The organism is Rhodococcus sp. PAE-6, assembly GCF_025290685.1.
Classification (GTDB): Bacteria; Actinomycetota; Actinomycetes; order Mycobacteriales; family Mycobacteriaceae; genus Rhodococcus; species Rhodococcus pyridinivorans.
This window is the reverse complement of the sequence record NZ_JAOCLZ010000008.1, coordinates 57,672-256,963: the sequence shown is the minus strand read 5'-3', so window position 1 is coordinate 256,963 and position 199,292 is coordinate 57,672. Positions and strand designations below refer to the sequence as shown.

The 199,292-nt window shown below is 68.5% G+C and carries 193 protein-coding genes, 3 pseudogenes and 10 riboswitches; of the genes and pseudogenes, 86 read left to right on the top strand and 110 right to left on the bottom strand.

Annotated features, from left to right (window positions below):
• Positions 1-76: 76 nt before the first annotated feature.
• From NVV99_RS17455 to atzF, 3 genes are all read left to right on the top strand, one after another.
• Complete coding sequence (locus NVV99_RS17455) at positions 77-763, top strand: GntR family transcriptional regulator (RefSeq protein WP_024101777.1); 687 nt, start codon at positions 77-79, stop codon at positions 761-763.
• A gap of 54 nt (positions 764-817) precedes the next feature.
• Positions 818-1,348, top strand: coding sequence for a carboxymuconolactone decarboxylase family protein (locus NVV99_RS17450; protein ID WP_024101778.1), 531 nt, complete (start codon positions 818-820; stop codon positions 1,346-1,348).
• 110 nt (positions 1,349-1,458) lie between these two features.
• Positions 1,459-3,183 (top strand): allophanate hydrolase, encoded by a 1,725-nt coding sequence (gene atzF, locus NVV99_RS17445; protein WP_051424845.1) that lies wholly within the window; start codon positions 1,459-1,461, stop codon positions 3,181-3,183.
• A gap of 74 nt (positions 3,184-3,257) precedes the next feature.
• On the opposite strand, the gene NVV99_RS17440 is transcribed toward atzF, so the two are convergent.
• From NVV99_RS17440 to NVV99_RS17425, 4 genes are all read right to left on the bottom strand, one after another.
• On the bottom strand, positions 3,258-4,694 hold the full coding sequence (locus NVV99_RS17440; protein WP_024101780.1) for an acyl-CoA desaturase: 1,437 nt from the start codon (positions 4,692-4,694) through the stop codon (positions 3,258-3,260).
• 28 nt (positions 4,695-4,722) lie between these two features.
• Positions 4,723-5,820 carry a ferredoxin reductase gene (locus NVV99_RS17435; RefSeq protein ID WP_024101781.1) on the bottom strand — a complete coding sequence of 366 codons (1,098 nt, stop codon included), beginning with the start codon at positions 5,818-5,820 and terminating at the stop codon, positions 4,723-4,725.
• Positions 5,821-5,888: 68 nt separating this feature from the next.
• Entirely contained in the window at positions 5,889-6,221 is a 333-nt protein-coding gene (locus NVV99_RS17430; protein WP_006553595.1) for a hypothetical protein, read from the bottom strand.
• Positions 6,221-7,033: a methyltransferase domain-containing protein gene (locus NVV99_RS17425; protein ID WP_024101783.1), complete on the bottom strand. Its 813-nt coding sequence runs from the start codon at positions 7,031-7,033 to the stop codon at positions 6,221-6,223. The genes NVV99_RS17430 and NVV99_RS17425 overlap by 1 nt, the downstream gene beginning before the upstream one ends.
• Before the next feature lie 179 nt (positions 7,034-7,212).
• Between NVV99_RS17425 and NVV99_RS17420 the strand changes: the two genes are divergently transcribed.
• Positions 7,213-7,914, top strand: coding sequence for a metalloregulator ArsR/SmtB family transcription factor (locus tag NVV99_RS17420; RefSeq protein WP_242411651.1), 702 nt, complete (start codon positions 7,213-7,215; stop codon positions 7,912-7,914).
• A gap of 74 nt (positions 7,915-7,988) precedes the next feature.
• Here NVV99_RS17420 and lpdA read toward each other — a convergent pair whose 3' ends face one another.
• Positions 7,989-9,392 (bottom strand): dihydrolipoyl dehydrogenase, encoded by a 1,404-nt coding sequence (gene lpdA, locus NVV99_RS17415; RefSeq protein ID WP_006553599.1) that lies wholly within the window; start codon positions 9,390-9,392, stop codon positions 7,989-7,991.
• 40 nt (positions 9,393-9,432) lie between these two features.
• Between lpdA and NVV99_RS17410 the strand changes: the two genes are divergently transcribed.
• Positions 9,433-9,960, top strand: a complete 528-nt coding sequence (locus NVV99_RS17410) for a TetR/AcrR family transcriptional regulator C-terminal domain-containing protein (protein WP_024101785.1) — start codon at positions 9,433-9,435, stop codon at positions 9,958-9,960.
• Positions 9,961-10,108: 148 nt separating this feature from the next.
• On the top strand, positions 10,109-10,768 hold the full coding sequence (locus NVV99_RS17405) for a hemerythrin domain-containing protein (protein WP_041803803.1): 660 nt from the start codon (positions 10,109-10,111) through the stop codon (positions 10,766-10,768).
• 64 nt (positions 10,769-10,832) lie between these two features.
• On the opposite strand, the gene NVV99_RS17400 is transcribed toward NVV99_RS17405, so the two are convergent.
• From NVV99_RS17400 to NVV99_RS17385, 4 genes are read right to left on the bottom strand one after another with little or no spacing between them, the layout of a single operon-like run.
• Positions 10,833-11,471, bottom strand: coding sequence for a response regulator transcription factor (locus tag NVV99_RS17400; RefSeq protein WP_006553604.1), 639 nt, complete (start codon positions 11,469-11,471; stop codon positions 10,833-10,835).
• A complete protein-coding gene (locus tag NVV99_RS17395; protein WP_024101787.1) occupies positions 11,468-12,703 on the bottom strand; it encodes a sensor histidine kinase in 1,236 nt (411 codons plus the stop codon). Before NVV99_RS17395 ends, NVV99_RS17400 begins: the two co-directional genes overlap by 4 nt.
• Positions 12,704-12,729: 26 nt before the next feature.
• Positions 12,730-13,530, bottom strand: a complete 801-nt coding sequence (locus NVV99_RS17390) for an ABC transporter permease (protein WP_024101788.1) — start codon at positions 13,528-13,530, stop codon at positions 12,730-12,732.
• Positions 13,527-14,435, bottom strand: a complete 909-nt coding sequence (locus NVV99_RS17385) for an ABC transporter ATP-binding protein (RefSeq protein WP_041803439.1) — start codon at positions 14,433-14,435, stop codon at positions 13,527-13,529. The genes NVV99_RS17390 and NVV99_RS17385 overlap by 4 nt, the downstream gene beginning before the upstream one ends.
• Before the next feature lie 181 nt (positions 14,436-14,616).
• Between NVV99_RS17385 and NVV99_RS17380 the strand changes: the two genes are divergently transcribed.
• Positions 14,617-14,907 carry a hypothetical protein gene (locus NVV99_RS17380; protein ID WP_024101790.1) on the top strand — a complete coding sequence of 97 codons (291 nt, stop codon included), beginning with the start codon at positions 14,617-14,619 and terminating at the stop codon, positions 14,905-14,907.
• A gap of 37 nt (positions 14,908-14,944) precedes the next feature.
• On the opposite strand, the gene NVV99_RS17375 is transcribed toward NVV99_RS17380, so the two are convergent.
• On the bottom strand, positions 14,945-15,790 hold the full coding sequence (locus NVV99_RS17375) for an SDR family oxidoreductase (protein WP_024101791.1): 846 nt from the start codon (positions 15,788-15,790) through the stop codon (positions 14,945-14,947).
• Between the two features lie 30 nt (positions 15,791-15,820).
• A complete protein-coding gene (locus tag NVV99_RS17370) occupies positions 15,821-17,155 on the bottom strand; it encodes a wax ester/triacylglycerol synthase domain-containing protein (protein WP_080678586.1) in 1,335 nt (444 codons plus the stop codon).
• On the opposite strand from NVV99_RS17370, the gene NVV99_RS17365 reads away from it, so the two are divergent.
• Positions 17,154-19,172, top strand: coding sequence for a prolyl oligopeptidase family protein (locus tag NVV99_RS17365; protein ID WP_024101793.1), 2,019 nt, complete (start codon positions 17,154-17,156; stop codon positions 19,170-19,172). The genes NVV99_RS17370 and NVV99_RS17365 overlap by 2 nt on opposite strands.
• A 52-nt stretch (positions 19,173-19,224) precedes the next feature.
• Here the strand turns inward: NVV99_RS17365 and NVV99_RS17360 are convergent, their stop codons facing one another.
• The gene (locus NVV99_RS17360; protein ID WP_019291129.1) at positions 19,225-20,229 is read right to left on the bottom strand and encodes a LacI family DNA-binding transcriptional regulator; all 1,005 of its coding nucleotides are present in this window, start codon (positions 20,227-20,229) and stop codon (positions 19,225-19,227) included.
• A 103-nt stretch (positions 20,230-20,332) separates the two neighbouring features.
• On the opposite strand from NVV99_RS17360, the gene NVV99_RS17355 reads away from it, so the two are divergent.
• From NVV99_RS17355 to NVV99_RS17340, 4 genes are read left to right on the top strand one after another with little or no spacing between them, the layout of a single operon-like run.
• Positions 20,333-21,691, top strand: a complete 1,359-nt coding sequence (locus NVV99_RS17355; RefSeq protein ID WP_024101794.1) for an MFS transporter — start codon at positions 20,333-20,335, stop codon at positions 21,689-21,691.
• Positions 21,688-22,158: a type II 3-dehydroquinate dehydratase gene (gene aroQ, locus NVV99_RS17350; protein ID WP_024101795.1), complete on the top strand. Its 471-nt coding sequence runs from the start codon at positions 21,688-21,690 to the stop codon at positions 22,156-22,158. The genes NVV99_RS17355 and aroQ overlap by 4 nt, the downstream gene beginning before the upstream one ends.
• Complete coding sequence (locus tag NVV99_RS17345) at positions 22,155-23,021, top strand: shikimate dehydrogenase (RefSeq protein ID WP_019291127.1); 867 nt, start codon at positions 22,155-22,157, stop codon at positions 23,019-23,021. Before aroQ ends, NVV99_RS17345 begins: the two co-directional genes overlap by 4 nt.
• Positions 23,021-24,850 carry a sugar phosphate isomerase/epimerase and 4-hydroxyphenylpyruvate domain-containing protein gene (locus NVV99_RS17340; RefSeq protein WP_024101796.1) on the top strand — a complete coding sequence of 610 codons (1,830 nt, stop codon included), beginning with the start codon at positions 23,021-23,023 and terminating at the stop codon, positions 24,848-24,850. The genes NVV99_RS17345 and NVV99_RS17340 overlap by 1 nt, the downstream gene beginning before the upstream one ends.
• On the opposite strand, the gene NVV99_RS17335 is transcribed toward NVV99_RS17340, so the two are convergent.
• Positions 24,836-25,693: an alpha/beta fold hydrolase gene (locus tag NVV99_RS17335; protein ID WP_024101797.1), complete on the bottom strand. Its 858-nt coding sequence runs from the start codon at positions 25,691-25,693 to the stop codon at positions 24,836-24,838. The two genes, NVV99_RS17340 and NVV99_RS17335, sit on opposite strands and share 15 nt — an antisense overlap.
• Positions 25,694-25,861: 168 nt before the next feature.
• On the opposite strand from NVV99_RS17335, the gene NVV99_RS17330 reads away from it, so the two are divergent.
• The gene (locus tag NVV99_RS17330) at positions 25,862-26,203 is read left to right on the top strand and encodes a hypothetical protein (RefSeq protein ID WP_024101798.1); all 342 of its coding nucleotides are present in this window, start codon (positions 25,862-25,864) and stop codon (positions 26,201-26,203) included.
• Between the two features lie 13 nt (positions 26,204-26,216).
• Here NVV99_RS17330 and NVV99_RS17325 read toward each other — a convergent pair whose 3' ends face one another.
• Positions 26,217-27,065, bottom strand: a complete 849-nt coding sequence (locus NVV99_RS17325) for an NADPH-dependent oxidoreductase (protein ID WP_006553619.1) — start codon at positions 27,063-27,065, stop codon at positions 26,217-26,219.
• Between the two features lie 197 nt (positions 27,066-27,262).
• On the opposite strand from NVV99_RS17325, the gene NVV99_RS17320 reads away from it, so the two are divergent.
• Complete coding sequence (locus tag NVV99_RS17320; RefSeq protein ID WP_006553621.1) at positions 27,263-27,466, top strand: PspC domain-containing protein; 204 nt, start codon at positions 27,263-27,265, stop codon at positions 27,464-27,466.
• A gap of 618 nt (positions 27,467-28,084) precedes the next feature.
• On the opposite strand, the gene NVV99_RS17315 is transcribed toward NVV99_RS17320, so the two are convergent.
• From NVV99_RS17315 to htpG, 5 genes are all read right to left on the bottom strand, one after another.
• Positions 28,085-29,104: an alpha/beta hydrolase family protein gene (locus NVV99_RS17315; RefSeq protein ID WP_006553622.1), complete on the bottom strand. Its 1,020-nt coding sequence runs from the start codon at positions 29,102-29,104 to the stop codon at positions 28,085-28,087.
• Between the two features lie 259 nt (positions 29,105-29,363).
• A complete protein-coding gene (gene groL / locus NVV99_RS17310; protein ID WP_024101799.1) occupies positions 29,364-30,989 on the bottom strand; it encodes a chaperonin GroEL in 1,626 nt (541 codons plus the stop codon).
• A 280-nt stretch (positions 30,990-31,269) separates the two neighbouring features.
• The gene (locus NVV99_RS17305) at positions 31,270-31,794 is read right to left on the bottom strand and encodes a DUF6764 family protein (protein WP_016691625.1); all 525 of its coding nucleotides are present in this window, start codon (positions 31,792-31,794) and stop codon (positions 31,270-31,272) included.
• Between the two features lie 141 nt (positions 31,795-31,935).
• Complete coding sequence (locus NVV99_RS17300; RefSeq protein WP_024101800.1) at positions 31,936-32,712, bottom strand: HAD-IIA family hydrolase; 777 nt, start codon at positions 32,710-32,712, stop codon at positions 31,936-31,938.
• Between the two features lie 44 nt (positions 32,713-32,756).
• Complete coding sequence (gene htpG, locus NVV99_RS17295) at positions 32,757-34,682, bottom strand: molecular chaperone HtpG (RefSeq protein WP_006553626.1); 1,926 nt, start codon at positions 34,680-34,682, stop codon at positions 32,757-32,759.
• Positions 34,683-34,804: 122 nt separating this feature from the next.
• Here htpG and NVV99_RS17290 point away from each other — a divergent pair, with 122 nt between their 5' ends.
• Complete coding sequence (locus NVV99_RS17290; RefSeq protein ID WP_024101801.1) at positions 34,805-36,055, top strand: FAD-binding oxidoreductase; 1,251 nt, start codon at positions 34,805-34,807, stop codon at positions 36,053-36,055.
• On the opposite strand, the gene NVV99_RS17285 is transcribed toward NVV99_RS17290, so the two are convergent.
• Positions 36,030-36,578: a PadR family transcriptional regulator gene (locus tag NVV99_RS17285; RefSeq protein WP_024101802.1), complete on the bottom strand. Its 549-nt coding sequence runs from the start codon at positions 36,576-36,578 to the stop codon at positions 36,030-36,032. The two genes, NVV99_RS17290 and NVV99_RS17285, sit on opposite strands and share 26 nt — an antisense overlap.
• Before the next feature lie 108 nt (positions 36,579-36,686).
• On the opposite strand from NVV99_RS17285, the gene NVV99_RS17280 reads away from it, so the two are divergent.
• From NVV99_RS17280 to mnhG, 13 genes and pseudogenes are all read left to right on the top strand, one after another.
• Complete coding sequence (locus NVV99_RS17280; protein WP_051424847.1) at positions 36,687-37,196, top strand: DUF1707 domain-containing protein; 510 nt, start codon at positions 36,687-36,689, stop codon at positions 37,194-37,196.
• 55 nt (positions 37,197-37,251) lie between these two features.
• Positions 37,252-40,746, top strand: a complete 3,495-nt coding sequence (locus NVV99_RS17275; protein ID WP_024101804.1) for a bifunctional RecB family nuclease/DEAD/DEAH box helicase — start codon at positions 37,252-37,254, stop codon at positions 40,744-40,746.
• Between the two features lie 110 nt (positions 40,747-40,856).
• A complete protein-coding gene (locus NVV99_RS17270) occupies positions 40,857-41,321 on the top strand; it encodes an SRPBCC family protein (protein ID WP_006553630.1) in 465 nt (154 codons plus the stop codon).
• Between the two features lie 116 nt (positions 41,322-41,437).
• Positions 41,438-42,160 (top strand): phosphatidylserine decarboxylase, encoded by a 723-nt coding sequence (locus tag NVV99_RS17265; RefSeq protein WP_024101805.1) that lies wholly within the window; start codon positions 41,438-41,440, stop codon positions 42,158-42,160.
• Positions 42,157-43,074: a phosphatidylcholine/phosphatidylserine synthase gene (locus tag NVV99_RS17260; RefSeq protein ID WP_006553633.1), complete on the top strand. Its 918-nt coding sequence runs from the start codon at positions 42,157-42,159 to the stop codon at positions 43,072-43,074. Before NVV99_RS17265 ends, NVV99_RS17260 begins: the two co-directional genes overlap by 4 nt.
• A 71-nt stretch (positions 43,075-43,145) precedes the next feature.
• A complete protein-coding gene (locus NVV99_RS17255) occupies positions 43,146-45,362 on the top strand; it encodes an AAA family ATPase (RefSeq protein WP_024101806.1) in 2,217 nt (738 codons plus the stop codon).
• A 1-nt stretch (position 45,363) separates the two neighbouring features.
• Positions 45,364-46,557, top strand: coding sequence for a hypothetical protein (locus tag NVV99_RS17250; RefSeq protein ID WP_024101807.1), 1,194 nt, complete (start codon positions 45,364-45,366; stop codon positions 46,555-46,557).
• A gap of 201 nt (positions 46,558-46,758) precedes the next feature.
• A complete protein-coding gene (locus NVV99_RS17245) occupies positions 46,759-49,596 on the top strand; it encodes a Na+/H+ antiporter subunit A (RefSeq protein WP_024101808.1) in 2,838 nt (945 codons plus the stop codon).
• Positions 49,593-50,123: pseudogene (locus NVV99_RS17240) on the top strand (Na(+)/H(+) antiporter subunit C); the annotation flags it as partial. The gene NVV99_RS17245 and the pseudogene NVV99_RS17240, both read left to right, overlap by 4 nt.
• Before the next feature lie 203 nt (positions 50,124-50,326).
• Positions 50,327-51,916 (top strand): Na+/H+ antiporter subunit D, encoded by a 1,590-nt coding sequence (locus NVV99_RS17235; protein ID WP_024101810.1) that lies wholly within the window; start codon positions 50,327-50,329, stop codon positions 51,914-51,916.
• Positions 51,916-52,464: a Na+/H+ antiporter subunit E gene (locus NVV99_RS17230; RefSeq protein WP_006553639.1), complete on the top strand. Its 549-nt coding sequence runs from the start codon at positions 51,916-51,918 to the stop codon at positions 52,462-52,464. The genes NVV99_RS17235 and NVV99_RS17230 overlap by 1 nt, the downstream gene beginning before the upstream one ends.
• A complete protein-coding gene (locus NVV99_RS17225; protein WP_006553640.1) occupies positions 52,461-52,721 on the top strand; it encodes a monovalent cation/H+ antiporter complex subunit F in 261 nt (86 codons plus the stop codon). Before NVV99_RS17230 ends, NVV99_RS17225 begins: the two co-directional genes overlap by 4 nt.
• Complete coding sequence (gene mnhG, locus NVV99_RS17220) at positions 52,718-53,047, top strand: monovalent cation/H(+) antiporter subunit G (protein ID WP_006553641.1); 330 nt, start codon at positions 52,718-52,720, stop codon at positions 53,045-53,047. The genes NVV99_RS17225 and mnhG overlap by 4 nt, the downstream gene beginning before the upstream one ends.
• Before the next feature lie 40 nt (positions 53,048-53,087).
• On the opposite strand, the gene NVV99_RS17215 is transcribed toward mnhG, so the two are convergent.
• The 4 genes from NVV99_RS17215 to NVV99_RS17200 all read right to left on the bottom strand — a co-directional run bounded on the left by NVV99_RS17215 (position 53,088) and on the right by NVV99_RS17200 (position 56,114).
• Entirely contained in the window at positions 53,088-54,209 is a 1,122-nt protein-coding gene (locus tag NVV99_RS17215) for a glutamate--cysteine ligase (protein WP_024101811.1), read from the bottom strand.
• A gap of 99 nt (positions 54,210-54,308) precedes the next feature.
• Entirely contained in the window at positions 54,309-54,950 is a 642-nt protein-coding gene (locus tag NVV99_RS17210; protein ID WP_024101812.1) for a superoxide dismutase family protein, read from the bottom strand.
• A gap of 91 nt (positions 54,951-55,041) precedes the next feature.
• On the bottom strand, positions 55,042-55,686 hold the full coding sequence (locus NVV99_RS17205; protein ID WP_006553644.1) for a LytR C-terminal domain-containing protein: 645 nt from the start codon (positions 55,684-55,686) through the stop codon (positions 55,042-55,044).
• A gap of 77 nt (positions 55,687-55,763) precedes the next feature.
• Entirely contained in the window at positions 55,764-56,114 is a 351-nt protein-coding gene (locus NVV99_RS17200; RefSeq protein WP_006553645.1) for a DUF3263 domain-containing protein, read from the bottom strand.
• A gap of 132 nt (positions 56,115-56,246) precedes the next feature.
• Between NVV99_RS17200 and NVV99_RS17195 the strand changes: the two genes are divergently transcribed.
• The 3 genes from NVV99_RS17195 to NVV99_RS17185 are packed head-to-tail and all read left to right on the top strand — an operon-like array spanning position 56,247 to position 58,653.
• Entirely contained in the window at positions 56,247-56,843 is a 597-nt protein-coding gene (locus tag NVV99_RS17195; protein ID WP_024101813.1) for a peptide deformylase, read from the top strand.
• Between the two features lie 22 nt (positions 56,844-56,865).
• Positions 56,866-57,831, top strand: a complete 966-nt coding sequence (locus NVV99_RS17190; protein WP_024101814.1) for an N-acetyltransferase — start codon at positions 56,866-56,868, stop codon at positions 57,829-57,831.
• Between the two features lie 18 nt (positions 57,832-57,849).
• The gene (locus NVV99_RS17185) at positions 57,850-58,653 is read left to right on the top strand and encodes an exodeoxyribonuclease III (protein ID WP_006553648.1); all 804 of its coding nucleotides are present in this window, start codon (positions 57,850-57,852) and stop codon (positions 58,651-58,653) included.
• 36 nt (positions 58,654-58,689) lie between these two features.
• Here the strand turns inward: NVV99_RS17185 and NVV99_RS17180 are convergent, their stop codons facing one another.
• The gene (locus tag NVV99_RS17180; protein WP_019291107.1) at positions 58,690-59,088 is read right to left on the bottom strand and encodes a GNAT family N-acetyltransferase; all 399 of its coding nucleotides are present in this window, start codon (positions 59,086-59,088) and stop codon (positions 58,690-58,692) included.
• A gap of 158 nt (positions 59,089-59,246) precedes the next feature.
• Between NVV99_RS17180 and thiD the strand changes: the two genes are divergently transcribed.
• Positions 59,247-60,092, top strand: a complete 846-nt coding sequence (gene thiD, locus NVV99_RS17175) for a bifunctional hydroxymethylpyrimidine kinase/phosphomethylpyrimidine kinase (protein WP_006553650.1) — start codon at positions 59,247-59,249, stop codon at positions 60,090-60,092.
• Between the two features lie 12 nt (positions 60,093-60,104).
• Here thiD and NVV99_RS17170 read toward each other — a convergent pair whose 3' ends face one another.
• From NVV99_RS17170 to thiO, 7 genes are all read right to left on the bottom strand, one after another.
• Entirely contained in the window at positions 60,105-61,577 is a 1,473-nt protein-coding gene (locus NVV99_RS17170) for a M20/M25/M40 family metallo-hydrolase (protein WP_242411652.1), read from the bottom strand.
• Positions 61,578-61,669: 92 nt separating this feature from the next.
• Complete coding sequence (locus NVV99_RS17165) at positions 61,670-62,449, bottom strand: ABC transporter permease (protein ID WP_006553652.1); 780 nt, start codon at positions 62,447-62,449, stop codon at positions 61,670-61,672.
• The gene (locus NVV99_RS17160) at positions 62,449-63,378 is read right to left on the bottom strand and encodes an ABC transporter ATP-binding protein (protein WP_024101817.1); all 930 of its coding nucleotides are present in this window, start codon (positions 63,376-63,378) and stop codon (positions 62,449-62,451) included. The genes NVV99_RS17165 and NVV99_RS17160 overlap by 1 nt, the downstream gene beginning before the upstream one ends.
• Positions 63,379-63,446: 68 nt before the next feature.
• The gene (locus NVV99_RS17155) at positions 63,447-63,980 is read right to left on the bottom strand and encodes a hypothetical protein (protein WP_231911920.1); all 534 of its coding nucleotides are present in this window, start codon (positions 63,978-63,980) and stop codon (positions 63,447-63,449) included.
• Positions 63,981-64,070: 90 nt separating this feature from the next.
• The gene (locus tag NVV99_RS17150; protein ID WP_006553655.1) at positions 64,071-64,856 is read right to left on the bottom strand and encodes a thiazole synthase; all 786 of its coding nucleotides are present in this window, start codon (positions 64,854-64,856) and stop codon (positions 64,071-64,073) included.
• Positions 64,849-65,061: a sulfur carrier protein ThiS gene (gene thiS, locus NVV99_RS17145; protein ID WP_006553656.1), complete on the bottom strand. Its 213-nt coding sequence runs from the start codon at positions 65,059-65,061 to the stop codon at positions 64,849-64,851. The genes NVV99_RS17150 and thiS overlap by 8 nt, the downstream gene beginning before the upstream one ends.
• Entirely contained in the window at positions 65,058-66,122 is a 1,065-nt protein-coding gene (gene thiO, locus NVV99_RS17140; RefSeq protein WP_024101819.1) for a glycine oxidase ThiO, read from the bottom strand. The genes thiS and thiO overlap by 4 nt, the downstream gene beginning before the upstream one ends.
• A riboswitch (TPP riboswitch) is annotated at positions 66,119-66,231 on the bottom strand. Its footprint overlaps the gene before it by 4 nt.
• A gap of 26 nt (positions 66,232-66,257) precedes the next feature.
• On the opposite strand from thiO, the gene thiE reads away from it, so the two are divergent.
• Positions 66,258-66,947, top strand: a complete 690-nt coding sequence (thiE, locus tag NVV99_RS17135; RefSeq protein WP_006553658.1) for a thiamine phosphate synthase — start codon at positions 66,258-66,260, stop codon at positions 66,945-66,947.
• A 4-nt stretch (positions 66,948-66,951) separates the two neighbouring features.
• On the opposite strand, the gene NVV99_RS17130 is transcribed toward thiE, so the two are convergent.
• On the bottom strand, positions 66,952-67,803 hold the full coding sequence (locus NVV99_RS17130; protein WP_024101820.1) for an NUDIX hydrolase: 852 nt from the start codon (positions 67,801-67,803) through the stop codon (positions 66,952-66,954).
• Positions 67,804-67,940: 137 nt separating this feature from the next.
• Between NVV99_RS17130 and NVV99_RS17125 the strand changes: the two genes are divergently transcribed.
• From NVV99_RS17125 to NVV99_RS17115, 3 genes are read left to right on the top strand one after another with little or no spacing between them, the layout of a single operon-like run.
• A complete protein-coding gene (locus NVV99_RS17125) occupies positions 67,941-69,293 on the top strand; it encodes a hypothetical protein (RefSeq protein ID WP_024101821.1) in 1,353 nt (450 codons plus the stop codon).
• The gene (locus NVV99_RS17120) at positions 69,290-70,252 is read left to right on the top strand and encodes a glutamate ABC transporter substrate-binding protein (RefSeq protein ID WP_024101822.1); all 963 of its coding nucleotides are present in this window, start codon (positions 69,290-69,292) and stop codon (positions 70,250-70,252) included. Before NVV99_RS17125 ends, NVV99_RS17120 begins: the two co-directional genes overlap by 4 nt.
• Positions 70,249-72,558 (top strand): serine/threonine-protein kinase, encoded by a 2,310-nt coding sequence (locus NVV99_RS17115; RefSeq protein ID WP_024101823.1) that lies wholly within the window; start codon positions 70,249-70,251, stop codon positions 72,556-72,558. The genes NVV99_RS17120 and NVV99_RS17115 overlap by 4 nt, the downstream gene beginning before the upstream one ends.
• Before the next feature lie 7 nt (positions 72,559-72,565).
• Here NVV99_RS17115 and NVV99_RS17110 read toward each other — a convergent pair whose 3' ends face one another.
• From NVV99_RS17110 to NVV99_RS17025, 18 genes are all read right to left on the bottom strand, one after another.
• Positions 72,566-73,780: an acetate/propionate family kinase gene (locus NVV99_RS17110; RefSeq protein WP_006553664.1), complete on the bottom strand. Its 1,215-nt coding sequence runs from the start codon at positions 73,778-73,780 to the stop codon at positions 72,566-72,568.
• On the bottom strand, positions 73,777-75,861 hold the full coding sequence (pta, locus tag NVV99_RS17105) for a phosphate acetyltransferase (protein WP_024101824.1): 2,085 nt from the start codon (positions 75,859-75,861) through the stop codon (positions 73,777-73,779). The genes NVV99_RS17110 and pta overlap by 4 nt, the downstream gene beginning before the upstream one ends.
• Positions 75,862-76,044: 183 nt before the next feature.
• Complete coding sequence (fgd, locus tag NVV99_RS17100) at positions 76,045-77,058, bottom strand: glucose-6-phosphate dehydrogenase (coenzyme-F420) (RefSeq protein WP_024101825.1); 1,014 nt, start codon at positions 77,056-77,058, stop codon at positions 76,045-76,047.
• 125 nt (positions 77,059-77,183) lie between these two features.
• Entirely contained in the window at positions 77,184-78,044 is an 861-nt protein-coding gene (locus tag NVV99_RS17095) for an endonuclease domain-containing protein (RefSeq protein ID WP_024101826.1), read from the bottom strand.
• Between the two features lie 155 nt (positions 78,045-78,199).
• Positions 78,200-79,339 carry an LLM class flavin-dependent oxidoreductase gene (locus NVV99_RS17090; RefSeq protein WP_024101827.1) on the bottom strand — a complete coding sequence of 380 codons (1,140 nt, stop codon included), beginning with the start codon at positions 79,337-79,339 and terminating at the stop codon, positions 78,200-78,202.
• Positions 79,336-80,106 carry a DUF1684 domain-containing protein gene (locus tag NVV99_RS17085; protein ID WP_024101828.1) on the bottom strand — a complete coding sequence of 257 codons (771 nt, stop codon included), beginning with the start codon at positions 80,104-80,106 and terminating at the stop codon, positions 79,336-79,338. The genes NVV99_RS17090 and NVV99_RS17085 overlap by 4 nt, the downstream gene beginning before the upstream one ends.
• On the bottom strand, positions 80,103-81,473 hold the full coding sequence (locus NVV99_RS17080; protein WP_024101829.1) for an NtaA/DmoA family FMN-dependent monooxygenase: 1,371 nt from the start codon (positions 81,471-81,473) through the stop codon (positions 80,103-80,105). The genes NVV99_RS17085 and NVV99_RS17080 overlap by 4 nt, the downstream gene beginning before the upstream one ends.
• Before the next feature lie 13 nt (positions 81,474-81,486).
• Positions 81,487-82,578, bottom strand: a complete 1,092-nt coding sequence (locus NVV99_RS17075) for an LLM class flavin-dependent oxidoreductase (protein ID WP_024101830.1) — start codon at positions 82,576-82,578, stop codon at positions 81,487-81,489.
• A complete protein-coding gene (locus NVV99_RS17070; RefSeq protein WP_024101831.1) occupies positions 82,568-84,163 on the bottom strand; it encodes an ABC transporter ATP-binding protein in 1,596 nt (531 codons plus the stop codon). Before NVV99_RS17070 ends, NVV99_RS17075 begins: the two co-directional genes overlap by 11 nt.
• Positions 84,160-85,053: an ABC transporter permease gene (locus NVV99_RS17065; protein ID WP_024101832.1), complete on the bottom strand. Its 894-nt coding sequence runs from the start codon at positions 85,051-85,053 to the stop codon at positions 84,160-84,162. The genes NVV99_RS17070 and NVV99_RS17065 overlap by 4 nt, the downstream gene beginning before the upstream one ends.
• Positions 85,046-86,056 (bottom strand): ABC transporter permease, encoded by a 1,011-nt coding sequence (locus NVV99_RS17060; protein WP_024101833.1) that lies wholly within the window; start codon positions 86,054-86,056, stop codon positions 85,046-85,048. The genes NVV99_RS17065 and NVV99_RS17060 overlap by 8 nt, the downstream gene beginning before the upstream one ends.
• 3 nt (positions 86,057-86,059) lie before the next feature.
• Complete coding sequence (locus NVV99_RS17055) at positions 86,060-87,688, bottom strand: ABC transporter substrate-binding protein (RefSeq protein WP_024101834.1); 1,629 nt, start codon at positions 87,686-87,688, stop codon at positions 86,060-86,062.
• A gap of 210 nt (positions 87,689-87,898) precedes the next feature.
• Positions 87,899-88,945, bottom strand: coding sequence for an LLM class flavin-dependent oxidoreductase (locus NVV99_RS17050; RefSeq protein ID WP_024101835.1), 1,047 nt, complete (start codon positions 88,943-88,945; stop codon positions 87,899-87,901).
• The gene (locus tag NVV99_RS17045) at positions 88,942-89,448 is read right to left on the bottom strand and encodes a GNAT family N-acetyltransferase (RefSeq protein WP_041803440.1); all 507 of its coding nucleotides are present in this window, start codon (positions 89,446-89,448) and stop codon (positions 88,942-88,944) included. The genes NVV99_RS17050 and NVV99_RS17045 overlap by 4 nt, the downstream gene beginning before the upstream one ends.
• Positions 89,445-90,578, bottom strand: a complete 1,134-nt coding sequence (locus NVV99_RS17040) for an FAD-dependent oxidoreductase (protein WP_024101837.1) — start codon at positions 90,576-90,578, stop codon at positions 89,445-89,447. Before NVV99_RS17040 ends, NVV99_RS17045 begins: the two co-directional genes overlap by 4 nt.
• A 23-nt stretch (positions 90,579-90,601) precedes the next feature.
• Entirely contained in the window at positions 90,602-91,576 is a 975-nt protein-coding gene (locus NVV99_RS17035) for an ABC transporter substrate-binding protein (RefSeq protein ID WP_024101838.1), read from the bottom strand.
• A 35-nt stretch (positions 91,577-91,611) separates the two neighbouring features.
• A complete protein-coding gene (locus NVV99_RS17030) occupies positions 91,612-92,394 on the bottom strand; it encodes an amino acid ABC transporter ATP-binding protein (RefSeq protein WP_024101839.1) in 783 nt (260 codons plus the stop codon).
• The gene (locus NVV99_RS17025) at positions 92,391-93,338 is read right to left on the bottom strand and encodes an amino acid ABC transporter permease (protein ID WP_041803812.1); all 948 of its coding nucleotides are present in this window, start codon (positions 93,336-93,338) and stop codon (positions 92,391-92,393) included. The genes NVV99_RS17030 and NVV99_RS17025 overlap by 4 nt, the downstream gene beginning before the upstream one ends.
• A 368-nt stretch (positions 93,339-93,706) precedes the next feature.
• Positions 93,707-93,799: riboswitch (SAM riboswitch) on the bottom strand.
• Positions 93,800-93,948: 149 nt separating this feature from the next.
• On the opposite strand from NVV99_RS17025, the gene NVV99_RS17020 reads away from it, so the two are divergent.
• Positions 93,949-94,722 carry a sulfite exporter TauE/SafE family protein gene (locus NVV99_RS17020; protein WP_006552923.1) on the top strand — a complete coding sequence of 258 codons (774 nt, stop codon included), beginning with the start codon at positions 93,949-93,951 and terminating at the stop codon, positions 94,720-94,722.
• Positions 94,723-94,785: 63 nt separating this feature from the next.
• Here NVV99_RS17020 and NVV99_RS17015 read toward each other — a convergent pair whose 3' ends face one another.
• From NVV99_RS17015 to NVV99_RS16985, 7 genes are all read right to left on the bottom strand, one after another.
• Complete coding sequence (locus tag NVV99_RS17015; protein WP_024101841.1) at positions 94,786-96,132, bottom strand: bifunctional adenosylcobinamide kinase/adenosylcobinamide-phosphate guanylyltransferase; 1,347 nt, start codon at positions 96,130-96,132, stop codon at positions 94,786-94,788.
• Positions 96,132-96,914 carry an ABC transporter ATP-binding protein gene (locus NVV99_RS17010; RefSeq protein WP_024101842.1) on the bottom strand — a complete coding sequence of 261 codons (783 nt, stop codon included), beginning with the start codon at positions 96,912-96,914 and terminating at the stop codon, positions 96,132-96,134. Before NVV99_RS17010 ends, NVV99_RS17015 begins: the two co-directional genes overlap by 1 nt.
• Positions 96,915-96,940: 26 nt before the next feature.
• Positions 96,941-97,903 carry an iron ABC transporter permease gene (locus NVV99_RS17005; protein ID WP_228045161.1) on the bottom strand — a complete coding sequence of 321 codons (963 nt, stop codon included), beginning with the start codon at positions 97,901-97,903 and terminating at the stop codon, positions 96,941-96,943.
• A 107-nt stretch (positions 97,904-98,010) separates the two neighbouring features.
• Entirely contained in the window at positions 98,011-98,916 is a 906-nt protein-coding gene (locus tag NVV99_RS17000; protein WP_024101844.1) for an ABC transporter substrate-binding protein, read from the bottom strand.
• An 87-nt stretch (positions 98,917-99,003) separates the two neighbouring features.
• A riboswitch (cobalamin riboswitch) is annotated at positions 99,004-99,133 on the bottom strand.
• A gap of 19 nt (positions 99,134-99,152) precedes the next feature.
• The gene (locus NVV99_RS16995; protein WP_006552928.1) at positions 99,153-100,376 is read right to left on the bottom strand and encodes an O-succinylhomoserine sulfhydrylase; all 1,224 of its coding nucleotides are present in this window, start codon (positions 100,374-100,376) and stop codon (positions 99,153-99,155) included.
• Positions 100,373-100,783: a rhodanese-like domain-containing protein gene (locus tag NVV99_RS16990; protein WP_024101845.1), complete on the bottom strand. Its 411-nt coding sequence runs from the start codon at positions 100,781-100,783 to the stop codon at positions 100,373-100,375. Before NVV99_RS16990 ends, NVV99_RS16995 begins: the two co-directional genes overlap by 4 nt.
• 70 nt (positions 100,784-100,853) lie before the next feature.
• The gene (locus NVV99_RS16985; protein WP_006552930.1) at positions 100,854-101,300 is read right to left on the bottom strand and encodes a membrane protein; all 447 of its coding nucleotides are present in this window, start codon (positions 101,298-101,300) and stop codon (positions 100,854-100,856) included.
• 292 nt (positions 101,301-101,592) lie between these two features.
• Here NVV99_RS16985 and NVV99_RS16980 point away from each other — a divergent pair, with 292 nt between their 5' ends.
• Positions 101,593-102,990: an FAD-dependent oxidoreductase gene (locus tag NVV99_RS16980; protein ID WP_006552931.1), complete on the top strand. Its 1,398-nt coding sequence runs from the start codon at positions 101,593-101,595 to the stop codon at positions 102,988-102,990.
• A gap of 90 nt (positions 102,991-103,080) precedes the next feature.
• Here the strand turns inward: NVV99_RS16980 and NVV99_RS16975 are convergent, their stop codons facing one another.
• The gene (locus NVV99_RS16975; RefSeq protein WP_006552932.1) at positions 103,081-103,563 is read right to left on the bottom strand and encodes a DUF456 domain-containing protein; all 483 of its coding nucleotides are present in this window, start codon (positions 103,561-103,563) and stop codon (positions 103,081-103,083) included.
• 107 nt (positions 103,564-103,670) lie between these two features.
• Between NVV99_RS16975 and NVV99_RS16970 the strand changes: the two genes are divergently transcribed.
• On the top strand, positions 103,671-106,454 hold the full coding sequence (locus tag NVV99_RS16970) for a vitamin B12-dependent ribonucleotide reductase (RefSeq protein WP_006552933.1): 2,784 nt from the start codon (positions 103,671-103,673) through the stop codon (positions 106,452-106,454).
• A gap of 23 nt (positions 106,455-106,477) precedes the next feature.
• The gene (locus NVV99_RS16965) at positions 106,478-106,906 is read left to right on the top strand and encodes a hypothetical protein (RefSeq protein ID WP_016933753.1); all 429 of its coding nucleotides are present in this window, start codon (positions 106,478-106,480) and stop codon (positions 106,904-106,906) included.
• Between the two features lie 7 nt (positions 106,907-106,913).
• On the opposite strand, the gene NVV99_RS16960 is transcribed toward NVV99_RS16965, so the two are convergent.
• On the bottom strand, positions 106,914-107,294 hold the full coding sequence (locus NVV99_RS16960) for a VOC family protein (RefSeq protein ID WP_006552935.1): 381 nt from the start codon (positions 107,292-107,294) through the stop codon (positions 106,914-106,916).
• 92 nt (positions 107,295-107,386) lie between these two features.
• On the opposite strand from NVV99_RS16960, the gene NVV99_RS16955 reads away from it, so the two are divergent.
• Both NVV99_RS16955 and NVV99_RS16950 read left to right on the top strand, forming a co-directional pair.
• Positions 107,387-107,764 carry a nuclear transport factor 2 family protein gene (locus NVV99_RS16955; RefSeq protein WP_024101846.1) on the top strand — a complete coding sequence of 126 codons (378 nt, stop codon included), beginning with the start codon at positions 107,387-107,389 and terminating at the stop codon, positions 107,762-107,764.
• Between the two features lie 106 nt (positions 107,765-107,870).
• Positions 107,871-108,968: a CaiB/BaiF CoA-transferase family protein gene (locus NVV99_RS16950; RefSeq protein WP_019291085.1), complete on the top strand. Its 1,098-nt coding sequence runs from the start codon at positions 107,871-107,873 to the stop codon at positions 108,966-108,968.
• 51 nt (positions 108,969-109,019) lie between these two features.
• On the opposite strand, the gene NVV99_RS16945 is transcribed toward NVV99_RS16950, so the two are convergent.
• From NVV99_RS16945 to NVV99_RS16935, 3 genes are all read right to left on the bottom strand, one after another.
• On the bottom strand, positions 109,020-110,501 hold the full coding sequence (locus NVV99_RS16945; RefSeq protein WP_024101847.1) for a PLP-dependent aminotransferase family protein: 1,482 nt from the start codon (positions 110,499-110,501) through the stop codon (positions 109,020-109,022).
• A gap of 33 nt (positions 110,502-110,534) precedes the next feature.
• Positions 110,535-112,073 (bottom strand): alkaline phosphatase, encoded by a 1,539-nt coding sequence (locus NVV99_RS16940; RefSeq protein WP_006552939.1) that lies wholly within the window; start codon positions 112,071-112,073, stop codon positions 110,535-110,537.
• Positions 112,074-112,201: 128 nt separating this feature from the next.
• Positions 112,202-113,491, bottom strand: a complete 1,290-nt coding sequence (locus tag NVV99_RS16935) for an adenylosuccinate synthase (RefSeq protein WP_006552940.1) — start codon at positions 113,489-113,491, stop codon at positions 112,202-112,204.
• 252 nt (positions 113,492-113,743) lie between these two features.
• On the opposite strand from NVV99_RS16935, the gene NVV99_RS16930 reads away from it, so the two are divergent.
• Positions 113,744-114,397 (top strand): hypothetical protein, encoded by a 654-nt coding sequence (locus tag NVV99_RS16930; RefSeq protein WP_024101848.1) that lies wholly within the window; start codon positions 113,744-113,746, stop codon positions 114,395-114,397.
• Between the two features lie 85 nt (positions 114,398-114,482).
• On the opposite strand, the gene NVV99_RS16925 is transcribed toward NVV99_RS16930, so the two are convergent.
• Positions 114,483-115,061: a TerD family protein gene (locus NVV99_RS16925; protein WP_006552942.1), complete on the bottom strand. Its 579-nt coding sequence runs from the start codon at positions 115,059-115,061 to the stop codon at positions 114,483-114,485.
• Positions 115,062-115,250: 189 nt separating this feature from the next.
• On the opposite strand from NVV99_RS16925, the gene NVV99_RS16920 reads away from it, so the two are divergent.
• The 9 genes from NVV99_RS16920 to NVV99_RS16880 all read left to right on the top strand — a co-directional run bounded on the left by NVV99_RS16920 (position 115,251) and on the right by NVV99_RS16880 (position 121,571).
• The gene (locus tag NVV99_RS16920; RefSeq protein ID WP_024101849.1) at positions 115,251-116,321 is read left to right on the top strand and encodes a glycosyltransferase; all 1,071 of its coding nucleotides are present in this window, start codon (positions 115,251-115,253) and stop codon (positions 116,319-116,321) included.
• Complete coding sequence (locus tag NVV99_RS16915) at positions 116,318-117,397, top strand: glycosyltransferase (protein ID WP_024101850.1); 1,080 nt, start codon at positions 116,318-116,320, stop codon at positions 117,395-117,397. Before NVV99_RS16920 ends, NVV99_RS16915 begins: the two co-directional genes overlap by 4 nt.
• The gene (locus NVV99_RS16910; RefSeq protein ID WP_024101851.1) at positions 117,394-118,386 is read left to right on the top strand and encodes a glycosyltransferase; all 993 of its coding nucleotides are present in this window, start codon (positions 117,394-117,396) and stop codon (positions 118,384-118,386) included. Before NVV99_RS16915 ends, NVV99_RS16910 begins: the two co-directional genes overlap by 4 nt.
• On the top strand, positions 118,383-119,210 hold the full coding sequence (locus NVV99_RS16905) for a glycosyltransferase family 2 protein (RefSeq protein WP_024101852.1): 828 nt from the start codon (positions 118,383-118,385) through the stop codon (positions 119,208-119,210). Before NVV99_RS16910 ends, NVV99_RS16905 begins: the two co-directional genes overlap by 4 nt.
• Before the next feature lie 17 nt (positions 119,211-119,227).
• Positions 119,228-119,355, top strand: a riboswitch (cobalamin riboswitch).
• A gap of 35 nt (positions 119,356-119,390) precedes the next feature.
• Positions 119,391-119,858 carry a hypothetical protein gene (locus tag NVV99_RS16900; RefSeq protein WP_024101853.1) on the top strand — a complete coding sequence of 156 codons (468 nt, stop codon included), beginning with the start codon at positions 119,391-119,393 and terminating at the stop codon, positions 119,856-119,858.
• A gap of 1 nt (position 119,859) precedes the next feature.
• Positions 119,860-120,120: a hypothetical protein gene (locus NVV99_RS16895; RefSeq protein ID WP_024101854.1), complete on the top strand. Its 261-nt coding sequence runs from the start codon at positions 119,860-119,862 to the stop codon at positions 120,118-120,120.
• Positions 120,117-120,488, top strand: coding sequence for a hypothetical protein (locus NVV99_RS16890; RefSeq protein WP_024101855.1), 372 nt, complete (start codon positions 120,117-120,119; stop codon positions 120,486-120,488). Before NVV99_RS16895 ends, NVV99_RS16890 begins: the two co-directional genes overlap by 4 nt.
• A 49-nt stretch (positions 120,489-120,537) precedes the next feature.
• On the top strand, positions 120,538-121,128 hold the full coding sequence (locus NVV99_RS16885) for a (2Fe-2S)-binding protein (protein ID WP_242411653.1): 591 nt from the start codon (positions 120,538-120,540) through the stop codon (positions 121,126-121,128).
• On the top strand, positions 121,125-121,571 hold the full coding sequence (locus NVV99_RS16880) for a hypothetical protein (protein WP_197481859.1): 447 nt from the start codon (positions 121,125-121,127) through the stop codon (positions 121,569-121,571). Before NVV99_RS16885 ends, NVV99_RS16880 begins: the two co-directional genes overlap by 4 nt.
• Positions 121,572-121,658: 87 nt before the next feature.
• On the opposite strand, the gene NVV99_RS16875 is transcribed toward NVV99_RS16880, so the two are convergent.
• Genes NVV99_RS16875 through NVV99_RS16860 form a run of 4 tightly spaced genes read right to left on the bottom strand, consistent with a single transcriptional unit; the run spans position 121,659 to position 125,715 of the window.
• Complete coding sequence (locus tag NVV99_RS16875; protein ID WP_041803441.1) at positions 121,659-122,489, bottom strand: ABC transporter ATP-binding protein; 831 nt, start codon at positions 122,487-122,489, stop codon at positions 121,659-121,661.
• Positions 122,486-123,556 (bottom strand): iron chelate uptake ABC transporter family permease subunit, encoded by a 1,071-nt coding sequence (locus NVV99_RS16870; RefSeq protein ID WP_024101858.1) that lies wholly within the window; start codon positions 123,554-123,556, stop codon positions 122,486-122,488. The genes NVV99_RS16875 and NVV99_RS16870 overlap by 4 nt, the downstream gene beginning before the upstream one ends.
• Positions 123,553-124,638, bottom strand: coding sequence for an iron ABC transporter permease (locus NVV99_RS16865; protein ID WP_024101859.1), 1,086 nt, complete (start codon positions 124,636-124,638; stop codon positions 123,553-123,555). Before NVV99_RS16865 ends, NVV99_RS16870 begins: the two co-directional genes overlap by 4 nt.
• Before the next feature lie 3 nt (positions 124,639-124,641).
• Complete coding sequence (locus NVV99_RS16860) at positions 124,642-125,715, bottom strand: ABC transporter substrate-binding protein (protein WP_024101860.1); 1,074 nt, start codon at positions 125,713-125,715, stop codon at positions 124,642-124,644.
• A 247-nt stretch (positions 125,716-125,962) separates the two neighbouring features.
• A riboswitch (cobalamin riboswitch) is annotated at positions 125,963-126,039 on the bottom strand.
• 243 nt (positions 126,040-126,282) lie between these two features.
• Between NVV99_RS16860 and NVV99_RS16855 the strand changes: the two genes are divergently transcribed.
• The 4 genes from NVV99_RS16855 (at position 126,283) to NVV99_RS16835 (ending at position 130,936) form a co-directional block, all read left to right on the top strand.
• A complete protein-coding gene (locus NVV99_RS16855) occupies positions 126,283-126,813 on the top strand; it encodes a hypothetical protein (protein ID WP_024101862.1) in 531 nt (176 codons plus the stop codon).
• Between the two features lie 308 nt (positions 126,814-127,121).
• Positions 127,122-128,627 (top strand): PepSY domain-containing protein, encoded by a 1,506-nt coding sequence (locus NVV99_RS16850; protein WP_024101863.1) that lies wholly within the window; start codon positions 127,122-127,124, stop codon positions 128,625-128,627.
• A gap of 226 nt (positions 128,628-128,853) precedes the next feature.
• Positions 128,854-129,057: riboswitch (cobalamin riboswitch) on the top strand.
• A gap of 143 nt (positions 129,058-129,200) precedes the next feature.
• Complete coding sequence (locus NVV99_RS27110; RefSeq protein ID WP_024101864.1) at positions 129,201-129,689, top strand: hypothetical protein; 489 nt, start codon at positions 129,201-129,203, stop codon at positions 129,687-129,689.
• A 29-nt stretch (positions 129,690-129,718) separates the two neighbouring features.
• Positions 129,719-130,936 (top strand): cobalamin-independent methionine synthase II family protein, encoded by a 1,218-nt coding sequence (locus NVV99_RS16835; protein ID WP_024101865.1) that lies wholly within the window; start codon positions 129,719-129,721, stop codon positions 130,934-130,936.
• A gap of 112 nt (positions 130,937-131,048) precedes the next feature.
• On the opposite strand, the pseudogene NVV99_RS16830 reads toward NVV99_RS16835, so the two are convergent.
• Both NVV99_RS16830 and NVV99_RS16825 read right to left on the bottom strand, forming a co-directional pair.
• Positions 131,049-131,297: pseudogene (locus tag NVV99_RS16830) on the bottom strand (citrate/2-methylcitrate synthase); the annotation flags it as partial.
• 2 nt (positions 131,298-131,299) lie between these two features.
• Positions 131,300-131,613 (bottom strand): annotated as a pseudogene (locus NVV99_RS16825) (ABC transporter substrate-binding protein); the annotation flags it as partial.
• Between the two features lie 88 nt (positions 131,614-131,701).
• Positions 131,702-131,871: riboswitch (cobalamin riboswitch) on the bottom strand.
• A 75-nt stretch (positions 131,872-131,946) separates the two neighbouring features.
• Here NVV99_RS16825 and NVV99_RS16820 point away from each other — a divergent pair.
• A complete protein-coding gene (locus tag NVV99_RS16820) occupies positions 131,947-132,663 on the top strand; it encodes a polysaccharide deacetylase family protein (protein WP_024101867.1) in 717 nt (238 codons plus the stop codon).
• A gap of 70 nt (positions 132,664-132,733) precedes the next feature.
• Here the strand turns inward: NVV99_RS16820 and NVV99_RS16815 are convergent, their stop codons facing one another.
• Positions 132,734-133,636: an SDR family oxidoreductase gene (locus NVV99_RS16815; RefSeq protein WP_024101868.1), complete on the bottom strand. Its 903-nt coding sequence runs from the start codon at positions 133,634-133,636 to the stop codon at positions 132,734-132,736.
• A 177-nt stretch (positions 133,637-133,813) separates the two neighbouring features.
• On the opposite strand from NVV99_RS16815, the gene NVV99_RS16810 reads away from it, so the two are divergent.
• Positions 133,814-134,347 (top strand): hypothetical protein, encoded by a 534-nt coding sequence (locus tag NVV99_RS16810; RefSeq protein WP_006552961.1) that lies wholly within the window; start codon positions 133,814-133,816, stop codon positions 134,345-134,347.
• Position 134,348: 1 nt separating this feature from the next.
• Here NVV99_RS16810 and NVV99_RS16805 read toward each other — a convergent pair whose 3' ends face one another.
• Positions 134,349-135,149 (bottom strand): SDR family oxidoreductase, encoded by an 801-nt coding sequence (locus tag NVV99_RS16805; RefSeq protein ID WP_019291067.1) that lies wholly within the window; start codon positions 135,147-135,149, stop codon positions 134,349-134,351.
• 126 nt (positions 135,150-135,275) lie between these two features.
• Here NVV99_RS16805 and NVV99_RS16800 point away from each other — a divergent pair, with 126 nt between their 5' ends.
• Genes NVV99_RS16800 through NVV99_RS16785 form a run of 4 tightly spaced genes read left to right on the top strand, consistent with a single transcriptional unit; the run spans position 135,276 to position 137,254 of the window.
• Positions 135,276-135,410 (top strand): hypothetical protein, encoded by a 135-nt coding sequence (locus NVV99_RS16800; RefSeq protein ID WP_006552963.1) that lies wholly within the window; start codon positions 135,276-135,278, stop codon positions 135,408-135,410.
• 60 nt (positions 135,411-135,470) lie between these two features.
• Positions 135,471-136,256 (top strand): class I SAM-dependent methyltransferase, encoded by a 786-nt coding sequence (locus NVV99_RS16795; protein ID WP_024101869.1) that lies wholly within the window; start codon positions 135,471-135,473, stop codon positions 136,254-136,256.
• A 45-nt stretch (positions 136,257-136,301) separates the two neighbouring features.
• Entirely contained in the window at positions 136,302-136,871 is a 570-nt protein-coding gene (locus NVV99_RS16790; protein WP_024101870.1) for a DUF6230 family protein, read from the top strand.
• The gene (locus tag NVV99_RS16785; protein ID WP_024101871.1) at positions 136,865-137,254 is read left to right on the top strand and encodes a DUF6114 domain-containing protein; all 390 of its coding nucleotides are present in this window, start codon (positions 136,865-136,867) and stop codon (positions 137,252-137,254) included. Before NVV99_RS16790 ends, NVV99_RS16785 begins: the two co-directional genes overlap by 7 nt.
• Here NVV99_RS16785 and cobF read toward each other — a convergent pair.
• Positions 137,233-137,979, bottom strand: a complete 747-nt coding sequence (gene cobF, locus NVV99_RS16780; protein ID WP_024101872.1) for a precorrin-6A synthase (deacetylating) — start codon at positions 137,977-137,979, stop codon at positions 137,233-137,235. The genes NVV99_RS16785 and cobF overlap by 22 nt on opposite strands.
• Positions 137,976-141,575, bottom strand: coding sequence for a cobaltochelatase subunit CobN (gene cobN, locus NVV99_RS16775; protein ID WP_024101873.1), 3,600 nt, complete (start codon positions 141,573-141,575; stop codon positions 137,976-137,978). The genes cobF and cobN overlap by 4 nt, the downstream gene beginning before the upstream one ends.
• Before the next feature lie 52 nt (positions 141,576-141,627).
• A riboswitch (cobalamin riboswitch) is annotated at positions 141,628-141,821 on the bottom strand.
• A gap of 118 nt (positions 141,822-141,939) precedes the next feature.
• Between cobN and NVV99_RS16770 the strand changes: the two genes are divergently transcribed.
• From NVV99_RS16770 to NVV99_RS16760, 3 genes are read left to right on the top strand one after another with little or no spacing between them, the layout of a single operon-like run.
• Positions 141,940-142,929: a cobalamin biosynthesis protein CobG gene (locus NVV99_RS16770; protein WP_197539097.1), complete on the top strand. Its 990-nt coding sequence runs from the start codon at positions 141,940-141,942 to the stop codon at positions 142,927-142,929.
• A complete protein-coding gene (locus tag NVV99_RS16765; RefSeq protein ID WP_006552968.1) occupies positions 142,926-143,576 on the top strand; it encodes a precorrin-8X methylmutase in 651 nt (216 codons plus the stop codon). The genes NVV99_RS16770 and NVV99_RS16765 overlap by 4 nt, the downstream gene beginning before the upstream one ends.
• Positions 143,573-145,129, top strand: a complete 1,557-nt coding sequence (locus NVV99_RS16760; RefSeq protein ID WP_260782949.1) for a precorrin-2 C(20)-methyltransferase — start codon at positions 143,573-143,575, stop codon at positions 145,127-145,129. The genes NVV99_RS16765 and NVV99_RS16760 overlap by 4 nt, the downstream gene beginning before the upstream one ends.
• Positions 145,130-145,231: 102 nt before the next feature.
• Here the strand turns inward: NVV99_RS16760 and NVV99_RS16755 are convergent, their stop codons facing one another.
• The gene (locus tag NVV99_RS16755) at positions 145,232-145,993 is read right to left on the bottom strand and encodes a cobalt-precorrin-4/precorrin-4 C(11)-methyltransferase (RefSeq protein ID WP_006552970.1); all 762 of its coding nucleotides are present in this window, start codon (positions 145,991-145,993) and stop codon (positions 145,232-145,234) included.
• Positions 145,990-147,210 carry a bifunctional cobalt-precorrin-7 (C(5))-methyltransferase/cobalt-precorrin-6B (C(15))-methyltransferase gene (locus tag NVV99_RS16750; RefSeq protein WP_024101876.1) on the bottom strand — a complete coding sequence of 407 codons (1,221 nt, stop codon included), beginning with the start codon at positions 147,208-147,210 and terminating at the stop codon, positions 145,990-145,992. Before NVV99_RS16750 ends, NVV99_RS16755 begins: the two co-directional genes overlap by 4 nt.
• A gap of 41 nt (positions 147,211-147,251) precedes the next feature.
• Positions 147,252-147,448, top strand: a riboswitch (cobalamin riboswitch).
• 34 nt (positions 147,449-147,482) lie between these two features.
• Between NVV99_RS16750 and NVV99_RS16745 the strand changes: the two genes are divergently transcribed.
• The 4 genes from NVV99_RS16745 to NVV99_RS16730 are packed head-to-tail and all read left to right on the top strand — an operon-like array spanning position 147,483 to position 153,263.
• Positions 147,483-149,363, top strand: a complete 1,881-nt coding sequence (locus tag NVV99_RS16745) for a VWA domain-containing protein (protein WP_242411655.1) — start codon at positions 147,483-147,485, stop codon at positions 149,361-149,363.
• Positions 149,363-149,977 carry a cob(I)yrinic acid a,c-diamide adenosyltransferase gene (gene cobO, locus NVV99_RS16740; protein ID WP_024101878.1) on the top strand — a complete coding sequence of 205 codons (615 nt, stop codon included), beginning with the start codon at positions 149,363-149,365 and terminating at the stop codon, positions 149,975-149,977. The genes NVV99_RS16745 and cobO overlap by 1 nt, the downstream gene beginning before the upstream one ends.
• On the top strand, positions 149,974-152,349 hold the full coding sequence (locus NVV99_RS16735; RefSeq protein ID WP_041803823.1) for a cobyrinate a,c-diamide synthase: 2,376 nt from the start codon (positions 149,974-149,976) through the stop codon (positions 152,347-152,349). The genes cobO and NVV99_RS16735 overlap by 4 nt, the downstream gene beginning before the upstream one ends.
• Positions 152,346-153,263, top strand: a complete 918-nt coding sequence (locus NVV99_RS16730; protein WP_024101880.1) for a cobalamin biosynthesis protein — start codon at positions 152,346-152,348, stop codon at positions 153,261-153,263. The genes NVV99_RS16735 and NVV99_RS16730 overlap by 4 nt, the downstream gene beginning before the upstream one ends.
• A 185-nt stretch (positions 153,264-153,448) precedes the next feature.
• Here the strand turns inward: NVV99_RS16730 and NVV99_RS16725 are convergent, their stop codons facing one another.
• Complete coding sequence (locus NVV99_RS16725) at positions 153,449-154,150, bottom strand: haloacid dehalogenase type II (protein ID WP_019291058.1); 702 nt, start codon at positions 154,148-154,150, stop codon at positions 153,449-153,451.
• Positions 154,151-154,252: 102 nt separating this feature from the next.
• Here NVV99_RS16725 and NVV99_RS16720 point away from each other — a divergent pair, with 102 nt between their 5' ends.
• Together NVV99_RS16720 and NVV99_RS16715 are read left to right on the top strand one after the other, a co-directional pair.
• Positions 154,253-154,774 carry a hypothetical protein gene (locus tag NVV99_RS16720; protein ID WP_019291057.1) on the top strand — a complete coding sequence of 174 codons (522 nt, stop codon included), beginning with the start codon at positions 154,253-154,255 and terminating at the stop codon, positions 154,772-154,774.
• Positions 154,775-154,895: 121 nt separating this feature from the next.
• Positions 154,896-155,444, top strand: coding sequence for a hypothetical protein (locus NVV99_RS16715; protein WP_024101881.1), 549 nt, complete (start codon positions 154,896-154,898; stop codon positions 155,442-155,444).
• Here NVV99_RS16715 and NVV99_RS16710 read toward each other — a convergent pair.
• The 4 genes from NVV99_RS16710 to NVV99_RS16695 are packed head-to-tail and all read right to left on the bottom strand — an operon-like array spanning position 155,347 to position 158,636.
• Complete coding sequence (locus tag NVV99_RS16710; RefSeq protein ID WP_024101882.1) at positions 155,347-156,177, bottom strand: cobalt-precorrin-6A reductase; 831 nt, start codon at positions 156,175-156,177, stop codon at positions 155,347-155,349. The two genes, NVV99_RS16715 and NVV99_RS16710, sit on opposite strands and share 98 nt — an antisense overlap.
• Positions 156,174-157,652 (bottom strand): cobyric acid synthase, encoded by a 1,479-nt coding sequence (locus tag NVV99_RS16705; protein WP_024101883.1) that lies wholly within the window; start codon positions 157,650-157,652, stop codon positions 156,174-156,176. The genes NVV99_RS16710 and NVV99_RS16705 overlap by 4 nt, the downstream gene beginning before the upstream one ends.
• Positions 157,653-157,656: 4 nt before the next feature.
• A complete protein-coding gene (locus NVV99_RS16700; protein ID WP_024101884.1) occupies positions 157,657-158,427 on the bottom strand; it encodes a CbtA family protein in 771 nt (256 codons plus the stop codon).
• A gap of 14 nt (positions 158,428-158,441) precedes the next feature.
• Positions 158,442-158,636, bottom strand: a complete 195-nt coding sequence (locus tag NVV99_RS16695; protein ID WP_006552982.1) for a CbtB domain-containing protein — start codon at positions 158,634-158,636, stop codon at positions 158,442-158,444.
• 54 nt (positions 158,637-158,690) lie between these two features.
• A riboswitch (cobalamin riboswitch) is annotated at positions 158,691-158,760 on the bottom strand.
• 80 nt (positions 158,761-158,840) lie between these two features.
• On the opposite strand from NVV99_RS16695, the gene NVV99_RS16690 reads away from it, so the two are divergent.
• The gene (locus NVV99_RS16690; RefSeq protein ID WP_024101885.1) at positions 158,841-159,389 is read left to right on the top strand and encodes a histidine phosphatase family protein; all 549 of its coding nucleotides are present in this window, start codon (positions 158,841-158,843) and stop codon (positions 159,387-159,389) included.
• 1 nt (position 159,390) lies between these two features.
• On the opposite strand, the gene NVV99_RS16685 is transcribed toward NVV99_RS16690, so the two are convergent.
• The 3 genes from NVV99_RS16685 to NVV99_RS16675 form a co-directional block, all read right to left on the bottom strand.
• Positions 159,391-160,320: a cation diffusion facilitator family transporter gene (locus NVV99_RS16685; RefSeq protein ID WP_006552984.1), complete on the bottom strand. Its 930-nt coding sequence runs from the start codon at positions 160,318-160,320 to the stop codon at positions 159,391-159,393.
• Between the two features lie 85 nt (positions 160,321-160,405).
• Positions 160,406-161,569: an aromatic acid exporter family protein gene (locus tag NVV99_RS16680; RefSeq protein ID WP_197539098.1), complete on the bottom strand. Its 1,164-nt coding sequence runs from the start codon at positions 161,567-161,569 to the stop codon at positions 160,406-160,408.
• A 10-nt stretch (positions 161,570-161,579) separates the two neighbouring features.
• A complete protein-coding gene (locus tag NVV99_RS16675) occupies positions 161,580-161,996 on the bottom strand; it encodes a DUF3151 domain-containing protein (protein ID WP_006552986.1) in 417 nt (138 codons plus the stop codon).
• Positions 161,997-162,270: 274 nt separating this feature from the next.
• On the opposite strand from NVV99_RS16675, the gene NVV99_RS16670 reads away from it, so the two are divergent.
• Positions 162,271-163,122, top strand: a complete 852-nt coding sequence (locus NVV99_RS16670; protein WP_228044652.1) for a hypothetical protein — start codon at positions 162,271-162,273, stop codon at positions 163,120-163,122.
• A gap of 132 nt (positions 163,123-163,254) precedes the next feature.
• Here NVV99_RS16670 and fbaA read toward each other — a convergent pair whose 3' ends face one another.
• Positions 163,255-164,289: a class II fructose-bisphosphate aldolase gene (gene fbaA, locus NVV99_RS16665; protein ID WP_024101888.1), complete on the bottom strand. Its 1,035-nt coding sequence runs from the start codon at positions 164,287-164,289 to the stop codon at positions 163,255-163,257.
• A gap of 165 nt (positions 164,290-164,454) precedes the next feature.
• On the opposite strand from fbaA, the gene NVV99_RS16660 reads away from it, so the two are divergent.
• Positions 164,455-165,192, top strand: a complete 738-nt coding sequence (locus tag NVV99_RS16660) for a VTT domain-containing protein (RefSeq protein ID WP_024101889.1) — start codon at positions 164,455-164,457, stop codon at positions 165,190-165,192.
• Positions 165,193-165,264: 72 nt separating this feature from the next.
• On the opposite strand, the gene NVV99_RS16655 is transcribed toward NVV99_RS16660, so the two are convergent.
• From NVV99_RS16655 to NVV99_RS16640, 4 genes are all read right to left on the bottom strand, one after another.
• Positions 165,265-166,407 carry a glycoside hydrolase family 76 protein gene (locus tag NVV99_RS16655; protein ID WP_041803825.1) on the bottom strand — a complete coding sequence of 381 codons (1,143 nt, stop codon included), beginning with the start codon at positions 166,405-166,407 and terminating at the stop codon, positions 165,265-165,267.
• A 77-nt stretch (positions 166,408-166,484) separates the two neighbouring features.
• Positions 166,485-167,171 carry an RNA methyltransferase gene (locus NVV99_RS16650; RefSeq protein ID WP_024101891.1) on the bottom strand — a complete coding sequence of 229 codons (687 nt, stop codon included), beginning with the start codon at positions 167,169-167,171 and terminating at the stop codon, positions 166,485-166,487.
• A gap of 2 nt (positions 167,172-167,173) precedes the next feature.
• Positions 167,174-167,782, bottom strand: coding sequence for a hypothetical protein (locus NVV99_RS16645; RefSeq protein ID WP_024101892.1), 609 nt, complete (start codon positions 167,780-167,782; stop codon positions 167,174-167,176).
• Positions 167,783-167,841: 59 nt separating this feature from the next.
• Positions 167,842-168,624 (bottom strand): SDR family oxidoreductase, encoded by a 783-nt coding sequence (locus NVV99_RS16640; RefSeq protein WP_024101893.1) that lies wholly within the window; start codon positions 168,622-168,624, stop codon positions 167,842-167,844.
• 67 nt (positions 168,625-168,691) lie between these two features.
• Between NVV99_RS16640 and NVV99_RS16635 the strand changes: the two genes are divergently transcribed.
• Complete coding sequence (locus NVV99_RS16635) at positions 168,692-169,132, top strand: hypothetical protein (RefSeq protein ID WP_019291044.1); 441 nt, start codon at positions 168,692-168,694, stop codon at positions 169,130-169,132.
• Here NVV99_RS16635 and NVV99_RS16630 read toward each other — a convergent pair.
• From NVV99_RS16630 to clpB, 9 genes are all read right to left on the bottom strand, one after another.
• Entirely contained in the window at positions 169,123-169,851 is a 729-nt protein-coding gene (locus NVV99_RS16630) for a lysoplasmalogenase family protein (protein WP_024101894.1), read from the bottom strand. The genes NVV99_RS16635 and NVV99_RS16630 overlap by 10 nt on opposite strands.
• A gap of 40 nt (positions 169,852-169,891) precedes the next feature.
• Positions 169,892-171,013 carry a galactokinase gene (gene galK / locus NVV99_RS16625; protein ID WP_024101895.1) on the bottom strand — a complete coding sequence of 374 codons (1,122 nt, stop codon included), beginning with the start codon at positions 171,011-171,013 and terminating at the stop codon, positions 169,892-169,894.
• Positions 171,010-172,125 carry a galactose-1-phosphate uridylyltransferase gene (gene galT / locus NVV99_RS16620; protein WP_024101896.1) on the bottom strand — a complete coding sequence of 372 codons (1,116 nt, stop codon included), beginning with the start codon at positions 172,123-172,125 and terminating at the stop codon, positions 171,010-171,012. The genes galK and galT overlap by 4 nt, the downstream gene beginning before the upstream one ends.
• A 4-nt stretch (positions 172,126-172,129) precedes the next feature.
• Positions 172,130-172,669, bottom strand: a complete 540-nt coding sequence (gene pyrE, locus NVV99_RS16615; RefSeq protein WP_006552999.1) for an orotate phosphoribosyltransferase — start codon at positions 172,667-172,669, stop codon at positions 172,130-172,132.
• 86 nt (positions 172,670-172,755) lie between these two features.
• The gene (locus NVV99_RS16610; protein ID WP_019291040.1) at positions 172,756-173,343 is read right to left on the bottom strand and encodes a LemA family protein; all 588 of its coding nucleotides are present in this window, start codon (positions 173,341-173,343) and stop codon (positions 172,756-172,758) included.
• A 184-nt stretch (positions 173,344-173,527) separates the two neighbouring features.
• Entirely contained in the window at positions 173,528-174,310 is a 783-nt protein-coding gene (locus tag NVV99_RS16605; RefSeq protein WP_260782947.1) for an SDR family oxidoreductase, read from the bottom strand.
• 131 nt (positions 174,311-174,441) lie between these two features.
• Entirely contained in the window at positions 174,442-175,101 is a 660-nt protein-coding gene (locus NVV99_RS16600) for a hypothetical protein (RefSeq protein ID WP_006553002.1), read from the bottom strand.
• Between the two features lie 29 nt (positions 175,102-175,130).
• The gene (locus NVV99_RS16595; protein ID WP_024101898.1) at positions 175,131-176,078 is read right to left on the bottom strand and encodes a hypothetical protein; all 948 of its coding nucleotides are present in this window, start codon (positions 176,076-176,078) and stop codon (positions 175,131-175,133) included.
• 67 nt (positions 176,079-176,145) lie between these two features.
• The gene (gene clpB / locus NVV99_RS16590) at positions 176,146-178,701 is read right to left on the bottom strand and encodes an ATP-dependent chaperone ClpB (protein WP_024101899.1); all 2,556 of its coding nucleotides are present in this window, start codon (positions 178,699-178,701) and stop codon (positions 176,146-176,148) included.
• Between the two features lie 270 nt (positions 178,702-178,971).
• On the opposite strand from clpB, the gene NVV99_RS16585 reads away from it, so the two are divergent.
• On the top strand, positions 178,972-180,132 hold the full coding sequence (locus NVV99_RS16585) for an FAD-binding oxidoreductase (protein WP_024101900.1): 1,161 nt from the start codon (positions 178,972-178,974) through the stop codon (positions 180,130-180,132).
• Here the strand turns inward: NVV99_RS16585 and NVV99_RS16580 are convergent.
• From NVV99_RS16580 to NVV99_RS16570, 3 genes are all read right to left on the bottom strand, one after another.
• Entirely contained in the window at positions 180,113-180,679 is a 567-nt protein-coding gene (locus tag NVV99_RS16580; protein WP_024101901.1) for an ester cyclase, read from the bottom strand. The genes NVV99_RS16585 and NVV99_RS16580 overlap by 20 nt on opposite strands.
• Before the next feature lie 97 nt (positions 180,680-180,776).
• Positions 180,777-181,343 (bottom strand): hypothetical protein, encoded by a 567-nt coding sequence (locus NVV99_RS16575; RefSeq protein ID WP_024101902.1) that lies wholly within the window; start codon positions 181,341-181,343, stop codon positions 180,777-180,779.
• Between the two features lie 45 nt (positions 181,344-181,388).
• Positions 181,389-181,856 carry a hypothetical protein gene (locus NVV99_RS16570; RefSeq protein WP_228044656.1) on the bottom strand — a complete coding sequence of 156 codons (468 nt, stop codon included), beginning with the start codon at positions 181,854-181,856 and terminating at the stop codon, positions 181,389-181,391.
• 226 nt (positions 181,857-182,082) lie between these two features.
• On the opposite strand from NVV99_RS16570, the gene NVV99_RS16565 reads away from it, so the two are divergent.
• The 4 genes from NVV99_RS16565 to NVV99_RS16550 are packed head-to-tail and all read left to right on the top strand — an operon-like array spanning position 182,083 to position 183,995.
• On the top strand, positions 182,083-182,406 hold the full coding sequence (locus NVV99_RS16565) for a hypothetical protein (RefSeq protein ID WP_228044657.1): 324 nt from the start codon (positions 182,083-182,085) through the stop codon (positions 182,404-182,406).
• On the top strand, positions 182,403-183,104 hold the full coding sequence (locus NVV99_RS16560; RefSeq protein ID WP_024101904.1) for a hypothetical protein: 702 nt from the start codon (positions 182,403-182,405) through the stop codon (positions 183,102-183,104). Before NVV99_RS16565 ends, NVV99_RS16560 begins: the two co-directional genes overlap by 4 nt.
• 32 nt (positions 183,105-183,136) lie before the next feature.
• A complete protein-coding gene (locus NVV99_RS16555) occupies positions 183,137-183,415 on the top strand; it encodes a hypothetical protein (protein ID WP_024101905.1) in 279 nt (92 codons plus the stop codon).
• Positions 183,416-183,470: 55 nt separating this feature from the next.
• A complete protein-coding gene (locus NVV99_RS16550) occupies positions 183,471-183,995 on the top strand; it encodes a hypothetical protein (protein WP_024101906.1) in 525 nt (174 codons plus the stop codon).
• Between the two features lie 99 nt (positions 183,996-184,094).
• Here the strand turns inward: NVV99_RS16550 and NVV99_RS16545 are convergent, their stop codons facing one another.
• Positions 184,095-185,648, bottom strand: a complete 1,554-nt coding sequence (locus NVV99_RS16545; RefSeq protein ID WP_024101907.1) for an AMP-binding protein — start codon at positions 185,646-185,648, stop codon at positions 184,095-184,097.
• A gap of 197 nt (positions 185,649-185,845) precedes the next feature.
• Here NVV99_RS16545 and NVV99_RS16540 point away from each other — a divergent pair, with 197 nt between their 5' ends.
• Positions 185,846-186,637 (top strand): FAD-binding oxidoreductase, encoded by a 792-nt coding sequence (locus NVV99_RS16540; RefSeq protein WP_024101908.1) that lies wholly within the window; start codon positions 185,846-185,848, stop codon positions 186,635-186,637.
• 26 nt (positions 186,638-186,663) lie between these two features.
• On the opposite strand, the gene NVV99_RS16535 is transcribed toward NVV99_RS16540, so the two are convergent.
• From NVV99_RS16535 to NVV99_RS16525, 3 genes are all read right to left on the bottom strand, one after another.
• Complete coding sequence (locus NVV99_RS16535; protein ID WP_024101909.1) at positions 186,664-186,834, bottom strand: hypothetical protein; 171 nt, start codon at positions 186,832-186,834, stop codon at positions 186,664-186,666.
• A gap of 105 nt (positions 186,835-186,939) precedes the next feature.
• A complete protein-coding gene (locus NVV99_RS16530; RefSeq protein ID WP_024101910.1) occupies positions 186,940-188,652 on the bottom strand; it encodes a 3-ketosteroid-delta-1-dehydrogenase in 1,713 nt (570 codons plus the stop codon).
• 47 nt (positions 188,653-188,699) lie between these two features.
• Entirely contained in the window at positions 188,700-189,581 is an 882-nt protein-coding gene (locus NVV99_RS16525) for an alpha/beta hydrolase (RefSeq protein WP_024101911.1), read from the bottom strand.
• A gap of 31 nt (positions 189,582-189,612) precedes the next feature.
• Between NVV99_RS16525 and NVV99_RS16520 the strand changes: the two genes are divergently transcribed.
• From NVV99_RS16520 to NVV99_RS16500, 5 genes are all read left to right on the top strand, one after another.
• Complete coding sequence (locus tag NVV99_RS16520) at positions 189,613-190,515, top strand: LLM class F420-dependent oxidoreductase (RefSeq protein WP_024101912.1); 903 nt, start codon at positions 189,613-189,615, stop codon at positions 190,513-190,515.
• A gap of 105 nt (positions 190,516-190,620) precedes the next feature.
• Positions 190,621-191,010, top strand: coding sequence for a nuclear transport factor 2 family protein (locus NVV99_RS16515; RefSeq protein WP_024101913.1), 390 nt, complete (start codon positions 190,621-190,623; stop codon positions 191,008-191,010).
• A 78-nt stretch (positions 191,011-191,088) separates the two neighbouring features.
• Positions 191,089-191,583 (top strand): flavin reductase family protein, encoded by a 495-nt coding sequence (locus NVV99_RS16510; protein WP_024101914.1) that lies wholly within the window; start codon positions 191,089-191,091, stop codon positions 191,581-191,583.
• 98 nt (positions 191,584-191,681) lie between these two features.
• Complete coding sequence (locus NVV99_RS16505) at positions 191,682-192,671, top strand: LLM class flavin-dependent oxidoreductase (RefSeq protein ID WP_024101915.1); 990 nt, start codon at positions 191,682-191,684, stop codon at positions 192,669-192,671.
• 96 nt (positions 192,672-192,767) lie between these two features.
• Entirely contained in the window at positions 192,768-193,220 is a 453-nt protein-coding gene (locus tag NVV99_RS16500) for a hypothetical protein (protein WP_024101916.1), read from the top strand.
• Positions 193,221-193,300: 80 nt separating this feature from the next.
• On the opposite strand, the gene NVV99_RS16495 is transcribed toward NVV99_RS16500, so the two are convergent.
• From NVV99_RS16495 to dnaK, 5 genes are all read right to left on the bottom strand, one after another.
• Positions 193,301-194,836 carry an FAD-binding protein gene (locus NVV99_RS16495; RefSeq protein ID WP_024101917.1) on the bottom strand — a complete coding sequence of 512 codons (1,536 nt, stop codon included), beginning with the start codon at positions 194,834-194,836 and terminating at the stop codon, positions 193,301-193,303.
• Positions 194,837-195,029: 193 nt separating this feature from the next.
• A complete protein-coding gene (locus NVV99_RS16490; protein WP_024101918.1) occupies positions 195,030-195,434 on the bottom strand; it encodes a heat shock protein transcriptional repressor HspR in 405 nt (134 codons plus the stop codon).
• Positions 195,434-196,606, bottom strand: coding sequence for a molecular chaperone DnaJ (gene dnaJ, locus NVV99_RS16485; RefSeq protein WP_024101919.1), 1,173 nt, complete (start codon positions 196,604-196,606; stop codon positions 195,434-195,436). The genes NVV99_RS16490 and dnaJ overlap by 1 nt, the downstream gene beginning before the upstream one ends.
• A gap of 32 nt (positions 196,607-196,638) precedes the next feature.
• Positions 196,639-197,283, bottom strand: coding sequence for a nucleotide exchange factor GrpE (gene grpE / locus NVV99_RS16480; RefSeq protein ID WP_024101920.1), 645 nt, complete (start codon positions 197,281-197,283; stop codon positions 196,639-196,641).
• A complete protein-coding gene (gene dnaK / locus NVV99_RS16475) occupies positions 197,280-199,121 on the bottom strand; it encodes a molecular chaperone DnaK (RefSeq protein ID WP_024101921.1) in 1,842 nt (613 codons plus the stop codon). Before dnaK ends, grpE begins: the two co-directional genes overlap by 4 nt.
• Positions 199,122-199,292: the final 171 nt, after the last annotated feature.

Below are 199,292 nucleotides of genomic sequence, written 5' to 3'. Positions count from 1 at the left end.
AATCCGGGCGCATCACCTCGACGGGTGACGGTGGTGTCGACGCCGCCTCCACCGTCCGTGCGGCGATGGCAATCTGATGGCCGCCGACACACGGCGCGAGAGGGTCTACAAGGCCCTGCGCGATCGTCTGATGTCCGGGACCCCCTCCCCCGACGAACGACTCAGTGAAGAACGCCTCGCCGAGCAGTACGAGGTGTCGCGCACGCCGGTACGCGAGGCCCTCGCCCGACTGGTCTCCGACGGGCTCGTCGAACGCCGCGACCAGGGGCTGTACCCCTACCGTCCGCGCTTCGACGACCTCGCGGACCTGTACGAACTGCGGACCACCCTGGAGCTGCGCGGGATTCACCGCGCACTCGACGGCGAGTCGGTGCGGCACGATCCCGACGTCCTCGGTCCCGAGCTCGACCGCTGGTATGAGATCCGCGAGGATCCGCCCGAGCCCGACGCCGGCTTCGTCACGCTCGACGAGCGCTTCCACATGACGTTGCTCGCCGCCTCCGGCAACCGTGCCCTGTGCGACGCGCTGGCCTCGGTGAACGCCAAGGTGCGCCCGGTGCGGATGTTCGACTATCTGACCCCCGACCGCATCGTCGCGACCGTCGACGAGCACATCGAGGTCGCCGAGCTGGTTCTCGCCGACAAGCTCGACGACGCCCACGACCTGCTGCTCGCCCACATCGACACCTCGCGATCGGTGGTCGTGCGCCGGGCCGAGGAGGCACGCGCCTTCGCGCGGATGGCCCGGGCCGTCCGAGACTGACACTTCCGGTCGTGTCACGTGACCGGACGGGTCCGGTGCGGCACACTGGCGCTCATGACACCCCGCATCCCGCCCGGACGTTTCAAGGAACTCGGCCCGATCAACTGGGTGACATGGAAGGCCCTGTCCGCCGCCGGCGGCACCTCGGACGCCCACCTGTTCAGCACCCTCGGCCGCACCGGACGGCTGTTCCGCGGGTGGTTGCACTACGCCGGCATGCTCATGCCGTTCGGCCGTCTCGGCCGGTTCGAATCGGAGATGGTCATCCTGCGCGTCGCGCATCTGCGCGAGTGCGGTTACGAATTCGACCACCACACCCGCCTGGGTCGCCGTGCCGGCATCACCGACGAGGTGCGCGAGCGTATCGTCGCCGGACCCGACGCTCCCGGCTGGCAGGCGAGGCACTGCGCTCTTCTCGCCGCCGTCGACGAACTCGTGGCGACGAAGAATCTGTCCGACGAGACGTGGGCGTCGCTCGCGCAGTTCTACGACGACCGCAGGCTCATCGAGTTCTGTCTGCTGGTCACGCAGTACGACGCCCTTGCCACAACCATCGGTGTGCTGCGGATCGAACGCGACTTCTGATCCGTCCGCACCGGCCGGCATCGGTTCGGCGCGATCCCTAACAAGGCTGTTACACAACGTCACAGCAGCGTCATTGCTGGTCCATAGCGTATACAGCCATGTCCACAAAGATGTATACAGCTGCGGCGCCCGTCTCCCCGGTGAGGGTGTCCGCCACCGATCGCGTTCGTGCCGCACTGGGCCGCATCGACGAGGTGGATCGACCCGAGGTGTGGATCACGCTGCGCAGCGCCGACGATCTTCTCGCCGACGCCGCCGAAGTGGACGCACGGGTCGCCGCCGGTGAGTCCCTTCCCTTCGCCGGTCTGGTCGTGGCGGTCAAGGACAACGTGGACGTGGCGGGAATCCCGACCACTGCGGCATGTCCCGAGTTCGCGTACGTCCCGGAGGAAACCGCTTCGGGTGTCGAGCGTCTGGTCGCCGCCGGCGCCGTCGTGCTGGGTAAGACCAACCTCGACCAGTTCGCCACCGGTCTCGTCGGCACCCGCAGCCCGTACGGGGCGGTGCGGTGCGCGTGGGATCCCGAGAAGGTCTCGGGCGGTTCGAGTTCCGGTTCGGCGGCCGCGGTGGCGCTCGGCATCGCCGACATCGGGCTGGGCACCGACACGGCCGGTTCGGGACGGGTACCCGCCGCGCTGCACGGAATCGTCGGCATCAAGGCCACTCTCGGCGTCATCCCGGTGCACGGCCTGGTCCCGGCCTGCGTCGACTACGACTGCCTCACGGTCTTCGCGACGTCGCTCGACCTGGCGGCGACCGCGGTCCGGATCATGGCCGGACCCGAACCCCGCGACCCGCGCAGCAGGACCTGGCCCGCGGATGTACGACTCGCCGCGCCGAACACTCTGCGCGTCGCGGTGCCGCGCGCCGAGGATCTCGAAGCGTTGTGTGAGGAGTACCGCGACGCCTTCGCCCGCACGGTGACCGCGGCACGCGAATCCGGCATCGAGATCGCAGAGGTGGTCATCTCACCGCTGCTCGATGCTGCCCTGCTTCTCTACGACGGTGCCGTGGTGGCCCAGCGCTACGCGGCCGTCGGCGAGTTCCTGTCGACGGCACCGGAGGGTGCCGATCCCACGGTCGCCGCGATCGTCGCCGGCGCGAAGAAGCCTGCCGCCTACGAACTCGTCGAGGATCTCGACACCCTCATCCACGTGAAGGCGTTCGCGCGTGAACTGCTCGCCGGGTTCGACGGGTTGCTGCTCCCGACGACGACGGAACACCCGACGATCGCCGCGGTGCAGGCCGATCCGATCGCCATCAATCGTCGGATGGGCACCTACACCAACTTCTGCAACCTGCTGGACATGACGGCGGTGGCGGTGCCCGGTGCGCCGACACCGGCCGGTGAGCCGTTCGGGGTCATGGTCGTGGTCCCGGCCTTCGGCGACCAGGTGGCCGTGGACGTCGCGGCCGCGCTGAACGGTGTGGACGCACCGCGCGTGGTCGAGTCCGGCGTCGAACTCGCGGTCTTCGGAGCGCACCTGCGCGGTCAACCGCTGCACTTCCAGCTCGAGGAACTCGGGGCGCGCTTCGTCGAGGAGGTGTACACCTCCGACGCGTACCGCCTCGCCGCGTTGAACACGACGCCGCCGAAGCCGGGCCTGGTGCGTCACGCACCGGGCGAGGGCGCCGCCATCGTCGGTGAACTGTTCCGGTTGTCGGAGGCCGGACTGGGTCGGTTCCTCGCCGCGCTGCCCGCCCCGATGACGTTGACGAGTGTCGAACTGGCGGACGGACGGTGGGTCGTCGGCTTCGGCTGCACGCAGGACGCAGCCGCCGACGCGGTGGACATCACCGAGTTCGGCGGCTGGAAGGCATACCGGGCGTCCTGACCCCGGCTCCGGAGTGCAGTTCTCATCGGCGAATTCGCGCATCGTCGACGACAACTGCACACCGGACGACGTGATCAGCGGGGTGGCGGATCGACCTTCACGCCGCCGCCCTCGTGTTCTGGTCCGGCGTCGGGATGGTCGGCGGGCAGACGGTCGCGGAACCGTGCGGCCTCGCTGGGAACGGGACCGCCGGTGGGGTCCTGCGAACGACGATACGGTCCGGGCTTCGGACGGGGCTTGCCGCCCGGGAAGGCGAGCCGGGCGATGGTGCGGTGCACCATGAACCACTGCTTGCCCAATCGCCCCGAGTTGTAGGGCAGTTCGTAACGCTCGCAGATGTCCTTGACCTTCGGCGCGACCTCCGCGTAACGGGTGCTCGGCATGTCGGGGAACAGGTGATGCTCCACCTGGTAGCCGAGATTGCCGCTGAGGATGTGGAACAGCGGGGTGCCTTCGATGTTCGCGGCGCCGACGAGTTGCCGCACGTACCACCCTCCACGCGACTCGTTCTCGACCTCCTTCTTCGAGAAGGTATAGGTCTGGTCCGGGAAGTGCCCGCAGAAGATGATCGCGTGCGCCCACACGTTGCGGATGATGTTGGCCGTGATGTCGGCGAGAACCGTCGCGAGGAAGGTCTTCTCGACACCGGGCAGATACCGGTCGGCGAGATGGGCTGCGGTACGAAACTTTCCGGACCGGCCCTTGCCCATCGGTCCCTTGCTCATCGACCGCAGTCGCCGGCCCAGACGCGAGGTCTTCGGCTGGGGCAACCGGCCCTGCAGCGCGACCTGCGCGAGACCGAACAGCGCGGCGCTCACCAGCGGCCAGCCGACGTAGTCCTTGACGAACTGCGCGCGGGCCTTGCCGAAGATGCCCTTCAGCTCCTCGATCACCTGACCGGTCGACTTCTCGCCGGCCCACAACGCCTCGAGGTCGAGGTCGTGCAGCGCCACACCCCATTCGAAGAGCACGGTGAGCAGCGCGTTGTAGAGAGGTTGCGCCAGGTAGACGGGGTGCCACTTCTGGTGCGGGTCGATCCGCATGATCTCGTAGCCGAGATCCTTGTCGAGGCCGCGGATGTTCGTGAACGTGTGGTGGATGTAGTTGTGCGAGTGCTTCCACGCCTCCGCGGTGGAGGCGGTGTCCCAGTCCCACACCGACGAGTGGATGTCCGGATCGTTCATCCAGTCCCACTGGCCGTGCATGACGTTGTGGCCGATCTCCATGTTCTCGAGGATCTTCGCCACTCCGAGACAGGCTGTCCCGGCCACCCAGGCGGGCTTGTACGACGACGCGAAGAGCAGTAACCGCCCCGCGACGACCAACTGCCGTTGCGCGGCGATGACGTTCTTGATGTACTGCCGGTCCTTGTCGCCGAGACTCGAGTACACCTCGTCGTGGATGGCGTCGAACTCCTTGGCGATCTGCTCGAGATCGTCGTCGCTCAGATGCGCGAGCGGACTGTGTGGTTCCCGCGTCCCGGTGTCGGCCCTGTCGATGCTTCTCGTCACGACGCCCCCTGCTTCGAAGCCGGTTGCTTCACAGTTCTATTTCGATGTCACCCTCCGCGGTGTGGATGCAGGTACGCACCGCAGCCCCGGTGGGCTCGCTCACCTCGTCGGTCCGCAGGTCCCGGAGTTGCCCGGATTTCAGCGTTCCGACGCACGTGTGGCAGATGCCGATACGGCAGCCGTATGGCAACTTCAGGCCGGCGTTCTCGCCTGCGACCAGGATGGGTGTTCCCCCGTCGCACTCCACCTCTTTCTCGCTGTCGAGGAAGTGGATGGTGCCGCCCTCGCCGCTCCCGGCATTCCCACCGATGATCGGCTGGAAACGTTCGAGGTGGAATCTTTCGGGATCACCGTGTTCGTCCCAGTGTTCTTCGAGGGCGTCGAGCAGGTCGCGCGGGCCCGAGCAGAAAGCGTCGCGTTCGCGCCAGTCGGGGCACAGATCGCCGAGGTCGTCGGGGGTGATGCGGCCGCGGTCGCCGCTGAGCCACAGCTCGAGACGCATTCCGGGATGCCGCTCGTCGAGGTCGCGCAGGGTCGAGCCGAAGATCACCTCGTCCTCGGTGTGGGCGGAATGCACGACGACGACGTCGTCGATGCGGTCGCGGTGGTCGAGGCTGCGCAGCATGCTCATGATCGGGGTGATCCCGCTGCCCGCGCTGATGAACAGCATCTTCGCGGGCAGCGGGTCGGGCAGGGTGAACACGCCCTCGACCTCACCGAGGCGGACGATGTCGCCGGGCTCGAGTTTGCGGACCAGGTACGGCGAGACCACGCCGTTCTCGACGAGTTTGGGTGTGACGCTGATGAGCCCGTCGACCGGATCGGGGTCGGAGGTGAGCGAGTACGCGCGCCAGTGGTAGACCCCGTCGATGACCACCCCGAGCCGCACGTACTGGCCCGGCTCGTGACCGCGCCACTCGTAGGCCGGGCGGATGAGCACCGATGCGGCGTCGCCGCCCTCGGGGACGACCCGCTCCACACGACCGCGCAGTTCGCGGGTCGTCCAGAGCGGGTTGATCATCTCGAGATAGTCGTCGGGCCGCAGAGGTGTGAACAGGTGCCGCACCGTGCGCAGCAACCATCTCCGAACCGGGTGCACGTGTGGGCGAGCGCCGCGTTCCGCCATGGCGCAACACTACGCGGGCGCGCACACCTCACGTGCACATTCGTCGCCGATGTGGGATCGGTGACAGCTCAGCGCAGGATCGTCAGCTGCACCACGGAATCGGCGTTCGCGACGAGGCGGTGCACGATGCCGGCGTCGACGTGGACGGCGGTACCCGGTACGAGCGACACGGTCTCGTCGGCGGTGCTGAACGAGATGTCGCCGGTGACGGCCTGCACGAGGATCGGAGCGCCGGCCTTGTGGTCGTCCATCGTCTGCCCGGCGACGAAGGACAGACGTACCACGGTGGCACCGGTGACCGCCGCGAGCTTCTCGATGCGTGGCCCGCTCCCCTCGCCCGCGTTGAGCTCCGCGAGCCCCTCGATACGGGTGAGCTTGCCCTCGACCTGCTGTGTACTCATCACGCTTCCTTCTTCGTGGCGACGATCTCGATCGCGACCAGATGCTTCTTGTACTTCGTGAACGTCGACCGCATCTGGAGCACCCGGCTGCGGGCGTCGGAGTCGCGAAGGACGTTGCGAACGAACTTCAGGGTGCCGGGCAGGCCCTCGTCGGCGAGGATGCGCTTGGGTTCGAGCAGCGCCATGGGAGCGAAGCCGATCTTCTCGACCTCGAATCCGTTCTCCTCGAACAGGGTCCGCCATTCCGCGGCGGTGAGCGGGCGGGCGTTGACCTTGATCGAGCGCGCGAGCGACGTGCGGATCTCGGTCTTGACCTCGTCATCGACCTCGTCGGGTTCGATCGCGAGTTCGTGGATGGCGTACCGGCCGCCCACACGTAGCACCCGGCGGGCCTCCTGCACGATCTCCGCCTTGTGCCTGTCGGTCTGCATGGTCAGCATCGCCTCGCCGACCACGACGTCGGCGACCTCGTCGTCGAGTCCGGTCTTCGACGCCTCGCCGCTGACCACACTGCCTCCGCCGGCGATGGCCTTGCGCGTCAGTTCGGCTGCCGTCTCGTCGGATTCGACTCCGGTGTAGCTGCCGGGCGAGTACGCGAGGATCTCCTGCGCCGTCCGGCCGAGGCCGGGCGCGAACTCGACGACGTCCGCGCCACGCAACCTCGCGTCGGCGAGCACGCGTGCCGTCAGTTCCTTACCGCCGGGCCGCAGCACACGCTTGCCCAGGCGGGCGAGCAGCCAGTGTCCCGGCAGGTGGGCGGTGTCCCTACCCGCAAGGGGGAGAGCGTCTTCCGATGCGTGCTTGTCCGCCATGTTCTGCACTCCTTCTCGCGAGGGCAAGGGTGGCTACGGTTCCGAGGCTCTCCGGACCGGTCGTAACGTGGACGGTGCGTCGGTTGTCGCCTCCATGGCGCCGACTATAGAGGATTTTCCTCCTTTTAATAAGGTGACCCTCACCTGAGAGTCACCGCGGGCGCGACGGGAGAGGGGACTTGGCACGGCGGGTGAAGCAACTCGAGCGGATTCTCGGCCTGTTGCGGGAGTCCTCGGGCCCGGTCGACGCCCATCATCTCGCCGCCACGCTCGACCTGCACGTCACGACCGTCCGCTTCCATCTCGCGGGCCTCGGGGAGGAAGGTCTCGTCCGCACCCGGCAACTTCCGACCGAGCGGGTCGGGCGCCCGCGCCTCGGCTACGTCGCGGTGAAGGAACCGTCCTACACCGATCTCGTCGCGCTGCTCGCCGCGCGGATCGGGGGCACCCCCACCGAGCGCGAGGACAAGGCGTTCGAGGTGGGCTCGGACTGGGCGGGCATGCTCGCCCTCGCCCTCGCCCTCGCCCTCGCCCTCGCACCCGCGCCGACCGTCGACGCCGGCACGCTCGTCATCGACGCCCTGCAACAGTTGGGTTTCGAGACGCAGAGCGCGACGAACGCCTTCGGCACCCACAGCCTCACGTTGTGCACGTGCCCGCTCGCGGAGATCGCCCGCACGAATCCCGAAGTGGTGCACGGCATCCAACGCGGATTGATCCAGCGTGTCCTCGACGACCACGCCGACCTGCTGCGCAGCCGCTACACCGTCGACGTCCGGCCCGACCCGCAGGACGGTAACTGTCTCGTGCAGCTGGTGCTGCGCCCGGAGAAGGGCGGAACGACGTCAGCCCGCGACGACGGTCGAGTCGTCACGGGCTGAGCCGGTACATCCGAGCGGGGATCCGCCCACACGGAAGAAGGGTGAACGCGGGGCCTCGGGTCGGCCCCGCATCCTCAGAAGTTGATCATGTGTCCTGCGAGACCATGGATGGCCTCCTGCAGCGCCTCGCTCAGAGTCGGGTGCGTGTGGACGTTGCGCGCGAGCTCGTTGACCGTGAGGTCCCACTTCTGGGCCAGGGTCAGCTCGGGCAGCAGCTCCGAGACGTCGGGGCCGATGAGGTGGCCGCCGATGAGCTCACCGTGGGTCTTGTCGGCGATGAGCTTGACGAAGCCGTTGGGATCGCCCAGACCGTGCGCCTTGCCGTTGGCGGTGAACGGGAAGGTCGCGACCTTCACGTCGTAGCCCTCGGCCTTCGCCTGCTCCTCGGTGAGACCGAAGGAGGCGACCTGCGGCTGGCAGAAGGTCGCACGCGGCATCATGCGGTAGTCGCCGAGCTCGAGGGTCTCGGCACCGCCGATGGTCTCGGCCGCGACCACGGCCTGCGCCTCCGCGACGTGCGCGAGCTGAAGCTTCGCGGTGACGTCGCCGATGGCGTAGATACCCTTGACGTTGGTGCGCATGCGCTCGTCGATCGCGATGGCACCGCGGTCGGTGAGCTCGACGCCGGTGTTCTCGAGGCCGTAGCCCTCGACGCGCGGCGCGAAGCCGACCGACTGCAGCACCTTGTCGACCGTGACGGTCTCGACGTTGCCGGACTTGTTGTCCTTGATCTCGACGGTCACCTTCGAACCGTCGTCCGAGATCTTCTGCACCGCGGCACCGGTCTTGATGGTGATGCCGAGCTTCTTGTACGCCTTGGCGATCTCCTTGGAGACGTCGGCGTCCTCGTTGGGCAGTGCGCGGTCGAGGAACTCGACGATGGTGACGTCGACCCCGTAGTTCTTCAGGACGTAGCCGAACTCCATGCCGATGGCACCGGCACCGACGATGACGATGGACTCGGGGAGGTCGCGGGTGAGGATCTGCTCCTCGTAGGTGACGACGTTGTCGCTGAGCTCGGTGCCCGGCAGCAGCTTGGTGACGGAGCCGGTGGCGATGATGACGTTGTCGAAGGTCACCTGTTCGGTGCCGCCCTTGGTGAGGGTCACCTCGATGGTCTTGGCGTCGACGAACGAGCCCTTACCGTCGTATTCGGTGATCTTGTTCTTCTTCATGAGGAAGTGCACGCCCTTGGTGCGCCCGTCCGCGACCTTGCGGCTGCGGTCGTAGGCGGCACCGAAGTCGAAGGACACGTCTCCCGAGATGCCGAAGGTCTTGGCCTCTTTGTTGAAGAGATGTGCCAGCTCGGCGTTGCGGAGAAGTGCCTTCGAGGGGATGCAGCCGACGTTCAGGCAGACACCACCCCAGTACTTCTGCTCGATGATGGCGGTGCTCAGTCCCAGCTGTGCCGCGCGGATAGCAGCGACGTACCCACCGGGACCGGCTCCGAGGACAACGACGTCATAGTGTGAGGTCACGGATATACAGGGTAGTCCCGCCCGATTCCGGTGTCTGCCGATGGTCCGGTTACCTGCCGGTAGCTACCGGGCCGGAGCCGAATACCGCTTCGCTCCGCTGACCGGTGACGTGCGCGCCGACGTACTCGACGTCGCCGAACAGTCCCGCGCAATCCACCGCCGGCATCCCTGGCTGAGCCAGGTCACAGCATCGACGCTCGGCCCGAACTCGATGCGGTATCTCGACCACCTCGTCGGCGCCCTCGCCCCCGCCGGACTCGACCCGACCGCGACGATGACCGGAGTCGCCCTCCTGTCGGGGTGGGTCACCAACTTCGCCGCGCAGGAGGCCGCCGGGATGTCTGCAGGGGCGGCCGGCGGCGGAGCCGCGCACATCGCCGCAATGCTCGAGCACGGCGACTACCCGCATCTCACCGCCCTGATGACCGGCGCGTCCGCCGGAGGATCCGCAGGTGATGTCGCAGATGCGGACAGCCGCAGCGGTGCGGACGACGGATCCGATGCGAACGACCGTGCGTTCCGCGCCGGCATCGACGCGCTCCTGTTCGGCATCGCGCCGACCCGCTGACATCAGCTGCCGGCTCCCTGCAAGCGCCGGAGTGATGATCACGGACCGAGCGCGCGGAGACATTCTTGGCGACCACTTGGTGCGCGACGATCTCCGGCGCCCGCTCGGCACCAAGCCGGTTCCAAGTCCGGCCGCGCACGCTACCGACATGACTTCCGCATCCCTCACCCCGCGCCTCACCACCGACGACGACCTGCTCGGAATGCGGCTCGCGCACCGCGTGATCCTCCGCGACGTCACCCGGCTCCGCGAACTGGCGGACCGGATGCTCGCAGATCCGTCGAGCTTCGACAGGGCCCGCTACGCGGCGACCGCCGACTATGTCGGACTGTTCGTCGCGAGTCTCTACCACCATCACAACGTGGAGGACCTCGCACTCTGGCCGCTGATCACCGCGTCGGCCGGACCCCACGTCGACTTCACCGAACTCACCGACGACCACGACGAACTCGACCCGCTCCTCGACGAACTCGGCGAATTCACCCGCGGGCTCCCCGACCCCGCGGCAGTGGCCGGCTTCGCACGCACCCTCCGCACGCTGAGTGAGCACCTCCACGAGCACATCGCGGACGAGGAGCGAACGGTCTTCCCGCTCATCACCGGGCACGTCTCCGCCGACGCGTGGCAGCGGTTCGAGAAGGACGCCCAGCGCGGTGGCCGGGCCGACTTCGACCTCACCCGCTTCTTCGCCGTGATGACCGAGGACGAGACCGAGCGGGTCCGCCGCGAACTGCCCCTTCCGGTGCGACTGATGGTCGCGGTCTTCTCCCGTCGGCAACGACGCCGCGAGCGTGCGGTGTTCGGCTGACCCTGCTGTTCGGCTGACCCTGCTGTTCGGCTGACCCTGCTGTTCGGCTGACCCTGCTGTTCGGCTAACCCAGGATCCCGCGGTCGTAGGCGACTGCGACCGCGGCCGCCCTGTCCTTCACCTCGAGCTTCGCGAAGACGTGGGTCAGGTGGGTCTTCACGGTCGCCTCGCTGATGAACAGCTCCTGGGCGATGGCCCGGTTCGAGGTGCCCTTCGCGACGAGCGCCAGCACCTCACGCTCCCGGGCGCTGAGCGCCTGCGGGGCGGTGGGTGTCCGCATGTGGTTCATCAACCGCGACGCGACCACCGGCGACAAGACGGTCCGTCCCTCTGCCGCGGCCCGCACCCCGGCGAACAGGTCGTCCCGCAGAGCGTCCTTGAGCAGGTAGCCGGTCGCGCCGGCCTCGATCGCAGGCACGGTGTCGGCGTCCGTGTCGTAGGTCGTCAGCACCAGGACGCGACTGCGCGCACCTCGCGCGACGAGTTCGGTGATCGCCTGCACTCCCCCGCCTCCCGGCATCCGCAGGTCCATGAGCACCACGTCGGGGTCGAGTTCGAGCGTGAGGGTCACGGCCTCCGGACCGGAGGCAGCCTCTCCGACCACGTCGAATTCCGGGGATGCGGCGAACATTCCGCGCAGGCCGTCCCGCACGACGGGGTGGTCGTCGACGATCAGCACGGTGATCTCGTCCGCGTCGGTCACGACATCCTCCCGGCCCTGATCAGCGGCACCCGCACCGAGACCGCGGTCCCCACACCCGGTTCGGACTCGACGTCCACGACGCCGGCGATCCGGTCGGCACGGGACTGCATGCCCCGCAACCCGAATCCGTCGCCCGGTGTCGCGCACGGATCGAAACCGCATCCGTCGTCCCGGATGTCCACACTCACTTCGTCGTCCATATAGGACACCGTGACACCGGCACGGTGTGCGGAGGAATGCTTGGCGACGTTCGCGAGGGCCTCCTGGGTGATGCGGAACAACGTCACGCCGATGTCGTCGTGCAACGGTTCGGTGGTGCCCGTGACCGTGAGATCGACCCGGATCCCGTGTTCGGCCGACCATCTCTCCACCTCGTGGGCCAGCGCATCGTCGAGCGTGCGGTGCTCGAGTGCCTCGGGAGCGAGATTGCGCACCGAGCGGCGGGCATCGCCGAGGCTGCGTCGTGCAAGGTCCGTGGCCCTCTCGACGTGGCGCCGCGCCGCCTCCGGATCGGCGGTGTCCTGTGCCGCCTGCAACTGCGTGACGATCCCGGCCAGGCCCTGGGCGAGGGTGTCGTGGATCTCCGCGGCGAGCCGGCGGCGCTCGTCGTCGATCCCCGCTTCCCGGGCATGCACCAGCAGCTGCGCGTGCAGGGCCTGGTTCTCGGACAGCGCGTTCTCGAGTCGGACGTTGGTGCGTTCGAGTTCGGTGATCGCAGCGAGCCGTTCGAGACTTCGCTGCTCGTCGCGTTCGGCGAGCCTCATCATCAGCATGGAAATCGAGGCGTTGAGCACGACGAGGAGCCCGAACGCGATCCACATCGTCGTGTCGTCCGGCGGCAGACCACCCGCCTGCGAACCCGCCACCGTCACGGCGGTGACGATCAGCCCGAACCGGATCCAGCGGTCCGGCAGCATCGCGTGGGCATCGAAGTAGCCGGAGGCCGCGTAGATCGCGAAGAACGGGTTGAGCCAGCTCAGGACGAACGCCAGTGCGGACCGGAGCAGGTAGTAGACCGCGTCGCCCTCCGGCATCGACCGGCGGCGGCGACCGCGCCACAGTTCCAGACCCACCGCCACCGCGGTGAGCACCGCTGCCGTGTACCGCTCGGCGGGACTCATCAACAACGTCGCGGTGCCGACGGACAGGACGGTGCCGGTCGCGAGCATCCCCACCGGCGCCCATCTGTAGGTCCGAAGCCACGGATCGTCGGTGGTCGTCGGTGCCGTCATGGCTTCCAGGATGACGGTCGACGCCGTCACTGCCAACGGAACCACCGGATCGCCACGCCGGTCAGGACGACGGTCCAACCCACCACGACCGCGATGCCACCGAGGTTCGGCAGGCCGCCCGCGGCGGTCTCGTCGAGCAGTTGCGCTGCGGCACCGAAGGGTGTCAGCTCCACGATCCGTCGCAGTAGCTCGGGCATCGCCTGCACCGGAAGCCATACGCCCGCACTGAACATCAACGGGAAGAACACGATCGTGCCCAGCGTCTGGGCGATCCGCACGGACGGTGCCACCGCAGCCAGTGTCCCTCCCGCGCTCAGTGCCGCAGCGAGAGTGACGAGTACCGCGAGTGCGTATCCCCACGGCTGGGCGGGGAAGGCGACTCCGAAGGCCGCCCGACCGACGATCAGTGCGAGGAAGACCGACGCCAGGACCGCGATCGCGTGCACCACGATCTGTGCGGTCAGCAGGTGCGACGGACTCGCCGGGGTCACGGCGAGCCTGCGGAGGATTCCCCGTTCTCGGTACGACGACAACACCGCGGGCATCGTCTGGACACCGGCCACGATCATCGCGAGGAGGATCGCCACGGGGACGTACAGATCGATCACCCGCAGACCACCGAGGTCCGGATCCGGTTCCCGGAAACCGGGAATCAGGCCGAGGATCACGAGCAACAGCGTGGGGAAGACGAGGATCCAGAAGAGCGCCCCGGGTTCCCGCGTGAACAGTCGTGCCTCGGTACGCAGAACGGCGGTCGATGCGGACATCGCCGGGGTGCTCGTCGTCGACGTCTCGACGAGCCTGGTGCGGACGGTCGGGTCGGTCATGACGTGCTCCTGGTGTCGGTGAGATCGAGGTAGGCGTCGTCGAGGGTCGCTTCGGCGATGCGGAGGCGTTCGGCCGTGACGCCGAGGCGTGCCAACAGGCCGAGTACCGCGTGGATCGACTCCTCACTGCCTTCGACGGCCACCCGTTCCCGGGCGGTGTGCACGGAGACGACGCCGGGCTGGGCTTCGAGGAGCGCGGGGTCGAGCGGACCGGACGGGTGGAACGAGACCACGATCGCTGCGGACGACTGCCCGATCAGCTGGGCCGGGGTCCCCAGCGCACGGATGCGCCCGGAATCGAAGATCGCGACACGGTCGCAGAGGCGTTGTGCCTCTTCCATGAAATGTGTGACGAGCAGGACGGTGACGCCGGAATCACGCACCTCCTCGATCAGTTCCCAGGTGTCACGGCGCCCACGCGGGTCGAGTCCGGTGGTGAGTTCGTCGAGGACGACGACGCGCGGTGAACCGATGAGTGCCAGTGCGATGAACAACCGCTGTTTCTGGCCCCCGGACAGTTTCGTGAACGGGGTGTCGAGCATGCGGCCGAGTCCGAGGCGTTCGGCGAGCACATCGCCGTCCGCGGGTCGGGCGTAGAAGGCCGCGTACAACCGGAGGGCCTCGCGCACGGTCAATTTCGGCTGCAGCTCACTCTGCTGCAACTGCGTGCCGAGCAGTTCGGTGACGGCCCGGTGGTCGCGGACCGGGTCGAGGCCGGCGACGCGGACGGTGCCCTCATCGGGTTTTCGCAGACCCGAGATGTGTTCGACGGAGGTCGTCTTCCCGGCCCCGTTCGGACCGAGGATCCCGAAGATCTCACCTTCGTGGATCTCGAAGCTCACGCCGTCCACGACGGCGCGACCTCCGTACGACTTGTGCAGATTGTTCACTTCGACGATCGGCATGCATCGAGCGTCGCGCGGAGCACCGGTCCCGCACATCGTCCGTCCGTCTCGATCGGATGTCCCCCGATCGGATGATGGCGAGGGTCATCCGGTTCGGGCATGATGTCGCCGTGCGTGTTCCCCGTCGAAATCAACCCGCGCGGCGCGAGGCCGCTCGGGTGTTCGACACGGGAGAACCCACATGGAATACAACGCAATGATCGAAATCGACGCCGACCTCGATCTCCTGACCGACGACGAGACCGTCGACCTCATCGAACCGATCGTCCCGCACCACGGGGCGGTGGGCCGCAGCGACAACGGTCGCGCCCAGCTCATCATCACCGTCGACGCCGTCGACGCGATCCACGCCCTGCGGTTCGTGCGCGACCTGATGCAGGACTCGTACTCGTCCTACCGCGTGAACGCGGTGGATGTATTGCCCACCAGCGCGTTCGACGCGATCTACGGTTTCGGCGACTACTCCGCCTGATACGGGAGCGCGGTGAGGGTCCGCGCTGCGCGGACCCTCACTTGCGGCGCCCGAACCTGCGCATGCCGAGCAGGTAGCGCGGGATCGACCGGAACGGGACCCGCACCGGCCAGTCGTCGGGACGGAAGTACGCCTCGGTGCCGCCGTCGACCACCACGACGCTGCCCGTCATGAAGTCCGCCGCCGGGGACAGCATGAATTCGACCCACTGCGCGATCTCGTCGGGCTTCCCGAAGCCCCCGAGTGGAACGGGGAAGCTCTCCACCACCTTCCCGAGGGGGCTCTCGAGTTGCGCGTCGAGCAGCGGGGTGGAGATCGCTCCGGGCGCGAGGATGTTGAGGCGGATGCCGGCACCCGCCCACTCGGGGGTGACCGCGGCGCGTCGCGCCCATCGGGTCACGGCGATCTTCGACGCCGCATAGGTGAACGGCGGGCCCGCCTGCGAGATGCGGGTGGTGTGCGCGACGCCCTTGTCCATGTCGCCGGCGAGGAATGCCTTCACCGCCGAGTTCGGCACGCCGGGAGTCGTGGTCGTCGAATTGGATCCGAACACCACGACCTTGCTGTTCGCGGAGGCGGCCAGAGCTGCTCGCCATCCGACGAGCAGGTCGATCACGCCGCGCACGTTGACCTGCGCGATGATCTTCTCCTTGCCGGGGGTGGGGCCCAGGCCCGCGGCGAGCACGGCACCGTCGAGGCGGCTGCCCGCCAGCTCGAGCGTGGCCCGGACGGCGTGGGAACGGCCCTCCGGAGTGGATAGGTCCGCCGTGACCTCGGTGTCCTTCAGGTCGATGCCGATCACCGTGTGCCCGGCGGCCCGCAGCCGCTCCGCGCTCGCCCGGCCCATTCCCGAGGCGGCACCCGTCACCGCATAAGCCGCCATGTGCCCCTCCATCGTTGGATTCGGGGCACGTTACAGCGAGGCGACCGCCTCGTGCAGCAGGGCGACGTACCGAGCGAGACCTGCCGCGTCGAGGACATCCGGGGAGGTCGTCACCGACAGGGTCACGGTGTCGCCGATCCCGTGCACGCCGTGGGTGAGCGCCTGCACGGGCGACAGGCCCGGGAAGCCCGAGGTGAACCGCACCCGCCCGCCACCGAGTTCCAGGTCGGCCGGACCTCGGTAGACGCTCGACACGACGGTGTTGCCCGTGACGGTGGGTGGGACGACGGACAGGTCGAGTCGGTCGGTACCGAACCGCAGCAACGGTGCGGGGACGTGGTCGTCGGTGCGGACCCGGATCGCCATGGCGGGGTGCCGCGCACGGATCCGCTGCAACGCCAGGTCGGCGGCGATCGCCGCGGCACGTGCGTGCGGGTCGCGGATCGCGCAGTGCAGGTCGACGCCGACGTTGCGGTAGCTGTTGCGGGCCGTGCCCGGCGCCACCGCGACCGGCACCTCGGCGGACAGTTCGTCGACGCCGAGGAACTGCGACAGGGCAGCGCCGATGGCCGTGAGCGCGCCGATGGTGACCGTGCCGACGCTGCGCAGGGCGGCGGAGTCGAACACGAGTGTGCGGACCGTCCGCCGCGGCCCGGGTGCGGTGTTCACAGCGACCAGCGCCCTCCCCGGGGTGGGTGGCGGCACCGAGGGGTCGGCGAGCTGTCGCGCCGCATCCACCGACCGCCGCCCGTCGGCGATCACCCGTGGAATCGAGAACGGCAGCCGCAGGACGGCACGCGTAAGCATCCCGGCGGGCGAGAGGGCGCGCGGCGGTGTCGTGGGTGTCGCGGTGCCCGCCAGCAGATCGCGGGCGAGCGCGGAGGAGCGCACCCCGTCGGCGAAGGCGTGCGACATCTGCAGGACGACCACGAGGGCGGGACCGTTCCCTCGCGGAGCACCCGTGACATGTGGGAAGACGTGCAGTCGCCACGGCGAGACGGTGACGTCGACGCGGGTCGCGACGAGCCCGGACAGCGCGACGAGCATCTGTTCGTAGCTGCCGGATTCGTGGACGACGAACCGGTCTTCTGCTTGGGTGTGCGCTGCCCAGTAGGGATAGTCGAGACCCGCGGGTACCTCGACCATCCGTACCTGCAGCTCCCCCATCACCGCCGCCCGCGACCGCAGTTCGTCGAGCACGTCGGCGACCGGAGTCGCGGGGGCGTCGAAACAGTAGAGGGCGAACAGGTCGCCCGGGATGCGGTCGCCGAGCCATTCCCGGCGCGCGTCCGACGGATGCATCTGCACGAGGTCACAGTCTGCCTGCCGCCGGAGGCACGTGCGGGGCGGGTATGAATGGATCATGAGCGACGACACGACCGATCCGTACCTATGGCTCGAGGACGTCACCGGCGAGGAACAACTCGACTGGGTGCGTGCCCGGAACGACCGAACGGTCGAGGAGTACACCCGCACCGAGAGCTTCACCGACCTCGAATCCCGCATCCGCGAGATCCTCGACACCGACGCCCGCATCCCCTATGCGCGTCGGCGGGGCGAGTACCTCTACAACTACTGGCGGGACGCCGAGCACGTACGCGGCCTGTGGCGTCGCACGACGATGGAGCAGTACCTGCGCGACGAACCCGAATGGGACGTCCTCGTCGACCTCGACGCCGTCGCCGAGGAAGAGGGCGAGAACTGGGTGTGGTCGGGTGCCCAGGTGCTGCGGCCCGATCAGACCCGCGCGCTCATCAGCTTGTCGCGCGGTGGTGCCGACGCGAGTGTGATCCGCGAGTTCGATCTCGTCGAGCGACGATTCGTCTCGGGCCCGGACAGTTTCGAACTACCCGAGGCGAAGACGGACATCGGGTGGATCGACTCCGACACCGTCTATGTGGGAAGCGATTTCGGCGACGGATCGCTCACCGACTCGGGTTATCCGCGACTCGCGAAGCGTTGGCGGCGCGGCACTCCGATCGATGAGGCCGAGACGGTCTTCGAAGGTGAGCGCACCGATGTTGCTGTCTCCGCCTGGTACGACAACACTCCCGGATACGAGCGCAGCTTCGTCGACCGCGCGATCGACTTCTACCGGGCGCAGCGTTTCGAACTCACCGCGGACGGCGAGCTCGTCGAACTGGATGTTCCCGACGACGCGCGGGTGAGCGTGTACCGCGACCACCTGCTCGTGCGCACCCGCTCCGAATGGCTCGGCCATCCCGCCGGCACGCTGCTCGCCGCGAACTATCCGGCCTTCCTCGCCGGCTCGCGTGAGGTGACGGTGCTGTTCGCCCCGGACGAGCACACCTCGCTCGAGCAGTACGCGTGGACGCAGAATCACCTGCTCGTCGTCACACTGCGCGACGTGCAGACCCGCGTGCGGGTGCTCACACCGGGTGAGGACGGTTGGTCGGACGAGGAACTGCCCGACGTCCCCGATGCCACGTCGACTTCGATCATCGACGTCGATCCGCTCAACAGCGACGACTTCTTCCTCAACTCCAGCGGTTTCACGATCCCTGCGACCCTGCTGTCGGGGACGGTCGGCGGCCCGGTGGAGGCGATCAAGCAGGCCCCGTCGTTCTTCGACGCCGAGGGCATCACCGTCGAGCAGTTCTTCGCGACGTCCGACGACGGCACGCAGGTGCCCTACTTCGTGGTCGGCAGCAACACCGGAACCCCGTCGCCCACACTGCTGTACGGGTACGGCGGGTTCGAGAACTCGATGGTGCCGGCCTACAGCGGCGGCGTCGGGCGGGCGTGGCTCGAGAAGGGCTACACCTACGTCATCGCGAACATCCGCGGTGGCGGCGAGTACGGACCCAGCTGGCACACGCAGGCCCTGAAGGAAAACCGGCACAAGGTCTTCGAGGACTTCGCCGCGGTCGCGAAGGATCTCGTCGCGCGCGGGATCACGACGGCCGAGCAGCTCGGCACCCAGGGCGGCAGCAACGGCGGTCTGCTCATGGGCGTGATGCTCACCCGCTATCCCGAACTGTTCGGGGCGATCGTGTGCCAGGTGCCGCTGCTCGACATGAAGCGCTACCACCTGCTGCTCGCCGGTGCGTCGTGGATGGCCGAGTACGGCGACCCCGACAACCCCGCGGAGTGGGAGTTCCTGTCGAAGTACTCGCCGTACCAGAACACCGACCCGGATGCCGACTACCCGCCGATCCTCGTCACCACGTCGACGCGCGACGACCGGGTGCATCCCGGCCATGCGCGGAAGATGGTGGCGCGGCTCGAAGAGCAGGGTCACGAGGTCCGGTACTACGAGAACATCGAGGGCGGCCACGGCGGCGCTGCCGACAACGCCCAGGCGGCGTTCAAGTCGGCGCTGACGTTCACCTTCCTGGCGGACAAGCTCGCGAACCGGTGAACTTCGGGGAGGCTGTGTGCGTTCTCGTCGAGAAAGACGCACACAACCTCCCTCATCTCGCCGGTCCGGTGGACTCGCGGACGACGAGCTGCGTCGGGAGCACGAGTTCGTCGGCCACCGCGACCCGCTCGTAGGCCTGCCGGGCGAGCATCTCGATGGCGCGCGCCCCGGCGTCCTCGGTGCGTTCGGCGAGCGTGGTGAGCGACGGCCGGCACAGGTCGGAGCCGAAGATGTTGTCGAATCCGACCACGCTCACGTGCTCCGGGACGGACACCCCGCGTTCCCGCATCCGGCGCAGCACCCCGATGGCGAGCATGTCGTTGTGGCACACCACCGCGGTGGCACCGGCCGCCACGGCGGCGTCGGCCGCGGCGGCACCGCCACCGAGCGTCGGCGAGTAGGGGCCGAAGCGACGCACCGCGATGCCGTGAGCCTGCGCCGCGGCCTGCAGACCGGCCCAGCGCCGCGCTCCCGACCACGACTCGGGCGGACCGCCGAGGAACAGCAACGAGCGGTGCCCGAGCGACGCGAGGTGGTCGACGATCTGCCGCGTGCCCGTCTCGTAATCGGCGACAACGCAGGAGATTCCGCGGATCGCCCGGTTCACCAGGGTCACGGCGTCGAATTCGGCGACGCGCCGCAGCTCGTCGTCCGGCATACGGGCGGCCGCCAGGACGAAACCGTCGACGGCCGGCCCCAGCCGCCGGATGATGTGCGCTTCGGTGGTCGCGCTCTCCTGGGTGTCGGCGAGGACGAGGGTCCGGCCGGAGGCGACGGCGGCGCGTTCGGCCCCCTTGATCACGCCCGAGAAGAAGGGGTTCGTGATGTCGGGGACCAGCAGCGCCAGGGTGTTGGTGCGTCCCGATTCGAGGGCGCGGGCCGCGGGGTTGGGTGCGTAGCCGAGCCGGTCGGCGACCTCGAGGATGTGGTCGCGAGTGGCGGCGTTGACGCGACCGGGCTTGGTGAACGTGCGCGAGACCGTCGACGCCGCGACCCCTGCCTCGCGGGCCACATCGGTGATGGTGGCGCGTTTCCGTGAACGCGGAGAGGCCGACATACGGACAGTATGGCAAAAAAAATGGCAAACGATTGTCGTGGGCTGCGCCACACCCATAACGTCCGTGTATCCGATACTGAAGACCCACCCCCCGAGGCATCCGATGACTGAAAACACCACGGTGCAGCGCACGCCCCGCAAGGCGGCCCTCGCCGCGTGGAGCGGCAGCGCACTGGAGTACTACGACCTGGCGATCTACGGTACCGCCGCTGCGCTCGTCTTCCCGAAGATCTTCTTCCCCGAGGGCAACCAGGCGGTCGCGACCGTCGCGTCGCTCGCGACCTTCGGCGTCGCCTACGTCGCACGCCCCTTCGGCTCCGTCCTGATGGGCCACATCGGTGACCGCTTCGGCCGCAAGCTGATTCTCGTCGGCACGCTGCTACTGATGGGTGTCTCGACCTTCCTCATCGGCTGCCTGCCGACCTACGGACAGGTCGGCATGATCGCGCCGATCCTGCTGGTCGTGCTGCGGCTGCTCCAGGGGCTGTCCGCCGCGGGTGAGCAGGCCGGCGCGAACTCGATGTCGTTCGAACACGCCCCCGACGACAGACGCGGTTTCTTCACCAGCTGGACACTGAGCGGCACGCAGGGCGGCCAGGTGCTCGCACCTCTGATGTTCCTGCCCGTGATCGCGCTGCTGTCCGAGGAGCAGTTGCAGTCGTGGGGCTGGCGCGTGCCCTTCTGGATCAGCGCCGTGATCGTGCTGGTCGGTTTCCTCATCCGGCGCAGCCTCGACGAGACCCCCGAGTTCCACGCCGAGAAGGCGCACGACGAGGCCCCCAAGGCACCACTGGCCGTGCTCTTCCGCCACCACTGGACCGGCGTCCTGCGCGTCTTCTTCGCGGCCTTCATCGCCATGGTCAACACGGCCTTCCAGGTGTTCGCCCTCAACTTCGCCACAGCCGACGAGTACGGCATCGGCATCAGCGACACCACGATGCTGTGGCTGGCGATCGTCGCCAACATCATCGCCGTGGGCTCCATCCCCATGTGGGCCCTGCTGTCCGACCGCATCGGTCGCAAGCCGGTCTTCGTCTCCGGCCTGATCGGCAGCGCCGTGATGGTGACGGCCTTCCTGTGGTCGATCTCGCGGGGCGACGTGCCGCTCGTGCTCATCACCGGAATCCTGCTCGCCGGCGTGGTCTACAGCATGCCGAACGCGGTGTGGCCCGCCACCTACGCCGAGTACTTTCCCACCAGCGTCCGCCTGTCGGGCATGGCGATCGGCACCCAGTTCGGCTTCGCGCTCGCCGGTTTCACCCCGGCCATTGCCGGCTCGCTCATGGACGGCAACGCCGACAACTGGTACCGCGTGGCCCTGTTCTGCGTCGGCGCCGTCGCCATCTCGCTGATCGCGGTGGCCACCGGACCGTCCGGAACCCACAAGATCCCCACCCGTGAGATCGGCCTGCTCCCCCACGATCGGAACACCGCGCCGGTCCCCGCCGGAGCGGCATCGTGAGTGCTCGTCCGACGATCGCCGTTCTCAACGGGCCCAATCTCAACCTGCTCGGCACGCGCGAACCTCATCTCTACGGCACCGCGACGCTGGCGGACATCGAGAAGTCGTGCCGCCGCACCGCCGACGACCTGGGCTTCGACATCGACTTCCGGCAGAGCAACCACGAGGGCGCACTCATCGACGCCGTCCACGAACTCCGCGAATCGGCAGCCGGTTTCGTCGTCAACGCCGCGGCCTACACGCACACCTCGGTCGCACTGCACGACGCGCTCGTGACCGTCGCGGCACCGATCGTGGAAGTGCATTTGACCAACGTCCACGCCCGCGAGGAGTTCCGGCACCGTTCGTTCGTCGCTCCCGTCGCGAAGGCCGTGATCGCCGGATGCGGCCCCGACGGATACGAGTTCGCCGTCCGTCACCTGGCCGCACTCGCACTCGATACCGAGAAGAAGGAAAGCTCCCGATGACCACCGCAGCGCCCGCACGTACGTCCTTCCTGCTGGGCCTGTTCGGCGCCGGGATCGGCGGTTCGCTCACCCCGGCCATGCAGGAACGGGAGGGCTTCGCCTCGGGACTGAACCTGACCTACCGCCTCGTCGACGCCGAGCGCCTCGGCTACGGCGCCGAGAACCTGGCCGAGATGCTCGACTGGGCACAGCGTTTCGGCTTCGACGGGCTCAACATCACGCACCCCTTCAAGCAGGTCGTCATCCCCCTGCTCGACGAGTTGTCCGACGACGCCCACGATCTCGGCGCGGTCAACACGGTGGTGTTCCGGGACGGTCGCGCACTCGGCCGCAATACCGACTGGTCCGGCTGGGGGCGCGCGTTCCGCCGCCGGCTGCCCGAGGCCGTCTCCGACCGCGCCGTGCTGGTCGGGGCCGGCGGTGCCGGTTCGGCCGTCGGGTACGCGCTGCTCGAACAGGGCTCCGCGCACGTGTCCATCGTCGATGTCGACGTGGAGAAGGCGCAGGCCTGCGCGACCCGCCTGGCCAAACGCTTCGGCGACGACCGGGTCCGCGCGACCACCGATCTCGCCGGCGCTCTGGCCTCGGCGCAGGGTCTGGTCAACGCGACCCCCACAGGCATGACCGGCCACCCCGGCCTGCCCGTCCCCGCCGAGCTCGTCCGCGAGGACCTGTGGGTCTCCGACGTCGTGTACTTCCCGCTCGAGACCGAACTGATCCACCTCGCCCGCTCCCGCGGATGCCGCGTGGTGCCCGGTGGCGGCATGGCCGTCTTCCAGGCCGTGGGTGCCTTCGAGTACTTCACGGGCGTCGAACCCGACGCCGAACGAATGGTCCGACACTTCGAGGAGCTGACCAGCTGATGCGCCGCGGAATCGCCACCGTCTCGCTCTCCGGTGTTCTCGCCGACAAACTCGACGCGATCGCCGCTGCAGGATTCGACGGGATCGAAATCTTCGACAACGACCTCATCGCGTCGCCGCTGTCACCCGCCGAGGTAGCGCGGCGCTGCGCCGATCTCGGTCTGTCGATCGACCTGTTCCAGCCGATCCGCGACATCGAGGGCGTCGACCCGCGGCGGTTCCCCCACGTCCTGCACCGCGTCCGCCGCAAGCTCGAGGTGATGAACGAGCTCGGCGCAACGACCTTCCTGGCGTGCTCGAACGCGCTGCCGACCGCGATCGACGATCCGGAACTGTCCGCCGAACAGCTGCGCGCCGTCGGCGATCTCGCCGCCTCGCACGGGGTCACCTTCGCCTACGAGGCCCTCGCCTGGGGACGCCACGTCAACCGGGTCGGGCAGGCGTGGAATCTCGTCGAACGCGCCGACCACCCGGCCGTGACGCTGGCCGTGGACACCTTCCACATGCTCGCACGCGGCGACGACGGACGCGCCCTGGCCGGCATCCCCGGCGAACGCATCGGCTTCCTGCAGGTCGCCGACGCCCCGGTGCTCGACATGAACGTCCTCGAATGGAGCCGCCACTTCCGGTGCTTCCCGGGGCAGGGCATGCTCGACGTCTCGGGGGTGGTCGCGGCCGTGCTCGACGCCGGTTACGACGGTCCGCTCTCGCTCGAGGTCTTCAGCGACGTGGTGCGCGAAGCGGATCCGCATGTGACCGCGCGCGACGCGATGCGGTCGCTGCTGTTCCTCGAGGACCGGCTCGGTGCGCGGGTCACCGGGCCCGCACGCGAGAAGGTGACGGTCGCACCGCCGCTTCCGGCGCACACCGACGCGGCGTTCGTCGAACTCGCCGACCCCGACCGCACCGACTACCCGGCGCTGCTCACCGGACTCGGATTCCATGTCGCCGGCAGGCACCGCAGCAAGCCCGTCGTGTGGTGGCGCAACGGCGGCGCGAACGTCGTCCTGAACGAGGAGCCCGCGCCGGGTCCCACCGCGACCGCGCTGGGTCTCGTCGCCCCCGACGTCGCCGCGGTGGCCGAACGCGCCGCGAACCTGCTGTGGCCCGCGGTCGACCGCACCCGAGGGGAGGGCGAAGCAGGCCTGCCGGGCATCACCTCGCCCTCCGGTCTGCACGTCTTCGTCAGTGCCGAGCCGGGGCAGACCGACGACTGGCACAACGACTTCGTGTCCGACGACGCGGCAGCCACTCCCCCGGCCGACGAGGGATGGCTCGGTCTCGACCATGTCGACGTGACGGTCGCGGCGGACGACCTGAACCAGGAGCTGTCGTTCTTCCGCACCCTGTTCGGACTGCGGCCGGAAGACCCCGAGGAGTACATCCAGCCGCAGGGCCGCCTGCGCATCCGCGCACTGCGCGCGGAGAAGGGTGACCTGCGGGTCGCGCTGAACGTCTCCGAGACCGGTGCTGCGCCCCAGCTGCACGGTGTGACCCAGCTGGCCTTCGCCACGGCCGACGTCGTCGACTCGGTACGCCACGCACGTGCGCGCGGCGTGGAGTTCCTCCGGCCGCCCGCGAACTACTACGCGGATCTCGACGCGCGGTTCGTGCTCGACCCCGGCCTGCTCGCCGTCCTGCAGGACAACGGCCTGCTCTACGACCGCAACGACGACGGCGGCGAATTCCTGCACGCCTACACGCTCCCGGTGCAGGGCAATTTCCAGGTCGAACTCCTCGAACGGCGCGGCGGATACACCGGATACGGCTCCCCCAACGCGCACGTCCGGCTCGCCGCTGCTGCCCGCGCGGGATCAGCGGTCGCGTAGCCAGGCCACGATCTTCGCTACGGTGTCGTTGTTGTCGCGGATCCAGCCGTTGTGGCCCAGTGCCCGCGGATTGTGCCATCGGGTGATCTCGGTAGAGGGCAGCTTCTCGAGCAGGTGCTGCGCGGACGCGACGGGAGTGAGTTCGTCGCCTTCGATCGTGATCGACAGGACGGGGAGCGTGAGCCGCCCGACCCGTTCCTCGTAGTCGATGTCCGCACCGGTCGGTTCGAATCGGCCGGTGCGGGCCAGTCGCGCCCAGTCGGAGATCAGCGCGCGCGACTGCCGGCCGAACCCGGCGACGTCGATCCGGTCGCCGGGCCAGAATCCGGCGACCGCGGCGGTCAGCGACATCGCCGTCGATCCGAGCCACAGTCCCGGGCCGCGGATGCCCACGTGCTGGCGGTAGTAGGGCGTGCCTGAGGTGACTAGGATCAGTCCGCCGAGCCGGCCACGGATGCGCGCGGCGTAGAGCACCCCGAGTTGGCCGCCCATGGAGTGGCCGAGAAGGTACGGCGTCGAGTCGGGGAAGCGCTCCCGCACCACCTCGAAGACAGCGGGGAAGTGCGTCGCGACGATCTCGTGGTAGCCGTAGGTGCTGTCGGGTCCGGGCCTCGGACGGCTGTCGCCCTGGCCGGCCAGTTCACAGATCGCCGCGTCGAATCCGTGCTCGGTGATCGCCTGCCCGAACGGCTCGTAGTAACCGGCAGGGATGCCGAGCCCCGGCACGATCACCACGACGGCGCGGGAGGCGTCGCGACGTGTCTCGTGCTCGTGGTCGGGTCCCGCGAAGAGGCGCACCGGGGCCGTGGTGCCCCCGGGAAGCTGGATCGGTACGGTCTCCACCGGCCCAGACTAGGCCGATCCGGACGCGGCGGGTGCCGGTTTCCCCAGTGTCCCTGCCACCCCGAGTCCGGAATTCAGGGTCGGGATGGGGGTCGTGCCCGGATGTGCTCGGGCCGGGTCGCGGCGGACGATCGAAATGTCCGGTCCAGCACCCTTTCGGAGGAACCCATGCGTACTCTTGCCACCCGCTCCCGCCTCGCGACCGCCGCCGTCCTGTCGCTCGGCACCGCCGCAGTACTGCTCGGAACAGGAACTGCCACAGCACAACCCGCGCCCGGCGTAGTCGGCTTGAGCGAGCAGGCCGCGGTCGCCGTGCTCGCCGCGGAGGGTGTGCCGTACTCGATCGTCAACCGGTCCGGTTCCGCCGGCGGCGACTGCACCGTGACCGCTCAGCGCGACCGGGGATACCGGACCGAGGTCGAGTACGAATACGACAGTGACGACAACGAGTTCGATCGTGTCGAACGTCAGGTGTGGCGCGGGGTCGGCCTGACGGTCGTGTGCCGCTGACGCCTCCCTGCGGTCAGTCCAGACCGAAACCGCGCTCCCGCAGAGCTTCCCGCATCTGTTCCCTGCTCCCGAGCGCGCCGGGCGACGCGAAGCGCCCGAGTACACGTTCGACCCAGCTCTCCGCCAGACCCTGATCGCGGTAGAAGCCGGAGATCTCCTCCTCATAGGCGGCGAGGCCGGCATCCCGTTCCTCGGTCGAGTACTGCTCGCGATGCAGCACCACGTCCTGACCCAACCGCGGCTTGACCTCCGACTCCACCTCGGGATCGGGACGGCCCACCACCAGCCCGACCACAGCGAAACTGTGGTCGGGCAGAGCCAGTTCTGCGGCCACGTCACGCGGATGGTTGCGGATGGCCCCGATGTAGACGGTGCCGAGGCCGAGCGATTCCGCGGCGAGCACCGCATTCTGTGCGGCGAGCGCGGCATCGACCACCCCGAGCAGCGCGGACTCCACGTAGTCGACGTTGACGAGATCCTTGTCGTGCTGCTCGGCGACCCGCGCCGCCCGGGCGAGGTCGGCCACCCACACGAGCAGCAGTGGAGCGTCACGCACCGCCGGCTGGTTGCCGGCGAGAGTCGCGATCCGGGCGAGCCGGTCGCGGTCGGTGACGGCCACGACGCTCCACAACTGCAGGTTGCTCGAGCTCGCGGCGGACGAAGCCGCGGCCACGATCGCGCGCAGATCGTCCTCGGATACCGCTTCGGGAAGGAACTTTCGCACGGAGCGATGCGCCAGTTGGAGTGCGATGACGTCGTTCCACGCGCCGGAGCCACCGCGTCCGGCCACCTGCTCGGCGGCCCGGGTGCCGTACCTGCGGCGCAGTGCGGCGAGCTGTTCGTCCAGGACGACGTCGGTCATGACGGGAGATCTCCTTCTGATCGGCAGTACCGACGGTCGAGTCTGCCTCCTCGCGCCCCGGTCGCCGAGCATTGTCCTCAGCGTGATTTCTGCGTTGTTCGGGCCGGCTCGTCCGACCGACCCCGAGACGAAGATCAGGGTGAAGATCCGGGCCGTTCCCGGATGTGCCGAGACCGTTACGGCGACAGGATGAATACATGAACTTCGAGAACCAGGCTCCCCGTCCCTTCACCCGCTCCTCGTCCCAGCGCATGCTCGGTGGTGTGTGCGCCGGACTGGCCGAGTACTTCAACGTCGACCTCAACCTCGTGCGTGCAGGCGCAGTCCTCGCAGCCTTCGTCACGGGCGGCACCGCCGTGTTGCTCTACCTCGCCCTGTGGATGCTGATCCCCGAGAACTGATCCGGGTCACGGGGTCGGCCGAGACGACGACACCCCCGGCGGAGATCCGCCGGGGGTGTCGTATTCCGCTGCGAGGCAGCGGCACAGCTGTTCAGCTCAGCAGGAACTACTGGCCGAGGCCGAGAACGGCACTGCCGGTCTCGAGCAGGGTGCCGAGCAGTTCGGTGCCGCCGAGCAGTTCGAGGGCAGAGCCGATGAGTTCGATGACGTCCATGTGAATCTCCTTCGTCCGATCACATACCGGACGGGTCTCGTCCGATTGCTTTTCGCCTACCCGGAATTCCGATCGGAATTCCGTCGGGCTCGCATCAATTCTCAACACACTCGACGTGTATGCGCGACCCGAGAGTGCGCAAATCGGGATGTGATGACATTCACACTCGCAGGGAAGCTGGGACGAGCCCGCATATGACCAGTTCACAGCGTCAAGGAAAGAAAACGGAACGTCCGTACCCATTTATTTCTGTTTGAATTCGATATTTCCGTTCGGCCCGATTCATCCCGTTCACCGACCGATTACGGCGAATCGACCGATTTATCGGTTGAATAACGACCGAAAGAAGATGCCCGATTCGACCGGGATCGAATCGGGCATTTCCGGTGGATTGTGCGGGACCTCTACAGTCCGACCGCCTGCGACAGAAGCGGCCACGAGTTGCGCAGATCGTCCTCCCAGTAGTCCCAGGAGTGCGTACCCGCCGGACGCAGGTCGATCCGGGCGGGGATGTCCAACTCCTCGAGTCGCTGGGCCATCCGCTGGGTGCAGTGGTGGACCGCCGCCTCGATGCTGCCGCCGACGACCACCTGCCCGACGAGCCCGATCGGGTCGTTGTTCACCGACCGCGATCCGAGCCGCTCGTACTGCCCGGGCAGACCCGAACCCGACGAGATGTACAGGTCGATACCGCGGAGCTTCTCGGCCTGGAGGTAGGGATCGTTCTCGATCCAGGCCGGATCACCGACCGGGCCCCACATGTTCTCGGGGTCGCCACCCTTGACGCGTACGACGGCCTGCACGTAGGACTGCCCCAGCGGCGTGCTCGTCTCGGCGCATCCGCTGTACGCCCCGACCGCCTCGTACAGCTCGGGGGCCGTCGTGGCGAGGCCGAGCACCGACGTCCCCGACATCGACACTCCCGCAATGGCGTTGCGTCCCGATGTCCCGAACTCCGTGTCGATGACCGGCGGGAGTTCGTGCGTCAGGAAGGTCGTCCACATGTTGCGGCCGAGTGCGGGATCGTCGTTGCGCCAATCGGTGTAGTAGCTGTAGCCGCCGAGGAGCGGCGTGACGACGTTGATGTTCTTGTCCGAGAAGAAGTCCTCGACGTCGGTCTGCTTCTCCCAAGTGGCGATCCCCTGCCCGCCTCCCGAGCCGTTGATCAGGTAGAGGGTGGGACGCGGTTCGCTCGAGTCGGCGGGCGTCCGGATCCGGAGGGGGATCACCTTGTCCATCGACGGTGAGTAGACGTTCGCGATGACGGTGCGGTCGCTCTCGTGCTCGACAGAGGTCAGCTCTCCCACCGGTCGCTGGTCGTCGGCTTCTACCGACTGCGCGAGAGCGCCTCCGGGAGCCGCGAGGACCATCGACGTTCCCATCGCCACCGTGAGCAGTACCCGCCGTAACCAGGACGACCGCATATTCTCTTCCCCTCGTCGATCCGTCTGGCTGCGCACCTCGGACCGGTTGCGGATCGGCACGAACCTCCGGAACCGGATGAAGTGACACTTTCGTGACATTCATCGTCCGCGGAGCCCCTTTCGTAACGAATATGTGATCGTTCCGTACCGGAGGCCGGAATCGTCGGGGAACAGCACGAGGCCCGACCCCACCGGAGTGGGATCGGGCCTCGTGTGGCTCAGGGGCGGATCAGAAGTCCTCTCCGCCCGCAGGGGCGGATCAGAAGTCCATGCCGCCCATGCCGCCGGTCGGGTCGCCCACGGGAGCGGCGGCCTTCTCCGGCTTGTCGGCGACGACGGCCTCGGTCGTCAGGAACAGAGCCGCGATCGACGCAGCGTTCTGCAGCGCCGAGCGGGTGACCTTGACCGGGTCGTTGATGCCCGCTTCGAGCAGGTCCTCGTAGTCGCCGGTCGCAGCGTTGAGGCCGTGGCCGGCCTCGAGGTTGCGGACCTTCTCGGCGACGACGCCGGGCTCGAGGCCGGCGTTGAAGGCGATCTGCTTCAGCGGCGCCTCGAGAGCGACCTTGACGATGTTGGCACCCGTAGCCTCGTCGCCCTCGAGCTTGAGGTCGTCGAGAACCGGAGCGGCCTGCAGCAGGGCCACGCCACCACCGGCGACGATGCCCTCTTCGACGGCAGCCTTCGCGTTGCGGACGGCGTCCTCGATGCGGTGCTTGCGCTCCTTGAGCTCGACCTCGGTCGCGGCACCGGCCTTGATGACGGCGACGCCGCCGGCCAGCTTCGCGAGGCGCTCCTGCAGCTTCTCACGGTCGTAGTCCGAATCCGACGCCTCGATCTCGGCGCGGATCTGGTTGACGCGACCGGCGATGGCGTCGGGATCGCCCGCGCCCTCGACGATGGTGGTCTCGTCCTTGGTGACGACGACCTTGCGGGCCTGGCCGAGCAGCTCGATGCCGGCGGTCTCGAGGGAGAGGCCGACCTCTTCGCTGACGACCTCGCCACCGGTGAGGATGGCGATGTCGGCGAGCTGGGCCTTGCGACGGTCACCGAAGCCCGGAGCCTTGACGGCGACCGACTTGAAGGTGCCGCGGATCTTGTTGAGGACCAGGGTGGACAGAGCCTCGCCCTCGACGTCCTCGGCGATGATCAGCAGCGGCTTGCCCGACTGGATGACCTTCTCGAGCAGCGGCAGCAGGTCCTTGACCGTGGAGATCTTGGAGCTGACGAGCAGGATGTAGGGATCCTCGAGCACGGCCTCCTGACGCTCTGCGTCGGTGGCGAAGTAGAGGGAGATGTAGCCCTTGTCGAAGCGCATGCCCTCGGTCAGCTCGAGCTGGAGGCCGAAGGTGTTGGACTCCTCGACGGTGATGACGCCTTCCTTGCCCACCTTGTCGATGGCCTCGGCGATGAGCTCACCGATCGCGGGGTCGCCGGCGGAGATGCCTGCGGTGGCGGCGATCTGCTCCTTGGTCTCGACCTCCTTGGCGGTGTCGAGCAGCTTGGCGGTGACGGCCTCGACGGCCTTCTCGATGCCGCGCTTCAGGCCGAGGGGGTTGGCGCCCGCAGCAACGTTGCGCAGACCCTCGCGGACGAGCGCCTGGGCGAGCACGGTAGCGGTGGTGGTGCCGTCACCCGCGACGTCGTCGGTCTTCTTGGCAACTTCCTTGACCAGCTCGGCGCCGATCTTCTCGTACGGATCCTCGAGCTCGATCTCCTTGGCGATGGACACACCATCGTTGGTGATCGTGGGGGCGCCCCACTTCTTCTCGAGAACGACGTTGCGACCCTTGGGGCCCAACGTCACCTTGACTGCGTCGGCGAGGCTGTTGAGGCCCCGCTCGAGGCCGCGACGGGCCTCTTCGTCGAACGCGATGATCTTGGCCATTGCGAAGTGATCCTCCGGGTATGGGGGTGACACCGGAGCGATCGCTCGTCGGATCGCTCCATGTACGCCTTCGGCCGGAAGCAGTGCCCGCGACGGACGACCAGGGGTGTCGAAAACCCGGTCTCACCCTACCGACCTGGCACTCACGTGTTGCGAGTGCTAAGTGCATTTTTAGCACTCGGGGGTGGCGAGTGCAAGACTACCGGCACCTGCCACCCCCGTCACGAAATCCGCGAAAGACCGACTACACGGTCGTCCGGATCATCGGTGCCGCGCTCGCTCAGCGCGGCGTCGAACCGACCCCCACGGCGCACCACTGTCCCGTCGCGGTGTTGACCGCGAACGACTGGGCTCCGACGCACGTGACGCCGGTGGTGTCGGCCGTGGCGCCCGACCCGTAGCCGGCCACCGACAGGGTCGTCGCCGGACCCTGAGCCCACGAGTGGCTCAGTCCGCCGCCGAGCGCGTAGGCGAACGACCGGCCGCCGTCACGGGCTGCACTGAGCGCCGTGCCGAAGCCCGTCGCGTGGGCTTCGGCGGCACCGGCCGACTCGGCGACCGACACCGCGGTGCCGCTGTCGGCCGCATACGCGCGAGCGAAGGCGTCCTCGGCGGTGGCGCCGCAGCTGGCGGTATCGGACACCAAGATGTCGTTGGCAGAAGGAGGCGACACACAGGTCACCGGCGCCGCTGCGGCGGTACCCCCACCGAACAGCGCGGCCGAGGCCACACCGACGGCGACGAGTACACCGGCCCGGAACGAACGGCGCGCGGTGAGAACGGATCGGAAGGAACGAATGGACAAGAACGGGCTCCTCTGCACTGGAGTGCCTCTTCGCGAAAGGCTGCGTCTGCGCGAACTGGGGAACGAGCGCCCCGCGCGAACGGGGGGCCGGCGCCCCGGCGGTAGGGTACCGATCACATGCGTCTCACGCGAGACCGCCTGTCACAGACTGTCGAGGAGCCCCGGGAGAGCGGCGACGGAGTCGATGACGTGGTCGGGACGATCGACCGCCAGGTCCAGGACGGATTGCCGAAACTTTCCGGTACGCACCAGGATTCCCGTCATACCGAGGCGTTGCCCCGGGACGACCTCGCCCGCGATGTCGTCGCCGACGACCACCATCCGATCCGGTTCGACACCCATCCGCTCCGACGCGACGAGGAAGCCGCGCAGCGACGGCTTGCCCACCGCCACCACCGACCGGCCGGTGAGCTCCTCGAGTCCGGCCAGGTAGACCCCGGTGTCGATGCGCAACTCGTCGGCGGCCTGCCACGCGAGCGCCCGGTGCATCGCGACCACCGGAACGTCCTCGAGCATCAGTTCGGCGACGCGACTCATCGCCCGGTGCGTGAAGGCATCCCCCGCGCCACCGAGGATCACCACTTCCGGATCGTCCTCGTCCAGCACGAGACCGTCGAGATCCGCGGCGATGTCGCCCTCGTTGAGGACCCAGCAGCGCAGACCCGGATAGGTCTGCCGGACGTGGTCGACGGTGAGGGACACCGCGGTGACGATCTCGTCCGGCGACACCTCCATCCCGAGATCGGTGAGCCGCTGCGCGATCTCGGCGCACGTCCGGGAGGTGGTGTTGGTGAGGAAGGCGCGGCGGACGCCGTCGGCACGCAGTCGTGCCAGGACATCCGCCGCGCCCGGGACGGGCTGCCACTCGGTGACGAGCACGCCCTCGATATCGAACAACACCCCGTCTACACGCGTCATGCATCGAGCCTATCCGCGTGCGCGCCTACGGCGACAGGCTCGGCTCACACGCTTCCGGCGAGACGCTCGGCGAGCAGGCGGGTGAACCGCGCCGGATCCTCCACCTCGCCACCCTCGGCGATCAGCGCCATGCCGTGGAGCAGCTCGGCGACGTCGGCGAGCGAGGCGTCGTCCGGACGCTGTTCCCGGGCCGTGCGCAGACCCGACACGAGCGGGTGATCGGGGTTGAGTTCCAGGATCCGCTTGACCCGCGGCACCGGCTGACCGGACGCCTTGTACATCCGCTCGAGGGCGGGCGACATGCTGAAGGTGTCGCCGACGATGCACGCCGGGGAGGACGTCAGGCGCGACGAGAGCCGCACGTCCTTGACCTGCTCCTCGAGGGTCTCCTTCATCCACGACAGCAGGTCGCCGAACTCCTTCTCCTTCTCCTCGCGTTCGGCTTCGGCGGCCTTCTTCTCGTCCTCGGTACCGAGGTCGACGTCGCCCTTGGCGATCGACTGGAAGCGCTTGCCCTCGAATTCCGGAACGGAGGTCACCCACATCTCGTCGACGGGGTCGGTCAGGAGCAGCACCTCGATGCCCTTGTCGCGGAACGCCTCCATGTGCGGGGAGCTCTCGAGCAGCTGCCGCGACTCGCCGGTGAGGTAGTAGATCGCGTCCTGGCCGTCCTTCATGCGCTCGACGTAGCCGGCGAGCGTGGTCTGCTCCTCCTCGCTCGCCGTCGAGTCGAACGACGAGATCGCCAGCAGCGTGTCGCGGTTGTCGGTGTCGGAGATCAAACCTTCCTTGACGACCCGGCCGAACTCGCGCCAGAACTTCGTGTACTTCTCGGGTTCCTTCGCGGCCATGTCCTTGACGGTCGCGAGGACCTTCTTCGTCAGGCGGCGGCGGATGGCCCGGATCTGCCGGTCCTGCTGCAGGATCTCACGAGAGACGTTGAGCGACAGGTCCTGCGCGTCGACCACACCCTTGACGAAACGCAGGTACTCGGGGACGAGATCCTCGCAGTCGTCCATGATGAACACGCGCTTGACGTACAGCTGCACGCCGGTGCGCCGTTCGCGGGCGAACAGGTCGAAGGGCGCGTGCTCCGGGATGAACAGCAGCGCCTGGTACTCGAAGGTGCCCTCGGCCTTGAGCGGGATGACCTCGAGCGGCTCGTCCCAGGCATGGGCGATGTGCTTGTAGAAGTCCGTGTACTCCTCCTCGGAGACCTCGTCCTTCGAGCGCGCCCACAACGCCTTCTGCGAGTTGAGGGTCTTGGTCTCGAAGGTCACCTCGTCGGTGCCGTCCTCCGACTTCGTGGTGCGCGAGACCTCCATGCGGATCGGCCACGCGATGAAATCCGAGTACTTCTTGACGATCTCCTCGAGCTTCCACTGCGAGGTGTAGTCGAACAGGTGGTCCTCGGCATCCTCGGGCTTGAGATGCAGGACCACCGAGGTGCCCTGGGGCGCGTCGTCGACCTCGGCGATCGTGTAGGTGGATTCGCCGCTGGACTCCCAGCGCGTACCGGTCTTCTCCCCGGCCTTGCGGGTGACGAGCGTGACCTTGTCGGCGACCATGAACGACGAGTAGAAGCCGATACCGAACTGGCCGATCAACTCCTCGGAAGCGGCGGCGTCCTTGGCCTCGCGCAGCTTCTGCCGGAGTTCGCCCGTGCCGGACTTCGCGAGGGTGCCGATGAGATCGACGACCTCGTCGCGGTTCATGCCGATGCCGTTGTCGCGCACGGTCAGGGTGCGCGCATCCTTGTCCACCTCGAGCTCGACGTGCAGGTCGGAGGTGTCGACGTCGAGATCCTTGTTTCGGAAAGACTCCAGCCGGAGCTTGTCCAGGGCGTCCGACGCGTTGGAGATCAACTCGCGCAGGAAGGTGTCCTTGTTCGAGTAGATCGAGTGGATCATCAGATCCAGCAACTGCCGCGTCTCGGCCTGGAATTCACGCTGTTCGACGTTCGTACTCATTCCGGGTTCCCTTTCCACAAGCAGAACTTCCCCGGAAATAGTAAGCCGTCCGCGAGTCCGGCCCGTTCGCGCTTCCGGGTCCATGATGGAGGTGCAGGCTTCGTCCATCACAGGAGGTTGCGATGACGGTTCGTCGGACAGTGGTCGTCGGTGCGGGCATCGTGGGTCTGTCCACCGCGTGGTTTCTGCAGGATCGAGGCATCGAGGTCACGGTGCTCGATCGGGTCGGCGTGGCGGGTGACGCCTCGTGGGGCAACGCCGGGTGGCTCGCACCGGCACTGACCCTGCCGCTACCCGAGCCGGGGGTGCTGCGTTACGGCTTGCGCTCGATGTTCCGGCCGTCGTCGCCCGTCTACGTGCCGCCCACGACGGATGTGCGGTTGCTGCGCTTCCTCGCCGACTTCGCCCGGCACTGCACGAGACGGCAGTGGACGTCGTCGATGAAGGTCTTCGCGCGCGCCAACCGCCTCGCCCTCGATGCCTACGACGATCTCGCCCGCGGGTCGGGCGACACGATCGTCACCGAACCGACGCGGGTCGCCGATCCGTTCCTCGCGGCGTTCACCTCGGACGACGACCGTCGGCTGCTGGTCGAGGAGTTCGAGCACGCGCGTGCCGCCGGCAGCGAGATCGACTTCGACCTGCTCGACACCGACACGCTGCATTCGCTCGAACCGCTGCTCGGGGACTCGGTGCGGATGGGTCTCCGGATCCGGGGGCAGCGGTTCATCGATCCGCCGCGGTTCGTCGCCTCGCTGGCGCACGCGGTCCGCGCACGGGGTGCGGAGATCGTCACCGACGTCGACGTCGAGGAGGTGCGCGACACCGGTCGCGGGGTGGATGTCGTCGTGGCCGGTGGGCACTCGCGGTCGGCGGATGCGGTGGTACTCGCGAACGGAGCGTGGCTCGGGTCGCTCGCCCGGCCGTTCGGCGTGCGCACGCAGGTCCAGGCCGGTCGCGGCTACAGCTTCAGCGTGCGGCCGCCGAGCCTGCCGAAGAACCCGGTCTACTTCCCGGCCCAGCGGGTGGCGTGCACACCCCTCCAGGACCGTTTCCGGGTCGCGGGAATGATGGAGTTCCGCAGTCCCGACGCCCCGCTCGACCCGCGACGCATCCGGGCGATCGTCGACGCGACCCGTCCGCTGTTGCGTGAGGTCGACTGGGACGGGCGCAGCGAGGAGTGGGTGGGCTCACGGCCGTGCACGGCGGACGGGCTCCCGTTGATCGGCCGCACCCGTTCGGATCGGGTGTACGTCGCCGGCGGGCACGGGATGTGGGGTGTGGCGCTCGGTCCCCTCACCGGACGGCTGCTCGCCGGGTCGATGACCGGCGAGCCGGATCCGTTGCTCAGGTCGTTCGATCCGCTGCGCTGACCGGTCCGGGTTCGAGACGGTCGCGCACGCGGTCGAACCATTCGAGGACGGCCCGTTCGTAGAGGATGCCGAAGTCGAGGGTCGCCGCGGCGTGCGGCGGGAGGATGTCGGCCGCCGCCTGCTGTTCGTAGGCGGCGAGCTGCTCCTCGTGTCTGCGGCGATGCTCGGCGAGCATCGAGGCGAGGCGCTCGGGCGAGAGGTGATCGCCGAAGGCGACGGTCAGCAGCAGCGGATGGCGGATGTTCTCATCGCCCGGTTCGCGGTCGATCCATTCGGCGAAGGCCGTGCGTCCGGCCTCGGTCAGCAGGTAGGGCTTGCGGTCGCGCGGGCCCTTCTCCCCTGCCTCGATCAGTCCCTGCCGTTCCATCGCGGCCAGTTCCCGGTAGACCTGGCTCGTCGTCAGCGACCAGAACTTGCCGATGCGCGCCTGTGCGGTGGACACCAGGTCCCAGCCCGTTTTGGGGCCTTCGTGGAGGAATCCGAGCAGTGACGCGGCGGTGGCGTTGAGCGGTCGTCCGGTCATTGCCGGTTCCTTTCTCGATTCGGGTACGGAAAAGACTTGACATTCCACTGTGACATATCCACCCTGGAATCAGGTGACATTCCATTGTGGAAGATCACGGAGGGCACCATGGAACACATATCCACCACCGGCCCCGGAATCGCGACATCGCCGCTGCGCGTCTCCGATGCCGAGCGCGAAACGATCGTGGAGGAGCTCGGGCGCCATCTCACCGCCGGACGGTTGACGATCGGCGAGTTCGACGAGCGTGTGGCCCGGGTCTACCGCGCCGTGACGCAGGACGACGCCGGCGCCGTTCTCGCCGACCTGCCGTCGACACTCGTTCCCACCCCGTCCCCGCCGGCCGGCAAACCGTTCCCACGTCTGCGCCTGCCGCTCCACCAGCGCATCGAATGGGGAGCATGGGCCACCGTGGGATCGATCAATCTCGTGGTGTGGGCACTGGTCTCGCTCGGAACGGCCTCGTCGATCTACTTCTGGCCGATCTGGGTCGTCGTTCCGTGGGGCATCGTGCTGGCGGTGCGCACCGCGCTCGGGGTCGAGGGCGGGCCCGGCCGCCGCAGTGTGCCCGGTGGGCGCGAGAACAATGGTCCGGCGGGTCCGACCTGTCTGCGATAGTCGGGACCAGCCGTGCCCATCCCGGGCATCCCGCACGCCGGAGACGGAGCTGCCGATGTTTCTTCTCGACGACAGGCTGGTCTTCGGCGCCGGAGATCTCACCCGCGCCGCCTCGTGCGAGTTCGCAGTGCTCCGCAACCTCGACTCGACGCTCGGTCGGCTCCCGCGCCCCGACACCGAACCCGACGCAATGCTCGACCGTGTCGCCGCACTCGGCGGCCGCCACGAGCAGCGCGTCCTCGACCGCTTCCGCGCGCAGGTGGGTGCGGAGAAGGTCGTCGAGATCGCCCGGCCCGAGTACACCGCGCAGGCGCTCACCGAGGCGGCGCAGGCCACCCTCGACGCCGTCCGGACCGGCGCGCCCGTCGTCTATCAGGGCGCTTTCTTCGACACCGGTTCCTCCGACACTGCCCCCGATCCGCTCGGCATGATCGGCTTCTCCGACTTCCTCGTCCTCGAGGACGACGGCTACGCCGTCTACGACAGCAAACTCTCCCGGCACGCGAAGGTCGAGGCCCTGCTCCAGCTCGCCGCTTACGCGGACGCACTCGCGCGCACCGGGACGACGGTGTCCTCGCACGCGCATCTCGTCCTCGGCGACGGCTCGATCGCCTCCTACCCGCTCGCGGAGATCATGCCGGTCTATCGGCACCGACGCGCCTGCCTCGAAACCCTTCTCACGTCGCACCGCGCTGCCCCCGGGCCGGTGCGGTGGGGAGCGGGTGGGCACACCGCCTGCGGTCGCTGCGACGACTGCACCCCGGAACTCGAACGTCACCGCGACCTGCTGCTGGTCGCGGGGATGCGCAGCACCCAGCGGCTGCGGCTGATCGAGGCGGGCGTGTCGACCATCGACGACCTCGCCGCATGCGCGGCACCCGTCGACGGGATGGCGCGCCGCACCTTCGACGCCCTGCGCGCCCAGGCACGGGCGCAGCTCGAGGAGGAGAGGCGGGACAGTCCCTATGCGGAGGTCTACGACGCCACCCCGCTCGGCATCCTGCCCGCGCCCGACGAGGGCGACATCTTCTTCGACTTCGAAGGCGACCCACTGTGGTCCGAGGGCGGCAGTTCCGAGTGGGGACTCGAGTACCTGTTCGGTGTCGTGGAGGGACCGGCCGACGCACCGATCTTCCGGCCCTTCTGGGCACACGACCGCGAGCAGGAGCGGCAGGCACTGCTGGACTTCCTCGACTACGTCACCGACCGCCGGCGTCGCCACCCGAGGATGCACGTCTACCACTACGCCCCGTACGAGAAGACGGCGTTGCTGCGGCTGGCGGGGCGCTACGGCGTCGGCGAGGAGATCGTCGACGACCTGCTGCGCGAAGGTGTGCTCGTCGACCTGTACCCCGTGGTGCGCAACTCGATCCGGGTGGGTGCCCGGACGTACGGACTGAAGAAACTCGAACCGCTCTACACCGAGGAGAGCGAGGCACGCGACGGCGATGTCGCCGACGCGGGCGCCTCGATCGTCGCGTACGCCGACTACTGCGCACTGCGCGACGCCGGGCACCTCGAGGAGGCGGAACGCGAACTCGCGTCGATCGCCTCCTACAACGAGGCCGACTGCATCTCCACCCTGCGTCTGCGCGACTGGCTGCTCACCCACGCCCGCGACCACGGCATCTCCCCCACCGAGACGACCCACGACGAGGCCGCTCCCGACGCGCAGGCGCACCCCGTCGAGACGAAACTCCTCGAATACGTCGGCGGTGCACTGGCGGGCGACCGCACCCCGGAACAGCAGGCGGCCGCACTCGTCGCCGCGGCCATGGGCTACCACCGGCGCGAGCGGAAACCTTTCTGGTGGGGACACTTCGATCGTCTGGCGACGGCTCCCGACGAGTGGGCGGACGCCCGCGACACGCTGGTCGCGGCGACGTGCACACTCGAGACCGACTGGCACAAGGCCACGCCCCGCCGGCGACTGCTCCGGCGTCGGCTGCGCCTCGCGGGCGAGTTCGAGCCGGGCAGCACATTGCGCGCCGGGCAGGACGTCTTCCTGTTGTACGACGCTCCGGGACCGGACGGACTGCCCGACGGCGGCACCGGGACGCGCGCGTGGTCGCGCGGCGTGGTCGTCGAACGCACCACGGGGACGGACCATCCCGACGTGCTCGTCGTGGACGAGTCGCTACGGACGGACGAGGAGTACTCCGTGCTACCGGTGGCCGTCACTCCCGGCGCGCCGATCTCGTCGAAGAACATCGAAGCGGCGATCGCCTCCGCCGCCGAGGCGATGTGCAGCGAGTTGCCGGCTCTGCCGTCGACCGCGGCGGTGGACGTACTGCGCCGCATCCCTCCCCGCCTGCGCTCCGGTGCCGCGCTGCCGCCGCTCGGCGACGACGCGGCCGGCACGATCGTCACGACCGTTCTCAACCTGGAGAATTCGTACCTGGCGGTGCAGGGCCCACCCGGCACCGGCAAGACGTACACCGGGGCCCGGGTGGTGGCGGCGCTCGTGAACGAGCACGGCCGGCGCGTCGGCGTGGTCGCGCAGTCGCATTCGGTGGTGGAGAACATGCTGGCCGGCATCGTCGCCGCGGGAGTGTCGCCGGAACGGGTCGCCAAGGCGAAATGCCAGAGCCCCGATCCGACGTGGACCGCCTTCCCTGACGCGAAGTCTCTTGCGGCGCATATCGGTACATCCGCCACCGGCTATGTGGTGGGCGGAACGGCCTGGGACTTCACGAATCCGAACTGCATCGAGCCCGGCAGCCTCGACCTGCTGGTGGTCGACGAGGCCGGTCAGTTCTGTCTCGCCAACACCATCGCCGTGGCCACGGCGGCGTCGAATCTGCTGCTGCTCGGCGATCCCCGCCAACTGCCGCAGGTCTCGCAGGGCACCCACCCCGAGCCGGTCGACGAGTCCGCCCTCGGATGGCTCGCCGAAGGGCACGGTGCGTTGCCCACCGATCGCGGCTACTTCCTTCCGGTGACCTGGCGGATGCACCCGGATCTGTGCGCGCGGGTGTCCGAGCTGTCCTACGAGGGACGACTGCAGTCGAAGTCCGAGATCACCACGCGCCGCGCGCTCGACGGCGTCCCGCCCGGCGTCCGGCTCGTGGAGGTCGCGCACGAGGGCAATGCGACCTGCTCGCCCGAGGAGAGCGCCGAGATCGTGCGCGCCATCGCAGCCGTGCTCGGCTCGGCGTGGACGGACGACGCCGGCTCCCCGCCGCGACCTCTCGGCGAGGAGGACGTCCTGGTGGTCGCACCGTACAACGCTCAGGTCACCCGCCTACTGCAGGATCTCGCCGCCGCGGGTCTGCACCGGGTCCAGGTGGGCACCGTCGACAAGTTCCAGGGCCGCCAGGCGGCGATGGTGTTCGTGTCGATGACGGCCTCCGCCGTCGAGGACGTGCCGCGGGGCATGTCGTTCCTGTTGTCCCGCAACCGGTCGAACGTGGCCCTCTCACGCGGCAAGTGGTCGGCGGTGATCGTCCGGTCCGGCGCCCTGACCGATCACCTCCCGTCGACACCGGACGGCCTGATCGAACTCGGGGCGTTCATGCGGCTGACCGGAGCCGACCCGACCGGGGCGTGACCGCACTCACATCGTCCGTTAGGATCGACGACGATCCTGTTACCTCCGGTAGCAGATACACGGGACCCGGCTCCCTGAGAAGACCCGGTCCCCCGAGCACAGGAGTACACGTGTCGAAGACCCTCGAGGCCACGATCGAGATCACCGCCTCCCCCGAGCAGGTGTGGCGCGTGGTGTCCGATCTGAAGCGGATGGGCGAGTGGAGCCCGCAGTGCCGTCGGATGATCGTGCGCGGTGGGCCGGTGTCGGCCGGCACCACCACGATCAACATCAACAAGAAGGGGCTGCTGGTGTGGCCCACGACGTCGAAGGTGATCGACTTCGAACCCGGCCGTCGCCTGAGCTTCCGGATCAACGAGAACCGCTCCATCTGGTCGTTCACCCTCGAACCCACCGCCACCGGCACGCGGGTCACCCAGCGGCGCGAGGCGCCCACCGGGACCAGCAAGGTCTCGCAGACCCTGGTCAAGTATGTTCTCGGCGGCACCGAGGCGTTCGACGACGAACTGACGATGGGGATGAACGCGACTCTCGCCCGTCTCAAGAACGAGATCGAGGCGGCCGCGCGGGTCTGACCTTCCCTCCTCGGCTCACGTACGCTGGAGTGCCTGTGGACCGACAGGACCCGCCCGCGAGACGGGCGGGTCCCCTGCGGTCCCGGACCACCGATCGCCAGCGATAAGAGGAGCCCGTGGCACGTAAGCCGACGCCCGCCGGAACACCCCCCACCAGCGGGGTAGCCCACATGGTCGACCTGGTCAGGCATGTCGTACCGCCCATGCATCCGGGCGGCATCCCCTTCGTCGCAGCTCCGCTGGCCGTGGCGACCCTCGGCCGCCGCAAGCCCTGGCTGCGCCGCGCCGGTCTCGCATCGGCACTGGCGTGCGCCACCTTCTTCCGGCACCCGCACCGCGTGCCGCCGAACCGCGCCGGAGTGGTCGTCGCTCCCGCCGACGGTGAGATCGCTCTCGTCGACCATGCCGTGCCGCCCGCCGAACTCGGGCTCGGCAGCGAGGAGCGCCCCCGGGTCAGCATCTTCCTGTCCGTCCTCGACGTGCACGTGCAACGCAGCCCCGTCGGCGGCACCGTCCGCTCGGTGGTCCACACCCCGGGCAAGTTCCTCTCCGCCGATCTCGCCGACGCCAGCGAGGTCAACGAGCGCACCAGCATGCTGATCGAGACGCGCGACGGCGCCGAGGTCGCCGTCGTCCAGATCGCCGGGCTGCTGGCACGGCGCATCGTCAACGACGCGCAGATCGGCGACACCCTGCCGATCGGCGACACCTACGGCCTGATCCGCTTCGGATCCCGGGTCGACACCTACCTGCCGGTCGGGAGCACCCTGCTGGTCGAACGCGGTCAGCGCACCATCGGTGCCGAGACCGTCCTCGCTCAGCTGCCCACGGTGTCGTGAGTCCGCACACGCAGGGTTCGCGTGCGGTCGCGACCGGGCGGTCCCGCAATCGGCCCAACGTCGTCCGCCTGCTGCCGAGCGTCATCACGGTCCTGGCGTTCTCCGCCGGACTGTCGGCGGTGAAGTTCGCGCTCGACGGACAACTCGGCACCGCGCTCGGCATGATCGGCGCCGCGGCCGTCCTCGACTCGCTCGACGGTCGCATCGCCCGCATGCTCGACGCGACCAGCAAGATCGGTGCCGAACTCGACTCGCTGTCGGACGCCGTCGCGTTCGGTGTCGCCCCGGCGCTCGTGCTCTACGTGACGTTGCTCGACGGCAGCCCCTTCGGCTGGATCGTCGCCCTGCTCTACGCAGTGAGCCTCGTGCTGCGACTCGCGCGCTTCAACACCCTGCTCGAGGACGACAGCGTCCCCGCCTACGCACGCGAGTACTTCGTCGGCGTGCCCGCACCGGCGGCCGCCCTCATCGCGCTCGCACCCGTCGCCGCCCACATCCAGTGGGGCGACGGCTGGTGGACCGCCTACGGGCTGGTCGCGGTGTGGATCCTCGGGACGGCCGGGCTCGCGATCAGCCGCATCCCGACCTTCGCGATGAAGTCGGCGTCCGTGCCCGCGCGACTCGCCGTGGTGCTGCTCGTGCTGGTCGCGATGGCGGCGGCCGCGCTGGTCACCTATCCGTTCATCCTCATGCTCGTGCTGGTCGCGGTCTACCTCGCGCACATCCCCTTCGCGGTGCGATCGCGGCGCTGGGTCGCGGCCCGGCCCGAGACCTGGGACATCAAGCCCTCGGAGCGACGCGCACTGCGTGCCCGCAACCGCGCGCAGCGTCCGCGTCGTGTCGCCGCCCGGCGTGTCGCCACGTCGGCGAGATCTCAGGCGCGACTCGGGCTGCGCCGTCCGCGAGGACGATGACATGCACGACCCGCGAGGACGATGACATGCACGACCCGCGAGGACGCTAGTCACGTTCTAGGCTCGGCGGGGTGACGACCCCACAACTCTCACTCACCGTCCGGCTCAACACCTCCGCCGCCGACTCGCGGCGCGGTGTCGTGCGTCTGCACCCCGAGGCGCTGGCCGCGCTGGGCCTGCGGGAATGGGACGCGATCGCGCTGGTGGGAGCGCGTCGCACGGCGGTCGTGGCGGGTCTCGCCCCGGCCGGCACCCCGACCGGCACGATCCTGCTCGATGACGTGGTGCTGTCGAACACAGGCCTGAAGGAGGACGCGACGGTCGTCGTCGCGCCCGTGACGGTCTACGGCGCGCGCACGGTGACGGTCACCGGGTCCACCCTCGCGCGGCAGTCGATCCCGGAGACCACCCTGCGTCAGGCGCTGCTCGGGAAGGTCCTCACCGTCGGCGACGCGGTGTCGCTGCTCCCCCGCGATCTCGGACCGGGCACGAGCAACGCCGAGACGACGCGGGCACTGTCGCGGACGTTCGCGATCGCGTGGACCACCGAACTGCTCACCGTCTCCTCGGTCGATCCGGCCGGACCGGTGAGCGTGCAGCCGAACACCGCCGTCGTGTGGGGCGGTGGCCCGGGTGCCCTGCCGTCCTCCGTGCCGTCCGCTTCCGGATTCGTCTCGTCGGGGTTCGTCGCCTCCTCCCCCGCGACCGACCGTCCCGAATCGGCCCCCGCCACGCCTCCGCCACCGCCGGTCGAGGATCTCGTGGGTGTGCAGGCCCAGGTCGCGAAGCTCTCCGAGTGGCTCACCCTCTCGCTCGACGAACCCGAACTGCTGCGCACCCTCGGCGCGTCGCCGCATCTCGGGGTGCTCGTCACCGGTCCCGCCGGGGTCGGTAAGGCGACCTTCGTGCGCTCGGTGGTCGCCGACCGGCGTCTGGTCGAGGTCGACGGGCCGGGCGTGGGTGCACTCGCCGCCGACGAGCGGCTGCGCCGGATCTCCGCGGCGGCCGAAGCGGTGCGCGGTGGGGGCGTCCTGCTGCTCACCGACGTCGATGCCGTGCTCCCCGCCGACACCGAACCCGTCGCGACGTTGATCCTCGACGAGCTGCGGCGGGTGGTCGACACCGAGGGCGCGGTGCTGATCGCGACCACCGCGCATCCCGACGACGTCGACTCCCGGCTGCGTGCCCCGGAAATCTGCGACCGCGAACTGTCCCTGCCGCTGCCCGACGGCACGACCCGCCGCGCCCTGCTCGACGTGCTGCTGCGCTCGGTGCCGTCCACCGGTCTCGACCTCGCCGCCGTCGCGGGTCGCACCCCCGGTTTCGTCGTCGCCGACCTCGCGGCGTTGTGTCGCGAGGCGGCACTGCGCGCGGCGTCGCGGGCGAACCGCGACGACGACGAACCCTCGCTCGTCCAGGACGACCTGCTCGGCGCGCTCGAGGTGATCCGTCCGCTGTCGCGATCGGGTTCCGAGGAGCTGGCGATCGGCAGCGTGAGCCTCGACGACGTCGGCGACATGGTCGAGACGAAGCAGGCCCTGACCGAAGCCGTCCTGTGGCCGCTGCAGCATCCCGATTCGTTCGAGCGTCTCGGTGTCGATCCGCCGCGCGGTGTGCTGCTGTACGGCCCGCCCGGTTGCGGCAAGACCTATCTCGTCCGCGCTCTCGCCGGCACGGGACGTCTGAGCGTCCACGCCGTCAAGGGCGCCGAACTGATGGACAAGTGGGTCGGTGCGTCGGAGAAGGCGGTGCGCGAGTTGTTCGAGCGTGCCCGCAACTCGGCACCGGCGTTGGTGTTCCTCGACGAGATCGATGCTCTCGCACCGCGCCGCGGGCAGAGCTCCGATTCCGGGGTGTCCGACCGGGTCGTCGCGTCGCTGCTCACCGAACTCGACGGTGTCGAGCCGCTGCGCGACGTCGTGGTGGTGGGAGCGACCAACCGGCCCGACCTCATCGACCCGGCTCTGCTGCGTCCCGGCCGGCTCGAACGTCTCGTGTTCGTGCCGCCGCCGGACGCCGAGGCCCGGGCCGCGATCCTGAAGACCGCGGGCCGATCGGTACCGCTCGACGACGACGTCGACCTCGACGACCTGGCCGCCGGACTCGACGGCTACTCGGCCGCGGACTGCTCGGCGCTGCTGCGCGAGGCCGCGCTCGCGGCGATGCGGCGCAACGTCGACGCCGCCGTGGTCACCGCCGAGGACGTCGCGGTGGCCCGGGAGAAGGTGCGCCCCTCGCTCGATCCCGTGCAGGTCGCTCATCTGCAGGCCTACGCGGAGGGCCGTTGAGATGGCCGTGACCACCGCGGTCCGCGTCGCCGGACCGGCAGCCGTCCTCGCGGCCTTCCTCGCCGCCGGGGTCGCGATCCTCGTCCCGGCCGCGGGCGAATCGGTCCTCCCTGAGGGTGCGCGCAGCGAATGGGCACCCGTGGTCACCGCCGCGCTCGCCGTTCTCTCGGCGGCCGGGCTGCAGCGGACCGGCTCCCGACGTACCGCCTGGATGCTGGCCGCCGCCTCGATCGTGGTCCTCGGGTCGATCCGCTATCTCGTTCCCGCCGGCATCTCGGCCGACAGCCTGACGGTCGTCGGATGGGTGATCGCCGCGATCACCGGTGTGCTGCTCGGGGCGGCGACCGCGGGCTCGTGGGGTTCGGCGACCGGTCAGTGGGCCCTGATCGCCGGTGGGTGGGCGGCCTTCCTCACCGCCGCGGCCGTCGGTTCCGAGGTCCCCGTGGAGGCCATGCGCTGGACGGTTCCCCAGTGGGCGCTGGCCTTCGCACTCGTGGCAACGGTCGCCGCCGCGCTGACGGTGCCTGCCGGGATGCGCGTGCAGCGGGCCGATCCGCGGTTGCTCGCGATCATGGTGACCGCCGCGGTGGTGCTCTCGGTGGGCTACCGACTGCTGGGTGAATTCGTGGGTTCCCGCGCGAGCGACACGGGTGTGCTCCTGTGGCTGGTCGCCGGTGGGGCGCTCGCGGTGGCGGTCGTCGGTGCCGAGATCGTCGCGCGCCTCGTCCCGCCCGGAGACGACCGGTTCGTCCTCGCGGTCACCGGGGCCGTGGCCGCGGCGTACCCCGTCCTCGTCGAGTTGTGGTCGGGTATGCAGTCGGCGACCGTGCCGTGGTGGGTGCTGCTCGTCGCGGTGGCCGCCGTGGTCGCCGGGGTGCGGCTCTCCCCCTCCATGCCGTACGCGCTTCCCGGGCTGATGCTCGCCGCGTCGATCTCGGCGGCGACGGTGTGGTGGCCGGCGGAGATCGGCGAGGGAATCCCTCTTGCGGTGCGGGTGGCGCTCGTCGCGCTGGGCACGGGTCTCGCACTCGGGGCATCGTTGCCGGGCTCGGCGTCCGTCGAGGCTCTCGGCCTGGCGCTGCCGGTGCCGGCGACGGCCGTCGTCGGGGCGGTGTGGATGCTTCCGGCGGATGCGCAGTGGTCGGCGCTCGCACTGTTTGCCGCGGCCGTGATCTGTGCGTGGCAGGTGCGCTAGCGCTCTCACCTCCCCGATTCGCAAGCGTGCGAAGACAACCGTTAGGATGTGCACAATCCGTTTTGCCCGATGACGGCGAGCGGCGTGCATGTCGGGGCGATCCCCGTTTCGGCGGTGTGCCGTCCGCTGTGACGACAGCGAGTCCCACGGCCCGCAGTCAGTTTCACCCCGCCGACAGGCCCGACCCCGACGGAGTGCCTTTTGATCGCCATACTCGTTGCCCATGCGGTCGCTGCCCTTCTGGCGCCGCTTCTGGTCCGAGTCATGGGGAGAAATGCATTCCTGCCGCTCGCGGTGGTGCCCCTCGTGAGTCTCGGCTGGGTCGTCACCAACTGGGGAACCGATCAGAAACTGCAGATCGCGTGGGCCTCGACGCTGTCGATGAATTTCGATCTGCGCTTCGACACGCTCGCGGCGATCATGTGCGTGCTCGTTTTGGGCATCGGCTCGTTGATCCTGCTCTACTGCTCGCGCTATTTCGAGGACGACGAGCCCCGCCTGGGCTTGTTCGCCGCCGAGATGGTCGCCTTCGCCGGCGCCATGTTCGGTCTGGTGGTCAGCGACAACATGTTGCTGCTCTACACCTTCTGGGAACTGACGACCGTCCTGTCGTTCCTGCTCGTCGGGCATTACGCCGAACGCGCCTCGAGTCGCCGTGCCGCCACCCAGGCCCTGCTCGTCACCACGGCCGGTGGTCTGGCGATGCTGGTCGGCATCATCATCCTCGGCGAGATGGTCGGCAGCTACAACCTGTCCGACGTCGTCGCGGCGGCACCTCACGGATGGCTCGCCGGCGTCGCCGTGGTGCTCGTGCTCGTCGGCGCACTGTCGAAGTCCGCCGTGGTCCCGCTGCACTTCTGGCTGCCCGGCGCGATGGCCGCCCCCACCCCGGTGTCCGGATATCTTCACGCCGCGGCGATGGTCAAAGCCGGCATCTACCTCGTGGCCCGGCTCGCACCCGGCTTCGCGGACAGCGCCGCGTGGCGGCCGATCGTCATCGGTCTCGGTCTCGCGTCGATGATCCTCGCCGGCTGGCGAGCGTTCCGCGCCTTCGACCTCAAGCTCATCCTGGCCTTCGGCACCGTCAGCCAGCTCGGCTTTCTCACTGCGCTGGTGGGTACGGGCAGCCGGGAAGCGGCCCTGGCGGGCCTGGCGATGGTGATCGCCCACGCCCTGTTCAAGGCATGCCTGTTCATGGTGGTCGGCATCATCGACCACTCCACCGGCACCCGCGACATCCGCAAACTCGCGCATCTCGGCTCTGCCGCCCCCTACCTGATGGTGATCGCGATACTTGCGGCGGCGAGCATGGCCGGTCTGCCGCCGTTCATCGGTTTCGTCGCGAAGGAAGCCGCGCTCGAGTCGTCGCTGGTGGCCGAGGTGCTCCCCGAATGGGCGCGGATCGCCATGACTGCGGGCATCGTGGTGGGCTCGATCCTCACCCTCGCCTACAGCATCCGGTTCATCTGGGGCGCCTTCGGTCGTAAGCAGCTCAAACGTCCGAGCCCCGCGGTGCAGAACCTGCACGCGCCCGGCCCGCTGCTGCTCACCGCCCCGAGCGTCCTCGCGTTCGCCGGTCTCGCCGCGGGCTTCGCGAGCTCGTGGATCGACCATCTGATCGCCCCCTACGCCGACGAGTTGCCCACCGAACTCGACAAGCCCTACCACCTGGCGTTGTGGCACGGATTCTCCTTGCCGCTGGGTCTGACCGGCGTGGTGATCGTGGGCGGCACGGTCCTGTTCCTCGCGCACCGCACCATCGCGCGTCTGCGCTTCGAGCACCCGCCGCTCGGAAATGCCGACCGGATGTACGACGCGACCCTCCAGGGCATGGACACCCTGTCCCTGCGCCTGACCGCCTTCCTGCAGCGCGGTTCGCTCCCCCTGACCCAGGCGACCATCCTCATCACCCTGGTGGCGCTCCCGACGGTGCTCATGTTCTTCTTCGGGCTGAGCACGATGCCGTCGACGCGCGCGTGGGACTCGATCTGGCAGCTCGGGGTGGGGTTGATCATGATGGCCGCCGCGATCACCGCGACGGCCCTGCGCAACCGTCTCGGCGCAGTGTTGGTCGTGGGCGTGACCGGTTACGGGCTCGGGGTGCTGTTCGCCCTCCAGGGAGCTCCCGACCTCGCGCTCACCCAGTTCCTCGTCGAGACCGTCACCCTCGTGATGTTCGTGCTGGTCCTGCGCAAGCTGCCCGCCGAGACCGACCCGGCCGCGGTGATGGGCAGCAAGTTCGCCCGCGCGATGCTCGGCATCGCCGTGGGCGCGGTGGTCGCCGGGATCGGCGCCTACGCCGTCGCGGCACGCACTACCGATCCGATCTCGCTGCTGCTGCCCGACGCCGCCTACTACGGCGGTGACGGCAAGAACATCGTCAACGTCCTGCTCGTCGACATCCGCGCCTGGGACACGCTGGGCGAGATCTCGGTGCTGCTGGTCGCCGCGACCGGCGTGGCCAGCCTGGTCTTCCGCACCCGCCGCTTCGGCACCGCCCCGCGTGTGGCGGACGCACCCGCGGCGCAGCTCGACGCGGTCTCCGCCAGCAACGAGACGACCTGGCTGCTCGGCGGCGATCTCATCGATCCGCGCTACCGATCGCTGGTCCTCGAGGTCACCACGCGACTGGTCTTCCCCACCATGATGATCCTGTCGGTGTACTTCTTCTTCTCCGGGCACAACGCGCCCGGTGGCGGTTTCGCGGGCGGTCTCGTCGCCGGTCTCGCGCTGGTGTTGAGGTACCTGGCCGGCGGACGCTACGAGCTCGGAGAGGCGGTTCCCATCGACGCCGGCAAGATCCTCGGCATCGGACTCACCTTCGCCGCGGGCACCGCACTGGTGTCGATGTTCCTCGGCGCCCCGGCGCTGTCGTCGGCGACCCTCGAGCTCACGCTGCCTCTGCTCGGCGACATCAAGCTCGTGACCGCACTGTTCTTCGACCTCGGTGTGTACCTCATCGTCGTCGGACTGGTCCTGGACGTGCTGCGCAGCCTAGGTGCTCGCCTCGACGCCGAGACCGTGGGTGAGCGCCGATGACCGCGAACATCACGCTCCTCGCCGTCGTCGGTGTGCTCGTCGCGGCCGGTGTGTACCTGCTGCTCGAACGCAGCATCATCAAGATGCTGCTGGGCCTGCTGCTGGCCGGCAACGGAATCAACCTGCTGCTGCTCACCCTCGGCGGCCCCGCAGGTCATGCACCCATCGTCGGTGTGGAGAGCGACGTCGAGCCGGACATGGCCGATCCCCTCGCGCAGGCGATGATCCTCACCGCGATCGTCATCACGATGGGTGTGGCGGCGTTCGTGCTGGCACTGACCTACCGCTCCTACACCTACCGCGCACGGGACGAGATCGAGAACGACCCCGAGGACACCCTCGTGTCGCAGCGGCGCAGTCTCGCCGATCTACCGTCGCGAGACCGCTCCGACGACCCGCTCACCGGTATCCCGAGCAAGAGCGGCGACGCCTTCGACGCCGCGGGCAACCCGATCCCGCTCGATCAGCTCAAGAACATCGAGGACATCGAGGCGTACGAGGATCTGCACGACGGCGACTTCGACGACCCCACCGACTCGGCCTACACGCAGAGCCAGGGGGGGACGGACGAGTCCGGCTCTGCCGAAGATTCGGGCGGGGCCGGCTCTATCGAGGATGCCGAGGACGCCGACGAGGACGTCCGCGCGGACGATCCCGACCCCGAGGCCCCCGACCCTGCCGAGGGCGAGCGGACCGGAGACGACGAGAAGAACGGGAAGGAGGATCGCCGATGAACCCGAGCGTCGCGAACCTCGTTCCCCTCCCCGTCCTCATCCCCTTGCTCGCCGCAGCCGCAACCCTGATCGTCGGCCGCCGTCCGCGCGTCCAACGGTGGATCACCGTCTTCGCGCTGGTCGCCTCGCTCGTCGTGTGCGTGGCGCTGCTGTACTACGCCGACGCCGACGGCATCGCGGTACTGCAGATCGGTGGGTGGGAGGCGCCGATCGGCATCTCGCTGGTCGTCGACCGATTGTCGGCGTTGATGCTGGTCGTCTCGGCGATCGTGCTGCTGTCGGTGATGCTGTACGCAGTCGGCCAGGGTATCCACGACGGCAACGAGCAGCAGCCCGTCTCGATCTTCCTGCCGACCTATCTCGCGCTCACCGCGGGTGTCAACATCGCCTTCCTCGCGGGCGACCTGTTCAACCTCTTCGTCGGCTTCGAGGTGCTCCTCGCCGCCTCGTTCGTCCTGCTGACCCTGGGTGCGAGCGCCGACCGCGTCCGCGCGGGCGTCTCGTACGTCATGGTCTCGATGGTGTCCTCGCTGGTCTTCCTCGTGGGCATCGCCTTCGCCTACGCAGCCACGGGCACTTTGAACCTCGCCCAGATGGCACTGCGGATGGACGAGATCTCACCGGGCACCCGGGCCGCGATCTTCGGTGTGTTGCTCGTGGCTTTCGGTATCAAGGCCGCGGTCTTCCCGCTGTCGTCGTGGCTGCCCGACTCCTACCCCACCGCGCCCGCACCGGTCACGGCCGTCTTCGCCGGCCTGCTGACCAAGGTCGGTGTGTACGCGATCATCCGGGCGCACACCCTGCTGTTCCCGGGCGGCGAACTCGACGACGTCCTGCTCGTCGCGGGTCTGCTCACGATGATCGTCGGCATCCTCGGCGCGATCGCGCAGAACGACATCAAGCGTCTGCTGTCGTTCACGCTCGTCAGCCATATCGGCTACATGATTTTCGGTGTCGCTCTGTCGTCGCAGACCGGTCTCGCGGGCGCCGTCTACTACGTCGGCCACCACATCCTCGTGCAGACCACCCTGTTCCTCGTGGTGGGTCTCATCGAACGCCAGGCCGGGTCGGCGTCGCTGCGACGCCTCGGCAGCCTCGCGCTCATGTCTCCGCTGCTGGCGGTCCTGTTCCTCATCCCGGCGCTCAACCTGGGCGGTATCCCGCCGTTCTCCGGGTTCATCGGCAAGGTCGCCCTGCTGCAGGCCGGCGCGGAGGACGGTTCGGTCCTGGCCTGGGTCCTCGTCGCCGGTGGTGTCGTGACCAGCCTCCTGACGCTGTACGTCGTCGCGCGTATCTGGACGAAGGCGTTCTGGCGGGCACGCGCCGACGCTCCCGAGGGTGATCTCGCGGACATCGGCCCCTCGGCGCTGATCGACGAATCCGCCACCGACATCTCCTTCGAGGAACGCCCGGACGTCGGCCGGATGCCGGCCGCGATGCTCGTCCCCACGGTCTGGCTCGTCGCGATCGGTGTGTCGTTGACGGTCTTCGCCGGTCCCCTGCTCGACATCAGCAACCGTGCCGCGGAGAACCTGCGCGACCGCACGGTGTACATCGAGGCCGTGCTGGGGGGTGAGCAGGAATGATGAAACGCGCCAACGTCCTGCGCATGTTCGTCGTGGGATGGACGACGCTGGTCTGGGTCCTGCTGTGGGGCACCTTCAGCATCGCCAACATCCTCGGCGGTGTGGTCGTCTCGCTCGTCGTCATGTTCGTGCTGCCGCTGCCGCGTGTACCCGTCGAGGGTCGCGTGCACGTCTGGTCCGCGATGCGGCTCGGCGCGGTGATCTTCGGCGAGACCATCCGCTCGACGATCAACGTGGCATGGCTCGCGATCCGGCCGTCCCCGCCGCCGGTCACCGGCGTGCTGCGCTGCCGGCTCACCATCAAGTCCGACCTGGTGCTGACACTGTGGACGGACATCATGAACAACATCCCGGGCACCATGGTGCTCGAGATCGACCAGGTGCGGCGGATCATGTACGTGCACGTCCTCGACGTGGGTACCGACAAGGCCGTGGCCGACTTCTACCGTTCCGCCCGCCTCATCGAGCGTCTTCTCATCCGGACGTTCGAACGCGAGTCGGAATGGCAGGCCAGCCCCTGGCGCAGCGGAACGGAGGAACTGACGTGACCGTGACACTGGCGATCGCGGGGGCACTGCTGTTCGTCTCCGCAATCCTGATCACCTACCGCGTGATCGCGGGCCCCAACTCCCTCGACCGGCTCGTCGGCGTCGACGCCCTGCTCGCGCTCGGCATCTGCGGCATCGCGATCTGGGCGGTGTACACACGCGACACGTCGGTGCTGCCCGCCACCGTGGCCCTCGCCCTGGTCGGCTTCATCGGGTCGGTGTCCGTGGCTCGATTCCGGGTGCGTGACGAAGGATGACGACGATCATCGACACCTTCGCCCACCTCCTGATCCTCATCGGGGCGGTCATCTCGTTGACCGCTGCGATCGGCGTGGTGCGTTTCCGCGACACCCTGTCGCGCATGCATCCGGCCACCAAGCCGCAGGTGGTGGGTCTGTTGTTCGTGCTGGGTGGCGCGATGATCATCCTGCGCAGTTCCGTCGACATCTGGATGATGGCGCTGGCGGGCATGTTCATGGTCCTCACGGCACCGGTGATCGCGCACCGCGTCGGTCGCGTCGCCTACCGGGAGCAGCTCGGTCGCGACGGCCTGCTCGACGAGGACGCTCCCGGCGGTGCGTGACAGGTGACGAGGAGCTGACGGCCGGGACGTCCTCGGACGATCACTCCTTCAGTTCCTGCACGAGCGAGTCCACCACCGCGACGAGATCGCCGTCCGTCCGTTCCGCGAGCCGGCGCTGACGCTGATAGGACGCTCCCCGCACCGGGATGTCCGCAACTCGCGCGAGTTCGTCGGCGCATCCGAGCCGTACCGCGGTGGGCATGATCTGCTCGAGCAGATCGTTCAGGTCGTCGGTGACGAGCCGTTCGGTACACACCGGGTCGAGGATGACCTCGGCATCGAGTCCGTACCGCGCCGCACGCCACTTGTTCTCCTTGACGTGCCACGGTTGCAGCACAGGAAGTTCCTCACCGCGCTCGAGACGTTCGTCGAAGTAGACGACGAGTGAATGCACGAACGCGACGAGGGCGGCCAGTTCGGCGCGGTTGGTGATGCCGTCGAAGACCCGGACCTCGAGGGTGCCCCATTTCGGCGCGGGCCTGATGTCCCAGTGCATGCCTCCGGGATGGCTGATGACACCGGACTCGAGCTGGTCGGCGATGAATTTCGCGTACTGCGGCCAGTCGGCGAAGTGATAGGGCAGGCCGGCAGTCGGCAGCTGCTGGAACATCAGCGCACGGTTGCTCGCGTAGCCGGTGTCGTAGCCCGCCCAGATCGGCGACGAGGCCGACAACGCGAGCATGTGGGGATATTTCACGAGCATGGCGTTGAGGATCGGGATGATCTTCTCCGCGGAGGAGACTCCCACGTGGACGTGCACTCCCCAGATGAGCATCTGCCGTCCCCACCAGCGGGTGCGGTTGATCATCTCCTCGTAGTCCGGGGAGGGTGTGACGGTCTGGCCGGTCCACTGCGCGAACGGATGGGTGCCGGCACACATCAGGTCCACTCCGAGCGGATCGGCGGCGCGGCGCAGCAACGACAGCGACTCGGACAGATCGTCGACGGCCTCGGCGACGGTGTCGTGTACACCGGTGACGAGTTCGACGGTGTTGCGCAGGAACTCCTTGGTCAGCCGCGGGGTCTCCCCGGCGATCTCCTCCACCCTGTCGAAGACGACCGCCGCGCTGTTCGAGAGATCGCGGGTGGTCTTGTCCACCAGAGCGATCTCCCATTCCACGCCGATCGTGGGACGAGGTGATCCCGGAAACGCGACTGCCACGTCTCGATCCAACCACAGGGCCCCGCCGACGGATGTCCGTCGCGGGGCCCTGTGTCAGGAATTACCCGGGTACCGAGCTTCAGGGGATTCGAACCCTGCTCACCCGATGACGCCGCAGGCGAGGCGGGCGCCGAGGTTGTCCTGGTGCACGACCACAGAGGCGCCGTCCTCACCTTCGAGGTCCTCGAGGCCGAAGGCCGAGGTGGTGACGGTGGCGGTGGCGGTGCCGTCCTCGTGGACGACGAGCGAGACCAGGTCGCCGCTCTCCGGGACGGAGGTGTTGCCACCGGCCTGCAGGTGGGCACCGGCCGACAGGAAGGCGCCGGGCTCGCCGCCGTTCGGCGCGGTGGACTGGGGCTCGCAACGGCCGAACTCGTGGATGTGGACACCGTGGTAGCCGGGCTCGAGACCCTCGACCTCGATGGTCACCTCGACGTCGCCGCCGTTCTCGGCGAACGACACGGTGCCGGCCGACTCGCCGTCGACCGTGGTGAGCTCCGCGGTGAGCGCAGCAGCGGAGGCGGAGCCACCGGCGTGCGACTCGCTCCCACCCTCGGTGCCGTGGTCGTCGCCGTGGGCCTCGGAAGCGGGCGCGTCGGATCCCGTCCACACCGGCGGAGTCGTCCCCGGCTCGGTGCTCGCCTCCTCGCTGTTCGAGCACGCAGTCAGGCCCACCGCGGCGATCGCGACGATCGGGGCCAGAGCACGCCAGGACATGCGACGGGTGGAACTGGAGACCATCAAACCGCTCCTTCGAAGTGCCGAAAAGTCACCCGATCATAACCGGGCGTCTCCGGCGACCACCCGGTGGCGGACCGACACGGTTCCGGCGCTAACGCGAAGTGACGATGACGATCACTCCGGGGGCGGCGTCGCGGATGCCCTCGAAGCGCGGTTGCGCGGTGACACCGAGCGACTCGGCGACGGCTGTCGCGGTCTGCTGCTCTCCGGGAGACGACCCGTAGAACACCGAGGTCTGCTGGAGCAAGCCCTCGCTGTAGTTGCCCGTTTCACTGATGGTGTACCCCTCGTCCTCGAGGTAGGCCGCGGTCTGCGCGGCGAGGCCCGCGACCTCCGAGTTGTTGAACACGCGCACCGGTGCCGTCGCGGAGGCCGAGGTGTCGGACGCGAACGCGGTTCCGCTCCCCACGGGCATGGAAGGAGCCGAAGACACGGCCGTGGTGGTGGTCGCACCGTCCCCGGCGTCGGACGTGCCCCCGTTCGCGGCAGCGGGCGCGGGCGCGGTGGGCACCGCGGCCGAGCGCGTGGACGGTGCGGCCGGCGCGGCAGCGGTCGTCGTCGTGGGTGCCGCCGCGGGAGCGGGTTCGTCGTCGGAATCACCGAGCGAGGCGAAACCGAGACCGGCGAACAGGATGCCCAAGGAGATCAGGACCATCGCGAACGCACGCAGAGGCGGTCCCGAGGGTGCGGGCGCGCGGCTGGGGATCTCGGGGGTTCTGCTCACGACCTCGACCATAGTTGCCCGAGCACACGCAGCGCTGCCGACCGGCCGCGCGTGTCGATATCGCATTATCCGGCCCGACGGCCGCCCGTCTAACGGGTGTCGAAACCGAGCCGGCGGGCCGCGCGGGCCTTCTGACGGCTCGCACGCAACCGCCGCAGCCGCTTGACCAGCATCGGATCGGCGGCGAGCGCCTCGGGACGATCCACCAGAGCATTGAGCACCTGGTAGTAGCGGGTGGCGGAAAGACCGAAGAGTTCCTTGATGGCGTCCTCCTTGGCACCGGCGTACTTCCACCACTGCCGTTCGAACGCCAGGATGTCGAGATCGCGACGGCTCAGGCCGTTCGCCTCGTCGCCGGTGGGTTCCTGCGCGGATGCGCCGTCGCCCTGCTGGGACACGAGATCGGACCGGTCGTTGCCGTGCGCTGCTGCGCCGTCCATTTCCCTCCTCGACTGACTGGATCACACCGTGACGAAGAGTCCTTGCGTCTCGGCGGAAGTCATTCAATCACGGGGTGGGGACACATACCGGTTCGAGAACGCCGCGAGTCGATCCCATTATCCTGTGTCACCATGGCCATTCTTCCCATCGTCATCGTCGGCGACCCCGTCCTGCACAACCCGACCCGGCCGGTGACCGAGTCACCCGCCGAACTCGCTCAGCTGATCGCCGACATGTTCGAGACGATGGACGCGGCCAACGGCGTCGGCCTCGCCGCCAACCAGGTCGGTGTGGACAAGCGACTGTTCGTCTACGACTGCCCCGACCGCGACGAGTCCGGCAAGGTCGCGCGCCGGCGTGGCGTCGTCGTCAACCCGATCCTCGAGACCTCGGAAATCCCCGAGACGATGCCCGACCCCGAGGACGATCTCGAGGGCTGCCTGTCCGTGCCGGGCGAGAACTTCCCCACCGGTCGCGCCGACTGGGCGAAGGTCACCGGTACCGACGAGAACGGTGAGCCCGTCGAGATCGAGGGCCACGGATTCTTCGCTCGCATGCTGCAGCACGAGGTCGGGCACCTCGACGGCTTCCTGTACGTCGACGTTCTGATCGGGCGCAACGCCCGCGCCGCGAAGAAGACCATCAAGCGCGCCGGATGGGGCGTCCCGGGCCTGACCTGGCTCCCGGGTTCGGTGGAGGACCCGTTCGGCCACGACGAGGACGACTGACGAGGCGACCGGCGAACCGTCGATGACGACCGACCGTCCGGCCCCGTCCGTACCCCTCGGTACCCGGGTGGTGCTGCGGTACCGCCTGCCCGCCGGCTACAGCCACCCGATGACCGATGTCATCGGTGAACTCGTCTCCGTCGAACCGGTGGTCGCGGTGCGCACCGCCGACGGTCGTGTCGTCCAGGTGTCCCCCACCTCGGTCGTCGCGCTCAAGCCGATCGCGGCGCGGCCGATCCGCGTCTCGGAGATCCGCGCGCTCGAGCACGCCGCCGCCGCGGGGTGGCCCGGTCTCGAATCGGCCTGGGTGGACGGCTGGCTCGTGCGCGCCGGACACGGTTTCACCCGGCGCGCCAATTCGGCAACGCCGCTGGGTGAACGCGGCACCGTGGCGGACCCCGCCGATCCGGCGGTGCGCGCCCGGCTCCGTGAATGGTTCGCGGCACGCGGATTGCCGCTGCGGCTGCTGGTGCCCGATCGACTCGCCCGGATCCCCGAGGGGTGGCCGACCTCGGAGCCGGTGCTCGTGATGGGCGCCGACCTCGCGAACATCCCCTTGCCGCCGGAGCCCACCCCGGTCACGATCACCGACCGGCCGGACGCCGACTGGATGTCGCTCCACCGCGCCGACGCCGACCCGCTGCTCGCGCAGGACGTGCTCGGCTCGGTGGCCGCGGGGATCCTCGGGTTCGGCCGCATCGGTGCACCCGGGCAGCCGCCCCTGGCGATCTGCCGCGCGGCGATCACCGATGCGCCGGACGGACGCCGCTGGGTGGGTCTGTCGACCGTCGAGGTCGCTCCCGAACACCGGCGTCGCGGACTCGGCACACTCGTGTGCGGTGCCCTGCTGCGCTGGGCACGCGAGCACGGCACGACCCACGCATATCTGCAGGTCGAGGAGTCGAACACCGCGGCGCGCGCCCTGTATCGCGAACTCGGCTTCGTCGACCACCACCGCTACCGATACGCCTCCGAACCCGTCGGATAGGTCGCCTACAGTGGGCGTGTGCGCCTTGCTACCTGGAATGTGAACTCCGTCCGTGCCCGTACCGACCGCATCCTCGACTGGTTGCAGCGAACCGACACGGATGTGCTCGCGATGCAGGAAACCAAGTGCAAGGACGAGCAGTTCCCGTACGAACGCTTCGAGGAGCTCGGCTACCGCGTCGCGCACGTCGGACTGAGCCAGTGGAACGGTGTGGCCATCGCGTCGCGCGTGGGCCTCGACGACGTGCAGATCGGCTTCGAGGACCAGCCCGGTTTCTCCAAGGACCCGGAGGTCGATCCGGCGCTCGAGGCGCGGGCGATCGGGGCGACGTGCGCGGGTGTGCGCGTGTGGAGCCTGTACGTCCCCAACGGCCGCGACCTCAACGACCCGCATTACACCTACAAGCTCGACTGGCTCGCCAAGCTGCGCGCCGACGCGCACGCCTGGGCCACCGCAGCGCCCGGGCAGCCCATCGCGCTGGTCGGCGACTGGAACGTCGCCCCCACCGACGACGACGTGTGGGATCCGGCCTTCTTCGAGGGCAAGACGCACACTTCGCAGCCCGAGCGCGACGCCTTCCACGCGTTCGCCGACGTCGGCTACACCGACGTCGTCCGTCCGTACGCGCCCGGCCCCGGGGTCTACACCTACTGGGACTACACCCAGCTGCGCTTCCCCAAGAAGCAGGGCATGCGGATCGACTTCGTCCTCGGATCACCGGCCTTCGCGGCACGGGTGACGGGCGCCGAGATCGACCGCAACGAACGCAAGGGCAAGGGCGCGAGCGACCACGCACCGGTCGTCGTCGACCTCGACCTCTGAGCAGGTCCCGCGTCGGGTGGACCGCCCGCACAGGCATCAGGCCTTGCGGGCAGGCACCTTGCGCTGCGGCTGCTTGCGCCGGGTCTCTTTGCGGTGGGGGTCCGTGCGCGGCAGCTCGAGAGCCACGACGACGTCGCGGTAGTTTTCGTGCGACGACACGAATCGCTGCACATAGGTGCACACCGGCCGCACCCGCCAGCCTCGGCTGCGAGCGAGATCGAGCGAACCACCGACGAGGACGGCCGCGAGACCCCGATGACCGAAATCCTCGACGATCACGGTGTGCATGAAGTCGACGACCGGCGGGTTCGGCGCCGGAACGCGTTCGAAGTCGTAGTACGCCAGGATGCCGACGAGATCGCCGTTGAGGCGCAGTTCGAACCGGTTCTGGTCGGCGTTGTCCGACACGGCGAGGTCCGGCGAACTCGTGTTCATGAGCGCCTCCAATAGGGGTGTTGCGTGATCGAACTGTGACCTGTGCCACTATAGAGCAACGAGGCGACCACCGGCAGCAACGCTGTCGTGTTTCGCAAAGTGCACCCGCCTCAGCGCCTCCCGGCCGTGTTCGAACACACCCTCGGTAGGGTGTCCGCGTGGACCTTCTGCCCCTGTCGCCTCGAGGCGAGACCCCGGTTCGAGCCCTCACCATCGCCGGCACCGACTCCGGAGGCGGAGCCGGCATCCAGGCCGATTCCCGCACGATGGCGATGTGCGGTGTGCACGCATGCGTCGCGGTGGCCGCCGTGACCGTCCAGAACTCCGTCGGCGTCCGCGGGTTCCACGAGATCCCCGCCGAGACCGTGGCCGACCAGGTGCGGTGCGTGGTCGAGGACATCGGGGTGTCCGCAGCGAAGACGGGCATGCTCGCCTCCACGCAGATCATCGAGGCCGTCGCACAGGTGTGCTCCGAGGTGGGCATCGGCCGCGACATGGAGGTACCGCTCGTCGTCGACCCGGTCTGCGCATCGATGCACGGCGACCCGCTGCTGCACTCCGACGCGCTCGACGCGATCCGCGGGGTGCTCATCCCCCTCGCCACCGTCGTCACCCCGAATCTCGACGAGGTACGGCTGATCACGAGCATCGAGGTCGTCGACGACGCGTCGGCCCGGCGCGCCGCCGAAGCGCTCCATGCGCTCGGCGCCCAGTGGGTGATCGTCAAGGGCGGTCATCTGCGCAGCTCGGAGAAGAGCACCGACCTGCTGTTCGACGGCGACCGTTTCCTCGAGTTCAGCACGCCGCGCATCGAGACCGGCAACGACCACGGCGGCGGCGACACGCTCGCAGCCGCGATCGCGTCCGCCCTCGCGCATGGCCGGTCGGTGCCCGAGGCAGTCGAGTTCGCGAAGGAATGGATCACGAAGTGCCTCGAGTGGTCCTACGACCTCGGTCACGGCCACGGCCCGGTCAACCCGTTGTGGCGACTGCACGAGCGCTGATCGCGCCCGTCTTCACTCGGTGAACTCGGCGCGCACCTCGGCCCGCTGGTCACCTGCGGGCACCCCGTCGGGTCCGTCGATCGAATTCGCGTAGACAGCCGTGCCGTAGGCGACGGCGGCGGCCGCCGCGGCGAACGCGTCGCGGTCGATTCCGGCCAGGGTGTCCTCGGGGGTGTGGTAGTTCGGGTCGAAGGGCTGGTCGGCGGTGCCACCCCACAGGTCGGCCTGTTCGGGGGTCTTGACGTCGTCGGCGCCGGTGAACACCCCGCCCGCGGGGATGCCGAAGGCGACGAACGGACCGTAATCGGAACGGCCGTCGAAATCCGTTCCGCCGACCTCGATTCCGCGTTCGTCGAAGAACTGCGCGAAGGTCCGTTCGATACCCGCCGAGCCTTCCGGTCCGGGTCCTTCACCGACGGCGTCGGAGTCGTCGCCGTCGAACACCAGATATCCGGCGTTGGGCGAGCCGAGCATGTCGAAGTTCAGGTACAGGGCGATGTCGAGTCGTTCCTCGTGGGACAGCGACTCGACGTACCTCGTGGAGCCGACCAGTCCGACCTCCTCGGCGCCCCAGAACGCGAACCGCACGGCGTTGGTCACGCCCGGCTCGCTGCCGAGTTGCAGCGCGGTCTCGAGGACGGCGGCGACGCCGGTTCCGTTGTCGTTGATCCCCGGTCCTTCGGGGACGCTGTCGAGGTGCGCGCCGACGACGACCACGTCGTCGGTCGAGCCGGTGCGCGTCTGCGCGATCACGTTGCGCGACTTCCGGTCCTCGGTGCGGGTCTGGAGTGTCACCGTCACGGTGGTCGCGGCGGACAGGCGCTCGGCGTCGGCCCCGGCCACGCCTCCGACCGGGATGCGGGGGTTCGATTCCGCCCCGAGACCGGCGGCGGCGAGCGGGCCGTCCTCGTTGTTGGCGACGAGCAGCGCGGCCGCTCCCCGTTCGGCGGCGACCTGCTCCTTGACGGCGAAGGTGCACACGCCGCGATCGACGATCACCACCGCGCCGGTCGCGTCGATGCCGTCGTAGTCGGTGGTCTCGCAGCCGGGGGTGTCGTCGGGGGCGATGCGCACGACGCGCGCGGTGAGCCCCTCCGGTCCCGTCGACGGCGACATGCCGAGTGCGCTCACGCCCATCGGCTCCCCGTCGACGGTGAGTTGCTCGTTCTCGACGGCGAACAGGGTCGTGTCGAACTCCGGTGTCTGCACGTCGAATCCGGCGTCGCGCAGGGCTCCGGCGACGTAGTCGACGCTCGCGTCGTAGCCGGGGGTCCCGAGCGAACGGTTTCCGTCGTTCTCGCCGGCGATCCGTTCGAGTTCCGTCAGGTGCGTCATGACGGCATCGAGTTGCACGGCGTCGGCGAGCGCCGTCGGGTCGACGGGCGGCGCCTCCACCTCCGCCTCCGAGCATCCCGCCGTCAGCAGTACACCGGCGGCGATCAGGGCCGCTCCCCGCATGCCGTATCTCGTCTGCGCCCGCGCCATCGACCGAGCGTACACAAAAGCACTGCGCCGCACGGGGAAACCGTGCGGCGCAGTGTGCGGAGGCAGAACCTGCGGCGTGTCGAGGTAGTACCTCAGGCGTCGCGGCGGTTGACCACCACGAGTGAGGCCGCGAACACCAGGAACGAGAAGGCCGCGAAGTACAGGAGCGATCCCCATGGACCCCAGTGGAATTCGATTCCCTGCCCGATACCCAGGAAGTTGTTCGCGTTCGCGAACGGTAGGAACGGCTGGATCTCGCGGCCCACCGAACCGAACAGCGCGAACAACGACTCGAGCAGCAGCGGCCACAGCATCAGCAGCGCGATCGTGCCGGCCGACTGCCGCAGCAGCGTGCCCACACCGACCGCGAGGAAGACGCACAGGAACGCGTAGATCGCGGTGCCGTAGACCGCGCGCCACGCCGTGTCGCCGCTGAGGACGAGTTCGCGACCTGCGTCGGGCCCGGCCAGTGCCTTCGCGAGGTAGAAGGCACCGAACGAGACCGCGAGTGTCAGCACCGCGCCCAGCACACCGATGAGCAGGGCCTTCATCGTCAGGAGCAGGGTGCGGTTCGGGGTGGCCTGGAAGGTCGTGCGGATGACCCCGAAACGGTATTCGCTGGTGACCGACAGTGCCGCGAGGATCATGAGCACCAGCACACCGAAGCCGGTGACGCCGCTGACCGCGACGTCCACGGTCGGATAGAACCGTCCCAGTTCGTCGTCCATCCCGGCCGACGCGCGGGAGACCGACCCGAGGATCGCGGCCAGACCCAGGCCGAGGGCGACGATGACGAGGGTGCACCACAGCGGTGACTGCACCGACGTGAGCTTGATCCGTTCGGCCCGCAGTGTGTCGAGCGCCGTACTCATCACAGTCCACCCTTCATGACGTCGTCGACTCCGGATCCGTGGTATTCGACCTCGCCACCGGTGAGTTTCATGAACGCTTCCTCGAGCGACGCGGTGCGTCCCGCGAGTTCGTGCAGCACGATCGACCGGGTCGCAGCGAGTTCGCCGATCTCCGCCGCCGGAGCGCCCGAGACGTGCAGGGCACCGTCGTTCTCCCGCACGGTGTGCCCGCGTTCGGTGAGCGCGGTGCGCAGCTCGTCGAGTTGCGGGCTGCGCACGACGACGAACGAGTCGGACGCGCGGTCGACGAACGCCTTCACCGAGGTGTCGGCGATGAGCCGTCCACGGCCGATGACGATGAGATGTTCGGCGGTCTGCGCCATCTCCGAGAGCAGGTGGCTGGACACGAGCACCGTGCGGCCTTCCGCGGCGAGCGCCTGCATGAACCTCCGGATCCACACGATGCCCTCGGGGTCGAGGCCGTTGACCGGTTCGTCGAACAGCAGCACGCGCGGGTTGCCGAGCAGTGCGGCGGCGAGACCGAGTCGCTGCGACATGCCGAGCGAGAAGCCGCCGGCGCGCTTGCCCGCGACCTCCGTCAGTCCCACCTGGCGCAGAACCTCGTCGACACGCGAGGCAGGCAGACCGTTCGACGCGGCCAGCCAGGCGAGATGCGACCGCGCCGACCGGTTGGGATGCACCCACTTCGCGTCGAGCAACGCCCCGACGGTGGTGAGCGGCCGTGTCAGCTCGCTGTACGGCTTCCCTTCGATCAGTGCGGTTCCCGAGGTCGGCCGGTCCAGCCCCAGGATCATGCGCATCGTGGTGGACTTCCCCGCGCCGTTGGGGCCGAGGAAGCCGGTGACGATGCCGGGACGGACCGTGAACGTCAGGTCGTCGACCGCGGTCGTGGACCCGAAGGTCTTGGTCAAGCCGGTCACTTCGATCATGCGCACCACCCTACGTGCGGCTCCGGCGAGCGCATCCGATCACACTCCCCGGAGCCGCACGCGGTGCGTCAGGGGACGAAGACCTCGGTGGTGACCGGGATGCTCGGTCGCTCGGTACGCATCGTCAGGGCGACGCGGCCGGGCCCGGGGAACACGTGCATGACCAACGGCCGGGTGCTCGTGTGGAAGGCCGGCACGAAGCGGGTCTCCGTACCGCGGGCACCGGTGTCGAGGTTGTGCCAGTCGAAAGCGACGGTGACGTCGCAGTTCAGGATGCTCGGCGTCCACTCGCCGAGAAGCGAGTAGCCCTGCGTGATCCGCAGTTCGATCCCGTGGGTGGCACCCGGCGCCGAGGAGTACTCGTAGAGCGGGCCGTCGAATGCGGTTCCACCGGCGCGCACGATGCCGGCGCAGATGCCGTCGCCCAATGTCAGCACGGGTGGCGTGGACAACTCCGTCGTCGCGCACGACCTCGGTCCGGTGTTCGACCAGCCCATCTGACACGGTTCCTGGGCGCCCGCGACACCCGGCGCCGCGACAGCGACGACAGTGCCCATGAGCCCGGCAGCGGCGGCAGCGAGAATTCTGTGTGCAACTGTCATGCCCGGGGATCGTACAGACCGATCGGTAACCCGTCGCTCGACAATCGGAAACCCCTGAACACCAAGGTGCTCAGGGGTTTCCCGTACCGGTCACGGCTCCATCGGCGAAGATGCCTGGGCCCAGAAGCGTTTCGGGATCCGGCCGGCGTGCCGGGCACGGAATCCCGCTTCGACGGCGTGACGCATCGCCGACGCCATCAGCGCCGGATCCTTCGCGCGGGTGACGGCGGTCGCGAGCAGCACGGCGTCGCAACCGAGTTCCATCGCGAGCGCCGCGTCGGAGGCGGTTCCGATTCCCGCGTCGAGGATCACCGGCACACCCGCAGCCTCGACGATCATCTCGATGTGGTGCGGGTTCGAGATACCGAGGCCGGTCCCGATCGGCGAGCCGAGCGGCATCACCGCGGCACAACCGACGTCCTCGAGGCGTCGCGCGAGGACGGGATCGTCGGTCGTGTACGGCAGGACGACGAAGCCGTCGTCGACGAGTTGTTCGGCCGCGGAGACGAGTTCGATGGCGTCGGGCAGCAGCGTCCGTTCGTCGGCGATGACCTCGAGTTTCACCCAGTCGGTCTCCAGCGCCTCCCGCCCGAGCTGCGCGGTCAGCACGGCTTCCTTCGCGCCGCGGCACCCGGCAGTGTTCGGCAGCGGTTCGATGCCGAGGCGGCGCAGCAGGTCGAGGACACCGGTTCCGGAGGCCGCGTCGACACGGCGCATCGCGACGGTGGTCAGTTCGGTGCCCGACGCGACGAGTGCCTCCTCGAGCACGGCCAGGTTCGCCGCGCCACCGGTGCCGGTGATCAGCCGCGACCCGAAGGTGCGGCCGGCGATGGTCAGCTGCGGCAGGTCGGCGCCGGGATCGTGTGTGTCAGCCACCCTGGACCGCCGTGAGGATCTCGATGCTCGCTCCGCGTGTGACCGGCTCCGACCAGCGGCCGCGCGGGCACACGACACCGTCGACGGCGACCGCGATGCCCTTCTCGGGCAGACCGAGCTCGTTCAGCAGTTGTGACACGGTCGGGGCCGCGTCGTAGTACTTGTCCTCACCGTTGACGGTGATGCCCACGGACACGTTCGTCATCCCACACTCGCTTCCGTAATTCGTCCAGGACAGGCGTACTGCGCGTCGGCCAGCGACCGCCCACCGAGTTCGGCGAGCACCGCGTCGACGGTGAGCGGCGTGAGCAGCACACCGTTGCGGCCGTGGCCGGTCGCGGCGACGACACGATCGGAGAGCCGGCCGATCAGCGGTAGGTTGTCGGGGGTCATCGGGCGCAGGCCCGCGCTCGCCTCGAACAGTTCGTACTCGCCGAGCGCAGGAAAGATCTTCTCGGCGTCGGCGATCAGATCGCGCACCCCGGCCACCGTGACCTGTGTGTCGGACGCCTCGTACTGTGTGGCGCCCACGACGAGGCCGTCGTGGCGGGGCACCAGATAGGCGGGGCGTCCGTGGACACTCGCGCGCACGGTGCGCTGCGGCGGCGGAGTCGCGCCCGGCCGCACCCGCAGGCGCAGGATCTCGCCCTTGACCGGACGGACCGGAAGGCCCGGCCACAGTCGCGCCGACGCCGAGCCGGCGGCGAGCACCACCTGATCGTCGGGAAGGTCGGCGAGATCGTGGACGGCGGCGTCGGAGAAACGCACCCCGGCCGCGGTGGCCGCGACGCGCAGGGCGTCGACGAGCGTACGGTTGTCGACCGACGACTCGGTGGGCGCGAGCAGTCCGAGACGCACCTTCGGCCCGAGCGACGGTTCGAACTCCCGGATCTCCGCACGGGAGAGCAGACGCATCTCGTGCCCCCGCTCCCCGACCCATTCGGCGACGGTCCGCAAGTCGGCCGCGTCCGCCGCGTCGAGCGCGACGGTCAGCGACTCCTCGGCGGTGAACACGTCGACGCCGGTCTCCGCGCGCAGTGCATCCGCGAATCCGGGCCAGCGGTCGAGCGAGGCCGCACCCAGGGACAGCACGTGGTCCTCACCGGGCCAGCCCTCGGACAGCGGGGCCAGCATCCCGCCGGCCACCCACGAGGCGCCACTGCCGGGATTCGGGTCGTGCACGGTCACGCTGTGCCCCGAGCGGGCCGCGCGCCATGCGATCGACAGCCCGATCACTCCGCCACCCACGACGGCCACAGTTGCCATTGGTCCACCTCACTCCCTGCGCCGGCATGATCCGGGTCAGGTCATAACGGTCGGGGCCGGCAGGCCCCCTCTCAGCCCCGCGAACCTCGGGACTCCCGTGTCGTCACTTTCTGCTTAGAGGCTACCGTCTTGGTCGTGACCACCTATCGCGGCAACCATCCCGACCCGCGCGGCCGCCTCGCGACCGCCCGGTTGTATCTGTGCACCGACGCTCGCCGGGACACCGGCGACCTCGCACGGTTCGTCGAGGAGGCCCTCGCCGGTGGGGTCGACATCGTCCAGTTGCGCGACAAGGACTCGGCCGGCGAGAAGAAGTTCGGACGCCTCGAGGCACGCGAGGAACTCGCCGCCCTCGAGATCATCGGCGAGGCGTGTGCACGCCACGGTGCGCTCCTGGCCGTGAACGACCGCGCCGACATCGCGCTCGCGTCGGGCGCCGACATCCTGCATCTCGGTCAGGGCGACCTGCCGGTGCGGCACGCGCGGCAGATCCTCGGCGACGAGATCGTCATCGGCCGCTCGACGTCGAGCCGCGCGCAGGCTGCGCTCGCCGACATCGAGGAGGGCGTCGACTACTTCGCATCCGGGCCGGTGTGGGACACACCGACCAAGCCGGGACGGACCGCGGCGGGGCTGGAGGTGACGCGCGAGGTCGCGCAGTCGCAGCCGGCACGGCCGTGGTTCGCGATCGGCGGCATCGATCTCGAGCGACTCCCCGAGGTGCTCGACGCCGGTGCCACGCGGGTCGCGGTGGTCCGGGCGATCACGAAGGCATCCGATCCGCGGGCAGCCGCGGCGGCGCTGAAGGCCGCACTCCCGACCTGAGGCGTTACAGCCAGCCCAGCACGGCCGAGGGCGACATCGCGATCGTGCCCTCGGGCAACCGTGCGCGCAGACCGCGATCCGCGGTGACCACGACCGTCACACCGGGGTCGACCACGGCCGTGGCGGTGGCGAGCCGTGCCAGCTCGTCGTCGCCGCTGCCGTCCGCGCTGTGCACCGGGATCCGGACGTCGTCGATCGTCGCGTCGCGGGCATGCCCTTCGAGGACCGCTTCGACGCGGGGGACCCAGCCGAACGTCCCGTCGGGAATTTCGACGGTGCGGGGCAGGACCGCGGCGAGGTCGGCGAGCAGGGCGCTCGTCGCGCCGGGGCGGTCGCGCCACCATCCGGTGGGGCCGCTCGCTCCGAGCACGTTCGCGGTGTCGAGCAGCATGCGTACCGGTGAGGTGCGCAGCGACGGCCACGCCTCGGCGAAGCCGCTGTGCAGCGGCATCGCCTCGACCTCCGGTTCGGGCACCCAGCGCAGTTCGGTGCTCTCCTGGTTGAGACTGGTCACGAGAGTTTCGGTGGCGTCGGCGACGACGGTGGTGTAGGTCCATCCGCCCGCGAGACCGGACGTGACGCGTTCGGCGCGTACCGTCACGGCCGCGACATCGATGCCGGCCTCCTCGTGAGCCTCCCGCACGGCGGCGTCGACGGTGCTCTCGTGCGAGTCGCGCGCTCCACCGGGAAGTGCCCACGTCCCGCCCTGGTGCGACCATGCCGCCCGATGCTGCAGGAGAACCGCGGGGCGACCGTCCGCGAGCGGAGCGCGCAGCAGCAGACCTGCGGCGCCGTGCCGTCCCCAGCGCTTCTCGCCGTCCGGTCCGACCGCCCAGCCGTCACCGTCTCCACGCATTGCGTCCGCCTCTCCGACCCGCCCTCGCCCGGACCTGTACCCGGTACCGGATCCCCGCCGTCCGTGGACGGCAACAATACCGCCGGGCTGCTTATATGCTCCCCTCAGACCGCTCGACACGAGGAAGGGAGTGCCCGGTGGACGTACGGATCACCCCTCCCTTCGCTCCTGTCGAGAGCCACATCCGCGACGACGCCGATACGGACACTCCGGACGCCCGGTTCGACGACGCTCGTGCCCTGCTCCGGTCCACGCCGGTCCGGTTGGTGGTCCTCGGGGTGGTGCTCACCGTGCTGCTCGTCGCCTCGGCAGCGGTCTCCGCAACGATGGTGTCCGGCAGGCAGGCCACCCACGATCGTCTCCTCGCGTCCATCGAGCCGCTCGCCAGCGCGGCCCAGAATCTCTACAGCGCGCTGTCGGTGGCCGACGCCGCCGCCGTGACGGGCTTCATCTCGGGCGGACTCGAACCGGAGGCGGTGCGCAGTCGCTACATCCGGGCGACCAACGAGGCCGCGGAATATCTCGTCATCGCGGCGACCGGCCTGACCGATGCCGACCGCGAGACCGCGCACAACCTGACGGAGATCGGGCGGCTGCTGCCCGTCTACACGGGTCTCATCGAGACGGCTCGCACCAACAACCGCACCGGGCATCCGGTCGGCGCCGCATATCTCGGCGAGGCCTCGCACCTGATGCAGACCGAACTGCTCCCCGCCGCGCAGGAACTGCACACGCGCGGCGTCGCCGCGGTCGAGGACACCCAGCGCGACGCGGTGCGACCGCCCTGGCTCGCGATCGGATTGCTCCTCGTCACGGTCGCTGCCCTGTGCGTGGCGCACGCCGTCGTGAGCCGCCGCAGTCGTCGCACCCTCAATCCCGGAATCCTCGTCGCGATCGGCGCGACCGGCGCGCTGCTGTGCTGGTTGCTCGTCGCGGGCCTGGCCTCGTCGAGTGCCACCGAACGCGCCATCGAGCGCGGTGCGGCACCGCTCGCCGATCTCACCGAGGGCCGGATCCTCGCCCAGCAGTCGCGTACCGCCGAGACCCTGCTGATCGCCCGGCGCGACACGACCGGCGCGTACGACGACACCTTCGAGACCAACATGGCGCGGCTCGGCAACATCCTCGACGAGTACGGTCGCGATTCCGCCCTCGAGGCGGGCGCCGAGGCAGTGGAGACCGCCCGGTCGGCGCACGACGCATGGATCAACTCGCATGCACGCATGGTCGACGCCCTCGTCCGCGGCGACTACGCAGCGGCCTCGGTCCTCGCGGTCGGTGCAGGTCCCGGCGAGTCCACCGCCCGGTTCGTCGCTCTCGATGCGGCCCTGACGGAAGGAATCGACGACACCCGCACCGAACTGCGCGACAACGAGTTCCGCGCCTCCCGCACCCTCGCCGGCCTCGCACCGATGTCGGTGGTGCTGCTGACGGTGGCGCTGGTCGGCGTGTGGGTCGGTCTCCGGCCCCGGTTGAAGGAGTACCAGTGAGAGAGCGCGTTCTCGTCGCGGGCCTGTGCGTCGTCGCCGCACTCGCCGGCGGGTGCGCGACCGACCCCCCACCGCGCGCCCCCGGCCTCCAAGGCACGACGACCTCTCTCCCGCTTCCCGAGAACGCGCGGATGCTCGAGTCGTCGGTGGCCACACCGCCCGCCCCCGACTGCGGCGATCCCACCGCCTCGCTTCCCCCGGATCCGAACGCCACCGGACCTGCGATCGATCGGATCCGCACGCGCGGCCGGCTGATCGTCGGCCTCGACACCGGCAGCAACCTCATGAGCTACCGCGACACCGCGACCGGGCGCATCACCGGTTTCGACGTCGACATCGCACGTGAGATCGCCCGCGACCTCCTGGGCGATCCCGACCTCGTCGACTACCGCATCCTGTCGTCGGCCGAGCGCGAGAAGGCGCTGCAGGACTCCACCGTCGACATCGTCGCGAAGACCATGAGCATCACGTGCGCCCGACGCGAGAAGGTCGACTTCTCCACCGAGTACTTCCGAGCCCAGCAGCGCGTGCTCGTCGTCCGGGGATCCGACATCCGCTCCGCCGCCGATCTCGCCGGCCGGCGCGTGTGCATCGTCGAGGGCACCACCTCGCTGCTCCGGATGCGAGAAGTGCAGCCGTCGGCGTCGATCCTCACCGTGCCGTCGTGGGCCGACTGCCTCGTCGTCCTCCAGCAACAGCAGGTCGACGCCGTGAGCACCGACGACACGATCCTCGCCGGACTCGCCTCACAGGACCCCTATCTCGAACTCGTCGGCCCCTCCCTGGGATCGGAGCCGTACGGAATCGGAATCCGGCTGGGCAGCGACGAGCTCGTACGCTTCGTCAACGCCACCCTCGAACGGATCCGCTCCGACGGGACGTGGACGGCGCTGTACGACAAGTACCTGCGGGTGCTCGGTCCCACTCCGTCACCCCCGACACCGAACTACCGGAAGTGACGGCCATGTCCGACGAACCCGAACCGGCCGATACCCCGTCGGCCGATTCCGGCCCCGCCACCGAACGCGGCCCCGGCCCCGTCCCAGCCACGCGGCCCGAATCCACCCAGCGCTCGTCGATCTGGTCCGGCTCGTCCTCCCAGCGTTCGTCCTCCCAACGTTCGTCGAACCGCCGCATCCGGCCGCGCGGAACCCAGCGTCGCCGCATCGCCGGCCTCGTCGACGTGCCGGTCCCCACCACGAAGGATCCGGTCGACGCCGTCCTCCGCGATCCTCACGTCTCCGAAGGCAAGAGGTTCTGCGCGAAGTGCGGACAACCGGTGGGACGCAGCACCCCGTCGGGGCCGGGTCCCACAGAAGGTGATTGCCCCCAGTGCGGAACACATTTCCAGTTCACTCCGGCCCTGCACCGCGGGGACCTCGTCGCCGGGCAGTACGAGGTGCAGGGTTGTCTCGCCCACGGCGGACTGGGATGGATCTACCTCGCGATCGACCGCAACGTGAGCGACCGCTGGGTAGTGCTGAAGGGCCTGCTGCAGGGCGGCGACGCCGAGGCCCAGGCGGTCGCGGTGGCCGAACGCCAGTTCCTGGCCGAGGTCAGCCATCCGAGCATCGTGCAGATCTACAACTTCGTCGAGCACCCCTCACCCGACGGCACCCCGATGGGATACATCGTCATGGAGTACCTGGGTGGTCACACCCTGCGTACCGTGCTCGACAACTATCCCCCACCGAACCGCATCCCCGTCGAGCAGGCCATCGCATACATGCTCGAAGTGCTACCGGCACTGCAGTATCTGCACGACATCGGACTGGTCTACAACGACCTCAAGCCCGAGAACATCATGGTCACCGACGAGCAGATCGAACTCATCGACCTCGGCGCCGTCTCCGCGATCGAGGGATACGGCTATCTGTACGGGACGCCGGGATATCAAGCACCCGAGATCGTCCGGACCGGGCCGACGGTCGCGAGCGACATCTACACGGTCGGACGCACACTCGCGGTGCTCACCCTCGACATGCCCTCGGACAAAGGCCGTTACCGCGACGGTCTGCCCACCCCCGAGCAGGCTCCCCTGCTCGACGAGTTCGACTCCTTCCACCGCCTGCTCCTGCGGGCCACGAACCCCGATCCGCAGCAGCGCTTCTCGTCCGCCGACGAATTGCACGGACAGCTCACCGGTGTGCTGCGCGAGATCCTGTCGAAGAAACTCGGCACCGAACACCCCGGACTGTCCCGGCTGTTCAGCCCGCCCCGCACGACCTTCGGCACCGACGAGGCACTCGTCCCCACCGACGTGTACGCCGACGGGATCGAGCGCGACCCCAAACTGCGGGGCCAGGATGTCGCGGCGGCACTGCCCGTCCCCCTGCTCGACCCCAACGATCCGAGTGCCGCGCTCCTCGCCGCCGCGGTGCACAGCGAACCGCAGCAGACCCTCGACTCGCTCCGGCACGCGCGCGAGAACGGGGTCGGGCGGGTCGTCGGAGCATCCGACGTGTCGTTCTCCAAGGAGATCACCCTCGCCGAGGTCCGCGCCCATCTCGATCTCGGGCAGGTCGACAGCGCGGTGGAGATCCTCACCCGCCTCGAGCGCGAGTCCGGCGACGACTGGCGCATGGACTGGTACGCCGGCATCGCCGAACTGCTGCAGGACGACTACGAGGCAGCGTTCACCCGGTTCGACAAGGTGCTGCAGGCGCTTCCGGGTGAGATCGCCCCGAAGATCGCACTCGGGGCCACCGCCGAACTGACGCTGCAGCATTGGGAGAGCGACGACCCCGACGCGTGGCGACGCTTCTGCGAGCAGTCCTACCGGGTCGTGTGGCGCACCGATCACGCCGTCGTCAGCGCGGCCTTCGGGTTGGCACGCCAGCTCACCGCCCGCGACGAGATCCGCGCCGCCGTGGACGTGCTCGACGAGGTCCCCACGACCTCCCGGCACCACAGTGCCGCGACCATGACCGCCGCGCTGATCCTGTTACGAGGCGATCGCGTCGAGGAGATCTCCGAGGCGGATCTGCGCGAGGCCGCGCACCGGATCGCGTCGCTGCCTCCCGACGAGGGTCGCGCCCTGCAGATGCGCGCACTGGTCCTCGGGACAGCGCTCGAATGGGTGCGCAGTGGACGGGCATCGAGTCGCGAGTACGACCGCATCCTCGACGTACCGTTCACCGAGAAGGGACTACGCCTGGGCACCGAGGCGGCGCTGCGGCAATTGGCGCGCAACGCCCCTTCCCGCACACACCGCTACACCCTCGTCGACCTCGCGAACGCGATCCGGCCGCGCAGTTTGACCTGATCAGAAGTCAGCGCCGGGCGAACTGCACGGCCGCGCGGGCGATGGCGAGTTCCTCGTTCGTGGGGATCACGAGCACCTCCACCTGCGACGAGTCGGCCGAGATCCGGCGTTCCCCGTCGTCGTCGGCAGTGTTGCGCGCATCGTCGACGACGATGCCGAGCCGGTCGAGGCCGGAGAGGCTGTCGCGCCGGACGTCGACGTTGTTCTCCCCCACCCCACCGGTGAACACGATCGCGTCGACGCCGCCGAGCTCGAAGGTGTAGGCGCCCACGTACTTCCGGATGCGATGCACGTAGACTTCGTACGCGAGTCGCGCGTCCTCGTCGCCCTCGCCGACGAGCTTCAGCAGAGCCCGGAAGTCGTTGACACCCGACAGCCCCTTCAGGCCCGAATGCCGGTTGAGCAGGTCGTCGATGGCGTCGACCTTCAACCCGGCCGCCCGGTTGAGGTGCATGACGACACCCGGATCGATGTCGCCGCTGCGCGTGCCCATGACGAGACCCTCGAGCGGGGTCAGTCCCATCGAGGTGTCGATCGGGCTCCCACCTGCGACCGCCGACGCCGACGCACCGTTACCCAGATGGAGCACAACCAGATTCAGGTCCGCGATGTCGCGTCCGAGGAACTCCGCGGCACGCCCCGACACGTATTCGTGTGAAGTACCGTGGAATCCGTACCGCCGGATGTCGTGCTTGTGGGCGATGTCGCGGTCGATCGCATAGGTCGCCGCGTGCGGCGGAAGACCGTGGAAGAAGGCGGTGTCGAAGACACCCACATGGGGGATGTCGGGCAGTTCCTCCCGCGCGACCTCCATTCCCACGACGTTCGCCGGATTGTGGAGGGGCGCAAGGATCGACAATTCGTCGACGGCGCGGACCACGTCGTCGTCGATCAGGGTCGGTTCGTAGAAGACCTTGCCGCCGTGCACGAGTCGGTGTCCGACGGCGACGATGCCCACCTCGTGCAGCGGACGGCCCAGCCCTTCGAGCATCTCCAGTACCGCACGCAGTCCGGTCCGGTGGTCGGCGATGGCGTCGTTGCGTTCGTCCGCCCCCGCCGTGTGGTGGAAGACGATCCGGCCCTCCGGTTCCCCGATCCGCTCGATCAGTCCGTGCGCCAGCGACTTTCCGCTCTCCGGTTCGATCAGCTGGAACTTGATCGACGACGATCCGGAGTTGAGGACCAGGACGGTGCCTGCGGTGACCGGGTTCGGGCTGCTCACGCGTCTTCCTCCTGCGCCTGGATCGCGGTGATGGCGATGGTGTTGACGATGTCCTGGATCAGGGCGCCCCGCGAGAGGTCGTTGACCGGCTTGTTCAGGCCTTGCAGGACGGGTCCGACGGCGACGGCACCGGCGCTGCGCTGCACGGCCTTGTAGGTGTTGTTGCCGGTGTTCAGGTCCGGGAAGATGAACACCGTGGCGCGTCCGGCGACGTCGGAGTCGGGCAGCTTCGCGCTCGCGACCGTCGGTTCGATCGCCGCGTCGTACTGGATCGGACCTTCCACCAGCAGGTCGGGTCGCCGCTCCCGCACCAACGTCGTGGCCGAGCGGACCTTGTCGACGTCGGCACCCGAACCGGATTCGCCGGTGGAGTACGACAGCATCGCGACCCTCGGGTCGATGCCGAACCGGGCGGCGGTCGCGGCGGACGAAATCGCGATGTCGGCGAGCTGGTCGGCGGTCGGGTCGGGGACGACGGCGCAGTCGCCGTACGCGAGGACACGGTCGGCGAGGCACATCAGGAAGATGCTCGACACCGTGGAGACGCCCGGTTCGGTCTTGATGATCTCGAGGGCGGGGCGGATCGTGTGGGCGGTGGTGTGGGCCGCGCCCGAAACCATGCCGTCGGCCAGTCCCAGGTGCACCATCATCGTGCCGAAATATGAGATGTCGCGCATGATCTCGCGCGCACGTTCGACGGTCATGCCCTTGTGGGCACGCAGCCGCGCGTACTCCTCCGCGAACCGGTCGGCGTGCTCGGAAGTGCGCGGGTCGAGGATCTGCGCCTGCGACAGGTCCACCCCGAGTTCCGACGCCCGCTGGCGGACGGCTGCCTCGTCGCCGAGGATCGTCAGCTTCGCGATGCCACGCTGGAGCACGCGTCCGGCGGCTCGAAGGATGCGGTCGTCCTCGCCCTCGGGCAACACGATGTGCCGCTGCTGGGCCCGCGCGCGGTCGATGAGCTGGTATTCGAACATCTGCGGGGTGGTCACGGACGGTCGCGGCAGTCGCAACCGGTCGAGCAGAGAACGGGAATCGACGTGTCGTTCCATGAGCGCGAGTGCCGTGTCGATCTTGCGCTGTGCGCCGAGGGCCATGCGGCCTCGGGTGCGGTCGGCAGCCGAGGCGGTGTCGAAGGTGCCGAGTTCGGTGGTGAGTATCGGCAGCGACGGCTTCAAGGCCGTGACGAGCTGCGCGATCATCGGGTGCGGCAGCAGGCCCCCGTTCATGATGATGCCGGCGAGCGTCGGGAATCCTTCGGCGGCATTGGCATTGACCAGCGCGAGGATGACGTCGGAGCGGTCGGCGGGAGCGATGACGACGACGCCGTCGGTGAGCCGCTCGAGAATCCGTTCGGCGGTCATGCCACCGACCATGATCCGCAGCGCTTCCCGCTGCAGCAGGTCGGGGTCACCGCTGTAGAGCTCGCCTCCGATCGCGGTCTGCAGCTCGGCCATCGTCGGCGCGACCAGTGCGGGCACCTCCGGGAGCGTCCACACCGGTTCGGTGCGGTCGCCGAGAGCCCGGGCGATCTCGTCGAGTGCATGGGGGTCGCAGCGGTTCACCACCACCGCGCCGAGATGCGCGTGCTGTCCCGCGAGCTCGTTCGCACACACACCGGCGAGCTGGGCGATCTCCGAGGGCGTGCGGCGGGAACCGCGCAGGACGAGCAGTACCGGGGCGTCGAGGTTCGCCGCGATGCGGGCGTTGTACGACAGTTCGCTGGGGTTGGCGATCTCGGTGTAGTCGCTGCCGACGATGACGACGGCGTCGCAGCGGTCCGCCACCGCGTGGTACTTGCCGACGATGTCGCTGAGCGCGGCGTCCGGGTCGTCGTGGACGTCGTCGTAGGTGACGCCGATGCAGTCCTCGTAGGCGAGGTCGACGGTGGTGTGTTCGAGCAACAGTTCGAGGATGTAGTCGATGTCGCTGTCGGAGCGCGCGATGGGACGGAAGACACCGACGCGGGCGGTGGACGCGCACAGCGTCTGCAGCACGCCCAGGGCGACCGTCGACTTCCCGGTGTCCCCTTCCGGAGCTGCGATGTAGATGCTCGAGACGGACCCTGCAGCAGCACTCATGGATTCCACCCTAACTGCAAACTTTGCTCCGTCCCGCGTACCCGCGCACACGCCCGGCCGGCGGTGTCCGGCCGGGCATGGGAGTCGCGGGATGTCAGGAATGGGTCTGCAGCACGCGCGGGGTGTCGGGCTGCTCGGTGCCGCTCCTACTCAGCGGAGAAGCGGCACCTTGCGGGTCGGACGTCAGGTGAGTGCGCGCAGGCGCGGGGCGAGGTCGCGCTCGAACAACTCCAGGAACCGCTTCTGATCATGACCCGGCGCATGGAACACCAGATGATTCAACCCCGCATCGACATACGCCCTGACCTGCTCGACCGCCTCGTCCGGATCCGACGCCACGATCCACCGCTTGGCGACCTGCTCGATCGGCAACGCATCCGCCGCCGCCTCCATCTCCATCGGATCATCGATCGAATGCTTCTGCTCCGGCGTCAGCGACAGCGGTGCCCAGAACCGGGTGTTCTCCAACGCCTTGTCCGGATCGGTGTCGTACGAGATCTTGATCTCGATCATCTTGTCGATCCCCGCGACATCCCGCTCCGCCTTACCCGCCCCCTCCGCCACGGCCGGCAACAGCTTGTCGGTGTAGAGCTCCATGCCCTTACCCGAGGTGCAGATGAACCCGTCCCCCGCGCGTCCGGCATAGCGGGCGACGACCGGGCCACCGGCGGCGACGTAGACCGGGATGCCGCCTTCGGGCACGTCGTAGATCGACGCGCCCTTGGTGGTGTAGTACTCGCCCTCGAAATCGACCCGGTCTCCGCGCCACAGCTCGCGCATCAACCGCACCGATTCACGCAGCCGGGCGAAACGTTCCTTGAACTCCGGCCACTGGCCGGCATAACCGGTGGCGATCTCGTTGAGTGCTTCACCGGTGCCGACCCCGAGGAAGATCCGTCCCGGATACAGACACCCCATCGTCGCGAAGGCCTGCGCGATCACCGCCGGGTTGTACCGGAACGTCGGCGTGAGCACACTCGTGCCCAGCTGCAACCTTTCGGTGCGCTCCCCCACAGCGGTCATCCACGCCAACGAGAACGGCGCATGCCCACCGTTGTGCCGCCACGGCTGGAAATGATCCGACACCGTCGCCGAATCCATCCCGTGCGCCTCGGCCAACACACCCAACTCGACCAGCTCGCGCGGGCCGAACTGCTCCGCCGACGCCTTGTATCCCAACTTCAAACCCTGAGCCACAGATTCCTCCGACCGTTCGCGTTCCGATGTCCCCGAGTATGCCCACCGGACGCTCGTCGTCGGTCGAGACCGACGTTGTGTTCGAAATTCACCGAAAAATCGCACACAACACCGGTCTCGACAGGTCACCCGAGGGCACCGGCGCGGTGCAACGCGCGTCGCACCCTTTCGACGAGGACTCGAGGTCGCCGATACAGCAGGTCGGCGCCGACACGCACCACGGTCCAACCGAGCTCCGACAGCAACGCATAGCGGTCGATGTCGATGGTCCGCTGTACTCGATCGGTCCAGTGCTGCGCACCGTCGTACTCGACGAGGACCCTCCACTGCTTCCAGCCCATGTCCGCACGTGCCACGAACCGCCCACCGTCGTAGATCTCGATCTGCGTCTCCGGCACGGGCAGACCGGACCGGACGATCAGCAGCCGCGTGTGCGTCTCCGGTGGTGACGCGGCACCTCCGTCGACGAGTTCGAGAACCTTCCGTACGGACGCGAGGTGCCGAGCGCCCTTGTTCCGAGCGGCCACCGCTTCGATCTCGTGGACCTTCGTTCCGGTCGCATTGCAGAGCGCGTCCACCATTTCGACGCACCGATCGAGGTCCGCACCGCGCGCGAGGTCGAAGGCCGTTCGGGCCGGTATCGTCACCGTCATTCCGTCGACGACGCAGGATTCGATGTCGTCGACGCTGCGAACGATGATGCCCGGCGTCGAGTGCAGTTTTCCGGGTCGCACCATCTCCGCCGGCAACGACGCGTCGAGCCAACGGGTCCCGTGCACGGCGGCTGCGGACGGTCCGGCCAGTACCCCGGCGCCTCCGGTCCACAACCAGGCGGCCTTCGCGCGTAGCAGCGCGGTCGCTTCGACTCCCGGAGCGACGTACACATTGCGATGAAGCTTCACGAAGTAGTGCCGAAGTTGATACCGCGTCACCGATCCGGCCGCCAGTGCATCGGTGCCGGCGAACGGTTCGTGGAAGTCGACCATGAGCGCGAGCGTGCCCGGTCTCCTGCGTTCCCGGTACCCCGAATCCGCCGTCTGTGGAGAACTTTCGACGTTATCCCCAGACGCGCCGAATCGAGACCGGTGTTGTTGTCGATTTCTCGCGAGTTATCGACAACAACACCGGTCTCGACGAACGATCACGCGGCGCGGACCCGCGCCAATCCCCATTCGCGGGCCAGCAGTTCGTAGGAACGCAGACGGTCCTCGTGGCCGTGGGTGACCGAGGTGACGACGAGTTCGTCGGCGTCCGTTACTCGGCGGAGGGTGTCGAGACGCTCCGCCACCGAGCTCGGCGCCCCCACGAACTGGGTGACGATGCGGTCGTCGACGAGGGCTCGCTCCTCGTCGGTCAGCGGCGGGGTGGTCTCCGGGTCCGGGTACGGGATCGCGCCGTGGCCCGAGCGAATGCTGTGCGTCCAATGCCCGTAGGTCGACGCCAACTCGCGTGCGGTGGCGTCGTCGTCGGCGACCACCGCGTCGGCCGAGACCACCACGTAGGGCTTCCCCAGGATCGGCGACGGACGGAACGCCGACCGGTACGCCTCGACCGCTTCGACTGTCGTGCCCGGGCTGACGTGGTAGTTCGCACCGAACGGCAACCCCAGGCGACCCGCGAGTTCCGCCGAGGGTCCGGCACTCGAACCGAACACCCACAGCTCGAGGTCGGCGCCTTCTCCCGGACTGACGTGCAGATCCGTTCCGTCCGGTGCTGTGTAGGTGCCGTCCAGGAAGGCGAGGATGTCCTCGACCTGCTGCGTGAAGTCGGGCGACTGCGCACCGGGTTGCTGCAAGATGCCGAAGCTCGCGGCCGACCGGGACGACGACAGCAGCTTCGCCGGCGAGAAGGGCGGCGGGATGATCAGTCCGTCGCGAATCTCCGTCGCCCGCGGAGCGGGTTCGGGAGCCGTCCCCGTCAATGCCTCCGCTCGTCGCTGCCCCGACCTGCCGAGACCGAGATCGATGCGTCCCGGGTACAGGGCGTCGAGGGTGCCGAAGGATTCGACGACGCCGATCGCGGTGTTGTGTCCGAGTTGAACCGCGGCGGCACCGATGCGGATGGTGCGGGTCGCGGCGGCGATCGCGCCGATGAGCACGTCGGGTGCCGACGAGGCGACAGCGACGAAATGGTGCTCGGCGACCCAGTACCTCTTGTACCCCCACGCTTCGACGTGGCGCGCCAGGTCGATGGTGTTGCGCAGCGCCTCCGGCACCGAGGACCCCTCGCTGACCGGCGAAAGATCCAGCACGGACAGCGGAACCGGATTCACGGCGTTCACGACGACTCCCCGACATGCGGAGTGCGTTCACCGGCTTCGACGGCGAACGGAAGACGGTTCTGCGGCGGCGCGATCGGGCACGTCGCCGCGTCGGTGAACGCACACGGCAGGTTCGCGGCGCGGGTGAAGTCGAGCGTGACGGTGCCGTCGGCCGCCGGCGTGTCGACCTGCAGGATCCGCGCTGCCGGATAGGTCGTCACCCCGCTCGTCGCGTCGGTGAACAGGATCCGCAGCGGACCGCCGGCTTCACCGAAAGCGACGAGTTCGTGTGCGGCGCCATCGTATCCGAATCGGACCACGCCCGCCGCCGGGTGGTGGTGTTCGAGCCCGTCGACGACCGAGCCCGTCGTCACGACCTGCTGTTCGTCGAATGCCTCGAACCGGCCGGTCAGTACCCAGGACTGGTCGGGTTCGTAGGCCGGGACGCTGGTGAACGACGTGAGCGCCGGCGCCGTGCGGTCGTGGATGCGGATGCCGAATCGTCCGGTGCGCTTGATGATCTCGACGAAGCCGCGGTCGAACTCCGCTTCGAGACCGGGCGCACCCTCGACCGGCTCGTAGGTGGTTGTCTCACCGTCGAATTCGTGGACCACCGATCCGCCGTCGACATGCCACCGTCCCGGCGCTTCGTCGAAGGAGTTGGGGGTCTCGTCGAGCCAGTGCAGGGCGGTGAGGCTCAGCCAGCCGAGCGGTTGCCGCAGGCCGTCGTTGCGCTCGGCATGCCACCGCTGCCATTCGTCGACGAACTGATCGAGTGTTGCGGTCATGACGCGCGGGCTCCTTCGGTGACGGCGTGCGGGTCGCGCAGGCCGAGGTGGCCGCGCAGGGTGGTGCTGTCGTATTCGGTGCGGAAGCTGCCGCGTTCCTGCAGCAGCGGGACGACCCTGTCGACGAACTCGTCGAGGCCGCCGGGGGTGAGGTGCGGGACGAGGATGAAGCCGTCGCTGGCGTCGGTCTGGACGTAGAGGTCGATCTCGTCCGCGACCTGCTGCGGCGTTCCGATGAACTGCTGGCGTGCGGTGACCTCGATGACGAGTTCGCGGATGCTCAGGTTCTCGGCGTCCGCCTTCTCCTTCCACTGCCGGGCGACGGCGAGCGGATCCTTGGCGTGGCGCACGCGGCCGCGCGTGATGGTGACGTTGTCCTCGGGGTCGACCTCCGGCAGCGGGCCGTCCGGATCGTATGACGACAGGTCCTTGCCCCACACCTGTTCGAGGAAGGCGATGGCCGTCTGCGGACCGACCTGCTGTAGGCGGATCTGCCGCGCCCGCTCGTGCGCTTCGGCTTCGGTGTCGCCGAGGACGAAGGTCGCGGCGGGCAGGATCTTCAGCTCGTCCCAGCTGCGTCCGTACTTCGCGAGGCGGTTCTTGACGTCGGTGTAGAACGCGCGACCCTCCTCGAGCGTGCCGTGCCGGCTGAAGATGGCGTCGGCCTTGGCGGCACCGAACTCACGACCCTCATCGGAGTCGCCGGCCTGCAGGAGGACGGGATGCCCTTGGGGACTGCGCGGCACCTCGAAGCGACCCGCGATGTCGAACTGGGTGGTGTGGATGTCGAACGACGCGATGTCGCCGTCGGGAGCGAAGATCCCGGCCCCACGGTCGATCTCGGGACCGCGGGCCGACCAGCCGTCCCACAGTTCCCGCACCACGTCGACGACCTCGGCGGCACGGACGTACCGCTGCGAGTGCTCGAGGAAACCACCACGACGGAAGTTCTCGCCGGTGAACGCATCCGACGAGGTGACGAGGTTCCACGCGGCGCGACCGTCCGAGAGGTGGTCGAGGGTCGCGAACTGCTTGGCCAGTTCGTACGGCTCGTTGAAGGTCGTGTTGATGGTGCCGGCCAGGCCGAGGCGGGTGGTGGCACCGGCGAGGGCCTCGAGCACCGTGAGGGTGTCGGGGCGCCCCACGACGTCGAGGTCGTGGATGCGGCCGCGGTGCTCACGCAGCCGGAGTCCTTCGGCGAGGAAGAAGAAGTCGAACCTACCGCGTTCGGCGGTGTGGGCGAGGTGCAGGAACGACGAGAAGTCGATCTGGCTCTTCGACGCGGGGTCGGCCCACACCGTGGTGTTGTTGACACCGGGGAAATGCGCGGCGAGGTGGATCTGCTTACGAACAATGTTGCGGGACACGATGATCGTTCCTTCAGTGAGCAGCCGCGAAGCGGTTGGCGGGACGGGGCAGACCGAGCCTGTCGCGGAGGGTTCCGGTGGTGGGTGCGACCTCGGCGCGGACGACGGGTAGCACGTTCTCGACGAGGCGGCGGAGGGTGGACGGCAGAGCGAGCGGCCGCAGGGTCACCCCGTCCACACCCTTTGCGTCGCCGAGCAGTTCGATCAGGTCCTCGGACGTACCGACGTGGACGAGCGTGTCGGAGCGGTACGGCTCCCCCGCCCACGCCTCGAGCTGCGCGAGATCCGCTGCGGCGTCGTCGCCGAGCAGGACGTCGACGTCGAGCAGCACGAAGATCGGCCGGTCGCCCGCCGCGGCCCGGATGCGGCCGGCCAGTTCGGATGCGGCGGCGAGGTCGGTGGCGCGGATACGGACGAGATCGGCTCGCTGCGCGGCGAATCCGAAGGAGTCGGCACCGGTCACCGTCACCGCGACCAGCGGATGTCCTTGTGGGGATCGCGGCACGATCGACGATCCCTTGACGGAGAAGTACTCGCCGACGAAGTCGATGTAGTGGACCTTGTCGCGATCGATGAAGCGGCCGGTGGCGACGTCGCGGATCTCGGCGTCGTCCTCCCAGCTGTCCCACAGTCGCGCCGCGACCTCGGCGGCCTCGTGCGCCTCGGCCCACAGCGACGCGGTGTCCTGATCGTCCTTGCGGCCGAACAACTCCACGACGCCCGGTGTCACCGCGACCTCCCACCCGGCGCGACCGAGTGTGGTGTGGTCGATCGTCTGGATCGCCTTGGCGACGTGGAACGGCTCTGTGTGGGTGACGGTGGCCGTGGGGATCAGGCCGATGCGCGTGGTTGCGGTGGTCAGTCGCGCCGCGAGGCCGACGGCTTCGAGCCGGCCGCGCACCGTGGTCGCGTCCGAGACGACGCCGAAGGTGTCGGGGAAGAACGCGAAGTCGACGCCGGCGCGATCGGCAGCACCGACGAGGTCTGCCCAGTAGCGGGGGGTGAACAGTTCCTCGGCGCGCGAGTCGTCGCGTCGCCAGGACGAGGGGTGAATGCCGGTGCCGGCGAAGTCGACGGCCAGCAACAACTCTGAACTATCGGACATGATGGACCTTCCCGGGGATGGCCTCGAGTAACGTCTGCGTGTACTCGTGTTGGGGGTTGTCGAAAATTTTTGCGGTGGAGCCGTATTCGACGACCCGACCGGCGCGCATCACGGCGACGGTGTCGCTGATCTGCCGGACGACGGCGAGGTCGTGCGAGATGAACAGGTAGCCGAGTCCGAGTTCGGCCTGCAGCGAGGTGAGCAGGTCGAGGATCTGAGCCTGGACCGACACGTCGAGCGCCGAGACGGGCTCGTCGAGGACCAGCAGCTCGGGGTTCAGGGCGATGGCCCGTGCGATGGCCACGCGTTGCCGCTGCCCACCGGACAGTTCGGCGGGTCTGCGGTCCAGATGTGCCGTCGACAACGCCACTTGATCGAGGAGGCGGACGACGTGCTCGGCGCGTTCGGCTCTCGTGCCGACACCGAACGCCTCGAGGGGTTCGGCGACGATGTCGCGGATCCTCAGTTTCGGGTCGAGCGAGGCGTAGGGATTCTGATGCACGATCTGCACCCGGCGTCGCAGCGCCCGCAGGGCACGGCCCCCGAGCGCGGTGATGTCGTCACCGTCGAACCGGACCGATCCGGCGGTCGGGGTCTCGAGCCGGATCGCGATGCGCGCGACCGTAGACTTGCCCGAACCCGACTCCCCGACCAGCGAGAGGGTGCCGCCGCGGGGAACGTCGAAGGACACATCCCGCACGGCGTGCAGCGAGGACTTCCGGTCGATGCGGAAGGTCTTCGACACCTTCGACACCGACAGGATCGGAGTGGCCTCTTTCAGGGCGGGTCGCACGGACCGTTCCGCGAGGCTCGGCGCGGCCGCGATGAGCGCGCGCGTGTACTCGTGTTGCGGGTCGGTGAGGACCTGCGCCGCCGGTCCGGTCTCGACGACCCGGCCGCCCTGCATCACGACGATGCGGTCGGCGCGATCCGCCGCGACGCCCAGATCGTGGGTGATGAGCAGGACCGCGGTGCCGGTCTCGGCGATCCGCGTGTCCAGGTGGTCGAGGATGCGGCGCTGGACGGTCACGTCGAGTGCGCTGGTCGGTTCGTCGGCGATGACGAGGTCGGGCCGGCAGGCGAGGGCGATACCGATGAGCACCCGCTGGCGCTGACCGCCGGACAGTTCCTGCGGGTACTGCTTCGCGCGCAGCTGCGGGTCGTCGAGCCCGGCCTCCTTGAGGATGCGCAGCGCCTCGATCCGGGCGGTGCGCCGGTCGGCGAGACCGTGGATGCGCAGCACCTCGGCGATCTGGTCGCCGATGCGGATGACGGGATTGAGGGAGGTCGTCGGGTCCTGCGGAACGAATCCGATCCGGGCGCCGCGGATGCGTTCGAAGGCATGCTCGGACAGGTCGTTCAGCGACGTGCCGTCGAAGGACACCGACCCGGCCGTGACGCGACCGGTTCCGGCAAGCAACCCGATGATCGCGTGCGCCGTCGTGGACTTGCCCGATCCCGACTCGCCGACCACCGCGACGACCTCGCCGCGACCGACGGTGAGATCGACACCGTTCACCGCGACCACCGGTTCGCGCGACGGCCCGTAGGCGACCTGCAGGTCGCGCACTTCGAGGAGGCTCATCGTGCGCTCCTGTCCTCGAGGGCGTGGCCGATGCGGTGGGCCGAGAGCACGATGGCGACGATGACCAGGCCCGGCAGGGTCGTCATCCACCAGGCCGCGGCGAGATAGTTGCGGCCCTCCGAGATCAGCGACCCCCATTCGGGTGTCGGCGGCACGGCACCGAATCCGAGGAAACTCAGCGACGACACGGCCAGCACGGCCATACCGAATTCGACGGCGGCGAGGGCCGCGACGGGGGCGTACGAATTGCGCAGCACGTGCCGGCGCAGCACGGTGTGCCACCGGACTCCGCACGCGAACGCCGCTTCGACGTAGAGCGCCTTGCGTACCCGCAGCACTTCCGAACGCATGACGCGCGCGAAGTTCGCCACGAGGCTCACGCCCACGGCGATCGCGACGTTCATCGTGCCGAAACCGAGGGCCGTGACGAGCGCGAGGGACAGCAACAGCGCGGGGATGGACAGCAGGACGTCGACGAGGCGCATGAGTGCGGCGTCGATGGCACCGCCGACCGCACCGGACAGCAGCCCGATCAACGAGCCGACCACGAGGGCGAGGCCGACCGCGACGAGCGTCGCGGTGAGCGACAGACCGGATCCGTGCACGACGCGCGTGTACACGTCTCGGCCGAGATTGTCGGTGCCGAACCAGTGCGCGACGCTCGGTCCCTGCAGCTTCTCGGCGGGCACACCCTGCAGCGGGTCGCCCGAAGCGAAGAGCGACGGGAACAGCGCGAAGCCCACCGCGAGGAGCAGCACGATCGACGACACGACGAGCACGGCGTTGCGCCGCACCCCTGCCGCGACGGACGTGATCCGGATTCTTCTGCGCGAATGAGGTTCCGGTAGCGGCGTTGCCGGAAGTGTTTCGCGGACGAGAGTGTCAGACACGTGCCTCGACCTCCAGGAGAGTGTCGTCGTGGGTCGGATCGTCCTCGGTCGAGGCTGCGCCACCCCGGTCGATGCCGTGGGTGATCCGCGGGTCGATGAGGGGGTAGAGCAGGTCGACGGCGAGGTTGACGAGCACGAATACGGTGGACGAGAACACGACGATGCCGAGCACCACCGGAATGTCCTGCGCCATCACCGACATCTGGGTCAGACGCCCGATACCGGCCCGGGAGAAGACCGTCTCGACCACCACGGACCCCGCGATGAGGTTGCCGACGATGACGCCGGCGATCGTGAAGGCGGGGATGCTCGACAGCTTCAGGGCGTGCCGCGTCTGGATACGCAGGCGGGACGCGCCTTTCGCACGCGCCGCTTCGATGAACGGCTGCCGCCAGGTCGTCTGCAGGCTGGTCGCGAGGACCTGGGCGATCACCGCGCCGGTGGGCAGCGCCAGGGTGATCGCAGGAAGGATCACGTGCTCGATGCCCTGGTCACCGAAAGCCGGGAACAGTCTCAATCGGAACGAGAAGAGCTGCAACAGGATCAGGCCCACCCAGAAGGTCGGCACCGCAACACCCAGCGGTGGTAGCGAGAACAGCAGGCTACGGAGCCGCTGCGCCCGGGTGTAGGTCGCGAGGAAGGCGACCGCCGTGCCGAACACCAGGGCGAACACCAGGGCCGTGCCCGCCAGGACGAGGGTGCTCGGCAGGGCGGCAGCGATCGCATCGGTCACCTGCTGTCCGGTGGAGATGGACATACCGAAATCGCCTCGGACCGCGTTGCTCAGCGCGTTCCAGTACTGCACCGCGACCGGTTGGTCGAGGCCGTACCGCGCCTGGAGCTGTTCGATAGCGGCGGCATCGACCGGTGTTCCGGCGTCGGCACCGGCGGCGAGGGAGACCGGATCCGAGGGGAGCAGGAACAGGACCGCGAACGACACCGTGAACGCCGCCCACAGCACCCCGACGGCCTGGAGCACACGGAAACCGAGATAGCGCAGCATGATCTACTCGCCCAGCCAGGTGTCGAAGAACTGCAGTCGCGCCGACGCCTCGAACTTCAGGTCGGCGACGTTCGGTCCGGCACCGATCGCCTGCGACAGTTCGACCGTCGGGATCCACAGTCCGTTGTCGAGGACGAGCTGCTGCGCCCGGCCGATGAGCTCGGCACGTGCGGCCGGGTCGGTCGTGGACAGCTGCTGGGCGAGCACGTCGTCGAGATCCGGAATGGGATTGCGCTGGTTGAGGTTCCGCCCGTCGAGCCCGAATGCCGTGCGCAGGATGTCGCCGTCGGCGCGGGTGCTGTTGTAGTAGGACGCCTCGAAGTCGCCGGCATTCTGGCGTGCGGTGTTCTCCGGAGTGGAGACGAGGTCGAGCTGCAGGTCGATTCCCACCGCCCGCAACTGTTGCTGCACCAGTTCGAGAATGGCCTGGTTGCCGGCGAACACCGAGCTGAACAGCACGGGGAAGCTCAGGCGCTGCCCGTCCTTGACTCGGATGCCGTCGGGACCGGGCACCCAGCCGGCCTCGTCGAGGATCTTCTCGGCCTTCACCGGGTCGTAGGTGACGTCGGCGAGTTCGACGTAACCGGGGGTCGCGGACGCGAGCGTGCTGGTCGCGGGGCGGAAGTCCGGTCCGAGGACCGTGTCCACCAGTTCCTGCCGGTTGATCGCCGGGACGATCGCGCTGCGCACGGCCGGGTCGGTGAGGACACCGCGACTGAGGTTGGGTTGGAAGCCGAACGGGATACCCGGATTCGGAGTGGTCAGGATGCGGCCGCCGGCACTTTCGATCTGCGCCGCGTCCTGCGGCAGCGCATCCGAGATGGCGTCGAGCTGACCGGAGGCGAGCGATCCGGTGCGGACACCGGATTCGGGGACGATCGTGAACTCGATCCGGTCGAGATAGGCCTCACCGTCGTGCCCGAATGCCTCCGAACCCCACGAGTAACCCGTGCGCTTGACGAGGGTGGCGGACTTGTCCTGCTGGTAGTCCTCGTAGACGAACGGGCCGGTGCCCGACAGGTCACCGGCGCAGCGTTCCTCGGCGCTCTTGGCGGTGTCGGCATCCGAGAGCAGGCCCAGTTGATGACTTGCGGTGGCCTGCAGGAACGGCGCGTTCGGCACGGAGAAGTTCACCTGTGCGGTCCGGTCGTCGACGACCGTAGTGCCGGCGTATCCCGCGAGATACCCCACGGCCTGCGGCGCCTTCACCCCGCCGAGGGTGTTCACGATCGCGTCGAAGTTCTTCTTCACGGAGTCCGCGGTCAGCGGGGTGCCGTCGCTGAAGGTCACGCCTTCCTTCAACCGGAAAGTGAACTGCGTGCCGTCGGCGTTCGATTCCCAGCTCTCCGCCAGCCACGGCACGATCTCACCGGTCGCGGGGTCCTGGTCGGTGAGCGAGTCGACGACCTGCCGGGCGACGTAGATGGTCTGGTTGCTGGCGGCCTGCGCGGGATCGGCGCAGGTGGGTGGGACCGACAATCCGTACCGCAGGGTGCCGCCGGGCTGCGGGTCGCCGGTGGGCTCCGAGTTCGCCGCGGCACCGGTTCCGCAGGCGGTCAGCGCTGCGCCCAGTACGGCGGTGGCGGCGGCCGTGACGACGAACCGGGACGCGGAGGAGGACGAGATGGACAACGACGGGCTCCGTGATCTGGACAGGCCTCCGGCAGCATCACCGTGCGGATGCCGCCGAGCGGGCGGGGGTGGGATGTCGTCCCTGTGGAACGGGATGTCAGCGGGGATTGCGGCCGCTCTGGGTGGCTCGCTTCCCGAGGTTACGGAGTCTCGCGGATCGGGCACACCGTTTCTTTCACTGCGATCGAAACGGTTCCCGGGACAGCGGTCTCAGACGGTGAGGGCATCGCGGTGCGGGACCGCCGCGCGCAATCCAGGAGCGACCTCCGCCTGGAACAGTTCGAGACTCGCGCGCTGCTCCGCCACGTGGAACCCGCCGCGGTCGGCGGTCACGTGCATGACCTCGTGGCCGAAACGTTCGTGGTAGCGGAGAACCTTGTCGATCACCTGCTGAGGGCTCCCGATGAGCGCGGAGCTGCGTTCGACGAAGTCCTCGACGGTCTCGAAGACGACGGGAAGTCCGTTCTCGCGAGCGAATTCGCGTCGCTGTTCGAACTGGGGACGGTAGGCCTCGATCGCCTCCTGCGAGGTGCGCGCGACGTACAGTCCCGCCGTCCCGGCACCGACCCGCACCTCGGCGGGATCGTGACCGTAGGCGGCCCACCGTTCCCGGTAATGGTCGATGAGTTCGGCGTACGGTTCGATCGGGTTGGTGACGTTCGCGGAGAAGATCGGGTCACCGTATCGGGCTGCGAGATCGACCGATTCGCGACTGGTAGCGCTGCCGTGCCAGATGGTCAGGCGCTGCTGCAGCGGCCGGGGTACGGTGACGGCGTCGGTGAGCGACGGCCGGAACCGACCCTCCCACGTGACCGTCTCGTTCTCCCACAGTGCTCGGAACAGCTCGTAACCCTCACGGTTGCGGTCCCATTGGTCGTCGGGCGTGACGTGGAACAGGTCGGCCTGGGCGGTGCCGTTACCCTTGCCGATCATGAGCTGCAGGCGCCCACCCGACAGGTTGTCGAGCGTGGAGTAGTCCTCGAACGCGCGGACGGGGTCGAGCAGGCTCAGCGTCGTGACGCCGGTCCACAGTTCGAGTGTGCTGGTCCGCGCCGCGATGTGGGCCAGGATCACCGGAGGCGACGACGCGAGGAACGGCTTCTCGTGCCGCTCCCCCACCGCGAATCCTTCGAATCCGAGTTGTTCGGCGAGCACGGCGGTGTCGACGACCTCCCGGATCCGTTCGGACGGCGAGAGCCATTCTCCCGTCACGGGATCGGGATGGTGGGTGATGAGACTGAGCAGCAGGAACTTCATGCGGAGACCGCCTTTCCGACCAGGAACTTCTCGAAGGGATGCGGACCGATCTCCTCGGCGGGTCGCCGGGAGTCGAACAGGGCGGTGTATCCGGCCGCGAGATACAGCGCGACGGCCTCGGGTTGCCGCCACCCTGTCGTGAGGTAGATGCGGGTGTATCCGCGACGCAGGGCCTCGGCTTCGAGTTCGGCGACCACGATGCGACCGAGACCGCGACGTCGATGGTCCTTCGACGTCCAGATCCGTTTGAGTTCTGCGGTGTTCTCGTCGTAGCGCTGGAAGGCGCCACCGGCGACGGGCACCCCGTCCTCGATGAGGACGAGCAGGGCACCGTCGGGTGGCGCGAACCGGTCCTCCGGGTAGCCGACGAGACTCTCGTACTGTTCGTCGAAGGAGTGCTCGTAGCGGGTGCTGTACTCGACCGCGAGTTCCTCGAGCAGCGGTGCGGCGAGGGGATCGTCCTGACGCACCGCCCTGACCTCGAGTCTGCTGGTCCCGCTCACGAGGCCACCGCCGGTTGCCGCGTGCCGAATCGGAACGGTTCGGGGCTGGTGGCGGTGCCGTCGGCGAGGTCGGCGACGAGTTCGCCGATGGCGGGCGCGAATTTGAAGCCGTGCCCCGAGAATCCGGCGGCGACGGTGACGGCGCCTGCTCGGTCGACGACGAAGTTCGAGTCCGGTGTCGTCGTGTACAGGCAGGTATCCACCCGTGCGCTCTCGGCATCGACGCCCGGCAGCCACGTGCGCGCGTAGTCGACGAGCCGGCGCACACCGTCCGGGTCCGCCACGAAGCTGCGGCTGTCGGGTTCGACATGCGGCCCGGTGCCGTGTTCACCGATCTTGATGCCGTCGACGGAACCGAGGCCGTAGATGCCCTCCCCGTCGAGTTCGGCACCGCGGTGGTGGACGAAGCTCGGCCACTGCGCGTCGGTGAACGGGACGAAGTGCGCCGGTTGTTCCTGTGTCGTGCGCAGGGCCGGCAGGTGGGGTGCTGTGCCACCGGTAAGCCCGTCCAGGACGGTCCGCGTCCATGCTCCCGCCGCGACGACGACGTGCCGCGCGGTGATCACCTCGGTGTCGAGCACGATCTCGACGCCGCGATCGGACGCGCGGACGGTGCGGACCGGGGTGGTGTGCCGGACGTCCGCGCCGGCCTGCGCCGCGGCCTGTTGCAGTGCCGTCACCGAACGGTCGGCGTGCAACCGGCCGGCGTCGGGGTGGTGCAGCACCGTGGTGTCGAATCTGATGCCGTGCCAGCGGCGCTGCGCCTCGGCCGGTGTGAGGACACTGTGCGCGATACCGAGCTGATACAGCGCCTTCGCCTTGGCGTGGACGGCCGTCGGGAGTCCGTGGTCGACCGCCCCGGTGAGTTCGAGGACCCGGCTGCCGGTGGTCTCCTCGAGCCGCCGCCAGAGCGGCAGGGTGCGGGCCGCGAGTGCGGTGTAGAACTGCCCGTCGTAGGCCTGCCGGTAGATGCGGGAGGTGCCGTGCGAGGCACCGCGGTGGTGTCCCTGCTCGAACTGTTCGAGCAGGACCACCGTTCGGCCACGTGCGGCGAGTCGCCAGGCCGCCGCAGAGCCGATGACACCGCCACCGATCACCACGACGTCGACGAGTCTGCTGACGCGAGTCATGCCGTCTTCCTCTCGCTTCCGGCCTAGGCGGTCTTGGGGAGTCCGGGCGGGTTGATGCGTGAGACCTCGATCGCCTCGTTGCTGATGCCCCATCGTTCGAGAACCTCTGCATAGGTGCCGTTCTCGATGATGTGGTTGATCGCCTCGTTGATCGCCTGGATCAGTCCGTTGTCCTTCTTCGTGAGCACCGCGATCTCGCCCTGCAGGTCGAGGCCCGCGCCCGAGAACGTGCCGGCGATCTCCGTCTCACCTGCCTGCAGGACGTGGAACGCCGAGGTCGGGTTCGGTCCGACGTACGCGTCGATGCGTCCGGAGCCGAGCGCGAGGTAGTAGTCGACGGCGTTCTGGTAGTAGAGGATCTCGGCGGGTTCGAGCCCGGCGGCGACGTTCTGCTCGTTCCATTCGACGAGCAGCGACTCCTGGTTGGTTCCGGAGCCGACACCGATCGTCAGGCCGGCGATGTCCTCGGGTCCGTCGAAGGTGATGCCGCTGTCCTTGCCGACCTCGACGGCGAGGCTGTCGAGGCGGTAGGTGGCGAAGTCGTACTTCTCCTTGCGTTCCTCGGTGACGGTGACGTTCGAGATGAACACGTCCGCCTCACCGGAGTCGACGCGGACGAAGTTCTGCGCCCAGTCGGCGGCGGTGAGTTCGATGTCCAGGTCGAGCACGTTCCCGATGAGATGAGCGAAGTCGGTCTCGGATCCGATGATCGTCGTGTCGTCGTCGGCGTAGAAACGCAGCGGCGGTGCGGTACCGGCGGATCCGGTGACGACCAGCGTGCCGCGGTCGCGGATCTCCTGAGGAACCTTCGCGGCGATCTCCTCGACCGGGTCGGTGGTGATGCGGTTCTGGTCCGCGGTGAGGTTGTAACCGGCCGTCGTCGCGGCATCGGTGTCGGTGCCGGCATCTGCGTCGGAGCCGCAGACCGCGACGCCCAGGAGAGCGACGGCGGTCAGGGCCGAGGTCAACAGGCGGACCCGGCGGGAGGAAGCGAACATCGTTACCTTCTCGAGTGCTGTGGTGGGGAGGGGAATCAGAGAACGCGCGACAGGAACGACGCGGTGCGTTCCTGCTGCGGATTGTCGAGGACCTCGTGGGGTGGTCCCTGTTCGACGATGACGCCGCCGTCCATGAAGACGACGGTGTCGGCGACCTCACGGGCGAAACCGATCTCGTGTGTGACGATCACGAGGGTCGCGCCGTCGCCGGCGAGGTCGCGGATGACGGCGAGCACCTCACCGACGAGTTCGGGGTCGAGCGCCGAAGTGGGCTCGTCGAACAGGATCACTGCGGGTCGCAGGGCCAGGGCCCGCGCGATCGCGACGCGCTGCTGCTGACCGCCGGACAACTGTTTCGGATAGTCGTGCAGCTTGTCGCCCACGCCGACGCGGTCGAGCAGGGCACGAGCCTCCGACTCGACCTCCGTGCGGTCGCGTCCCTGCGCCGACACCGGTGCCTCGACGACGTTCTCGAGGGCGGTCAGGTGCGGGAAGAGGTTGAAGTTCTGGAAGACGAAGCCGATGCGGGAGCGTTGACGGAGGATGTCACGGGCACGCAACTCGTGCAGCTTGTTCCCGCGACGCTTGTAGCCGATCAGCTCGCCGTCGATACGGACGGTGCCGCGGTCGACCTTCTCGAGGTGGTTGAGGGTGCGCAGGAGGGTGGATTTCCCGGATCCGGACGGACCGAGGATCACGGTGACCGTGCCCTTGCGGAGTTGCAAGTCGATGCCTTTCAGGACTTCGAGCGTGCCGAACGACTTGTGGACTCCGCGCACGTCGACGACGTGGTCGACGTCGTCCCGGGTGGCGGTCATTTCGTCGCTCCCCGTGGTGCACCGATGCCGCTGTCGCGGATCTCGCGGTATTTCGCGACCACACGTTGCCACGGGGTGAGCGGTAGTGCGCGTGCCGAACCGCGGGCGTAGTGCCGTTCGACGTAGTACTGCCCGATCGACAGGATCGTGGTGAGGATGATGTACCAAACGGTCGCGACCATGAGCATCGGAACGACGCGTCCGGTGCGGCCGAAGATCACCTGTACCTGGTAGAAGAGTTCGGCGATGGCCATGGTGGAGACGATCGACGTGCCTTTGAACAGGCTGATCACCTCGTTGGCGGCGTTTGGGAGGATCGCCCGCATGGCCTGCGGGAGAACGATCTTCACGAACTGCCGGTAACGCGGGATGCCGAGCGCGTTGGCCGCCTCGATCTGGCCGTGGTCGACGGAGATGATGCCGGCGCGGATGATCTCGGCGGAGTAGGCCGCTTGGTGGAGCGCCAGACCGATGACAGCGGCGGTGAAGCCGGAGATCACCCCGGCGACACCGAACTCGAAGAAGGCCGGGCCGAAGGGGATGCCGATCGACAACGTCTTGTACAGGTAGGCGATGTTGAACCAGAACAGCAACTGGACGATGAGAGGGATCGATCGGAACGCCCAGATGTACGTCCACGAGACCACCTGCAGAACAGGATTGTTCGACAACCGCCCGATCGCGAGGAGCACACCGAGCGCGAAGCCTAGGACCGTGCCCCACAGCGTCAACTCGATCGTCATCCACAGTGCGGAGAGCACGGACGATGCGGTGAAGTACTGCGCGAAGGTCGCCCAGTCCCAGCCGGGGTTGATGGCCAGGCCGTGCACGAACTGGGCAACGAGGATCAACACGGCGGCGCTGATCACCCAGCGCCACGGATGCCATTTCCGGGCGACGACCAGGTTCTCGTCGTCGGTGTGGTCGGCGGGGGCGTCGGGAATGCGGAGATCGGTGGACGTGCTCACGGCGACGTCCTGTGGGCGGGAGCCATCGGAATGGGCCTTTCGGGAATGCGGGGTGTGGGAAAGCGAGGGTGCAGACGTGGGTCCCGGCCCGTCCCCCTGTGGACGGGCCGGGACTCACGCGGCGAAGAACGACGGGAGGTTCGGCGAGCGGTTCGGCTCAGCGACGACACCGGTGCGAAGTACCGCTATGACACCGGTGCGGAGTACCGCCGTGACACCGGTGCGGAGTACCGCCGTGACACCGCTGCGGAGTACCGCCGTGACACCGCTGCGAAGTACCGCGGCACAGGTCGATGTGCAGGCGGCACCACGAGGCGCGCTCGGTCCAGCGGGTCATGCTCGTTCCTCCATCGATCCCGGCGGTAGCACCCGCACCCGCGTACGGGGGGTTGCTGCGACGTCGTAGAGCCAGGTCTCTCGGTCGCTCTGGATGGTCGCGCTTCAAGCTACGGAGTGCGGCACGCCGCGGAAAGGCTTTCTCTCACTGTGACGGAAATCCGTTCCTCGTCGAGACCGATGTCGATGTCGACGCGGTGCCCCGGCATCGACGACAAGGCCGGTTTCGGTACGCCGTAGACTCGCCTCGGTGACCCCGCTCGAACTCTTCCTCGTCGCATTGGCCGGACTGGGCGCCGGAGCGATCAACTCCCTCGTCGGATCCGGCACTCTCATCACCTTCCCGACGCTCGTCGCGTTCGGTGTGCCCCCGGTGACCGCGACGATGTCCAACGCGATCGGCCTGGTCGCTGGAGGTGTATCAGGCACCTGGGGGTATCGGCGCGAGCTGCGCGGGCAATGGGAGCGGCTGCGATGGCAGATCCCGGCGTCGTTCTGCGGGGCACTGGTAGGAGCGTGGCTCCTGCTCCACCTGCCTGAGACCGTCTTCGAGACGGTCGTACCCATCCTGCTCCTCCTGGCCCTTACCCTCGTCGTGTTCCAGCCGAAGATCCAGGCGTGGGTGGCCCGCAGAACCGGCGGCGACGCCGACGGCCACCTCGGACCGGTGCGGATGACACTGCTCGTCGTCGGCACCTTCGCCGTCGGCATCTACGGCGGCTATTTCACGGCGGCGCAGGGCATTCTGCTCATGGGTTTGTTCGGAGCGTTGCTGCACGACCACATCCAGCGACAGAACGCGGTGAAGAATCTGCTGTCGCTGGTGGTGAACGTCGTGGCCGCGTGCGCGTACATCCTGGTGGCGTTCGACCGGATCGACTGGACCGTGGCCGCACTGATCGCGGTGGGTTCTTTGATCGGTGGCTATCTCGGCTCGCACTACGGCCGACGCCTGTCGCCGGTCGCGCTGCGGGCGGTGATCGTCGTGGTGGGGCTGATCGGTCTTTACCGACTGCTCGCCTGACGCACCACTTTCCGGAATTCACCTCTGCCGGGGTTGTCCGCAGCGTTACGAGAAGAACAGGTATCAATCCGATTTCAGAGAAATGGGAATCCCCGCCACCACGAGAGTTGCCGACTCACTGGCCTCCGCGACCCGCGCATTGAGCCGGCCGAGCATGTCGCGGAACAATCGGCCCGAAGAGGTCGCGGGCACCACTCCGCTACCGACCTCGTTGCTCACGGCGACCACCGGCACCGCACACTTCCGCCACGCCGCGATCAACTCGTCCACATCCCAGTGGACAGGGTCGAGGTCGCCACCATCCCAGACACCGTGGATATCGAGCCGTGCCGTCAACCACGTTCCGAGACAATCGATCAGCAGCGGTTCCGTAGCGGTGCACAGCACCTCGGCGACATCGACCGTCTCCACCGTCGACCATGAACCGGGACGTCTTTCCCGGTGCAGTGCAACACGTTCCGCCCACTCCGCGTCACCCTCTCGTGTCCCGCCGGTGGCGACGTAGGTGACGGACGGGCAGGACGCGAGTAGTTCCTCGGCGTGCCGCGACTTGCCCGACCGCACTCCCCCGAGAACCAGCGTCCGATGCGGCACGACCGGAGTCCCTTCACCCACGTGGACCACCTCACCGTCACGACCGGGACGAGCATCCACCTGCTGCAGACGATTCCGCAGTTCGTCGATGGGCGGATTGTGGTGACCCAGATGCACTGCGACCACCTCGGTGTTCTCGGTGACGGCACCGACACCGCGCAGACCATCCACCATCGCGCCGAACTCGGGCAGGCCGAGGTGACCCTCGGACAGTTCGGAACGGTCGCCGAAGGTTTCCTCGAGGAATACCGCGTCGAACCGGGCGTCGCGCACGGCCTCGAACCACTCGGCGAGCCACATCCCGGTGTCGCACGCCCACAGCAACCGCGACCCGCCGGGGCCCGACAGGTCGTACAGCACCGCGTCGCCGTCGCGGAAGACCCTGTGCCGTGCGGGAAGAACGCGCACGGAGTAGTCGCCGACGGTGAGCGAGTCCCCCGGCTCGACCGGCACGAAACGCACCGGCGCGTCGGGAGCCACCCAGGGTCTACAGGTGTCGAGCGCGTCGGCGGGACCTATCACATCGAGTTCGACGCCGGCGGCCACCCACGACCGGAACAACAATGCCTGCGGGCCCAGATGGTCTGCATGGGCGTGGGTCAGGAGAATATGCCGCACCTGCGCCAGCGACCTGCCGTGCCGCACGGCCGCGCGGGGCGCCTCCGGACCGCAGTCGAGCATCAGCACATCGTCGACGAGTGCCGCGGTCTGCCCGCGGATCTCGCCGCGACGGGCGGCATCCGCGCAGGATGCACACGTGCAGAACGGGTTCGGCCACCCGTCCGCCGCGCCGGTTCCCAGGAGCACGACCTCCATCAGCGGTCCTTCGTGCTGTCGCGGAGCGGGAGGACGGCGCGACCCGCCGGACGGTCGAGGATCTCGACGCGGGCGCCGTAGACCTGCGCGATGCGTTCGGCGGTGAGGACGTCGTCGGGCGCTCCGTCGGCGACGACGTGCCCGCGATCGAGCAGTACGAGCCGTTCCCCGTATTGGGCGGCGGAGGTCAGGTCGTGCATCGCGGCGATGACGGTGAGGTCGCCTTCGGTGCGCATCGAATCGACGAGTTCGAGTACCTGCTGCTGGTGTCCGATGTCGAGTGCGCTGGTGGGTTCGTCGAGGAGCAGCACCCGCGGTTGCTGGGCGAGAGCGCGTGCGAGCACGACGCGCTGCAGCTCACCGCCGGACAGTTCGGTCGCGAGTCGCGGTGCGAACGCTTCGAGCTCGAGCCGTTCTACGATCCGGTCCACCACCTCGCGGTCGTGCGCGGTCTCGGATCCGAAGCGCGGGATGTGCGGGGTGCGGCCGAGATGGATCAGTTCCCTGACGGTGACACCTTCCGGCACCACGGGGCGTTGCGGCATCAGCGCGACCGCGCGTGCCATGTCCCGACGTCCGGCGCGCCCCGGCACGATGTCGGCGACCTGCAGGTGACCGGTGGCCGGCACGAGACCGGCGAGGACGTGCAGCAGGGTGGTCTTGCCCGACCCGTTGGGCCCGACCAGCGATAGCCAGGAGCCGGCGGTGACGTTCAGGTCGATCCCGTGCAGCACCTCGACGCCACCGCGTTCGGCGCTGAGCTGCCGGCACGACACCGTCATGGTCGGGGTGGTGAGAACATCGCTCTTCATCGGACACCTCGGCTCCGTCTGAGCACGACGAGGAAGAAGGGCGCCCCGATCGCCGCGGTGACGACACCGATCGGCAGTTCGGCGGGCGACATGACGGTGCGGGCCAGGACGTCCGCGAGGACGAGGAAGGACGCACCCACCAGCAGCGACAGCGGCAGCAGGAGACGGTGGCCGGGTCCGGCGAGCAGCCGGACCGCGTGGGGGACGACGATGCCGACGAACCCGATGAGACCGCTCGCCGAGACGACGGCCGCGGTTCCGAGGGTCGCGACGCAGACGAGCAGCAGCCGCACGCGCGCCGGGTTGATCCCGAGGCTCGCGGCTTCGACGTCGCCGACCGCCATGACATCGAGTGTGCGCCGATGCAGCGCGATGATCGCGACGGTGACCACGACGTACGGCAGGACCACGACGACGTCGGACCAACCGTCGGTGGACAGGCGGCCGAGCATCCACGAGTACACCTGCCGCAGGGTGTCGTCGTGCAGCTGCATGAAGAACGTCTGGATCGCGTTGGCGAAGGCCGCGACGGCGACACCGGCGAGGATGATGACGACTTCCGAGCGGCTGCCGCCGACGGTGCGGCCGAGCGAATACGTCGCGCCGACGGCGAGCAGGCCCCCGGCGAAGGCCGCGATCGGGACACCGGCGAACCCGGCCGCGCCGCCCACGACGATGGCGAGGGTGGCACCGAGACCGGCGCCGCTGGAGACCCCGAGCAGATAGGGATCGGCGAGCGGATTGCGGAAGACCCCTTGGTAGGCCGCACCGGCGATGGCCAGCATCGCACCGACCAGCACCCCGAGCACGACGCGCGGCATCCGGATGTTCCACAGGATCGCCTGCTGACGCGTGCTCAACCCGGAGTCGACGTCGACGAGCGGCAGGCGGTCGGCGATGTCGAGCAGCACCCCGCCCGGGGTGAGACCGGCGGGCCCGACGAGGATCCCGACCAGCATCGCGGCGAACAGGGCGAGCACGGCGCCGGTCAGCACGAGCACGTTGCGCGGCGGTACCCGCGCACCACCGGGTGGCAGTGCGCGGGTGTTGCCTCGCGACACGGAGATCAAGGCGTGGGCTGGACCGCGGGGATGGTGCCGACGATCCGGGCGACCTCACGCATCAGGTCCACGACGCGCGGCCCCCAGCGACTGGCGATGTCCTCGTCGAGGACGTAGACCTGGCCGTCCCGGACAGCGGTGAGCTCGCCCCATCCGGCACGTTCCGCGACGACCTCGGGCGTGACGCCGCAGCACTGGCCGTCGGCCAGGAAGATCACGTCGGGGTTCTGTTCGAGGACGTACTCGGCGGACAGCTGCGGGTAGCCGTCGCCGCCGGTCGCGATCGAGGTCAGCCCCAGCATCGAGTAGATCTCGCCGATGTAGGTGTCGTCGGTGACGGTGTAGAAGGTGTTGTCGAGCTCGTGGTAGTAGGTCAGCGGGGTCTCCCGTTCGGGGAGGCCGGCGAGAATCTCGTCGATGTCCGTCTTCATCTGCGCCACGAGTTCGGCGGCGTCGCCGACGTGTCCGGTGACGGCTCCCAGCTGCTCGATCTGGGCGTAGGTGTCGTCCAGGTTCTCGGCCGCGGGAAGGATCAGCGTCTCGACACCGGCCTGTTCGAGTCCCGCAACGAGATCGGCGGTATCGGCGTTGGCGACGACCAGGTCGGGTTCGTAACCGAGGATCGCCTCGACGTTGGGGGTGTACCCCGACAGATCGGTGACGGGCGCGTCGGCCGGATAATCGGATCGGTCGTCGACCGCGACCACCTGGTCGCCGGCACCGACGGCGTAGAGCATCTCCGTGCTGGTGGGGCTCAGCGACACGATGGCCTGCGGGACGTCCGCGGAGGTGGTGTCGGTGTCACCGGACGGTGACGAATCGTCGCTGCTCGAGCACCCTGCGGCGAGGAGCGCGAAAGCGGTCAGTCCGGCGGCGAGCAGCCGTCGGTGGTTGTCGAGTGGCACAGCCATCCTCCGTTGTTCGGAGGACGAAAACAGCACGGCTGCAACAGGCGGTTGCGGCACGCCACCGTCCTTCGTCCGAGGACCAGTACGTACGGACCCTCCGCGCCGGCCGACCTGGCTCACCCCGTATCGGGACTTACAGTTGCGGGACAGCGCCGGAATCTCACCGGCTTCACCGAAAACGCAGCGGGTGCCCTACCGGATCGGCAGGACACCCGCAGCGTAGCTCACGGCGTCCCAGGTCAGGACAGCGCCTGCTGGAGATCCTCGAGCAGATCCTCGGGATCCTCGAGGCCCACGGACAGTCGCACCACGCCGTCGGACAAACCGATCGCGGCCCGGCCCTCCGGTCCCATCGCCCGGTGGGTGGTGGTCGCCGGGTGGGTGATGAGCGACTTGGAGTCGCCGAGATTGTTCGAGATGTCGACGATGCGCAGCTTGTTCAGCAGCTCGAAGGCACGCTTCTTGCCCTCGCCCTCGGGGGCGTCGAGCTCCAACGTGATGATCGTGCCACCGCCACTCATCTGCGACTTCGCGAGTTCGTACTGCGGGTGCGACTCGAGATACGGGTACTTGACCCAGCGCACCGCATCCTGCGATTCGAGGAACTGCGCGATGCGCAGCGCCGAATCGACCGAGGCGCGCAACCGCACCGGCATGGTCTCGAGACCCTTGAGCAGCGTCCACGCGTTGAACGGGCTCAGCGACGGCCCGGTGTGGCGGATGAGCTTCTGCACCGGCCCGTCGATGTAGTCGGCGGGTCCGAGGATCGCTCCGCCGAGCACGCGGCCCTGACCGTCGATGTGTTTGGTGCCGGAGTAGACGACGATGTCGGCACCGAGATCGAGGCTGCGCTGCAGCAGCGGGGTGGCGAAGACGTTGTCCAGCACCACCTTCGCGCCCGCCGCATGCGCCATCTCGGAGACGCGACGCACGTCGACGAGGGTCTGCATGGGGTTCGAGGGGGTCTCGAAGAAGACCGCGGTGGTGGGCACCGACAGTGCCTTCTCCCACTGGTCGAGATCCTCGCCGTCGACGAACACCGTCTCCACGCCCCAGCGGGGCAGAATCTCGTTGCACACGACGAAGCACGAACCGAAGAGGCTGCGTGCCGCGACGAGACGGTCGCCCTTGCCGAGCAACGCGGCGAGCGCGGTGAACACCGCGGACATGCCGGACGCGGTGGCGTACGCCCCCTCGGCACCGTCGAGCAGGCGCAGGCGCTCCTCGAACATCTTCACCGTGGGGTTGCCGTAGCGGGAGTAGACGAAATGGTCGACGTCGCCGGTGAAAGCGGCCTCGGCGGCCTCGGCCGACTCGTAGACGAACCCGGAGTTGAGGTAAAGGGCCTCGGAGGTCTCCTCGAAACCGGATCGGAGGGTGCCGCCGCGCACGCCGAGCGTGGCGGGGCGAACGGTGGCGGGCAGCGCCTTGTCGAACGCGCCGCCCTGGGGGATGGAACTCACGACTGCCTCCACGGCAGGCCTGCAGCCCGCCAGCCCTCGGCACCGCGATGGCTTTCGCCGTCGAGAGCGCCTTCGAATCCTTCGAGAACGTTGTAGGCGGGGGTCAGGCCCGCAGCGGTGGCGGCCGTGGCCGCTCCGATGGAGCGCTGCCCCGAGCGACACAGGAAGATCACCGGTCCGCCGCCGATACCCGCTGCCCTCAGATCCTCGACGAAGTTCGGGTTGGGGGCGCCGTCGGGGTAACGAACCCACTCGACGAACACGGTCCGGCGACCGAGCGACGAGGTCTCGGGGACCCCGACGTATTTCCACTCGGCTTCGGTACGCACATCGACGAGCACGGCATCCGGATCACCTTGCAGCAGGTCCCATGCCTGCTGCGGCGTTATATCACCTGCGTAGCTCACCGGGACATATTTTCACAGGTCGGACTGTGACGTACACGCGGGCACCGCTTCGTATACGCACGGCGACACGTCAGAACCGGCAGATCCGCCACACGTCGTCGATGCGGACGACCTGCCACGTCTCGGTCTGCGTCTCCCCGTCGAGGCCGGTCCGGACGTCGACGGTGGCCCGATCGCCGTCCACGGCGATGTTCTGCGTGGCCTGCAGCTCCACGCGTCCCTCGACGTCCGCGAGCGGTGCTTCCTCGGCGGGCAGATCGCTGCACCGCAGCCGGTCGAGGATCGGTCCGTCGTTCTCGTTGTGCGCGGAGACGTAGTCGGTGACGGCGCGGCGCACCATCTCGTCCTCGGTGAGGTCGTCGCCCGCCGGGGAGAAGAGCTGGGCGCCGAAGACGACGAGGACGAGCACCACCAGGACCGCGAGGGCTCCGAGGAAAGGCCCTATGCTGCTACTGGTGGGACCGTCGGGATCCGGGCCGGGATCGGGTTCGGGTTCGGGGGCTCCGCGCTTGGCCATGCGCCCGATCCTAGTGGGCGCGAGGTCGCAGCCCGTCACGACCGCATTTGCCCTAAAAACCCTCTCGAGGTAGGAATTGTCGCATGGCCACCACGCAGCTCGTTCGACGCCTCGCCGTCGACCTGTGTCGTATGGGTGCCCACATGTGTTGTCGCTGAAGCGATTCGCTCGACGGCTCGATTCATCCTCCTTCGCCGTCATCCCCGCGCGACCTGCGCCGAGCCCACTGAGGGCAGCCTTAATTTAAGCTGGATATGTCCGTCCGCACACCGAAGAGGTAGTTGATCCCCTGATGACCGATCAGACTCGTCCCCTTCGCGTCGCGATCGTCGGTGCCGGCCCTGCCGGTATCTACGCCGCCGACGCACTCATGAAGTCCGACACTGCGCAGGATCCCGGGGTCAGCATCGACCTGTTCGAGCGCATGCCGGCGCCGTTCGGTCTGATCCGCTACGGTGTCGCGCCCGACCACCCGCGCATCAAGGGCATCATCACCGCCCTGCACAAGGTGCTCGACAAGCCGCAGATCCGCCTGCTCGGCAATCTCGACTACGGCAGCGACTTCAACCTCGACGACCTGCAGCGTTTCTACGATGCGGTGATCTTCTCGACCGGCGCGAACGCGGACCGCGCGCTGAACATCCCCGGCATCGATCTCGACGGCAGCTACGGCGCCGCCGACTTCGTGTCCTGGTACGACGGTCACCCCGACGTGCCGCGCACCTGGCCGCTCGAGGCGGAGAAGGTCGCCGTCCTCGGTGTCGGCAACGTCGCGCTCGACGTCGCCCGCGTGCTCGCCAAGACCGGCGACGAGCTGCTGCCGACGGAGATTCCGCCGAACGTCTACGAGGGTCTGAAGAACAACAAGGCCGTCGAGGTGCACGTCTTCGGTCGCCGTGGTCCGGCGCAGGCCAAGTTCACGCCGCTCGAGCTGCGCGAACTCGACCACTCCCCGACCATCGAGGTCATCGTCGACCCCGAGGACATCGACTACGACGAGGGCTCCGAGCAGGCACGGCGCAACTCCAAGCAGGTCGACATGGTCGCCAACACCCTGCAGGACTGGGCGATCCGCGATGTGGGCAACCGTCCGCACAAGCTGTTCCTGCACTTCTTCGAGTCCCCGCACGAGATCCTCGGCGAGGACGGCAAGGTCGTCGGTCTGCGCACCGAGCGCACCGAGCTCGACGGCACCGGCAACGTGCGCGGCACCGGCAAGTTCAACGACTGGGAGGTCCAGGCCGTCTACCGCGCGGTCGGCTACCTCTCGCAGAACATCGCCAAGCTGCCCTTCGACGAGCAGGCCGGCACCGTGCCGAACGAGGCCGGACGTGTGCTCGCCGACGAAAGCGCCGAGGGTCCCGACCGGTTCATGCCGCACACCTACGTCACCGGCTGGATCAAGCGCGGCCCCGTCGGCCTGATCGGCCACACCAAGGGCGACGCGAACGAGACCGTCGCGAACCTGCTCGAGGACCGGGCCGCCGGCCGTCTGAACACCCCCGAGGATCCGTCCGAGGACGCGATCGTGAAGTTCCTCGAGGACAAGCAGCTGCCGTACACCACCTGGCAGGGCTGGTACCGCCTCGATGCGCACGAGCGCAGCCTCGGTGAGGCCGAGGGCCGCGAGCGCGTGAAGGTCGTCGAGCGCGAGGACATGTTCCGCGCGAGCGAGCCGCACAAGGCGTGACAGCAGCCTGAACTGCACGAACGACGAGGGACCCATCCGCGCGGATGGGTCTCTCCTCGCTTTCGGGTCTGCTCGGCTTTCCGGGTGCGCTCAGGTGAACAGGACGGCGCCCAGCCACACCGACGCCGCGACGAGTCCGCCGAACAGTTCGACGAGGATCGACAACGCGACCGCCTTGGTCGCCGCGACCGTCGAGACCCACGCGTCGCGGTGGGTGCGATGCCGCTGCACCTCCGACAGGTACATGCCGAGCAGGAAGCCCAGGAACAGCCCGACGACGGGGACGACGAAGAACCCGACGATGCCGAGCAGACCGGCGAGGATCAACGAGCGGTTCGGCACCCCGGCCTGCTGCAGTCGCTTGCCGGGCCAGGTGTACTTCACGATGCCGGTGACCAGCAGCGCCACCGCCGCGACGCCCAGCACGATCCATGCGGTGGTGCCTCCCGTGAGGAACGCCCATACGGCGATCGCGCCGAAGATCAGCAGGACGCCGGGCAGGACCGGCAGCACGATCCCGAGCAGGCCGACGAGGATCGCCAGCCCGACGAGCAGTTCGCCGCCGGCACTCACGGCGCCACCGGGCGGGTCGAGCGGGCGGAAGACAGCGGAGTACCGGGACGCGGTGGCAGCATGGTGGGACTATATGTGCCACCGGTCCACGCCCCCGGGAGGACGCGATGAGCAGTACCAGGCCTCACAGCAGCCCGAAGAGTGCATCGGACGCCGCAGCCGCCGCGGTGCGCGGCGACGTCCGGTACTTCACGACGCCCGGTGTCGATCCCGCCGAGGCGGTGGAGTGGCAGCGCCGCGACGCGCGGATCGTCCACCACGGCACCGGTCGTGTCGTCTTCGAGCAAACCGATGTGGAGTTTCCTGCCTTCTGGTCGCAGAACGCCACCGACATCGTCACGCAGAAGTACTTCCGCGGGCAGCTCGGACACCCGGATCGTGAGCACTCGTTGCGCGACGTGATCGCGCGCATCGTCGACACGATCACGGCGTGGGGGCACACCGACGGTCATCTCGACGATCCGGAGGCGTTCGCCGCCGAGCTGACCTATCTGCTGATCCACCAGCGGGCCTCGTTCAACAGTCCCGTCTGGTTCAACATCGGGGTGCCGAACACTCCGCAGCAGGCCAGCGCGTGTTTCATTCTGTCGGTCGACGACAGCATCGACTCGATCCTCGAGTGGTACCGGCAGGAAGCGGTGATCTTCAAGGGCGGGTCGGGCGCCGGGGTGAACCTCTCCCGGATCCGCTCGTCGGCCGAACCGCTGACCGGTGGCGGAAGCGCATCGGGGCCGGTCAGCTTCATGCGCGGCGCCGACGCCTCCGCCGGCACCATCAAGTCCGGCGGCAAGACCCGGCGGGCCGCGAAGATGGTGATCCTCGACGTCGACCATCCCGACATCGAGGAGTTCGTCGACTGCAAGGCGATCGAGGAACGCAAGGCGCGGGTGCTCGCCGAGGCCGGTTTCGACATGGGTCTCGACGGCACCGACATCCATTCGGTGCAGTACCAGAACGCGAACAACTCGGTGCGCGTGACCGACGAGTTCATGCACGCGGTGGTGGCCGACGCCGAGTGGCCGCTGCGTACCGTGACGACCGGCGAGACGGTCCGGACTGTCCGCGCGCGAGAGTTGTTGCAGCGCACCGCCGCCGCCACCTGGGAGTGCGCCGACCCGGGCATCCAGTACGACACGACGATCAATGCCTGGCACACCGCCTCCGCGACCGGCCGGATCAACGCGTCGAATCCCTGCTCGGAGTACATGCATCTCGACGATTCGGCCTGCAACCTCGCGAGCCTGAATCTGCTGACCTTCCTGCGCGAGGACGGCACCTTCGACGTCGACGGTTTCCGTCACTCCGTGGCGGTGATGCTCACCGCGCAGGAAATCCTCGTCGGCCGCGCCGACTACCCCACCGAGCGGATCGGTGAGACGTCGCGGCGGTTCCGGCAGCTCGGGCTCGGTTACGCCAACCTCGGTGCGCTGCTCATGGCTTCGGGCCTGCCCTACGACAGCGAGGCCGGACGCGCGACGGCTGCGGCGATCACCGCCCTGATGACCGGTCACGCCTACGCCGTGTCGGCGGACATGGCGAGGCGCCTCGGACCGTTCGACGGTTTCGACGAGAACCGCGCGCCGATGCTCGACGTGCTGGGCAAGCATCGTGGCGCACTCGATGACATCGACGCCGATCTCGCACCGGCCGACGTGCTCGATGCGGCACGACAGGCGTGGGACCGCGCCGTGGCCGACGGCTCTGCCCACGGTGTGCGCAACAGCCAGGTCAGCGTGCTCGCACCGACCGGCACGATCGGGCTCGCGATGGATTGCGACACCACCGGGATCGAACCGGATCTGGCGTTGGTGAAGACCAAGAAGCTCGTCGGCGGCGGCAGCCTCACGATCGTCAATCGCAGTGTGCCGCGCGCACTGTCGCGTCTGGGTTACAGCCCGTCGGAGGTCGCCGATATCGTGGCGCACCTCGATCTGCATCACGATCTCGCCGGTGCGCCGCACGTGCGCGACGAGCACGCACCGGTGTTCGCGACGTCCATGGGCGACAACGTCATCTCGCCGCGCGGCCACGTCGCGATGATGGCCGCGGTGCAGCCCTTCCTGTCGGGTGCGATCTCCAAGACGGTGAACCTGCCCGAGTCCGCGACCGTCGACGACATCGCCGACATGTATGTCGACGCGTGGCGCCTGGGCGTGAAGGCCCTTGCGATCTACCGTGACAACTGCAAACTGGGACAACCGTTGTCGACGGCGTCGCGCCCTGCTGTCGCAGAAGCGGCTCCGTCCACGGCGCCTCGCCGCGAGCGGCTCCCGCGCACCCGCACTTCTCGGACGTTCGAGTTCCGGGTGGCGGACTGCAAGGGCTTCGTCACGATCGGTGAGTACGACGACGGGCGTCCCGGCGAGATGTTCCTGCGCGTGTCCAAACAGGGCTCGACGCTCGCCGGCATCATGGACGCCTTCTCGATGTCGGTCAGTTACGGTCTGCAGTACGGGGTCCCGTTGCGCACCTTCGTCCGGGCCTTCACGAGTACGCGTTTCGAGCCGGCCGGGATCACCGACGATCCGGATCTGCGGATCGCCACGTCGATCCTCGACTACATCTTCCGGCGACTGGCGATCGACTATCTCGAACCCGACGAGCGCGCCGAACTGGGCATCCTCACCGGCGCCGAGCGTTCGGTGCCCGACACCCCCACGCTCACGCCGTACACGAGCACGCCGCCGGTGCGTGAGCCCGATCCGCCGGCGACCGCGCCGCGGGGCACGCACAGCACGAGCAGCGCGAGCACGTCCTCCCCGGGTGGTCTCGCTGCTCCGTCACCGTCGAATCCGGACGCGCCGTACTGCATGCAGTGCGGAGTGAAGATGCAACGGGCCGGGTCGTGCCACGCCTGCCCGTCCTGTGGGAACACCAGCGGCTGCAGTTGAGGTGATGCGTCCATACTGGCGGGATGGTCCTGGGAGTCGACACCGAACTGACACTGACGGCCGCGGGTGCGGTCTTCCTTCTTGCGCTCGCTCTCGGCGTGTGGAAGTACCGGCAGATGGCGACGTCCGACGACCACCTCGCGCACCCGTACGTCGACATCGCCCACCGATCGGCCCTGATGTATTCCTTCGCGACGCTGCTGGTCGCGGTGTTCGTCGAGCTCAGCGCGTGGCCCACCGCAGTGAACCTCGCCGCGGCCGCGGTGATCGTGGTGTTCTTCGTCGGCGCGATCGCGAGCTATGTCGTGCACGGTGCGCTGCGCGACACCACGAATCAGTTCGCGCATCCGGTGCGCGGGACGGGTCCGGCGATGGCCGCGCTGATCGTCGGTGAGATGGGTGGCTTCGCGGTGCTGTTCGCCGGCTTCCTGTGGGGTGCCTTCGCAAGCTGAGGCTGCGTCAGGTGCGGTGTTCGAGCAACGACAGGACGTTGCCGTGCGGGTCGCGGAACCATGCGACCCGCATACCGTCGGGCGCGGTCCACGCGTCGTGGTCGTCCTGGTCCATGCCGTTGTACCGGATGAACTCCACGCCGTGCTCGCGCAGTCGTTCGACGGTGCCGTCCAGATCGGATACCCGCCAGCCCAGCACGGTGTAGCCGGTCTCCTCGCGCGACTGCACGAGGGTCACCCGGACCGGTGCGCCGCCGCCTCCGTCGAGGACGAGCGCGAAGGGGTCGCGGGAGAGCTTCCGGAAGCGCAGGGTGTCGACGTAGAACATCTCCGAGACGTCGAGGTCGGTGCTCGGGACGAAGCTCACGAGTTGGCCGGTGATCGTCATACGTCCACTGTGCTCCGGAGCGCCCGAGTGCGACAGCGGATTCGGCGGATTCACGCCCCCACCTCGGCGATCCGGCGACTAGGCTCTCGATCATGAGTACTTCGGAGATCGCTACGGTCCTGGCCTGGCACGACGCTGTGAACAGCAACGACATCGACACGCTCGTGCAGTTGTCGAGCGACGACATCGTGCTCCCCACCCCCGACGACGATCCCGACCAAGGACTCGACGAACTGCGCGAGTGGGCGACGACGGCAGGGGTCACGCTGCAACCGGGCCGCCTGTTCGTCCACCACGGAATCGTGGTGGTCGAGGAGACGGTGACCTGGGCGTCCGATCCGGGTCCTCGCGACGAGGCGATCGCCTTCCGGGTGGTCGACGACCAGGTGGTCACCGTCGTCCGCCACACCGATCTCGGCGAGGCCTTCGAGGCGACCGGACTGAGCGAGGCCGACCTCTACGAGGAGTGATCCACTCCCGACGACCGGAACCCCAGCAACCGGAGCCATATTCTGAACGCTCGCTAAGGTACTCTCCGTTGCGACAGTCCCTACACATCGGAGCGAGGTTCGTCGAGTGTCCGCTGAAGCTGTTGAGAAGAAGGGTCCGCTCGCGGGTGTCCGCGTCGTCGAGTTCAAGGGTCTCGGTCCCGGCCCACACGCCGCGACCCTGCTCGCCGATCTCGGCGCCGATGTCGTCATCGTGCAGCGCCCCGGCGAGATCCCGCCGGAGGGACAGCGCGATCCGATTCAGCGCAACCGTCGCATCGTCGAGGCCAACCTCAAGGATCCCGCCGACATCGAGAAGGTCCTGACCCTGCTCGAGCGCGCCGACGTCCTCATCGAGGGCTTCCGTCCCGGCGTCACCGAACGACTCGGCCTCGGACCGGACGTAGTCCTCGAGCGCAACCCGCGCATCGTCTACGGCCGCATGACCGGCTGGGGCCAGGAGGGCCCGCTCGCCAACGCCGCCGGCCACGACATCAACTACATCTCCCTCACCGGCGTCCTGCACGCCATCGGCCGCCAGGGCGAGCGTCCGGTGCCGCCGCTGAACATGGTCGGCGACTTCGGTGGCGGTTCGATGTTCCTCGTCTTCGGCATCCTGTCCGCCCTCGTCGAGCGTCAGACCTCCGGCAAGGGCCAGGTCGTGGACGCGGCGATGGTCGACGGCGCCCTCGCTCTCTCGCACATGATGTGGGCGTTCCGCGGTCGCGGCGCGTGGTCGGACGAGCGCGGCGTCAACATGCTCGATACCGGCGCCCCGTTCTACGAGGTCTACGAGACCAAGGACGGCAAGTACATGGCCGTCGGTTCCATCGAGCCGCAGTTCTACGCGCTGCTGCTGCAGGGCCTCGAGCTCGATCCGGCCGACCTGCCGCACCAGCTCGACACTTCCCGCTGGGCGGAGATGAAGAAGATCTTCACCGACAAATTCCTGTCGAAGACCCGCGACGAGTGGACCGAGATCTTCCTCGGTACCGATGCCTGCGTCTCCCCGGTCCTCACCTGGGCCGAGGCGGAGAAGAACGAGCATCTCGTCGCACGCGGGTCGCTGATCGAGATCGACGGCGTCGTGCAGCACGCACCGGCGCCGCGCTTCTCCCGCACCCCCGCCGGCGAGCCCGTCGGTCCGGCGGCCGAGGCCACCGACATCGACACCCTCTGGGTCTGATCCGGCAGCCCGAGCCCGCCGACGCTCCGACGATCGTCCTGGCGCACAGGATCAGACGACGAGCCGCGCCTCGTCGGGTGTGCGCCCGGAGGCGACCTGCTCGTAGGCGGCGGCCATCGCCTCGACGGCGTCGTCGAGGACCTCGACATCCTGCGTGTACGGCAGACGCACGAAATGTTCGAACGCACCCTGCACACCGAAGCGCGGACCGGCGGAGAGCAGCACACCGTGGGACGGCGCGGCGGCAGCCAGCGAGGTCGACACCGGCTCGGGCATCCGCGCCCACAACGACATCCCGCCCTGGCCCGGCGTGTACTCCCAGTCGGGCAACCGCCGGTCCAAAGCTGCGCACAGCGCACGGCGTCGTTCCCTCAACGCGGCGCGGCGACGTTCGAGCAGTTCGTCGACTTCGGAGAGCAGATGCGCGGCCGCGAGCTGTTCCATGACAGGCGTGCCCAGGTCGACCGCGGTCCGTGCCCCGGCCAGCCGGACGATCGTGTCGCGGTCGGCGCGGATCCATCCCACCCGCAGGCCACCCCACAGCGACTTCGCCGTCGAACCCACCGTCACCACCGACGCGCCGGCAGGCATGGCTGCGACGGGAGGCGGCGGCGGGGCGTCGAGCCAGAGATCGACCATCGACTCGTCGACGACGAGCGTGGTCCGCGTGTCGCGCATGATGCGGGCCAGTTCGGCGCGGCCGTCCTCGTCGAGGCACAGGCCAGTGGGGTTGTGGAAGTCGGGGACGAGGAAGGCGGTGCGCGCCGCGGTCTGCCGGACGGCACTGGCGACACCGTCGAGATCCCAGCCGCCGTGCGGGCCGTTCTCCGGGCGCACCGGAACCGGCACCGGGCGCGCGCCGTAGCGGCGGATCGCTTCGAGCGCATTGGGATAGGTGGGGTGGTCGACGACCACCCGGTCGCCGGGGTCGTCGAGCACACCGAGCAGCAGGCGCATCGCGTGCTGTGCCCCGGAGGTGACCATGATCTGGTCGGGCGAGGTGGGCAGTCCACGCTCGCGGTAGCGGCGGGCGATGACCTCGCGCAGCACCGACACCCCTATCGGTTCCATGCCGTGCGAGTCCAGATAGGTCGACATCGACCGCAGCGCCGCGGCATACGCCGCTTCGATCTCCGCTGCCGGCGCGGGCAGCGAGGCGTTGCTCAGATCGATCGCCGGGCCGATCGGCATCCGGGACCCGGTGTTCTCCGCGCCCCGGCGAGCGGGCACGGCGACCGTGCTGCGGGCACCCTGCCGACTGCGCAGATAGCCTTCTTCCCGCAGCGCCGCATAGGCGGACGCGACGGTGGTGCGGCTCACCGACAGCGCCGCGGCGAGTTCCCGCTCGCTGGGCAGGGCGACCCCGAGCGGGACGCGGCCGTCGTGCACGAGCAGGCGGATGCTGTCCGCGAGCGCCCGGTAGGCGGGTCTGGGATCGGGGCGAGCGGAGCGACGGGAATGCGACTGCCCCGAATCCTGCCAGTTCCCGAGGTCGCGGACGAGCGACACGGCTCCGATCGCTCGAGTGATCACCGATCCAGTATGCCCCGCATCGCGCGGGCGGGATCAGGCCGGTGGATCGAGCACCTGACGGAACAGGACCGTCCCTCGCGAGTCGAGCAACTCCACCCGCATCTGCTTCGTCGCGCCGTCGATGAACACCTCCCCGAAGTGCTGATATCCGTCCATCGGCGAGGTGTTCGCCGCCGGGGGCGCGTGCACGAAGACGGCCTCGGGACCGAACGTCCCGTCCAGCTCGTTGGGTCCGAAAGCACCGGCGTTGAGCGGTCCCGAGACGAACTCCCAGAACTCGTCGAAGTCGGTGAACGAGGCGCGGTCCGGCGAATAGTGATGCGCGGCCGTGTAGTGCACGTCGGCGGTCAACCACACGGTGCCGGTGATCCTGCGTGCCTCGACCGCCGACAGGACCCGCGCGATCTCCGATTCCCGGCCCGAGGGAGCGCCGTTGTCCCCGTTCGCGATTCCTTCGAAGGCCGTATCGCCGTCGGGTACGACCAGGCCGATCGGCAGGTCGGCGGCGATGATCTTCCAGGTGGCGGTCGAACGGGTGAGTTCGTCGATGAGCCACTGCGTCTGCGCGCTGCCGAGCACCTGCCCCGCCGCGCCGACGTTGGTGCCGTTGGCGTCCTTGTAGGTCCGCATGTCGAGTACGAAGACGTCGAGCAGCGGTCCGTACCGCACGACCCGGTGGATGCGTCCGTCGACGGCCTCCGCCGGATCGAGCGGGAGCCACTCGTGGAAGGCACGGAAAGCCCGTTCCGCCAGGACGTCCACGTTCTTCTCGGTGTACTGCTCGAGATCCAGGATCTCACCCGCGTACCAGTTGTTGACGGTCTCGTGGTCGTCCCACTGCACGATCTGCGCGACGGAGGAGTTGAACCGCCGATAGTTCTCATCCATGAGGTTGTAGGCGTACTGGCCGCGGTACTCGTCGAGGGTCTGCGCCACAGCACTCTTGGCCTCGGTGACGATGTTGCGCCAGATCCGACCGTCCGGCAGCTCGACGGTCTCCTTCAGCGGATTGTCGGCGTACACGACGTCGCCGGAATGCACGAACAGGTGCGGGTCGCGACGGGCCATCGTGTCGAAGATCGTCATCCCACCGATGTCGGGATTGATACCGAAGCCCTGACCGGCGGTGTCGCCGGACCACTGCAGCCTGATGTCGCCGGGTGCGGTCGGGGCGGTGCGGAACAGACCCGTCACCGGCTCGGACGTGGCGCCGTCCTCGCCTTCGAGGACGACACGATAGTGCACCTGCTCGCCGGCCGGCAGTCCCGTCAGCCGCAGTCGGCCGGTTCCGTCCGTCTCGGGCGTCAGCAGACCACCCACGTGCCGGACGGGATCGGTGAAGGATTCGGTGGCCGCCGTCTCCACGACGAGCCGCGCCGGTCGATCCGAGCGCGCCCACACGAGCGCCCCGTCGGCCCGCACGTCGCCGGTGGCCACACCGTGGGTGAGGATCGGCCGCTCACGGACGAGGCTCGGCGTTGCAACGGAACTTCCCGACGAGCACGCCACCGCCGGAGCCGCGAGGGCTCCGAGCGCGACGGTGCGCAGCAGGGTTCGACGGGACACGTACATGGTTCTCCCCGGGGTCCGACGGACTGTGCGGGACGAGCGTGCACAGTCCGTGCGAACCGTCGGTGAACATGCAGTGAGGGATCGGCGCCCGTCCGACGACGAATCGGCGCGGGCCGGAAGCTACCCCGTCAGCGGATGACGTCGCGCCGGACGATCGTCTCGTCGCGGCCCGGCCCCACACCGATGCAGGAGATGTAGGCGCCGGAGAGCTCCTCGAGACGCAGCACGTAGTTCTGCGCGTTCTTCGGCAGCTCCTCGAAGGTGCGGGCGTGGGTGATGTCCTCCCACCAGCCCGGCATCTCCTCGTAGATCGGCTTGGCGTGGTGCACGTCGGTCTGCGTCATCGGCATCTCGTCGATACGCACACCGTCGACCTCGTAGCCGACGCAGATCGGCACGGTGTCGAGACCCGACAGCACGTCGAGCTTGGTGAGGAAATAGTCGGTGATGCCGTTGACGCGGGTCGCGTAGCGGGCGATGACGGCGTCGAACCATCCCGTGCGGCGGGCGCGACCGGTGGTGACACCGACCTCTCCACCCTGCTTGGCGAGGTAGGCGCCGTGGTCGTCGAACAGCTCGGTCGGGAACGGACCCGAGCCGACGCGGGTGGTGTAGGCCTTGAGGATGCCCAGCACCGTCGAGATCTTCGCCGGGCCGATACCCGAACCGACAGCGGCGCCGCCGGCAGTGGGGTTGGACGACGTCACGTACGGATAGGTGCCGTGGTCGACATCGAGCAGCGTGCCCTGCGAACCCTCGAGGAGGATCGTGTCGCCGCGCTCGAGCGCCTTGTTCAGTTCGAGGCGCGTATCGGTGATGCGGTGCTTGAAACCCTCGGCCTGGGTGAGGACCTCGTCGACCACCTGCTGCGGGTCGAGCGCCTTGCGGTTGTAGATCTTGACAAGGACCTGGTTCTTGAATTCCAGTGCGGCCTCGACCTTCTGGGTGAGGATCTTCTCGTCGAGCACGTCGGCGACCCGCACGCCCACGCGGGCGATCTTGTCCTGGTAGCAGGGGCCGATACCGCGTCCGGTGGTGCCGATCTTCTTCTTGCCGAGGAAGCGTTCGGTGACCTTGTCGATGGCCACGTGGTACGGCATGATCAGGTGCGCATCGGCCGAGAGCAGCAGACGGGACGTGTCGACGTCGCGCTTCTCGAGGCCTTCGAGCTCGGTGAGCAGCACACCCGGATCCACCACGACACCGTTGCCGATGACGTTGTTGACGCCGGGCGTCAGGATGCCCGACGGGATCAGGTGCAGGGCGAACTTGTCGCCGTTGGGCAGCACGACCGTGTGACCGGCGTTGTTGCCGCCCTGGTAGCGCACGACCCACTGCAGACGTCCGCCGAGTAGATCGGTAGCTTTGCCCTTGCCCTCGTCGCCCCACTGGGCTCCGATCAGGACGATTGCCGGCATGTCGCGCTCTCCTCAGGCAGGTGTCTACGTGCGGGCGGTCTCGCCTGCAGGGTCCTGCCCAACCGGGCAGCAGCCGGGACCACAGTGTAGTCCACCCTCCGACGAGCGCGAATGACGGGACTGCAGAAGCGCCGGAGCTGCGGCGCGCGGTGGCGGGTCGCCGCCGCCCTCCCCCACCGCCTTCCCATTACAGTGGACGCAGCCGAGAGCCCGACGAACCCGACCCCTCGAGGAGACCCGTTGACCCCGGTAGTGCTCAGATGCGGTGACGTGCCATTGCCGTTGGCGCTGACCCCCGTGACCGCACTGTCTGCGCCTGCCCTCCCCGAGAAGGACGACTTCGAGGACGTCTTCGCGCATCTCGAGTCGGTAGAGGACCCTCGTCTGATCCTCGTAGGCAACGACGCGGCGTTCGCCGCGACCGTCACCCGGCTGATGCGCACCGAACGCCTCGACCTGGAGGTCGCGTACGTCCCGGAGACACGAACCCCCGCCACGGAGGCGTACGGGTTGCGGACGGGGTCGAAGGCCGCCACCGTCGCCCTGCAGGGGGTCGCGAAGCCGTTGCCGCTCATCCGCGACGACGCCGGTATCGCCCTCGTCGGCCGTGCGCTGCTGTGCGGTGAGAACGGCGATGCGCTCGTCGGGGAGGCCTACGTCGATGACACCCGCCTGTTCTCCGGCACGGTGCCCGGCATCCGCGTCGAACCCACACCCGCGATGCCCGGTCTGCGGGCCGCGATCGACCGGCCGCGCTGGTTCGGCGGCTACAAGTGGCTGACGGGCCGGGCCATGCAGTTGGGTTCCCCCGCCGCAGTCGTCACCCGCGACGGGGTCGCGAACCCCCGGGCTCTCAAGCGGTCGACCTTCTACCGGCACGACAAGAAGTGGAAGCTCGTCCGCTGAAACCCATCTTCAGCCGACGTTGACCCCTGTCGGGCTGAGCCGACGTTGACCCCTGTCGGCTGAGCCGACGTTGCCCCCTGTCGGCTCAGCCGACGTTGACGCCGTAGTCCCGTGCGATGCCCGCCAGACCGGAGGCGTAGCCCTGGCCGATGGCACGGAACTTCCACTCGCCACCGTGGCGGTACAGCTCACCGAAGACCATCGCAGTCTCGGTGGACGCATCCTCGGTGAGGTCGTAGCGGGCGAGTTCCCGGCCGTCGGCGCGGTCGACGACGCGGATGAACGCGTTGCGCACCTGACCGAACGACTGGCCCCGCGCGTCGGCGTCGTGGATCGACACCGGGAAGACGATCGACTTGACCTCCGCGGGAACGGCGACGAGGTCGACGTTCACGCTCTCGTCGTCGCCCTCGCCCTCACCGGTGAGGTTGTCGCCGGTGTGCTCGACGGAGCCGTCCGGCGAACGCAGGTTGTTGTAGAAGACGAAATGCTGGTCGGACAGGACCTTGCCGTTCTCGCTCGTCAGCAGTGCACTGGCGTCGAGATCGAAGTCCGCGCCGGTCGTCGCGCGCACGTCCCAGCCGAGACCCACCGTCACCGCCGTCAGGTTCGGAGCTTCCTTCGACAGCGAAACGTTGCCGCCCTTGGCCAAGCTCACACCCATACCGAATCCTCTCGCTCGATGATCGTTGCCTACCGCCACCCTAGTGAAGACCGGACGAGTCGGGCAGGGACGTGTGAAGGCCGTCCCGCGGGGGTAGCCGCAGGGCACCGGACAATGGCCGGGGACGGCGTTCCCGGCCTTTCGGTGTGTACGGCGAATGTCGCGCGAGGGAGAAGAGGGTCGGTTGTGGTGATTCGAGTCGCGTCGGTGCCTGCGTCGCACGTCTACGTCCGGCACCTCGCCTGCCCGGAGGGCGACGACGTGATCCGGTTGACGGATCCGGTTCCCGCCGACGGCCGCAAGGTTCCCGGGGGCTGGTGGCCGCCGTTGATGCTCGAACCGGGCTGGGTGAGCGACCACCACGAGGAATTCGACGTCTTCCACATCCATTTCGGATTCGACGCGATCGGCGCGGAGCAGCTGCAGGACGTCGTCGCCGAACTCGCCGAGCACGACAAGCCTCTCGTGTACACGGTGCACGACCTGCGGAACCCGCACCATCCCACCCCCGGTGAGCACCACAAGCAACTCGACGTGCTGATTCCGGCCGCGGACGAACTGATCACCCTCACGCCGGGCGCCGCCGAGCGGATCCGTCTGCGCTGGGGCCGGGAGGCGACGGTCCTGCCGCATCCGCACGTCGTCGAACAGCACTGGCTCGAGCGACCGCGTCGCGACGAAAGTCCGTTCGTCGTGGGAGTCCACGCGAAGAGCCTGCGCGCGAACATGGATCTGTTCCCGGTGCTCGACACGCTGGCCGAGACCGTGCGCTCGCTACCCGATGCGGTGTTGCAGATCAACGTGCACGACGAGATCTTCGATCCCGACAATGCGTACTGGTACAACCCGGAAGCCGGTTCCCGCATCCGGCAGTACGGCGAGCAACCCCAGGTGGACGTGCGGGTGCATCCGTACTTCTCCGACGACGAACTGTGGCAGTACCTCTCGGATCTGTCGGTGTCGGTGCTGCCCTACCGTTTCGGAACCCATTCGGGTTGGCTCGAGGCGTGTTTCGACCTCGGCACCGCTGTGATCGCGCCGAGTTGCGGCTTCTACGGCGAGCAGCGTCGGTGCGGGGTGTACACCTACGACGAGGACACCTTCGAAGCCGACTCGCTCGATCGTTGCGTGCGAGAACTGTACGAGAGCAGGGATCTTCCGCGAGTCGACTGGTCGCAACGTATGGACGAACGTCGCGCGCTGGCCCGCGCCCATCGCGATATCTACCTGCGCGCGATGAGCAGCCGGAGCAGATCATGACGCCGTTGCGCATCGCACTCATCGCGTCGAACAGATATCCGATCCGCCAGCCCTTCGCCGGCGGACTCGAAGCGCACGTGTGGCATCTCGCCCACGCGCTCGGCAAGGACGGCCACGAGGTGACGCTCTTCGCCGCACCCGGATCCGATCCGGAACTTCCGGCCTCGTTCCTCGAGGTGCCGTCCTTCGAGGTCAGCGAACTCGCACGCAGCGACGTGTCGATGCCCCCGGCGAACGGCTTCCTCGGCGACCACCACGCCTACCTGTCGCTGATGCTCGATCTCGCCGGACCGTCCGCCGATGCCTTCGACGTCGTGCACAACCACAGCCTGCACTACCTGCCGATAGCGATGGCCCGCATGTTGCACACCCCGCTGCTCTGCACGCTGCACACGCCGCCGACGCCGTGGCTCGAGTCGGCGATGGCGACTCCGGGTGGGTGCCCGGGCACGTTCGTCGCGGTCAGCCGGCACACCGCGACGGCCTGGGAACACGTCACGCCCGGTCCGGTGGCGGTCGTGCCCAACGGTGTCGATCTCGGAGCGTGGCCGGTCGGTTCGGGAGGTGAGGATCTGATCTGGTTCGGCCGCCTCGTGCCGGAGAAGGGCGCGCATCTCGCGATCGAGGCCGCGCGCCGGGTCGGTTACCGGCTGCGAATCGCGGGCCCGATCAGCAACCGGGGGTACTTCGCGGAACACGTCGAACCGTTCCTCGGTCCCGACGTGATCTATCTCGGTCATCTTTCCCAGCCGGATCTCGCTGCCGCGGTGGGACGTTCGGCAGCAGCACTCATCACCCCGCAATGGGACGAACCGTACGGGCTCGTCGTCGCCGAGTCCCTCGCATGCGGGACACCCGTGGTGGCCTTCGCGCGCGGCGGCATCCCGGAGGTCGTCGACGAGAGCAGCGGATGCCTGGTCGCGCCGGACGACATCAACGGCCTGGCCGAGGCGGTACCCCGCGCTGTCGGTCTGTCCCGTGCCTCCGCCCGAGCCCGCGCGGAGGAGCGTTGTTCGGAACGCACGATGGTCGATGCCTACGTCTCGCTGTATCGGGAACTCGCGGGAGCGGCATGATCGGCTACTACATCCATCACCACGGGCACGGACACCGCACCCGCGCGAGCAGCATCTGCGCGGATCTGCGGACGCCGGTGACGGCATTGTCGTCGGCGCCGCTCGGCACTGCCGCCGACGCCTTCGACGACGTCGTGCTGCTTCCCCGCGACGACCTCGCCGTCGACACCGCGCAGGACACGACGGCCCACGACGTCCTCCACTGGGTTCCCACCCACGACGACGGTCTCCGCGAACGCATGCACGCGCTGGGGTCGTGGATCGCCGCGACCCGCCCGAGCCTGCTGGTAGTGGATGTGTCGGTGGAGGTGACGCTCCTCGCCCGCTTGTACGGGATCCCTGTCGTGGTGCTCGCGATGCCGGGCGAGCGCACCGATACCGCCCACACGCTGGCCTATCGCGTCGCCGACCATCTCATCGCACCGTGGTCGCAGGACGTCTACGATCCGCACTGGCTGCGCTCGTACGCCACCTCGTACGTCGGCGGGATCAGCCGTTTCGACGGACGCCCGTCTCCCACCCGCACAGCCGGTGAGAAGCCGAGGGTCCTCGTCATGAGCGGCAGCGGCGGATCGTCGATCACCGTCGACGATCTGCACCGGTTCTCGTCGCGCTACCCTCAATACGAGTGGGAGGGTCTCGGTGTCGCGGGCGGCCCGTGGATCGACGATCCGTGGCCCGTCCTCACCGGCGCCGACGTCGTGATCGGGCATGCGGGCCAGAACACCGTCGCCGACATCGCGGCCGCCGCGCGACCTGCGGTCGTGATCGCCGAACCCCGTCCGTTCGACGAACAGCGTTCCACCGCAACGGCTTTGGAGAAGGCCGGACTGGCGGTGGGTCTCGACGGGTGGCCCGACCCGAACCGCTGGCCCGAACTGATCGAGCGAGCACGCGGCCTCGACCCCGTCGAATGGAAACGCTGGCAGGTCGACGGTGCCGCGGCGCGCGCGGCGGCGATCCTGGACGACCTAGCGGAGCGATCGTGACCGTCTCGGTCGTCACGGTCGCCGCAGGTCGCGGCACGCATCTGCGACGCCAACTCGACGGCCTCGCACGCAGCACCCGGACACCCGACGAGCACATCGTTGTCGCGATGGGTGACCCGGAGGTCACGGAGGTCGTCGCCACGGCCGGCTCGTCGGCGCGAGTAGTGGAGATGGACGTCGACTCCGCGAAACTGCCGGTCGGAGAGGCACGGAATCTGGGCGCGCGGACGGCGTCGTCGGATCTGCTCGTCTTCCTCGACGTCGACTGCATTCCGGCTCCCGACCTGATCGAACGGTACGCCGAGGCGGCCGGCCGGCACCCGGCTGCGCTGCTCAACGGTCCGGTCACCTATCTGTCCGAACCGGGCGCCGACGGCTACGACCTCGACCGGCTGGGCGACGCGATCGATCCGCATCCGGCCCGTCCGTTCCCCTCCTCGGGTGAGATCGTGCTGGACGATAGACACGAATTGTTCTGGTCGCTGTCGTTCGCGTCCCGGTCGCTCGTGTGGGACCGCATCGGCGGGTTCTGCACCGCATACAGCGGATACGGCGGCGAGGACACCGATTTCGGACAGAAGGCCGCTCGTGCCGGAGTCCCGATGGCCTGGGTCGGCGGCGCCCACGCCTTCCACCAGTACCACCCGGTGTCGAGCCCGCCGGTCGAGCATCTCGACGACATCCTCACCAATGCCGCGCTGTTCCACCAGCGTTGGGGGTGGTGGCCGATGCGGGGGTGGCTCGACGAGTTCGAGCGGACGGGACTCGTCTCCTTCGACCCCGACATGCAGCGGTGGACGAAGGTGCGGACGACCGGCCCGTGAAGACTTTTCGTTCCGTGTGCTAATTTCGGCACCGTCATTGCGACGACGCACGAGGAAGTCGGTGTGATTCCGGCGCGGTCCCGCCACTGTGACCGGTAGAGCGATCTCCGGGAGCCAGATACTCACGTCGCCGTACCTCCTTGCCCGGGGCGGACTTCCCCGAGAGAGGGTGTCATCGCCATGCGTGTACGCGCAGCCTTCCCGAAGCTCCTTGTCGCGTTGACCTCCGCGAGCCTTCTGCTCGCCGGATGTTCGACGGCGGGTTCCGACACCGAGAACGCCGCCTCGGACGAGTGCATCACCGACTTCGATGCTTCGGTCGACTACTTTCCCGACAAGTCCGAGATCGTCGACGCCGAGAACTTCTCGATCACCTACGAGAAGAGCTATCAGGTCCTCACCGTGAACGAACCGTTCACAGGCGCGAAGTCCGAGTCGTACGTGCTGGTCAAGTGTGGTGCGTCTGCCCCGGAACTGACGGGCGAGCTGGCCACGGCCCAGCAGATCCACGTGCCGATCACGAGGCTGTACACCGGCTCGACCACCCACCTGCCACTGGTGATCGAACTCGACGAACTCGATGCGCTCACCGGCGTCTCGAACGGTTCGTACGTCTCCGACGCCGCCGTGATCGGGCGCATCGACTGACGTGACGACCACCGGTTCCCTTCCCCTCGATCTCGAAGCCGTGGTCGCGCAGGCGGCCGACGCCCCGACCTGGCTCGTGGGTGGCGGCGTCGGCGGGTTCACCGCGGGGCTGGCCGGACTCGACCGCGCCGGTGTGGTGATCGCCGCGGCGCTCGGGGCCGCCGTGTTCCCCCTCAATGCCGTCACGGCCATCGTGGGGGCGCCCGTGGTCATCGCCGTCCTGATTCGTTCACGGCGTGGAACACCGGGAGCGGCACTGTGACCTCCACCGGCGTGGAACTACGCGATCCGACCATCGGCCACGCCCGTCGTCGTGCCTTCCGTGGCAGGACGGTCACGGAGATCGCTTCGAAGGTGAACGTTGCTCGACGGGGCGAACTCGTCGACGTGCTCGGACGCCTGGCGCGCGAGCAGAATCTGACGGTCGTCATGTCCACCCACGAACTCGAACTCGCACTACGGGTGTCCGACCGGATGTGGCTGCTCGAAGCAGATCGCACACTGACATGCGACACTCCCGCTGCTCTCGCCGAATCCGGCCGTATCGGAGCGGCGTTCGATCGCGGACGCATGCGGTTCGATCCTCGTAGGATGGTGTTCGACCTGGAAGCGGAGGACAGCCGTGTCTGATGCGATCGGGGTTCTCGAGCGAATCGCCGTATGGAGCCCGTACTTCCGCGTGAGTACCGGACCTGTCGACGACAGATGGCGTCCCACCGCAGATCTGGTCGACGCCGCGACCCGCGACGCTCTGGTGGCCGATACTGCCGCGCGGATGGACACCGACGAATCGCGCGCGGCGGCATCGACCCTCTTCTTCGGATACGTCGCACGCGTGTGGTCGGTGGCGATCGGTTCCGTCGTCGACTCCGGACGATGCATCCGGCTCGATCCCGAGCAACTCCTGTGGCGCAACGACGCCGGACTGCACTTGCACATCACCGAACCCGGATTCGGCGACGACATCGTGACGGAAGTCCTCGACCGGCAGATCGAACCTCTCGTCCATGCGTGGCGCGACGTGGTCGCGGCCGGCCTGTTGTGGGGCAACGCGGCATCCGCTCTGATCGGTGCCGGTCGGGTGATCGGTTCCGATGCACAGCCTCTCGTCGATGACCTTCTGTCCGATCCGCGTCTGGCGGACACTGTGGACCCGGCGACCGGCCGTCGCCGTAGTTGCTGTCTTTACTACCGCACACCCACCGGCGGGGTCTGCGGCGACTGCGTCTTCCCCACCCCGCCGGACGACCGCTCGAAGGAGATGCCGTGACAGTCGTGTTCGATCCCGAGAACTATTGGAACGACATGTGGTTCGGTCTGCTCATCGAAGGCTCGGCACTGGAGGTCGCGGCCCCGAACGCACCGAAGAAGATCGGGATGTACGACGGGTACGTCACCGTCGACTTCGGTCGGTGGCACTTCCCTCTCTGCATCGGCGAACACACCGCGAGTGGGCCGGAACTCGGCCGGATCCGCCGCTGCAGTCGCGCCGAGTTGTACCGCAGGATCGGCAGGGACGACACCGTCACCTCCTGGGGTCTGCGCATGTTCAACGGCCGGGACGAGCAGATGCTCACGATCATGCTGCCCACCCCGTTTCTCACCAACACCCAGCGACTGACGGAGGAACCGGTCTGGGAGCACCTCGAGGCGTGGGACCGCATCCGCGGAATTTCTGGGGCTGGAACCCGATCCACGCGATCGCACAGGTAGGGGCTTCCGGCACACATGAGTGTGAAGCCGGACGCCGACCGAGGTCCGGCGCGGAGCGGTCCGTCCGCGAAGGCAGAACGCGCCCGGTCACCGGGCGGCCTCGATGTCGACCGACCGGTGGGGCAGGACCAGCGGTGTGCCTGCGACGGGATCGGTGATCACGGTGGCCTCCACACCGAAGACGTCGCGCACCATCTCGGAAGTGATGACTTCGCTGGGCGGTCCGGCGGTCACCAGCGTCCCCGCTCGCATCGCCACAAGGTGATGGGCATAGCGACTGGCCATGTTGAGATCGTGCAACACCAGCACGATGGTGCGTCCGAACCGGTGGTTGAGGGAAGCGAGCAGATCGAGCACCTCGATCTGATGGGCCAGGTCGAGGAAGGTCGTGGGCTCGTCGAGCAGCATGATGTCGGGATCCTGGGCCAACGCCAGCGCGATCCACACGCGTTGGCGTTGGCCGCCGGACAGTTCTTCGATCGGGCTCTCGGCAAGCTGGTCGACGCCGGTCGCCGCCAGTGCGGCAGCCACCGCCCGCTCGTCTTCGGCACTCCACTGTCGGAACCACCGTTGATGGGGATGCCGGCCCCGGCCGACGAGATCGGCGACGGTGATGCCGTCCGGGGCAAGGGGCTGCTGCGGCAGCAGACCGAGGGCGCGGGCCAGCGTGCGCGCCGGCATCTCGGTGAGCTCGGTACCGTCCAGAAGGACTCGGCCGTGCTGCGGCGACAACAGGCGGGCCAGGCCCCGCAACAGCGTCGACTTGCCGCACCCGTTGGGTCCGACGATCGCCGTTATACGGCCGGCAGGCAGGCTCGTGCTCACCTGGTCGACGATCAGCGAGGATCCGTAGCCCAGGCTGAGCTGCTCGGTCGTCAACGAGACCGACCGGATCGCGTGTGCTGGCTGTGGTGTCATCCGGCGGCTCCGATGCGGTGGGCGCGGGCGAGGAGATAGAGCAGGACCGGCGCTCCGAGGATCGCCGTGAGGACTCCGACGGGCATCTCCGACGGCGCGAAAATCGAACGGCCCGCCAGATCGGCGCCGACCACCAGAAGGGCGCCGACGGCGGCAGAGGGCGCAAGGCCGATCTGCCGCTCGGCGAGGATGCGGCGAGTGATCTGCGGCGCCACCAGCGCGACGAAACCGATGGGTCCGGCAGCTGCGGTCGCCATCGCGGCGAGGACCACTGCAATCAGCAGCAATGACACCTTGCGGCCTTGACCGGCTCCGGTCAGGGTGCGGGTGAGATCGTCGCCGAGCTCGAGCAGCCGCAGGTGCCGCGACTCCACGATCAGGACCGGGACCGTCGCCGCCAGCGCGATGACAATGATGGTCACGTGCAGCCCGCTCCGATTGGCCAGGCTGCCGGTCAGCCAGGCAGCGGCACTCATGGCTCGGTGGATGTCGGAACGGGTGAGCAGATAGGAGATAGCGGAGGAAAGCATCGCCGCGACACCGATCCCGACCAGCACCAGCCGGAAGCCGTGCAGACCGCGCCGGTAAGCGATGAGCACGATCATCAGCGCAGCGAGGACCGCGCCGGCCAGCGCACCGAACACGAGCTGCAGACCGCTGCCCCCCACGACAAGCAGCACGGTCAATGCGCCCATCGCCGCCCCGGAATTGATGCCGATGATGTCGGGGCTGACGAGCGGATTGGCGGCGATGCGCTGCAATATGGCCCCCGAGAGCGCAAAAGCCGCGCCGACACCGAGCCCGGTCAGTGCCCGGGGCAGGCGGTCGCCCAGCACGACCTCGCGCTCGATGAGGGTGCCTCCGCCTCCCACGATGGTGACGGCGCCGGAAACCGAGATCGGGTACACCCCGAGGACCAAGGAAGCCGTGGCGACCGCAACGGCGGCCACGCCGGCGAGGACGGTGAGCAGCACCGAGGAGCGACTGATCCGAAAGGAGACCGGGGTACCTCGCGGGGCCACCAGGAGCGTGTCGCGGGTTGGACCGCGGCGCACCGGCGAACTCATGTGCCGACCACCTTGCGGTTGCGGACCAGGTAGAGGAAGAACGGGGCGCCGACCAGGCCGGTGATGATCCCGACCTGCAGCTGTTCGGGTTGGACCAGGAGTCGTCCGAGGATGTCGGCGATCAGCAGCAGCATGGGCGCGAGCACGATGGTCCAGGCGAGCACCCAGCGGTAGTCCGAGCCCGTGATCATCCGTGCGATGTGGGGTACCACGAGCCCGATGAACCCGACCGGACCTGCGATAGCGGTGGCGCCACCCGCAAGCAGAACCACAGCGAGAGCCCCCGCGATGCGGTCGACCCACACACGGGCACCGAGGCTGCGGGCGAGATCCTCACCCAGAGCCAGAGCATTCAACGCGCGGGTCAGGCCAACAGCCAGGACGACACCGACGGCGATGAACGGCGCTACCGCGGCCAAAGCGTCACTGTCCGAACGGGTCAACGATCCCACGACCCAATAGCGGAAGTCCTCCATCGTGGAGGCGTCCTGGAGGGTGATCATCGTGGTGACCGCGCCCAGGAGCGCGGTCAACGCCGACCCGGCCAGAGCGAGCTTCACCGGTGTGGCACCACCCGGACCGAGCGAGCCGAGCATGTAGACGAAGACGGCGGCCACCGCAGCTCCTGCGAAGGCGAACCACACGTAACCGGCAGCGCTCGTGATGCCGAGACCGACCATCGCCGAAACCACCGCCAGCGCCGCGCCGGCGTTGATGCCCAACAGTCCGGGTCCCGCCAAGGGGTTGCGGGTCAGACCTTGCATCACCACGCCGGCGAGGCCGAGCGCCATCCCGGCCAGCAATCCGGTCACGGTCCGCGGGATGCGGATATATCGCACCGCACGCTCGACGTCACTGTCCGCCGAACCTGTAACGGCCCCGACCACGTCGGAGAGGCCGACCGGCAGGGTGCCGAGCAGGACCGAGCCGAGGGTCACGGCCACCAGAACAGCCGTGGCCACGGCGAGCCCGAGTAGGCGAGTACGGTTGCCGCTCAGCAGGCCGGAACGCACGACAGGCGCGCCGGCAGCCGGGGCCGAACCGTCCGCAGACCGCTCCGGGGTCGTTGCCGCCGTCGTCACCGCCTACCTCACTCGCCCCCCGTCTTGTCCGGTCTCGTCCTGGATGGCCAGGTCGGGGTGCAGCAGCGAAGCCAGCAGCTCGATTGCATGGGCGATGCGGACTCCGGCGGCGCGGTCAGCGAACAGGAAGGGATGCACGGCACCGTTCTGCACCGCCGACAGGCCCGCGAGCGCCGGGTTCTGCACGATCGTCTGCGCCTCCTCGGCGCCGTCCTGGCGGGTATAGGAGGCGTCGCAGCAGGTGCTGGTCAAGATGACATCGGGGTCGCGACGGATCAGCTCTTCGAGGTCGATCGCGACGTGGCGTCGCTCGACGAGGTCGGCGAAGGCGTTCACGCCCCCGGCCTGCGCGATGATCCGGGTACCGAAGTCGATGCCACCGGCGACGCGGATGCCACCGCCCTCATCGAGTAGGACGATCGCGACGCTCGGGCGGTCCGCCCCGGCCAGCACCTGGTCGACCGCCGCGATGCGCTGCTGTTGATCGGCAATGACCTCCTCGGCGCGCTCCTCGACGTCGAACAGGGCCCCGAGGTCGCGCAGGTCGTCATAGATCGTCTCGACGCTCACGGTGGCGGGGTCGATCGCCTCGTCCGACAGTCCGTCCGCGCTGGGGCACAGCGGGCTGAGGATCCAGCTCTGTATGCCGAGCCGGGTCAGACTCGCCCGCGTGCCGAAGCTCTCGTCGCCGGCGCCGTCCTCGGTGAACACGTTGTTGTACCCCGACAGGATGAAGTCGGGCCCGGTGGCCAGAAGCGCCTCACGACTGGGGAGCTTCTCGACGTACGGCACCTGCTCCTGGGCATCTGCGTACTCGGGCAACACCTGAGCATCGAGGAAGGCGGTCTCGATCAGGCGGTCGCTGATGCCCAGCGCATGCGCAATCTCGATGGCCGGCTGGTAGGCGGCATACACGCGTTCCGGTGGCGCTTCCACGGTGACGTCGATCCCGCAGTTCTCGACGGTCATGGAGTCGGCCGACGCGGCGTTCTCCTCGTCTGCGCCACATGCGCTCGCGCTGATCAGCGTCAGACATGCGGCGGCGACGCTCAGCGTCCGACGGTTCAGCGGAGTCATGCGACGGCCGTCCTTTCGATGCGCTGGGGGAATCGACACTCGGGCCGGATCAAGGCATGGAAGGTGTGGGTCGCAGCGACCTGATCACTGATTCCCGGTGCGTGGGCGATCGCGATGGCGCGCCCTTCGACAGGATCCGGACGCCGAAGAGGTACAGCGGAGACAGAATGGGAGAGAGATGGGTGCACGGCTTCGCGCAGCCTTTCTCGGGGTAGGCCGCCCCGATGCTGAAAGGTACGAATGGGGTGAGTATCTGGCTCGCAGACGCTTGTCGAAGCGCCGCTCACAGTGGCGGTACCGCGCCGGATTCACACCGGCTTCCTCGGATCCCATCGTGATGGACGAACTGAGGCTAGCAGGAGCCGACCATGCCCGAATTCCCGGCTCGGCCGAAGTAGGAGCCGGGGGCGGTGCAGGTCGGTGGTGGCGCAACGCCATTCGAACGGCGTAGCGGTTGTGTCCTGTTCGACGCCGGTACCACCGCTGTGCGGGAGACCGACGTCATCGCCCGGCCCTGTCCCGGCACCGGAGAAGAGACCCGAGGGGAATCAACGCTATCCTCGCGGGGTGGACTCACGGATGCCGGTGCTTGCGCAGGTGCGCGGTGCTGCCGTGGGGTCGGTGTCGGGGGCGGTGAGTATCGCCGCCCATGGTGTGGCCGGTGGCGGGATGCCGCCGAGCCAGTCGGCGGTGGTGTTGCTGCTGGCGGCGTGCGCCGGCGTCGGTGCCGCGGTCGCCGCCGTCACCGTGCGCGATCGGAACTGGGTGTTTCTCCTCGCGGCACTGACTGCCGGACAGGTGGTCGGGCACACCACCCTCTCGGTGGTCGACGACCACGCGCACGGGCTGGAACTGTCGCCCGCGATGATCGCCGCCCACCTTGCCGCTGTTGCGGTCTCCGCCGCTGCGGTGCGCGCCGTCGAAGGTGCGTGCCTGCACGTGTTGGGGGCGTTCACCCGCGTGATGCTGGTGCTCGTTTCTGTCCCGCCTGCGCAGACCGTGGTCTGGTCGGCGACCCCGCTCTATCGGGCGACGCTGTCGTTGTGGTTGCTGGCCGGCGCCGCCGCCGGTACCCGCGGACCGCCGACCGCGGCGTAGTCGGCCTCCCTACCCGATCCGCCTGCTGCGCCGTCCCCGGCGCGGGAGAGCACGCGATCGCCGACGGGTGGGTCCGACATTCTTCTTCCGCCGTCCTGCCTTCGCCCCGTGCTGGGGTGCCGAGTGTATGGCGTGCGTGCCCTCAGCGGCATCGACCGGATTCGATCTGCCAAGTCCCCTCGATGCCCCCCTTTCCTGACGGTCGCCTCACCGACCGCATCTCCAGCGGTGCCCGTGCTCCTGCACGGACACCGCCGAAAAACGCGCACACGGTGAGCACCTCACGACAGCCGAATCGAGACACACTCATGTCCGTTCCCGAACTCGACCGCGGCACCATCGCCGCGGACAATTCCGCCGCCGAGCCCGCCCGGGCTGCGGCGCAGGATTCTTCACCGCCGCGCAGCATGCGGCCGCTGATCATGCGGCTGCACTTCTACGCCGGGATCCTGGTGGCCCCGTTCCTGCTGATCGCGACGATCAGCGGGGGCCTCTACGCGATCGCCCCGACCCTCGAACAGGTGCTCTACCGCGACCTGCTGCACGTCGATTCCACCGGTCCGGCACTGCCGGTCGCCGAGCAGGTCCGCGCCGCCCAGCAGCTACGCCCGGACCTGACCGTCTCAGCGGTACGCCCCGCATCCGAGGTCGGTGAGACCACCCGGGTGCTGTTCACCGATCCGTCCCTCGGTGAATCCGAGCGCACTGCCGTGTTCATCGATCCCGCGACCGCCTCGTCGACCGGTCAGTCGGTGGTCTACGGCAGTAGCAGCGCGCTGCCGGTACGCACCTGGATTTCCCAGCTGCACCGGCACCTGCATCTGGGTGAGCCCGGCCGGATCTACAGCGAACTGGCCGCCTCCTGGTTGTGGGTCATCGCTCTGGGCGGGGTGTACCTGTGGGTGCAGCGCTACCGCACCCAGCGCACCCGCACCCGGCAGTCGGCGCGACTGCTGACCTTCGACCGCGGCGCGCGGGGCCGCAACCGCACCCTCGGCTGGCACGGCACCACCGGCCTGTGGATCGCGGTCGGCTTGATCTTCCTGTCGGCCACCGGGTTGACCTGGTCCACATATGCCGGGGCGAATGTGGGCGAGTTGCGTACCGCGTTGAGCTGGACCACCCCGACGCTCGATACCACCCTCGGCGTCTCGGACACCGCGCCTGCAGACGGTGGACACGACGGCCACGACGGCCATACTGCCGCTGTTACCGATACGGGCGCACTCGATCGCAACGTCGGCGCTCTGGACCGCGTCCTTGCCGCCGCTGCCGAGCATCGGGTGACCGAACACGTCGAGATGAGCATCCCGGCCGACGGTCACACTGCCGTCACCGTCACCGAAACCCGCCAGCCCTGGCAGTTCGTCACCGACGCGGTCGCGATCGACCCGGCCACCGGGGCGGTGACCGCCACCAACACGTTCGCGGACTGGCCGTTGGCCGCCCAGCTCACCACCTGGGGCATCGCCCTGCACATGGGCATCTTGTTCGGGCTGCTCAACCAGCTGGTATTGCTCGCTCTCGCGGTCGCGTTGGGCACGGTCATCGTGCGCGGCTACCAGCTGTGGTGGCAGCGTCGCCCCACCCGCGGATCGCGCCGGGTGGCGCGCCCACCGCTGCGTGGGACGTGGCGACGCCTGCACCCGGTCACCGTCGTCGCGGTGGTCGCTGCTGCGGTGACCGTCGGGTGGTTCGCTCCGCTGCTGGGACTGAGCCTGCTCGCATTCCTGCTCGTCGACGTCGCGGTCGGTCTGCTGCGGCGCCGGCGTTCGCCCGAGCACTCCCCCGAGGGGACCTCCGCGACCGGCTGAGTCTCGCTGTCTCCGGCCCGGCGGCTCGGATCCTGCCACCGGATCCGAGCCGACCGGGCAATCCTCATACTCCCGAGTTCGTATACAGAGGAACGCATTCCGGACTTGGTAGAGCGTCGTCGAGCCCACGCACGCCGAGGAAGGAGGCGATCCTTGTATAGTCGGCGCTGCGATCGGTTCGCCGCATGTCGTCGTGAGGAGCCCCGAAGACCTCGTGTGCGCGCCGAAGCACCCGATGCCGACAGGTATCGGGTGTGAGAGGGAACCCGGTGGGAATCCGGGACTGTCCCGCAGCGGTATGCAGGAACGACCGCCGTCACCAAGCACTGGACCACCAGGTCCGGGAAGCGACGGCCACTAGGTCCATCCCGACGGAATCGGGAATGGGTGCCTGCGAGTCCGAAGACCTGCCGATCGTGTCGGGCACGCCGTGCCCGACGGTATGCCGCCTCGTGGAATGGGCGCGCGCCGATCGGCAACACCTCGACGACAGGTCGAGAACACGGGGCTCGTATCGGGATGCGCGTTCATCGGGCGGTAGACCACCCAGCGACGAACACCGGAGAAAACCTGATGTCTGCTCCGACAGCATCCTCATTCACCGCCACCGTGCTCGGCTCCGCACGCATCGGACCGAACCCCGAACTGAAGAAGGCCACCGAAGCCTACTGGGCCGGGCGCCTCGACCGCAGTGGCCTGGAATCGGTTGCCGCACAACTGCGCGCCGACACCTGGTCACGTCAACACACAGCCGGGCTGGACTCGATCCCGGTCGGAACGTTCTCGTTCTACGACCACGTCCTCGACACAGCAGTCATGCTCGGGGCCGCGGGATTCGACCTCGGCGTGGGCCCCGGCGTGTACGACATCCATTCGCCGCGGGTCCCGAGCGAGGACGAGATCACAGCACTGTTGCGCAAGGCTCTGCAGGCGGTGCCCGCCGAGCGACTGTGGGTCAACCCGGACTGCGGGCTCAAGACCCGCGGCACGACGGAGGTCACGGCCTCACTGGCGAATCTCGTCACCGCTGCCGCCACCGTGCGCGCCGAGCTGAACCGATAACTACCGCACTACGAAGAAGGTCGTCGACAATGTCCACCCCTCGCATTCGCACCACCCATGCGGGAAGTCTCCCGCGCACCACTGCCCTCGTCGAAGCCAACCGAGCACGACGAGTAGCGGCAGACGGCTTTCGCCTCGATACCTCCGAGGAGTTCGCACAGTTGCTCGGCAACGAGGTGACCGCGCTGGTTCGGCGCCAGGTCGACCTCGGCATCTGCACTCCCGGCGACGGCGAGTACGGCAAGGCCATGTCCTCGACCGTCGATTACGGTGCCTGGTGGTCGTACTCGTTCCAGCGCCTGTCCGGTCTCCAGTTGACCGACGGAGGACCGTTCGGCAGTACACCGATCCGGTCGACACCCGGCAACGTGCGTCTGACCACCTTCCCCGACCGGCGCGACTGGACGCTGTTCGCTGAGGCCTACGGCGATCCCGACAGCGGGGTGTCGATCGGGAAGGAGGCACCCCTCTTCCCTACTGCGACCGGACCGGTCACCTATATCGGCCACGACGCCATCGCGTCGGACATCGCGAATCTGAAGTCCGCGCTGGCGGCCGCAGGGGTCGAGAACGGTTTCATGACTTCCTTGTCACCGGGTAGCGCCTCGCGGATCGGCAACGAGCACTACGCAACCGAGGAAGAATTCATCTGGGCATGCGCGGATGCCATGCGCGAGGAGTACAAAGCGATCATCGACGCCGGTCTGATCCTGCAGATCGACGACCCGTCCATCGCCGAGAACTGGGACCAGATCAACCCCGAGCCGACGGTCGAGGACTACCTGGCTTTCACCCGCATCCGGGTGGAAGCGCTGAACTACGCCCTGCGGGGTCTGCCCCAGGACCGGATCCGCTTCCATCTGTGCTGGGGCAGTTGGCACGGCCCGCACACCACCGATCTCGAGTTCAAGTACCTCGTCGAAACCATGCTCGACATCGACGCCGGGTCGTACTCGTTCGAGGCCGCCAACGTCCGTCACGAACACGAGTGGCGGGTATGGGAGGACGTGAAGCTTCCCGACGGGAAGCAGATCGTGCCCGGCGTCATCAGCCACGCGACGAACGTCGTCGAACATCCCGAACTCGTGGCCGACCGCATCGAACGTTTCGCGAATCTCGTCGGTGCGGAGAATGTGGTCGCCTCCACCGACTGCGGACTCGGCGGACGCATTCATCCTCAGATCGCGTGGGCCAAGCTCGAATCCCTGGTCCGAGGCGCGGAGTTGGCGACGAAGCGCATCGCATGACATGACCGCAAACGATTGGGCCCGCAGCGTTGAACGCTGCGGGCCCGATCGGAAGCATCCCTGGGTCAGGAGACGGTGACGGAAATACCCCGGGATGCAGTTCGAGCGGGTGTCAGGCCACGATCGACCTCTGCGGCACCCCCGTGTATTCGCTCAGCGGACGGATGAGGGCGTTGGACTCACCTTGCGCGATGATGTGCGCAGTCCACCCGGTGATACGGCTCATGACGAAGATCGGGGTGAACACCTCGATGTCGAAGCCCATCAGGTGGTAGGCCGGCCCGGTGGGGAAGTCCGGATTCGGCTCGATGCCGGTGGCCTCGGCCATGGTCTTCTCGAGGATGTCGTACATCTGCACCCACTATCCGGTTCCGTGTCGAGCACAACCTCGAAGGACGGCTTGTTGTCGGACAGACGCGGAACCTTCGCGTTCTCGTCGGCGAGATTCTCCCGAACGGGATCGGTCCAGGTCGCGGTGCCGACCACGCGGTCGGCGAGACCGAGCGACCGCAGGATCTCGGTGGATCCCTGATTCAGGGACACCGCCCGCTGTGGTGGCGCGTCGATGGTGAGCGTCCTGCCGCAGTTCTCGATGGTGAGCGGGTAGACCGATGCTGCGGTGTCCTGTTCGACTGTCCGGATGTGTCGTCACTCGACGAGCAACCGGAGACGGCCAACGCCGCCGCTAGCAGTGCGCCGACCGCGCGCAGCGCCGAATTCCGCCCTTGCGGGCGGTCGATATCGAATTGTTCATGTCCATCCTCGTGGGTCCTGCTTCGGCGACGCAGGTGTCCTGGCTCCCGGATCGACGCTCGCCCCGGCCTTCCAACCCCTGTGGGCCGTGACCATGCTGTTGGGGGATCACTCCTCGGTGACAGTTGCGGGACAGCCACGGATTCGCACCGTTGTTCCCTACGTCGCTACGAACAGTGCAAGACCCGGCGTCGGTCCCGGAACCGCGCAACCGGGCGTCCTCCACCCATCGACACCGGATGAGGCACCATGTCCGAATGGCATCCCGCCGAAGAACCCTCGTCGTCGTATCCGCCGTGCTCGTGGTGCTGGTCGTCGTCGCCGTCGCGATCTTCCAGCTTTCGAACTCCCGCACCTTCCAGCTGTTCGGGGCACTCGTCCATAGGGTGGAGACACCCGAGAAGGTGGTCTCGCTGACCCTCGACGACGGCCCGAGCGTCCTCACCCCGCAGGTCCTGCAGACCCTCGAGGACGCCGACGTCCCCGCCACCTTCTACGTCACCGGCTCGGAACTCGAACAACGACCGGAGCTGGGCCGGGCCATCGTCGAGGCCGGGCACGAACTCGGTAATCACACCGCGACGCACCGCAGGATGATGCTCGTCGGCAGCGGCACGGTGGCCGAGGAGATCGAGCGCACCGACGCCGCGATCCGCGAGACCGGGTTCGACGGGGAGATCACCTTTCGCCCGCCCTACGGCAAGAAGCTCGTCGCGCTCCCCCGCTATCTCGACCAGCACGACCGGACCACCGTGATGTGGGACGTCGAACCGGATTCCGATGCGTCCGACACCGAGACGATCGTGCAGACCACACTCGACGAGACCCGTCCCGGCTCGATCATCCTGCTGCACGTCATGTACCCCTCCCGGACAGCGTCGCTGGAGGCGATTCCCGGGATCGTCGACGGCCTGCGCGCCGAGGGCTACCGGTTCGTGACGGTGTCGGAATTGCTCGACATGCAGACCTCGTGAACTCCGGGACGCGAAATGGTCATCGATGCGCGCTGTTACGCGCTCCGATGACCATTTCGCGCTCTGATTCTCAGGTGAACGGGACTCCGCCGGTGACGGCGATGGTCTCCCCGGTGATGTAGCTCGACTCCTGGGAGGCGAGGAAGACGTAGGCCGGGGCGAGTTCGGCGGGCTGGCCGGGGCGACCGAGCGGAGTGTCCTTGCCGAACTGCTCGTACGCATCTTTCGGCATCGTCGCGGGAATGAGCGGCGTCCAGATCGGGCCGGGGGCAACCGCATTGACGCGAATACCCTTGCTCGCCAGGTCGGAGGCGAGGCCCTTGGTGAAGTCGACGATGCCGGCCTTCGTCGTTGCGTAGTCGAGCAGACCCGGCGACGGACTCACCGCCTGGATAGAGGTGGTGTTGACGATCGTCGAACCCGGCCCCATGGCGGTGACCGCGTACTTCGACAGCCAGAACAGGGCGTAGAGGTTCGTCTTCATCACGCGGTCGAATTGCTCCGTGGAGATGTCGCCGATGCCGCCGGGTTCGAGGTGCTGGTAGGCGGCGTTGTTGACGAGGATGTCGATGCCGCCGAGTTCGGACACCGTCGTGTCGATCAATCGCCGGCAGAACTCCTCTTCCCTGATGTCGCCGGGCATGCGCACCGCGCGGCGTCCCGCCTGTTCGACGAGTTCGGCGGTCCGCTTGCCGTCCTCGTCCTCCTCGTCGAGATAGGCCAAGACGACGTCGGCGCCCTCCCGCGCGAAGGCCACCGCGACCGCCCGTCCGATACCGGAATCACCACCGGTGATCAGAGCGCGGCGTCCTTCGAGTCGTCCGCTCCCCCGGTACGTGGTCTCGCCGTGGTCGGGGGCGGAGAGCAGATCGGCGGTCGCGCCGGGGTAGGCGATCTCCGGTTGCTCCTCGAGCGGCGGAACGGGGTGCTGCTCTCCCGGGTGCTGCATGCGGTACTGGTCCTGGTCCGGCATTCTCGCCCTCCCTCGATCGGGTTCGTAAGGGGCGATACCCGGTGCACCACGGCGCCACACCGGCAGCGCTCCGGACGCATGTGTCGGAGCATAATCGCAGGTGGACGACATGAGCGAGGTCACATCGGTGTGCGGCGCATAATGGCCACCCATGTGTCGGAACGGAGAGGTCGAGGCATGAGCGCGGACGGTACGAGCGCGGACCTGTCGGCCTATCGGAACGACTTCGCCCGGATCGAGAAGAAGGTCGCCGGGGAGTTCGACGCCGGTCGCCGCGGACGGGTCCTGGCGATCTGCGTCGTCGTCCTGACGGTGTGCATGGTGCTTCCGCAGACGTCGTCGGCGTGGTCGTGGACGGTCTTCGGTAGTTGGTTCGGCGACACCGCACCCGTGGCGGTGCCGCTGCGGATCTTCGCGGCCCTGGCCCTCGTGTTCGGGGTGGTGATCTCGACGCTGGCATTGTGGCTGCGACGATGGAAGCTGGCGTCGCTCGCGATGCTCGGCTCGGGGCTGTCGTCGTTCTTCGGGCTGTTGGCGTACTGGTCGCAGGCGGGAATGATCACGAACGCTCCGCATCACCCGACCGTGGCGTTGGTCGCCGAATGGCTGGTGATGATCGTGATGACCTCGCAGTGGTTGCCGATCGTGCTGAGCCGGTCGCCGACGGACGTCCCGCCCCGGCCGCATCCGCTGCGGACCGGTCGCCGGTAAGTCAGCGCTCGACGAGCGAGCCCATCTTCTTCGCCAGGAACTCGATGCTGCGACGCGGCATGAGCCTGGCGAGCAGGTCGAGCATCGTCGCGTCCTTGCCGATGCACACCCGGAAGGTGCCCTTCTCGATCGCGTCGACGATCCTGCGGGCTGCCTCGGCGGACGAGGTGATCTTGACGGAGGCGTCAGTGCTGCGTCCCGGGATGGCGGCACCGGAGTTCTCGGCGATGCCGGTGCGGACGGCGCCTGGGAACACCAGCGTCACCGCGACCTTCGTCATGCGCAGTTCGGCGTACAGACCTTCGGTGAGCAGTTTGACCGCCGCCTTGCTCGCGCCGTAGACGGACTGGCCCGGCACCGGCACGAAGGCACCCATGCTCGACACGTTGAGCAGGCTCGCCTCGGGACGGCTCAGCAGCTCGGGGAGGAACGCCTTGCACATGTGCACGACACCCCAGTAGTTGACATCGAGCACCTTGTTCATCTCGTCGTACGGCAGGTCCGCGAATGGGACGAACTTCTGGATGATGCCTGCGACGTTGGCGACGCCGTCAACCCGCCCGTGTGCTGCGGTCACCTCGGTCACCAGGGCTTCGACGGCGGCGCGATCGGAGACGTCGACCGTGTGGGTGGTGAGACGGTCGACATAGGCGTCCGCCAGAGCACGGGTGCCGTCGAGAGCCTCGGTGCGGAAGTCGATCGCCGCGACCCGCGCGCCACGCACGAGGAGTTCGAGGACGACATCGCGTCCGATCCCGTTGCCTCCACCGGTGACGACGAAAACCCTGTCACGGATCTGCATGCTGCCTCCTTGTGTCGTTGGGTCCAGTCAATCCGGTCCGGAGCACCGACGCCACCCCGAAGTGTGCGCGTGCACGTCTGCGGGTATCCGTCCGGACACGAGTCGGCCCAGCGTACGGAGGTAGAAGTGACGACGTCGAAGAAGGACGACGAGGTGCGCAAGGACCCACCGGGGCCGGTCGATCACGGTCGCAACGGCGGCATGGCAACGCGGGAGAACGCTCCCGAGGTGGTCGAGCGCTCGGATGACGACGAGAAGTGATCTCGATCAGGACGATGTGAACCGCCACGAGGCCACCGATCGGGCCGATATGTTGGGCATATGCAGTTCGCCGGACCGGCCGAACAGTACAACCGTTTCATGGGCCGTTACGCAGCGACGCTCGCGCCCGCCTTGGCGGACGCGAGCGGGGTGAGGGCCGGGCATCGGGTCTGCGACGTGGGCTGCGGGCCGGGTGGGCTGACCCGTGAACTGGTCGGCCGGGTCGGCGCAGCGAACGTCGCGGCGATCGACCCGGCTCCCCAGTTCGCAGCGGCGTGCCGGCAGATAGCACCGGAGATCGACGTTCGCGTCGGGGTGGCCGAGAACCTGCCGTGGCCGGACGGAACGTTCGACGTCACCCTGGCATCGTTGGTTCTCGGATTCATGAACGATCCCGAACTGGGTGTGCGGGAGATGGTGCGGGTGACCCGTCCGGGCGGCACCGTCGCCGCGTGCATGTGGGACACCACGGCCGGCGGGATGACGATGCTCCGCGTCTTCTGGACCGCAGTGGGAACGGTCGAGCCCGGCACTCCGGGTGAGAGGACACTGCCCGGTACCAGCGAAGGCGACATCGCCGAGCGGTTTCGGCGGGCGGGTCTGCACGAGGTGGTCGGCGGCGCCCTGTCCGCGCGCGCCGATTACGCCGATTTCTCCGACTTCTGGGAACCCTTCACGTTCGGTGTGGGACCGGCCGGTCGGCACCTGGTCTCGATGGCCGAAAGGCACCGCGTCGCAGTGCGTGATGCCTGCCGGGCTGCTCTTCCGTCCGGACCGTTCTCGCTCGACGCCCGCGCCTGGTATGCGCGGGGAACGGTTCCGGAATACCCTTCCACAGTGGTCTGATTCCGTCCGTTCGGCCGAGTCGACGACCACAAGGGGAGGAAGTGCATGGGACGCATCCGGAAACGCCGGTTCGCAGCGCTCACACTGCTCGGACTCGTTCCTGCAACCCTGCTGGGTGCGGGTATCGCACGCGGCGACCTGCCGATGAATCTGGCGATCTCCGGCCAGGACATCTCCGGGACCATCGGACTGGTCGAAGCCGAAGGGATCCAGGTGTTTCCCCGTCGCGTCAACAGTGCGGCGGGCGCCCTTCCCACCGCTGCGCTCCAGATCGAGTCGTCGGTACTGTCCGACGTCTGCCTCGCCACCATCGCTCACGGCGTGCCGGTCCTGGGCGATGTGACGATGACGATCCGAGTTCCGGGGCCCAACACCACCGCGAGGAGCGTGGTGCTCGACGCCGTCTCCGTCGGCGGGTCGATAGATGCCGCCGACGTCCGCCTCGGTGTCGACGTCTCCCAGCTCGAGGGAGTGGAGACCTCCCTGACACCGGGCATGGCGATGGGCGGCTCGGTGATGACCGAAGCGCGGGTCCGCGCGGTATCCATGACCGCGACCTCCATGAGCGTCCAGGGCTTGCAGATGAACGTCCGGACCGGAACCCACGAATGCTGACGGCCACGACCGGCAACCTGCGGGAACGGTTCCGCGAATGGCGACGCGAGCGTCCCTTCATCGGCGCGATGCTGCTGTGCGTCTCGGCGGTGTTCCTGTTGCTGCCCGCCTACACCACCTTCCGCGTCGGGGACGTCCTGGTGTCGATCAGCACCATCTCGGGCGTCTCCACGCTGTTCCTCGGAGTGTTCATGGCGCTGTGCGGAGTGGGCGTGCTGGTGCGACCGGGTCTGCGTGTTCCTGCGGGCATCGTCGCGATGCTGGTCGCGCTCGTGGCACTCCCTGCGGCCAATTTCGGGGGGTTTCTGCTGGGCACCCTGTTCGGGGTGGTGGGAAGCAGTGCGGTCCTGGCCTGGACCGCTCAACCCCGTCGCAGCAAGTAGGTGTCCATCACCCAGCCGCGGGCCTGCTTGGCCCGGACACGGGCCTCACGGATCGCGGGAAGCACCTCGGCCAGCTTGCCCGCGACGAGTTCTTCGTCGTCGGTCCCCAGATTCGCACCCCACCAGATGTTCCAGGCCCCGTCGAGGTCGGCGCAGACGAGGCCGCCGTCGAGCATCACCACGATGTTCGACGCACCCGCTGCGACGTCCTGCACCAGCCTGCGACCGGTCGTGACGGTGATCGGCCCACCGATGGTGTTGAGCACGAGACGATGTCGGGCCGCGAGCAGTTGCACACTGCTGACACCGGGAACGACGTCGTAGTCGAAGCGCACCCTCCCACGATCGAGGATGCGTTCGACGACGCGGATCGTGCTGTCGTACAGGCTCGGATCGCCCCAGACCAGAAAGCCGACCGTCTCGTCCTCCCGAACCTGTTCGAGCAGAACGGTCTCGTACGCCTCGGCGCGGGCGGCGTGCCAGTCGCGTACCTCGTCGCCGTAGCGCTCCGGGTTCCGGTCTCGGGGCGGGTCCGGCACTACGATCATCCGGTGAGAGCCGGAGGTGTGCCGACGCAGGATCTGTTCGCGGACCGCCACGAGATCGTCCACGCCCCGCTTCTTGTCGGGCACGAGGAAGACGTCAACGCTCTCGAGCGCGTGCACTGCCGCAACCGTGAGATCGTCCGGGCCCCCGGGGCCGATCCCGATGAGCCGAACCCTCACCCCCGATCCTCGAGATCGCCCTCGACGTCGAGATAGGCCTGCTGCAGTCTGTTCATCGTCTCGGGATCCGGTTCGGCCCACAGTCCGCGATCGGCCGCCTCGGTGAGCCGTTCGACGATCCCGCGCAACGCCCACGGATTCGCCTCGCGGAGAAACTGCTGGTTCTCGGGGTCGAGCGCGTAGTTCTGTGCGAGCGACTCGTACATCCAGTCCTCGACCACACCGGCAGTGGCGTCGTAGCCGAACAGGTAGTCGACGGTCGCGGCGAGTTCGAACGCACCCTTGTAACCGTGCCGGCGCATCGCACCGATCCACCGCGGGTTGACGACCCGGGCGCGGAAGACCCGTGCGGTCTCCTCCGCCAGTGATCGGGTGCGCACCGCATCGGGGGTGGTGGAGTCGCCGATGTACGCCTTCGGGTCGGTGCCCGTCAGCGCCCGCACCGTTGCGACCATGCCGCCGTGATACTGGAAGTAGTCGTCGGAGTCGGCGATGTCGTGTTCGCGGGTGTCGGTGTTCTTCGCCGCCACCGCGATCCGTCGGTAGTTCGCACGCATGTCGTCGGCGGCCGGAACACCGTGCAACCCACGCCCGTAGGCGAAGCCACCCCACGCGGTGTAGACCTCGGCGAGATCGGCGTCGGTGCGCCAATTGCCGGAGTCGATGAGTTGCAGGATGCCGGCCCCGTACGAGCCGGGCTTCGATCCGAAGATGCGCCGCACCGCACGGTCGGCGTCGCCGTGTTCGGCTTCGTCCCGCCGAGCGTGGGCTCGCACGTAGTTCTGCTCGTCGGGTTCGTCGAGGGCGGCGACCATGCGGATCGCGTCGTCGAGCATCCCGATGACGTGCGGGAACGCATCACGAAAGAAACCGGAGATGCGGACCGTGACGTCGATGCGGGGCCGGCCGAGTTCCTCGAGCGGGATCACGGTCAGTTCGCGCACCCGACGCGACTCGGCGTCCCATTCCGGCCGCACACCGATGAGTGCGAGCACTTCGGCGATGTCGTCGCCGGCGGTGCGCATCGCCGAGGTCCCCCACACCGACAGGCCGACCGACTGCGGGTACTCCCCCGTATCGGCGAGATACCGCTCGATCAGATTGTCCGCCAACGCGACACCCGTGTCGTAGGCAAGCCGGCTCGGGACTGCCTTCGGGTCGACGGTGTAGAAGTTGCGCCCGGTCGGCAGAACGTTGACCAGGCCGCGCAAGGGTGAGCCGGACGGACCGGCCGGGACGTATCCACCATCGAGTGCGTGCAGCACCGCGTCGAGTTCGGCCGTCGTGCCCGCGAGGCGGGGAACCACTTCGTCGGCAGCGAAGGTGAGCACCCTCGCGACCTCGGAATCAGGCTGGCCCAGCACGGTTTCGACGATGCGTGCAGATGATCCGGCGTTCCAGCCGTCGTCCTCCATGGCCTGCACGAGCGACCGCGCGACGCTCTCGACGGCATCGACCTCCTTCGACGGAGCATCCGACTTCAGCCCGAGTGCGGTGCGCAGACCCGGGACGGCGTTGCTCCTGCCGCCCCACACCTGCGCGGCTCGCAGTATCGACAGCACGAGATTCACTCGCGCCTCGCCGGTCGGCGCGGCACCGAGGACGTGCAGGCCGTCGCGGATCTGCGCGTCCTTGACCTCGCACAACCACCCGTCGACGTGCAACAGGAAGTCGTCGAATTCGGCGTCGTGCGGGCGATCGTCGAGTCCGAGATCGTGGTCCAGCTTCGCCGCCTGGATGAGCGTCCAGATCTGCGCCCGGATCGCGGGCAGTTTCGCCGGATCCATCGCGGCGATGTTCGAGTATTCGTCGAGCAGCTGTTCGAGACGTGCGATGTCGCCGTAGGATTCGGCGCGCGCCATGGGTGGGATGAGGTGGTCGACGATCGTCGCGTGGGCTCGGCGTTTGGCCTGTGCCCCTTCGCCCGGATCGTTGACGAGGAACGGGTAGATCAGCGGCAGGTTCCCGATCGCGGCGTCGGTCGCACAAGCGGCGGACAGACCCGCGTTCTTGCCCGGCAGCCACTCCATCGACCCGTGTTTGCCCAGGTGAACCACGGCGTCGGCACCGAAACCGTGCTCGACCCATTTGTAGGCGGCGAGATAGTGATGTGAGGGCGCCATGTCGGGATCGTGGTAGATCGCCACCGGATTCTCGCCGAATCCACGGGGCGGCTGGATCATCAGCACCACGTTGCCGGCCTGCAGGGTCGCCAGCACGATGGCGTCGCCGTCGACGAACAGCGATCCCGGTGCCGGTCCCCATGCCTCTACGATCGCATCGGTGAGCTCTGCCGGTAGATCACCGGTCCACCGAAGGTAGTCGGAGGTGCTCACCCGCACCGGATTTCCGGCCAGCTGTTCGGCGGTGAGCCACTCCTCGTCCTGTCCGCCGGCATCGATCAGGGCGTGGATCAGGGTATTTCCGGCCTCGGTATCGTCCTCGACGTCCATGCCGGGGAAGCCGTCGCCGAGGTCGTATCCGGCATCGCGCAGCGCGCGCAGCATCCGGATCGCCGAGACCGGCGTGTCGAGGCCGACGGCGTTGCCGACCCGGGAGTGTTTGGTCGGGTAGGCGGACAACATGATCGCGATCCGGCGCTGTGCCGGAGGTACGTGTCGTAATCGTGCGTGTGCCACTGCGATACCGGCGACGCGGCGACACCGTTCCGGGTCGGTGATGTAGCGGGGCAGGCCGTCGGCGTCGAGTTCCTTGAAGGAGAACGGCACCGTGATGATGCGTCCGTCGAATTCGGGAACGGCGATCTGCGTGGCCGAATCGAGCGGTGACACACCGTCGTCCGATTCCGCCCAGTCCTCGCGACTCCACGTCAGGCACAGGGCCTGCAGAATCGGGATGTCGAGCGCGGCGAGCGCTCCGACGTCCCACGCCTCGTCCTCGCCTCCCGCGCTCACGGTGGCGGGCTTGGTTCCGCCGGCCGCGAGCACCGTCACGATGAGCGCATCCAGGGTGCCGAGTGCGGCGAGCAGGTCGTCCGGTGCACCACGCAGCGACGCGCAGTGGATCACCACGCCACGAGCCGTGCCGGTCGCGTCGATCGCGTCGGCGAGATCGTGTGCGAACTGCACGTTTCCGCTGGTGTGGTGGGCTCGGTAGAACAACACGCCGACGCGTGGCGACCGCTCGCCGCCGGGCGGTTCGGGACGGTCGAGCACACCCCATTCGGGCAGCTCGGCGGGCGGTTCGAAGCCGTCACCGCCAAGCAGCACGGTGTCGCTCAGAAAAGCGTGGAGTTGCCCGAGATTGGCCGGACCACCGTGCACGAGATAGCGGTGCGCTTCGGCGGCGATGCCGATCGGCACCGTGGAATGCCCCATGAGCTCGGCGTCCGGGGTCTGTTCACCACCGAGAACGACGACCGGGACGCCGGTCGCGAGCACGGTGTCGAGCCCGTCGCGCCAACTGCGCGCGGACCCCAGGATCCGCACGACGACCAGGTCCGATCCGCTGAGCAGGGCGGGCAGTTCGGTGGACACGTCGAGGCGGGACGGGTTACCCAGCACCCAGTCGGCGCCGCTCGACCGAGCCGACAGCAGGTCGGTGTCGGACGTCGACAACAAAGTCAGGCGCGTCACGACGCAACCCGAAAACACAGGCGTACAGCCATGTTCAGTCTCCAAAACCCTCGTGGACCTCACGTGCCGTGGCCGGTCTCCTGGCTGACGGGTCACCGCTGCTGCGCCGACCTTCCCGGATGAGATCCAGTGGCCTCCACACCGGCGGACCGGTACGGACGAGGGCGAGCAACTATCCGCTCACAGTGGCGAGGGCCGCGCCGGTTTCCCACCGGCTTCCCGAGCACCACGGCAAGCCGAGAGTAGCGCACCCGGCCGGAAAGGTGTGCAACCATGTGCGTCTGTGGATGCTCTGCCACCCCCTTTCCCTCCCGATCGGTGCCCCGGAATCCTTCGCCCGCATGTCGCGGCGGACGGCGCACTGGTGCGGCTGCGCGTGCCCGGAGGGCAGGTGCCCGACGGGGCGCTCCGAGCACTGTCGGACACGTCGATCGCCTACGCCGACGGCGACGTCCACCTGACGTCGCGAGGGAACCTGCAGCTCAGAGGTATCGACCTCGACGAGTGCGGTGCCGTCCCCGCGGGACTGGCCGACGCCGTCACGGCGGCCGGGCTGCTGCCCTCGGCGAGCCACGAACGGGTGCGGAACATCGTCGCGTCGCCGCTGTCGGGACTCGTGGGTGGACTCACCGACGTCCGACCTCTCGTCCGCGATCTCGACGCCGGACTGTGCGCCGATCCGGTCCTCGCCGATCTGCCCGGCCGGTTCCTGTTCGGCCTCGACGACGGCCGCGGCGACGTGGTGACGCTGCGGTGCGATCTCACCGCGGTCGCGCTCGGCGGCGGGACGGCACGGATCGTCGTGGGTGGACTCGACGGGCCGACGGTGCGGCTCACCCAGGTTCCCGAGATGCTCCTGCGCCAGGCCCGCCGGTTCGTCGAGATTCGCGAGTCGGTGTGGCACGTGCGTCAACTCCCGCGTGCGGGAGCGGAACTCGGTGGCACCGATCCCGCTCCGCGGCCACCGGCCTTCACGATGCCGTACGGCGTGCTCGGCGATGCGGTGTCGGTGCTGGTCCCCCTGGGAATCCTCACCCCCGCCATGGTTGCTGCGCTGCCCGATCGAGGTGTGGTCGTCACGCCCTGGCGCGGCCTGATACTCCCGTCCGCGTCGGATCTCGTCGCGCTTCGCGAGACCGGCTTCGAGACGGCCCCGGATTCGGCGTGGCAGCGGGTGACAGCGTGCACGGGAGCGCCCGGGTGTAGCCTCGCCGAAGGTGACACCCGAGCGCTGGCTCGCCGGATCGTCGCCGGAAATACCACCGATTCCCGAATTCACGTCGCCGGATGCGAGCGCGTCTGCGGCGCACCACACTCGCCTCACCGCGTCGTTCTTGCCAGGAGCACCCCGTGACCCTTCGACCTCCCCCGCGTCGGTACGACTACGTCACCGACGGCGCCGCGATCTACGTCCGGTCGTTCGCGACGATCCGCAGCGAGTCGGATCTGTCCGCGATTCCTGCGAGTGCGGAGAAGGTCGCGGTCCGGATGATCCATGCAAGCGGACAGACCGATCTGGCACGGGACCTCGTCATCCATCCCGATCTTGTTCCGGCCGCGCGCACTGCACTGAACTCAGGTGCTCCGATCCTCACGGATGCGAACATGGTGGCCTCCGGGGTCACCCGTACGCGCCTGCCTGCCGACAACGACGTGATGTGTCTGCTCGCCGACCCGCGTGTCCCCGAACTCGCCGAACGTTGGGGCACGACCCGCTCCGCGGCGGCGGTGTCACTGTGGGCCGACCGCCTCGAGGGGGCTGTCGTTGCGATCGGCAATGCCCCGACCGCCCTGTTCCACCTGCTCGAGATGCTCGACGACGGCGCCCCGCGACCGGCGGCGATCGTCGGTGTTCCCGTCGGCTTCATCGGCGCCGCGGAGTCGAAGGAGGCGCTGCTCGACCATCGGCTGCAGATCCCCCATCTGGTGGTCCGGGGACGCCGCGGCGGGTCGGCGATGGCGTCGTCCGCGATCAATGCACTTGCGCAGGAGAAGGAATGAGCGAGATGGTGTCAGGCAGGTTCTACGGCGTGGGTCTCGGCCCCGGCGATCCCGAACTCATCACACGCAAGGCTGCGCGGCTGATCGCCGAAGCGGACGTCCTCGCGTACTACTCCGGTACGCACGGCCGCTCCATCGCCCGATCGATCGCCGCCGATCTGATCCCTGACGGCGTGATCGAGGAACTGCTGGTGTACCCGGTGACGACGGGCACCATCGATCACCCGGGCGGCTACAACGGTGCGATCGCCGATTTCTACGACGAGTCCGCCGCCCGGTTGGCCGTCCACCTCGACGCGGGACGCACCGTCGTCGTGCTCTGCGAGGGCGACCCTCTGTTCTACGGCTCGTACATGTACCTGCACGACCGCCTCGCTCCGCGATATCCGACGGAGGTGGTGCCAGGGGTGACCTCGGTGTCCGCCGCCTCTGCTGCAGCCGCCGAACCGATGGTGCGGCGCACCGACGTCCTCACCATCCTGCCCGGCACACTGCCCGCCCCGGAGCTCGCACGGCGACTCGCCGACACCGACGGTGCGGCGATCATGAAGCTGGGCAGGACGTTTCCCTCCGTCCGGGAGGCTCTCGCCCAGTCCGGGCGCCTCGACGGTGCCGTCTATGTCGAACGCGCGTCGATGGATCGGCAACGCATCCTTCCGGTCGCCGAGGTCGACGCCGACGCGGTGCCGTACTTCTCGGTGATCCTCACTGCCGGTGATCGCTCTCCGACGAATCGGTCGGTCGCCGACCGATCGCGGCCGTCCGTCGCGGTCGAGGCGACACATCCGGACGCGAACGAACTGCTCGTCGTCGGGTTGGGCCCGGCGGACGAGAAGTGGCTGACCCCCGAGGCCGCCGACGCACTCGCACAGGTCGATCACGTCGTCGGATACGGACCGTATGTCGATCGCGTCCCGGTACGTCCCGGCCTGCACCGTCATTCCAGCGGCAACACCGTCGAGGTGGACCGCGCGCGATTCGCTCTCGACCTCGCCCTGGCGGGTGAGAAGGTCGCCGTTGTCTCCGGTGGTGATGCCGGGGTGTTCGGCATGGCGTCGGCGGTGTTCGAGGCCGCGCAGGACGAGACATACGCGTCGGTGCCGATCCGCGTCCTGCCGGGGGTCTCCGCAGTGCAGGCGGTCGCGGCGCGTGCCGGCGCCCCGATCGGCGGCGACTTCGCGGTGATGAGCCTGTCGGATCGACTCAAGCCGTGGGACGTGATCGAGAAGCGGCTGGCTGCGGTATCCGCGGCCGATCTCGTCCTGGGCATCTACAATCCGGCCTCGCGGTCTCGGACGACGCAGGTCGCGGACGCGAAAACGGTACTGCTGAAGCATCGTCCGGCCGACACCGTCGTCGTGATCGGGCGCGATGTGGGACGGTCCGGCGAGTCGCTCGAGGTCACGACGCTCGAGAAACTCGATCCGGCGAGCATCGACATGAAGTGCCTGCTCATCGTCGGCGCTGCGGGGACCTTCGTGATGCCTTCGGGTGCGGTGTGGACGAAACGGTCGGTCGACGGTCGCCATTCGGGATCCTCGACAACCGTTTGACTGCGGTGTTCACCCGCGGGTTGTCAACAGGTTCGCGCGGTGAACCGGGGTTCGCCACTGTTGCAACCGGGGCGAACCCCGGTTCGGCGCGCGAGGATGGAGCTATCCGAGACCGGCGCGCTCGCGGGAAGGGTCGTAGAGGTGTGAACAGGCCACATCCGGCCGTTCACGCACGCCGAGAGCGTGTCCGACGACGATCACCGCGGTGTGCTTCAGTCCCGCCGCCTCGACACCGTCGGCGATGTCGGCGAGGGTGCCACGCAGCACGACCTGGTTCGGTCGCGACGCGAACGCGACCACCGCGACGGGGCAATCGGCGCCGTATTCGGCAGTGAGTTCTTCGGCAAGGACGCGGATGCGGGTGATCGCCAGGTGCAGGACGAGACTCGCCCGGATTCCTGCGACCCGCGCCAGAGCCTCGCTGTCGGGCATCGCCGTCGATCGGGCCTGCGTGCGGGTCAGCACGACCGTCTGCACGAGTTCGGGGACCGTCAGCTCGGTACCGAGTGCCGCCGCGGCCGCGGCGTAGGCGGGCACACCGGGTGTGACGTCCCACGGCACGCCCGCGGCGTCGAGCCGTCGCGTCTGCTCGGTGAGCGCCGAGTACAGCGACGGGTCGCCGGAGCACAGCCGCACGGCGTCGAGGCCGCGCCGGTGCGCGTCGACGAGATGCGCGGTGATCTCGTCGAGGTCCAGGTGTTGCGTGTCGACCAGTTCGGCGTCGTCACGGCAGTGCGAGAGGGTGTCGGCATCGAGATAGGTACCGGCGTACAGCACGACCGGGACCTCGCGCAGCAAATTCACCGCTCGCAGTGTGAGCAGGTCGGCCGCTCCGGGTCCGGATCCTACGAAATGGACGGTCATCGTTCGCCTTTCACTGCGCTCCATTGCACGACCGGTCGCTGCGCACGCCAGCCGGTGAATGTTCCTATGGGATCTGCGTGTTCGACGGACAGACGGGTGAGTTCACCGCCGTGCGTCTTCCACCACTGCACCAGGACGGCCTCGGTCTCCAGCGTCACCGCGTGCGCGACGAGCCGACCGCCGGGAGGCAATGCGTCCCAACACGTGTCGATCACACCCTCGCGACTTCCTCCTCCGCCGACGAAGATCGCGTCGGGCACCGGGAGTCCGACGAGCGCGGCAGGTGCAGCACCTCGGACGATGCGCACGATCGACGGCACACCCAACGCGGCGGCATTGCGTTCGATCGCGCCGGCGCGCCGTTCATCCTTCTCGATCGCGAGAGTACGACAGCGCGGATCGGTTCGCGCCCATTCGATTCCGACGGACCCGGCTCCCGCACCTACGTCCCACAGCAACTCGCCCGGTCGCGGTGCGAGTGCGCACACCGCCGCGAGGCGTACGGTCCGCTTGCTGAGCTGCCCGTCGTGCTCGAACAGGGAGTCGTCGAGACCGGGCAGCACCGACAACCCGGCGGGGCCGTCGACCTCGACGCACATCAGACTCAGAGACCGGACGCCCGTATCGGTCAGATGGGCCGCCTTCGCATCGATCCGGGATTCGTCCGCAGCACCGAGATGCGACAACACCGCGACCCGTGAGTTCCCGAAACCGGCGGCCTCCAGGAGCGTCGCAACATCCGCGACACGTGCACCGTCGACGAGGACGACGAGTTTGCGTCCGCGCGTCAGAACTCTGCGCAGAGCATCGATCTCGCGACCCACGACGGTGATCGTCTCGCACTCCTCCGCGGACCAGCCCATGCGTGCACGAGCAAGTGCCACCGACGAGATCGCCGGGATCACCTCCACGGCGTCGCCTCCGAGGCGTCGGATCAGCGTGGTGCCGATCCCGGAGACCAGCGGATCACCGGATGCGAGCGCGACGACGTCCTTGCCGGCGTGCCGGTCGAGGAGGTCGTCGAGCCCGGACGGGAGCGGCGACGGCCACTCCTCGCGCACCGCTGTGCCGGCGGGAACCAGGTCGAGGTGGCGCCGACCGCCGAGCAGGACCTCGGCCGCGAGAATCCGATCCCGGACGGTGGACGGCACACCGGACCATCCGTCCGCCCCGATTCCGACAACGGTGATGCCTGTCGTCTGTCGTATCGGTCCCATGGCGGTGAACCATAGCCCACGCGCCATGGCCTAGACTCGGCCGTGGCAAGGCAATCGAAGGTGCCCCTCACGGGGATAATCGGGAAGCCGGTGAGAATCCGGCACAGGCCCGCTGCGGTGACCCGGGAGTCGTCGATCACGCGCATCCGCGCAGCCACTGGACCGTCCGGTCCGGGAAGGCGATCGCACGGCGTCCGACCGGGAAGTCCGAATACCGGCCTTCGAACAGCTTGCCGCGAAAAACATCCCAGCGGGAGCCTGTGGAGGTCGAAGTGCATGTGTATCCGTTCGGTGCGGTGGTCGGTTCCGACGACCTCGCGCTGGCCCTGACCCTGTGTGCGGTGTCGCCGACGATCGGCGGTGTGCTGGTGCGTGGCGAGAAGGGCACCGCGAAATCGACGACGGTGCGTGCCCACGCCGCACTGTTGCCGCCGGTCACCGTCGTGGACGAGTGCCGGTTCTCGTGCGATCCGGACGCCCCCGATCCGTCCTGCCCGGACGGCCCCCATCCGGCCGATACGGCCTCGCATATCCGGCCGGTTCGGCTGGTGGAACTGCCCGTCGGCGCGGCGGAGGATCGCGTCACGGGAGCGTTGCATCTCGGCAAGGCGCTGGCCGACCGCACGGCCGAATACGAGCCCGGTCTTCTGGCCCTGGCCCACCGCGGTGTGCTGTACGTCGACGAGGTCAATCTCCTGCACGACCACCTGGTCGACCTGCTGCTCGACGCCGCGGCGATGGGTCGCTCGACCGTCGAACGCGACGGGGTCTCCGTCGAGCACGCCTCCCGATTCGTACTGGTCGGGACGATGAATCCCGAGGAGGGTGAGCTTCGCCCGCAGTTGCTCGACCGCTTCGGACTCGCCGTGGACGTGGCCGCGCCGCGCGACCCGCACGTGCGCGCCGAGATCGTGCGGCGGCGGATGGCCTTCGACGCCGACCCGGCCGGGTTCACCGCGCGATGGGCGGATCGGGACGCAGAGTGGTCGCGGCGAGTCGCCTCCACCCGTGAACTCGTCCCGCAGGTCGCACTGAGCGACGACGCATTGGTCTCGATCGCCGAGGTGTGCGCGGCGTTCGACGTGGACGGCATGCGCGCCGACCTGGTCACCGCCCGCACGGCGATCGCACACGCGGCCTGGCACGACCGGCTCGAGGTGACACGCGAGGACATCGCGGCAGCGGCCCGACTCGCCCTGCCACACCGTCGACGCCGCAACCCCTTCGATGCCCCCACCAGCAGCGACGATCTGCTCGACGAACTTCTCGGTGGAGACGATCCGGATCCTGGCCCCGACGACGATCCCGGTGGTGGAGAGAGCGCACCCGACGACTCGGCGGCGGAGACGTCCTCCGGTTCGGGTGATCGGTCGTCCACCAGCCTGGCGTCGGCGACGGATCCTTTTCGCGCCAGGGTGTTCTCCGTCGATCGGGTCGGGCGCGGGGCGGCCGGTCGCCGGTCGCGGGCGGTCACCACGATCGGCCGTACCGTGGGCAGTCGCCGCGGCGACACCGGCCCGGTTCATCTGCCCGCCACGATCCGCGCGTCCGCCTTCACCGATCGGGATCTGCAGGTGCGCCGCAAGATCATCGAAGGCCGCGAGACCAATCTCGTCCTGCTCTGCGTCGACGCATCCGGGTCGATGGCAGCACGCAACCGGATGGTGCAGGTCAAGACCGCCGTCCTGTCGCTGCTGCTCGACGCCTACCGCCGTCGCGACACCGTCGGACTCGTGACCTTCCGCGGCACCGGCGCGACCGTCGCACTCCCGCCGACGAATTCGGTGGACGTGGCTGCCGCACGGCTGCGAGAACTTCCCGCCGGTGGGCGGACCCCGCTGGCGGAGGGGTTGATCGAAGCGGCCACCACCCTTCGGCGTCATTCCCTGCGGGATCCGCGTCGACGCGCCCTGCTCGTCGTGGTCACCGACGGTCGCGCCACCGCCGGACCGGACGCTGTGCAGCGCTCGCTCGACGCCGCGGACGTCATCGCTGCACAGGGAATCTCCTCCGTGGTGGTCGATTCCGAGACGGGCCGATTCCGGATGGGTCTCGCGGCCCGTCTCGCCGAACGCCTCGGCGCCGAGTATGTGCCCGTCGGTGAGGTCGATGCCGACGCTTTGACCGGAATCGTCCGGGAGAGGGCCGCCTGATGCCGAAGGGACAACCCACCGTCGTCCCCGCCGACGGTCTCACCACCCGGCAGCGCCGCAACCGGCCGCTGTTGATGATCAACACCGGCGACGGAAAAGGAAAGTCCACAGCCGCATTCGGCCTCGCACTGCGTGGCTGGAACCAGGGCTGGTCGGTCGCCGTCTTCCAGTTCGTCAAGTCCGCCAAGTGGCGACTCGGCGAGCAGACCGCCTTCGAAACCCTCGCCGATCTGCACGCCGAGCGCGGCACCGGGGGGCCGATCGAGTGGCACAAGATGGGTTCCGGCTGGTCGTGGTCGCGCAAGGAAGGCACCGAGGAGGACCATGCCGCCGATGCGCTCGCCGGGTGGCGTGAGATCCAGCGACGTCTCACCGCGGAGCAGCACGGCCTGTACGTACTGGACGAGTTCACCTATCCGATCGCCTGGGGCTGGGTCGACATCGACGAGGTCGTCGATACGCTGACCTCACGGCCGGGACACCAGCACGTCATGATCACGGGGCGGCGTGCGCACCCGAAACTCGTCGAGGTCGCCGACCTGGTGACGGAGATGACGAAGGTCAAACATCCGATGGATGCGGGACAGAAGGGCCAGCGAGGAATCGAGTGGTGAGAGTTCCACGCGTCGTCGTCGCCGCACCGGCATCCGGGCACGGGAAGACCACCGTCGCCACGGGCCTCATGGCGGCACTGCGTCGCGCCGGCCACATCGTGTCGGGGCACAAGATCGGTCCCGACTACATCGATCCCGGCTACCACTCGCTCGCCACCGGCCGACCGGGCCGCAACCTCGACCCGCACCTCGTCGGCGAGGACCTCGTCGCTCCTCTCTTCCTGCACGGCGCCGCCGGTGCGGACATCGCCGTGATCGAAGGGGTCATGGGGTTGTACGACGGGATGATCGGCACCGACGGGTACGCGTCCACCGCCCACACCGCGGCCCTGCTGTCCGCACCGGTGATCCTCGTCGTCGACGTCTCGCACGCCTCCCGGTCGATCGCGGCGATCGTGCACGGCATGGCGTCCTACGACCGCGGCACGCGGATCGCCGGTGTGATCCTGAACAAGGCCGGATCTCAGCGACATTCGGACGAGGTGATCCGCGCCCTCGAACCGACCGGCATCCCGGTGATCGGCGTGCTCGGTCGCGACGACGGCGTCACCGTTCCGTCGCGCCATCTCGGCCTGGTGCCCGCCCAGGAACGCGACGAAGCAATTGCGCAGGTGGATCGGCTCGCCGCGCGGATCGCCGAGCGCATCGATCTCACCGAGATCCTCGGTATCGCCTCGGCAGCACCCGACCTGCCGGCAACACCGTGGTCACCCGGCACGCCCACCGAGGACGGACCGGTGATCGCCGTCGCCGGAGGCCGCGCTTTCACCTTCCGCTACACCGAGACCGAGGAACTGCTGCGCGCACACGGATGCCGATCGGTGACCTTCGATCCCCTGCGCGACGAACGACTGCCCACCGGCACCGCGGGCATCTACCTCGGCGGCGGGTTCCCCGAGGTACATGCCGCCGACCTCGCCGCAAACCTCCCCCTGCGCGCGCATCTGCGTGCGGCGATCGCGGCGGGAGTTCCGACCGTCGCCGAGTGCGCCGGTCTGCTCTATCTGGGGCGCGAGGTCGACGGGCACGAGATGGTCGGCGCCTTCGACACTGTGGCACGGATGACCCCGCGCCTGACCCTCGGTTACCGCAACGCGATCGCACCGCAGGACACCCTGCTCGCCCCCGCCGGCACCCGCGTCACCGGTCACGAGTTCCACCGCACCGTGATCGATTCCGGCTCGTCTCCCGCGTGGCTGCTCGACGGCCGGCCGGACGGCATCGCCACCGCGAACGTGCACGCGTCGTACCTGCACACGCACTGGGCCGGACATCCCGATCTCGCGCGACGTTTCGCAGACACCGCACGGTCGGCGGATCCCGCCCCCGAACCCACCTCGGCATCTGCGCGTCGTCGAACACCCGAACCCGACCTGCACCATCACGGCGACCGCGACGCGACCGAGGGGCTGGTCGACCTCGCCGTCAACGTCTCGCGCCGACCGCGACCGGCATGGCTCGACGACGCCCTGCGTGCATCGCTGGACGATCTCGCCCGGTATCCCGACCCGAGCGATGCACGCGCCGCCCTCGCCGCTCGTCACGTCCGCGGCGTCGACGAGGTCCTCCCGACCGCCGGAGGTGCCGAGGCGTTCACATTGATCGCTCGGGCACGGGCGTGGCGGAAGCCGGTGGTGGTGCACCCGCAGTTCACCGAACCGGAGGCCGCACTGTTGGCCGCCGGACATCGTGTCACGCGGGTCGTGTTGCGCTGCGATGACGGGTTCGTCCTCGATCCGGGTGCGGTCCCGGAGGATGCCGACCTGGTCATCGTCGGCAATCCGACGAATCCCACCTCGGTCCTGCACCCGGCCGACACGCTCCTGGCACTGACCCGACCGGGACGGGTGGTCGTGGTCGACGAGGCGTTCATGGACGCCGTTCCCGGCGAAACCGAATCGTTGACGGGACAGCTCGTTCCGGGACTCGTGGTGCTGCGGTCGCTCACCAAGACGTGGGCGATCCCGGGTCTGCGCGCCGGATACGTGGTCGGCGACGCCGTAGTGCTCGCGGATTTCGCCGCGCAGCAACCACCCTGGTCGGTGTCCACTCCCGCAGGGGCCGCGATGATCGCGTGCGCATCCGGTGACGCAGTACGCGAGACCGAGGTGATCGCACAGGAGATCGCCGGCGACAGGAAGGTTCTCGTCGACGCCCTCACCGGACTCGGAATCCACGTGGTCTCCCCCGCGACAGCCCCGTTCGTGCTGGCGAAAACGCCAGAGGGAACGCGGGAGAGATTGCGGGAGAAGGGCTTCGCGCTGCGTCGCGGCGACACCTTCCCCGGCCTCGGTGACGACTGGGTACGGATCGCGGTGCGCGACGCGGCGACCACGGCAACGCTCGTCGAGGCGTGGAGAACGATCCTGTGAAGCACAGGGCACTCGGACTGGCGCTCGGCTACGCCGCCGACCAACTCGTCGGCGACCCGCAGCGGTGGCATCCCGTGAGCGGCTTCGGGAAGTTGGCGCGCGCCGCCGAGGGCCGGCTGTATGCCGACCACCGCGTTGCCGGGGTGGTGTTCACCTCGCTGCTGGTCGGCTCTGCCGGAGCGCTGGGATACGTCGCCGACCACGCGACCCGCGGTCGTCCGGTGCCGGCGGTGGCGGTCACGGCGCTGACCACCTGGACCGTGCTCGGCGGCCGCTCCCTCGGATTCGAGGCCCGGACGATCGACGCCCAACTCCGCGACGGCGATCTCGCCGCGGCGCGGCAACAGGTGACCCACCTGGTGGGCCGCGACCCGTCTCGGCTCGACGAGAACGGGATCGCGCGCGCCACGATCGAGTCGGTCGCCGAGAACACCTCCGACGCCGTCGTCGCCCCGCTGTGGTGGGGTGCGGTCCTCGGTCCGGCCGGCCTGCTCGGGTACCGCGCCGCGAACACCCTGGACGCGCGCGTCGGTCACCGCACGCCGCGGCTCGAACGGTTCGGCTGGGCCTCGGCCCGGTTCGACGACCTGCTCAATCTCGTCCCCGCTCGCCTCACCGCCCTGCTGGCTGTCGCACTCGGTGACGACGGCCGGGGCGCGGTCCGGGCGTGGCGCCGGGACGCCCGTCAGCATCCGAGTCCGAATGCCGGTCCGGTCGAAGCGGCGTTCGCCGGTGCTCTCGGGATCCGGCTCGGCGGCTCGAACGTCTATCACGGTGTGGTCGAGGATCGCGGCACGCTCGGCGACGGACCCGCGCCGGCCCCGGAAGATATCGGCCGTACCGCGCGACTCGCCTCCAAGGTCGGACTCGGAGCCGTGGCGACCGCCATCGCGGTCGCCCTCGTCCGTCGATAGCCTCCCCGATATTTCCCAGCCACGACGGGAATTCCGGCCGAGGGTGAAATTCCGGGGTGAATCCGTGTTCGTTCTGCCCGAAACGTAACTCCGGTTGCTGTACGCGACGAACATGGCGCACTGCGCCACGCCGAGTCGGTCGCGTCAACTCCGACAACACGTCGGCGTCCACGGCCGACAACCTGTCACGGAATGTCCCGCAGGTCCTCGATGCGATGGTCGAACTCCCCCTCGGTGTCGTCGACCGAGTCCTCGACGCGGCCGTTCTCGAGCGGCCGGTACACGAAGACGGTGTTCAGTCCGACTTCGCGGGCGGCCCGCAGATCGTAGGGATGCGACGCGACCATCGCGGCCCGGAAGGGATCGACGCCCAGATACCGGCAGGTGCGCTCGTACAGGAAACGTTCGGGTTTGAAGGCGCCGAACAGTTCGGCCGTGAGGATGGCATCGGCCTCGAGCTGCTGGTCGCGGAAGAGCGCGATCATCGTGGCCATGTCCGTATTGGACAGTGTCGCCACCACTGCCTGCGAACGGAGTTCGTTCAGCCCGGGCCGCACGTCCGGCCATGCCTCGAGGCGTTGCCAGGCCCGCGCCGTCTCGACGCGCACGTCCTTGGGAAGGTCGATCCCGAACTGCTCGCACACGTCGCCGAGTCCGTCGACGTAGGAGTCCTGCACGCGATACCACTTCTCCACCGACTGGTCGAGACGGAGGATGCGTTCGTAGTAGTCGCTCCTCCAGGCCCGCACCAGGTCGCCCACGGTCGCCGGATCGGCATCGGGTCCGAGCGCATGGGCCACCGCCCGGGTGACCGGGGTGTAGAAGTCCATCAGCGTGCCCTGCACGTCGAAGATGTACGCGTCGTATCGGCTCACGCCTTGGAGCATGCCCGATCGCGCCTGCCCGAAACTGCTTTCCCGAACCCGCACGCCGATGTGACCCGCGTCGCATACTGGGACCGAAGCGTCGCCGCGCTCCGGGGGTGCACCATGGACGACCTGGCGGAATTCCGTCACGATCTCGATCGCATCGAACACCGCGTCGCCGGTGAGGTGGTCGTCGGCCGCTCGCGGGTCCGGATCCTGGCCGGGTGCGTCGCGCTGCTGGTCATGGGTCTGCTGCTTCCCCAGGCCACTTCGGTGACGTCCCTGACGACCCTTCTGCGCTGGGACTCCGAGGCCGCAACCCTTCCCCTCCGTGTCTTCGACGTCTTCGTGGTGGTGTTCGGCATCCTCGTACCGCTCGTCGCATTGCTCCGCCGCCGGTGGGGTGCCGCAACGCTCGCGATGCTCGGTTCGGGGGCGGCGTCGATGGTGGGACTGTTCGCCGTCTGGTCACAGGCCGGGATGGTCGCCCACACCTCTCACGCACCGCACGTCGGCCTGTATCTGTGCTGGGGCGCGGTGATGGCATCCACCGCGGTGTGGTTACCCGTCGTGCTCTCCACCGCTCCCCTGCGCAGCGCCCCTCCGGTCACCTCCGGAGTTCTGACTCCCCGGAACGGTCGCTGACCGCACCGTTCGCCGCTCGACAGTGGCGCACGACACGCTTGCGGTGCAACACTGTAATCAGTGCAACGCGCACAGGTTGATCGGTGCGACACGCACCGGGTCGCGTCCCGAGGAGGACATCATGCGACATTCACACATCCACGGATTCGGACGACCGGGCGGCTGGCAACAGGCAGACGTCCCCGACGCGAGCGATGCCGCCGAGTGGTTCGCCGGCAGGCTCCCCGACGACTGGTTCACCGGACCGCCCGACATCGAGATCGACAGAGAGGAGATCTTCGTCGTCGGCCCCCTCGGGGTACCCGACGGCACGAGCGACACCGAGATCGACGGACGCATCGCTCGATTCCGCGAGACCACGCGCGCCGACCGGATGCGCATCGCCGACGAGGCCGAGGCCCGCTACGGCCGCAAGGTGGCCTGGGGCGTGACGGTCGGCGACCGGACCGACCTGTTCACCCACCTCGCCGTCCCGGTCATGACGCGACTGCGCCAACCCGAACGGAAGGTGCTCGACACCCTTGTCGACGCCGGTGTCGCGCGGTCCCGTTCGGACGCACTGAAGTGGACCGTCAGGCTCGTGGGGCAGCACTCGGAGCAGTGGCTCCGGGAACTGCGCGAAGCGATGAAGAAGGTCGACGATCTACGTTCCGAAGGTCCGCAGGTCTGACCTCCGCCACCCGGAGGACCCATTCCCGCGCTACCGTCACGGTCTCCACCGTGGCGACACCGCGGGGTGTGGGCGGGCGGCGTATGACGATCACGCGCACGCCCAGTTCATCGGCGGCGTCGAGTTTGCCGCGGGTGAGCGAACCACCCGAATCCTTCGTGACGAGGGTATCGATCCCGTTGTCGAGCAGCAGCTTCCGTTCGTCACTCGCCGTGTAGGGGCCGCGTCCGAGCAGCACCGACCAGCTCGGTGGCAGTTCGGTCGTCAGTGGATCGACGACGCGGACGAGCACGTCGTGCGCGGCGAGCGGTCCGACGAAGCGGTCGAGTGTCTGCCGTCCGGTGCTGAGGAAGATCCTCCGGCCGGTCGCGGCGACGTGCGCGGCGCCGTCGTGGTCGTCGACCCACGTCCACCGGCCGTGCGCGTCGTGCCAGCCCGGTCGTTGCAGGCGCACCAGTGGCACGTTCGCGGCGGCGCATGCCGCGGCGGCGTTCGCGCTGATGCCCGCGGCGAACGGATGGGTGGCGTCGACGACGGACCGGATACCGCGCTCGGTCAGGTACCGGACGAGACCGTCCGCTCCGCCGAACCCTCCGATGCGCACCGGACCGACGGGCAGGCGTGGATTGCGGACCCGGCCTGCCAGGGAGGATTCGAACGCGATGTCCGCGTCGTCCAATGCCGCGGCGAGGGAACGAGCTTCCCCCGTCCCACCGAGGATGAGGACCGTCACCGCAAGGTTCCCTTCAGCACGGGCAGGGTTCGCTCGTCGGAGAGCATGGTGAGCAGAGTGTCCATGTCGAGATGTTCGTCGACGAGGTCCGCGAGCGCATCGATGCGGACCTCGCGTGCGGCCGGGAAACTCACTTCCCCGGTGCGGATCTCGCGGCCCACCACCGCAGCGACCTCGCCTAACCACGCCCAGCGCAACGCGTCCCCTTCGAGGGCGCCGTGCCACATGGTGCCGAACACCGAACCCTCCCGGGTGCCACCGAGGAATTCGGTGCCACCGTCGACGGTGACGCGTCCGTGATGGATCTCGTATCCGGAGGCAGCCGCATCCAACGCTGACCCCCTCGGCAATCGGAGGACCTTCTCGTGTCCGAACTCGGTTCGGGACGGGAGCAACCCGAGACCCGCCGCGCTTGCGCCGGGAACACCCTCGACGCCGTGCGGGTCGTCGATGCGCGTGCCGAGCATCTGGAAGCCGCCGCAGATACCGAGGACCGGTCCACCTCGGCGGACGTGGTCGACGATCGCGGTGTCGAGTCCTCGCGAGCGCAGCCACGCGAGATCCGCGAGGGTCGCGCGTGTTCCGGGCACGATCACGACGTCGGCGCCGGCGAGCGCTCGCGGGTCGTCGACGAAGCGGACCCGCACGTCCGGTTCGAGGCACAACGCGTCGACATCGGTGAAGTTGCTGACCCGCGGCAGCATCACGACGGCGATGCTCAGTGCACCGTCACCATCGTGTGCGGGACGGGAGGTGAGGGCGAGTGAATCCTCCGAGTCGAGCCACAGGTCGCGTTGCCATGGCAGCACGCCGAGCACCGGGCGGCCGGTGAGTCGTTCGAGCGAGTCGAGTCCGGGCTTCAGGAGCGAGACGTCGCCGCGGAACTTGTTGATCACGAAGCCGCGGATCAACTGCTGATCCGCGGCGTCGAGCAGGGCCAGCGTCCCGTACATCGAGGCGAACACACCACCGCGGTCGATGTCGCCGACCACGACGGTCGGCATCGAACCATGTTGCGCCAGACCCATGTTCACATAGTCGTGGTCGCGCAGATTGATCTCGGCCGCGCTCCCGGCACCTTCGCACACCACCACGTCGAATCTACGCCGGAGGTCGTCGAAGGCACCGAATGCCGCGTCGGCGAGATGCTTTCGTCCACCGGCGAACTCACCCGCCTCCAGCGCTCCGGCCGGCCGCCCGAGAACCACGACGTGGCTGCGCCGGTCGTCGCCGGGCTTGAGCAGCACCGGGTTCATCGCGGCCTCGGGGATCGCACGGGCAGCCACTGCCTGGATCCACTGGGCGCGCCCGATCTCCGCGCCCTCGCTCGTCACCATCGAGTTGTTCGACATGTTCTGCGCCTTGAACGGCGCGACCTTCAGGCCGCGCCGCGCCAAGGATCGGCAGATCCCGGTGACGACCACGGATTTTCCTGCATCCGAGGTCGTTCCGGCGACGAGCAGACCCGAACCCATGCCGTCAGGCCGGGATCGTCACGCGACGGGACGCGCGTTCGGTGAGGTATGCGAAGACCACACCGAGCACCGCCCACAGGGTGAGCTGCACGGTGAACGACGCGACCCGGAACTCCCACAACAGCGTCGCGGGGAAGCCCTCCCCCACCTCGTCGATTTTCGGCAAGGCGAGATATCCGAGACCCACCACGACGAGGAAGGCGACCGCCGGGCCTGCGATGCGGACGGTGTGCAGATCCTGGGCGGCCAGCGCCTTCGCCACCGCGACGGCCACTGCGATCGCGACGAGTCCGAGAACGACCGAGGCGAGCCACAGCAGGGTGCGTTGATCGATCGTGTCGGGATCACCGACGGCCGGCGGATTCGCCGGATACTTCACGAACGGGACGGCCTCGACGGCGAGCCACGCTCCGGCCGCCCCGAACAATCCGAGCTTCCAGCCCGGCATGTCGGTGAGGCGACGCGCGAAGTGCAGCACCGACGCGTAGAGGGCGCCGAACGCGAGACCGGCGAGAGTCGTCGCGAGGAACAGTCCGGCCTTCTGCCCGGTACGGTCGACGAGCGCATCCTCGCCGTGACTGTGACCGTGGGATTCCCCGGTGGTCGCAGCGTGGTCGTGATCATGCGAATGCGCTTCGCCGACAGCTTCTTCGAGCGCGATCGCGGATTCGATGTGGGGTTCGCCGACGACGAAGGCGACACCGCCGGCGAGCAGACCCGCGACGAGTCCGGCGAGCAGGCCCCGCAGCAGCAGGTGGAGGTAGGTTCCGGGCATCGTGGTCCCCGTTCTCAATGGCACGGAAGACCGAGGAGGTGCCGGCCGTCGTGCATCAGTTCGTGCATGAACATGCCGGTGCGCGAGATCGCGCCCTGATCGAATCCGACCAGGTAGAGAACGAGAAAAGCCGCGACGATCACTGCGGCGAGAGCGACTGCGAGTGCGGCGGAGCCGAGCGACTCGTCGGGGGTATGGACAACAGCCATGACAATCCTCCTGGGATTTCGCGCCCCATTCGATTCCGTCATGTGCCGCGGGAGTTTTCTGGCTTCCGGAGATTTCGACATCTCCGGTTACAGTGGCGCGACCGCTCCGGCTTTCCACCGGATTGCCTACACCTCGGCACATCTTTACCGACGCACCTTCGCACCGCGCGTTGTGCGATGTCAAGCGGAGAGGACGTACCTGCCGTGACCCGATTGTTCGTCGTCGCACACGCTTCCACGCGTGCGACGGAACAGGCCCGATTTCCGTGCGACGAACCGATCTCCGATCGGGGCCGCCGCGAACTCGGACGCTTCGCGGTCCCGGTCGTCGACCGGTGGGTATGTGCACCCGAGCGACGCGCGGTCGACACGGTCCACGCCTTCGGTGCCCCCGCCGAGATCGACTCCGCGCTGCGCGAGCTCGACTACGGCAGGTGGTGCGGGGCGGCGATGGGCGATGTGCCCGAGGGCGAGCTGGCGATGTGGCTGACCGAGCCGGCGGCCGCACCGCACGGCGGCGAGTCCGTCGAGGACCTCATCCGCCGGGTCGGCACCTGGCTGGCGGCACAGGACGACGGCTACGAACGGGTCGGGGTGGTGACACACCCGGCGGTCGTGCGAGCGGCGACGGTGTGCGCTCTCGACGCTCCGGCGGCGTCGTTCCGGAGGGTCGACGTGGGACCGCTGGACGTCGTCCGGCTCTACGGCGGGCCGGGTCGGTGGACTTTGCGGCCGAACCGATTCGCGCGGTGAGCTACCAGGTGACGTCCTTCTCGCACTGCTTGCCGTCGACTGTCGACTCCACCTGGACGGTGGCGTGCTCGAGCCCGTGCGACGACAGCGCGGTGCGCGCCGAGTCGAGGATCCACTGCGGGTCGTGGTCGCTGACGAGATGCACGGTCGCGACGTCCATGCCGGTGGTCAGCGTCCACACGTGCAGGTCGTGCACGCCGCACACGCCGGGCAGCGCGAGCAGGTCGGTGCGCAGCAGGTCGACGTCGAGATGCGCCGGCGAGGTCTGGGTGAGGATGCGCAGCGACTCGGCGGCCAGTCGCAGGGCGCGCGGCACGACCCACAGGGAGATGAGCACACCGACGACGACGTCGGCCAGGCTCCAGCCGAAGATCATGACGAGTGCGCCCGCGATGAGGACGCCGACGGATCCGACGGCGTCGGCGAGCACCTCCATGTAGGCGCCGCGCACCGCGATGCTGTCCTTCGCGTCGGCCCGCAGCATGAGCATCACGACGATGTTGGCGGCCAGTCCCGCGAGGGCGGTGACGATCATGGGCAGGCCGGGAAGTTCGGGGGCGTCGCCGATGCGGTCGATCGCCTCGTAGAACACCCAGCCGGCGACGCCGAGCAGCAGCACCGCGTTGACCATCGCGGTGAGGACTTCGGCGCGATGCCAGCCGAAGGTGCGCGAGGCCGCGCTGCTCCCGCGTCGGGCGAGGATGAGGGCGACCATGCCCATGGACACCCCGACGACGTCGGTGAGCATGTGGCCCGCGTCGGCGAGCAGGGCGAGAGAACCGATCAGGAGACCGACGAACGCCTCCAGTACGAAGAACGCTCCGAGGATGCCCAGCGCGAAGGCCATGCGCCGGATGACGGCGCGCGTGGGACCGGCGCCCTGACCGTGACCGTGGCCGACGCCGTGTGAGTGCCCGTGACCCGAACCCATCGAACTCCCTCTCCGAACCTCGGGCCATCGTATGCACGAATGCGCATATGTTTCAACGGCTACGTGCCCGACGGGCTCGGAGGGCTTACTCGTCCGGGTCGTAGGCCGGATGTTCGACGGTGGGAGGAAGGGTCGCGATCGCGGTGATCCGCTTGAGTCCGGCGGTCTGCAGCAGGTCGACGATCAGCGACCTCATCTGCGCGAACACCACCGTGGCCGACACTCCTGCCCCGGCGATGAGTTCGGGATCCATCTTCTTGGCGATGCTGCGCAGCACACGTGCAGCCTCGGCCTGGTCGGGCTGCTCCCCCGGCTCCGCGAGAACCATCTCGCGGAGCACGTCCACCGCATCGGCCACCTCGGCGAACCGCTGCACGAGCCGCGGATCGAGGATCTCGTCGTCGCGGACGAGGGTCAGCGACCGGCGCGCGAGCACGCGAATGTTGCGCATCGCGTGATCGATCGGGTCGGCGGCAGCCGTCAGGACCGCGAGACGCTTGCGACTGTTCCAGTACAGCGGCGAGATCCGGCTGATCTCCCGACCGCCCTTGAGGTGGGTGCGCATCGAGTCGATCGCGGGCTGGGTGGCCCGCGCCTGCTTGAGGGCGTCCTCGATCGGTTTCGGGTTGTTCTCGACGAGCCCGGTCTCGACCTTCCTCAGGACCTCGCTCGCCGTGGCGAGGATCTCGGCGGCGTTGCGCCGGGCACGCCGCACCGGATGGGTGGGGATCATCGCGACGACCGCGATGCCCGTGAGACCCCCGACCAGGGCGTCGACCATCCGATCGGGCCCACCGGTGCCACCGGGTGGCAGCAGCGTCGCCACGAGCACCGCGGAGTTCCCGGCCTGCATCGCGAAGATCGGGCCGCTGTTCAACGCGACCGCCGTACTCATCGCGATGGTCACGACGAGCGCGATCTGCCACGGTCCGCTGCCGATCAGCGAGACGAGCAGGTCGCCCACGCCGATCCCGACGGTCACACCGCAGACGAGTTCGACGGAACGCCGCAATCGGGCGCCGAGACCGAGCCCGAGGGAGACGACTGCCGCGATGGGGGCGAAGAAGGGCTGTTGGTGCCCGACCAGATCCTTCGCGACCCACCACGCCAGGCCCGCCGCCAGCGCGCACTGCACGATCGGCAGCGCCGATGTGCGCAGCCGTTCGAACGAGTCGGTCAGGCGTTTACGAGCTCCCTGACGGGTGGGTCGACGCCGGGTCGCCGCGGACAGTCTGTTCAACACAGGCATGTACGGGCGTCTATTCGACGCCGAGTTCTTCCGCTGCCCGCGGGTCGCAGTCCTCGAGCAGGTCCAGGCAGCGGGCGTGCTCGTCCGACTCACCGATGGTTCGGGCTGCCCGGGCCAGGACGGCGACGCAACGCAGGAAACCGCGGTTGGGTTCGTGGCTGTAGGGCACGGGACCGAAACCCTTCCAGCCGTTGCGGCGCAGCTGGTCGAGACCACGGTGATATCCGGTACGTGCGTAGGCGTATGCCTGGATCGTCTCGCCACTGTCGAGTGCGGCCTCGGCGAGGTACGCCCAGGCGATCGAGGCGGTGGGATGGTCGGCTGCGACCTTCGCCGGGTCCTCGTTGTTCAGCAGGGCCGACTCCGCGTCGTCGTCGCCGGGGAGAAGGGTGGGCTGCGGTCCGAGAAGATCACCGAAAGACGTCATGGGGTCATTGTGCCCTTCCGTGGCGAAGGCTCGATAGAGTCCCCGGGTAACCGCAGGCCGTCGAGCGAGGTGCAGCACGTTGTCGGACCCGAAGAACGAAGAGTCACCCGAGCAGACTTCGACGACCCCTTCTGTCGAGACACCGGACGAGAGTGCGGAAAACGAACCCCCTGTCGAGCCGGCGGCGACCGACGAAGCAGCCGCGGAAGAAGCAGTATCCGAGGATGCAGTGCCCCAGGATGCAGTGCCCCAGGATGCAGCGTCCCAGGATGCAGTGCCCGAGGATGCAGTGCCCGAGGATGCAGTGGGCGCGGGAACCGAGAAGGCCGACGAGCCGGCGGAGCAGGTCTCCGAGAAACCTGAGGAGCCGACCACCGATGCGGCGTCCTCGGGTGAGGACGCGAGCAGCGATGAGCCGGAACAGGCTGCAGACGAGAGCGTCACCACGGACGAGACCGTGGCGCTTCCCGTCGTCGAACCCGAGACCGTCGAGTCCCGCCCGACCCCCGAATCCGAGCCCGCGCCCGATGTCACCGCCGATGCGCCCACGGTGCAGATCCCGGTCCGCAGCCACGTGCCGAAGGCGCCGCCGCAGCGCATCGCTCCGCGCCGTGAGGAACCGACGGTTCAGCCCGAGCCCGTCCGCGTCGCCGTCCAGCCCACGCCCACGCGCATCCCGCCGGCCCGCGACAAGAGCCGCGGTCGTCGGCTGATCGCTGCCGGAGCAGCGGCCGTGCTGGTGGTCGTGGCGATCGTCGCGGCCGGCGTGATCGTGTTCCTGAAGGACCGCGCCGACAACTCCCCCGAGAGCCGGATCCGCGCGAGCATCGACACCTTCGTCGGAGCACTCGAATCGGGCGACCTGGGGACTCTGCGGGAGTCGACCTGCGGAGCGCTCTCCGACTTCTACGAGACGGTCGATCCGGAGAACTTCCGCGACATCCACCGGCTCGCCGTCGAACAGGGCGAGATCCCGGTGGTGACGAGCGTCGATCGCATCCAGATCACCGAGGGCACCGCCATCGCGCAGGTCACCGCGCACACGGTGAACGATCCCGACGATGTCACCGACCGCACCTTCGACCTCACGCTCGACGGTGAGCAGTGGAAGGTCTGCAGCGAATAACGGGACGACAGCGACCACGAGTGTGCAGAAGTCGTCGTTCGCCCTCGGCGTGTCGCGACGATTTCTGCACACCGTAGGGACGACGAAGGGCGCCGACGAGAACGTCGGCGCCCTTCTGGTATCGGTGGGGCCTTACTTGGCCGAGACCGAGCGTCCCGCCGACTTGAGGTCGTTGCAGGCCTCGATGACACGCTGCGTCATGGACGCCTCGGCCTTCTTGAGGTAGCTGCGCGGGTCGTAGGCCTTCTTGTTGCCGACCTCGCCGTCGATCTTGAGCACACCGTCGTAGTTGGTGAACATGTGTGCCGCGATCGGGCGGGTGAACGCGTACTGCGTGTCGGTGTCGACGTTCATCTTCACGACGCCGTAGCTCAGCGCCTCGTCGATCTCCGACTTCAGCGAGCCCGAACCGCCGTGGAAGACGAGGTCGAACGGCTTCGAACCCTCGGGCAGACCCAGCTTCTTCGACGCGGCGGCCTGGCCCTCGGCGAGGACGGACGGCTTGAGCTTGACGTTGCCCGGCTTGTAGACGCCGTGGACGTTGCCGAAGGTAGCGGCGAGCAGGTACTGGCCCTTGTCGGCGCCGAGCGCGTCGACGGTCTTCTCGAAGTCCTCGACCGTGGTGTAGAGCTTGTCGTTGATGGCGTTCTCGACGCCGTCCTCTTCACCGCCGACGACGCCGATCTCGATCTCGAGGATGATCTTCGCGGCCTTGGCGGCAGCGAGGAGTTCCTGCGCGATCTCGAGGTTCTCGTCGATCGGGATGGCCGAGCCGTCCCACATGTGCGACTGGAACAGCGGGTTCTGTCCGTTGTTCACGCGCTCCTGCGAGATCGCGATGAGCGGGCGGACGAAGCCGTCGAGCTTGTCCTTCGGGCAGTGGTCGGTGTGCAGAGCGATCGTCACGTCGTACTTCTCGGCGACGACGTGGGCGAACTCGGCGAGTGCCACGGCGCCGGTGACCATGTCCTTCACACCCAGGCCCGAGCCGAACTCGGCGCCACCGGTCGAGAACTGGATGATGCCGTCGCTGCCGGCGTCCGCAAAGCCCTTGATGGCGGCGTTGATCGTTTCGGACGACGTGCAGTTGATCGCCGGGAACGCGAAGGAGTGCTCCTTCGCGCGGGCGATCATCTCGGCGTAGACCTCGGGAGTCGCGATAGGCACAGCGGCTGTCCTCCAGATGAGAGTCGATCGGCACCCCACCGGGATGTGGTGGGTGCCCGGTTGTCCTTGCAGTATGTCAAGTGACACGTCCGTTCGATACTCGGGCCGTCCGGGGTGGGTGTCGGGATTCGGGGGGAGGTGGACGCCGCCGGTACCCTGGATCGCGTGACTGTGTTCGAAGCCTCGGAGTCCGTGACCAATCTGGCCCTGCTACCGGGGTTTCTGGATCCTGTCAATCTACTCAATTCGTTCGGTACCTGGATGCTCATCGGGTTGCTGCTCGTGGTGTTCATCGAATCCGGTCTGCTGTTCCCGCTGCTGCCCGGCGACTCGCTGCTGTTCACCGCGGGCCTGATCGCGGCGGCCAAGTCGGCGGAGGTCGAACCGTTCGCCCCGTTGTGGGTGCTGATGGTGACGATCCCCATCGCGGCGGTCCTCGGCGACCAGGTCGGCTATCTCATCGGCGCGAAGGGCGGAACCAGGCTGTTCAAGCCGGACTCGAAGCTCTTCAAGCAGGCCTACATCGACGAAGCGCACCGCTTCTTCCTGCGCCACGGACCCGCGATGATCTTCCTGGCACGTTTCGTGCCGATCGTGCGCACCTACGCCCCGCTCGTCGCGGGCGCCGCGAAGATGCCCTACCGCGTGTTCATCACCTACAACATCATCGGCGGCATCGTGTGGGGCGCCGGCGTAACGCTGCTCGGCTACCTGCTGGGACAGATCAGCTTCATCGCCGACAACATCGACATCATCTTCCTGGGCATCGTGTTCGTCTCGGTGATCCCGATCATCACGGAGGTCGGCAAGCGCGTGCTCAACTCGCGTCGTGCGGCCAAGAACGGTGAGGCGCCGGCCGCCGAGGCCGCGACGATGCCGATCAACCGCATCGAGAGCACGTAGGAACGAACCTGGCACCACAGAAGGTGGCTTCCGCCCGTCGAACGAACGGGTCGGAATCCACCTTCTTCCGTTTCAGGACCGCGAGGCCGCGACAGCGTAGGCCGCTTCCATGAGCATCCACCCGCCGAGCTGCACCGACATGTCACGTTCGGCGACGGCCGACTCTCGGACGGTGCCGCCCGCGAACCGCGCGACCGAGGTGCCCAGGCCGGGTAGCCGCGCCTGCCGCGACCAGTCGCGGCCGAAGACCGGCAGCTCCTCGACCTGCAGCCGGTTCTCCCAGGCGGCCTCCGCCGACGCCAGCACGATCCGTGCCGCGACGTTGCGGGCGCGGATGTCGTCGCGGTCGACGACGGGCAGTGTCGTGGCGACCATCGCGAGGTAGCGGGCCAGGATCCCGTTGAACAGTCCCCCGTCGCCGCCTCCCCCGCCGGTGACGACGCTGCGCTCGGTGAGGTGATCGTCGACCGCGGCGACGAGCGCGTGGACCCTGCGGCGATGCCTGGGGTCGTCGAGTTGCAGGGCGAGCTCGGTCTCGAGGCCGAGCGTCACCCCCTGGCAGTAGCTGTAGATCGCGCGTTCGTGCACGCCATCACGGATACCGTCGAGGACGAGGCCCGTCTCGGGGTCGAGCAGCACGTCGTGGATCCAGTCGGCCATCTCCTCGGCGCGGTAGACCTTGCCGGTGCGGGCGAGCAGCAGCGCCGCCGGACCGTTCGCGGGGGCGTTGAAGAAGGTGTCCCGCCGGCGCCACGGGATGCCGCCGCCGCTCTCGGGTTGCCAGGCGTCGACGAGCTCGTCGACGAGGGTCGCGATCGCGCCGCGGTGGTCGACGTAGAGATGCCGTTCGGCCCGTTCGAGCGACAGGCCGAGCCACGCCATGTCGTCGTAGTAGTTGTTGGTCCAGCCGGTGAGGTTGCGGATGCGGTGGGTGCGTGCGAGCCGCACGACACGGCGCCGGCGGCGCGGGGTGGCGTCGCGCTCGGCGGCGTCGACGGCGGCGTCGATCAGGTGCGCCTGCCACCAGTAGTGCCAGGAGAGGAACAGTCGCTCACGTCGGACGGCGGGCCATCCGACCACCCCGAGCGCGGTGCCGGGCAGTGCCCAGAGACGACGGATGTGCCGAGACACGATCGCACCCTCCGCGGCGTCGGCCCGCTCCGACCACCGGGCGGCCTCGACTCCGTCCGAACGCTGTCCTGCTGCGGTGTTCATCACCCTCCACACTGCCCGACCGGCGGCCGCCCCGACGACGGTCCGCGCGACTTTCATCCCGGATTGCGGGGCAGGTGTTACCAGGCGTCCGAGAAATCGGCGTGCTGCCGGATCCACGCGTGCATTGCGATCCCCGCGGCGACACCCGCGTTGATGGACCGCGTGGAGCCGAACTGGGCGATGGAGACCGTCATCGAGGCGACGTTGCGGGCCGCTTCGGTGACGCCGGGACCCTCCTGCCCGAACAGCAGCAGGCAGCGGCGCGGCAGGGTCGCCGTCTCCAACCGGACCGAGCCGGGGGTGTTGTCCACCGCGACGATCTCGAGGTCCTGTTCGGCCGCCCACGCGACGAGCGCGTCGACATCCGAGTGGTGGAGCAGGTGCTGGTAGCGGTCGGTGACCATCGCTCCGCGCCGATTCCATCGGCGTCGCCCGACGATGTGCACGGTGCCCACGGCGAACGCGTTGGCGGTGCGAACGACCGTCCCGATGTTCGCGTCGTGGGCGAAGTTCTCGATGGCGACGTGCAGCGGGTGCCGGCGACGGTCGATGTCCGCGACGATCGCCTCGCGGGTCCAGTAGCGGTAGGCGTCGACGACGTTGCGCCGGTCGCCGTGGGCGAGCAGCTCGGGGTCGTAGCGCGGGTCGGTGGGCGGCTCGGTGCCGAACTCCTCGATCCACGGTCCGACGCCGTGCGGGTGCTCACCCCATTCGGTGGGGCCCGCCACGTTCTCGACGGCCGGTTCGGAATGCGTGTCGGTCACCGTCAGAACGTCTCGTTCGAACCTGCTGCGACACGGAAACCGTGGCCGGTGGCGTCGTTGGTGCAGGTCACGTCGGCTGCGGTAGTGGCGCACGTGTAGCCGAGCTGCGACAACGACGATCCCGGCGGCAGGACGGGGCTCGCCCCGTCGGGCGAGAGGTAGACCGGTCCGCCCGAGCACACGAACTCGCCTTCTCCGGAGTCCTGTACGCGGATGCCGAGTCCCCAGTTGACCATGCAGTCCTCGGGGCGCGGCGGGATCGGATCGGTCGGTCCTTCGCAGCCCGCCTCGGTGCGGGTGGGCAGCCGGACGATGCCGCATTCGAAGGTGCCGTCGGGGCTGCTGAAGTAGTACGACTCGTTGCGCTGGTACTCGACCTGCGCGAGCGGAGCCGGTTCCTCCGGGGAGGTCTCGGGCTCGGGAGCTGGTTCGGTCGTCGACGGGGTCGCCTCCTCGGTGGTGCTCGGAGCGACCGTCGTGGAGGGGGTCGTCGAGGCAGCCGCGGAGGTCGTCGTCGACGTCGCTCCGGAGTCGGCCTCCGGCCCGTCCGCGGAGCCTCCGCATCCTGCGACGAACAGTGCCACACCCGCGACGACTGCGACCGGCCACATCCGAATTCTCACGCAACACCCTTCCCGACGACGTGCGGGTGTCACTCTATCGAGCGGCGTCAGTGGCCGGTCAGGCGCCGGTTCACCAGGCGATTCATCCATCCGGGCGACACCTGGGCGAGCGTGGCGAGCACGGTCGCCTGCCGGCCCACGGGCCGATGCACCCGTCCCGAGCGCCGCGTGGGACGAGTCGCGTCGAACACCGCGCGGGCGACGTCGTCGGCGCCGAGGTTCACGCCCAGGGAGCGTCGCGAGCCGATGTCCATCCCGTCGACCATGTTCGTGTCGACGAACAGCGGCCACAACGCCTGCACTTTGATGTCATGGCGGGCCCACTCGAGTTCGAGTGCTTCGGTCAGGCCGCGCACCGCGAACTTGGTGGCGCTGTAGGTGGCGAGCTCGGGCTGTCCGTAGAGCGCCGACGCCGAGCACATGTTCACGATGTGTGCGCCGGGGGTGTCGCGGAGATACGGGAAGGCCGCGTGGCAGCCGAGGACGACACCGGTGACGTTGACGTCGACGAGCTGCCGGTGCCGGCTCGCCGGGGTGTCCTCGAACGGCCCGGACGACAGCAGCCCGGCGTTGTTGACGAGGACGTCGAGCCGGCCGTCGGTGCAGAACTCCTCGAGTACGCGGGTCCACGCGGAGGTGTCGGTGACGTCGAGGGCACCGGTGGCGATCTGCCCCGCGGTGACCGAGGCGCCTTCCTCGGCGAGGCTCGCGAGCCCCGCGGTGTCGATGTCGAAGGCGCCGACGCGGTAACCGTGACGGGCGAAGAGCAGGGCGGTGGAGCGGCCGATACCGGCGGCGGCTCCGGTGATCACCACGCTGGGAGCAGACATGGCATCACCCTAGTCACGGGCGGGAGCCGACGGCGCACAGCGGGGATAGGCTGGGATCGGAGGAGCTGTGAATCGTCGTATCGTTGCCACCGTCGCGTTCGTCACCGTGGGATATGTCGTCGTTCTCGCGTTGTGGATGCACCTGTTCCTGCCGATCTCCGAACCCGGCACCGAGGGCTTCCAGGTGGTCTTCCTCGTCTGCCTGTACGGCACCGTGCTCGGTCTGTCGATGGCGCTCGCGGGTCGCCGCTCGAAGGTCATGCGCCGTATCGAACGCGAAGGGTACGAGGGATGGGCGACCATCCGTTCCGCGACACCGCTCGATCTGACCTCGACCGGTCAGCTGACCCGGCTCGATCTCGAGCTCACGGTGCCCGGCTCGGAGTCCTATCGCGGCACGGTCGTCTACGAGGTCGACCGTCGCAACCTGCAGCGCTACGCGCCCGGGGAGGTCGTGAGCATCTGGGTGGACCCGCTCGACCGCGACCGGATCGTCCTCTATCCCTGACTGTTCCGGCTCGTGAGAGCAAGGAGCCCTTCCACGAGCAACAGCTGGGCCACGGTGTAGGTGGCGAGCACGAACCCTTCCGCTGCCGCGCGCATCTTCTCGTCCTTCAGGAGGGTGCGGCGCACCACGATCGATCCGTCGGACAGCGTGAAGATCAGGCCGCCGAGACCGAGCCGACTGCGCCTGTCGGCACCCGGCACGGCCAGCCCCGCGCGCACTCGCGCACCGGGTGCGAGGGCGGGGTCTCCGGCAAGGATCGCAGTGGTGGCGAGCAGGGCGCCGTATCCGGTCAGCGGCGCGGCCACCGAGGGGTTGCGGGCGGCGAGCAGACCGGCCGCACCGGCCAGGGCACCGGCACGCTGCACCGCGACCGGCTTCGCCACCCGCGCACCGCGCCGGACGAGGATGCTCGAGTAGGCGGTCTGCATGACACCGAAACAGGCTGCACCGCTCAGGATCCGGCGGTCCTCGTCGGAGCGGATCATGGCGATGTCACCGAGGGTGGCGGCTGCGAGACCTGCGACAAGCAGGGCGGTGTCGGCGCGATCGGTGTCGCGGGAGCGGCGCAGCACCCGCACGGCGAGCGCGGGTGCGATGAGCGGTTTGGCGATCTGCTGCAACTTCTCGTTCCCCGACACTCCCCCGACGACGGTGGCGGCCGAGGCCGCCGCGAACACCGCGTGCTCGACGCCCCACCTCTTGCGACTGAACCAACCCATGCGCGCACAGTACCCGGCTGCATCGATCGTCCCGCAAGCTTCAGCAGCGGCGCGCACCCCTGGACGCCGTGGCGCGCAGGAAGGTCGGCGCCGGCAGGTCGCGCTGCACAGCGGCGTCGGCGACGGCCTTCCGCACCGAGTCCACGCGGTCGTCCTCGCACAGCGCGATCGCCGACCCGCCGAAACCGCCGCCCACCATCCGGGCGCCGAGTGCACCGGCAGCGACGGCCGCGTCGACTGCGGTGTCGAGTTCGAGGCAGCTGACCTCGAAGTCGTCGCGCAACGAGCGGTGCGACGCATCGAGCAATGGTCCGAGATCCCGGATCCGCCCTGCCCGCAGCAACTCCGCAGCCTTCTGAACGCGGGCGATCTCGTCGATCACGTGCCGGGCGCGGCGACGTAGGACGGGATCGTCGATCAGGTCCGCCGACGAGGCGTCGCGCAAGCTCTCCACGCCGAGGGACCGGGTGGCGTCCTCGACCTCACGGCGACGCTGTCCGTACTGTCCGTCGGCGAGCTCGTGTCCGGTCCCGGTGTCGACGACCAGCACGGTCAGCCCGCGGGCTTCCGCGTCGAACGGGATGTGTTCGCTGCTGCCATCGGCGAAGTCGAGGAGCAGCGCGTGGCCCGGACGTGCGTGGAGGGCGATCCGCTGGTCGAGCCCACCGGTGGGGGCACCGGCGTAATCGTTCTCCGCGCGCACGCACGCCGCGGCGAGTCGATCACGGCCGTCGTCGCCGAGGGGCAGCCCGCACAGGTCGGCGAGCGCCACCGCGACCGACGTCTCGAGCGCCGCGGACGACGAGAGTCCCGCTCCGACGGGCACGTCCGACGCGACCGCGATGTCCGCACCGGTCAATCCCGGCGGGTCGAGCGTCCAGATCACGCCGGCGACGTAGGCGGCCCAGCCGTCGACGTGCCGGTCGCGCAGATCCAGGTCGACGCCGTCGAAACCGGAACTGCGCACGCGCAGTACATGATCGGAGCGCCGACGCACCGCGACGACGGTGATCTGCGGGATCGCCATCGGCAGACACAGACCCCCGGCGTAGTCGACGTGCTCGCCGATGAGATTGACGCGCCCGGGGGCGCACCAGCAGCCCTCGGGTTCGGTGCCGAACTCGGTCGCGAACAGTGCGCGGGCGGTCTCTGCGAGCGTCATGGCGCCACCTCACGCAGGCGTTCGGCGATCCGTTCGGGGGTGGTGTCGCTGATCCACGCGCCCATCGCGGATTCGGACCCTGCGAGATATTTCAGCTTGTCCGGGGCCCGCCGCAACGAGAAGATCTGGCAGAACAGCCGCATGTCCCCGCGAGGTGCACCGAGCGGCGCCTGGTGCCAGGCAGCGATGTAGGGGGCGCGGTCGACGCCGGGGAAGAACCGGTCGACGCGGCCGAGAAGGTCGCGCTGGACGGCGGCGAGTTCGTCGCGTTCGTGTTCGTCGAGGGCGGCGAGATCCGGGATGTCGCGGTGCGGGACGAGGTGCACCTCGACGGGCCAGCGTGCCGCGGCGGGGACATAGGCCGACCACGCGTCGCCGGAGACCACCAGTCGGGTGCCCGCGCGTCGTTCGGCGTCGAGGATGGCGCCCTGCAGCGACCTGCCGGTCCGCTGCCGATACTCACGGGCGCGGTCGAGCAGTGCGCGTGAGCGCGGTGGGACGAACGGGTAGGCGTAGATCTGCCCGTGTGGATGTTGCAGTGTCACACCGATTTCCACGCCACGATTCTCGAAGCAGAAGACCTGCTCGACATCCGGTTGCTTCGACAGCGCGGCGGTGCGGGCGGCGAGCGCATCGATGACGGTGCGCGCCCGCGGCACGGAGAGGTCGGCGAATCGGGCGTCGTGGTCGGGGGTGAACGCGACGACCTCGCAGCGGCCGGTCGCCGGTCGTCGCGGCCACAGACCTTCGTCGTCGACGAGATCCTCACCGGCCGACGGCGCCCCGAGCGACGGAAAACGGTTCTCGAACACGACGACGTCGTAGTCGTCGGCCGGGATCTCGGTACACACGTCCGCCCTGCTCGGGCACAGCGGGCAGTCGACGGCCGACGGCAGGAAGGTGCGGTCCATGCGGTGGGCCGCGAAGGTGACCCACTCCCCCGTCAGCGGGTCGCCGCGCATCTCGGAGGTCGCCGCGACCGGCGGCAGGTCGCGGCGGTCGTGGAGGTCGCGGGTCGCGGCACCGGAGACGAACGGCTCGGTGTCGTCGAAATAGATCAGTTCCCGGCCGTCCGCGAGATGCGTGACGGTCTGCCGGACCCGCGCCCCCACGCGGCTACTTGTCGTCCAGACCCAGGTCGGCGAGGCCGAGCAGGGAACGGTACTCGACGCCCTCGGCGGCGATGACCTCGTCGGCGCCGGTCGCGCGGTCGACGACGGTCGCGACACCCACGACGATCGCGCCGGCATCGCGCAGCGCCTTGACGGCGGTGAGCGGCGAGTTGCCGGTGGTGGTGGTGTCCTCGACGACGAGCACGCGCTTGCCGGTGACGTCCGGTCCCTCGATCTGCCGCTGCATGCCGTGGGCCTTGGCGGCCTTGCGGACGACGAAGGCGTCGATGGGCCGGCCGGGGGCGTGCATGACGGCGAGGGCGACGGGGTCGGCACCCATGGTCAGGCCTCCGACGGCGTCGAAGTCCCAATCGGAGACGAGTTCGCGCAGGAGCGTGCCGATGAGCGGGCCGGCCTTGTGGTGCAAGGTCGCGCGGCGCAGGTCGACGTAGTAGTCGGCTTCCTTACCGGACGACAGGGTCACGCGGCCGTGTACCACCGCCAGCTCGCGTACCAGTGCTGCCAGTTCGTCGCGGTCACTCATTGCGTCCTCACCCGTCGTTCGGCGGCGCGACGCCGGTGCGGTCGCGCTCGTGTCGGGGAACGAGCCTAGTCGCTGCGGGTCGCAGGTCAGGCAGCGACGGTGTCGGAGGTCGCCTCGGACTCCGACCGGACGTCGTTCTCGACAACCTCCGCATCGACGGTCTCGTGCCTGCGGGCCGGCTCGGATGCGGCGACGGGCGCGGGCGCCTCGAACAGCACGACAGGTCCGACGGCCGCGAGCTTCGCGAACAGCGAGGTGGGGAATCCGCCGACCGCGGTGTTCAGTGCGCCACCGAGGTCGTTGTGTACGCGGACGGCTCCGGCGATGCGCTGCTCGCGGGTCTGCAGTTCCCGGGCGACCCGGATGAACGGCCAGTGGTTGACCCCTCCGAGTCCACCGATCAGCTCGTGGAGCGTCGCCGACAGCGCGTTCTCCGCACCGGCGCGTTCGGTGAGACCCAGGCGCTGGTCGCGCACACCGATAGCGAGCGAGCGGGCGCCGACGACGGGCCGGATGCGCTCACGTTCTACACCGGCGCCGGCCGACGCCGCGATGAGCGCGGGCACGAGATCGTAGCGGTCGTCGAGTTCGTGGAGGAGCAAGCGCAGGCTCTCCCGGTGGCGTTGCTGCAACGTCCGAAGACGGCGCACGCCTGCGCGCAACCACAGCACCACCGCAACCACGACAGCAACACAGAGCACCACAGCCACAGACGTCACGCGCAGAAATGTACCGAGCGCACGAATCGCGTCGAAGACTGCACCCGGCGTGTCCTGCGCGGTGTATCCGTACCGTGATCTGGCAACGCCCGCCGTCAGTTCGTCCGTGGCGATCGGGTGCTGTCGCGGCCGCAGCCGATCAGGTCCGGCCGCGACCGTTGCCGAAGGTGTTGGTCAGCTTCCGCACGAGGTTCTGCGGCACCAGTCGTCCCGCCGTGGCGAGCACCTTGTACTGCAGCCCCGGAATGCTGCGGACCCTGCCCTTGTCGAGGTCGGCGAGCGAAGTGCGCACCACCTCGTCGACGTCGAGCCACATCAGGTTCGGGGTGGACGACATGTCGATCCCGGCACGCTGATGGAACTCGGTACGCACGAAGCCGGGGCACAGTGCCTGCACCCGCACGCCCGTGCCGGCGAGGCCACCGGCCAGCCCTTCGGTGAACGACACGACATAGGCCTTGCTGCCGGAGTAGGTGGAACCGCGACCGGGCAGCAGACCGGCCACGCTCGCGACGTTGACGATGTCGCCCCTGCCCGCCTCGATCATCGACGGGAGCGCGGCGCGGGTGAACGCGACGACCGAGGTGACGTTGACGTCGAGCTGCGCCTGCAGCAGGCCCGGATCGGCGGTCCAGAACTCGCCGGTCGTGCCGAAGCCGGCGTTGTTGACGAGCATCTCGACACCGCGACCGAGGCGTTCGACGACGAGATCGCGACCGTCGACGGCCGCCAGATCGGCGACGATGATCTCCGATGCCGCCCCGAACTTCTGCTTCAGCTCGGCGGCGAGTTCGTCGAGGGCGGGACGGGTGCGGGCGACGAGCACGAGGTCGTAACCGCGACTCGCGAGGGTGCGGGCGAAACCCGCACCGATTCCCGAGGTGGGTCCGGTCACGAGCGCGACGGGGCGGACGGAAGTCATGGCCGCCACACTAACGACACGCGACGCGCGCGACCACCTCCCGAGGATCTACCTCAGTGACAATTCTCGGCGTTTCGCCTCAGTGACAATTCTCGGCGTTCCGCCTCAGTGACAATCCTCGGCGTTCCGCCTCAGTGACGGGCGGAGGGCCGACCCGGATCCTGCGAACCCCGGTCCAGTTCCTCGGGTTCCACGACGGGCGGCAGCACGTGGAGGATGCCCGACAAACGCGCGACGGTCTCGATGGCCGAGTCCCATTCGCGTCCGGAGCTGCCGACGGGGATCGAGCCGAGCGTCCACTCGCCTTCGCTCCACAGCATCTGTACGTGGTCGGGGATGGACTCGGTGAACGCGACCATCCGCTGGTCGCACACGCGTCGCGCGATCTCGAGGTCGGTGGCGAAGACGATGCGCGGGCCGATCGAACCGAGCAGGTTCATGTCGGGGTCCTTCGGCGGCGGCGTCGACTTGAGCCGCAGATCGATGTCGACGTCGGAGCCGACCTTGCGCCGGACCGCGATGATCGTCGCGGTCTCCTCGATGTCGAACAGGACGAACTCCTCGCCGCGGCGAACCCCACGGACGATGTCGATCGCGCCGAGATATTCCTGCTTGGCGAGCGCCGCGCGGTGCCAGGTGGACGGCAGGTGGTCCTCGGCGGAGGTGTACTTGTAGCCCTGCGCTTTGGCCCAGATCTCCCGGATACGACCCGACTGTTCTCGCCGCGTCCGGTCGACGTAGAGCAGCGCGACCGCACCCAGCAGTGCGACCGCGGCCAGAGAGAACCACATGGCAGTCATCGTCGAGTCAGCCTAGCGGGTCAGCGGCCCGAACCACCGAAGGATGGGAGGGACGCGCTGACGACGGTCTCGGCGGTCATCCGACCCTGCTCGACGGCACTGCCGGTCGCCACGGCGGTCGCTCCGACCTCGAGGCTGTCGGCGGTGTCGCCGGTCAGGGTGATGATCTCGGTGTCGGGGGTGAGGACGACGGTGACCGTCGAACCACCGATGACGCCGAGGGTGATGCTGCCGCCGTCGTTAGCGGTGATCGTGCCCACGACCGCGCCCGCGTCGCCCATGACCTCGCCGAGTCCGCCGGGGATCCGGTCGAGCGGCAGTCCCGGTGTGGTCGGTTCGGGTGCCGGCGGGAGAGTCGCCGTCGGCGGGGGCGCGACGGTGGCCGGGGCGCGATCCGACGCGACCCGCGAGGTGGAGTCGTCGGGCCGGCTGAGCAGGAACCCGATGGTGCCGCCGAGCGCGATGAGGACCACCGCGGCGAGCGTGATCAGTCCCCAGCGCGGGCCGCGCGGCTTCCCGGCATCCGTGCCGGGCGCCGGACCCGTGGGTGGCTGCCCGGGGATTCCGTGCCCCCGCGTTCCTGGTCCCGGGTTCATCGCCGTCTGCGGGTTACCGGGGTCGTATCCGGGGAGCACCTGTGTGGGCTGATAGCCGTGCGGGGGCGGGTAGCCCGGCTGAGGCGGATACGGCTGTTGCGACGGAGAACCCTGTTGCGACGGAGAACCCTGTTGCGACGGAGGACCCTGCGGGGAGGGATAGGCCTGGGTGGGCTGGTACTCGCTCCCCTGCGCGCCCCACTGCTCGTAGCGGGTGTACGCGACCGTCGGGTTGGTGACCGGCCGCCCGTACGCCTCGGTCGCGTCGTCGGTGTGCAGCACGCGGGTCGCGTCGGGGTCCGTCCCGTTCGACGACTCGTCGAGTGCGTAGGCCCGTTCCTGCGGGGTGCGCGGATCCTGGGGATTCTTCATAGCGCCTTCCAGAGTAGGCGCGCGCGGCCCCGGCGGCTCCTGCCACCGAGGCCGCGCACGGGCGCCGTCAGGCGCTGATCACGAGGTGGTCGCCGTCCTCGCTGACGCCCACGTGGACGGTGTCTCCGTCCTTGATCTCACCGGCGAGCAGCTTCTTGGCGAGCTGGTCGCCGACCGCCTGCTGTATCAGGCGGCGCAACGGACGTGCACCGTACTGCGGGTCGTAGCCGCGCACCGCCAGCCAGAACCGCGCGGTGTTCGAGACGTCCAGTGTCAGTCGCCGCGCCGACATGCGGTCGGCGAACTGGTCGAGCTGGATGTCGACGATCTTCTCGAGCTGCTCCTCCGAGAGCGGGTCGAAGATCACGACGTCGTCGAGCCGGTTGATGAACTCCGGCTTGAACGCCGCCCGCACCGCCGCCATGATGTGCTCCCGATCGCCACCCGCACCGAGGTTCGATGTGAGGATCAGGATGGTGTTGCGGAAGTCGACCGTGCGGCCCTGGCCGTCGGTGAGACGACCGTCGTCGAGCACCTGCAGCAGCGTGTCGAAGACGTCCGGGTGTGCCTTCTCGACCTCGTCGAACAGCACCACCGTGTAGGGGCGACGCCGCACGGCCTCGGTCAGCTGACCGCCGGCCTCATAGCCGACGTAGCCCGGAGGCGCACCGACGAGGCGTGCCACCGAGTGCTTCTCGCTGTACTCGGACATGTCGATCCGCACCATGGCGCGTTCGTCGTCGAACAGGAAGTCGGCGAGCGCCTTCGCCAGCTCCGTCTTGCCGACACCGGTCGGGCCGAGGAACAGGAAGGACCCCGTCGGACGGTTCGGGTCGGCGACACCGGCACGTGCACGACGCACCGCGTCGGAGACGGCCTGCACCGCGACGTCCTGGCCGACGACCCGCTTGCGCAGTTCGTCCTCCATCCGCAGCAGCTTGGAGGTCTCGCCCTCGAGCATGCGGCCGGCGGGGATGCCGGTCCATGCCGCGACGACGTCGGCGACGTCGTCCGGGCCGACCTCCTCCTTGAGCATCAGGTCGCCACCGGCGGTGGTACCCGACGCGGCGGCGGCCGCCTCGAGCTTCTTCTCCAGCTCGGGGATGCGGCCGTAGCGCAGCTCGGCGGCCTTGCCGAGGTCGCCGTCGCGTTCGGCGCGTTCTTCCTCACCGCGCAGGGATTCGAGCTGTTCCTTGATCTCCCGCACGGAGTCGATCGCGGTCTTCTCGTTCTGCCAGCGCGTGGTGAGCTGGTTGAGCTTCTCCCGCTCGTCGGCGAGTTCGGCGCGCAGCTTCTCGAGGCGTTCCTTCGAGGCCTCGTCGCTCTCCTTCTGCAACGCCATCTCCTCGATCTCGAGGCGACGGACGACGCGTTCGACGGTGTCGATCTCCTCGGGACGCGAGTCGATCTCCATCCGCAGGCGCGAGGCTGCCTCGTCGACGAGGTCGATCGCCTTGTCGGGTAGGAAGCGCGAGGTGATGTACCGGTCGGACAGCGTCGCCGCCGCGACGAGCGCGGAGTCGGTGATGCGCACGCCGTGGTGCACCTCGTAGCGCTCCTTGAGGCCGCGCAGGATGCCGACGGTGTCCTCGACACTCGGCTCCCCCACCAGGACCTGCTGGAAACGACGTTCGAGGGCCGCGTCCTTCTCGATGTACTTGCGGTACTCGTCGAGGGTCGTGGCACCGACCAGCCGCAGCTCACCGCGGGCGAGCATCGGCTTGATCATGTTGCCGGCGTCCATCGCCGACTCGCCGGTCGCGCCGGCGCCGACGATGGTGTGGAGCTCGTCGATGAAGGTGATGATCTGCCCGGCCGATTCCTTGATCTCGTCGAGCACGGCCTTGAGGCGTTCCTCGAACTCGCCGCGGTACTTCGCGCCCGCGACCATCGAGCCGAGGTCGAGCGAGATGACGGTCTTGCCGCGCAGCGACTCGGGCACGTCCCCGGCGACGATGCGCTGGGCGAGGCCCTCGACGATGGCGGTCTTACCGACGCCTGGCTCACCGATGAGGACCGGGTTGTTCTTGGTCCTGCGGGAGAGCACCTGGACGACACGGCGGATCTCGTTGTCGCGACCGATGACCGGGTCGAGCTTGCCTTCACGCGCCCGCGCCGTCAGATCGGTGGAGTACTTCTCCAGGGCCTGATAGCTGGCCTCGGGATCGGCGGAGGTCACGCGGCGGTTGCCGCGGACGGTCGTGAAGGCGTCGCGCAGGGCGGCCGGCGTTGCGCCGTGCCCGGCGAGGAGCTTCGCGACATCGGAGTCGCCACCGGCGAGGCCGACGAGGACGTGCTCGGTGGAGACGAATTCGTCGGTGAGTTCGGTGGCGAGTTTCTGTGCCGCGGTCATGGCCGCGATCGCCTCACGCCCGAGCTGCGGTGTGGTGGTCGCCCCGCTGGTCTGCGGAAGACGACGGACGAGGTCCTCGGCTTCCCTGCGCACCGCGGCCGGGTCGACGCCCACCGCTTCGAGCAGCGGGCCGGCGATGCCGTCGGTCTGGTCGAGCAGTGCCACGAGCAGGTGTGCCGGACGGATCTCCGGGTTGCCCGCAGCGGACGCCGACTGAAGTGCAGCGGTGAGTGCGGCCTGGGTCTTGGTCGTCGGATTGAACGAGTCCACTGCGCGCCCCTTTCTTTCTCGGTGCACCCCACGCGCAGGCGAGTGCCCCATGTCGATTCTGCAGCCGATTCCCTGCCTCGGGCAGGTCTCGGTGATGTCGAATTCTTCAACGGATCATAAGTTGAGTTTGTTCCACTCAACTTTCCTGAGTGTAGTGATTCTGCTCACAAACCGCTCGCAGGTTGTGACGGACCCGGCGGTCAGTGGCCGGGCGCCCTGCAACCGACTACAGTGGCGGCGTTCGCGCAGCACGGATACAGGGAGGATGGCGTGGAGGCTTTCGCCATCGCCCGGGTTCAGCTCAGCTTCGCGTCGATCATCGCCACCCCCACCGGAGCCGAACGGTTCGCGACGGCGTTCTACAACGCCATGTGGAGCGAGTCCACCGGCATCCGCTCACTGTTCCCCGCCGGCATGGAGTCGATGCGACAGCGGTTCGCGACCGCGGTCGGCTGGGTCGTCGCCCGCCTCCACGAACCGGGCACCGTCGACAGGTTCCTCGCCCAGCTCGCGCGCGACCACCGTAAGTACGGGGTCGAGCCGCTGCACTACCGCGTCGCGGGCAACGCACTGCTCGCCGCGGTCCGCGAATGCACTCCCCTGATCCTGTGGACGGCCGCGCTCGAACGCACCTGGGCCGAGGTCGTCGACGGAGTCGTCGAGACGATGGCGACCGCCGCGGCCACCGACGACCTGCCTGCCTCGTGGGGGGCCACCGTCGTCGGCCACGAACGCGTGCTCCCCGATCTGGCCATCATCCGGCTCGAGGCCGACAGCTCGATCCCCTACTACGCGGGCCAGTACATGAGCGTGCAGATCCCGCAGCGCCCGCACATGTGGCGGTACCTGTCGGCAGCGATCCCGCCGAATCCGTACGGGCAGATCGAATTCCACGTTCGACGGGTCTCCACCGGATGGGTGAGCCCCGCGCTCGTCGGCGAGACCGCGGTCGGCGACCGGTGGACGATCGGCCCACCGCTCGGTGGCCTGCACGTCGACCGCGAGAGCGGCCGGGACGTGCTGATGATCGCGTCCGGCACCGGTCTCGCACCCATGCGCGCCCAGATCATGGAGATGGCGATGCGCGGCGACAACCCGCGCGTCCACCTGTTCTACGGGGGCAAGTATCCGTGCGACCTGTACGACCTCGAGACCCTGTGGCAGATCGCCACGACCAACCCGTGGCTGACCATCGTGCCGGTGCTCGAGGAGAAGGAGAACCCTTGGTGGCACCCGGTTCCCGCGAAGGAACCGCCCACCGGCCTCAACCGGCCGATGTACGGCAAGCTCGGTAAGGTCGCCGGGCAGTTCGGCACGTGGGCCGACCGTCAGATCCAGATCGCCGGGTCGCCGTCGATGATCCGCACGACGCTGTACGCGCTGTCGGCGGCAGGCACCCCGCGTCAGAACATCAGCTTCGACCCGCTCTGATCTGCTTGCGCAGCTTCCGTGCTGCGAGAACGTTCCGCGTCAGCGAGGTCGGGTTCGGTGGCACCCATCCCGCCTGCTTTGCCATTCCGAGGTCGTCGCGCACGGCCCAATGCTCGACGGTCTTGCCGTCGGCCACCCGCATCCAATGGGCCTGACGCACCGTGAAACTCTTTCCCGTCGGCGCGAACACCTGATCGACGCGGCCCTGCTCGTCGTAGGTGGCGAAGGGTCCTTCGTGTCGCGCCGACATGACGGTGTCGAGGACGACGAGATCGTCCTGCTCCACGACGTTCTTCACCTCGAACTTCAGATCTGCGAAGGCGTCACGCAACCACAGTGCAGTCGCGAAGAAACCGTCGGGTCCGTGGACTCTGGTGGGAGGCGGTTCACTCTTTGCTTCGCGATTGACCGCGTCCGCGGACAGCACCTCGCCGAAAACGCTGCGATCACCGTCGGCCATCATCATCAGAGCCCGCACGGCGAGAGATTTCTTCTCCTCGGATCCGAGTTCCGGGGTGGACGCCGGAGTGGAATGTTCGATCTTCACGGCACTTCTCCTGCCTGTGAAACGAGACGATCGACCCCCGGTTCGAGTATGAACCGGCCGGTCCAGAAGTCAACGCCGCAGGAGAAGGGAACGGTGGCTACATCCGCTGCGCCGCGACCGCCCGCGCGAAATCCGGATGCGCCTGCGAGATGACGAGTTCCGAACCGTCCTCGGCCACGGACATTCCCAGAGAGGCCCGCTTCGGCTCGAGCACCCGCAAGGCGACGTAGATCGGGAGGAACGACAGACCGAAGACACCGAGCAGCGCCAGACCGTAGATCTCGGGAGCGCCCTGCACGAGCGCGAACACCAGCGCGAGGAAGATGACGCCGAGGACCGTGCAGGTCGCGGCGGCGGCGATCTGCCAGCGCGTGCGGACGGCGACGCAGCGAGCACACACGGGCCAGTCCACCGCGGCGACCTGCACCGTGTAGGCGGCCTCGAGCGCCGAACCGAACCGGTTCGATCCCTGGCGGGGCTCCGATGCGTCGGCCGCGACCGTCACCCGGACACGTCCGGTCTCGGGCTCTCCGTGGCGCGGGCAGATCGGGGGGATGGGATCGATCGGTCGCATCGAACCGTCTCCGAGCGTGCTCGTCGCTCCCGAGCCCGGATATTCGACTGCCAACCGCACCTCGACCCGCTGGACGTCCCCGTTCACCATGCGAGGGAGTATGTCAGGCCGCACTCCCCGGTGAAAGCCGAGGATCTATCGGCCGCGTCGCCTCTCCGTCTCGGCCACGAAGTTCGGGTGGGCGTACGCGACAACGAGGGCCGACCCGTCGATCGGAGCCTCGAAACCCCACCAGCCCTGACGCATCTGTCTGACGAAGATCGCCGGGGTCGGAACGAGGAAGGTTCCGAACACGAGCAGCGACCACAGGGCCATGTACTCGCGGGCCCAGCCGAGGGCCGCCATCTGCACCGCGACGAGCAGGCAGACCAGTCCGCCCAGCATGCACAGCCACATCGCCCACCGTGTCAGCCGATCGATCCGGACGCACCGCGCACACATCGGTACATCGAACGCGATCACGTGTGGCTTGTGCTGCGCACGTGCACGCCACGTACTGGCCTTCGCCGCAGCTTCGGTACCGATGATGCGGATCTGCGCGCGACTGTGCCGGATCTTGCGATAGGTGGTGACCCAGGTGTGCACGCGCTCGACCTCCGGCACCCCGTGCACAGGACACACGGGTGGAAGCTCATCCTTCACCGTCAGCTGGACGGGTCGGCCCCCCAGTCGTGTCGGTATCGCATCGTCACGGTCCTGTGTCTCGAAACGCACATGCGCAAGACCATTTTTCGTGTTCCCCCCGGTTGTCACGTCGTGCACTGTAGCGGGCGTCGCAAACGCCGTTGCGATGGCCTACACTCTCGTCCGATCACGACTGGGGGATGTCTTGACACGATCGAATCTGTATGTGGACCCGGACGACCTGCGCGCTGCAACACATGATCTGCGCGATCTGGCCGACCAGGCGGATGGTGCACGCCGTTACGCCGATCGGTGGCTGACGCCTCCTGAGACCGGGGGACTGATCTACTTCGATGTCGTCGAACGGGTGCACACGGCCCGTGCCCGGCTGACGGCTCTCTACGACGAGCTGGGTGTGGCGATCGACCGAGCGGCGACGGCGATGACCGAATCCGCACGGACATACGAGGACACCGAACTGGGCACTTCGGCACAGTTCGAGCGCACCGGTCCGGACATCGGCTGGTGAGCGCTCGTCCGGACGATGCGCTCGTCGAACCCACCGCGTCCGATCCCATACCGGACCTGCTCGAACGCACCCTGGGGATGTACTACCTCTCCCCGAGCTTCTACGTCGCCGAACTCTGCAAGTTCGTGGTGGGCACGGATCCGTGGGTGTACGCGGCCCAGCACTGCGGTGGCGACTGGGAGTCGGTGCTGCGCACGAGCGATGGCGTGAACAGGCTGGCCACCTTCCACCGTGCGTACGCGACGGCCGTAGACGACGTCCACGGCACGGTTGCCCCGTGGGACGGATCGGCGGGCGGGGCCGCCGGTCGTTATCTCACCGATCTGCAGAACGCCCTCGACGAACAGGCCCGGGCCGTTCACGGGATCTCTGAGCAATTGGAGAAGATCGCCGTGTCGATGTACGAACTGAACCAAGCATTCGCCGAAATCCTCTCGGTCATAACCGATGCAGCCATCAGGGTTCTGATCAGGATCGCGGCGACGAGTATCGCCGCCGCAACCGGTGTCGGAGTTCTGGGCTCGGCGGCCATTGCAGCGTCCTCCGTAGTGGACCTGGTGATCATCAGCGACCAGTGGAGGAAGGCGATCGACGTCCACACCACAGTGTGGACGTCCATCCAGGGCCTCATCGGTGTGCTCACCGGAAATCTCGCGAAGATCGAGAACATCGAGATCCCCGGCCTCCCCGCAGTCTAGGCACCACGGTGCCGCACAGGAATCGAGAAGACATGGACGAATCCGAGATCGTCGTCGACGTCGCGCGCGGCGATGCCACCCTGTCCCGCGAGATCGTCACGTCATTGCGGTCGATCGCCGATGCCACGGGCGACCCGGCCTTCGCGAAGCTCGTCGAGCAGGTGACGTCGGGTGAGCTGGGGGTGCGGGAACTCGCCGGTACAGAAGTGTTCTCGTCGATGCTCGACCGTCTGGTCGCCCCGGTCTTCGAGTCGCTGAAGGAGACGACCTTCGAGGACCTCGTCGAGGAGCGTCCCGACCCTCAAATGTAACGCGGATCACACTCCTCGCGATGATCCATCATCAGCCACACACAGAGGAACGGACATGAGCAGGATTCACGTGTGGCTCGCGATGATCGTCGTCATCGCGGGGATCGGGCTGACGGGCCCGACCGCGTCGGCCGCAACGCCCTATTGCGGCATCCACTGGGGTTCGCTGGACAAGGTGAACCCGACGATGGTCGCCTCACCGTTCACCGCCGTGCGGGCAGGACGGCACGAGTGCTTCGACCGGATCGTCGTCGATCTCGCCGGGCCGGCCGCGGGTTACCGCGTCGGCTACGTCCCCGCCGTCCACGAGGACGGATCGGGGTTCGAGGTCCCGCTGCGCGGAGGCGCCTACCTCCAGGTGGTCGTCCTCGCGCCCGCCTACTACGTACCGGCGAACCGGCGCGAGGTCGTCGCCGTGAGCGGATACCGCACCCTGCGACAGGTGGCGTGGGCCAACAGTTTCGAAGGCCAGACCACCCTCGGTGTCGGGGTACGGGCCCGGCTGCCGTTCCGGGTGTTCACCCTCGACGGTCCCGGTAGCGGTTCACGGGTGGTGCTGGACGTCGCGCACCAGTGGTGAGGCAGGACAGCGGCATTCCGAATCCACGAGTCCTGGTGACAAACAACCGGCCCCGGCAACCACGACCGGTTGCCGGGACCGACCGCCACGCGAACGAGGTCAGCGATAGGACGCCCGCAGCGTCTTCTTGTCGAGCTTGCCCAGCGGCGTCAACGGCAGGGCGTCGAGGAAGTCGACCGATTTGGGGGCGTGCACCGAACCCTTTGCGGCACGCACCTTCTCGATCAGTTCCTCGACCGGCACCGACTGACCGTCGCGCAGCACGACACACGCCTTGACGGCCTCGCCCCACTTGGTATCCGGCACACCGACGACGGCCACGGACGCGACCGCCGGGTGCGACGAGATGACGTCCTCGATCTCGCGGGGGAAGACGTTGAAGCCGCCGGTGACGATCATGTCCTTCTTGCGGTCGACGATCGTCATGAAGCCGTTCTTGTCGGCGCGCGCGACGTCGCCGGTGTGCAGCCATCCGCCGCGCAGCGCCTCGGCGGTCTCCTCCGGCTTGTTCAGATAGCCCTTCATCACGAGCGGGCCGCGCACACAGATCTCGCCGAGTTCGCCCTGCGGCACCTCGTTCAGGTCGTCGTCGAGCAGGCGGACGTCGAGCCACGGCACGGGGCGGCCGCACGACGCGAGGCGGCTCGGATCGTCGGGGAGGTGTTCTTCCTTGCGCAGCACCGAGATGGTCATGCCGCATTCGGACTGGCCGTAGAACTGGAAGAAGACCGGGCCGAGCCGCTCGATCCCTTCGCGCAGGCGGGATGGCGACATCGCCGACGCGCCGTAGAACAGGGTCTCGAGGCTCGACAGGTCGCGGCCGTCGAAATCGGGATGGTCGAGCAGCATGTAGATCATCGTCGGCACGAGCATGGTCGCGTTGATGCGGTGCTTCTCGATCGTTTCGAGCACGAGCGCGGGATCGAAATGGGGCAGCACGTAGAGGCATCCGCCGCGCAGGAGCGTGGGGACGAAGAACGCCGCCCCGGCGTGCGAGAGCGGGGTGCACACGAGGAAGCGTGGCTGCTCGGGCCACTGCCACTCGGCCATCTGGATCTGGTTCAGGGCCGCTCCCGATCGGAACGAGCCCATGACACCCTTCGGTTTCCCGGTGGTGCCGCCGGTGTAGACGATGGATGAGGTGTCCTCGATGTCGACAGGTGCGGACACGAGCCGCTGCTCGGTGAACTGCTCGGACAGGGCGAGGATGTCGGTACCCACCGAGGACGGGCCGAGGGAGAACAGGTTCTTCAGGGTCGGCACCTGCTCGCGCAGCTCCGCGGCGCGTTCCTCGAAGTGGCGCGGATCGAAGATCAGGGTCTCGATCTCGGCGTCGGTCGCGATGTACAGGTGGTCGGAGAGCGAGCCCATCGGGTTCAGGGCCGTGTTGCGGCAGCCGGCGACCATCGTGGCGCCCATCGAGATGAGTACCTCGGGCCGGTTCTTGGACAGCATCGCCACCGCCGATCCCTGCCCGACCCCGACGGACGCGAGCGCCTGCTGGAACCGGCTGATGGCGGCACGCATCTCGGCTCCGGTGAGGACGACGTCACCGAGGTGCAGGGCGGGCCGGTCGGCGCTGCGGTCGAGCGCGGTGATGAGGAGATCGGGCGTGAATGCGGGGCGGTAGAGGTCGGCGTACTCCTCGGGCATGGTCGTCCTTCCGGTGTGCTGTGACGGTCCGTTGTGTGACGTCACCGGTCGGCGTTCTCCGCTGTGGTGACCATCACCTGCCGTTGGTCACGATAACCGCTCGAGGGCAAAAACTGAAACACGTTCCACTCTGCCTTTTCGGCGATTTCTCGCCTAGAGTCTTGGGCACGCCACAGCACACCACCGGGGGAACACGCATGCAGTCGGCCACGCCGTCACCGAGCGAGACCGAGACGGCAGTCACCGCAACCGTCGTCGAACATCATCGGCTCCGCCACGATCTCGCAGTCGTGCGTCTCGAATGCGACGACGCGATCGTCGATTTCCGCCCCGGCCAGTACGTCGACGTAGCCGTGCCGCAGCGCCCCACGCTGCCTCGTCGTCTCTCCCCTGCGCTGCCGCCGTCGCTGGACGGCAAGCTCGAGTTCCACGTGCGCACGGTCCCGGGCGGTTGGGTGAGCGGCGCGATCGTCGCCGAGACCCAGCCGGGCGACGTGTGGCAGCTCGGCGCGGCCCGCGGCGGCGACCTCCACATCGACGACACGGGCCGCATCGTCATCATGGTGGCCGGCGGTACGGGCCTCGCGCCGCTCCGGTCGTTGATCCTCGACACGGCGCGCCGGCCGGATCCGCCCCGCACCTTCCTGTTCACGGGCGCCCGCAACCCGCGCGACCTGTACGCCGCCGACATGCTCATGCTCCTGTCGGAGGCGCTGCCGTGGCTGACGGTGGTGCCGGTCGTGGAGACCCTCGAGATTCCCGACATTCCCGACCCCTGGTTCGATCGCATCGCGCCGCGCATCGACGAGTTCGGACCCGACCCCGACGAACTGCTCGAGGGCAGCGTCGACGAGGTCGTCACGTCCTACGGTGCGTTCGGCGACCACCAGGTGCTCGTGTGCGGCCCGGCGGCCATGGTGCGCACCACCGCTCAGCGGCTGATCGAGACCGGTACCCCGGTCGAGAACATCCGCTACGACCCGTACTGAGTGCCCCCGGCGCACCGGCCGGCACTCTACGAATCGGCCGCGGTTACCCAAGCACGGGCGACGACCCGCCCGACCTCATCGAGGTATCGGAGCGTCCGGTCGAGCCGGGCGGACGCCTCGTCCCGATCCTCGCGGGCCCGGAAGCTCAGCGGGTCGGTGGTGGGCGGCCCGAAGAACACGATGTCCACTTCGTCCACCGTCGAGACAGAGCCCGGTTCCCCAGAGGGACAGCACGGTAGGGAGGGACCGGACGTCCCCGTTCGTGATCGTCACGTACCCTCCCTACCTCTCGGATCGTTCGATCAGGCGACCGGTGCGTCCGACGATGCTGCGTCGCGTGCCGCGATGTACCCGAAGACCAGGCCCTGCCCGATCGTGGCGCCGGCACCGGGATAGCGGTGACCGAACGCGTTGGCCGCGGTGTTGCCGATGGCGTAGAGACCGGCGATCGGGGTGCCGTCCTCGCGCAGGACCCGAGCCCGTTCATCGGCTCGCACGCCACCGCAAGTGCCCAGATCGCTCAGGGTCATCTTCACGGCGTAGAGAGGTCCGTGCGTCAGTGGCCGCATGTTGGGGTTGGGCTGGATGGTGGGATCACCGTAGTAGCGGTCGTAGGCGCTGCTCCCACGGCCGAACTCGGAATCCGTTCCGGCTGCGGCATCGTCGTTGAACTTGCCGAAGGTCGCGGCGAAGTTCTCCACCGGCACGCCCATCGAGGCCGCGAGTTCTTCCGCGGTGGAGGCGCGGTGAGCGATACCCGCCTTGTACCAGGCCTCCGGCAGCGGCTGACGGGGGAACACCCCGGCCGCGAACACGTAGCTGTTGCGGTACTTCTGGTCGAAGACGATCCACATCGACTCGATCGGATCACCGGCGCGCTCCCGTTCGAGCACCAGCTGCCCGAAGGACATGTAATCAGACGACTCGTTCGTGAAGCGCCGACCGCTCTGATCGACGATGAACGAGCCGGGCAGCGAGCGCTCCGCGAGCATGACCAGCGGTGGCTTGCCCGGCCGGGTCGGTGCGACGGCGGGGAACCACCAGGCCTGATCCATGAGGTCCAGGTCGGCGCCGATCTCCTGGGCCGCCTTGATCGCATCGCCGGTATTGGTCTCGGCGCCGAGGCTCTCGTTGTCGAGCAGACGCTCGGACTGGAACTTGCGCCGCATCGCCATGTCGTGGTCGAAACCGCCTGCGGCGAGCACCACCCCGCGGCGCGCGGTCACCGTCACCTCACGCCCGTTCTGTTCGACGACCGCACCGGTAACCCGGTCCCCGTCGGTGAGCAGCCGCACCAGCGACGTCTCGGTCCACACAGGCACACCGGCCTCGAGCACACCAGCGAACAGGCCCGCGGCGATCGCCTGCCCACCGGCGACGTATTCACGCTTGACGGCGAGACCGGCGACCCCCTGTGCGAGCCGCTTGAAGATACGCGGAAAACCCTTGTGCGGCACGCGCAACATGAGGTTCATCCACTTGTAGTCGGCACCGGTGGTAGGCATCGGCAGGCTCGCCTCCATGAGGCCGGGACGCAGTCGACCCCGCTCCTCACCGAGGACCGACAGGTCCATGGGCAGGCACTCGCAGCTGCGGCCGACCGCCGAACCACCCGCCAGTTCGGGGTGATAGTCGGAGTAGCCCTCAGCCCAGAACAGCTTCATGGGGGTGGTGCGCTGGAGCATCTCGACGGTGGCGACACCGTTGTCGACGAAGGCCTCGCCCCGTTCGGCCGGCGCCGTGCCGTCGACGACCGTCCGCACGTAGGTGTGGCCGCGCTCGACGGTGTCGCCGCTTCCCGCCGCGGTGAGTACCGGATTGGCCGGCACCCAGAACGCACCGCCGGAACGGGCGGTCGATCCGCCGACGTAGGCCGACTTCTCCACGAGGAGCGCGGACAGTCCCGCCTCGTGCGCGGTGAGTGCGGCGGCCATGCCGGTACCGGACCCGATCACGAGCAGGTCGACGGTGGTGTCCTGGGCGGGTGCCACGGGCGGTACGGATGTCGGCGCCATCGACAGTCTCCTTCTCGTCGTTGTCTGCGGGACGCTAGGACAGTTGCTCAGGACGCGAAGCCGCTCGTCCCGGTCACCGGGAGATCCGGCCCGTCGACCAGGGCGCGCACCATCTTCCACACCTCCTGCCGCGCCGGCTCGCTGAGCGACAACGCGGGGAAGGTCAGGAATCCGTGGAACAGGCCGTCGAATCTGCGGTGCTGCACGGACACCCCGGCCGCGGCGAGACGGTCGGCGTAGTCGTCGCCGGACGAACACGGCGGATCGAGTTCGGCGGTGGCGACGACCGCCGAGGGCAGCCCGGCGAACGACTCGGCGCGGGTGGGGATCAGGCGGGGATCGTCGGTGCCGTCCGGTGCGTACTGCTCCCAGTACCACCGCATCGCCGCGGCGGCGTTGTAGTAGCCCACCCCGTACTTCCGGTACGACTCGGTGTCGAAGTCGTCGTCGATCACCGGATAGAACAACGCCTGACCGAGCACCGCCGGTCCGCCCCTGTCGCAGGTGGCGATCGCGACGGTCACGGCGAGGTTTCCACCGGCACTGTCGCCGGCAAGCACGATGCGCGCCGGGTCTCCCCCGTACGACGCGACGGTCGCGGCCGTCCGTTCGAGCGCGGCGTACAGGTCGTCGTGCGCGGCCGGGGCAGGGTGTTCGGGGGCGAGGCGGTAATCGACGGACACGACGACGGCCCCGACAGCCTCCGCCATCGACCGGCAGAACTCGTCGTGACTGTCGAGATCGCAGAAGACGAACCCTCCACCGTGCGCGAACACGACGACCGGGCGCGCGGCCTCGGAGGACTCGGGACGGTAGAGGCGCAACGCGAGGCCGCCTCCCGGTCCGTCGACGACGAGATCGTGTACCTCACTGGTCGTGTATCGGCGAGCGGGACCGGACGTGCTCCGCGAGCCCGTCCGAGCGCACACTCCTGACGGACCGATCGACGAAGGAGAGCGTATGACCGACGGATCGAACCGCATGCCGGCAGTACGCATCGGGATCACCAGCCCGGTCGTCACCCGGGTCCCCGGGGCCTCCGGCGACTGGGAGGCCGGCGCGGGCATCGAGGAACTGTCGCAGATCGCGGTCACCGCGGATCGGTCGGGATTCCACCACCTCACCTGCAGTGAACACGTCGCCGTACCGGCGCCCGTGGCCGCGACGCGCGGTGGGACGTACTGGGATCCGCTGGCGACCCTCGGCTTCCTGGCAGCGCGCACCGACCGGATCCGACTGGTCACCCAGGTTCTCGTCCTCGGCTACCACCATCCTCTGGAGATCGCGAAGCGCTACGGCACGCTCGACACGGTCAGCGGTGGACGCCTGACCCTCGGTCTCGGCGTCGGTTCGCTCGAGGAGGAGTTCGCGTTGCTCGAAGCCCCCTTCACTGATCGCGGCGCACGCGCCGACGATGCTCTCGCCGCCCTGCGCGCATCTCTATCGACACGCGAACCCTCCTATCACGGAGAGCATTTCGAGTACTCGGATGTGGTGGTCGATCCCTGCGCCGTGCAGCCGCGAGTTCCGTTATGGATCGGCGGCCGCACCCCGCGTTCGCTGCGACGCGCGTGCGAGTTCGGGGACGGCTGGGTACCTTTCGGGCTCCCCTTCGACGACGTGAAAACGATGCTCGCGAAGAGGCAGCCGCCGCCCGGCTTCGAGGTCGTGCTGTCGGTGACGCGGCTCGACCCGCTCGGTGACCCCGACGCGACGCGCAGACGACTCGGCCGCGCGATCGCAGCGGGCGCGACGATCGTCGGTGCCGGTGTGGACGCCGGATCCGCCGACCACTACTGCGACCAGCTCGTCGCCCTCGCCGACCTGTTCGGCAGGGAATTCGGCGATCTCGGGGTGGGGTGAGGTCGGCATCTCCCGCTGGCCGGGAGAACGGCGATGCGGTGCGCCAGCGGGTCGCTAGCCAGCGTCGGCGCGACACCTTTCGTCCCGCACCACACAGGAGCGACCGTGACCGTTTCCGACACCGACGCCCGCACTCAGCGCATCCGCACCACCGTGCACGCCTATCTCGATGCAGTGGCCGCAGGCGTGGCCGCCGACATCGCCGCCCTCTACGCCGACGACGCCACCCTCGAGGATCCTGCCGGAAGCGAGCCTCGCGTGGGCCGGGCAGCGATCGCCGAGTTCTACAAGGGTGTCGAGGCCACCGAGAACACCACCGAGTTGCTCACACTCCGGATCGCCGGGTCGACCGCGGCCTTCCACTTCCGTGTGGTCACGAAGGCGGGCGAGCAGACCTACGAGATCGAGCCCATCGACGTCATGACGTTCGACGACGAGGGACGCATCACCAGCATGCGGGCGGTCTGGGCTCCCAGCGACATGCGTGTTCGCTGACCGGTCGGCGGGACAGGGTTCGCACACTGTGTCGTCGGTGACGGACACTGGAACGAACGCCGATCGATTGGAGTTTCGATGACAGCGGAACACGCGGTACTGGATCCCCGACGGATCCGCGACGTGATGGGCAACTTCTGCACGGGTGTCACGGTGATCACCGCGCTCGACGGCGACGAACCGCTGGGATTCGCCTGTCAGTCGTTCGTGTCGGTCTCGCTGGACCCGCCGCTCATCTCGTTCTGTCCCGCCCGCACGTCGACGACCTGGCCGAAGATCCGGGAGGTCGGCACCCTGGCCGTCAACGTCCTGGCCGAGAGCCAGCGCACCCTGTGCGGTGCGTTCGCGGTGAGCGGCGGCAACAAGTTCCGCGGGGTGCGCTGGGAGCCGGGCGACAACGGCGCTCCGGCGATCGAGGGAGCCCTGGCGCGGGTCGAGGCAACCGTGGAGACCGAGTACGAGGCCGGCGACCACACGATCGTGCTGGCACGGGTCACGGGGCTGACGTCGCTGCACTCCCGCGGTCCGCTCCTGTTCTTCCAGGGCACCTACGGCGGTTTCGAACGGCGGTGACGCCGAACGACAGGTGAGGGAATAGACGGTCACCGGTCGAGGTTGCTCCGAAGGTGTGCCCGGCGGCCGATACCGGGCCCCGACGCGAAGGATTACCGGTGACCGTTCCCCTCTCCATCCTCGACCTCGCACACATCGGCAAGGGCGAGACCGCCCGTGAGAGCTTCGACGCCAGCGTGAAGATGGCCCAGCTCGCCGAGCAGTGGGGTTACCGGCGCATCTGGTACGCCGAACACCACAACATGCCGACGATCGCCTCGTCGGCGACGAGCGTGCTCATCGCGCACGTCGCTGCGCACACCTCGTCGATCCGTCTCGGCGCCGGCGGCATCATGCTGCCGAACCACTCGCCGCTGACCATCGCCGAACAGTTCGGAACTCTCGCCACGCTGCATCCCGGCCGCATCGACCTCGGTCTCGGCCGCGCCCCCGGCAGCGACCAGAAGACCATGCGGGCGCTGCGCCGCGACCCGACGTCGGCCGACAGTTTTCCGCAGGACGTCCTCGAACTGCAGGCCTACCTGAAGGGTGAGTCGCGGATCCCTGGAGTCGACGCGATCCCCGGTAGGGGCACCGATGTGCCGCTGTACATCCTGGGCTCGTCGCTGTTCGGCGCGAAACTCGCTGCTCTGCTCGGTCTTCCGTACGCCTTCGCGTCGCACTTCGCGCCGCAGGCCCTCGAGGACGCGGTGCGGCTGTACCGCCGCGAGTTCCAGCCCTCCCCCGACCACTCGGAGCCGTACGTCATCGCGGGTGTCGGTGTGATCGCCGCCGATACCGCCGAGGAGGCGCAGTCGCTGTTCGAGGCGACCAAGCGGGCGCGGGTCGTCCAGATGGTCGGACGCGGGCGCACGTTCAGCGAGGAGGAGATCGACATGCTGCTCGACTCCCCCGCCGGCATGCAGGTGCTCGAGATGCTTCGGTACACCGCCGTGGGTACGCCGCAGGAGGTGCGCGACTACCTCGACCGGTTCACCGAGCGCGCGCAGGCCGACGAGCTGATCGTCGTGTCGTCGGCTCCCGGACGCGACGCGTGGCTGCGTTCGCTGGAGCTTGTTGCGCAGGTCAGCGACCTGGTCCCGGCCTGATCGACGAGGGCTTACGCGTCAGGCTACCGGCGGGTACACTTCAGCGGCCGGCCAGGCACGGCTGAGAACCACGAGTCGTCAACCGCCAGGAGCACGATGAAGTACCGCACCCGCGCTGTCGCAGCGGCAGTTCTGACCGCTGCAGCGGCGATCACCGCACCCGCCACTGCGGCCGCCGATTCCCTGCCCACCGACGGGCCCACCATCACGCTGACGATCCGCAACGACACCGATGCGCCGATGGTGCTCACGTCGACCGAGAACCCTTACGGAACATGGGTGGACGAGCCGGCCACCGTGGTGCCGGCCCGCTCCACCGAGACGGTCTCGGCGAGCAGCGCCGACCGGCGCGGGTTCGGCATCCAGATCGACTACACGATGCCCGGCGACGCGACCGTGGCGCTCATGGCCAACAACTACGGCACGGGCGTCGCGAACGGCGACGGCACCCACATCGGCGGTGCCAACCGGCACGGCTTCGAGGTCGCGACCACTGTGGAGGACGGATATCCGTTCATGACAGCGGACTTCGCCGTCACCCGCCCCTGAGACGACGGACCGGGCCCGGAGGATACCTGCGTATCCTCCGGGCCCGGTTCGTATGTGCGTCGGCGTCCTGCCTCTGTGTGTCAGCGTCCCGCCGCGTCCATCACGGACAGGTGCGCGAACAGTGCGCTCGCGCCGATCGGATTGCCGCCGCCGGGGTAGACGGTGCCGCTCGGTGCGGCCATCGTGTTGCCCGCCGCGTACAGGCCGGGGATCGGAGCACCCTCGCTGTCGAGCACCCGCCCGACGGTGTCGGTCCGCAGACCGCCCTTGGTGCCGAGGTCGGAGACGCCGAACTGCGCCGCGTGGAAGGGGCCCTGTTCGATCGGGACCAGCGCGGACCTACCGCCGGTGAAGGCGAGATCGTAGGGCTCGTCCCCGCGGCCGAAGTCCTCGTCGACTCCCTTCGCGGCCAGGTCGTTCCACCGCGCGACGGTCGCCTTCAGGGATTCGGCTGGCACACCGATCTGCTCGGCGAGTTCCTCGAGGGTGTCGGCGGTCTTCCACAGTCCCGCGTCGACGTACTTCTCGGTTTCGACGAGCGGCACATTCGTCGCCCCGACCGGTGGGACCTCACCGTTCCGGTCGTCGTAGATCATCCAGAACGGCAACGTCATCTCGCCGCGCTCCATGCGGGCGATGACGTCGCGGCCCAGACGGTCGTAGGGTGCGTACTCGTTGGTGAACCGCGCACCGTCCTGGTCGACGAAGATGCCGCCCGTGAAGCACAGCGCGAACGCCGAACGTCCGTCCGGGTGGGTCAGTCCCGGCGACCACCAGGCCTGATCCATCAGGTCAACGTCGGCGCCGACGGCGATGCCCGCCTCGTGGGCCTTGCCGAGATTCGACCACGGGCCCATCGAGTCCCGCGCGGCGCCGGGCACCCCGTACTTGCTGCGCATCTCGTCGTTCCGATCGAAGCCACCGGCGGCGAGGACGACACCCTTGCGCGCGCGGATCGCCCGTCGCTCGCCGTCGTTCCCGACGACCGCGCCCACGACCACACCGTCCTCGACGATCAGTTCTTCGAGCGGGGTGTTCCGGTACAGCTCCACGTTCGGGTACTTGCGCAGGGCGATGAGGAATCGTCCGACGAGCGCGCGACCTCCGATGAGCATGTCGGGCAGGGGTTCGCCGTTGCGTTCGCGGCCGAGCGGGCCGCGGATCGACTCGTTGAGCTCGGGATCGGCGGCGATGGGCAGCGGCGACGGGACGATGTGACGTCCCTGGGCACGGGCCTTGGGCGCCTTGCCGAAGTAGTCGGGCCACGGGTAGACCATGAATTCGAGATCGTCGTCGGACTCGAGGTAGTCGATCAGCGGGGCGCCGCCGCGGACATACGCCTCCTGCAGTTCGCGCGGGGTGCGGTCGCCGACGACCGCGTGGTAGTAGGTCAGTGCGTCCTCGAGGGTGTCGTCGTCACCGGCACGCTGCAGGACCGCGTTGGTGGGGAACCAGACGCCGCCGCCCCCGGAGTACGCCGTGGTGCCGCCGAAGTACTCGGATGCCTCGACGAGGATTACCGACAGTCCTTCGCGCGCAGCGGTGTACGCACCGCAGCACCCTCCGGCTCCCGACCCCACCACGAGGACGTCGCATTCTTCCGCCCACTCCGCCATGACTGTTGCCTTCCGTCGACCGTTCGTGTGGAACACGCCACACTAGGCAGACGTCGAGGCTCCACAGGGCGATCGTCTCGCTGGGCGGGAGATTTTCGTTCTCGACCGATCCGGCGGATCAGTCGCGCTCGACCGCGGTGCGGTCAGTCGCGCTCGACCGCGGTGCGGTCAGTCGCGCTCGACCGCGGTGCGGTCAGTCCCGCCTGTTGCGCGGCTTCCACACGACGAGGGCGTTGCTGCGCGGAATGGGCACCAGATCGCCGCGTGTCGAACGCAACTGGGCGACCTCGGCGTTGAGTTCGGCGACGCGCTGCTGCAGTGCCTCGACCTGGTTGGTCAGCTCTATGATCCGTTTGATCCCGGCGAGGTTGACACCTTCGTCCTGGGAGAGGCGCTGCACTTCGCGCAGCAGTTCGACGTCGCGCGGCGAGTACCGGCGGCCGCCGCCGCTGGTGCGGTGCGGGGTGACGAGTCCGAGCCGGTCGTAGTTACGCAGCGTCTGCGCATGCATCCCGGCGAGTTCTGCTGCCACCGAGATGACGTAGACGCGCGCATCGGGATCCGGTGACAGATTCCGTGGCATTCTCGTCTCGCTCATCACGCACCTGCCCATCCCTCTCGAGGATCGAAACCGCTTGCCTCTTCTGCACGAAGATAGTTGTGCAGCGCTTCCGTCGCCTTCTCGTCGAGATTCTGCGGGATCGCGACCTTCACCGTGACGAGAAGGTCACCGGCGCCGCCCCCGCGCTTGGGGACGCCGCGTCCGCGGACCCGCAGGACCCGGCCGTCGGCCGTTCCCGGCGGAATCTTCAGCCCGACGCGGCCGTCGAGGGTCGGCACCGAGACGGTGCCGCCGAGGACGAGTTCGCCGTAGCTGACGGGCAGCACGAGGGTCAGATCGTCGCCCTCACGCCCGAACACGCGGTCGGGACGGACGTGCACCGTCACGAACAGGTCGCCGGACGGGGCGCCGCGCAGACCGGCCTCGCCCTGACCGGCGAGGCGGATGCGCGAACCGTCCTTGATGCCTGCGGGGACCCGCACGGTGATGGTGCGGGTGCGGTTCTGCACGCCGGTACCGCGGCAGTCGCTGCAGGGGTTGTCAATGATCGATCCGCTGCCCCGGCAGTCGTCGCACGGTTCCGAGAATCCGAAGGCGCCCTGGTTACGGGAGACCACACCGCTTCCGTTGCAGTTCGGACAGACCCGCGGGCTCGTTCCCGGCTGGGCACCGCTGCCGTGGCAGGTGGTGCACGGCGCCGGGCTGGTCATCCGCAGGGGAACCGTGACGCCCTGGACGGCATCGCGGAAGTCGAGCGTCGTCTCGGTCTCGACATCGGATCCGCGGCGTGGACGCGACCGGCCGGCGGTGGAAGCAGTGCCGCCACCGGCGCGGTTGAACAGGCCACCGAAGAGGTCGCCGAGCCCACCGTCGCCGCCACCGCCGAACAGGTCGCCGATGTCGAAGGTCGCTCCGGTACCACCGGAGAATCCGCCGGCGCCGGGACGGAAGCCACCCGGCATGCCGCCGGAGGCGAACAGGCGCCGGGTCTCGTCGTATTCCTTGCGCTTGGCGGGATCCGACAGGACGGCGTTGGCCTCGCTGACGGCCTTGAAGCGTTCCTCGGCCTTGGCGTCACCGGGGTTGGCGTCGGGATGCAGGTTCCGCGCCAGTTTCCGGTAGGCCTTCTTGATCTCGTCCTGCGTTGCGTCGGGGGAGACGCCCAGGTCCTTGTAGAAATCCTTCTCGATCCACTCCCGCTGGCTCACCGGGCGTCTCCTCCTCTCGCGTTTTCTTGTTCTTACTCTGTGCCCGGCTCCGCCGACCGCGCGTCACCCGGCGTGTCCGCCGGATCGCCGTCGGTGACCGTCACCATCGCGTGCCGCAGGATGCGGTCGCCGAAGCGGTAACCCTTGCGGAGCACCGTCCCGAGCACCGGGTGGTGACCGTCGCCTTCCATCTGGACGGCCTCGTGCAACTCGGGATCGAAGGCGTCGCCTTCCTCACCGAACGCGACGAGTCCGACACTGTCGAACACACCGGTCAACTTGCCGGACAGTGCCTTCAGCGGACCCGTCTCCAGGTCGCCGTGGGCGCGTGCCCGGTCGAGGTCGTCGAGGACGTCGAGGAACTTCGCCGCGACGGAGGCCTTGGCCTCCTCCGCGATCGCCGTGCGCTGCGCCTCGGCGCGGCGACGGTAGTTCGCGTACTCCGCGCTCACGCGCTGCAGGTCGGCGGTGCGCTCGGCGAGTTCCTTCGCCTCCTGCGACTGTCCTTCGGTCCGCTCGGCCTTCTCGGCGTCGCCCTCCGCAGGAACCGACTCGATCACCTCGCCCTCCTCGGCGCGCGGCTCCTCGGCGGGGTCGCGCACCTCGAAGGTCTCAGGGTCGATCCGTCGCTTGTCGGTGACGGTCACCGGTTCCTGCTCGGGCTTGTCGGCACTCACTTCTTCTCCGAATCGTTCGGCTCGTCGACGACCTCGGCGTCGACGACGTCGTCGGCACCTGCGGCCGCGCCGTCACCGGCAGCGGCACCCTCGGCGCCCTGCGCCTCGTAGATGGCCTGGCCGAGGGCCTGCGACTCGGTCGCAAGCTTCTCGACGGCGGCCTTGACCGCGTTGATGTCGGAGCCGGCGAGGGCGTCGTTGGCTTCCTTGATCGCAGCCTCGACCTTCTCCTTGACGTCGGCCGGGACCTTGTCCTCGTTCTCCTTGATGAACTTCTCGGTCTGGTGCACGAGCGACTCGGCCTGGTTGCGGACCTCGGCCTCCTCGCGACGCTTGCGGTCCTCCTCGGCGTGCGCCTCGGCGTCCTTGACCATCCGGTCGATCTCCTCCTGGGACAGGCCGGAGCCTTCCTGGATCTTGATCGTGTTCTCCTTGCCGGTGCCCTTGTCGCGGGCGGTGACGTGGACGATGCCGTTGGCGTCGATGTCGAAGGTCACCTCGATCTGCGGGACGCCACGCGGAGCCGGCGCGATGCCGCCGAGCTCGAACGAGCCGAGCAGCTTGTTGTGCGCCGCGATCTCACGCTCGCCCTGGAAGACCTGGATCTGCACCGACGGCTGGTTGTCGTCGGCGGTGGTGAAGGTCTCCGACCGCTTGGTGGGGATCGTGGTGTTGCGCTCGATGAGCTTGGTCATCACGCCGCCCTTGGTCTCGATACCCAGCGACAGCGGGGTGACGTCGAGCAGCAGCACGTCCTTGACCTCGCCCTTGAGGACGCCGGCCTGCAGGGCTGCACCCACGGCGACGACCTCGTCGGGGTTCACTCCCTTGTTGGGCTCGCGGCCACCGGTGAGCTCGCGCACCAGGTCGGTGACGGCGGGCATACGGGTCGAGCCGCCGACCAGCACGACGTGGTCGATGTCGCCGACGGAAATGCCGGCGTCCTTGACGACCTGCTGGAAGGGAGCGCGGGTGCGCTCGAGGAGGTCGCCGGTGATCTTCTGGAACTCCGAGCGGGTGAGCTGCTCGTCGAGGAACAGCGGGTTCTTGTCCGCGTCGACGGTGATGTACGGCAGGTTGATCGAGGTCGACTGCGAGGACGACAGCTCGATCTTGGCCTTCTCGGCAGCCTCACGCAGACGCTGCATGGCCATCTTGTCCTTGGTCAGGTCGACGCCGTGCTGTGCCTTGAACTTGTCGACGAGCCAGTTGACGATGCGCTCGTCCCAGTCGTCGCCACCGAGGTGGTTGTCACCGGAGGTCGCGCGGACCTCGACGACGCCGTCGCCGATCTCGAGGAGGGAGACGTCGAAGGTGCCGCCACCGAGGTCGAAGACCAGGATGGTCTGCTCCTTCTCGCCCTTGTCGAGACCGTAGGCGAGGGCAGCCGCGGTGGGCTCGTTGACGATGCGCAGGACGTTGAGACCGGCGATGGTGCCGGCTTCCTTCGTGGCCTGACGCTGGGCGTCGTTGAAGTACGCCGGGACGGTGATGACCGCGTCGGTGATGTCCTCACCGAGGTAGGCCTCCGCGTCGCGCTTGAGCTTCATCAGCGTGCGGGCGCTGATCTCCTGCGGCGTGTACTTCTTGTCGTCGATGGCCACGGTCCAGTCCGTGCCGATGTGGCGCTTGACCGAACGGATGGTGCGGTCGACGTTGGTGACCGCCTGGTTCTTGGCGGGCTGACCCACCAGAACCTCACCGTTCTTCGCGAATGCGACGACGGACGGGGTGGTGCGGGACCCCTCGGCGTTGGCGACCACAACGGGCTCGCCGCCTTCCAGAACGGAAACGACCGAGTTGGTGGTTCCGAGGTCGATGCCGACCGCACGAGCCATAATTTTCCTCCAATGTTCCTGCCGCGACGCGTGCGCGCCGCGAAAACGTTCCATGCCCGACCTGAGCCCGTTCGGCTCAGGTGAGCGCGGTCGACTCAAGCCTGCACCCGAGCGGCCCACGCCGTCAAGTGAAGTTGAGTCTTATGCGCTCAAGTTGTCTGACTCGTCCAA

Bases quoted from the DNA above. Each gene is read 5' to 3' on its own strand.
- NVV99_RS16815 (WP_024101868.1), bottom strand. From the start codon at position 133,636: ATGCCGGACCAGGACCAGTACCGCATGCAGCACCCGGGAGAGCAGCAC.
- mnhG (WP_006553641.1), top strand. From the start codon at position 52,718: ATGACGACGATCATCGACACCTTCGCCCACCTCCTGATCCTCATCGGG.
- NVV99_RS17195 (WP_024101813.1), top strand. From the start codon at position 56,247: ATGGCCATTCTTCCCATCGTCATCGTCGGCGACCCCGTCCTGCACAAC.
- NVV99_RS16970 (WP_006552933.1), top strand. From the start codon at position 103,671: ATGAGCAGTACCAGGCCTCACAGCAGCCCGAAGAGTGCATCGGACGCC.
- NVV99_RS16820 (WP_024101867.1), top strand. From the start codon at position 131,947: ATGGCATCCCGCCGAAGAACCCTCGTCGTCGTATCCGCCGTGCTCGTG.
- NVV99_RS17285 (WP_024101802.1), bottom strand. From the start codon at position 36,578: ATGACCGGACGACCGCTCAACGCCACCGCCGCGTCACTGCTCGGATTC.
- dnaK (WP_024101921.1), bottom strand. From the start codon at position 199,121: ATGGCTCGTGCGGTCGGCATCGACCTCGGAACCACCAACTCGGTCGTT.
- NVV99_RS17370 (WP_080678586.1), bottom strand. From the start codon at position 17,155: ATGATCCATTCATACCCGCCCCGCACGTGCCTCCGGCGGCAGGCAGAC.
- thiS (WP_006553656.1), bottom strand. From the start codon at position 65,061: ATGACGAACGTGTCCGTGGGCATCACCGTCAACGGTGAGGACAAGTAC.
- NVV99_RS17345 (WP_019291127.1), top strand. From the start codon at position 22,155: ATGACCACCGCAGCGCCCGCACGTACGTCCTTCCTGCTGGGCCTGTTC.
- NVV99_RS16645 (WP_024101892.1), bottom strand. From the start codon at position 167,782: ATGTGGCCGGTCGCAGTCGTCGCGGGTGTGGCACTGTTCGTCGCAGGA.
- NVV99_RS17075 (WP_024101830.1), bottom strand. From the start codon at position 82,578: ATGTCCGATAGTTCAGAGTTGTTGCTGGCCGTCGACTTCGCCGGCACC.
- NVV99_RS17425 (WP_024101783.1), bottom strand. From the start codon at position 7,033: ATGGCGGACAAGCACGCATCGGAAGACGCTCTCCCCCTTGCGGGTAGG.
- NVV99_RS16545 (WP_024101907.1), bottom strand. From the start codon at position 185,648: ATGCCCGAGGAGTACGCCGACCTCTACCGCCCCGCATTCACGCCCGAT.
- NVV99_RS17210 (WP_024101812.1), bottom strand. From the start codon at position 54,950: ATGGTCTCCAGTTCCACCCGTCGCATGTCCTGGCGTGCTCTGGCCCCG.
- NVV99_RS16680 (WP_197539098.1), bottom strand. From the start codon at position 161,569: ATGCCTGTGTTGAACAGACTGTCCGCGGCGACCCGGCGTCGACCCACC.
- htpG (WP_006553626.1), bottom strand. From the start codon at position 34,682: ATGAGTACGAACGTCGAACAGCGTGAATTCCAGGCCGAGACGCGGCAG.
- NVV99_RS17250 (WP_024101807.1), top strand. From the start codon at position 45,364: ATGGCCGTGACCACCGCGGTCCGCGTCGCCGGACCGGCAGCCGTCCTC.
- NVV99_RS17050 (WP_024101835.1), bottom strand. From the start codon at position 88,945: ATGAAGTTCCTGCTGCTCAGTCTCATCACCCACCATCCCGATCCCGTG.
- NVV99_RS17430 (WP_006553595.1), bottom strand. From the start codon at position 6,221: ATGAGTACACAGCAGGTCGAGGGCAAGCTCACCCGTATCGAGGGGCTC.
- NVV99_RS17315 (WP_006553622.1), bottom strand. From the start codon at position 29,104: ATGCGGTCGTCCTGGTTACGGCGGGTACTGCTCACGGTGGCGATGGGA.
- NVV99_RS16595 (WP_024101898.1), bottom strand. From the start codon at position 176,078: ATGAAGAATCCCCAGGATCCGCGCACCCCGCAGGAACGGGCCTACGCA.
- NVV99_RS16640 (WP_024101893.1), bottom strand. From the start codon at position 168,624: ATGTCTGCTCCCAGCGTGGTGATCACCGGAGCCGCCGCCGGTATCGGC.
- NVV99_RS17005 (WP_228045161.1), bottom strand. From the start codon at position 97,903: ATGCTGGTCGGGATCCTCGTCGGGCCCGCCGGTCTCACCCCGGGCGGG.
- NVV99_RS16965 (WP_016933753.1), top strand. From the start codon at position 106,478: ATGGTCCTGGGAGTCGACACCGAACTGACACTGACGGCCGCGGGTGCG.
- NVV99_RS16605 (WP_260782947.1), bottom strand. From the start codon at position 174,310: ATGACTTCCGTCCGCCCCGTCGCGCTCGTGACCGGACCCACCTCGGGA.
- NVV99_RS27110 (WP_024101864.1), top strand. From the start codon at position 129,201: ATGTCTGCTCCGACAGCATCCTCATTCACCGCCACCGTGCTCGGCTCC.
- NVV99_RS17070 (WP_024101831.1), bottom strand. From the start codon at position 84,163: ATGAGCCTCCTCGAAGTGCGCGACCTGCAGGTCGCCTACGGGCCGTCG.
- NVV99_RS17405 (WP_041803803.1), top strand. From the start codon at position 10,109: ATGACTTCCGCATCCCTCACCCCGCGCCTCACCACCGACGACGACCTG.
- NVV99_RS17170 (WP_242411652.1), bottom strand. From the start codon at position 61,577: ATGGCGCGGGCGCAGACGAGATACGGCATGCGGGGAGCGGCCCTGATC.
- NVV99_RS17205 (WP_006553644.1), bottom strand. From the start codon at position 55,686: ATGGTCGAGGTCGTGAGCAGAACCCCCGAGATCCCCAGCCGCGCGCCC.
- NVV99_RS16530 (WP_024101910.1), bottom strand. From the start codon at position 188,652: ATGGCGCCGACATCCGTACCGCCCGTGGCACCCGCCCAGGACACCACC.
- pta (WP_024101824.1), bottom strand. From the start codon at position 75,861: ATGAGTGCTGCTGCAGGGTCCGTCTCGAGCATCTACATCGCAGCTCCG.
- NVV99_RS17275 (WP_024101804.1), top strand. From the start codon at position 37,252: ATGTTTCTTCTCGACGACAGGCTGGTCTTCGGCGCCGGAGATCTCACC.
- NVV99_RS16500 (WP_024101916.1), top strand. From the start codon at position 192,768: ATGAAGTACCGCACCCGCGCTGTCGCAGCGGCAGTTCTGACCGCTGCA.
- NVV99_RS16955 (WP_024101846.1), top strand. From the start codon at position 107,387: ATGAGTACTTCGGAGATCGCTACGGTCCTGGCCTGGCACGACGCTGTG.
- NVV99_RS17330 (WP_024101798.1), top strand. From the start codon at position 25,862: ATGCGTACTCTTGCCACCCGCTCCCGCCTCGCGACCGCCGCCGTCCTG.
- NVV99_RS17060 (WP_024101833.1), bottom strand. From the start codon at position 86,056: ATGCTGCGCTATCTCGGTTTCCGTGTGCTCCAGGCCGTCGGGGTGCTG.
- NVV99_RS17015 (WP_024101841.1), bottom strand. From the start codon at position 96,132: ATGGAGGTCGTGCTCCTGGGAACCGGCGCGGCGGACGGGTGGCCGAAC.
- NVV99_RS16685 (WP_006552984.1), bottom strand. From the start codon at position 160,320: ATGGGTTCGGGTCACGGGCACTCACACGGCGTCGGCCACGGTCACGGT.
- NVV99_RS16810 (WP_006552961.1), top strand. From the start codon at position 133,814: ATGAGCGCGGACGGTACGAGCGCGGACCTGTCGGCCTATCGGAACGAC.
- NVV99_RS17190 (WP_024101814.1), top strand. From the start codon at position 56,866: ATGACGACCGACCGTCCGGCCCCGTCCGTACCCCTCGGTACCCGGGTG.
- NVV99_RS16940 (WP_006552939.1), bottom strand. From the start codon at position 112,073: ATGTACGTGTCCCGTCGAACCCTGCTGCGCACCGTCGCGCTCGGAGCC.
- NVV99_RS17395 (WP_024101787.1), bottom strand. From the start codon at position 12,703: ATGACGGCACCGACGACCACCGACGATCCGTGGCTTCGGACCTACAGA.
- NVV99_RS17450 (WP_024101778.1), top strand. From the start codon at position 818: ATGACACCCCGCATCCCGCCCGGACGTTTCAAGGAACTCGGCCCGATC.
- NVV99_RS17360 (WP_019291129.1), bottom strand. From the start codon at position 20,229: ATGTCGGCCTCTCCGCGTTCACGGAAACGCGCCACCATCACCGATGTG.
- NVV99_RS17385 (WP_041803439.1), bottom strand. From the start codon at position 14,435: ATGCCGATCGTCGAAGTGAACAATCTGCACAAGTCGTACGGAGGTCGC.
- NVV99_RS16900 (WP_024101853.1), top strand. From the start codon at position 119,391: ATGCGTGTACGCGCAGCCTTCCCGAAGCTCCTTGTCGCGTTGACCTCC.
- NVV99_RS17155 (WP_231911920.1), bottom strand. From the start codon at position 63,980: ATGACAGTTGCACACAGAATTCTCGCTGCCGCCGCTGCCGGGCTCATG.
- NVV99_RS16835 (WP_024101865.1), top strand. From the start codon at position 129,719: ATGTCCACCCCTCGCATTCGCACCACCCATGCGGGAAGTCTCCCGCGC.
- NVV99_RS16600 (WP_006553002.1), bottom strand. From the start codon at position 175,101: ATGTGGTTCTCTCTGGCCGCGGTCGCACTGCTGGGTGCGGTCGCGCTG.
- NVV99_RS16795 (WP_024101869.1), top strand. From the start codon at position 135,471: ATGCAGTTCGCCGGACCGGCCGAACAGTACAACCGTTTCATGGGCCGT.
- NVV99_RS16925 (WP_006552942.1), bottom strand. From the start codon at position 115,061: ATGGGTGTGAGCTTGGCCAAGGGCGGCAACGTTTCGCTGTCGAAGGAA.
- NVV99_RS17280 (WP_051424847.1), top strand. From the start codon at position 36,687: ATGGAACACATATCCACCACCGGCCCCGGAATCGCGACATCGCCGCTG.
- NVV99_RS16520 (WP_024101912.1), top strand. From the start codon at position 189,613: ATGACCGACGGATCGAACCGCATGCCGGCAGTACGCATCGGGATCACC.
- NVV99_RS17375 (WP_024101791.1), bottom strand. From the start codon at position 15,790: ATGGCGGCTTATGCGGTGACGGGTGCCGCCTCGGGAATGGGCCGGGCG.
- NVV99_RS17130 (WP_024101820.1), bottom strand. From the start codon at position 67,803: ATGCGTGGAGACGGTGACGGCTGGGCGGTCGGACCGGACGGCGAGAAG.
- NVV99_RS16910 (WP_024101851.1), top strand. From the start codon at position 117,394: ATGATCGGCTACTACATCCATCACCACGGGCACGGACACCGCACCCGC.
- NVV99_RS16540 (WP_024101908.1), top strand. From the start codon at position 185,846: ATGCAGTCGGCCACGCCGTCACCGAGCGAGACCGAGACGGCAGTCACC.
- NVV99_RS16875 (WP_041803441.1), bottom strand. From the start codon at position 122,489: ATGACACCACAGCCAGCACACGCGATCCGGTCGGTCTCGTTGACGACC.
- NVV99_RS16555 (WP_024101905.1), top strand. From the start codon at position 183,137: ATGGACGAATCCGAGATCGTCGTCGACGTCGCGCGCGGCGATGCCACC.
- NVV99_RS16760 (WP_260782949.1), top strand. From the start codon at position 143,573: ATGAGCGAGATGGTGTCAGGCAGGTTCTACGGCGTGGGTCTCGGCCCC.
- NVV99_RS17435 (WP_024101781.1), bottom strand. From the start codon at position 5,820: ATGGCGGAACGCGGCGCTCGCCCACACGTGCACCCGGTTCGGAGATGG.
- NVV99_RS16985 (WP_006552930.1), bottom strand. From the start codon at position 101,300: ATGGCCAAGCGCGGAGCCCCCGAACCCGAACCCGATCCCGGCCCGGAT.
- NVV99_RS17290 (WP_024101801.1), top strand. From the start codon at position 34,805: ATGACGGTTCGTCGGACAGTGGTCGTCGGTGCGGGCATCGTGGGTCTG.
- NVV99_RS17365 (WP_024101793.1), top strand. From the start codon at position 17,154: ATGAGCGACGACACGACCGATCCGTACCTATGGCTCGAGGACGTCACC.
- NVV99_RS16935 (WP_006552940.1), bottom strand. From the start codon at position 113,491: ATGCCGGCAATCGTCCTGATCGGAGCCCAGTGGGGCGACGAGGGCAAG.
- NVV99_RS16495 (WP_024101917.1), bottom strand. From the start codon at position 194,836: ATGGCGGAGTGGGCGGAAGAATGCGACGTCCTCGTGGTGGGGTCGGGA.
- NVV99_RS16695 (WP_006552982.1), bottom strand. From the start codon at position 158,636: ATGGCTGTTGTCCATACCCCCGACGAGTCGCTCGGCTCCGCCGCACTC.
- NVV99_RS17230 (WP_006553639.1), top strand. From the start codon at position 51,916: ATGAAACGCGCCAACGTCCTGCGCATGTTCGTCGTGGGATGGACGACG.
- cobO (WP_024101878.1), top strand. From the start codon at position 149,363: ATGCCGAAGGGACAACCCACCGTCGTCCCCGCCGACGGTCTCACCACC.
- NVV99_RS17010 (WP_024101842.1), bottom strand. From the start codon at position 96,914: ATGACGGTGTCGTGCCGGCAGCTCAGCGCCGAACGCGGTGGCGTCGAG.
- NVV99_RS17180 (WP_019291107.1), bottom strand. From the start codon at position 59,088: ATGAACACGAGTTCGCCGGACCTCGCCGTGTCGGACAACGCCGACCAG.
- NVV99_RS16870 (WP_024101858.1), bottom strand. From the start codon at position 123,556: ATGAGTTCGCCGGTGCGCCGCGGTCCAACCCGCGACACGCTCCTGGTG.
- NVV99_RS17000 (WP_024101844.1), bottom strand. From the start codon at position 98,916: ATGGCTGTGCCACTCGACAACCACCGACGGCTGCTCGCCGCCGGACTG.
- NVV99_RS17390 (WP_024101788.1), bottom strand. From the start codon at position 13,530: ATGACCGACCCGACCGTCCGCACCAGGCTCGTCGAGACGTCGACGACG.
- NVV99_RS16790 (WP_024101870.1), top strand. From the start codon at position 136,302: ATGGGACGCATCCGGAAACGCCGGTTCGCAGCGCTCACACTGCTCGGA.
- NVV99_RS17380 (WP_024101790.1), top strand. From the start codon at position 14,617: ATGGAATACAACGCAATGATCGAAATCGACGCCGACCTCGATCTCCTG.
- NVV99_RS17235 (WP_024101810.1), top strand. From the start codon at position 50,327: ATGAACCCGAGCGTCGCGAACCTCGTTCCCCTCCCCGTCCTCATCCCC.
- NVV99_RS17355 (WP_024101794.1), top strand. From the start codon at position 20,333: ATGACTGAAAACACCACGGTGCAGCGCACGCCCCGCAAGGCGGCCCTC.
- NVV99_RS16750 (WP_024101876.1), bottom strand. From the start codon at position 147,210: ATGGGACCGATACGACAGACGACAGGCATCACCGTTGTCGGAATCGGG.
- thiO (WP_024101819.1), bottom strand. From the start codon at position 66,122: ATGGCAACTGTGGCCGTCGTGGGTGGCGGAGTGATCGGGCTGTCGATC.
- NVV99_RS17455 (WP_024101777.1), top strand. From the start codon at position 77: ATGGCCGCCGACACACGGCGCGAGAGGGTCTACAAGGCCCTGCGCGAT.
- NVV99_RS17325 (WP_006553619.1), bottom strand. From the start codon at position 27,065: ATGACCGACGTCGTCCTGGACGAACAGCTCGCCGCACTGCGCCGCAGG.
- NVV99_RS17035 (WP_024101838.1), bottom strand. From the start codon at position 91,576: ATGTTCGCTTCCTCCCGCCGGGTCCGCCTGTTGACCTCGGCCCTGACC.
- NVV99_RS17085 (WP_024101828.1), bottom strand. From the start codon at position 80,106: ATGACCGCAACACTCGATCAGTTCGTCGACGAATGGCAGCGGTGGCAT.
- NVV99_RS16915 (WP_024101850.1), top strand. From the start codon at position 116,318: ATGACGCCGTTGCGCATCGCACTCATCGCGTCGAACAGATATCCGATC.
- NVV99_RS16510 (WP_024101914.1), top strand. From the start codon at position 191,089: ATGACAGCGGAACACGCGGTACTGGATCCCCGACGGATCCGCGACGTG.
- groL (WP_024101799.1), bottom strand. From the start codon at position 30,989: ATGGCCAAGATCATCGCGTTCGACGAAGAGGCCCGTCGCGGCCTCGAG.
- NVV99_RS17320 (WP_006553621.1), top strand. From the start codon at position 27,263: ATGAACTTCGAGAACCAGGCTCCCCGTCCCTTCACCCGCTCCTCGTCC.
- NVV99_RS16715 (WP_024101881.1), top strand. From the start codon at position 154,896: ATGCGACATTCACACATCCACGGATTCGGACGACCGGGCGGCTGGCAA.
- NVV99_RS16805 (WP_019291067.1), bottom strand. From the start codon at position 135,149: ATGCAGATCCGTGACAGGGTTTTCGTCGTCACCGGTGGAGGCAACGGG.
- NVV99_RS16850 (WP_024101863.1), top strand. From the start codon at position 127,122: ATGTCCGTTCCCGAACTCGACCGCGGCACCATCGCCGCGGACAATTCC.
- NVV99_RS16705 (WP_024101883.1), bottom strand. From the start codon at position 157,652: ATGGGTTCGGGTCTGCTCGTCGCCGGAACGACCTCGGATGCAGGAAAA.
- NVV99_RS16490 (WP_024101918.1), bottom strand. From the start codon at position 195,434: ATGAGCGAGACGAGAATGCCACGGAATCTGTCACCGGATCCCGATGCG.
- NVV99_RS16575 (WP_024101902.1), bottom strand. From the start codon at position 181,343: ATGGTGAACGGGGACGTCCAGCGGGTCGAGGTGCGGTTGGCAGTCGAA.
- NVV99_RS16675 (WP_006552986.1), bottom strand. From the start codon at position 161,996: ATGACGTCTTTCGGTGATCTTCTCGGACCGCAGCCCACCCTTCTCCCC.
- NVV99_RS16550 (WP_024101906.1), top strand. From the start codon at position 183,471: ATGAGCAGGATTCACGTGTGGCTCGCGATGATCGTCGTCATCGCGGGG.
- NVV99_RS16860 (WP_024101860.1), bottom strand. From the start codon at position 125,715: ATGACTCCGCTGAACCGTCGGACGCTGAGCGTCGCCGCCGCATGTCTG.
- NVV99_RS17200 (WP_006553645.1), bottom strand. From the start codon at position 56,114: ATGGACGGCGCAGCAGCGCACGGCAACGACCGGTCCGATCTCGTGTCC.
- NVV99_RS17030 (WP_024101839.1), bottom strand. From the start codon at position 92,394: ATGACCGCCACCCGGGACGACGTCGACCACGTCGTCGACGTGCGCGGA.
- NVV99_RS16755 (WP_006552970.1), bottom strand. From the start codon at position 145,993: ATGACCGTCCATTTCGTAGGATCCGGACCCGGAGCGGCCGACCTGCTC.
- NVV99_RS16725 (WP_019291058.1), bottom strand. From the start codon at position 154,150: ATGCTCCAAGGCGTGAGCCGATACGACGCGTACATCTTCGACGTGCAG.
- NVV99_RS16980 (WP_006552931.1), top strand. From the start codon at position 101,593: ATGACCGATCAGACTCGTCCCCTTCGCGTCGCGATCGTCGGTGCCGGC.
- NVV99_RS17040 (WP_024101837.1), bottom strand. From the start codon at position 90,578: ATGACTCGCGTCAGCAGACTCGTCGACGTCGTGGTGATCGGTGGCGGT.
- NVV99_RS17095 (WP_024101826.1), bottom strand. From the start codon at position 78,044: ATGGTCGACTTCCACGAACCGTTCGCCGGCACCGATGCACTGGCGGCC.
- NVV99_RS16720 (WP_019291057.1), top strand. From the start codon at position 154,253: ATGGACGACCTGGCGGAATTCCGTCACGATCTCGATCGCATCGAACAC.
- NVV99_RS16655 (WP_041803825.1), bottom strand. From the start codon at position 166,407: ATGAACACCGCAGCAGGACAGCGTTCGGACGGAGTCGAGGCCGCCCGG.
- NVV99_RS17165 (WP_006553652.1), bottom strand. From the start codon at position 62,449: ATGAGTACGGCGCTCGACACACTGCGGGCCGAACGGATCAAGCTCACG.
- NVV99_RS17410 (WP_024101785.1), top strand. From the start codon at position 9,433: ATGGTCCGGTTACCTGCCGGTAGCTACCGGGCCGGAGCCGAATACCGC.
- atzF (WP_051424845.1), top strand. From the start codon at position 1,459: ATGTATACAGCTGCGGCGCCCGTCTCCCCGGTGAGGGTGTCCGCCACC.
- NVV99_RS17160 (WP_024101817.1), bottom strand. From the start codon at position 63,378: ATGATCGAAGTGACCGGCTTGACCAAGACCTTCGGGTCCACGACCGCG.
- NVV99_RS17300 (WP_024101800.1), bottom strand. From the start codon at position 32,712: ATGACGCGTGTAGACGGGGTGTTGTTCGATATCGAGGGCGTGCTCGTC.
- NVV99_RS16700 (WP_024101884.1), bottom strand. From the start codon at position 158,427: ATGCCCGGAACCTACCTCCACCTGCTGCTGCGGGGCCTGCTCGCCGGA.
- NVV99_RS17340 (WP_024101796.1), top strand. From the start codon at position 23,021: ATGCGCCGCGGAATCGCCACCGTCTCGCTCTCCGGTGTTCTCGCCGAC.
- galK (WP_024101895.1), bottom strand. From the start codon at position 171,013: ATGACGCTCGCAGAGACCGCCCGCGCACTGTTCGCGACCGAGTTCGGC.
- NVV99_RS16630 (WP_024101894.1), bottom strand. From the start codon at position 169,851: ATGGGTTGGTTCAGTCGCAAGAGGTGGGGCGTCGAGCACGCGGTGTTC.
- NVV99_RS16785 (WP_024101871.1), top strand. From the start codon at position 136,865: ATGCTGACGGCCACGACCGGCAACCTGCGGGAACGGTTCCGCGAATGG.
- pyrE (WP_006552999.1), bottom strand. From the start codon at position 172,669: ATGAGTGACCGCGACGAACTGGCAGCACTGGTACGCGAGCTGGCGGTG.
- NVV99_RS16960 (WP_006552935.1), bottom strand. From the start codon at position 107,294: ATGACGATCACCGGCCAACTCGTGAGCTTCGTCCCGAGCACCGACCTC.